The organism is Microbacterium sp. BK668, from assembly GCF_004362195.1.
Classification (GTDB): Bacteria; Actinomycetota; Actinomycetes; order Actinomycetales; family Microbacteriaceae; genus Microbacterium.
Genome location: NZ_SNWG01000001.1, coordinates 1,369,941 through 1,600,626, shown reverse-complemented (window position 1 = coordinate 1,600,626; position 230,686 = coordinate 1,369,941). Strand labels below are relative to the sequence as shown.

Here is a 230,686-nt window from a genome sequence, read left to right as displayed (position 1 = left end):
CGAAGGGGCCCGAGCCCACGACCTCTCCGAGGCATCGCTCCTCAGGAGTCGCCTCGTAGGAGGAAGCGGCAAGGATCGCGAGGTTGGTGGTCGACGTCCCCTGCAGGAACGATGCATTGGGGGTCGAGAACCGCACTTCCACCGTGTCGTCGTCCACGGCCGTGCTCGATGCGTAGCCCGAGATGTAGACCCCGCCGTAGGCACCGGGAACGGCCGCGAGGGTCGCCTTCGCGCTCTCCAGTGCGAGTACGACGGAGTCGGCGGTGAAGGCGGTCCCGTCGCTGAAGGTGACGTCGTCTCGCAGATCGAACCGGTACGTGAGCCCGTCCGCGCTGACCTCCCAGTCGGTGGCGAGCCACGGCACGATCTCACCGGTCTGGGGATCCTGATCGGTGAGCGAGTCGGCGACGTTCCGGATCACCTGACGGTGCTCGATCCAGTACGTCTGGAACGGGTCGACGCACGAGAAGGCCGCGTTGTCGGGCCAGAACTCGACGGTCAGCTCCCCTCCCGAGACGGGCTCGCCCGGGGCTGCGGGACTCGCCGCGCCGCCGGTGCTTCCCGAGCAGCCTGCCATCACGAGGACGGATGCCGCGGCCAGCGCGGCCAGCGCAGGGGTTCGGTATCGATGGGACGTGCTCATGATGGGTCTTGCCTCTCTCGGTGGTGGGACGGGTCTCGCGATGAGGTGGACGGAGGGGATGTCAGGAAAGGAGGAGCGCCTGCCCGGCGGCCAGGAGCGCGGCATCGTCCTGTGGCGGATGCGGGCGAGCGCACAGCACATCGCGCAGATGCCTCTCGAAGGGCAGGCCGCGGGTGAGGCCCGGATTGCCGATCGCGGCGACGAGCCCCTGCACGGCGGAGATCGCGCCGCGAGACGTGAGCAGTTTCAGGACACCGAGGGATGCGGCATCCGGCGCTCCCTCGTCGATGCGGCCGGCCGCCGCGCTGAGCACGAGCTCAGCCTGCGTGATCTGCGCACGCGCTTCGCCTGCGACCACCTGGATGCGCTCGAGCGTGGCTATCGGACGCCCGAGGGAGGTCGGCACGCGCTCGCGGGCGTACTCCGCGAACGCCACGAGCGCCGCCTGTGCGACGCCGACATACAGCGCCGGCACCGCTAGCACGCTCGGGCCCAGGATCACGCCGTTGTTCGGCACCGTGCCGACCGGCGCGCCGGTGAAGTTCTCGAAGGGGACCCGCACGTCGCCGTAGACCACGTCGTGCGTCGCGCTCGCCCGCATGCCGAGGTGATCCCAGGTGCGCTCGACGCGAACCCCTGGATCGTCGCCCGGCACGATGACATGTCCGACGCGCCGGTCGGGCTCGTCCGTCACGACCCAGACCAGGTGGTAGGCGAGTCCCTCGGAGCCCGTGGCGAAGGCTTTGCGGCCCGAGACCGACCAGCCGTCGGCGGTGCGGCGGGCGGTCGTGGCGGGCAGCCCGCCGCGGGCCGGTGCGCCGAGCTCCGGCTCGGCCCGCACGGCGTTCAGGAGCGTCGGACGCTCCGCCGATTCGCGCAGAGCCTTCGCGTACAGCTCGGCGGGCCAGGTTGGCGACGCCGCCTGGAACGCGTGCTGGGCGACGGTCATCGCGGTGATGAGGGCGACGGACGGATCACCCCGACCGAGCGCCGAGAAGATCTCGACGGTCTCCCGTGCCGAGAGGCCGCGCCCGCCGTCGCGCTCCGACACCGAAGCGGTCAGCAGACCCGCCTCGTGCACGGCCTGGATGCCGGGCCACGGGAACGAGCCGTCCGCGTCGTGCGCGGGGGCCCGCGCAGCGAGTGTGGCCGTCACGGCCCGGAGTGACTCCGCGTCGAGGCGGACCTCCCGGAGCTCCGCGGCGGCCACGACGCTCACGCGCGGACGCCTTCGACGATCGGGGGCTGAGGCACGATCTCTCCGCGCACGCCCGTCGCCTCGCGATGCGCGAGTTCTTGACGCACGAGCGGCAGGACGTGGCGACCGTAATCGATCGCGTCATTGAGGTTGTCGTAGCCGCGGATCGAGATGAGGTCCGCGCCGAGGTCCACGTAGTCGAGGATCGCGGCCGCGACCGTATCGTAACTGCCCACGAGGGCGGTGGACGCGCCCTGCGCGTTCGTCACGGCGGCGGGCTTCGTCCACAGCGCGCGATCGTGCACTTCGCCGCGGGACGCGGCATCCAGCAGTCGCTGCGACCCGACATTCTGCGGTGCGCCCGTCTGCCCGCGGAAGGGCACGAGGCCGGCATTGGCGTAGTTCTCGGCGAGCGTCGCGATGTGCCGGTGAGCCTTCTCCCATGCCAGCTCGTCGGTTGCGGCGATGATCGGCCGGAAGGTCACCCAGATGCGCGGCGTGTCGGAGCGTCCGGCGGCGGCTGCGCTCGCGGCGACGCGCGCGATCTGATCCCGCGTATCGGCGAGCGGCTCGCCCCAGAGCCCGAAGATGTCGCCGAGCGCTCCGCCGACCCGGTACGCCGCGTCGGACGACCCACCGACCGAGATCGGGATCTCACCGTATGGAGCGAAGCCCGGACCGAAGTCCCGGAACCGGTAGTAGGTCCCCTCGTGACTGAAGGGAGTCTGCTCGGTCCACGAACGGCGGAGAATCTCGATCCACTCCGCCGAGCGGTCGTAGCGCTCGTCCTTGCTCAGGAAGTCGCCTTGGCGCGCCTGCTCGGCGTCGCTGCCGCCCGAGATGATGTGGACGACAGCGCGGCCGTTCGAGAACTGGTCGAGGGTCGCGAGCTGCTGTGCGGCCACCGTCGGGAACACGGTGTTGGGCCGGACGGCGACGATCGGCTTGATCCGTTCGGTGACGGCCGCCACCGCGGTGGCGACGACGAACGAGTCCGCCCCCGCGCTGCCGTAGGGCACGAGCGTGTAGTCGAAGCCCGCTTCCTCGAGGGCGAGGGAGTATCGACGGAGGTATGCGGGGTCCAGGCCTCTGCCCGACGGCGGATTGAGCTCGTCGCCCGGTCGGACGTTGACGGCGCTGATGAATTCGACGGTCATGAGAGTTCCTCTTCTGTGTGGACGGGCTGGGCTGACGGCACGGGGGCGAGAGCGCCCTCGGGAAGGGATCCGATCGCGACAGGCCGATCGAGGTGGTTGGACCACTGGCTCCACGAGCCGGCGTAGAGCGCAGGGCGGTAGCCGGCGAGCGTGAGGGCGACGAAGGCGTGGGAGGCGGTGACCCCCGAGCCGCAGTACACCCCGACCGGGGATCCGTGCACGACGCCGAGCGCGGCGAACTCCTGGCGCAAGGTCTCCGGGTCGAGGAACCTGCCGGCCGTGTCGACGTTCGCGCCGGTGAAGCGGTTGAGCGCGCCGGGCACGTGTCCGGCCCGGGGGTCGATCGGTTCGACGTCCCCTCGGTAGCGCTCGGCAGCACGCACGTCGATGAGCACGCCGGTCTCCGCGAGATCTGCCGCTTCGTCGATGGTGAGCTGCGCCAGCCGGCCCCGCGAGAGCGAGACGCCGCCGGGGGCGGGGACGACATCGCCTGTCTCCAAGGGTCGGCCTGAGGCGGTCCACGCGCGCAGCGACCCGTCGAGGATGCGTACATCCTCCACGCCCGCGTCCGTGAGCAGCCACCAGGCACGTGCAGCCGACAGCGATTTGAGGTCGTCGTACACCACGACCGTCTCGCCGTCGTTGAGCCCCCACCGTCGGGCCGCCGCTTGGAGCCGCGCCGTCGACGGCAGGGGATGCCGCCCGTCGGTCGGTGCACCGTGCTCGGCGAGCTCGTCGTCGAGGTCGACGTAGACGGCACCCGGGATGTGGCCGGCGAGGAACTCCGGGCGCCCGTCGGGTCGATCGAGCCGCCACCGCACGTCGAGCACGCGGACGGTGGGGTCGGCGACGATCAGATCGGCGAGCTCCTCGGCGGAGATGAGGATGTGGGACACGGCTTCCTCTCGAAATGGGCGGACGTCGAGCACCGGGCACACCAGTGCCGGTGACGAGGGGGATCTGCGGGGCGCGCTCTCAGCGCATCGCCGCGAGGGCGCGGCAGCGCATTCGGCCATCCGGCAAACGACAGCGGCTGGTCTCTTCGACGTCGTGCGCGGCGCACCGAGACGCGGGACCCGGGAGGGTCTCGGTGAACGGTGCGGGTCGCATCGGAGTCCTGTCTGTCGAGGTGGTCCGGTCAGACTATTGACACTCGGCAGAGCCGTCTGCCCGCGTCGCCCGCCATATGACGCCCCGTGTCGTTCCCGGCCGCGTCGGCCGCCACCGGGTCTGGGGCGGACGCCCGGCCCGTGCGGTGATCACACGTCTGGCCAGGGATTTCTCCGTGGACGAGCGCGATCGCCGTACCGCGGGGGCGGATCATCCACGGCAACGAGGCGCGCGCTTCATGTCGCCACATGTCGTCGGAGCAGCCGGGGAGCCTGTCGCCGCGGGGCTGCGGCGCCCGTCCGGTCGATGTCGCGGGCGGGATGTCAGCCGCGCCCGCGGGGCGTGCGCCGCAGACCGCCGATCGCGACGACGACGCCGACCCCGGCCGCGACGACGATGGCCAGGGCCATGAACAGCAGAAGGCTGATGCGCCCCGACAGGAGCGCGGCCATCGCGAGGAGGAGGCCGGCCAGCAGGGCGAACGCCGACCCGATGAGGGTCCACCACCACATGCGCCGCTCCTCCACGGCACTACTCTGCCCCACGGGGGCGCGGCGATCCACGCGTGGCGTGCGGGCAGGATGGATGCCTCGCCCGCCGCACCTCCGGGGCGCGGCGATCCACGCGACGCGAGGAGCGCCCGGCGACCTCCCGGGGCAGCGTCGGGTCACGGCATCCGTCGATCATCGTGCGCGGCGCTGCGCGAGCCCCAGTCGGCGATCGGTCCGCCTCCCGGCCCGTGCGCCCGGATGAAGGCGCTGTGAACCCGCTCGCACGCCACCCGAAGGCTCGTCGCCCAGCCGATGACCTCGCCGCGGTAGACCGTCTTGTAGCGCACGCCGGTGCCGTTCATGACACGACGGATCTCGATGTGCCCGTACGCGCGCCCCTGTCCGTCGACCATCCGCCAGGTGCCGGTCGGCCCCTCGACGGCGCTGAGGATCGGGTGCCAATCGGCCATCGGGGCGGCTCTTCCTTCCTCCGGCCGAGAGTCCAGATTACCGCGCCCGCGCCGACATTCGAAAGTGTGTTCTAACCCTCGACCGGGGTCACCTCCGGTCGAGGGCGCCGCGCGCGAGCCACAGCTCCACGGCGCGCCATGCCGCCTCGCGGGGTTCGGGACGCGAGAGGAACACGTCGTGCAGCGCTCCGTCGATGCGCGCGATCGTCACGTCGCGCCCGAGTCGGGTCGCGGCACGGGCGATCTCGTCGACGACGAGCACCGAGTCCGACGACGTCATCTCGTCCCGCCACGTCAGCTGCACGGACGAGCGCGCCGACAGCAGCACGAGAGCGGGGCATCCGACCTCGATGCCGGACGCGATCGTCCGGTGTCCCTCGAGGATCGCCGCGAGCCACGCGGGGTGCGTCGCGAATCCGAATTCCGGCCGCCACCGGCTGCGATACCCGGGCGCCGGAAGGGCGCCGACTTCGCGCTGCGCGCGCGTGTAGAAGCCGAGATCGACGGCCGCCTGCTGGCCGCGCGGCTCCCAGCGGGCGCGCGCCTGGACGAGCGGTGCGAGCGCCTGCCGGCCCATCGCGCCGAGCTGCAGCTCGAGCCAGGGGCTGTTGAGCACCAGCGCGGCCGCGCGGCCGGGATTGCGCGCCGCCCACAGCGACAGGGTGAGACCGCCCGTCGAATGCCCGACGAGCACGAGCCGCCGGCCGCGGCGGTGGCCGATCGCCGCGAGCGCCGCCCCGATGTCGGCGTCGTAATCGGCGAGGTCGGTGATGTAGCCCGGGGTCTGCCCCTCGCGGAGGCTCCGGCCGTACTTGCGCAGGTCGAGGGCGTAGAAGTGCGCGCCCAGCTCCGTCCACCTGCGGGCGACATCGGGTTGGAAGAAGTAGTCCGACCAGCCGTGCAGCGACAGGACGTCGAGGTCGCGGAAGGGTCCCGTGAGCACGCGCAGGGAATTCGGGATGCTGCGCACCAGCGTCGCGACCAGCGGCCCCTCATCGTCCTCGCCGAGGGGCAGGACGAGCTGCTCGAAGCCGTCGCCGAGGATGTCTGCGCGCCACTCCCCCGTCATGCGGCTCAGCCTACGAGGGCGCCGCGGGGCGCGGCATCCGTCCCCCGGCCGCTCGGGACCCCGCGAACCTCGGGAGCGCCGCGAACCTCGCGAACGTCGGAGATTCGCGCCGACGTCGGAGGAATCCGCGGGAATCGTCCGACGCAGGGCGGATCCTCCGACCGACGACGCGGAGCGCTCAGTCGCGGGAGATCGAGACCATCTCGTCGCGCGGCACGACCTTGATGCGGGCCCGGCCGTGCGGACGGCCGAGCTCCACCTCGTGGTTGTCGAGGCGGTGCCAGCCGTCGAGGTCGGTCCAGATCACGCCCCGCGAGGCCAGGAGGGCGGGGATCGCCTCCTCCGACGGGTCGGCGGGCTGCCACCACGACCCCTGGTCGTTGATGAGGTGGCGGATCGTCTCCATCGCGTCGGACTTGGTGTGGCCGATGAGGCCCACGGGGCCGCGCTTGATCCACCCCGTCGCGTAGACGCCGGGCACGCGCTCGTTGGAGTCCTTGCGCAGCACCTGACCCTCGTGGTTCGGGATGACGCCGTGGCGCTTGTCGAACGGGACGCCCGGCAGCGGCGAGCCGAAGTAGCCGACGGCGCGGTAGACGGCCTGCACGGGAATCTCGCGGATCTCACCCGTGCCCGCGACGCCGCCCTCGCCGTCGGGTCGCGTGCGCTCCCACCGGAAGGCCGACACGCGGCCCGCGGCATCCGTCACCACCTCGAGGGGCTTGGCGTAGAAGTGCAGGTGCAGGCGACGGGATGCCGAGCCCCCGGCGTTGTTGACCGAGTCGCGCTTGCGCCACGACTGCAGCACGCGGTCGATGACCATGACCTGCTTGTTGCTCGCGATCGCGGCGCGGGAGGCGTCGTCGTAGTCGAAGTCCTCGTCGTAGACCACCATGTCGACGTCGCGCAGCTCGCCGAGCTCCCGCAGCTCGAGCGGCGTGAACTTGACCTGCGCCGGTCCGCGGCGGCCGAAGACGTGCACGTCGGTGACGCGGGAGGCGGCGAGGCCGGCGTGGACATTGTCGGGGATCTCGGTCGGCAGGAGGTCCTCCGCGTGCTTGGCGAGCATGCGCGAGATGTCGAGCGCGACGTTGCCGTTGCCGATGACCGCGACGGATGCCGCGTCGAGAGGCCATTCGCGCGGCACGTCGGGATGCCCGTCGAACCAGCTGACGAAGTCGGCGGCGCCGTAAGACCCTTCAGCGCGGATGCCCGGGATGTCGAGGTCGGCGTCGTGGACCGCTCCCGTCGCGAAGATCACCGCGTTGTAGTGGCGCTTGAGATCCTCGAGGGTGATGTCCTCGCCGAAGCGGACGTTGCCGAAGATGCGGATGTCGCCGCGATCGAGCACTTCGCGGAGGGCCGTGATGATGCCCTTGATCCGGGGGTGGTCGGGCGCGACGCCGTAGCGGACGAGGCCGTAGGGGGCGGGGAGCTGCTCGAACAGGTCGATCGACACGTCGAACTTGCGCTCGGCCTTCAGCAGGATGTCGGCCGCGTAGATGCCGGCGGGGCCCGCGCCGACGATGGCGAGTCGGAGCTTGGTCATGTGCATCCTTTCTGGTGCTCGGCCGAGGCCGCCCTTCGGGGCACGGCGGGAGCGGTCCGGCTCAGCTCGAGCGGTCGGCGACGGCCTGGGCGAACCGCGTGAGCGCCTCGCGCACCGGGCCGTCGGGAATCGGGGCGAGCGCGTCGATGGCCTCGCGTGACCACGCGTGGGCGAGGTCGAGCGTCGCGCGCGTCGCGTCGTGTTCGCGTAGCCGGGCGAGGGGCTCGTCGAGCAGCGCCGGGTCGGCGCCGTCGGCGATCCGCGCGACACCCTCGTCGATCCGCTCGCGGAGGGAGACGGATGCCTCGTCCTCGCGGCGGCTGAGCAGCAGGTACGGCATCGTCGGCACGCCCGCGCGCAGGTCGGTGCCGGGCACCTTGCCCGTCTCGTCGGGGTCTGCGGAGAGGTCGATGACGTCGTCGAGCAGCTGGAAGGCGACTCCCGCCTTCTCACCGAAGACGAACATCGGCTGCTCGAACTCCTCCGCGCCGCCGCTGAAGATGACGCCCGACTGCGCAGCCGCCGCGATCAGCGAGCCGGTCTTGTCGGACAGCACCTGGAGGTAGAAGTCGACCGGGTCCTCGCCCTCCTGCGGGCCGACGGTCTCGTGCATCTGCCCGAGCACGAGGCGCTCGAAGGTGTCGGACTGCAGGCGGATCGCGCGGTCGCCCTGGCGGGCCATGATCTGGCTCGCGCGCGAGAAGAGGAGGTCGCCCGTGAGGATCGCGATGCTGTTGCCCCACACTGCGTGGGCGCTGGGGACTCCGCGGCGCTTGTCGGCGGCATCCATCACGTCGTCGTGGTAGAGCGAGCCGAGGTGCGTCATCTCGAGCGCCGTCGCCCCCTCGATGACCGCGTCGGTCGTGCCCTTGCCGAGCTGCGCCGCCAGCAGGGCGAGCATCGGGCGCACGCGCTTGCCGCCCGCCTCGTAGAGGTAGCGGCTCGTGGTGTCGGCGAGCTGGTCGGAGACGTGCAGCTCGTCACGCAGCGTGGCGTCGACCCGCTCGAGCCCCGCCTCGACCGTCGAGAGGAGCCGGCGAGACCTCGGGCCGGCGAAGACGCGGTCGGTGAGGCCCAGCTTGCTCGCAAGACGCGAGCCCGGCGCTGAGGGAGTCACGCGTCCAGCCTACCGGGCGGGCGTTGCGCGCGTTCCGCGGCGCCGGGGGTTCTCTCGTCAGCGAGACGGAGCCGGCTTGCGCGCGCGATGCAGCGCGACGATGCCGAACGACAGGTTGCGGTACGCGACATCCGCCCATCCGGCCTGACGGATCCACCCCGACAGCGTGCGCTGGTCGGGCCACTCCTTGATCGACTCGTTGAGGTAGTCGTACGCCTCGGCGTTCGAGCTGACGGCCTTCGCGACCGAAGGGAGGATGCGGTCGTTGTAGAAGCGGTAGAGCCCGTTGAAGCTCCGCGACGGCGGGTGGGAGAACTCGCAGATCACCAGCCGACCGCCGGGCCTGGTCACGCGGAGCAGTTCGGCCAGCGCCGTCCTCGGCTCGTTCACGTTGCGCAGGCCGAACGACATCGTGACCGCGTCGAACTCGCCGTCCGAGAACGGCAGCGCCGTCGCGTCGGCCTCGACGAAAGACAGGTTCGGGATGCCTCGGTGCCGCCGCCGGCCCTCCGCGATCATGCCCGGCGAGAAGTCGGCCGCGACGACGTCGGCTCCGCTCTTGGCCAGGCTCACGCTCGAGGCGCCTGTCCCCGCCGCGAGGTCGAGGATGCGCTGTCCCGGACGCGGAGCGACCGCGCGGGTGGTCGCGACCCGCCAGAGCTGGTCGTTGCCGAGGCTCAGGACCGTGTTCGTGCGGTCGTAGCCCTTCGCGACCTGGTCGAACATGCCGCTCACGCGCCGCGGGTCCTTGCCGAGGTCGGCGCGGTTGGGCTCGTGGTCGGCGGAGCTCGGGGTCACGCGTCGAGTCTAGGCGTCGGGCGCGACCGGCCCGAGGGAGTCCGGCCCGACCGGCCCGACGGCCCCGGATACGGTCGGCCCGGCGGCCTCGGATACGACCGAGCCGAGGGCGTCGAGGCGCGCGTGCCACGCCGCCGCCGTCCCGTCGTCGAAGGGGGCATCGTGGGCGATGACCCTCTGCTCGAGGTCGACGGCGAGCGCCTCGAGCCGTGCGACGAGGTCGAGGGGGTAGCCGTATGCGACCCGGTGATCGTCCCACTCGTCGCGGTCGTCGATCCAGATGCCCCGTCCGTCGCGGGCATCGACGACGTCGAGGTCCATGTCGATGCCGGTGGGCTCGTGCCCCTGCCAGCGCACGTCCCACGCGATGTCGATGTAGATCCGGTAGGTCGCGGGCGGGGCGTTGAAGGTCGCGGTGAAGTCGCCGCTGGGCGGAAGGAGCGTGACGTTGTCCGCCTCCGCGGGGAAGTCCCGCCCCGGTCGCGAGCTGCGCCATCCCCTGGGCTGGCCGAACCAGTCCCCCCACTGGTCGGCACCGAGGTAGACGCACTCGTGCATCCAGTGCGGACCGCCGTCCCACTTGCGCCAGCGGAACGTGACCCGGGTACCGGGCTGGGGGCGGTCCGGGCGGGAGTCTTCGGTCACGAGGCGAGTCTAGGCTTGAGTCGTGACCGACCCCCTCCGCCCGCCGCGCCTGGTGGTCGAGACCCGGGAGATCGACCCGGATCGTGATCCGCTCGCCTTCACGCACCCCGATTCGCCGCTCGCGTGGCTGCGCCGCGGCGACGGCATCGTGGGCGTCGGGCGCGCCGCGGCGGCCTACGAGACGGTCGGGCGAGCCGGGGCATCCGCCGCCGAGGCGTGGCGCGCCATCGCCGCTGCCGCCGACGTCGATGATCCCGTGCGCCTTCCCGGCACGGGCCTCGTGGCGTTCGGCGCGTTCGCCTTCGACGCCCTATCGGCGTCGCGGAGCCGGCTCGTCGCGCCCGAGGCCGTCGTCGGGCGCCGCGGCGGCCGGGCGTGGATCACCCGCGTGCGCACCCTCGGCGCCGAGACGGAGGAGGCGCCGCTCGAGCTCGTCCCCTACGGGCCGTACTGGTCGGGGACGCTCGGCCCCGGTGCCCTCGATCCGGCCGGCTACCAGGCGGCCGTCCGGGCCGCGCTGGACGCCATCGCGGCGAACGACGTGGACAAGGTCGTGCTCGCGCGCGACCTCGTGGGCACGGTGCCGGCGGGCGCCGACCTGCGGCGCCTCGTCCGGGCCCTCGCGTCGGGCTACCCCGACACCTGGACGTACGCCGTCGACGGGCTCATCGGCGCGAGCCCCGAGACGCTCGTGACGGTGTCGGGGGGTACCGTGACGGCACGGGTGCTGGCGGGCACCTTCCCGCGCGGGACCGACGCAGGCGGGGATGCCGAGGCATCCGTCGCCCTCGCCCACAGCGCGAAAGACCTCGACGAGCACCGCTACGCGGTGCAGAGCGTGATCGACGCGCTGAGTCCGCTCACGACCGCCCTCCGCGCGGACGACGAGCCGTTCGCGCTCGAGCTGCCCAACCTCTGGCACCTCGCCACGGACGTCGCGGGGGATCTCGCCGACCACGCGTCGGCGCTCGACCTCGTCGCGGCGCTGCATCCCACGGCGGCGGTCGCCGGCACCCCGACGGATGCCGCGATCGAGGTGATCCGCCGGCTCGAGCCGTTCGACCGTGGTCGCTACGCGGGTCCGGTCGGGTGGGTCGACGCGAACGGCGACGGCGAGTGGGCGATCGCGCTGCGCTGCGTGCAGGTGGGCGGGACGCCGACGAGCACCGGCACGATCCCCGTCGTCGCGCACGCCGGGGCGGGCATCGTCGCCGGGAGCGATCCCGAGACCGAGCTGCTCGAGACGAGGGTCAAGTTCCGGCCGATCGTCGACGCTCTGGCGTGACGTCCGGCTGACGCTCTGGCGTGACGCCCGGCTGACGCCCGGGCGTCGGGACCTCCTGCAGGAGCCGAATACCGTACCTCGCCGGGCAATGCACCTTTCGGCGCGGCGCGGCCGGGCCTACACTCGCGCGCATGTCGTTCGAAGTGCCGGCAGCGGTGTACGACGCCTACATGGGACGCTTCTCCATCCCGCTCGCGGAGGAGTTCGTGAGGTGGGTGGATCCGCCCGAGGGCGGGCGGGTGCTCGACGTCGGCTGCGGAACGGGCGCCCTGACCGCGGTTCTCGCGCGGCGGTACGGCGTCGCGGAGGTCGCCGGCGTCGACCCGTCGCACTCCTTCGTCCGGTCGACCGCCGAGCGCTTCCGCTACGCCGACATCCGACACGGGACAGCGGAGGATCTCCCCTTCGACGACGACGTGTTCGTCGCGGCGCTGGCGGAGCTCGTCGTGCATTTCATGACGGATGCCGCGGCCGGCGCGCGCGAGATGGTGCGCGTCACGCGGCGCGGCGGCGTCGTGGCATTGTGCGTGTGGGACCTCGAGAACGAGCGCGCGCCCTTCTCGCTGTTCGCGCGCGCCGCGCGGGCGGAGACAGGGTCGTCCATGGGCCTGGCGGGACGCGCGGGCACACGGGCGGGCGACCTCGCGGCGCTGCTGGAGAAGGCCGGGTGCGCGGGGGTGAGCGAGACGGCGCTATCCGTCACGGTGGAGTACGCCGACTTCGAGGAGTGGTGGCGGCTGCAGACCCACGGTACGGGGACGATCGCGGACGCGCTCGAGGGTCTCGACGACGACGGGATCGGCCGCGTGCGTGCCCGCGCGTTCGAAGCCCTCGGCGCCGGGCCCTTCACCGTGAGCGCGACGGCCTGGGCCGCGCGCGGCACGGTCTGACGGGCAGCCTCAGCTTGCGGCGAGCCGCGCCTTCTCGGCCTCGACGTCGAACGTCGCGGCGGGCCACTGCGGGTCGATCCTCTCGAGCGCCTCGAGAAGGAGCGCCTGGACGGCGATGCGTGCGTACCACTTGCTGTTCGCGGGCACGACGTGCCACGGCGCCCATGGCGTCGAGGTGCGCTCGAAGACGAGCTGATAGGCGTCCATGTACTTCGGCCACAGGGCACGCTCGTCCACGTCGCCCGGGTTGTACTTCCAGTGCTTGTCCGGCCGTTCCAGCCGCTCCATGAGGCGCTCGCGCTGCTCGTCGGGCGAGATGTGCAGCATGACCTTGATGGTGCGCGTCCCCCGCTCCGACACGCGCTTCTCGAACTCGTTGATCGCGCCGTAGCGCCGCTCGATCTCATCGGCACCGGCGAGACTGCGTACGCGGCCGATCAGCACGTCCTCGTAGTGCGACCTGTCGAACACGCCGATGAATCCGGGTTCGGGGAGCCGCTTCTCGATCCGCCACAGGAAGTCGTGGGCGAGCTCTTCTGCGGTGGGCTTCTTGAAGGCGGCGAGTGCGACGCCCTGCGGGTCGACCGATCCCACGACGTGGCGGATGATGCCGCCCTTCCCGGCCGAGTCCATCGCCTGCAGCACGAGCAGCACCGAGGCGTTCGTCGCCTCCGACCGGCTCTCGGCGAAGAGGCGCTCCTGCAGTTCGTCGAGCTCCGCCGCTCCCGACTCCAGGTCCTCCTGCGCGGTCTTCTTGCCGCCGTCGTATCCCGGCGTCGACGACGGATCGACGTCGGCGAGCCGGAATCCCTCCCCCACACGAAGCAGCTCGGAGGGCTCCCCGACCCAGTTCTTCTGACTCGTCGCCGTCATGGGTTCATCTTGGCCGAGGTCGCTCGCGCGCACGAGAGTTTGCGGAGTGCTCGTCGCCGTGCTCGGGATGCCGCGGCTCACCGCGGCAGCGGCACCTCGACGAGCTGCCGACCGGCGACGGGAGAGGTGAGGGCCTGGTCGAGCTCGCTGCGGGTCGTGCAGCGGGAGTACCGCCAGCCGTAGGCGTGCGCGAGATCCTCGAGCGATACGGCGTGCGGCGTGTAGAGCACGCGGTCCATCGCATCGCGCTCCGCCACCTGCGCGACCTCGAGCCCGTCGAAGATCGTGCCGCCTCCGTCGTTGCCGACGATCACCTGCACGCGCGGCTCGGGCTCGCCCGGCGCGAGGAGCATCGCGCCCACGTCGTGCAGGAAGGCGAGGTCGCCCAGCAGCACCCGCGTGACACCGGGCCTGCCGTCCGCCTGGCTCGCCAGCGCGATGCCGATCGCGGTCGCGAGGGTGCCGTCGATGCCCGCGAGCCCCCGATTCGCGTGGACGGGGATCTTCTTGCCCCCGACCACCGCGTCGGCGACGCGGACGAGTCGGGACGACCCGAACATCAGGCGATCGTGCGGCCAGGTCGCGCGCCAGACCGCGTCGACGAGGGTCGGCCGGTCGATCGGCGCGCGAATGGCGCCGAGCTCCGCGGCGATCGCACCGAGGCGCTCCGCGGGCACCGCCGAGGAGAGACCGTCGGCGTCGGGAGCCGAGGGGGAGAGATCGACGGATGCCTCGCGCGAAGCGCGCAGCCATCGCCCCAGCCACTCACGATCGACCTCGCCGGCCTCGACCCCGACGGCGTCGAGAGGCGTCGTCGCGCCGTTGAGGTTGAGGGGCTCGCCGGGCCCGCGGAGGGCGAACACCTCGACGCCGGAGTCGGCGAGCAGCCCGGCGGTCTCCCGGCTGAGGGTGGGGTGCCCCAGCACGACGACGCGCTCGATGCGACCGCCGAGCTCCGGGTCGCGCAGGAGGTCGCGGTAGCCGTGCACGAGCTGACGTCCGAACCGCGCGCCGCTGACGACCTCGGCGATGAGCGGCCACCCTCCGGCGTGTGCCAGCTCCTCGGCCTCCGGACCCGCATCGGCCCCCGCGAGCACGACCGTGCGGGGCCCGCGCAGCAGGACGTGCGGCCGGCCGTCGGGTTCGATGGGGAGGTCGGACTCGCCGATGCCGCCGCCGCCCTGATACAGCGCGCCGGACGGGTCGTCGGCCTGCGCGGCGTCGATCGGCGCACCGTCGGGATCGTCGAGGGTCCCGACCGTCAGCTCGGCGCCGGGCACCGCGAGCCACGGGGGCAGGTCGCCCGCGAGCGGCTCCCGGAAGGGCAGATTGAGATGCACCGGGCCCGACGAGCGCGTGCCCTCGCCGAGCGCGGCGGCGACGGCCTGCGCGGCCACTTCCCGCAGGAGAAGACTCTGCGGCCCCCCGCCCTCGAGGTCCGTCTCCTCGGGGACCGGCAGATCCGCCTCCCAACGCGCACTGGGTGCGAACATCCCAGGCTGGCGCGTCGTCTGGTTCGCACCGACCCCGCGCAGCTCCGGCGGGCGGTCGGCGGTGAGGAGCAGAAGCGGCACGCCGGCGTGGTGGGCCTCGAGGGCCGCGGGCAGCAGGTTCGCGGCGGCGGTGCCGGACGTGCACACGACGACCGCCGGCATCCGCGTCTCGCGACCTATTCCGAGAGCCGTGAATCCGGCCACCCGCTCGTCGAGGCGCACGTGCAGCGAGAGCGCGCCGCGGCGCTCGAGCTCCGCGGCGACGAGGGCCAGCGCCTGCGAGCGCGAACCGGGGCTCAGGACGACGTGGCCGACTCCCCGCTCGACCAGCGCCGCGAGGAGGGCGGCCGCGGCATCCGTCGCCGGTGACGCCAGCTGCCGGGGATCGTGCGCAGGCTCACCCGCGGTCTCGGCGAGGCGCTCGCCGTCGGCCTCGGGATCCACGTCAGCCGACGGCCCCGCGCTGTCCGCGAGTGTCGTCGTCGTCCGGCCCGGTTCCGAGGCCCGTCGGCTCGCTCGGCGCCGCGGACTCGTCCGGCGTGGTGGCGGCGGCTCCGGACGCCGGCGCGGCGGGCGGCTTCCACTTCGGGTCGTCGTCCTCCGCGTCGAGCTGGGCCAGCTCCTCCTCGAGGCGACGGATGCGCTCGTCCTGATCGCTGATCGTGCCGATGCGGCCGAGGAACTCGGGGTCGTCGTCGGGGGCCCGGCGCGCGGCGATCGAGCTCGCCCGCACGCGCCCCACGATGAGCCAGAGGATGCCGCCGAGCACGGGCAGCAGCACCACGATGAGCACCCAGACGGGCTTGCTCACGCCGCGGTGCCGGTTCGCCGGCTGCACGGCGCAGTCGACGATGGTGAAGACCCAGAACGCGGTCGCCACCAGAGCCAGAATCAGCAGTCCGCGCACCACGTCTCCATCCTAGGCGCGCGGGCTGGACATGGCGTGGGAGTAACCGAACGGTGACCAGCCCTCGTCGCTGCCGAATTACGATGAGGTGGTGAAAGCCCGGTCCGCGATCCTGTACACGGTGCTGCGGCTCCTGGCGTTCCTGGTGCCGTTCGGCATCCTGATGCTCTTCCCGGTCTTCCGCGAGCTGTACTGGCTGGCCGCCATCTTCGCCGCGCTCATCGGCCTGAGCCTGTCGCTCCTCTTCCTCCGTCGTCCCCTCGACGACGTCAGCTCGGGCCTCGCCGAGCGCCGGCAGCGCGTGCGCCGCGCGGACGCGGTCAAGGACGAGGACGTCGAGGATGCCGCCGCCGACGCGGCCCGCCCGGCGAGCGCCGACGACGCCTGACGGGTCCACGCGCGGCTCGTGGTTCGGGAACGAGTGGCGCGCGGTCAGGCGTCGTCCCCTCGTCTCGCTCCGCTCGCTCGGGGACCGGGATGGGCTCCGCTCGGGGACCGGGGGTGGGCCCGCCCGCGCGACGGGGAGGGTGAACACCCCGCTCCGGTCCCCGAGCGAGGAGCGAAGCGACGAGAGGAGGGGACGACCCCGAGCCCACGAGGAGCGTAGAGATCAGCCGAGGAAGGCCCAGAAGAGGATCGCGCCGTAGGCGATCGACGTCAGAGACGTCAGGGCGAGCGCGACGAGGAGCTCCTTCGGCACCCGGTAGGTCCAGACGATGAGGATCGCCGGCAGCGCGGCGAGGAGGGCGAGCAGCGTCAGCCATGCGATCGGATAGAACAGCGCCAGGAACGCCGCGATCCCGAACGGCACGAGCACGAACAGCGTGAACAGCCACTGCGTCGCGCGGCGACCGATGAGCACCGTGAGGGTGCGTTTGCGCGCGGCGCGGTCCTGGTCGATGTCGCGGAGATTGTTGGCCAGGAGCACCGCGCACGCGAGGAGACCCGCCGCGACGCCGCCGAACCAGGCCTCCTGCGGCACCGAGAGCACCTGGACGTACGCCGTGCCGGCCGTGGCCACCAGCCCGAAGAAGACGAAGACGAAGAGCTCGCCGAGCCCGTAGTAGCCGTACGGGCGCTTGCCGCCGGTGTAGAACCAGGCGGCGAGGATCGCGACGGCGCCCACCGCGAGGAGCCAGTACTGCCCGGAGCGCACGACGAGAGCCAGTCCCGCGAGGCCGGCGATCGCGAAGAAGGCCAGCGCCACGGTCAGCACCGTGCGCGGCCTCGCCTTCCCCGACGCCGTCAGGCGGGCGGGTCCGACGCGGTGGTCGTCGGTGCCCCGGATGCCGTCGCTGTAGTCGTTGGCGTAGTTGACGCCGATCTGGAGGCTCACCGAGACGATCAGGCAGAAGAGGGCCATCACCCAGTGGAGCTGCCCGTCGACCAGATGCGCGGCACCCGTGCCGATGAGCACGGGCGTGACGGCGAGGGGAAGCGTGCGAAGCCTCGCCCCTCCGATCCAGTCGCGTGCCGTCGCCTTCTCGACACGACGCGGATCGCGGGGCGCGTTCGACTTCTGGGGGTTTCCGCGCGGGGCCTGCTTCTTCGGGCCCGGACGCTTGCGGTTCCTGCTGGGGGTGCCTGCCACGAGGGGACATCATAGAGCCCGCGCCGCTGCGCCGACGGATGCCTCGGCCGCGAGCGATCCGCAAGGGGGTGGCCGCGGCATCCACGGGGCGCGACACTGGCCTCATGTTGAGCGTGGGCACCGTCGTGCTGACCGTGGAGGACATCGACCGGGCGGGCGCCTTCTGGCGCGCGGCCCTCGGGTACGTCGACCGCCGCGAGCCGTCGAGCGACTGGGTCGTGCTCGATCCGCCCTACAAGCGGAGCTGGGACGCACCGGGCGCGAGCATCGCCCTCTCGGTGACGGGGTACCCGCAGCACTATCCCCCGCGCATCCACCTCGACCTCTACGCCGACGACCAGGCCGCAGAGGTCGCGCGCCTGCTCGGCCTCGGGGCGCGCGAGGTGGGCTGGCACGACTACCCGGAGGACGCGGACTGGATCGTCCTGGAGGACACGGAGGGCAACCGCTTCTGCGTCGTCGACACGAGCGATCGTCCGAGCGATCCGGATCGCGACGACTGACCGGGCTCAGCGCAGCGCGAGGACGGCGCGGCGGATCGCCTCCCGGTCGGGCTTTCCGGACGGCAGCGTGGCGAGCTCGTCCACGAGCACGAGTCGCGCGGGCCGCGCATGCGGTCCGATCTCGTCGGCGACGGCCGCCCGGGCCTCTTCGAGCTGCACGGACTCGCTGCGACGGAGCGCTTCGCCGCGGGAGGCGACGACCACGGATGCCTCGCCCCACGTCTCGTCGGGCACCCCGACGACGACAGCGCCCGACAGACCCGGTACGGAGCGGACGATGCGCTCGACACGGTCGAGCGAGACGTTGATGCCGCCCGAGACGATGACGTTGTCGATGCGGCCCCGCACCCGCAGAACCCCGTCCTCGAGAAGACCCGCGTCGCCGGTGCGGTACCAGCGCCGGCCGTCCGCATCGCGAAGGAACGCGGCATCCGTCCTCTCGGAGTCGCCCAGGTACCCGTCCGCGAGGGTCGGGCCCGACAGCTGCACCTCGCCGTCGATGATCCTCACGCCGACACCGTCGAGCGGGCGGCCGTCGTAGACGCACCCGCCGCTCGTCTCCGTGGAGCCGTACGTGCGCACCACACGGGCGCCGAGCGCGTGCGCGCGCTCCAGCACGGCGGGCGGCAGGGCCTGCCCGCCTACGAGGATCGTCTCGAACGAGCGGAGGGCGGCCGCGACGGTGGCGTCCTCGTCGGCGGCGTCGAGCAGTCGGGACAGCTGCGCCGGAACCAGCGACGTGTAGGTCGGCACCCGGATCCCGCCGCGGCTCGAGGTCATCGTGAGCGCCGCGGCGGCGAAGGACCGCGGCCGGAACGAGCCGCTGAGGAGCGCCGGCTCGCGATCGGCGACGATGGCCCGCACGAGCACCTGAAGCCCCGCGACATAGCTCGCGGGGAGCGCCAGGAGCCACGCGCCCTCGCCGATCCGCCCGGCGGTCGCCAGCGCGCTCGCGGTCAGCGCGTCGCGGCTCAGCACCACGCTCTTCGGCACTCCGGTCGAGCCCGAGGTCGTGACCACGACGGCCGTCCCCGCGCGGACGGTCTCGGGCATCGCCCGCACCATCCCGAGGCCGAGGGCGGGACCGGCGCCGTGGATGGCCGAGCGCAGGCCGCGCAGGATCTCGCGCGGGTCGTCTCCGACGACGGGCTGGAGCTTCATGCCGTGCTCAGTACTGCCAGGGGTAGGGCGCCCAGTCGGGCTCGCGCTTCTCCAGGAACGCGTCGCGGCCCTCGACGGCCTCGTCCGTGCCGTAGGCGAGGCGGGTCGCCTCGCCCGCGAACACCTGCTGACCCACGAGTCCGTCGTCGACGGCGTTGAAGGCGAACTTGAGCATGCGGATCGCCGTCGGCGACTTCGTCAGGATCGTCCGTGCCAGCGCGACGGCCTCGGTCTCGAGCTCGGCGTGGGGCACGACGCGGTTGACCGCGCCCATCTCGTAGGCGCGCTGCGCGGAGTACTCCTCGGCGAGGAAGAAGACCTCGCGCGCGAACTTCTGACCGATCTGTCGCGCGAAGTACGCGGACCCGTAGCCCGCGTCGAAGCTGCCGACATCGGCATCGGTCTGCTTGAAGCGCCCGTGCTCCGAGCTGGCGATCGTGAGGTCGCACACGACGTGAAGGGAGTGCCCTCCCCCGGCCGCCCAGCCGGGCACCACGGCGATCACCACCTTGGGCATGAACCGGATGAGCCGCTGCACCTCGAGGATGTGCAGGCGTCCGGTGCGCGCTGCATCCATCTCGTCCCCGTCGGCGTACCGATAGCCGTCGCGACCGCGGATGCGCTGGTCGCCCCCCGAGCAGAACGCCCAGCCGCCGTCCTTCGGGCTCGGGCCGTTCCCGGTGAGGAGGACGACGCCGATCCTCGGATCCTGCCGAGCCGTGTCGAGGGCGCGGTACAGCTCGTCGACGGTGTGCGGACGGAAGGCGTTGCGCACCTCCGGCCGGTCGAACGCGATGCGGGCGATGCGGCCGTCGGTGGACACGTGCGCCGTGATGTCGGTGTAGGCGTCGGCACCGGGCGCAGCGGTCCACGCGCTCTCGTCGAAGAGCTCCGAGACGCTCATGCCCCGCCGTTCTTGGCGTCGCGCCAGGCGAGCCACCGCGAGACGCGCTCGTAGTCGTAGTCCGGCCCGCGGAACCCCATCGTGAACAGCCGCACGCCGGCGTCGAAGAGGGCGTCCGCGTGCTCGGTGTCGTTGCGGTGCAGCTCGTTCGAGATCACGATCGCGGTCGTGTCGGAGCCGTCCCGGTCACCCCAGCGCTCGATGATCGAGACCTTGTCCGCGAGCTTCTCGGGCGCGACGAAGCTGTGCCAGATGTCCGCATGGCGCGCGACGAGGCGCAGGGTCTTCTGCTCCCCCGCCCCGCCGATGAGCACGGGGATGCGCCGGGTGGGGGGCGGATTGAGCCTGTCCCAGCGCCGGGTGATGCGCTCGAGGCCCTCTGCCAGGTCGTTCAGCCGCGTCCCCGCCGTGCCGAACTCGTAGCCGTACTCGTCGTAGTCGCGCTGGAACCAGCCGGAGCCCGTGCCGAAGATGAAGCGGCCGGCACTACCGCCCTTCGCCGAGATGTGGTCGATCGTCCGGGCCATGTCGGCCTGCAGGTCGGCGTTGCGGTAGCTGTTGCAGTTGACCAGCGCGCCGAACTCCACGCGCTCGGTCTGCTCGGCCCACGCGCCCAGCATCGTCCACGACTCGAAGTGCAGACCGTCGGGATCGCCCGACAGGGGGAAGAAGTGGTCCCAGTTGAAGAGGATGTCGACGCCGGCGTCCTCCAGTCGCAGCACGGCGTCGCGCAGCTGCGCGTACGAGACATGCTGGGGCTGAAGCTGCACGCCGAGCCGGACGGGCGTGTCGAGGAGCATGTCGCAAGCCTAGAGCGCCGGAGGATGCCGCGACCCGGGGCCGCGGCATCCGATCCGGTCAGCGCGCCCGATGCGCCTTGAGGAAGGCGTCGACGGAGTCCCACACGGCGATGCCCGCGAACACGAACCCGAAGACGACGCTGACGATGCCGCCGACCTGAGCCCCGTCGTCGGGGATGACCGTCGGGAAGAAGTCCGGGTTGAGGAGCCTCCCCTGCGACAGCAGCCACAGCGCCGGCAGCGCGATGGCGACGTTGAGCACGAGGTTGAGGTAGGCGAGGCCGGTCGTCCAGCGCCCGCGGGCGTACACCGCGACGGCGAGCGCCGCCTCGGCCGCCATCAGCACGAACAGGCCCGCGATCCACCACGGCCACAGGCCCGGGTCGAGGAAGGGCAGGGTCAGGCCGTCGCCGACGGGCCAGCCGACGAAGTGATCCCACAGGATCACGCCGGCGCCGATCGCGAGGAAGACGAGAGTCGCGACCATGTCGCCGAATCCCGCGCCCGAGGCGCGCGGCTCGGGGAGCTTGTCCGGGGTCCAGGGGCTCGGGTCGGTGGTCTCGTGGCCCGTGCGCTCGAGGATGACGAAGACGAGGGTCACCCAGAACGCGACGTGGACGATCACCGAGATCACGACGCTCACCACCGAGCCCACGATCTCGCCGAAGGAGGCGCCGGCGAGCGTCTGCCCGAGCGCGACCCCGAACGCGGCGCACGCGGGCACGATCGCCCACAGCAGCTTGAGCAGCCGCCACCAGTCGAGGTAGTACCGGGGGCCGACGAGCCAGAGCGGGCGCTCGAGATATCCCGCGGCGAGCTTGTCGGGATCGCCGAGCTCGGTGAGGACGGCACGTTCCGCGGCGGCGCGCGACTCGCCGGCCTCGGCCCGTGCGTCGACCTGGTCGTCGATCGACGCGCGCAGCTCGGTCGAGAGGTCGCTCCGCTGCTTCTCGGGGACGCTGCGCATCGCGGCGTCGATGTAGCGGTCGATGAGTGTGGCGTGCATGGTCAGTCCTTCTCGGGGAGGGCCGCGACGGCGGCGGAGATGGCGTGGAAGTCGGCGGTGAGAGCCGCGGCCAGGCGGCCGCCCGCGGGGCTGGTGCGATAGAACTTGCGCGGCCGCGCCTCGTCGGTGTTCCACTCGCTCACGAGATGGCCCTGCTTCTCGAGGCGGCGGAGCAGGGGATAGAGGGTGTTTGCGTCGGTGTCGAAGCCGCGCGCGGCGAGGTCTTCGAGGAGGCCGTAGCCGTACCCGGGGCTCGCCAGCAGACGCAGGCACGCGAGGACGACGGTTCCGCGCCGCAGCTCCTGTAGGTGGGTCTCGAGTGCTTCGGTCTCGCTCATGCTTCACACTTTACTGTGTGATGCACAGTAATGGCAAGCGCACAGTGATGTGCGATCTTGGGGCGCGTTTCGTCTCGCTTCGCTCGCTCAACGACCGGGGCGCGAGCCCGCTCAACGACCGGGGGGCGCGAGCCCGCTCAACGACCGGGGGGTGAGGGGCGCGAGACAGGAGTGCGAGGATGGGGCGCGTGACCGAGGACGCCCCCCTTCCCCCGCTCGCCGAGATTCTCGCGTCGGCCCGGGTCGTGGCCCTGCCGCTCGCGACGCGCTTCCGGGGCGTGGACGTGCGGGAGGCTGTCCTGTTCGAGGGCCCGGAGGGATGGACGGAGTTCTCGCCCTTCGCCGAGTACGACGACCGCGAGGCCGCGACCTGGCTGGCAGCCGCGATCGACTTCGGATGGATGCCGCAGCCCGCGCCCGTGCGGAGCGAGGTGCGCGTCAACGCCACGGTGCCCGCCGTGGACGCGGCATCCGTCCCCGCCGTCCTCGCCCGATACGACGGCTGCCGGACGGCGAAGGTCAAGGTCGCCGAACAGGGCCAGAGGCTCGCCGACGACGTCGCGCGGGTGCGCGCCGTCCGTGCGGCGATGGGCCCCGAGGGCCGACTGCGGCTCGATGCCAACGGCGCGTGGAATCTCGACGAGGCCGAGCACGCCGTCCACGCCCTCGCCGAGTTCGACCTCGAGTACGTCGAGCAGCCGTGCGGCACCGTCGAGGAGCTCGCCGAGCTGCGCCGCCGGGTGACCTACATGGGCGTGCCGATCGCCGCCGACGAGAGCGTTCGCAAGGCCGCGGACCCGCTCGCGGTCGCCCGCGCGGGCGCGGCCGATCTGCTCGTCGTGAAGGCGCAGCCGCTCGGCGGGGTGCGCCGGGCGCTGGAGATCGTGGCGGCCGCCGGTCTTCCCGCCGTCGTCTCGAGCGCGCTCGACACATCCGTCGGCCTGTCGATGGGGGCCGCGCTTGCGGCAGCGCTGCCCGACCTCGACTACGACTGCGGCCTGGGCACCGCGGCTCTGTTCGCGGCGGACGTCGCCGCCCCCGGGCTGAGGCCGGTGGCCGGTGTTCTCCCGGTGGGCCGGGTCGCACCCGATGTCGCGCTGCTGCGCGAGCACGAGGCATCCGTGGACCGGCAGGACTGGTGGCTCCAGCGGCTGTCGCGCTGCCACGCCGTGCTCGCGGAGTGACGCCCCTCAGGGCAGGTCGAGGACGAGCGTCGCGGCGCGGGCGATGTCGGCGTTCGTGCGACGGCACAGCTCGTCGTAGTCCAGGCCCGCCATCGTCCCGTGGACGGTCGAGCTGTCCCAGATCGTCAGGAGCACGTGAGCGGCCTCGGCGGCGGGGACCCGCAGACGAAGCCCCTTCGATCGCTCGATGTCGGCGACGATCTGCGTGACGCTGCGGTGCAGCTCGTCGTCCCACGCGAGGTAGGCCGTCGCCAGCTGAGGATCGCGGAGCGCCCGGATGCGGATCTCGCTCAGCAGCAGCACCCCGAGGCGGTCGTCGCCGGTGACGTCGAGCACGCGCTGCACGATGTCGAGGGCGCTGTCCGCACTGACCTCGAGCGTGCCCTCGCTCTCGAGTTCCGCGACGCGCTCCTGCACCGCGGCGAGACGCTCCTGGGTGACGCGTCGCGCGAGCTCGAGGAACAGCTCGTCCTTCGATTCGAAGTTCGAGTAGAACGCGCCACGCGTGAAGCCGGCCCGCTCGCACACCGCTTCGACGGATGCCGCATCCAGCCCGACCTCGGCGAAGACCTCGGCGGCGGCATCCAGGAGACGCTGTCGCGTCGCGTCGCGACGACGCGTGGTCACAGCATCGCTCACGTCCATCCTCCTCGCCTCGATTTTCACACCTGCCGTTCAGCCTTGCGACCGCCCGCGACTTTACGATACATCTATGTATCGGATACAGCGACGTATCGGACAAGCCGCGCGTCGCCTCTCCTGAGCTTCCGCGGACAAGCGAAATCCACCCGGAGGATCAGTGTCCACACTTCTCTACGCGCTCGGGCGCTGGTCGTACCGCCACCCGTGGCGCGTCCTGGTCACGTGGCTGCTGCTGCTGGGGATCGCCGGAGGAAGCGCCGGCCTGTTCATGCAGGGCACCGACAACGCATTCACCATCCCCGGTACCGAGGCGCAGGCGGGGCTCGAGCAGCTCAGCCGCTCGTTCCCGCAGGCGAGCGGGACGAGCGCCCAGCTCGTCATCGTGGCAGCAGACGGCGACAGAATCGATCAGGATCCCTATGCCGCCGAGATCGCCGACACGATCGGCGAGCTCGATGATCTCGACGGGATCCTCGCGGTCACCGACCCCTTCGACGAGATGGTCTCGGGACTCGTGTCCGACGACGACACCGCGGCGATCATCCGCCTCCAGTTCGACGGGCAGGCGACCGACGTCACCCCCGAGACGAAGGATCAGCTGCACGAGATCAGTGCCGACCTCGAGCAGACCCTGCCCGAGGAATCTCAGGTCGCGATCGGCGGCGACCTCTTCTCGCAGTCGATCCCGACGATCTCGATCATCGAGGCCGTGGGCGTGCTCGTCGCCCTCTTCGTCCTCATCGTGACCTTCCGCTCGTTCGCGGTGGCGTGGTTTCCGCTGATCAGCGCCCTCATCGGAGTGGGCCTCGCGATCGCTCTCATCCTCGTCGCGACCGCGTTCGCGACGATCTCCTCGACCACCCCTCTGCTGGCGATCATGCTGGGGCTGGCCGTCGGCATCGACTACGCGCTCTTCATCGTCGCCCGACATCAGGACCAGGTGCGCGACGGGGTCGAGCCAGAGGAGTCCGCCGCACGCGCGACGGGAACCGCCGGGTCGGCCGTCGTGTTCGCCGGCGTCACGGTGCTGATCGCGCTCATCGGCCTGTCGTTCGCGGGCATCCCGTTCCTCACGACGATGGGCATCGCGGCATCCGTCGCCGTCGCCATCGCCGTCCTCGTCGCGGTCACCCTGACCCCCGCGCTGCTCGGCTTCGCGAAGGGCCGTGTCATCGGCTGGAAGCGTGCGTCGCGTCGTGCGGCGGCGGGAGCGACGACGGATGCCTCCGCCGGCGCCCCCTCGGAGTCCGGGAGCGATTCGCCTCGCTCCGCTCGCCCGACGACCGGCGGGCGGCCGAAGCGGGGCTTCGCCGACCGGTGGGTCACCGGCGTGACGCGGCATCCCTGGGTCACGACCATCGCAGTGGTCGTCGGCCTCGGCGCGCTCGCGATCCCCGCCGCGAGCCTCACCCTGGCCCTTCCCAACGCCGGCATGCAGCCGGAGTCGAGCGAGGCGCGCCAGGCCTACGACCTCACGTCGGAGCACTTCGGCCCCGGCTTCAACGGCCCCTTGATCCTCACCGGCACGATCGTCACGTCGACCGACCCCCTGGGCCTGATGGGAGACCTCGGCGAGGCCGTCGAGAAGATCCCCGGCGTCGCGACCGTCGCGCTGGCCACCCCCAATCAGACCGCCGACACCGGCATCGTGCAGCTCGTGCCGACGACGGCCCCCGACGACCCGGCGACGGCCGAGCTCGTACGCGAGCTGCGCGCCCACCACGACGAGTGGCTCAAGGAGTACGGCGTCGACCTCAAGGTCACCGGCTTCACCGCCGTCGCGATCGACATCTCGGACCGCCTCGGCTCCGCGCTCCTCCCGTTCGGCATCTTCGTCGTCGGCCTGTCGCTCGTGCTCCTCATGATCGTCTTCCGCTCCATCTGGGTGCCGATCAAGGCGGCGCTCGGCTACCTTCTGTCGGTGCTCGCCGCGTTCGGCGTCGTGGCACTCGTCTTCGAGCACGGCGTCGGCGCCGACCTCCTCCACGTCGCCAAGACGGGGCCGGTGATCAGCTTCATGCCGATCATCCTCATGGGCGTGCTGTTCGGACTCGCGATGGACTACGAGGTCTTCCTCGTCTCGCGCATGCGCGAGGACTACGTGCACAAGCGCCGCGCGAACGGCGGCGCCGACGACCGCGCAACCGCCGTCGGGGCCGTGCGTTCGGGATTCACGGCATCGGCGCGCGTGGTCACGGCCGCCGCCGTCATCATGTTCGCGGTGTTCGCCGCCTTCATCCCCGAGGGCGACACGGCGATCAAGCCCATCGCCCTCGGCCTCGCCGTCGGCATAGCGATCGACGCCTTCCTCGTGCGCATGACCCTCGTGCCGGCTGTCATGGCCCTGCTGGGCGAGAAGGCCTGGTGGATGCCCCGCACGCTCGAGCGCGTGCTCCCCCACTTCGACATCGAGGGCGAGGCCGTCGAGCGCGAGCTCGCGCTGGCGGAGTGGCCCGGACCGGACTCGACCGCGGTCGTGGTCGGGGAGGACGTCGAGGTCGCCGACGAGGGACGCGCGCTCCTCCGCGGAGTCTCGCTGGACGTCGAGCCCGGCGAGGCCGTCGTCGTCACGGGAGACCCCGTCGCGGCGACCGCTGTCCTGCTGGCGCTCTCGGGCCGTCTCGCGCCGACGGGCGGACGCCTCCGCGTCGCGGGACACCTGCTCCCCGAGCGCGCGGCGTGGGTGCGCGCGCATGTGGGCGTCGCCCTGCTCCACGGCTCCGCCGACCCTCTCGACGAGCTGCGGCACGCGCTGCGCGGGCGCACATCGCTCGTCGTGATCGACGGCGTCGACGCCCTCGCCGAGCCGCAGCGCCGGGAGGCGGCACGGATGCTGCGTGACGCCCCGGGCGTCGCCGTCATCGTGTCTGCCGCCGACGCAGCGGGCGCCGAGTCGCTGCTCACGGCCGCCGGCCGGGGCCCGGTCCCGGTCCTCGACCTGAACTCCCCACGAACGTCCGCTCTCTCGTCTGCAGAGGTGATGGCATGACCCTCCCCATCGAACGCGCGCGCTCGCGCCGGCCCGTCACATGGCTCACGCTGTTGGGGGTGCTGCTGCTTCCCGTCGTCATCGGCGGCATCCTCGTCGCGTCGCTGTACAACCCCGCCGAGCGGCTCGACGAGATCAACGCCGCGATCGTGAACGAGGACGAACCCGTGACGATCGGCGAGCAGACCGTGCCGCTCGGCCGCCAGCTCACCGCCGGGCTCGTCGAGGGCTCGGACGACCTCGACAGCAACCTCACCTGGACGATCTCCAACGCCGACGATGCGGCCGACGGTCTCGCGGACGGGACGTACGACGCGATCGTGACGATCCCCGCGAACTTCTCGGCGGCCGCCACGTCGACGCAGCCGGGCGAGACGCCCGAGCAGGCGACGATCCAGGTGCAGACCCCGCCGGACTCACTCGTCGTCGACGACGCCATCACGGCGCAGGTGACGCAGGCGGCCGCGAGCCTCCTGGGTCAGCAGCTCTCCCAGGTCTACCTCGAGAACGTCTTCCTCGGCTTCACGACGCTGGGCGATCAGCTCGGCGAGGCCGCGACCGGCGCTCAGCAGCTGGCCGACGGCGCGCAGCAGGCAGCCGAGGGTGCCGCGCAGCTTCCCAGCGGAGCCACACAGCTCGCCGACGGCGCGGGACAGCTCGCCACGGGTGCGACCTCGCTTGCGGGCGCCCTGAACCAGATCGCTGCGGGCATCGGAGGCGCGGCCGGCGGCGCCCGCGACCTGGCGGACGGCCTCGACGGGGCGGCGGCGGGAGTGCAGAACCAGCAGCTGAAGGATGCCGCGAACGCCTCGGCCGCGTACGCCGACACCGCGGCCGATCAGACCCTCGCACTCGCCCTCCAGCTCGGCAATGACAAGCCGGAGAACGGGCCGATCGGGCTGGCCCAGCAGCTCGGCGCCCTCGCGCAGCAGTGCATCGCCTCCGGCGCCGACCCCCTCTACTGCCAGCAGCTCGGCGGCGTCGCGGCACAGCTGGGGGACGCGGCCAAGAGCGCGGGAGACGCGGCCACGAGCGCCGGATACGCCAACGGCTACGCCGCACCCACGGCGACGGGCATCGCGAGCCTCATGGACCAGACGAGCGCGGGCATCTCGACCGCCGCCGACGGCGCCCGCGGACTGGCGGCGGGTCTGGACAAGCTCCAGGCGGGCACCGCCCAGTCGGCGACGGGCGCCGGTCAGCTCGCCTCGGGCGCTTCGCAGCTGTCCGACGGCGGCGACCAGCTCGCGACCGGCTCCCAGAGCCTCGCCGACGGCGTCGCCCAGCTCGCATCGGGCACCGACTCGCTCGCCGATGGCCTCGGAACAGCCGTCGACCAGATCCCGACCTACACCGAGGACGAGGCATCCAGCCTGGCCGACGTCGTCGCCGATCCGGTCGCCGCGGAGGGCACCGGGACGAGCCTGTTCGGCGCATCCGCCGTGCCGCTGCTCGCGACGGCCGCACTGTGGTTCGGCGGACTCGCGACCTTCGTCGCACTGCAGGCGGTCACGCGACGCTCGCTCGCCTCGCGGGCACCGTCCGCCGTGCTGGCGCTGCGAGCCTTCCTTCCCGCGGCGGCGATCGGCGCGCTGCAGGGTCTGCTCGTCGCGGGCGTCGTTCAGCTCGCGGCGTCGTACGACTGGGGCGAATGGTCGGTCTTCGCGGGCCTGTGCGTCGCTGCCGGTGTCGCCTTCGCAGCGGTCAACCAGGCGCTGGTGGCGGTGTTCGGGGGGGCCGGTCGCTGGATCGCGGCCCTCATCGGGGCGCTCGCCGTCGCGACCGGCATCGTCTCTACCGTGCCTCCGGTTCTCGCCTCGGTCGCATCGCTCCTTCCGACCGCCCCCGCGTACAACGCGATGGTCGCGGCGCTCACCTCGAGCGGGGGCGTCGCGGCCGGCCTGGTCGGCCTCCTCGTCTGGGCGCTCCTGGCGTTCCTCGCTACCGTCGTCGCGGTCACCAGGCGCCGCACCGTCTCGGCGCGGTCGCTGATCGAGGCATCCGTCGCCACGGCCTGATCGAGCCGGACCCGCTCATCCGCCGTCTCCCAGGGCGATGCGTCGCGCCGGCGACGGATGAGCGGGCGGGCCGCCCGTCGCGGCCGGGCCGTCGGGTCGGCCAGGTCCCACTGCGGTCAGCGGTCGTCGTTGACGATCGTCACGACACCCCCGGATCGCTGGAGGTTGGCCGCCGGCGTCGGCTGGAGCCTGACGACGAACGACTCGTCCGGCTCGAGGAGGCTGTCCCCCCGGATCGTCAGAGTGATGGTGGCCGTGGTCTGGCCGGGCGCGAAGGTGATCGTGTAGACCGCGCCGTCCAGCGCGCCGGTGAAGTCGGATCCCGCCGTCGCCGTGGCGCCGCTCAGCGCGGGTTCCAGCATCCAGTTCACCGAGAGTGAGCCCTCGGACGACGAGCGCGTCACCGTGAGCGTCACCGTCTTCGTCGTGCCCGCCGCGCCCTCGGTGACGGAGGCGTCCGAGATCGACAGTGTCTGGGCTGCTGCCGGCGCTCCCGCGTACTTCGCCTCGTCGGTTCTCAGGCGGTAGTCGGCGATGGAGACGACCGTGCCGGCGCCCAGCCCGAAGACGCCCTGTCTGCCGTCCGCCAGCTGCGAGTTGAAGATGACCGATGCCAGCACCTGCCCGTTGAGCGTCACGGTGACCACCGTCGCCTTCAGGACGATGTTGAGCAGGTGGTCGGTGCCGGCGACGAGCGTGCGGGTGATGGCCTGATCGATCACGCGACGGCCACCCGAGACGTGCCCGACGACGACTCGCTGACCGGCGACGTCGAGGGCCACGAACTTGTGGTCCGTCACCGAGTACCAGTCGAACACGAAGCCCGTCGTCCCGACCGCGCGGAACCTCGCCTCGAGCTCCACGTACGCCATCGGGTCGAACTTCGGCACCGACCCGGCCGGCGTGGCCTCCGCCGAGCCGAACCCGATGAGGGTGGCGCCGAAGCCCCCCGCGGCGGTCACGTCCAGGCGGCCCGCACGGGTGACGGTCGAGGTCCCGGACTGGTCTGCCGTGATGGCGGTCCCGCTTCCCTCGAAGTAGTCGGTGCGGTCTACGGTGATGGCGGGCGAGATCACGGTGAGCGCGATGTTGTCGAAGAGCCCCTTCGCCTGATCGGAGCCGAAGCCGACGAGCCCGCGGTTGAGCGCGACCTGACCCCCGTCGAGCATGCGCGGCGCGAAGGTGTACGTCAGGACGTTCTTGCCGTCGACGACCACCGTCACGACCAGCCCGTTCACGATCACGTTGAGGTTGTAGAAGGTGCCGGCCTTGACGCCGCCGGGCACAGACGCCTGCGCGAGCTGCGCCCAGCCCCAGCTCGCCCGCTGGCCGATGACGTACTTGTTCGTCGACTGGTCGAGACCGGCGAACTTGAAGTCCATCGGGTCGAAGTAGTCGAAGATGACGTACGCGTTGGCCTTCCAGCCGGCGGTCGGCTTGTCCATCGAGATCTTCGCGGCGAGCTCGTAGTACACGCTCTTGTACGCGTCGGAGTACCACACCGCCATCGCGTCGCCCGTGCTGTCGGCGGCGGCGACCTTGAGAACGCCCTGCTGGACGGTGAAGACGCCGGATGCTGTCGCGAAGCCCTGCAGCGTGCCGTCGTTGAAGTCGGCGCCGCGGAGGGTGTCGCGACGACCGCCCGGGATGTTCCCGGCCTGCGGGTCGGTCGGCCCGCCCGTCTGCGTCTGCCAGTAGCCGTGGTCGGACTGGCGGATGAGGCCGAGCTCGCCGAACGGCTCGCCGTTGCGGGCGGGATCGCTGCCCTCGTCGGTGGCCCGGGTGAGGTCGACCCCTTGGCTGCGGCTGAGCGCGTAGAGGAACTCGGGCAGCTGCGGCTCGTTCTGCCGGCTCACCGTCGCGATGCCGAAGGGTGCGAACGGCACGATGTAGCTGTTGAACTCGCCGACCCAGTCGATGAGGCGATCGCCGCCGGTGTTGCCGATCAGGATGTCGAGGCCGGCGCCGCCGTACACGCGGTCCTGGAAGCTCGAGTTCACGCCGTCGGGCACGTCGTTGAGCCAGGTCTCGCCCGGGGTGGTGCAGGTCCCGTTCGGCTGCGCCACGGCGCATCCCGAGTGCAGATCGTCGTCGGCGTTGTGGAGGTCGTTGCCCCAGCCGCCCCACAGCGTGTCCCGTCCGGTGCCGCCCACGAGCCAGTCGTTGCCGAGGTCGCCGAAGATGACGTCGTCGCCGTCGGACGCCTGCGTCTTGCCGGAGCCGGAGAGGACGGTCGTCGCGGTGCAGTTGCCCTGGTTGTCGACGGCGATGCAGGCCACGACGAGGTTGCCGGTCAGATCCTCGTTGTTCAGGAAGAACTGGTTCGGGAACAGGGCGAGGTCCGCGCTCCCCGTGCACGTGCGACCGCTCGGCGACCAGGAGGTGCAGCCCCACGTGCTGCCCGCCGCATCGAAGCGGATCGCGCGGCGCGGGTCGTACTCGTCGTAGAGGAGGAACTCGCCCAGCCGCGTCTCGTTGTGGTTGTTGGCGTGCCACGGGTTGGTGTCGGCGCCGAAGTGGAGCACGTCGCCCGGGTTCCACGGGTGGGCGAAGTCGATGTACTCCAGGCCGATCGGGTTGCCCGCCGCGTCGAAGTGCTGCGCGAAGCCGCCCTTCGTGAAGTCGAGCTGGCCGGCGCCGATCGCCTCGGAGCCGCTGATCGCGTCGTCCCCGGCGCCGCCATGGATCCAGTCGCTGCCCCAGCCGCCGAAGATGATGTCGTCGGAGTTGTTGGCATCGTAGAGCGGCTGGTTGACCACCTTGTTGAGGCCCGCGTTCACGTCGGGGCCCAGGTTGTAGACGGTCAGGTCGACGGACTTGAGGAGGGCGCCCGCCACGTTGATCGTGGCCGTCTGCACCTGGCCGGGGGTGTAGATGAACTCGTTCAGGACATTGCCCTGGCTGGTCTTGGTGTCGGGGTCGGTCGGAAGGAGGGCGAGGATCCCGAAGAGCCGCTCGCTGTAGCACCGCGTCGCCGCGTTCGCGCTTCCGGTGCAGGCGGCACCCGCGCTGGTGAGGCCGGTCGAGCTGTTGCGGCTGGTGAAGATGCGGCCGTCGTCGCCCAGGATGCCGTCGTCGCCCGTACCGCCGGAGATCCAGTCGTTGCCCCAGCCGCCGATGAGGTCGTCGTTCTGGGCGTCACCGTAGATCACGTCGTGGTCGGCCCCGCCGTACACCGTGTCGTCGCCCGTCTCGCCGTGGACCTCGTCGCGACCGCCGATCTGGCTGAGCTTCCACGCCCCGGACGACGTGTCGAGGACGAACGAGCAGATCGGCTGCGTCGGCGAGCCGTTGCAGTCCGCCCCCGGTCCGCCGAGACCGAAGTTCTCGGGCCGGTAGTCGGGGCCGCCCACCGTGTAGTCGAGCAGGTGCACGCCACGGACGACGATCCGCTCCGCGCCCGCCGCCGCACCGCCGTAGGTGTCGTACACGAACGTCACGTAGTTCGGGCCGGTCGGAGGCGTCACGCCGGGCACCGGACTCGGTGCGGGGTTGACGTCGGTCTTGCTTACGCCGACGATCCGGATGATGCGGCCGTTGTCGCCGACGATCGAGTCGGCGTCGCGGGCATCCATGTCGGCCGGCAGGGTGTTGTCGGCGAGCTTCCCGCCCGGGGTCGCCAGCGTGGAATCGGCGCCGTTGACCTGGTTGTTGATGCCGATCTGCGTGCCGGCGCCGCCGAAGATGATGTCGGCGCCGCGGTCGTGGCCGGGCTGGTACGGGAGAGTCGGGAACGGCAGGCCGTCCGGGCGCTTGTCGGGCGTCGTGAGGCTGAAGAAGTCGCTCGAGCCGCCGATGAGGTCGTCCTGGCCGAGGCCGCCGAACATGACGTCGTTGCCGGCGTTGCCTTCGAGGTAGTCCTGCCCGTCGGTCGCCGACTCGACGGACCGCACCACGACGAGGACACCCGTGTAGTCGCAGACCATCGCTCCCGCCGGGCCCATGCAGCCGAGCGGCGTGCGCGACGCACCGACGTGAGTCGAATCGGAATGATCATCGATCCAGCGGCGGTATGCGCGGTCGACGTCGCCGTCGCCCTGCATGACGTCGTCGCCCAGCTGTCCGAACAGCAGGTCGTGCGCCGCTCCGCCCGCCAGGTAGTCGTTGCCCCACGTACCGGCCCACTTCGTGCCCGCGTCGGATGCGACGTCGTGGAAGAGGTTCGTCACGTCGTACTCGGCCCACCACGGCGCGCCGTCGGGGTCGCGGTACGGACGCGGCAGGCCGTCGACGAGGAGGACTCCCGAGGTGTTCTCGGTGGGCGTCGGGGCGCCGTTGCAGAGGTTCGCCGGGTCGAGGATGTCGCTGCGGCTGTACATCAGGGTGCCGCAGAGCGTCTGGAAGCGGCCGCTCGTCCAGTCTCCCGGAGTGCGGTCGAACCACACGGCGTCACCGAAGAGGATGTCGTCGCCCGCGTCGCCGTCGATCATGTCGTTGCCCGCACCGCCGACGAGGACGTCCCGGCCGAGCCCGCCGAAGACGACGTCGTCGGCGCCCCGGTCGAGGTTGACGCTGCGGATGCGGATGATCGTCGACAGCGCCGTCGTCTGGATCTTCTGCGGCCGCGCGTCGGGCTCGTTCGGGTCGGCGACGTTCTGGTCGATCGCTCCGTGGTCGCCGAAGACGATGTCGTCGTAGGTGCTGTCGGGGGTGGCACCGGCGTTGACGACGAAGGAGCCGAGGCCGGGGCCGGCGGCGCCGTCGCCGTGGATGAGATCGGAGCCCGCCACCAGCAGGTCGTCCACGATGCCGACGACCCCGCCCACGACGGGCGCGAGCGTCGTCCCGTCGGCGATGGAGCCCGCGCCGGTCACCGACGGCAGGGGGCTGCGGTTGGTCGTGGCGATCTCGAGCGCACGGGTCAGGATGTCGACGTTGACGCCCGAGTCGCCGTAGATGTGGTCGACGCCGCGGCCCCCGCGGATCTGGTCGTCGCCCGAGCCGCCGGCGAGGTGGTCGCCGGCCTGGCTGCCGATCAGGAGGTCATCGCCGAGGCCGCCGTAGGCCGTGAAGCCCACCGTCGGCAATGCGCCGGGCGCGAGGTCCGCGTACAGCCCGGACGCGTCGATGATGTCGTTGCCGCTGTGGTCGTAGAGGTTGGCGAGGCCGAAGATCCACTCGTCGTCCTCGTTCTCGGCATCCGGGATGTGCGTGAACGGGTCGAACGGCTTCGGGCCGAACTCCATCCCGAGGTTGTCGCCGGGGCTGCCGGAGTACCACGTGCCGTCCTGCGACGTGTCACCGTAGACCACGAGCGGCGAGTTCGGGCCGGCTGTGGCCCCGGCGCTGCAGGTCACCGCGTCGTTCTCGATGCCGTCGGACTGGGCGGCGATCTTGAACAGGAGGCTCGAATCGGCGCGGTTGCACACGGTGATCGTGTCGCCGCCGATCATGATGCCGCTGGACTGACGGAACTCGTCCCACGCGGTGAGGGACAGGGTCACGGCATCCCACACGACCACGCCACCGGCGCCCAGGTGCATGCTCGGGGCCCACGCGGTGTTGGCGAACGTCATCACGTTCCCGTTGAGCCCCGAGATCGTGAAGGGTCCCGCGAAGCCGCTGATGCGCACCTGCATGCCGACCTTGAAGCCGGCCGTCGACCAGCTGACGCCGTCGGTGCGGGTGAGGCTCGACGTCTTCACGTGGACGGGCGTGGTCACCTGGATCTTGACCGGCTGCGCGACGCGCACGTCGGTGAGGAGGTTCGCGCCGGCGGGAAGGGCGACGGGCGCGGGTGTCCACTGCAGATCGGGCCCGCTCAGGATCATGACCGAGCCGATGCCGCACCCGGGGAACGGATCGGAGTACGGGCACGATGCGTCGGCGAAGCCGAGGATCGTACGGGTGAAGTTCTCGCCGACGAGCTGGATGTGCTGGTATGCGTGCAGGTAGGGGTCGCCGGCGTAGTAGCCGCTGCCGGGCAGGCGGCCGTTGAACGCCCAGTTGAGTCCGTCGCGCCGGGTCAGCGTGATTCCGCCGCCCGCGGTCGCGGCACGATCCATCTCGAAGAGGGTCCGGATCGGCGAGTTGCCGCCGCCGTGAACCGTCGTCAGTCCGCCGTGCGGACCCGGGACGAAGACGGCCGGCGTTCCCGTCGCGGGCGCCGCGATCGCGCCGCCGCGCTGCAGCGTCAGCGTCCTGCCGTCTGCGGAGATCGCCATGAGGCGCCAGGCGCCGGTCAGGCCCTCGATCATCACGAGCTGACCGACGACGAAGCCGTCGGTCGCCCAGCTTCCGGTCGAACGGGTGACCGTTCCGCCGTCCGCTCCCGCGGGCGTGATCGTGATCGTGCCGGTCGCGTTCCCCACCGCCACGCCGCCCTTGACCACGATGTCGGCAGCCGTGACCGTGCGCAGCGCCGAGCCGGTCACCGGCGTCCCCGACACGAGCACGAGGTAGACCACGGTGTTGTCGGTCGTGTCGGACGGGTCGTCATCGCCGAAGCCCACGATCCTGAAGGTCGCACCGCCGGTCATCGTGATGGTCTGGCCGACCAGGAAGCCCTGTGCCTTCCAGTCGAACGGCGCCGAGCGGGTGAGGCGGTGAGTCGAGGCGAAAGGCCCCGCGACAGCGGTGAGCGTCACCGTGCCGACGAGCTTGACCGGCACGTCCGGCTGCAGAGTGCCCTGGATGTCGAGGCGGTCGTTGCCCGAGCCGAGGAAGAGGTTGAGGATCTCGATCGTGCTCTTGCCGCCGTCGGTCTGGTATGCGCCGTCGACGATCGAGACGGAGCCGAAGCTGATGCCCCCGGGGAAGATCTGCGGCTCGCCGAAGGTCTCGTTCTGGGACCCGCCATAGGCGGCGCCGAAGTCGAGGTCCTTGGCCATTCCGAGGCCGCGGAGCGTCGTCGACGTCATGACGCCCCAGTTGTGGGCCACGCTTCCGTCGCCGTAGATGTTCAGGACGTCGATCTGCTTCGACTCCGGCGCCTGGGCGGCGATGCCGAACAGCGGGCCGTCCTGCTCGCCGGGGAGCTTGAGTCCGAGCTCGAGCGAGCGATCGGCGCCCGACGGGCCGCCTTCGACCGCGAGCGGTCCGCGCAGGCGCGTCAGGAGGTGCTGAGAGGCGGGGAAGGTCTTGACGCCCGTGCGGACGACCGGCTGGTAGTACCCGAGATCGGCGCGGAGCTCGACGAACCGGTCGCTCGCCCAGTCGAGGGTCGTGAAGGTCGCCTGCGCCGCGATCCGCGTGACGGTGAACGCCGTGCCGACAAGAGTCGCGAAGTCGTCGTACGAGACGGGGCGGAACTCGAGCTGCTCGTCGCGGGCCGGGTTGGTGCCCCGGATGTTCTGGATCTTCGCCCGCACGCAGTGACCGAAGCCGTCGCAGATCTGGACCCACTGTCCCTCGAGGAAGCCGTCGGCGAGCCAGCCGCCGCCCGCACGGGTCAGGCGATAGTGGCTGACACCGTCGTCTCCCGTCGCCGTCGTCAGGGCTCCGGAGCCGCTGTAGATCCCGCGCCGTGTGAGGACGTTGATGGAAGTGCCCGTGAGGGTGCCGGAGCATCCGACGAGCGCCGTCGTCACCGTGAACGACCTGCCGTCGGCCGCGACGCTCTGCACGACGTACGTGCCCGTGCACGCGGCGAAGGTGACGCGCATCCCCGGTGCGAGGCCCTCGTCGCGGAAGCTGCCCGTGTCGCTGCCGTTGGCCCGCGTGACGGTGGAGCCCGAGAAGGCGAGGTTGCCCAGGAAGACGCGGGACGGGATGTCGCCGCCGATGAGGACGTAGTCCGCCGGCGTGAGGGCGACCCCGCCGACCGACACGACATCGACCAGCCCGTCGGGGGTGATGATGACGCGGACGTCACCGGTCGGCGCGGTAGTGAGGCGGATGACGTACCCGTCCGTGAGTCCGGGCACCGTGCACGCGGTGTTCCCGCACTTCACGATGACCGTGTCGGGGCCGGTCGGGATGGTGACGACGTTCGCGGTCTCGTCGTCGTAGACGAGGACGTCGGTGCGCTGCTGGCCGGAACGGAGGTTGGGGAACCGGTACGCCGAGGTGGCGGACGCCTGACCCCACGTGATGACGGCCGTCGTCGGGTCGCCCGGCTCGGGGTTGTTGCGAGCCTGAAGCGTCAGGCGTACGGGGGTGTTCCAGTTGGTGCCGTCGAAGCTCAGCAGGTAGTAGGTGCCGAGCACCGGGTCGACGATCTTCTGCCACCGCGCTGCCAGCCCCGGGTCGAGGATCTGCAGGATGCGCTGGGAATCGGCATCCATCGAGATCTTCACCCAGATCGTGAGGGCGCCCGGGTCCTTCGCGAGCTGGACGAGCACCTGGTCGGTGCGCTGCGTCGTGGCACTGCCCTCGATGACGACGCCGCGGTCGTCCAGCACGCAGTTGGCGGCGTTCGCCGTGCAGGCTGCGGACGGCTCGACGTGCGTGACGTAGACGCCCGGGGTGTCGTTGTCGTAGACCCGGACGTTCACCTGGCGCACGGCGGCGCCGTGGAACGCGGCATCCGTCGAGATCACCGAGTGCTGCACGACGACCGTGCGGTCGCCTTCGGACCGGAGGTCGTCGTAGGCGCGGACATAGACGCGCTGAGCCGCGTTCCAGTCGCCGGGTGTGAAGGTCAGGACGACGGCGCGGCCCGCCTCGTCGATGACGAGGCCGTTGCGCACGTAGTGACGCTGGAAGTCACCGATCGAGTTGCACTGATCGCCGTACACGGGGCCCTTGTCCACGCACAGCCAGATCGTGTCGGCGAGGCCGTTGGTGAGCCCGAATCCGGACGGGTTGTCGAAGGTGCCGCGAGCCTCCTCGTCCGGCGACAGCGCAGCCGAGACGGTGACGTAGACGTTCGCGGTCGGAGCGCGGCTCAGCTGCACGGTGTAGAAGTTCGTCTCGCGGATCGGCCCGCTCGTGGTGCCCTCGCGCACGCTCGTCGTCGCGCCCTGCTCCGTGATGACGACGAGGCCCTGCTCGGGCGTCGCGAGGTTGTACGGCACCCCGTCGACGACCGAGCCGTTGTAGCGAGGGTCGTCGGAGAGGACGATGTGGTCGACGGCGCCCGAGACGCCCTCCAGCTCGCGGGTGACGATATCGGCCGTGACGTCGCCGGCCACCGAGATCTGATCGGAGCCGAGACCGCCGATCACGCGATAGGCCACGCCGAAGGCGGTCGAGAGCACGAAGAACTGGTCGTCGCCCTCGAGGCCGTCGATCTCGAGGATCTCGATCGTGGCGTACTTCACGCTCAGGCCGGCACCGTAGATCGCCTTGTCGGTGATCACGAAGTCGTCGGCGAACTCGGTGCCGAGCACGACGAGCTTGTCGAAGCCGGTGCCGCCGTCGATGTTCACCGGAGCGTTGACGTTGTACTGGACCTCGTCCTCACCGCCACCGGCGCGGATGTCCAGGGGGCGCGACGTCGAGAAGCCGAGACCGATGACGGGGACCGCGACGCCGTTCGCGTCGAGCGGGATGACGTCGTCGAGCCACATCGTGTTGTCGAGGTCGACGTTGCTGCCCGCGGCGTGGTTGTACGTGATGTGCGCGTCGGCGTTGTTGCAGACGCCGTCGCCGTTGTTGTCGAAGCGGTACCTGCCGCCGCCGAGCTCGCACGTGCCGACGAGCTGGGCCACGCCCGCGATGGTGTTGGTGCGGGAGCCGTTCACGGTCGGGAAGACGCCGCCCGCCGGGCGGAAGTCCACGTCGCCCAGGCCGCAGCCGGCGGTCTCGTCGGCGTTGGTGTCGCACACCGCCGCGATCGCGAACGCCCGCACGATGAAGAGGTCGTTGTCGTCATCGCCGTTGAGCTGGATCTCGGCCTGGTTGGAGTAGACGATGAAGCGGTCGTTGCCCGTGCCTCCCGTGGCGAGGAGCGGCGCGTGCGCGCCCGGGCTCAGCCAGCCGCGTGTCGTCGGGACGAGCGCCGGGAACGTGTCGGCCGCCAGGAGCGCCCCGCCCTCGGGGGCCGGCTGGCTGTCGCGCTGCGTGCCGAAGATCTGCCCGATCTGGAATGTGTCATTGCCGGCGCCGCCGTCGAGGGTGACGGTCGCCTGCGTGTCGTCGACGTAGAACGCGTCGTTGCCGCCGAGGCCGAAGACCGTGATGCGGCCGTTGAGTGCGCGGTCGTAGTTGATGCGCTGCACGGACGCGCTGGGCTCGTTGCCGGCCACCCGGTCGCGGTACAGGCCGATGCCGCCGTCGGCGCTGCTGTTGCCGGCCAGCAGCGCGATGAAGGCGGGGTGATCGGCCGTCTCCGTCGGGGTCGCGCACGTCGCCGGAACGCCCGCATTGAGGGCGAACGGCGACTCGTTGTCGATGCAGGTGAGTGCGCGCAGGAGCCAGATGTCGTCGGTGCGGCCGTTGGCGCCGTTGTAGAGGGATGAGGCGTTGTCGTATCCGAAGACGTTGAGGACGTCCACGCCCTGGTTCGCAGCGCCCGTGTCGAGGACGTTGATCACGTAGTTGCGGACGCTTCCGTGGCTGCCGCTGGTGTAGACGGCGTAGCGGTCGCTCTCGCCCTGGCCGTCGAGGTTCAGCGTGTGGCCGGCGCCGACGCCGGACTGCAGGCCCGTCGGGCTCGTCACGACGTTCATCGACTGGAGGAACCAGACCGTCATCTCGTCCTCGCCGTCGGCCGTCGTCGAGGCGAGCGTCGCATTGCCGTGCACGGTCGTCTTCGAGCCGAGGAAGATGTAGCCGGCGCTCCCCCAGGTCGTCTTCGCGCCGGGCTGGCTGACGTCGAGACCCGACGGGTCGCCGAGCTGGATGACGTCGACGTCGCTGCCGCCCCAGACGTTCGTCTGGCGGCCCGGCACGGGGTTCGCCGCCGAGGGGCTGCAGATGCCCATCGGGTCGTCGCCGGGGCCGCCGGCGGTGACGTTGCAGTCGGCGACGATGCGGCCGCGGAGGATCATCGACGTGCCGTGCTCGGGATCCGGCGTCGCCAGGGTGCCACCGGTGTCGGCGTTGCCGTAGTCCCCGCGGATGTCGATCGACAGGTTCGCGAGGATCTGGCTGTTCTGGTGCAGCGTCACGTCGTCGCCGACGCGGAGCTCGACGCTCCCGACCTCGGCGAAGATCGTGCCGTTCGGGATGCTGCGGGGAGCGTCGGCATCGCTCTGCGGACCGCGGGTGTTCGACTCGGCGAATCGTGCGGTGCCGGACGCGATCAGGTAGAGGTCCTCGTCCAGCGCCGCCGTCTCGCGGACCGTGAGGCGGATGTCGCCGGTGAGCGCATGCGCGAACACCAGACGCAGGTAGGACGTCGACTCGGTGTAGTAGATGCTGCCCGTCGCCTCGAGGCCGACATCGTCGCCGTTCATCGCGAGCGCGGGATCGGATGCCCCGGTGAGGGGGGTGTTGCCGCAGTTGACGTAGGTGCACCCGAACGGGGGCGCGCGGCCGGAGTCGACGACGACGTCCTTCGACTGAAGGCCGATCGAGCCCCCGTTGGCGTCCATGTCGACCGAGTCGCCGCGGACGTTCTCTTCGGTGGTGTTCGGCTTGGCGTTGAGGATCGACCCGCCGACGGTCCGCAGACCCACGTTGCCGGTCGCGATGCTCGTGCTGCCGGCGGTGTAGACCTCCCACAGCGGCATGTCGCCGGTGAGCTCGTCGAGGTAGATGCCGGCCGTCTGCGCGTCGTCCGAGTCGAGGTCGTACGCCTTGAGCACGCCGTTGCTCACGCCCGTCCACGGGTTCGTCCCGATGAGCACGGCGGTGTTGATCTCGAGCCAGTCGGTCGCCAGGCCGATGCCGCCGAGCCCGCCCGCTTCGCCGGCGTGCATCGTGATGTTGACACCGGTCACGTCGATCGTCGGCCGGCCGTCGGCATCCAGGATCCGCCTCGGCGAGTGGAGCACGACGTCGCCGTCGGTCGAGTGGATGTGACCGACGAGCATGTCGCCCACGAGCTCGGTCGCCGTGATGTCGCCGTTCGTGCGCAGGAAGATCTGCGCGACGTTGACGGCCATGCCGGGGTCGTCGACCGGCCCGGTGTGACCCGCGCCTCCCGTCCAGGCGACGTCGGTGTTGATGACGATGTCGATCGTCGTGTCGGGCGTGGCGTCGGCCGTGACCGTGTGCGTCGCGCTGTCGATCGACGTCGTGAAGCAGGTCTTGGGCTCCTCGCCGCCGGTCGTCACGTGGCAGATGTCGATGTCGTCGCCGGCGCGCACCTCGGTGAAGTCGTACGTCGAGTCGATCTCGCCGTCGTCGTCGGTGCCGAGGGCGCGGAGGATGTGCGCGAGGTTCACGTTCGAGACATCGGGACGGAAGTGCGTCTCGTAGGAGCCGGAGCCCGTGCCGCAGTCGCCCGGGTACGGTCCCGCGCACCCGCCCCGCTCGATCGAGTTGCCGTCGTTGATGGCCGGGGTGTACGTCGACGGGAAGGTGAAGTCGTAGTACGTCGAGCTCGATGCGGGCTCGTACAGATCGACCACGACGAGCACGAGCGAGCTCTGGCCGTCGCCGTTCTTGGAGTCGTTGAGGACGACGTCCACATCGTCGCCTGCGCGGATGCGGTCGATGACGATCGTCGCGGGCGTCCCGAGCGCGGCGTCCGTGCGCCGGAAGTAGGTGAGGTCGACCACGACGTCCTTGCCGGCATCCAGCGTCACGATGGGCGCCTTGTTGCAGGGCGCGGGCCCCGAGCAGAAGTCCGGGTCGGGGTGGATGTAGTGGACCAGCTCGATCTCGATCGGGTTGCGCACCGGGTCGGGGTTCTGGTGGGTGGGGCTCTGGAAGCCGATGTTCCCGTTCGGCGCGTCGATGTCGATGACGTTGGTGCGGATGAGCTCGCGGCCGCTCCCCGAGAGGACGTCGCCAGAGGCGTTGAAGATCTCCGTCTCGCCGAGCGGGTTCTCGATGTAGTCGTCGAGGCGGATGAACGGCTGCCGGACCGGGCACGTGAAGGCGCAGGTGTTGTGCAGCTGCACATAGCTCGGCGGGAAGGTGTACTCGATGTCGAAGTCGAACGTCGTGTTCGGGTCGTTCTCCGAGAGCGAGGCGTTCGCCGCTGCCCCGTTGTTCCAGATCTCGTCGACGCGGATGTCGATGCGCGGCGGGTTCAGCGAGTTGACGACGTCGATGATGTTCGTCACGAGGTTGAGGTTCGAGGCGTTGATGATCCGCACGAAGTCCCACGTCTGCTGGAACTCGAAGCGTCCAACGCCGCCCCAGATGTCGCCATCGGGCCCGCCGAGGAGAGACAGGTCGTTGGCGAGGAAACGCGCCCGTGCGCCCCGGTCGTACACGATGTCGTCCACGGTGATGGTCGTCGCCCCGGCGCCGGCGAGCGAGCCCTCGGTGTGGACGTCGGTGAAGGGGTTGTCCTCGTAGCACGTGCCGACGTTGTTGCAGACGCGCACGTTGACGATCTTGGTGACGGTGCCGCTCGCGTCGACCTCGAGCACCGGGTTGGGCTCGCCGAGCATGATCACCCGGACCTCCCAGAAGATCTCGCGGCGGAGCGACGAGTTGCTGCCGACGTTGTCGCCGCCGTTGCCGAAGTCGAGGAGGCCGCCCGAGGTGTCGGCGTGCCGCCGCATCCGGTCGATCTGGTCGTTGACCTGCACGGTCAGGTCGGAGGTCGTGATGACGGCGAGGTTGCGGCCGACGACCTTCGCCTCGAGGGTCGGGTTGATGCGGGCGTAGGAGTCGGTCGCGCCACCGCCGCAGTCGCACTCGGCGAACGCGTCGGAGTTGAAGTCGACCTTCAGCCACTCCGCGACGATGTGGGTGTCGACCTGTCCGACGATCGCGAGGCCGGCGAGGAGCGTCGTGCGCGTGTAACCTTCGACGCTGATCTCGGAGTCGGCGTCGGAGTCGGCGCCCAGGGCGATCGCGTAGGTGTAGGTGTGCGCGTAGGCCTTCGCGGAGTCGACGAGGGCGGCGATGCGCACGTGTCGGCCCGTGATGGATCCGCCCACCTCCGTGAGGGTGTCGGCAGCGTCCGCGCCGACGCCGATCAGGACGTTCGCCTCGGTCTCGGCCGATGCCCCGAGGCCCCCGACGTCGGCGACCGAGTCGGAGAACCCGTCGAAGGACGTGTGGGACTCGACGGCCAGGCGGTCTGCGGCGACGAGCGTGCCGCTGGAGACGGTCTTGGTGGTGTAGCCGCCGCGGGCGTCGGTCGATCCGAACGAGCCGCCCACGAGACCGCCCTGCTGGGTCGAGGCGAGGACCTTGGGTCGCAGGTCGCTGAAGGCCGCGATCGTGAGGTCGTCGCGGGCCGTGAGCTGGGCGGCCGCTTCGACGGTGATCGTGTTGGTGATGAAGGTCGTCGCGCGCGCGTCGGAGTCGCCGATCGATATCGCCCCGCCTCCGGCGTTGCCGGCGACGCCCTTGGCCTGCGCGGTGCCGTGGGTCGTGATCGACACGTCCGTGCCGGTGATCCTGGCGTTTCCGCCGATCGTCACGCCGACCGTCACGGTCGTGCTCGCGCTCGACGACGCCTTGGAGACGTTGATCGCCCCGCCGCCGCCGCCCGCCGCCGACGCCGAGATGATGCCGTCGGTCGAGCTCGTCGCGCCCGAGGGGCCGCCGATGCCGTTGAGCTTCTGGATGCCGCTGGTCGGCGTGAGCTGGAGGATCAGGCGCTGGGTGCCGCTGCCCGAGCCGGTGAGGTCGACGCCCTCCACCCGGAACACGTGCGGGTAGGCGCCCCCGCCGGTGAGGTTGATCGCGCCGCCGTTGAACGTCTGCGAGAGCTGGAAGCTCGAGCCGTTCGCGCCGACGACCCAGTAGCCGCGCAGATCCTGGAGCGGGCCGAGCGCCCTCGTCGTGGTGGCGTTCAGCTGGTGCCGCACCGTCGACGGGCTCGCCCCCGGGTTGAGGGCGATCGCGACGACGCTCGCGCTGCCGAACCCGCCGTCGTCACCGCCGATGCCGCCCGAGAAGGTGCTGTTGCACACGCCGTTCGCGCCGAGCGCGATTCCCCGGGCGTTGCAGTAGGTGGTGGCGAGCCGCAGCTGGTTGCCGCTCACCCGGATGACGAAGTAGGTCGTGCCGCTGGTCAGCCCGCCGATCGCAGCGCCGTTCGCCTGGTACTGCATGGGCGTGCCGCTGAGGGGCACCGAGTCGGCGACCCCGACGGTGATCACGTTGCCGCTGACGCCGGCGGACGAGAAGAAGTTCGATGCGGGGGCGGCGTGGTAGGTGACGTACTGGCCGTTGCTGAGGCTGCCGTTGATCCGGTCCGTGCCGAGATCGACGTCGGCCGGCAGCGCGACGGCCTGAGGGGGCGCCAGGACGTCGACCGACGTGAGCTGCAGCTTCAGGCGGAATGCGTCGATCTTGTAGACCTTGTATACGCCCGCCGACAGGCCGCCGATGGCGCCCCCGACGGGCTGGTAGACGACGAGGTCGCCCGTCTCGAACCGGTGCGACTGGAAGCCGAAGTCGATGATGTCGGTGTCGGGGTCGATCGTCGCGCCCTCCACCACATCGAGCGTGCCGGGGTTGTCGAACGTGAACTCGAGCCCGAGTTGCAGGGTGTTCGCTCCCGTGACGATGACGTTGATGCTGCGCCCGTTCAGTCCGGTCGCGATCGGGGCCCCGGCACCCAGCGTGTCGTAGATCACGAGCTGGCCGGTGTACGCATCGTGCTTGAGCGCGAACGAGATCGTGTTGCCCGACACGTTCGTGCCGGCGTTGAAGGTGCCGTCGGAGCTCGGAGTGGGCGGCTCATTGGCCGTCGCATCGATCGTGACGTCGCCGCTCGTGCTGGTGATCGACGCGCCGCCGGTGACGACCACCGTGACCGTCGGGTCCATCGTCGCCGTCGCGGAATAGGTCGAGATGCGCAGAAGCCCGCCTGAGACGCTCGAGGTCGAGGCATCCGCGTCGTTGAGGCTCTGCGCCTTCGCCGAGATCGCCCCGGTCGTGAGGATGACGCTCGAGCCGCCGCCGAGAGTGGTCTTGACCTTCGGCGTGCCCTTCGCGGTGGAGCTCGAGCTCGAGATCTCGAGCAGCCCCCCGCCGGCGTTGTCCATGCCCGCCCGGGCGAGGTCTTCGGCCTTGGCCAGCACCACCAGGATGGAGGCACCGCTCGAGGTGCCGCCCGAGACGATGCGCACGGAACCGAGCAGGTTGGCCTCCGTCGTTCCGCTCGCCTCGGCGGTCGGATTCGCCGACGGGGCGATGCTGACGAGCCCGCCCTGAGTACGGTCGAAGCGGGCGAGGGCGTAGTTGCCGGAGAGCGACTCGAGCGTCACGGTGCCCGACGGCGCGGCCAGCGTCGCGCCGCCCTCGACCTCGGCCTTCGTGGTCGCCTTGGCGACGGCATCCAGGCTCGCCGTCCCGATGGCCAGGAGCAGCGACGCGCTCGCCATCTTCGAGGACGCCTCGACGATGTTCGTGTCGATGAACTCGGTGCCGTCGAAGTTGTGCCAGGCCGAGATCGTGACGCTGCCGGTCGTGGACCGCGCGGTGCCGGTGCCCGTGACGGCGGTGCGGATGCTCGACTCGTCCGTCGCGTCGACGTCGGCGGTGCCGACCGCGGCGAGCGCGGCGAGCTGCAGTGCGCGGTACTCCGCCGACACCGAGGTGCGGACGTCGGACCGGACCAGAACGGCGCCGGTCGCCACGAGCGTCCCGCCGACGAGCGTGCGTACGACGACCGAGACCTTCGCCTGCTGGCTGCCGACGTTGACAGCAGCGCCGAGCGCGCCGCTGAACCCGCGACCGGCCGTGTAGGCGCGCGCCCTGACGATGGCCTGGACGGACGCCGAGCCGATCGTGCCGGATGCCCCGTGGAAGCCCGCGTCGACCGTTCCGCCCGAGGTCGCCGTGCCGCTGACGATGCCGACGCCCGCGCCGATGCCGGCGGCGAGCGAGAACCCGTCCACCTGCGAGTCGCCGAAGGATCGGGCGGTGACGGTGAGCGAGGTCGCGGTGACCGTCGTGCCGGCGCCGACCACGGCGCCGACGATCGGCGAGTTGATCGCTTCGGCGGATGCCCCGGCGACGCCGGCCGCCAGTGCCACGGCGCCCAGCGAGACGCGGGCGAAGGCGGGAGCGACCACGGTGGGCACGTTGTTCCCGACGAGCGTGTTGTACGTGTAGGTGGGCGAGATCGGCGTGCCGTCGTCCTGCATGTTCGAGCGGGCGGTGAGGCGGACGTTCGCGCCGAGCAGCACCCCGCCGCCGACCGTGAACGCGCGGACGGTCGGCCGCAGGTCGGCCTTCGTGGAGGTGACACCGGCTGCCACACCGAGAGCCGCACCGAAGCCCTGCGCGTCGACGATGGCGGTCGCCGTGGTCGAGGCGGTGAACGCGGCTGTGCCGCCATTGGCCCGCACTTCGGCGCGGTCGCCGAGGTACGAGCGGATGACGGGTGTCGAGGTGGTCGTGGCCTTGACCACGGCGGCCGCGACGCCCAGCGAGAATCCGCCGGCGCGAGAGGTCGCGAGCGGCTGGGAGGTGAGGCTCGCGGTCGCGGTGACTCCGCCGGCTCCCGAGGTCGTCACGGTGGCGGGGTCGGCGGGATTGTCGGCGGTGTCGCCCTCCGCGGGTCCGATCCACGTCGCGACGGACGTGGAGTCGGTTGCCCGCACCTGCGCCCCCGAGACGCCGATGATCGTCACCTGGACCGCAGCGCTTGCCGCGCTGGGCGTGCTCGTGCCGCCGGCAGACAGGCTCACGGATCCGGCCGTGACGTTCGCGCGGTCGTCGACGAACGCGTTGATCGCGCCGCCGGTCGTCGCCTCGAGGTCGACGAACGAGATGCTGATCGGCGAGAGCGAGACGTTCGTCGCGGTCGCCGTGGCGTTCGCGGTGCGCGTGGCGGAGATGCTCGCAGCGCCCGAGCCGAGGGTCACCGTCTCGTTGTAGCCGATGTAGGCCTCCGTCGTGCCGCCGACGGTGGCGCGCGGTCCCGACACCAGCACGTCGGCCAGCGGCGAGATGCCGACCATCTTCGCCTCCGCCGAGGCATCCGGAGTCGCGACTGCGGTGATGGTGAGCGAGCCTGCCTGAACCGTCTTGTCCGTGCCCACGAAGGCCCGCGTGATGCCGGTCACCTTCGCGTCCGGCTGGAGCAGCGAGACGGTCAGCCCGCCGCCCGTGCCCCCGCCTGCGGCCGCGGTCGCGTCGTCGTCGGACGTCGCCGACACCGTGACCGCGCCCGACCCGACGTTGGCGCCGCCGATCGCCGCCTCGGTGAGGGCGGTCACCTCGGCGAGCGCGTACGCGACGGCGACCGCGACGATGCCGACGGCGATGATCTCGGAGGCGTCGGCGGTGGCCGTGTTGTGCGACACGGACGTCGCGGACGCCGACGTGCCGTTCGTCACCTGGCCGAGGTAGCTCGCGCGGGTCGCGCCGCTCACGCGTGCGACGGGCAGCTTGACGTCGACGGTCAGCAGGCCCACCGTCGGTCCATCGGAGTTCGAGGTCGCCGTGTAGGTCGAGTCGCTCGTCACCGTGAAGGCGCCGCTGGTGTGGGCGGTCCCGCCGTCGCCGCCGGCGATCGTGTCGGCCGAGATGAGCGCGACCGTCTCGGTCGCCGAGAGGCTGAGCGCTCCGATGCCGACGAAGAGGCTGTCGGCGTCGGCGACCATCGTCGCGTCGGCGTTGAGCGTGATGGATCCCGAGCCGCTCACCGCGCCGTTCAGCTTGGCGCGGACCGAGCCGCTCACCGTCGCGTTCGCCGTGACCAGGCCGGCGCTGATGCCGCCCGCCGAGCCGCCGCGCACCCACGTGCGGGCGTAGTGCTGCTGGCCGTCGCCCGTGGTGAGCTGCGCGTCGACCGAGACGGCACCCGACACGTCGACGTTCGCGTTCGCGTCGATGACGGCATCCGTGTCGCCCGCGGCGCGCGCGTCGGCGAAGACACCGGTGCCGGCGAGGCCGAGCGAGACGGTGAGGACGTTGACATCCGAGACGGCCTGGTTCCGCGCCCGGACCTGCACCATGAGGCTCGCGGTCTTGGTCGCCGTGCTGGGGATGTCGCCGTCGAACGACGCCTTCGTCGGGGCGTCGGTGTAGGCGATGCTCTTCTGCACGCTGAGGCTCACACCCACCCCGGCGCCGACGGCCGTCGTCGTCGCCGAGACCTTGTTGGCGGAGGTGGCGCTCACCAGGACGGCGCCGGCGGGGGCGCTTACGGCGGAGGTGGCGAGGACGAGCGCGTACGTCACGGCCTCGGCGGTGATGCGGGCGTCGGCGACGTTGACCGCCACGGCGCCGATGCCGCCGATGGTGACGAGGATCACCTCGGCGACGGCCAGGTTCGCGCTCGTCGCCGAGACCGTGACCCCGGCCGCCCCGGCAGTGAGGTTGCCGGCCACCGATGCCGTCGTACCGGCCTTGACCGTCGCCGTCGGAACCGAGACCGCGACGCCGAACAGCCCGCCCCCGGCGCCCATGCCCGTCGCGACGCGCGCCTCGTTGCCGCTGGACGCCGTGAAGGAGATCGAGCCGCTGCTGGAGATCGTCTGGTTGTCGTCGGCGTCGCGCGAGAGCGCCTCGACGTCGGCGCCGCTGCCGATCTCGGCGGAGAGGACGGCTGCCGCGATGCCCGCTGCCGCGGAGACGGCGACCACGATGCCGTCGGCCTTCGCGAGGTTCTTGCCGGTCGCGCTGACCGAGACGGATGCCGAGCTCGTCACGTTCCCGTCGAGGATCGCCCGTACGGCACCGCCGATGTACGCCTCGGCGAAGAAGAGACCGATCGAGGCGCCGGCGGCGATCGAGACGATCCGTCCGATGGCGAGCGCTTCGTTGCGGAGATTCGCGCCCTTCAGCGCCGCGGTGACCGCGACGCTTCCCGACGAGGAAATCGATCCGCCGGAGGTGACCTGAGCGACGACGTCGGCGTCGTCGGTGATCCGGGCGCTGGCGTACGCGACGCTGAGGGCGAAGGCTGCCGAGATGCCGGCGATGATGACTTCGGCCTCGGCGCGGTTCTCGGCGAGCGCCTGAACCGTCGCGTTCGAGGACCCTGCGACCGTGCCGCTCACCGTCGCAGTGGTGTGCCCCGACACCGTCGCGACGGGGATCATCGCCGCGACCCCCGCCACGCCGCCGACGATGCCGGGGGCGTAGGCGCGGACGATGTTGGAGGCATCCGCCTTCACGAGCACCGCGGCTGAGGTGTTGACCGAGCCGCCCAGCTCGGCCTCGGTGTCGCGGTCGCTCGTCGCGATGACGACCGTGAAGCCGAACGAGAAGGCGCCGACCGTCACGTTGAAGGTGCTGCCCGAGATGCGCTTGCGGTCACCGGTGGCGACGACGCTGACAGGGCCGGACACCACGACGCCGCCGGTCGTGAACGAGGCCGCGCGCGTCTTCCCTGAGTACTCGATGACCGACACGATGCCGCCGAGCGCGATTCCGGCGCCCGCGACGACGCCGACGGCCCAGGACGTGGGATCGAAGTGGTCGGTCGCGCTCACGCTGATGCCGCCGATCGCGCCGTCCGCGCCGATCGCGACGACGCCGCCCTGGCCGATGAGAGCCTGCGTGTCGCCGGACACCTCGATCACCGAGACGGCCGCGCCCACCGCGCCGAGGGCGATCGTGATGCCCACCGCGAAGCCCGCGACCGTCTTGGCGGAGTCGGCGGTGACGAAGATCCCGCCGACGGCCTTGCCGACCGCGGCGGTGGCGTCGATGTGGGCCGTGGTCGACGAGGAGTCCGTGAGGACGAGGATCTGACCGGCGATCGCGACGGCGCCCACGGCGCCGGTCACGGCGATGATCGTGATGTCCTCCTCGAGATCGGCGGTGACACGCACAGCGCCGCCTGCCGAGACGACCGCTCCGCCGAAGATCCCTGCGTCGACGCTGCCCGCGATGGTCGTGATGGCGATGCCGGCGCCGATCGCCCCCGCGCCCCCGGCGACCGCACCGGCGAGGACGAACACCTCGAGCCGCTCGCGCGCCTCGACCTCGACGTCGGCGAGCATCGAGTGGACGGCGCCGTAGATGCCGGCCGACACGCCCGAGGGCGGAGCGGGCTGCGTGAACTGGTCGGATGTCGGGCTGGTCTGGCTGTACGATCCGTTGACGCTCGAATCGGATGCGGCGGCACCGCCCGTGACGCGGAACCGGTAGTCGTCGTCGGCGTTCGCCCAGCGGACCGTGTCGACGTCCGGGGTGAGGTTCGCGTTCGCGATGGCCGCCTTGGCGCGGTAGCGATGTCCGCCGAAGCTCACATAGGCGCCGGCCGCGTAGGCGCTGCCGAGCACGAACGCCGCGGTGCCGTCCGAAGGGGCGCCGTCCAGCGCCGACTTCCAGCCGTCCTTGACCGCATACCAGTCGGCGTTGCTCTCGGGGTTCGCCGCACCGGCGAGGATGTCGTCGGTCGCCTGGTACTTCGTGCCGTTGAAGGTGACGTAGTCGCCCTTCGAGTAGGCGGCGGCGTTGCTCCAGGCCGGGGCGGGAGCGTCGCTGCCGTTGCCCGAGGCCACCTGGTCGGCCTGGTGCTGACCGTTCGCGCCTTCCCCGTCGGTCGCGCTCTTCGGGGTGTCCTGCTGCCACTTCGAGGCGTCGGTGCCGGGCTGCACGCCCTGGCTGTTGCCCTTGGCCACCCAGGTGTTCCCGCCGAACGTCACGACGTCGCCCGTCGTGTACGACGTGGCGGCGCTCCAGGCACCACGGTGCGGACCGTTGGCGTCGCTCGAGTACGACGCGGTGGGGGCGGTGCCGATCGACCACACCGACACGGCACCCGCGACACCGACGAATCCGCCGCCGATCGAGACGGCGTACGACTGGACGTGCTTGATCGCGAGCGCGTTCACCCGCACGTCGCCCTTGGCCCACACGTCGGTCTGCGTCGCGAGGTAGGCGTTGACGGTGATGGAGGCGACACCGATGTCGATTCCGCCCGAGGCGCCGACGAACCCGCCCGCGACGCCGCCGGCGAACGTGAGCGAGTCGAAGACGTCCGTGGCGATGACGGCGACCGCCTGAGCGTTGTCGACGCCCGCGACGATCGTCCCGGCGCCCTTGTTGACGGTCGTGCTGATGTCGACGTACGCCCGCGTGATGACGGTGAAGACGTTGACGCCGATGTTCGCCGTGACGCCGACGAATCCGGCGCCGACCCCCGCGACCAGCCCGAACAGCTTCTCGGAGGACTGAGACTGGACGACCAGGCCGCGGAACGTCACGGACGGGAAACCGGAGGCGCCCAGCGTCCCGGCCGCGACATCCGTGAATCCTCCGCCGAGCGCCTTGACGATGACGGTGTTGCCCTGGCCGAGGTAGGCCCGGGTCGTCTTCTCGATGACCGCGACGCCGACACCGACCCCGACGCCGACGTAGCCGGCCGCGATGGAGGCGGTGATGAGGATGAGCTGCGATGCGTCGTTCGCGAAGACGCCGACGTTGTTGTCGGCCCGGAGAGTGACCCCCGTGCCCGTGAAGGCGTTGGTGAACTCCTTGATGACCGTGACGCCGACCGTGCCCGCGACGCCGACCGTGCCGCCGCCCGCCGCCGCGTTGACCGAGATGACCGCGGTGCGGGCGTCGGCGCGGATCTCGATGTTGTTGCGGGCGTTGACCACGGCGCCTGCCGCGATCGAGGCGTCGGTGTGCAGCTCCACCACCCGGACGGCGACCGAGGCGCCGACGCCTGCCGAGCCGCCGACGGCGATGGATGCCGCGATCCCGAGTGTGCGGAAGCTGTTCACCGCAGAGACGAGCACCGACTGGGCTCCGTCGGCCGAGCCCGCGTTGGCCGCGCACGCCAGGTCGCCGTCGGCGCAGTTGATCCTGGCTCCCGCGCCGATCGTCGCGGTGGTGTGGACCGTCACGACGGCGATCGAGCCCGACAGGCTGACGGCCGCCGTGCCGGCACCCCCTGCGGCGATGCCGATCGATCCGAGGTAGTCGCTGTTGGAGGCGGTGACCGCCACGCCGCCGAAGCCCGTCCGCACCGGCGGGTTGATCACCTGGGGCCCGACCTCGGAGCCGGGTCCGGCGGGGAGCATGCCCGAGGGGACGAGACTGTGCGAGCGTCCGCTGCCTGTCGACGTGAAGTCGATGGGGGTGCCGCGCGCGATGTCGGCGGGGGTGTTGCAGTCTTCCTTCTTGCCTGTCGCCTCGCACTTCGTGCGGACGAGCTGCACGCGGCTGAGGTCGACGTCGTCACCCGGGTTGGTGGTGAAGAAGTAGTAGGTCCGGCCGTCGACGAGTCCGCCGATCGGGGTGCCGCCGCCGGCGCTGTAGACGACCGGATCGCCGTTCTTCAGCACCATCGGCGTGGTGCCGTCGTCCTCGTAGAGGACGTAGGGAAGCACGATGTAGTTGGATCCGACGCTCACGGCGCGTTCCGCCGTGAATCGGGCGGAGACGTCCGAGGCGACGCCGGGCTCGGTGGTGGGGACGAACCGGTGGTTCTCGCCCATGATGGCGCCGCCGGGCAGCGACAGCCCTGTCACCGCGAAGCCGGGTGCGCACGAGAACTCGCTCGAGCCCGGCGTGAGCGGCGGGCCGCGCTTGGTGCACAGCCGGATCGCGGTGGCCGAGACCGGGATGACGAAGTAGGTCGCGCCGCTGATGAGGCCCGTGATCGGCGCGCCGCCGCCAGCGTCGTAGATGACCTGCTGTCCGTGTTTGAAGCCGTGGTTGTACCCGAGGTTGATCGTGGCGCCGTCGGCCTGCAGGCCCTTGCCGTCCAGGGGGTTCTGGGGGCCGGGGAAGGGCGTCGGCCAGCCGCCCAGAGTGCCGCGGGGATCGAAGCGCGTGTCGGTGCCCGTCGTCGCGTAGCTTCCCGCGATGACCGTCGAGTGGGTGATGTGGCCGGGCAGGGCGAGCGCGGTCACGCGCGCGTTCGCTCCGATGGTCGCGGTCGTGGTCTTGGTCACGACCGGTACCGCAACGCCCGCTCCGACGGCCGCCGTGCCCGCGACCGAGATGTTGCCCGCGATGGAGAACAGGGTGAGAGCGGAGTCGGCCGAGACGATGACGTTGCCGTTCGCACGGAGGTCGGCGGCCGAACCCACCGTCGCGGTCGTCGTGATCGAGATCACGGGCACCGTCACGTTGACGTTGACCGCCGCCGTGCCTCCTCCGCCGCCGCCGACCGAGATGGACTTGATGTCGTCGCGCGAACGCGCGTCGACGACGATGTCGCCGTTCGCCCGCACCAGGGCGGACGAGCCGATCGATGCGGCGGTCGTCTTCTGCACCGACTGCACGTCGACGCCCACGCCGACGCCTGCCGTGCCGCCGACCGCCAGGACGCCCGCGAGCGCCAGGAGCTCGAGTTCGTCGGATGCGCGCACGACGACGTTCTGCGTCAGTGCCGGCGCGGTGTTCGCGCACGAGAGGCCGACGCAGTTCGCGCGGGCGCCCGTCCCGATCCGGGCGGTCGTGGAGTGGTCGAGCACCGTCACGGTGACGGATCCGCCGACCCCGGCCGACTGGCCCCCTGCGCCGCCGACCGCGAGCAGCAGGTGATCCCCGGTCTGCTCCGCCTCGACGGTCAGGTCGTCGCGCGCCCGCAGGTCGGCGCCGTCGGCCACGAGCGCCGAGACATGGCTGTCGCGGACCACGACCGAGACGGATGCCCCGACCCCGGCGCCGCTCGTCGACACGGACAGGTTGCCGCTCGCGAGGTCGGCGGAGGTCGTCTTCTCCGCGTGCACCGTGATGTCGTCGAGGGCGTCGACGACCGAGGCGCCGATCTCGGCACGCGTCTGGGGCGACGATCCGCCCTGGTTCGCGACGACGACCAGCACGGACCCGGTGGCCGCCACCGAGCCCGCGCTCGCCGCGCCGGCGACGGCGAGGACGAACCAGTCCTCCGTCGAGATCGCCTCGACGAGCACCGATCCGCCCGCGCGCACCGATGCGCCCGATCCGATCCAGGCCCGCACGTCGGAGTTGGACACCTCGACGACGACGGTGATCCCGACGCCCGCCGAGTCCTTGCTCAGCGCCAGCGTGCCGCCCACGTCGACGATCTCGAGGTCGTCCTGGGCGCGGACGGTGACGTTCTGCCCCGACCCTCCGACGGCCCCGGCCTGGCCGACGAGCGCGCCGTCTGCGATCCACGCGCGCGTGGAGAAGTTGATGATGTTGACCGCGAAGGCGCCGGTGACGGCCGCCCCGCCCGAGCTCGCGGCGCCGGCGATCGCGACGTTCGTGAGCTTCAGCCAGTCGATCTTGCCCTTGAGGGGTGCCGGCACGTCGGGAACCAGGGCGACGAGCGTGCTGCTGGAGGTGACCGCGAGAGCCCCGCTCGCGTCGACCGCCGTGGGCGTCGCGAGGGTGGAGGCGATCCAGGCCCGCGTGCCGACCTCGAGGAAGTTGACCACGAACGCGCCGCCGATCGCCGATCCCGAGTCGGTCGAGAGCGCGCCCGAGATCGCGAGGTTCTGGAGCCCGATCGCCTGAGCCGCCGTGACGGTCACGCCGCCGGCCGGCGCATCGATGTCGGCACCCGCGCCGATGCTCGCCTCGGTCGTCAGCAGGAGGATCTGGACGGCGGCGCTGCCCGCGACAGCGGTGCTCTTGCCGCCGCCCGCGGCGAACGACCACACGATGAAGTCGTTCCGGGCCCCGGCGGGGAGCACAGCCGCGACCGTGACGCCCGTCTGGCCCGAGACCTTCGCCCCCGCGCCGATCAGCGCGATGTTGTCGACGTCCTGCACGTTGAGGCCGATGGTCGCGCCGACCTTGGTGCCGCCGGAATCGAGGTCGATCGCCGAGCCGACCCCGAAGGCGTAGGCCCGCAGGAGGAACTGCGACTGCACCGTCACGCCCCCGGCGGTGGCGATGACGACGACGTTCGGGGCGATGCGGGCGGTCGAGCTCGCGACCAGCCAGTTCACGGCGACGGCAGCGGCCACCGCCGTGGTGTTGTTCTGCTGGGAGCCGGACTGTCCCGACTGGCCGGCCTGCGCGTCGTTCGCACCATTGGCGCCGTTCGATCCGTCGGTCCCGCCGTTGGAGGTGGGAAGCGACGCGGTGGAGTCCTTCGTGCCCTGCGTGTTCGGGTTGCTGTTGCCGTTGACCTGTTCGGACGACTTCTGGTCGCCGCTCGAGTCTGATTCCTCGGCACCCTTGGCGCTGGCCACGGAGCGCGCCTCGGTCCGGGCCTCCGACGTCGCGATCACCTGGACGCTCGTGCCCTGCACGCTGCGTGCGATCTCGGCGAGGGTGTCCCACTCGACGATGGCGTTGATGGCGAGGTCGACGCCGACCGCCGTGCTCTTGCCCGCGGCATCCGCCTTGCCCTCGGTCTTGACCCACAGGACGTGCGTCGCCGTGACCGAGACCGCGCCCGTGCCCGTGTAGCCGCTCGCGGCGGATCCGATGCGCGCCGTGACATCGTCGTCGACGCTCACGACGAGCGCGACGACGGGCGTGACGGCCGTGCCGCCCTCGGTGCCGCCCTCCGCCTTCGTCGCCAGCTCGCGAAGCCCGATCGCGGCGACCGTGAGACCCGCACCGCCCGTGATGGCGGCGGCGTTCTCGATCTCGGCGCGCACATCGCTGCCGTCGATCACCTGCAGCGAGAACGCCGCGCCGACGCCCGTGGCCGAGCCGACCGCCGCACGGCTCGTCGCGTTCGCGGCGTCGCGCTCGTTGCTGTGCGCGCGCACCGTGCTCGCCGCTCCTGCGAGAGTCACCACGGCCCCCGTGCGCACGACCGCCTCGGTCGTGTTGTCGAGGACGTTGATGGCGAGGGCTCCGGCGACGCCCACGCTGTCGGCCTTGCTGGCGCCGGCGCGGGCGACCGAGGTCACCTCGTGCTCGAACAGCCGGAAGAGGGTGTCCATCGCCGGGCTCCCGGGCAGCTGATCGCCGGACCCGACGGTCGCCGAACCCTGGAGAACCCACTGATGCTGGTCGTTGCGCTTGTAGAACCCGGCGACGTTCGATCCGTCCGCCTCGGTGAGCTGGAACCAGGTGTTCTCGGCGATCTCGTCCTTGGGGAGCTCGCCCTTCTGCTTGACGGTGAACTTCGTGACGAACACCCAGGTGCCGCCGTCGCGCTTCCACACGCTGCCGGCCGGGTGGCCGTCCTTCGCCTTCTTCAGCAGGTAGTACTGGCCGTCGCTCGCGCCGCCGGGCAGTTCGTCGACGGTGCCGGCGAGGCTGACGTCGGTGTCCATCGTCCAGTTCGAGCCGTCGAAGGCGTACAAGCCGTCATCGCCGCCGGAGCCCCCGTTCGTGGTCACGAAGTACTTGTCGTCCTTCGACGGGCCGGGGAGCTGCTTGCCCGACTCCACGACCTCCCAGCCGGTCCCGTTCCACCGGCGCACGACGTCGTCGGTGTCGCCGGAGAGCATCCCTGCGATGACCGTGAGCCCCGCCGCCCCGATCGTGGTGACGCCCGTCGTCGCCCGGACCGTGATGGCGACGACCTGAACCGCGACGCCGGCTCCGACCCCCACGGATCCGTCCGTCGCGGAATCGCCGGATGCCTCGGCGCGTGCGTCCGTGTCGCCCCGGGCCTCGAGCGTCACCGCACCGGTCGTGGTCACCGAGATGCCGTCGCGGAAGAGCGCGCGCACCTCGCCCGATACGACGTTGATCGCGATCGCGCCGGCGATCGAGACGCTCGACCCGCCGTTCTCACCCGATGCCGCCTTCGGCGTCGACGAGGTCGAGGACGCGCCGCCCGCGTTCTGCTGCTTGCTCTCGTTGGCCTTGCCCAGGTTGTCGTCGGCCTTCTTGTTGACGTCCTTGCCGCCCGCGCCCGATCCCTCCGAGGGCGAGGCGCCCTTGGTGGCGGCCGCGGCCGTCGTGAGCACGTCGACGCGCTGGAGGGCCGTGAACGAGACCGCGCCGGTGGCGACGATGCTGCGAGCGCTGGATGCCTCGGCGACGATGTCGTCGAGGACGGCCAGGGCGAGCGAGACGCCGATGCCGGCAGTGCTTCCCGCGACCGTCGAGCCCTTCGCGATGGTCTTCGCGGTGACGGTCTGCGTAGCGGAAGCGGTGATGCTCGAGGCGCCGAGCGGGGTCTGGCTGGCGCCGAGCGAAGAGGATGTGCGGACGGAGGCGACGACGATGGCGACGGACGGCACGATGGTGACGGTGCCCGATGCGCCGCCGGCTTCCGACTCGGTGGTGAGGGTCACGTCGTGGGTGGCGGTGAGGGACAGTGCTCCGGCTCCCGTCACCGGAGGTCCGCGTGTGGGGTCGGCGACCTGCGAGATGCCCGCGTACACGCGGTGAGTCGGGAGGTTGAGGGCGAGGGACGCCCCGAGGCCCACCGTCGCTCCGCCGGACTGCGTCGCCTTCGCGGTGGCCTTGTCGGTGCTCTTCGAGCCCGCGGCGATCGTCACCGCTCCGCCCCCGACGATCACGACGCCCGGCACGGGCCCGGGTCCGGGGTGCGGACCGGGGTCCGTGCTGGCGAGGACGGCGGCGGTGGTGTCTTCCTCGACGAGGTTGAGGGCGAAGGCCCCTGCCACGCCCAGGGTGCCGCTCGTGTTGCCCGCCCCCGCCTCGGCGATCGCCTGGAACGTGTGCGTGGTGTCGGCGGCGACCGGCTTCACCGCGGCGGTGATCGTGAGGCCCGCGGCCTGCAGCGCCGCACCGGCTCCGACGCCCGCCTGGTTGATGAGCCGCACCTTGTTGACGGCGAGCGCCGCGCCGATGCCGACCGAGCTCGAGTTGGTCGCCGTGCCCTTGGCGGTGGCCGAGGCATCCGTGTTGTTCCGGGTGATGAAGGATGCCGTGCCCGTCGTCTGCAGCGACGCCCCGTCGCTCAGCATGGCGATCGTCGCGGAGCGCACGAGGTTGAAGGCGATCGCGGCAGCCACGCTGACGGTCGTGCCGTCCTCGTTCTGCGCCTTCGGCGTGGTGGACCCGCCTCCGGCGCCGCCCGTCGTGCGCCCCGAGGCGTTGCCCAGCTTGTCATTGGACTTCTGATTGACGTCCTTGCCGGTCGAGTCCTTGCCGCCGCCCGACTCGCCCGGCGCGCCGGTGGCGCTTGCCTCGGCACTCGTCGCCGTGGTCGAGACCCCTTCCGCTGTCATCGCCACGGCGCCCTGGGCCGTGACGCGGCGATCGATCGTGGAGCGCGCCTCGTGGTCGGCGGAGGTGAGTGCGAAGGCGATCGCCGCCGCGAGGGTCGCGCCGGCTCCCGCACCGGTGGACCCGGTGGCGCTCGTCGTGGCCTTGGCCGTCTGCGAGGCCGTCGCGGTGATCGCTCCCCCGATCGCCAGGAGCGGGCCGGAGCCGATGCTCGCGACGGTCTTGACGTTGTGGATCGCGATGCTCGCGACCCCGGTGAGCGACGCGGTCGTGCCGCCGTCCGCCCCGCCGATCGTCTCGGTGGTCGCGTCGTCGGCTCCGGTGGCGGTCGCCGTGAGAGAGGCGAGCCCCGCTGGGGACGCGCCGTCCGCGACGCCGGCTTCCACCGTCGTGCGGACGAGGGTGAGGGCGACCGAGGCGCCGGCGCCGACGGCGCTGCCGTTGCTGCCGGCCGCCGCCTGCTTGGACGTCGCCTTGGCGACGCTCTTGTGGCTTCCGCGGGCGCTGAGCGTCACCGCGCTGCCGCCGAACGTGCCCGTGCCGCGCAGCTGCGCCGAGGTGCGGGCATCCTTCTTCACGACCGCGAGGGAGCCGGCGATGGCGACGTTGCCCGAGCTCTTCTTGCCCGAGACGCCGGTGGCGGTGTAGGTCGAGTCCGCGGTGGCCGGCTCCGAGGCGGCGACGGTGATGCCGCCCGTGGCGGTCAGCAGGGCGTTGAGCAGGAAGGCCTGCGTCAGCAGGTCGACGATGATGATCCCGACTCCGATAGCGAGGCCGAAGCCGCTCGATCCCCCGGAGCCGTCTGTCGTGCCGCCGTCGCCGTCGGCGATCACGGTGTTCTTGGCGGTCGCCGTGACGGACGTCGCCCCGGTCGTCGTGACCCTGGAGCCGGTGATGTGCGCGCGGGTGTCGTTGTCGAGGACGGCGACCGAGATGGCGCCCGCCACGTCGATCGCGCCGTCGCTCGTGGACGACTGCCCGTTGCCGCGGCTCGCGCTGTTGGAGTTCTTGTTGTTCTGGGTCGCGCCGCCCTTGCCGGCCTTCGACTGCGCCGTCACCGTCGACTGCTGGTCGGCGAGGATGGCGACCGATGCCGCGGTCGTCCCCGTCGCATTCGTCGAGTCGATCGCCGCTTCGGTCTTCTGCTGCAGATACACCACGGCGACGCCGGCGCCGCTCGCGGCATCCTTCGCGTCGCCGACACCGGTGAGCGTCGCGACGTTCGAGGCCGCGAGCCCGAGAGCTCCGCCGACGACGGCGCGGGCGGTGTCGGTGATCTTGCCCACGGCCGTCGACCAGACCGTGAGGATCGCGACGGCGGCGTCGTAGCTTCCGGGTGCCTCCTGCTTCGAGGCGTCGGCCTGAGGCGTCGCGCCGGCGGTGACGGTGGACGTCGCGCTGATCGTCGCCGTGCCGTCGACGTCGACGACCGATGAGCCGCCGATCCTTGCCGTCGCGTTCGACGTGACGAAGGCGGCGTCGCCGTACTGCTTGTTCAGCGTGAAGGGCCCGACGGTGGACGTGGCTGTCGCCGTGAAGTCGCCCGTCGCAGTGATGTGCGAGGCTCCGCGCACGTCGACCGTGGCGTTCGAGTCGACGATCACGGCGTAGGCCGTCGCCGCCGAGGCATCCGGGATCACCGACGAGGTCGCCGTGAAGACGATGTCGTCCGCGGTGATCGTGCCGCCGTCCACGATGACCTCTGCGGTCGCGTCGTGGTCGAGGCACCCGAGGATGCTGAAGTCGTCGAAGTCCGTGCAGTCGGCGACGTTGAGCGGGATGCCGTCGGTGTTCGACGCCGCCGCCGCCAGGGTGACCGACCCCGCCTCGATGGTCGCACCGTCGACGAGGATCCGCTCGAAGGCGGCGAGGAAGGCCGCGATGCCGAGGTTGATGGTGCCCTGGATCGTGAGCCGGTCGTAGCCGCCGCCGCCGGAGATGCTCAGCGTCTGGCCGGCGGCGGTGGGAGCGGCGAAGCTCGTCGTCTCGAACTTGGCGTTGAGGCTCCGCAGCCGCAGGAGCAGCGAGTTGACCGGATCGACGTCGAGGACGGCGTCATCGTCGTCGCCGTCGCCGAGGTTGAACGTGACGCTGCCGCCGCCCCCCGTGTTCGTGATCGGCTCGATGTTCGTGTAGACGACGGTCGTGCCGCCGAAGAGCATCGTGCCCGATGACGCGTTCACCGGGTTGGAGACGAAGCCGGCGCCGTTTCGCGTGACGAGGGTGTCGAAGCCGGCAGCGCCGTCGAAGCCGATGACGATGCCGGGGTCGGTGCCCTGGAAGTCGATCGTGAAGGTGTCGTCTCCGGAGGTGCCGACGACGCGGATCTCCGAGATCTCGGCGAGCGAGCGGGTCTGTCCGCCGAAGGTCACCGTGCCGTCGCCGTTGAACGCGAGCGTCCCGCTCGTCCCGCTCATCGAGATGAACCAGGGCGCGGGCGCGACGTTCGCCGGTGCGACGGGAGCTTCCGCGGCAGGCGCGGCCGGCTCCGGCGCGGACTCGACCGGACCCGGCGCGGGAGCGGGCGCGACCGGGGCGGGGCCGGGAGCAGGCTCCGCGGGTGCCGGCTCGGGTTGCGGCGCGGGAGCGGGCTCCGGAGCCGGTGCGGGTTCCGGCGCGGGCTCGGGTTCCGGTGCCGGAGGTGCTTCCACCGGCGGCGCGGGCTCTTCGGTCGCCGTGGGCTCGGCTGCGGGATCGGTCGTCGCGTCGAACGGCCGCACGTCGAGCATCGCGGGCGCTCCGACGATCGCATCGGCTCCGCGGACGCGCGGCGCCCCCTCGACCGAGACGGGGGTGGCGGCCGGACCGGCGGGAGCGACGGCGGCCTGCGCGGGCGCAGCCGTGGGAACGGTCATGTCCCGCGTCGCCCCCGGTGCCGAAAGGCTGATTCCGAGCGCGAGCGACGTCGTGAAGGCCAGCGCGCGGAAAATCGCGCGCGCAGACCGCCCCCTAGCGTCGTCCCCAGTCATCCCTGTGCCTGTCCCCGTAACGGACATCAGGCCAGTGTTCACACCAAACTCGGTGGCTCCCCCGAACCCCGGCGTTTCCCCAACAGTGCGAACGTTCCGTTTCCCGTCGCCGGGATTCGGACCATCCGAAACGAGAAGCTAGACCCGTGATGTCGTCGCCGTCAAGGCCGATGCGGCTGCGTGCAGCCGAATGTGCCGGCGCGGGGGACGCATACCGCTGTCGGAATGCACGCTCGGGCAACCGCATACCGCCAGTCGCCGTGCGGGTTCTCAGGAGGTCAGCTGAGGCCGCTGTAGACGTGCAGGCCCTTGAAGAACATGTTGACGATCGTGAAGTTGAACATGACGGCCGAGAAGCCGATGATCGACAGCCAGGCCGATCGGCTGCCGCGCCAGCCGCGGGTCGCCCGGGCGTGGATGTAGCCCGCGTACAGCACCCAGATGACGAAGGTCCACACTTCCTTCGTGTCGAAGCCCCAGTACCGACCCCACGCGTCGTTCGCCCAGATCGACCCCGCGATGAGCGTGAAGGTCCAGAAGATGAAGCCGAGGATCGCGAAGCGGTAGGCGAGCGACTCGAGGGCATCCGACCCGGGCAGGGTGCCGAGGAACCGCAGTCGCTGCCTGCCGTCGGGCGAACCGTCGCCCGAGAGCTCCATGCGCTCGCGTCGGGCCTGCAGCAGCTGGAGCACCGAGAGGCCGAAGGCCAGCGCGAACAGGGCCGTCGCCAGGGACGCGACGAAGACGTGGATGACGAGCCAGATCGACTTCAGCGGATCGGCGAGAGGCACGACCTCGACGTAGAACGACAGGGTCGCACCGCCCAGCAGCAGAACCACCATGCCGGTGATGAGCGCGCCGAGGAAGCGCAGGTCGTAGCGAAGAAGAGCGACGAGGTAGACCGCGACGATGAGGAGCGTCCCGGTCAGGGCGAACTCGTACATGTTCGACCACGGGACGCGCGCGGCGGCGATGCCCCGCGTGATCGTGCCACCGAGGTGGAAGAGGAACGCCAGCACGGTCAGCGAGGTTCCGACCCGCGCCCAGAGCAGGCGCTGGCGGTGGCCCGGGCGGGCCTCCAGAGCCCTCTCGGCTGCGTCGCGCTGGGCTTTCAGGCGCGCCGCGGCTGCGTCTTTCGAGACGCCGGATGCCGCATCCTGCACCTCCGCGGCCGCGGCCTGCGACCCCGCCACGACGAGTTCGCGCTCACGGCCGTACGCGGCATCCTTCGCCTCCGCCGCCTGCGCGCCGCGGCGCGCCAGATCGACCGCGTAGGCGATGAACGCGAGCGCGTAGACGGCGATCGCGGTCCACACGAGCAGCACGGACACCGAGTCGAGCGTCATCGTGTCGGGCATGGCTTCCAGTCTACGTGGCGGTGCTCAGCGGCCGGCCCGGAGACGATATGCCGCGGTATGCGGCGACTCGACGTCGCTAGGCGCGGTTCCGCGATCTCAGGGCCTGCGCAGCGCGGCGTCGAGGGCGTCGCCGTGCCGCTGCGCCATCTGGTCGACGGCGGCCGCGAGGGTCGGGTCCTCCCCGCGAGCGAGCCCGGCGTACTCGATGCGGAGGGTGTGGCCGGCGGGGGCCGCCTTGACCCACATGCGGCGCCGCGGCACGAAGAGCGCCGCGAGGAGGCCGAGCAGCGCGAGCACGGCGAAGGCGAGCACCCAGGGCGCTCCGACATCCCGATGGATCGAGAGCGAGACGTAGCGCTTGACCGACTCGTCGTAGCCCTGCGCCCCCGCGGGCGACTCGTTCTGGAGCGTGATCGTGCCGAGTCCGTTCGGGAGGTCCTGCGTGTCGCCCGGGGCGAGCTCGATCGAGTCGACACCCGTGTCGCCGCCGGTCAGCTGCGTCATATCGGTGGGGTCGAGCGTGTAGACCGAGCGCGGCGTGCCGTCGTCGATCCCGAGATCGCCCGCGTAGACGTTGAGCGTGAGGACCGGATTGACCAGGGCAGGATACGCCGACGTGAACGCGCCGGACTCGAGCGGCGCCTGCGTCGGATAGAAGAAGCCGATCATGCCGAGCTGCTCGGGCAGTCCGTCCGGCACTTTGACGACGCCGAGCGACGTCATGTTCGCGTCCTGGGGCAGGAAGGGCACCGACTCGTCGAAGACGACGTCGCCGGCGGCGTTGCGGATCGTGATCGTCGGCGCGTAGCCGTTGCCCATGAGGTAGACGCGGTCTCCCGCGATCTCGAGCGGGTGATTCACCCGCACGACACCTTCCTGCGCGTCGCCGCCGAGCTGCGTCGTGACGTGGGCGGCGAAGTTGCCCGCCTGCCCGGCCCCCGCCTGGCCGATCGGCGTGTAGTCCACGCCGAACTCCTCGAGCGTCACGGAGTAGGGGGTCAGACGCTCCTCGTCGACGAAGCGACCCGGATTGAACGACGAGTAGTCGAGCATCGTGTTGACGAAGGAGCGTCCCTCGATGATCACGGTCTGGCCGGTGTAGGTCAGGCCTCCGCCGATGGCGACGGCGAGCAGCACGCCGACGAGGGCCCCGTGGAAGACGAGGTTGCCGGTCTCGCGGAGGTAGCCGCGCTCGGCCGACACCGAGAACGACCCGCCCAGGTCGTAGCGCTCCACGCGATACCCGGCCCTGGCGAGCTGGTCGTGCGCGAGCTCGATCGCCCGGGCGGCCGCGGCCGCGGCATCCTGATCCGAATCCGGCGAGAGCTCGACGATCGACTCCCGGTGATCGTCGAGCCGGCTGAGGCGGGCCGGTGTGCGCGGCGGGCGTGCGCGGAGCGCCTTCCAGTGGTGCTTCGTGCGCGGGATGACGCAGCCGATCAGCGAAACGAAGAGGAGGATGTAGATCGCCGAGAACCAGGCCGACGTGTAGACGTCGAAGAGCTGCAGGTTGTCGAGGATCGGCGCGAGCGCCGGGTTGTCGCTGAAGTACTGCGTGACGCCGTTGGGGTCGGCGCTGCGCTGCGGCACGATCGACCCGGGCACGGCGGCGATCGCGAGCAGAAGCAGCAGCACGAGGGCCGTGCGCATGCTCGTCAGCTGACGCCAGCCCCACCGGAGCCAGCCCACGGCGTCCAGCTTCGGCTGAGCGACCTCGTCGGGGGCGCCTCCGGCGTAGTCGCCGGGGCGGAGCGGTCCGTCCACCGCGTCGGGGTCGGCGACGTCGTCGGGCGCGTCAGAGCGGGAGCGGGACACTCGTGAACACCCCCTGCAGCTGCGCCATCATCGCCGTCCAGACCCCCGTGACCATGAGCACGCCGAGCACGATGAGCAGGATGCCGCCGATGATGTTGACCGCGCGGATGTGCCGCCGCAGGAAGGCGACGGACCGGGTGGCCCACCCGAAGCCGAGGGTCAGCAGGATGAACGGGATGCCGAGGCCGAGCGAGTACGCCAGCCCGAGCAGGGCCGCCCGGCCGGGGTCGCCGAGATTCCACGACACCGACAGGATCGCGGCGAGGGTCGGGCCGATGCACGGCGTCCAGCCGATGCCGAGGGCGATGCCGAGCAGCGGCGCCCCGATGAGGCCGAGATTGCTCTGGACCTCGGGGTGCACCGTGCGCTGCGCGAAGCCGAAGACGCCGATGAAGACCAGCCCGAGCAGGATCACGACGACGCCGAGCACCCGCGTGATGGCGTCGTTGTAGGCCAGGAAGAACTGCCCGAGCGTCCCGCCCAGGATCGTCACGGCCATGAAGACGACGGTGAACCCGGCGATGAACAGCAGCACGCCGAGGAGGAGACGGGACTTCGAAGGCGTCACGTCGACGGCCGGCGCCGTCGCGACGGTCGGAGAATCCGCGCCTCGTCGGATCGGTCCCGCGGAATCATCCGACGAAGAGGGAATCGTCCGACCCTCGGCGCGCGGCCGCGGCTGGACCGCGCCGCCGATGAACCCGAGATAGCCGGGGACGAGCGGGAGCACGCACGGCGAGAGGAACGACAGCAGGCCCGCCGCGAGCGCGAGGGGGATCGCCACCCAGAGAGCGCCGGCCGCCATGACGGCGTCGATGCTCACGACTCCTCCAGCGTCTCGCGCACGAGGGTCTCGAGGATCGAGGCATCCAGTAGCTGCCCGATGATGCGCGCCGCCACCCGGCCCTGCTTGTCGAGCACGAGCGTGGTCGGCGTGGCGTTGATGGGGGTGCGCTCGGCGAAGGCGAGCTTGATCGCGCCGTCCTCGGCCGCGAGCAGGCTCGGATAGGTGACGCCGTAGTTGTCGGCGAACGCGGCGGCCGCCTCGGCCGAGTCGCTCGTGTTGACGCCGAGGAACGCGACATCCTGCCCCTCGAACGAGGCTGCGGCCTCGTCGAGCAGAGGCGCCTCCGCCCGGCACGGACCGCACGCGGCGTACCAGAAGTTGACGACGAGCACACCGCCGGCGTAGTCGGCGCTGCTGACGGCGTCGCCGGTCTCGGTCGTCCCGCTGAAGTCGACCGGGTCGGCGCGGTCCGCCTCCGCGATCTCGACCACGCGCGAGTCGCCCGCGATGAAGCCCTTGTTGTCGCCGGCGCGGTACTGCTCCGCCAGCGGATCGGCGCTGCACGCGGCCAGTCCGGCGAGAAGCGCACCGGCCGCGACGACGGATGCCGCGGCCCGCAGCATCCGGCTCTGCCCACCGCGCATCACACCGCCCCCACGTCGACCGCTCCGGCCGTGGAGGCCGGCTCCGCGTAGGCGACCTCGACCCAGCGGTCCTCGCGCAGGTCGAAGCTGGTGACGCTCGAGAGAGCGCAGCGGCGGCGCCGCGGATCGTGGCGCGCCGGCAGGCCTGCGACGGCCAGGTGCGCCATCCAGATCGGCAGCTGGTGCGAGACGATGACGACGTCGCCGGACTCCACCGAGTCCCAGGCCTCCCGCATCGCCGAGTCCATGCGTGCGATGACCTGGGCGTACGGCTCGCCCCAGCTGGGGATCTCCGGCCGGGAAAGGTGCCGCCAATTCCACGGATTGAGCAGCGCCCGGTCCATGCGGCGACCCTCGAAGATGTTGGTCGGCTCGATGACCCGGTCATCGATGACGGGCTCGAGTTCGAATCTCGCGGCGAAGGGCTCGGCGGATTCGCGCGTCCGCTGCAGAGGCGAGCACACGAGGCCCGTGACGGGGCGGGTGAGGCGGCCGACGTAGTCCGCGGCCTGCTGGGCCATGCGCCGGCCGTCGGCGCTCAGACCGTAGCCGGGGAGCCGGCCGTAGAGCACACGGCGGGGGTTGTCGACCTCCCCGTGACGCACGAGGTGGAGGCGGTCGGCGGGCACCCCTCCAGTCTACGGGGGCCCGCTCTGTGGGCGACCTGAGCGCGGGAAGTCAGGCCGTCGGCACCCCGGCGCTCGTGACGAAGAAGGCGATGACGAGCACGAGGGTCACGCCGACGGCACCCAGGAGCGGGATGTAGAACGCGAGCCTGCGCTTGACCATGAAGACGATCGCCCAGATCGCCGCGCCGACGAGCACCGCCCAGGGGACGAGCGTGCCGATGAGCCAGCCCGTCGTGATGAGCTCGGTGCTGCAGTCCCGCACGCCGCACGAGTCGGAGGCCATGACGAGGAAGAGCCCCGCGAACGAGGCGAGCGCCGTGTACACGATCAGCGCGACGAGGAACACGATGGTGAGCACGACGTCCCACATCTGCACCGGCTGGCGCGGCCGCTTGCGCGGCAGAGATCCTCCCGGGCCGGCGTAGGCCGGGGGCTGCCCGCGGTAGGCCGGCGGCGCGGCCGGGGCGAAGCCGGGGTAGCCCGGCTGGGGGCCCGGCGAGGGCTGTCCGTACGGCGGCGGTGCGGAGGGCGGAGGCGTGGTCACGCCGCCATCCTAGGGACGACGGATGCCGCGGCGTCAGCCCTGTTCACCCGTCGCGGTCGAGGCATCCTGCCTGTGCCGCAGGAGGGCGCGGGTGCGCGCCCAGACGAACCAGGCGATCCCCAGACCGACGGCGGCGATGACGATGTACTGCAGGACGTCGGCGTACGTCTCCACGACGTGCCACTGCTCCCCGAGGAAGAACCCGGCGAGCACGAAGATGCTGTTCCAGATGAGACTGCCCGACGCCGTGAGGACGCCGAACTTCCAGACGGGCATGCGCGTGACGCCCGCGGGGATCGAGATGAGGCTCCGGAAGAGCGGCACCATCCGGCCGAAGAAGACGGCCTTGCCGCCGTGCCGGTCGAACCACGCGACGGTCCGGTCGATGTCCTCGGGGTGGACGAGCGGAATGCGCCCCGCCGCCCGCCGGAGGCGGTCCACGCCGAGCCATCGGCCGAGGCCGTAGAGCGCGAACGCGCCGACGATCGAGCCGAGCGTGGTCCAGAACAGCGCCTCGAAGAGCGTGAACGTGCCGCGGCTGGCGGTCAGGCCCGCCATCGGCAGGATGACCTCGCTCGGCAGCGGCGGGAAGACGTTCTCGAGGGCGATGGCCAGCCCCGCGCCCGCGGGTCCGATGACCTCCATGAGCGAGACCGACCAGTCGACGAGCGCGGTGAGCCAGGAGCCATCGTTTGCCGTCGCCATGCCTCGACCCTAGACAACCGACATGACCGGGGCCTGTGCATCGGTTACGCCCACGTGAAGAAAAGCGGTGAATCGCCTCCACGTAGGATGGATCCTCGTGAGTGAACGCGTCCTGGTGGAACAGCTGCAGGGTCTTGCCGACGGTCCCGTCGTCGTCTCGGGATGGGTCGAGACGGTCCGCGACCAGAAGAAGGTGCAGTTCGTCATCCTGCGCGACGAGACCGGCGCCGTGCAGCTCGTGAACCCGGCGACCAGGGAGCTCGGCGAAGACGCCGGCCCCGAGGCATCCACTGCCCTCGCCCTCACCGAGACGATCTCGGGCCTCACGACCGGCACCTTCCTCACCGTGCGCGGCGAGCTGAAGCACGACGAGCGCGTCAAGCTCGGCGGCGTCGAGATCAAGATCGGGAGCCTCGTCGTCGAGTCGTCGGCGCTCCCCGAGACGCCCATCGCCGCCGACTCCGGCCTCGACAAGCGCATGGACTGGCGCTTCCTCGACCTGCGTCAGCGCCGCAACAACCTCATCTTCCGCGTGCAGACGACGCTCGAGCACGCCATGCGCACGTACTGGATCGAGCGCGACTACATCGAGATCCACACGCCCAAGCTGATGTCGAGTCCCGCGGAGTCGCGCGCCGAGCTGTTCCAGCTCGAGTACTTCGGCGACCAGACGGCCTACCTCGCCCAGAGCCCGCAGCACTTCAAGCAGATGGCGCAGGCCGCCGGCTTCGGCAAGGTGTTCGAGATCGCCGACGCCTTCCGCGCCGACCCCTCGTTCACGAGCCGCCACGCGACCGAGTTCACCTCGATCGACGCCGAGATCAGCTGGGTCGACTCCCACGAGGACGTCGCGGCCATGCAGGAGGAGCTGCTCGCCTTCGCCTTGGCGGCGGTCAAGGAGAAGCACGGCGCCGAGATCGAGGAGCTCTTCGGCGTCGAGGTGACCGTGCCGGCCACCCCGTTCCCGCGCATCCCGCTCGCCGAAGCGCGCGAGATCGTGCGCGACCGTGGCTATGAGATCCCCCGTGCCGACGGCGACCTCGACCCCGAGGGCGAGCGCCAGGTCTCCGCGTACGTGAAGGAGACCTTCGACCACGACTTCGTGTTCGTGACCGACTACCACGCCGGGATCCGGCCGTTCTATCACATGCGGGATGCCGAGACCGGCCTCACGAAGAGCTACGACCTCCTCTACCGGGGCACCGAGATCACGACCGGCGCACAGCGCGAGCACCGCATCGAGGTGCTCGAGGCGCAGGCGGTCGAGAAGGGCCTCGACCTCGAGGGCCTCGAGCACTACCTCGACTTCTTCCGCTACGGCGCTCCGCCGCACGGCGGGTTCGGAATGGGCCTCGCGCGACTGCTCATGCTGCTCCTCGGGGAGTCCTCGATCCGCGAGGTCACGTACCTCTTCCGCGGCCCGACGCGCCTCGCGCCGTGAACGCGGACGGCGGTCTCACCGACGCCGAGCTCGCACCGCTGCGCGCGCGCCTCGCCGGCTGAGCGCAGCATCCCTGGTTCTCCCCCGCGGGGGAGGGAAGCAGCGGACGGATGCCTCAGGCCCGCGCCGATGCCTCCTGCAGAGCGGCGCGCAGGCGGTCGGGCGAGACCCGCCAGTGGCCGTGCACCGCGCCGTCGATGAGGACGACCGGGATCTTCTCCCACCACAGCTCGTAGAGGGCCGCATCGTCGAGGATCGACTTGTCCTCGACCTCGACGCTGTCCTCGGGTAGCTCCGCCACCACGGCCTCGACGATCTCACGCGCGACGTCGCACAGGTGGCAGTCCGGCTTGGAGATGAGGGTGAGCGTCGTCACTCCTTCATCGTACGAGCGGGCCATCGCACGAGCGCGCGGAAGTCCGCCGCCGGGCGGCGCAACCCCTCGCTCACCGCTCGATGGGATACCCCGCCGCAGCCCACTCCCCCGTGCCGCCCTCGACGTTGGTGGCGTCGTATCCTCGGGCCTCCAGCGCCTCCACGACGCGGGCCGAGCGCCCGCCCACCTGGCAGATGACGTCGAACGCGCCCTCGGGAAGCTCGTGGAGACGCTCCCCGAGAGTCGACATCGGCAGGTTGACGGCACCGGGAACGTGCCCGGCCTCGAACTCGTAGGCCTCGCGCACATCGATGAGCGGCACGCCGGTGCGCTCGCGGAGCTCCTGGACGGTGATGGACTGCATGGTTCCCTGTCGAGTGCGTCGGAAGTCGGAGGCCTGCCGAGACGAACACGAAGCGCCCGTCCGGAGACAGGCGCTAGGTGTTCTGGCCGCTTACTTCTTGTTGCGGCGCTGGTGGCGAGTCTTGCGAAGCAGCTTGCGGTGCTTCTTCTTCGCCATGCGCTTGCGGCGCTTCTTGATGACTGAACCCACGGAAAACCTCACTATGTCGGGGTCTGGGCGCGGTGCGTGCGCGCCCGGGAACGGGCAAAACGGAAAAATGCCTCGGAACAGTCTAGCCGACGTCGGCGACCGGCCGTTGCAGAGCCTCCGTGACCGCGGTCTCGGGCACGCGGTAGCTGCGTCCGAACCGCACGGCGGGAAGCTCGCCGGCGTGCACGAGGCGGTAGACCGTCATCTTCGACACCCGCATGAGCTCGGCGACTTCGGCGACCGTGAGAAACCGCACGTCGGGTAGCTGCGCCATTTCCCCTCGCCTCCCCTCGGCGTTGCCTATCAGAGCCACTCTAGGGCTCCGGCGAGACCGGTGTAAACCGCTGTTGCAGATGTGAACGATGAGGCGGCCGCGGTCAGGCGCGGGTCGGGTCCGACGACCGCGCGGCCGGGTCAGCGGCCGGGGAGCTTGCGCAGCGCGCTCTCGAACGCGTGCTTGGCCGAGGCGGCGGCGCGCCCGACGACCTCGGCCGCGTGCGCGGCGGACTCGTTGAGGACCGGGGCCGACCCGTCGAGCTCGTCCTCTTCTTCTGTCTCCTCGTCGAGGAGGAAGGGCACGAGCCAGTCGTCGACCTCGTCCAGCGGGGCCGGCGAAAGGCTGTAGTAGCGGTGCTGACCTTCTTCTCGCACCGAGACGAGGGATGCCTCGCGCAGCACCTTGAGGTGCTTGGACACCGTCGGCTGGCTGACGCCGAGCTCATGCACGATGTGGGAGACGCTCGTTCCCCGCTCCCCATCGGCGGACCGGGACAGCAGAAGCTGCAGGATCTCGCGCCGTGTGCCGTCTGCGATCACGTCGAAGATGTCCGCCATGTCGACAGACTAGCCGCGCGCCCGGCGGAGTACCATGACTGGGGTTTCCGCGGACGAGAGGGGCGAGACATGACGGCCGATCCCGTCAGTCCGTTCTCGCGCCACTCGCTCGGCCGGTTCTTCCGCCGCTTCTGGGATGACCTCCGCTCGCTGACCACATCCTCGCCCGCGCGGTTCGCCGTGCTGGTCTTCGCATCGCTCATCCTCCTGTTCACGCTGCTCCTGTGGCAGCCGGCAGCGACCGCGTCGGGGACGCGGCCCCCGTTCGCCGACGCGCTCTTCACGGCCGTCTCCACGATCTGCGTCACGGGCCTGACGACGGTGAACATGGGCACGTTCTGGTCGCCCCTCGGCCAGGTGATCATCTTCATCGGCGTCAACGTCGGCGCCATGGGCGTGCTGACTCTGGCATCGATCCTGGGCCTGATCATCTCGAAGCGCCTAGGCCTGCGAGCGAAGCTCATCGCGGCCGGCGACACCAATCCGATGCGCGCTCACGGCGGCCCGGTGAACGAAGGGCAGACCGTGCGCCTGGGTGAGGTGGGCGTGCTCCTTCGCACCGTCGCCCTGTCGACGCTCGTGATCGAGGCGATCCTTGCGGTGCTCCTCTACCCTTCTATCCTGATCGCCGGCATGGATCCTCTGACGGCTCTGTGGGAAGCCCCGTACTTCGCCGCCATGTCGTTCACGAACACGGGCTTCACGCCGACCGAGAACGGGCTCGAGCCGTTCGCGACCGACTACTTCTTCCTGACGGTCATGATGGCCGGCGTCTTCCTCGGCTCGATCGGATTCCCTGTCATCTACACGCTGTGGCGGCACTACTGGCGCTTCCGGCTGTGGTCCCTCCACGCCAAGCTCACCATGATCACGACGGTGCTCCTCTTCGTCCTGGGCGCCGGCGCCTTCCTCGCCCTCGAGTACGACAACCCCGCCACCTTCGGGAGCATGAACGCCTGGGACACCGTCTTCCAGTCCTTCTTCCTCTCCGCCATGACCCGGTCCGGCGGCTTCGCGGTCATCGACGTCGGGGAGCTCAACGGGTCGTCACTCATCGTCGGCTCCATGCTCATGTTCGTGGGCGGAGGCTCCGCCTCGACAGCGGGCGGCATCAAGGTCACGACCCTCGCCGTGCTCGCCCTGGCCGTGTGGTCGGAGGCGAAGGGTCGCCAGTCGGTGCAGGCCTTCGGCCGCCGCATCCCGAGCGATGTCCAGCGCGTCGCGCTGTCGGTCGTCGCGTGGGGCGCCACGATCGTCGCGCTGTCGACCATCGTGATCTCGCACATCACCAAGTCCCCGGTCGAGGACGTCCTCTTCGACGTCATCTCCGGTTTCGCGACGGTCGGCCTCTCGACCGGGCTCACCCAGAGCCTCCCCGACCCCGCCGTGTACGTGATGGCGCTCACGATGTTCATGGGCCGGATTGGTACAGTGACACTCGCCGCGGCCGTGGCCGCGACATCCCGTTCGCAGCTGTACTCGCTGCCGGTGGAAAGGCCGATCGTTGGTTGAGCAGATCCGCGGCGACGCGCCCGTCCTGGTCATCGGACTCGGGCGTTTCGGCGCCGCGTGCGCGGGCGAGCTAGACCGGCTGGACCGCGAGGTGCTCGCCATCGACGAGAACCTCGAGCTCGTGCAGAAGTGGTCCGAGCGCGTGACCCACACTGTTCAGGCCGACGCGAAGAACATCGACGCGCTGAAGCAGATCGGCGCGCAGGACTTCCAGGTCGCCGTCGTCGCCGTCGGGTCGTCGATCGAGGCATCCGTTCTCATCACGGCGAACCTCGTCGACCTCAAGGTGCCGCAGATCTGGGCGAAGGCCGTCTCGCAGTCGCACGGCAAGATCCTCGCCCGCGTCGGCGCGAACCACGTCATCTACCCCGAGCGCGAGGCCGGCGAGCGCGTCGCCCACCTCGTGAGCGGGCGGATGCTGGACTTCATCCGCTTCGACGACGACTTCGTGCTCGCCAAGATGTACCCGCCGAAGTTCATCCGCGGCGTCGGCCTCAACGAGTCGGGCGTGCGCTCTAAGTACAACGTGACCGTCGTGGGCGTGAAGAGCCCGGGGAAGCCCTTCCGGTACGCCGAGGCGACGACCGTCGTGACGAACCACGACCTCATCATCGTGTCGGGGACGAACACCGACATCGAGCGGTTCGCCGCCCTCGACCGCTGAGGCCGACCCGGCCCGCCCGGGGACGCGCCTCTCCGGTCCATGAGCCTGCCGAAGGCTCTCAGCTGAGCCGCGTGACGCGGTGGTCCGGCGTCGTCCCCTCGTCTCGTCGCTGCGCTCCTCGCTCGGGGACCGGGAACCGCCGCTGCGCTCCTCGCTCGGGGACCGGGAACATCCGGTCCCCGAGCGAGCGCAGCGAGAGGAGGGGACGACGGCGACCCTCTCCGGCGAGTCCGGCCGCGGCATCCGATCTCCTCGCTATTCGGTCTTGCTAAGTACCGGTACTCGGCGTTACTATCTACCAGTAGTCAGCGATACTGAGTAGCAGAAGGCGGAGGCCGATGGGCAAGCAGGAGACCGAGATGCTCAAGGGCGTTCTCGAGGGGATCGTCCTCGCCGTCCTGTCCGCCCGCGACGCATACGGATACGAGATCACGGCGTGGCTGCGCGACCAGGGCTTCGCCGACATCGCGGAGGGGACGATCTACGCGCTCCTCGTCCGCGTCGAACAGCGCGGGCTGGTCGACGTCGAGAAGGTGCCTTCGGAGAAGGGACCGCCGCGCAAGGTCTACTCGCTCAACGCGCGGGGCAAGGACTACCTCGACGAGTTCTGGAGGACCTGGAGCTTCCTCACGGACCGGCTCGACAAGCTCCGCACCGACGTTCCCCTCACGACCGATGCCGACGAGGTCGGCGAGAAGGAGAAGTGACCATGGCCGCCAAATGGATCGAAGCGATCACCGGCTCACTCGAGCAGAAGAAGCAGTACAGGCAGCTCAAGGCGCGCCTCGATGCGCTGCCGGAGCCCTACGGCAGCGCCGCGAAGGCGATGCACAGGTACTTCATGTACTACGGCGGCATCACCGACGGCGACGACCTCGTGAAGATGTTCGAGGACCTCGTGGAGCTGTGGGAACGCGCAGCCGCCGACGGCACCCCCGTCCGCGACATCGTCGGACCGGACCCCGTCGACTTCGCCGAGACGTTCGCCCAGTCGTACGGCGGCACCCGATGGATCGACAAGGAGCGCGCCCACCTCGCGAAGGCGATCGAAGACGCGGAAGGAGCGCAGGAACGATGACCACCCCATCCCTCGCCGCACCCGCCGTCCGCGTGCGCGGGATCGAGAAGTCCTTCAAGGACCTCTCCGTCCTGCGCGGCGTCGACTTCGACGTCGAGCGGGGTACGATCTTCGCGCTCCTCGGGTCGAACGGCGCCGGCAAGACGACGCTCGTCCGCATCCTCTCGACGCTGCTCGAGGCCGACGGCGGGGCGGCGAGCGTCAACGACCTCGACGTCGCGACGCGAGGCCGGGAGGTCCGCGAGGCGATCAGCCTCACGGGTCAGTTCGCAGCGGTCGACGAGGTCCTGAGCGGACGCGAGAACCTCGTGCTCGTCGCGCGACTCCGCCACCTCGACGAGCCGGGATCGATCGCCGACGGCCTGCTCGAGCGCTTCTCGCTGACCGATGCCGCCTCCCGCAAGGTCGCGACCTACTCCGGCGGCATGCGGCGACGCCTCGACATCGCGATGAGCCTCATCGGCAGCCCGGCGGTGATCTTCCTCGACGAGCCGACGACGGGTCTGGACCCCCAGGCGCGCGTCGAGGTGTGGGAGGCGATTCGGGAGCTCGCTGCGAACGGCACGACGGTGCTCCTCACGACGCAGTACCTCGAGGAGGCCGAGCAGCTCGCCGACCGGATCGCGATCCTGCACGAGGGTCGCATCATCGCGGACGGGACCCTCGCCGAGCTCAAGCGCCTGCTGCCGCCGGCGCAGGTCGAGTACGTCGAGAAGCAGCCGACCCTCGAAGAGGTCTTCCTCTCGATCGTCGGATCTGATCGCAAGAGCGACGCCGCCGACGGCGCGCGTGAGAAGTGAAGGAACGACCATGACCACGCACGTCATCGGCGATACCGCCGTCCTCACGGGCCGGTCGCTGCGCCACATCACGCGCAGCCTCGACACGATCATCACGACGGCGATAACCCCGGTCGCGATCATGCTGCTGTTCGTGTTCGTCTTCGGCGGAGCAATCGACACGGGGTCGGTGCCGTACGTCAGCTACCTGCTGCCCGGCATCCTGCTCATCACGGTCGCCTCCGGCGTCGCCTACACCTCCGCGCGCCTGTTCACAGACATGCAGAGCGGGATCTTCGAGCGGTTCCAGTCCATGCCGATCGCCCGCTCGGCGGTGCTGTGGTCGCACGTGCTCACGTCGGTCGTGGCCAACCTCACGTCGGTCGTCGTCGTCATCGCCGTCGCGCTGCTCATGGGCTTCCGCTCCGGCGCGAACGTCTTCGAGTGGCTCGCGGTCGCGGGCATCCTGATCCTCTTCACCCTCGCGCTGACGTGGCTCGCGGTCATCGCCGGCCTCTCGGCCAAGACGATGGACGGCGCCGGCGCCTTCGCCTACCCGCTCATCTTCCTGCCGTTCATCAGCTCGGCGTTCGTGCCCACCGAGACGATGCCGGGGCCGGTGCGGTTCTTCGCCGAGTATCAGCCGACCACGTCGATCGTCGACGCGATCCGCGACCTTCTGGCCGGCCAGCCTGTAGGCGGTGACATCTGGGTCGCCCTGGCATGGTGCGTCGGCATCCTCGTCATCGGGTACGGCGTCTCGATGGCTATCTACCGGCGGAAGTTCCGCTGACCGCCGTCGGTCGGCGCACCTCGTCTGCAGAGGCGTGGCGAACGAGGGCGGCAGGTGCTACCCGCCCGCGGCGAGTTCGCGGGCGCGGGCGAGCGCGGCATCCGTCGCCTCCGAGAACACGCCCGCCAGGCGCGCGCCCTGCAGCACGGCGACGGCCCGCTCCGTCGTGCCCTTGGGGCTCGTGACCTGACGGCGCAGCTCCGAGGGCCGCTCACCGGACGCCTCGAGCAGCGCCGTCGCGCCGATGAAGGTCTGCTCCGCCATAAGGCGGGCCTCCTCCTCGCTGAACCCCTTGCCGACGGCCGCCTCGGTGAACTCCTCGATGAACAGGTAGACGTATGCGGGACCTGAGCCCGAGATGGTCGAGAGGGCGTCGATCTTGGCCTCGGGGACCTCGATGACGGTGCCGACCGTCTCGAAGAGACTCCGCACGAGCGCCCGGTCGGCGGCGCTCGCCTCGGTTCCCGCGGCGAGACCGGTGACGCCGCGGCCGACCAGTGCGGGCGTGTTGGGCATGGACCGCAGCACCGGCAGTCCGGGGCCGAGGATCGACTCGAAGGTCGCGATCGTCACGCCGGCCGCCAGGCTCACCACGATCGTGCCGGGGCGAAGGCGCGGCGCGATCTCGCGGAGCAGCTCGGGCACCATCGCAGGCTTCACCCCGATGAGGACGATGTCGGCGGCGGCTGCCGCGTCCGCGCTCCCGGTCGGCTGCTGCTCGAGCGCGATCGAGGTCACCCCATCGAGGCCCTCGAAGGCAGCGGCTTTCGAGACCGAGCGGTTGGTGGCGGTGAGGCCGGACGTCGCGAGGCCGGAGCGCACCAGCCCGCGAAGGATCGCGCCGCCCATGGAGCCGGCGCCGAGGATCGCGATCGAGGGGAGCGAAGCAGGCATGACCACCATCCTACGAGCGGTGCGCGCACCGCCACCGGTCGTCGACAGCCTCCCGGTCGTCGAGTCACATCTCCGAACCCGCCGCCCTCCCCCCGCTCCCCCGCCACCGAGGGGAGGTACGCCAATAGATTGCGTCTTGACTTATATAAGTCACCACGCAATGATAAGTGGATGCACGCGCTCGACATCCTCGGAGACCCCGTCCGCCGCCGGATCATCGAGCTGCTCGCCGATGGCGAGCTGAGCGCGGGGCAGATCGGCGCCGTCATCCAGCGCGAGTTCGGCATCTCGCAGCCCGCCGTGTCGCAGCACCTCCGCGTGATCCGGGATGCCGGCTTCGCCACCGTCCGCGCCGAGGGCACGCGGCGGCTCTACGCCGTCGATCCGCGGCCGCTCCAGGCCGCCGACGCGTGGCTGGATCCGTTCCGGCGGTTCTGGCAGCCCAAGCTCGACGCCCTCGGCACCGAGCTGGCGCGCGGGCGGCGCGCACGCCGGCCGGCCGACGACAGGAAGGACGTTTCGGATGCCGCGGCATCCGCTCCCCCGGCAGAAGGCCACGATGCCGCCGACGTCGCCGACGACGGTGACGCCGACAACTGAGATCCGATGAAGGAGAAGAGCCCATGGTCGATGTGAACGCCCAGATCGCCGCCGTCGAGCGCCGAGTAGAGACGACGCAGCGCGACGGAGCGGAGGTCCGCGTGCAGCGGCTCGCCCAGGAGTACCCGTCGGACATCGCCGACGTGTGGGAGGCCGTCACCACGCCGGATCGCATCCCAAGGTGGTTCCTTCCCATCTCGGGAGACCTGAGGGTCGGCGGGCGGTATCAGTTCGAGGGCAACGCGGGAGGCGAGATCCTCGCCTGCGATCCGCCCGAGGACGGCAGAGCGTCCTACCGCGCGACGTGGGAGTACGGCGGCGGCGTGACGTGGGTGACGGTGCGGCTGGAGGCGACAGCATCCGATCGCACCCGATTCGAACTCGAGCACGTCGCGTCGGTAGCGGACGTCCCCGAAGAGGTGTGGCAGCAGTTCGGCCCGGCGGCGACAGGCATCGGGTGGGACTCCGGGCTGCTGGGCCTCGCCCTGCACCTCGGGTCCGCGGTCGACGGTCCGACGCCGGAGGAGGGCCAGGCGTGGATGCTGTCGGACGAGGGGAAGGCGTTCACCCGCGCCGCCGCCGACGCCTGGAAGGACGCGCACGTCGCGGACGGCGCCGCGCCCGAGGTCGCGGCCCGCGCCGCCGAGGCGACCGCGGCCGCCTACATGGGCGAGATGCCCGCGGAACCCGCGGAGAGCGACGGCGCCGGCGCCTGACGGGCCGGAGGGGTGAGGAGCGCGGAAGCCCTCCGGCGGGCGCGGCCGAGGTGAGACCTGAGAGTCCATTCACCCCCCGACGGGAGGGGTTTATAGTCGAGGCAGACGGGAACGCAGACGCTCCCCAGGGGATACCGAAGGACGCTCCATGACTCTCTTCGACGGCATCACAGCCCGACTCATCGACACTCCCCGATTGACGGTCAACATCCTCGAACGAGCGGGCGACGACGCCGCCACGCCGCCGGAGCGCACGGTCGTCCTCATTCACGGAAACGGCTCGTCATCGCTGTTCTGGCAGGAGGTCATGGAGGATCTCCCGAGAGACCTCCGGGCGATCGCGATCGACCTGCGCGGGTACGGCGGCACGGAGCACTCCCCCGTCGACGCGACACGGGGCGTGCGGGACTTCAGCGACGACGTGCACGCGACCCTCGCAGCGCTCGGCCTTCCGACGGCGCACTTCGTCGGCTGGTCGCTCGGCGGCGGGGTCATCATGCAGTACGCCCTCGACCATCCCACCCTGAGCCTGACGCTCGTGTCGCCCGTCTCGCCGTACGGCTTCGGCGGGACGCGTCGCGACGGGAGCCGTCTCACCGACGACGACGCCGGCTGCGGCGGCGGCGCAGGCAACCCCGACTTCGTCGAGCGACTGACCGCGCACGACACCTCGGACGAGGCGCCCACCTCGCCGCGCAATGTCTTCCGCTCGGGGTATGTCGCCCCGGGATACACCACCGATCACGAGGACGTGTGGGTCGAGTCCATCCTCTCGACGTCGACCGCGACGGGCAACTACCCGGGCGACTCGGTGCACAGCGACTCCTGGCCCGGCTTCGGCGCGGGCACCGTCGGCGTCCTCAACTCGATCGTGCCGAAGTACTTCAACACCTCCGGCATCGCCGACATCGAGCCGAAGCCCCCGATCCTCTGGGTGCACGGGACGCTGGACCCCATCGTCTCCGACACGTCGTTCTACGACTTCAACCACCTCGGCGCGCTGGGCATCGTCCCCGGCTGGCCCGGTGAGGAGGTCGCGCCCGCGCAGCCGATGGTGTCGCAGACGCGCGACGTGCTGGATCGGTACCGCGAGAAGGGCGGCGAGGTGACCGAGCTCGCACTCGAGGGGGTCGGTCACTCGGCCTTCCTGGAGCGCCCCGCCGAGTTCCGCCACGCGGTCCTCCAGGTGATCGGCTACGTGGGACACCCGGCGGAGCCGGCGCCGGCGACCGAGGCGATCATCATCCGATCGGCGGACTGACCCGGCCGGAACGCCCTCGACTCGGGCGGACGGAAGCGCTGCGACGGCGCACGTCAAGGGGGAGAAGCCGGATGCAGCGGCCTCCGTAGACTTCTCCGCATGAGTGCTTCAGGCGGCGGAAAGGCCATCCTGGCGGCGTTCCTCGCCAACATGGGGATCGCCCTGGCCAAGTTCGTCGCGTGGCTGATCTCGGGCTCCTCGTCGATGCTCGCCGAGGCGATCCACTCCGTCGCCGACTCCGGAAACCAGCTGCTGCTCATGCTGGGCGGCCGGCAGGCGCGTCGCCGGGCCGACGCGGAGCATCCGTTCGGCCACGGACGCGAGCGTTACGTCTACGCGTTCGTCGTGTCGATCATCCTTTTCTCCGTCGGCGGCCTGTTCTCGATCTACGAGGGCGTCGAGAAACTCCGCGACCCGCATGAGCTCGAGAACGTATGGGTGCCCCTCACGGTGCTCGTCATCGCCATCGTGCTCGAGTCGTTCTCGTTGCGCACGGCGGTGCGCGAGAGCAACCATGTGCGCGGGAGAGGCGAATCGTGGGTGACCTTCGTCCGGCACGCGAAGGCCCCCGAGCTGCCCGTCGTGCTGCTGGAAGACGTGGCCGCCCTGACCGGGCTCGTGTTCGCGCTGTTCGGCGTCGGCCTCACCGCGATCACGGGCGACTCCGTCTTCGACGCGATCGGCACGCTCATGATCGGCACCTTGCTCGTGCTCGTCGCGATCGTGCTCGGCATCGAGACGAAGAGCCTGCTCGTCGGTGAAGGCGCCACGCGCGCGGACTACGACCGGATCGTGGGTGCCATCGGAAGCGGCGGCGAGATGGAGAAGCTCATCCACATCAAGACGCTGTACCTGGGGCCCGACGAGCTCCTGGTCGCGGCCAAGCTCGGATTCACCTCGAACCGCCCGCTGGGCGACGTCGCAGCCGACATCGACGCCATCGAGGCACGCATCCGCGAGGCGGTTCCCGCTGCCCGAGTGATCTACCTCGAGCCGGACATCGTGCGTCAGGGCACGGCAGCGGCGCCCGCCCCGACCGAGCAGATCGTCCTGAAGTCCGAGAACTGACGGCGCGCGGCGATGGAGTACTGCATCTTCGTCGAGCCCCAGCTCGGCGCCTCGTACGGCGACCAGCTGGCGTTCGCACAGGCCGCCGAGCGGCTCGGGTTCGACGGCTTCTTCCGCTCGGACCACTACATGCGCTCGGGGCGCGATCAGCGTCTGCCCGGCCCCACCGACGCCTGGACGACCCTCGCGGGACTCGCCCGGGAGACCTCGCGGATCCGGCTCGGCACGCTCGTCTCGTCGGTCACGTTCCGGCATCCCGGAATCCTCGCCGTGCAGGTGGCCCAGGTGGACGAGATGTCCAGCGGACGCGTCGAGCTCGGCCTCGGAGCCGGCTGGATGGAGCAGGAGCACCGCGCCTACGGCATACCGTTCCCCGCGAAGCGGTTCGGCATCCTCGAGGAGCAGCTCGCCATCGTGACGGGCCTCTGGCGGACGCCCGTCGACGAAACCTTCTCGTTCGAGGGCGATCATCACCGGCTCGAGGAGTCGCCCGCGCTCCCCAAACCTCAGCAGGAGCGCGTCCCCGTCATCGTCGGCGGGCGCGGCCCCCGTCGCACGCCCGAGCTCGCGGCCCGGTACGCCACCGAGTTCAACCTCGGCTTCCCCGCCCTGGAGGAGATCCCGCAACGGCTGGCGAATCTCCGCGCCGCCTGCGCCCGGGTCGGTCGGGACCACGAATCGCTCAAGCTCTCGCTGGCGATGTCGACGTTCGCCGGCGCCGACGACGCGGAGATCGGTCGCCGGGCCGCGAAGCTCGACCGCACGGCGCGGGAGGTGCGCGACGGCGTCAACATCGTCGGCGACGCCGCCGAGATCGGCGAGCGGATCGCCCGCTACGCCGAGCTCGGCATCCAGCGCGTGTACTTCCAGCTCCTCGATCTGCAGGACCTCGGACACGTCGAGTACCTCGGTGCCGAGGTGCTCCCCCACCTGCCTCGCTGACGCAGCGGCGCGCTCAGCGAAGCGGATCGAAGAAGCGCCGCAGGAGAGCGGATGCCTCGTCCTCGCGCACGCCCGCCACGACCTCGGCCCGGTGGGGCAGGCGGCGGTCGCGCACGACGTCGTACATCGAGCCCGCTGCTCCGGCCTTTTCGTCCCACGCGCCGAAGACGAGCCGCCGGATCCGCGCCTGGAGCAGCGCGCCCGCGCACATGAGGCACGGCTCGAGGGTCACCACGAGCGTGCAGTCGGACAGGTTCCACGTGCCGAGGGCGGCCGCGGCGGCGCGGAGCGCGATGATCTCGGCGTGCGCCGTCGGGTCGTCGGTGGCCTCGCGGAGGTTGCGGCCCTCGCCGATGACCGCGCCCGAGGCATCCGTCACCACCGCCCCGACGGGCACATCGCCCTGGGCGCCCGCGGCGGCTGCGAGGGTCAGTGCGCGGTCCATCGCGGCGAGATCTGCGCGGTCGTGGATCACAGTCCGAGACTAGGGCCCAGTACCCTGAGCGTATGCGCCTGCACGTCGCCGACCACCCTCTCATCACCCACAAGCTCACGGTGCTGCGCGACGCGCGCACGACCTCGCCGGTGTTCCGCCAGCTGACCGAAGAGCTCGTGACGCTCCTCGCCTACGAGGCGACGCGCAGCGTGAGAGTGGCGCCGATCGAGATCCAGACTCCCGTGACCACCACGACCGGGGTGAAGATCGGCGAGCCGCGGCCGCTCGTCGTGCCGATCCTGCGGGCCGGGCTCGGGATGCTGGAGGGCATGGTCAAGCTCCTGCCCACGGCCGAGGTCGGCTTCCTCGGGATGGTGCGCAACGAAGAGACGCTCGAGCCGTCGACCTACGCCGAGCGCCTTCCCGACGACCTCAGCGACCGGCAGTGCTTCGTCCTGGACCCGATGCTCGCGACCGGCGGATCGCTGGGGGCGGCGATCGACTTCCTCTTCACGCGCGGCGCGCAGGACGTGACCGCCATATGCCTGCTCGGCGCACCCGAGGGAGTCGCCGCCATCGAGCGCCAGGTCGACGGGCGGGACGTCACGCTCGTGCTCGGCGCGCTGGACGAGCGTCTCAACGACAAGGGCTACATCGTGCCGGGGCTCGGCGACGCCGGCGACCGGCTCTACGGCACCGTCTGACCCTCGCGGCTGAACGCTGGGCGTCGGTCCCCGCGGGTGCCGAGATCGCACGGATCACCGTCCGGCGGCTCGTGCACCCGTCATTCGTGCGATCCGGACGGGTTTCGCCAGGGTCCGGACGGGGCTCGGCCGTGCGATCGGACGGGGCCCGGCGGTGCGATCCGGATAGCCCTCCGGCGCGACGCTTGCGCGTGGCTTTCGACCAGGATGCCGGGGGTCGGGGCGGCGGAACGCCCGTGGTGCGTCGACCGGCCGGAGAGCGGGGCCATCGCACCCCCGACAGACAAGTGGTGCGGCACCCGCCCCTCGCCGAACGGGTACCGCACCTGCGTCGTGATGACGCTTTCCCAGATTATGCGGGTCGGGAAAATGTCCCTAAGGGGTTGACATCGGAGAACCGGCCCGTTAGCCGGCGGCGTCCGAAATGAGCCTCGCGAAACCGCTCAGACGAGCGACCCCCTCGGGCGTCCGGGGAAGGTCGTCGAGCAGTCCCGGCGCGTAGACCACGTAGGCGGTGTGCTTCGCTCGCGAGATGCCGACGTTGAGCCGGTTGCGCAGCAGCAGGAACTCCAGACCGCGCGGCGCATCGCGTCCGGAGGAGGCGGCGAGGGAGAGGATCGCGACGACCGCCTCCTGCCCCTGGAACCGGTCGACGGTGCCGACCGGGACGTCGGCGAAGCCTGCGGCGGCGAGCGCGCGCTCGACCTCGACCTGCTGCGCGTTGTACGGGGTCACCACGATGATGTCGCTCTCCTCGAGCGGACGAGGCGGGAGCGCTGTGGCGTGACCGTCGTCGTCGGTCGCGGCATCCGTCCACTCCCTCCCCACGAGATCGCGCACGAGCGCGACGACCGCGCCCGACTCCTCCGCAGACGAGGTCGAGTTGCCGTGGTGGCGTACCGGCAGGGCACGCACGCCGGGCATCACTCCCGCCAGCGTGCGCAGCGCGGCGGAGGGGTGGGACGCCAGCTCGCCGCGGTACGACAGGCGCGACACCGGCTCGGCGACGGCCGGATGCATGCGCCACGTGCGGCCGAGGAAGTACCCGTACTCGGGCGGCACGACGTCGGCGCCGTCCATGACCCAGCCGAGGGCGGACGTGTCGACGGGTTCGGGGTGCGTGCCCTGGCTCACCTGCGGCAGCTGCTGCGGGTCGCCGAGCAGCAGCAGGCGCGGCGCGGCCAGCGACACGGCGATCGTCGAGGCGAGCGAGAACTGCCCGGCCTCGTCGATGACGAGGAGGTCGAGACTGCCACGGGGAACGCGACCCTCGTGGCCGAAGTCCCACGCGGTGCCGCCGAGGACGTACCCGCCGGACTGCTCGGCGACCCACGCGGCGACGCCGTTCTTCGGGATCGCCGTGAACGAGGTGTCGTCGGCCGAGGCGTGCTTCGGCGCCTTCGCGACCTGCTGCGGGGCGACCCCCGCCGCCACGATGCGGTCGAGCATGTTCTCGATGACCGCGTGAGACTGCGCGACGACGCCGACCTTGTACCCGTGGTCGCGAACGAGCCGGGCGATGACGTGCGACCCGACATACGTCTTGCCGGTGCCCGGAGGCCCCTGCACGGCGAGGTAGCTGCGATCGAGATCGAGGATCGACCGCGTGATCGCCTCGACGTCGTCGCCGCCGGCCGCGACGACAGCACCATTGAGCCCCTGATCTCGCCGAAGGGTCCGCGGCGGGCGCCGGCGAAGGATGTCGGTCGCGGGGTCGTTCGGAAGATCGGGCGATGCGGCGATCACCGCGTCGGCCCACGCGTCGATCGCCGATTGCTGATTGCCCGCCCGCGGTGGCGCGGCCGGGGTCAGCGCGAGCGGCAGTTCCGACCACGTGAGACCTTCGACGGCGTACTCCTCGACCAGTGCGCCGTCGTCGAGCACCTCGACGACTGTGACGCGTCGATCCGCGTGGATCCAGCGGGGCGACGGCTCGAAGGGGAACGGCGCGGGCAGGTCGTAGAGGGCGAAAGGGTTCGATCCCTCGCTGAGCCTCGTGCCGGGGGCGACCTCGCCGCGCAGCTCGAGGATCCGCCGGTCGGTGCGCTGACCTTCGCCGCGGTGCCAGTCCTCCACGACACGGCAGCGGGCGGCGTCGAGGATCACGACGTCGCGCGCGTCCTCCCAGACCGACAGCGGCTCGCGCAGCCGCAGGAAGTGGGTGGCCCAGAAGGTCTTGGCCTCCCGCGGGTAGTAGTCGATCGCGGCGGCGCCGAGGCGAAGCGATCGGGCCGCAGCCGAATCCTCGGGCAGGCGCTCGGCGAGCGACGACAGGGTGAGCGCACGCACCGACGGCTCGTACGCCGTCTCGCCGGGCTCCGCCTCGGGCGACGGTCTCAGCCCGGCCTCGCGGGCGCGGTCGACGAGCCAGTCGCGCAGGCGCCGGGTAGAGACGCAGTCGTAGCGGTTGTAGTCGGCCAGATCATCGAGGATGCCCCGTGCCGCGGCATCCTGCCCATCGTCCTCGAGCGCCCTCGCCTGGACGTACTTGACGATCGAGTCGTCGCCCTTCTGAACATCGCTCGTGCGCACCTCGGCGCCCATATAGAGCGGCTCGAGCTTCTTGATCGAGTACGAGCGCGACCCCACCCGCAGCGCCCGGCGCACGATGGGGTAGAGGTCGACGAAGACGCCGTCGCGCAGCAGTCGGTCGACGTCGCTCTCACGGGTGCCGTGCCGCGCCGCCATCGACAGCAGGTGCGTCGGCTCGTAGGGAGCGTAGTGATAGATGTGCATGCCGGGGTGCTGCATCCGCCGCAGGTTCACGAGGTCGATGAAGCGCTCGAGCGCCTGGCGCTCCTGCGCGAAGGAGTGAGCCCACAGCGCCGAGTACCGCTCGTCGAGGTCGACGAAGCCGAAGAGGTAGTCGAGGCCCCACTGCACCGGATCGCCGGGCAGCGCCGGAGTCTCGGTGTACAGCGGGTCGCCCTCGAAGTCGAAGAAGAGGTCGCCGAGATCGGGACGCGGAAGCGCGCCGAGGGCCTTCGGATGGACGACCTCGTAGGTGGGAACCGGCACGGGCGGCGCGGCGACGAGCGTGGCCGTCGCCGTCGGCGCCGGCGCCTCGGCCAGCTCGGCGACGGGCTGCAGTCCCGGGATGGGCTCGATGACCGGCACCGGCTGCACGGCGGCGACCGGGGCGATGAGGGGCGGGATGCCGAGACCCGCCGGACTCTCGAGCTGGAGTCGAGCCTGCGTGCGCAGCATCGCGAACGTGTCGGGGCTCATGTGGTCGGGCGCTGACGCGGCGCCGGCGAGCGCGTCGATCGTGGTCATCCCGGCAGCGCGCAGCCGCTCCCGCTGGATCGGGCGCATACCGGCGACGAGCAGCAGATCGCGGTGCGCGATGACTTCGGCGTCGCACGTTGCGCACCGTCCGCACGCGATGACGCCGAGTTCTCCGCGGTCGTCGCCCCACGCGATCGCGGGGCCGGCGGCGCCGAGATCGAGCCGACGGTCGGCCACGAGCGCGCGCAGACGCTCGCGCCGCAGCTCGAAGACGGGAAGGAGATCGGATGCCTCGTGCTCGCTCACCGTACCGTCGCCGAGGAGCAGCTCGACCCTCCTGGACCGGGCCACGCCCAGCCGATCGAGCTGCGCGACGTAGGCAGCGAGCTGCATGAGCGCCGTCACCCGGGCATGCCGGGCGAGCTTCGTGTCCTGAACGATCCACGGGCCCGTCGGCTCGCCGTCCCGCTCCGTCCCCGATCGGCCGCCCTCGGCCGCCGAGGTCGTCGGGGTCGTCGAGGTCGTCGAGGTCGTCGAAGACTCGCGGAGCAGGAAGTCGGCGAAGCCGACGAACTCGCTCGTCGCGAACGCGGCCTGGTACACGACCACGGCGTCGGACGCGAGGGCGGCGTTCGTGAGCTCGACCGCGCGGGCGAGGGCCTCGGCATCCGTCGACCGCGTCTCGGGGATCTCGACGACCTTGTCGCCGTACCGCGCCCGATACTCCGCGAGCACGCGGCGCTCGTGCTCGCCGCCGAGCAGGCCCGCGCGCACCAGCGTCGCGTCTTCGGGCTCGTCGACGGCCGCCACGCGCCCGAGCTTCGCGTCGATCGCACGCAGCCACGCGAACTCGCACTCGGCGGCGGCCTTGAGGTCGCTCGCGCTCCAGACGATCCGGCCTTCGTCCTCGATGTATCGCATGGTCCCCTTCCGTCTCTCGACCCTAGCCGCGGCCCCCGACACCTCATCCGCCGCGGCCGATGCGTGGTGGGGGAAGCGCTGGAGCGCCGAAGACGACGGGCACCGGATGTGCGAGAACGACCGGCCTCGGAGATCCGGCCCGTTTCGTCTCGCTCCGCTCGCTCAACGACCGGGCGCACGACCGGCCTCGGAGATCCGGCCCGTTTCGTCTCGCTCCGCTCGCTCAAGGACCGGGGCACGACGGCCCCGCAGGGCCGACCGCTCCTGCCAGACTGGGGACATGAGCCTCCCCTTCGAGAGCGCGTACCGCCATGGCTTCGCGCGCGTCGCGGCGAGCACCGTCCCGCTCGTGATCGCCGATCCGGCGGCCAACGCCGAGACCGTCCTCGCGAGTGCTCGCGAGCTCAGCGAAGACAACGTCGCGGTCGCCGTCTTCCCCGAGCTGTGCCTCACCGGCTACTCGGTCGAGGACCTCTTCCTGCAGGATGCCGTGCTCGACGGCGTCGTGAGGGCGATCGAGCGGCTGGTCGAGGCATCCGTCGACCTTCTTCCGCTCATCGTCGTAGGGGCCCCGCTTCGCCATCGGAACCGCCTCTTCAACTGCGCGGTCGTCATCCATCGCGGCGAGCTGCTCGGCGTGGCGCCGAAGTCGTACCTGCCGAACTACCGCGAGTTCTACGAGCGCCGCTGGTTCGCACCCGGCGACGACCAGCAGCTCGAAGACATCCGGGTCGGCCGCCTCGAGGCGCCGTTCGGACCGGACCTGCTGTTCGAAGCGCTCGACATCCCCGGCCTCGTCGTGCACGCCGAGGTCTGCGAAGACGTGTGGGTGCCGATCCCGCCGTCCTCATCGGCTGCGCTCGCCGGAGCGACCGTGCTCCTCAACCTGAGCGGCAGCCCCATCACGATCGCGCGGGCCGAGGACCGCAAGAACCTGTGCCTGTCGCAGTCGCTGCGCTGCCTCGCGGCCTATGCCTACGCCGCCGCGGGAATGGGCGAGTCCACGAACGACGTCTCATGGGACGGCCAGACGATGATCTACGAGGGCGGGCTGCTCCTCGACGAGACCGAGCGCTTCCCCGACGGCCCGCGTCACAGCATCGCCGACATCGACCTCGACCGCCTGCGTCAGGACCGCCTCCGCCAGGGGACGTTCGACGACAACCGCCGCACGCGCGAGCCCTACTTCCGCGTCGTCCACTTCGAGCTCGACCCGCCGGTGGCCGACACCGGTCTGAGGCGACCCCTCGACCGGTTCCCGTTCGTGCCCGACGATCCCGAGCGCCTCGCGCTCGACTGCTACGAGGCCTTCAACATCCAGGTGTCCGGACTCATCCAGCGGATGCGGGCGATCGGCGACCCGAAGCCCGTCATCGGCGTGAGCGGCGGGCTCGACTCGACCCACGCGCTCCTCGTGGTCGCCCGCGCGATGGACCGCATGGAACGGCCGCGCAGCGACATCCTCGCCTACACGATGCCTGGCTTCGCGACCAGCGAGCACACGAAGTCGAACGCCATCGCGCTGGCCGAGACGATCGGCGCATCGATCGAGACGATCGACATCCGTCCCGCGGCGACGGAGATGCTGGAGCGCATCGGGCACCCCTTCGCCGAGGGCGAGCCGGTGCACGACATCACGTTCGAGAACGTGCAGGCGGGCCTGCGCACCGATTACCTGTTCCGCCTGGCCAATCAGAACGGCGGGATGGTCATCGGCACGTCCGACCTGTCCGAGCTCGCACTCGGCTGGGCGACCTACGGCGTGGGCGATCAGATGAGTCACTACGCGGTGAACGCCGGCGTTCCCAAGACGCTCATCCAGCACGTGATCCGGTGGGTCGTCTCGCAGGAGGGGCACGAGGGCGGTTCGACCGACCTCAGCCCTCGCGCGCGGGAGGTGCTGCAGTCGGTGCTCGACACCGAGATCAGCCCCGAGCTGGTGCCGGCCGGGCAGGACGGCAGGATGCAGTCCACCGAGGACCGCATCGGCCCGTACGCGCTGCACGACTTCGCGCTCTACTGGATCCTCCGCTTCGGGATGCGCCCCTCCAAGATCGCGTTCCTCGCGGAGCAGTCCTGGAGGGATCAGGATGCCGGGGCCTGGCCCCCCGGCTTCCCCCAGGAGGATCGCTACGCCTACGACCTGCCGACGATCGTGAAGTGGCTCAGGGTCTTCCTGCAGCGCTACTTCGCGTTCGCCCAGTTCAAGCGCTCCGCGATCCCGAACGGGCCGAAGGTCTCGCCCGCGGGGTCGCTCTCCCCGCGCGGCGACTGGCGCGCACCCTCGGACGGCAACGCGAACGCGTGGCTCGCGGAGCTGGATGCCGCCCTGCCGCAGGACGCGGCGAAGGACTGAGGCACGCTCACCGACGACCCGGAGCGCGCCCGAACGCGATGAGCGACTCGGCGGCGTCGATCACCGTCTCCCGCATCGGCCGTCGTCGCCAGCCGAGCTCGCCCCGCGCCCGCGCCGACGACACCAGGATCGGCTGATCCAGCAGCGGCACGGCGAGCCGGAGCGAGGGATTGACGAGTGCGCCCGCTCGCACGACGAACGCGGGCAGCTCGGCGGTCGGCACCCGGTAGCCGCGCGGTCGGTACTCGGCGGCCAGGATCTCGGCGATCTCGCTCAGCCACGTCGCGTCCCCCGCGACGATGTACCGGTGGCCGGCCGCCTTCACCTTCTCGAGCGCGAGCCGGTGCGCGATCGCGACGTCCCGCACGTCGACGACGGAGAAACCCATGTGGGGCATCGCCGGAATCGTCCGCGCGAGCAGCTGATCGACGACGTCCATCGAGGTGTTGGTTCCCGCGCGCTGCAGCGGCCCGAGCACGAAGCCCGGGCAGATCGTCACGAGCTCGAGCTCCGACCCCGCGGCGACCTCCCAGGCCGCGCGCTCGGCGAGGGTCTTGCTCGCCTCGTACGGCTCGCACCTCTCGACGATCGACCAGTCCTCCTCGGTGCGCACGCGGCCGTCGCGGAGGTCGTGCCCGCCCAGCACGGCGGCGATCGACGACGTCATGACGACGCGCTCGGCGCCGGCGGCGATCGCGGCGCGGAGCACCCGCTCCGTGCCGTCGACGGCCGGCCGGATGACCTCGTCGGGGTCGCGCGGGCGCGATTTCGGCAGCGGAGAGGCGACGTGGATGACCGCGATCGCGCCCCGCAGCGCCTCGGACCAGCCGTCGTCGGCGTCGAGGGAGGCCTCGACGAGGTCGAAGGCGTATCCCTCCTCGCGGGCGACCGCGCGGAGGTGGTCGACGTCCGCTCGGGAGGAGTCGCGCACCGTCGCACGCACGTCGTAACCGTGGCGGAGCAGCTCGGAAATGACGTGCCCGGCGATGAAGCCGGTCGCTCCCGTGACGAGGATGGGCCGTTCGCGAGACATCTCCGCCTCCGGCCCCGCTGTGGGGCTACGCCTCGTTCCCGTACGCGAGGGTGATGATCCACCCGTCGCGCGAAAGGTCCACCAGGGAGTAGTGCACCGGACGGTCGGGGATCCAGCCCTTGTTCCGCGACAGGTCGAGGCGCACGTAATCCGGCTTCACGCGCACTCCGCGGCCGTCCGCCTCGCGCACGGCCTGCACCTTCGTCCAGTGCGACAGCAGCGCGGGGAGGTCGTCGTTGTCGAAGAGGTGCGAGTGGCGCTTCATCTCCGACGTGGTGGCATCGTCGGGGTGCGCGTCGCGCAGGTCGAGGCCGACCTTGACACCGGGCTCGGCGACGGCGGCGACGGTCGCGGCGCGGAAGCTCGCCGTGCGGATCTCCAGCGGAACCTCCTCGTCGTCGACCTCGGCGAACAGCTGCGTGTGGAAGCCGAACTGCGCGGGAGCCTCTCGCTCGATGCGCACGGACTTCTCCTCGACGCCCAGGCGCGACGCGACGAGCTGCCGAGCGAGGATCCGCTTGCGGTCGTGCTCGGTGAGCTTCGGGTCCCACCCCAGGCGGGCTCCGATGCCGGAGGGTGTGTCGAGGAGAACGGATTCCATCGAGAAGCCTCTTCCTGCGGGGGGCGAGCCGCACCTTCATCCTGACGCATCGGGTCGCGCCTCGCACCGGTACCCGCCGTAGTTCGTGGCCGCGGCGCTGGCGGCCGTCAACCCCCGTCGCAGCATCCGTTCCCCGGTGCGAGACTGCGACATCATGGACGGGTTCGCGGCGGTCGACTTCGAGTTCGCCCGGCAGGTGCTGCAGCGCGGGATCGCGGCGCTCTACATCGTGGCGTTCGTCTCGTCGCTCAACCAGTTCCGCGCGCTCCTCGGCGAGCGCGGGCTCCTGCCGGCGCCGGATCTGCTCGAGTGGGCGCGCTCGTCGCGGTCGCGGGGGCGGATGCTGCGCCCCACCCTCTTCCTCCGGTTCCGTTACACCGACAAGCGCCTGGCGGCCCTCTGCTGGGCGGGCATCCTCGTCGGGGCGGCGCTGGTCGCCGGGCTCCCCCAGCTCGGGCCCCCGTGGGTGCCGATGGTGTGCTTCCTCGCCGTGTGGTTCGGCTACATGTCGATCGTCTCGATCGGCCAGACGTTCTACGGGTTCGGGTGGGAGATGCTCCTCCTCGAAGCCGGGTTCCTCGCTGCGTTCCTCGGCTCGAACGGCGAGCCGCCGCCGACGCTCGTGATCGTGCTGTTCTGGTGGCTCCTGTTCCGCCTCGAGTTCGGCGCCGGGATGATCAAGATCCGCGGCGGGCGCGAGTGGCGCGACCTCACGGCGCTGACGTACCACCACGAGACGCAGCCCATGCCCGGGCCGCTCAGCCGCCAGGCGCATCTTCTGCCGCGATGGTTCCACCAGGGCGAGGTCCTGGGGAACCACTTCGCGCAGCTGGTCGTGCCGTGGTTCGTCTTCGCACCGCTGCTGGGCCTCGTGCTGCCCGGGCCGGCACCTGCGATCGTGGGGGCGGTCGCGGCATCCATCATCGTCGCCACCCAGGCGTGGCTCGTCGTCACCGGCAACTTCGCGTGGCTCAACTGGGCCACGATCGTCATCGCGTTCGCGGGATTCGGCATTCCGGGCATCGGCGCCGCGTCCGCTCGCGCGCCGTCCGACCTGCCCTTGCTCGTGAACGGGATGCCGCTGTACTGGGTCGTGATGACGACGGCCGTGTTCGTGCTCTACCTCGCGATCAGCTGGCCCGCCGCGCAGAACCTCGCGGCTCGGCGGCAGCTCATGAACGCGAGCTTCAACCGCTGGCAGCTCGCCAGCGCCTACGGCGCCTTCGGCACCGTGACGAAGCGGCGCATCGAGTACGTGGTCGAGGGGACCGCCTCCGACGACCCCGACGACGACGATTGGCTCGAGTACGGCTTCAAGGGCAAGCCGGGCGATGTGCGCCGCATCCCGCGGCAGTGGGCGCCCTATCACCTGCGGCTGGACTGGCTGATGTGGTTCCTTCCGCTCGGCCGATCGCTCGAGGACTGGTTCCTGACGTTCCTCATGAGGTTGCTGGAATCGGATGCCGCGACCCTGCGGCTGCTGGCCCGCGATCCCTTCGCCGGCGAGCGCCCGCGCGCGATCCGCGTCGTGTCGTACCACTACCGCTTCTCGACCCGAGCGGAGTTCCGTGCCACGGGCGAGCGCTGGGTGCGCGACGAGCCGCGCCTCCTCGTGCGCCCCCTCCGCCTGCGGGACTGAGAGGCACCCTTCCGGTCGAGGAGCGAGCGAAGCGGGACCCAGAGCCTCCGACCGACGCGCGACTCCCTACGACGCCCACTGGGTGGTCGGCCACGTGATGGCGGCGAGTCTCGCCTGCCCCGTGATCGACGGGTGGAAGTAGTCGCGGGTCGAGATGTCGGCTTTGGTGAAGGCGTAGTTCGCGACCGCGTAGTTGTCGAAGCGGCACTTCGCCGTCGCGGCGCAGACGGCCGCGAGGGCGGCGTTGAACTCGTTGACCCGCTGCTGTACGGCGTTGCGGCGATTGACGTCGGCGGCGTTCGTGCTCGACGGATTGGCCAGCAGCGACTGGCAGATGCCCAGGCTCGCCCACGTGAGTCGGGCGGTGAAGCTCCCCTTGTTGAGCTCGTACATCCTCAACAGGTTCGGGATCGACGCCACGAAGATCTCCGGCTGATTCGCGCCGGCCGCGAGCGTCGAGAGGCCGGCCTGCACGTTGGCCGTGAAGGTCGCGACCGACGTCATCCCGGCGACGGTCTTGGTGCACGCGTCGTTCGCGCCGATCTCGATCGTGACGTACTGCGCGCCCTGCGAGACCGCGCGCGACGCCTGCGTGGCGAGTGCCGAGGACAACGACGAACTGACGGCGTCGTTGTAGGCGACGAGCGACGTCGCCCCCGCCGCACGCAGTCGCGCCGCGTGCGACACGACGGACGTGGTCGTTCCCGTCGACCAGCTGTTCGCCGGACACGACAGCAGCGCCGAGCACGTCATGGCGGCCTGCGAGATGGAATCGCCCAGCGCCGCCATGCGGGCGGGAAGGGCCGGTGCGGCCGACGCGGCCGACGAGGCGAAGAGCGAGCCGACGGCGATCACGCCGGCGAGGACAGCGGCCAGGGCGCGTCGCCCGGCCTTGGATACGCGCATGAGTCCCCCAGGACAACTCAGGTCGGCGGGTGGGCCACTCGTCCGTGAGTCGTCCGCGGCACCGGCGGTGTAGGCGTGACCGGTCCGGAGCGGACCGATCTGGCGCACAACCTATACCCGCGTCGAGCGGCTGACAACGGCGCGCCCCGCCCCGCGTGGAAACGGCGCTCCGGGCGGAACCTCGGAGCGCCGTTTCTCCCCCAGCGCCATTGCGCTTCCTGACTCTGCTGCGTGGACAGGAAACCGTTGTCGTGCACGGCCGGACGGCCGCGCGCAAGTCGCATCGTTGAAGACCCGTCGGGCGGGCCGGTCTCCGCGGAAACGATATACCGGACCATCGCGTGGGCACAATGACGACTTCTGCGCTGCGACCGGACGGGAAAGCCCGGCAGGCTGGACCGGGGTTCCCGCGAGCGTCCCGGGGATCGTCGAGGGCGTCGGCGCCCGCGGGTCAGGCGAGCGCGCCGGCTGAGACGACCTGCGCCCGGACCACGCTCGGTCCCCGAGGTGTCGCCTCGACCACGAGCTGGGCCGGGAGCTGCTCCTTCATCGCCTCGACGTGGCTGATGACGCCGACCGTGCGACCGCCCTGGCGGAGCTCGTCGAGCGTGCGCATCGCGAGCTCGAGCGTGTCGCCGTCCAGGGAGCCGAATCCCTCGTCGATGAAGAGAGTGTCCAGCCGCACACCGCCGGCGCGGGACGTGACGACCTCGGCGAGCCCCAACGCGAGCGCGAGCGACGCGAGGAAGGTCTCACCCCCCGACAGGGACTGTGCCGGTCGCGGCATGCCGGTGAAGGAGTCGAAGATCTCGAGGCCGAGCCCGGATGCCGCGTTGCGCGCGGCCCGCGCGTCAGTGTGCTGGATCAGGTAGCGCCCCGCCGACATCTCCGACAGCCGCAGGTTGGCGGCCTCGACGATCTCTTCCAGCTCCGCCGCCAGCACGAAGGCCTCGAGCGTCATCCGCAGGGTGTTCGGCGGGCGCCCGGCGACCGCGTTCGCCAGTCTCGCGATGACGGATGCCTCGGCCGCGAGCACCTCGATGCCCGCGTGCTCTGCCTCCGCCCGCGAGAGCAGGTCGCGCACGCGGGCCGCGAGCTGCTCTGTTCGGAGCATCGCCTGAGCCGCCGCCGACCAGCGGCTTCGCGCGGTCTCGAGGGCGGCCGCCGCCGCGGCGACGTCGATGTGCTCGTCGGGCACGCCGGCGAGCTCCAGTTCGAGCTCGCGCAGCCTGTCGCGCTCGGCGCGCAGCGCCGCGTCGTGGGCGCGGATGTCCTCGTCGAGTCGGGCACGCGTCGCCGCATCGCGGAGAGCCGCCGTCGCCGCGATCACCGCATCGTCCGGGCCCGCCGTCTTGTCGCCGGTGAACATGGATGCCGCCACCCGGGCATCGCGGTCGGCGCGGGCCTCGGCATCCTGAACCCGCGCCGTCGCGGTCCGGTCGAGGGCATCCGTCAGCGCGCCGGCGGCGTCGCGGAGCGTCGCGGCCGCGGCGATCCGCTCCGCGACCGTCGCGAAGCCGCCTCGCGCCGATGACACCGCCGCCCGAGCAGCCTCGGCCTCCGCCGACTTCGCCGCCAGCGCCTCGCGGGCGGCGGCCAGGGCGGCGGCGAGCTCCTCGCGCTCAGCGGCGGCCGCGGCATCCATCGCGACGAGCTCGACGCGCTCCGCGGCGAGCCGATCGCACAGCACGACGGCCGCTTCGACGTCGCGGAGGAGTGCATCGGCCTGCTTCCGCGCGATGGTCAGCTCGGCGACGGCTCCGCCCCCGGCCCGCGCGCTCGCCGCGGCGTGCGCCTCGCGCGCCGCGCGCGCCAGCTCGGCGGCCTCGGTCTCGATGCCGGCAGCGCGATCACGCGCTCGCTCCACGGCGGCGAGCAGATCGTCGGTCACCGGCTCGTCGACGGGCTCCGCGGGATGAGGGTGAGCGGTCGCCCCGCATACGGCGCACGGCTCGCCCTCGACGAGGCCGGCCGCGAGCTCCGCCGCGTGCCCGGCAAGCCGTCGGCGGAGGAGCTGCGTGACAGCGGAGCGGGCGTGATCGTGCGCTTCGACGGCGTCGAGACGATCGGCGTCGGCCGCTCGCAGCGCCTCGGCGAGTTCCTCGGCTTCTCGCGCCGCGTCGAGCCTCAGCTCGATCCCGGCGAGCCGTTCACGAGCGGCGCCAACCGATCCCGCCGCTTCCCGCGCCGGCGCGAGCTGCGCGTCGAGCGCCGCAAGCGCGTCGGGGAGCTGGGCCCGGGCGGCGTCCAGCTCCGCGACGACCGCCGCCTGCTCCTCGATCCCGGCGGCGTCGCGGGCGAGTGCGGCCTCCAGCGGAGCGAGAGCCCGCTCGGTCTCGGCAGCGCCCGCCCACACGGCGAGATCGCCCGTGAGCCGCGCGATCCGGGCGCGGAGCGACGCGGCATCCGTCTCGCCGGCCGCGTCGTGCGCGAGCCAGCCCGTCCTCGCCGCCTCCTCCGCTCGCAACGCCGAGGCGAGGGCCTCCGCGGCCCGACGCGCGGTCTCGATCGGTGCGCGCACGGCCTCGGCCGCGAGGGCGCGTTCGAGCTCGAGGCGACCGGCCGCGATGCGCGGAGCGTCGGCTTCGAGACGCGCGAGAGCCACGCGCGAACGAGTCCGGCGCTCCTGCGCCTCGCGCAGCTCCTTCGCCGCCGCGAAAGACGCCTGCGCCTCTCGATGGGCCGCGTCGGCGTCGTCCGCCTCTCGAGCGAGCGTCTCGACGCGGTAGTCCGCGCGCTGCAGGCCGCGGCGCAAGTCTTCGAGCCGCTCCGCGACCGATCGGCGCCCCTCCGCGGCCTCGCCCTCGAGGGCGTGCTCCCTCAGCACCTTCTCGGCCTCGCCCAGGAGCAGCTCGACGAGCTCCCCGCCCGACGAGACGGCGGCCTCGGCATCCTTGCGCCGCTGATCCAGCGCGGACTGATAGTCCTCGTACGTCCGGGTGCCGAACAGCCGGCGCAGGAGCTTCTGCCGATCGTCGCTGCGGGCGAGCAGGAACTCGGCGAAGCGGTTCTGCGCCAGCAGGATCACCTGCAGGAACTGCTGCTGGTTGAGGCCCAGCAGCTCGTCGACGGCGTGCGCGACGTCGACGGGGCGCGCGGCGCGGCCGATCCAACGCCCGTCGACCTCCTCGAGCAGCTCGGCGCGGTGCGGCTCGGTCGTCATCCCGGTGCCGCGCAGCTTGGGCCGCTCGTACTCCGGCGAGCGCGTGAGCCGCCATCGCCCTCCCGCGGCGCTGAACTCGAGGGTGACGGATGTCGGGTCCTCCGGCGCACAGTGATCGCTGCGCAGGCGCCGGTCGGCGCCGTCGTACCGCGGCGCGGAGCCGTACAGCGCGAAGCAGACGCCGTCGAGCACGCTCGACTTCCCCGCGCCCGTGCGTCCGGCGATGAGGAAGATGCCGTCGTCGGCGTAGGCGTCGAAGTCGACGGTCTGCCGCTCGCGGAACGGGCCGAAGCCCTCCAGCTCGAGTCGGTGCAGCTTCACGCGGTGGCCTCCGCGAGGGCGTGCTCGCCGATGAGGTCGCGGATGACCTCGAGCTCGGCATCCGTCGCACCCTCCCCCGCGCGCACATGGACGAGAAAGGCGTCGAAGAGCTCGACGTCGCTGCGCGCGTCGCGCACGCGGCCCGCGTAGGTGCGGCCGTCGGCGGCGGGAACGCCCTCGGGCGTGTGCATCACCGTCGCGCAGAACGGGAACCGGGCCTGCAGGCGGCGCATCGTGTCGAGCTGCGGCGTCGCGTCGGTGTACTGCGCGCAGACCCATGCGTCCGCGACGTCGGCGAACCGCTCGTGCGTCAGCAGCTCGTCGAACGGCGCTCGCAGTGTCGTGAGCGCACGGGGCACGGGCAGGTCGAGCCATTCGGCCGAGGCGTAGCCCGAGGCATCCAGCTCGACGAGCCAGGATCCGCGCGGCTTGCCGCCCTCGCCGAAGCTGTAGTGCAGCGGAGCACCGGCGTAACGCACGCGGTCGCTCAGCCGCTGGCGACCGTGGATGTGGCCGAGCGCCACGTAGTCGGGCCCCTCGAGCACGGTCATGGGCACGACGTCGAGACTCCCCTGCCGGATCTCGCGCTCCAGATTCGGGGTGGGCTCGACCCCGGCGGCGAAGCAGTGCGCGACGGCGACCGAGCGGCCGCCGCGCTGCGCGAGGTCGGCTCGGATGAGGGTCATCGCCTGCGTCAGCGCCTGCTGCTGAGAACGCACGTCGGGCCACAGCCGCCGCACGATGGCGGGCTCGAGGTAGGGGATGCCGTAGAAGTGGACCGGCCCGTGATCGTCGTGGATCGTGATCGGCGTGCCCACCTGTTCGGGCTTCGTCACGACGTGGATCCCTGCGCGCAGCAGGGCCGACTGGAAGCCGAGGCGCGCCGCGGAGTCGTGGTTCCCGCTCGTGACGACGAGCTGCGCACCGGCATCCGACAGTCCCGCGAGCGCCTCCGTCAGCAGCGTGTAGCAGTCGGCCGAGGGCGTCGCGGAATCGAACACGTCGCCCGCGACGACCACGACGTCGACCTCGCGCTCGCGTACCTGCTCGGTCAGGGCGGCGAGCACGACTCGGAGCGCATCGAGCGTGGCATGGCCGTGGAACGACCGCCCGATGTGCCAGTCCGAGGTGTGCAGGATCCGCATGCAGCCAAGGTAGGCGGCGCTCCCGACATCGCCCGCGAGGCGCTCCCGCGGTTCGCCCACAGCGAGCGCGGCGGGGGTGGCGGCTCCGCGCGACACGACGGAGATGTGCAGGACGACGGATCGGTCCGGCCCGAGGCATCCGTCATCCTGCACATCTCCGTCATCGTGCGCGCTCCTCACCGGAGCCGGAGGACGGGATGCCGCATGCCTTGCGTTTCCCGAAAGTCCGAGGCGCGTCATCCCCTCGAAACACGAACCGACGTACTGTGGAATATGGCGCCCACGACCGATCACTCTCCTCGATCCACGGTCGTCGCTCTCGTCGGATCGGAGAGCGACGCCCTCCTCGACGGCCTCCACGGCCTGCCCGCCCTGCTCGCGATGTCGCTGCGCGGCTCGGAGCCCGCGGAGACAGCCCGCGCCCTCGCGGGCGCGACCACGCCCTACGTCGTGCACGACGCCGATCCGCTCGAGCATGTCGCCGCCGCGTGGGTCGAGCTCTACGGCGAGCAGGCGACCCTCGGCACGCTGGAGGTCGAGGTCGACACCGTCCTGGCGCAGTTCCAGACGGGCGAGGCCGTCATGCCCGACTACTACATCGTGCTCGGTCCCGACGCCATCGACGGCACGTGGCGGCACTGGTGGCTCGGCGCGCTGGCCCACCACGCGCCGTCGCGCGTGCTGCCGGTCGAGGCCTCTGCCGCCGCGCTCCGCGCGCGGCTGCGTCGGCTGCCGGCCTCACGCCCCTGGCCCGAACCCGCCGAGTGGCTCCCCCGCGTGCACTTCGACATCCCCGACCGCGTCGGCCTGCGCGACGAGCCCGGCGCCGCCTGACCGAGGGCTGAGACCGGCCGGGATGCCGTCCGGATCAGCGCGCGCGTCGCCCCCGCGCGGCCACCACGACCGCGACGACGACGAGTGCGATCCCCGCGAGGAGCACCACCGGACCGATGGTCGCCCACAGGCTCGATCCGCTCATCGCGGATCCCTGGATCACGCCGGTGCCCTGCAGCGTCCAGATCAGCCCTACCGCCGCGAGGATGACGCCCGGGACGAGGAACGGCCAGATACGCTTCACGCTCCGACGATAGATCCGTCGTCCCCGCCGGGGAAGGTCGAGGAAGCAGCGGACGGATGTGAAGCAGCGGCGGTCTCCGGTGGTGACACGATGGTGCCATGCCCGAGCCGATCGACGTCGTCGCCGCCGTCATCGAGGAGGACGGCCGGTTCCTCGCGTGCCGGCGCGCTGCGCACAAGGCTGCGGCCGGCCGGTGGGAGTTCCCGGGCGGCAAGGTCGAGCCCGGCGAGCGCCCCGTCGAGGCCCTCGAGCGCGAGATCCGCGAAGAGCTCGGCATCGGCATCCAGATCCTCGGTCACCTGACCACGGACGAGACCGGACCCATCCGGCTCATCTGCCTGCGGGCGCGGCTGCAGGCCGAGCGCCCGGTCTCGAGCACCGACCACGACGAGCTGCGCTGGATCCCGCGAGGAGCGCTCGGCGATCTGGCGTGGGCCGACGCGGATCTGCCCGCGGTTCGCCTCCTGACCGCCTCACGTGTGTGAACCGGGTCTAGCCTTCACGTGTCGTTCTTCTGATCGGAGGGTCATGACCGCAGCGGCACCGCTTCCCACGGCACGCCGGATCCAGGGCACGTATTACGTGCTCGTGCTCGGGAACACGCTGGCCGCATCGTTCATCTGGGGCGTCAACACCCTCTTCCTCCTCGACGCCGGGCTGTCGAACTTCGAGGCGTTCGCGGCGAACGCGCTCTTCACGGTCGGGATGCTGGTGTTCGAGATCCCGACGGGGGTCGTCGCCGACACGGTGGGGCGGCGCGCGTCCTATCTCATCGGCACGATCACGCTGGCGGTGTCGACGGCGATGTACTGGATGCTGTGGCTCTGGCAGTCCCCCTTCTGGGCCTGGGCGATCGTCTCGGTGCTCCTGGGCCTCGGGTTCACGTTCTTCTCCGGGGCCATCGACGCGTGGCTCGTCGACGCGCTGCATGCGGTCGGCTACAAGGGCAGCCTCGAGACGGTGTTCGGTCGCTCGCAGATCTTCAGCGGCAGCGCGATGCTCGCGGGGTCGGTCCTCGGCGGCGTCGTGGCGCAGCTGAGCAACCTCGGGGCCCCCTTCCTCGTCCGGGTCGCCCTGCTGCTGGCGATGTTCGTCGTGGCCGCTGTGCTGATGCGCGACATCGGCTTCACGCCGGACCGGAGCGAGGGCCCGATCGCCGCCACCCGCACGGTGTTCCGGGCATCCATCCGCTACGGCCTGGGCAAGCCCGCCGTCCGCTGGCTCATGCTCGCCAGCCCCTTCACCGCCGGCGTCGGCATCTACGTCTTCTACGCCCTTCAGCCGCACCTGCTGCAGCTCTGGGGCGACGAGCAGGCGTACACCATCGCAGGCCTTGCAGCGGCCCTGCTCTCCGGCGCATCGATCGTCGGCGGCCTCCTCGCCCCCTGGGTCCGCAGGCTGTTCCGGCGCCGGACGTCGGCCATCCTCCTCGCCACGGTCACGGGCGCACTCGTGCTCGTGATTTTCGGGTTCGTCGAGAACTTCTGGATCGCGATCGTCCTCGTCGCCCTGTGGGGCATCGCGTCGGCGATCGACGACCCGGTGCACCGTGCCTACCTCAACGCGATGATCCCGTCGAAGCAGCGCGCGACGGTGCTCTCGTTCGACTCGCTCATGGGCTCCGCGGGCGGCGTCGTGGTCCAGCCCGTGCTCGGCCGGGTGGCCGACGTCAGCGGCTACGCCGTCTCGCTCTTCTGGAGCGGCATCATCACGGCGGCCGCCGTGCCCTTCGTGCTCCTCAGCCGCGCCGCGGGGTCGTCGGCCGATCTCGGGACGACCGTCGACGAGGAGCGGGAGGATGCCGAGGCCGGCGCCTGACACGCATCGCCGACGCGCCGGCGAGGCATCCGGTCTCCCGCGCGAGGCGATGAGGACGACGGATGCCTCGCCCCGGCGTCACCGACCCACGCGAACGACGTCGTATTCGGTGTCGGGCGTGGGTGGCGTGCCGAAGCGCGCATTCGGGAGGAACAGGCTCGAGCCGTACGCGGCGACGGTCGTGGGAACGTCGAAGTCCTCGTCGGTCAGGACGTCGACGAGCGAGCCGCTGGTCCCCTGCGCGTCGAGGCGGATGACCGCGATCTGGTTGAGGCGGTTCTGCACGACGTAGAGCGTCCTGCCGAGGACGAGGAGTCCGTCGCCGAACTGCAGCGAGGTGCCGCCCAGATCCACGGCGGTCGCCACTCCCGTGGCCGGGTCGATGCGGAAGAGGGTGCCGGTGGACGACTGGATGACGAGAAGGGCCTTGCCGTCGGTCGTCTCGGCGATGCCGTTCGCGTTGAACACCCCCTGCTGCTGCCACTCCCCCGTGATCGGCAGCTTCACGACCTCGGAGGGATCGGGAAGCTCACCCGACGGGCTGATGGGCAGGAAGTACAGCTCTGGGGCCGTGCTGTTGGTGAACCATGCGCCGTCGCGCGTCAGCACGACGTCGTTGATGAACGCACCGGCGGGCGCCAGCTGATAGCTGGCGAGCTCGTCGCCCGTCGCCGAGTCGACCACGCGGGCGATGCCCGTCGGCCCGCCGGAGATGAACAGCCGGCCCTGGCGATCGACTTTGAGTCCGGCGGCGGGGATGCCGGGACCCTCGCTGATGATCCGGCCGTCGCCGGTACGGAGGTCGGCGGCGTAGATGTCGCCGTCGGCGAGCGACCCGAGGTACGCGACTCCGCGGGGATCGATCGTGATCCCCTCGGGCTGGAAGCCGTCGGGCAGCGCTATCAGGTCTTCGACAGACCCGCCGCCCGGAGGCGAGCCGGCGGCCCCGGCCGCCGTCGCCGTCGAGACGGCCAGCAGCCCGGCCAGCGCGATGGTGGTCAGAGAACGAGCGACGATTCGACCAGACATGGGGTCATGCTAGACCTGGCTGAGGGTGTGAGGCCGCGGGCACGAGATACTGGATGCATGTCCTCCTCCGTTCCGCGCCGCTCGAATCCGACAGCGTGGGCCGCGTTCTGGTTCGCCCTGGCCGGCCTCGTGCTCATGCCCATCCCGCTGTTCATCGGGCTGATCCTCGGCGGGGGGCTGTCCATCGTGGCGGCGGTCCTGACCGTCATCGCCCTGTTCAAGGGCATCGCCCGCGACGGGAAGGGGATCGCGCCGGTGGTGTTCGCGGCGATCTTCATCGCGCTGACGTGGGGCGGCATCTCGGTCGGCGGCGGCACCATCTGGTGAGACGCGCTCGCCGGTGAAGCGCGCCACGGCTGCGCGAGTTCGAGGAGCGTTCGCCGGTGCCCTGGGGTGCGCCGCGAGATGCCGTGACGCCCTCTTGCCCGCGATATCGCACAGGGCGACAATGAGCGTTGCGGGTCCTGCATCACGGACGTAGCCCGTGAGCGTCCCGCTCGATCCCGGGAGGCAGCTCATGCCGAGTCAGGAAGAATTCGACGAACTCAAGGGGCGTCTGGAGAGCCTCGAGAAGCAGATCGGGGGCGCCGCTCCGCCGGACTTCACCGAGGAGGAACTCGCCACCTTTCGGAAGGTGTCGGCCGCGGCGGGCTACTACGGCGAGTTCTGCGGGATCAACGACTGCTTCCGCCCGAGGCTGTGCTTCACGACGTGCACCGTGTGTCGCACCTGCTTCGTGCCGTGCATCTACGAGTGCACGTGCGGGCCGTGCAATCAGGGTCCGATCATGGGCGGCGGACTGCAGCGCTTCGGCGGACTCGGCGGCTGACACGCAGTGGCAACGGGCGCTTCGTCGCGGCGTTTGACGCCCGCGGCCGGGCTGGAGGTCATCGATCAAGGGGACGAGCTGGTCCTCGCCAGTCCAGCGGGCATGATGCGTCTCGACGGGGGCGTCGCGACGGTGGTGCGGGAGCGGATGCTTCCCGCGCTCACCGTCGCTCCCGACCGGCATTCCCTCCTGAGGTCGCTCTCGGATCTGCCCTCGAGGGAGATCTCGCGCCTGCTCGACCGGCTCATCGACTCCGGGATGATCACGGAGAGCGGCACGGCTGAGGAGCCGGGCTGGCTGAATCTGCTCACGACGCACGCCGACACGCGCGAGGCTCTCGGTCGTCGGCTCGACGAGGTCGATCTGCTGGTGATCGGCGACGAGGGCGAGACCGCCGGTCTGCGGGAGCTCCAAGCCCAGGCGAGGATCCGCGTTCAGCGTATGTCGCCGCAAGACGCTCTCGCGGACGACCTGACAGCGGCGGTCGTCGACCGCGACCTGGTGATCTGCCTCGTGGACCCCGGCTGGGCCGCCCTGCGAGCCCGTCTCAACCGAGCCTGCCTGGACGCCGGGACGCCGGCCCTCTTCGTCTCGCTGGAGGGGTCGTTCGGATACGTCGGCCCTCTCGTCCTCCCGGGCGAGGGGCCCTGCTACATGTGCTGGCGGATGCGGGCGCTGGCGTGCGCCGACGACTTCGAGGTCGCGATGGCGCGCGAGGAGGCGCTCGACCGTGCACACGCGAGCCTGGGCCGACCACTGCTCCCCGGTCTCAGGGAGGCCGCATGGGCGATCGTCCTCCGGGAGACCCTCGCTCTCACGACCTCCGCCATGTCGCCGAAGCTGCCGGGCTCGGTGATGGTTCTGGACCAGCTGAACGGGACGACGGCGATGCACCCCGTCATCCCGCGCCCGGACTGCCCGGCCTGCCGAAAAAAAGCACCCACGCCGACGGATGACACCGACGAGTCCGCTGGCGAAACGGATTTCACCGCGATCGAAGCGCGCACGGTCAGCGACCTCTGCGGGCTCATCCGCTACCTCGACGTCGTTCCCAAACCCGTCGAAGAGCCGCGCCAGCCCTTCATCGTGCGCGCACAGCTCGCCAACGTGCTCTTCGGTCAGGGCGAAGACGCGTTCATCACGTGCTCGGGCAAGGGCCTCACAGTGGATGCCGCACGCAACGGTGCCATCGGGGAGGCGCTCGAGCGCTACGCTTCGCTGACCTGGTCGCCGGACCGGGTCGTCCGGGCCCGGCGGGCCGAGGTCGCCCAGCCGACTCTGGACCCGGAAGACCTCGTCCTGCATCGCCGGGCCGACGCGGAGCGCCTCGGATACGCACCCTACGGGCCGGACACCGTTCTGGACTGGGTGCCGGCGCGCTCGCTCGTGACCGGTGCGGAGGTATGGGTGCCGTTCCAGGCGGCGACGCTGACCGGCAGCCGGTGGCCGAGGCACGAGCTCCTGTTCGCGCCCACCTCGAACGGCTTCGCCGCCGGGCCCACGGTTCCCTTCGCCGCCGAGCGCGCGCTCCTGGAGGTGATCGAGCGGGATGCCTTCTGCATCGCGTGGGCGCACCGTCTGGCGACACGACCGTACGATGCCGCGACCATCCCCGACGCGGACGCCTCCGCCATCGCCGAGCTCTACCGCCGTCGCGGCGTCGACATCGAGGTTCATCTCCTGCCCACCGACGGGGCGGCGTACGTCGCGATGGCCGTCGGGTGGTGCGACGACTCCGAGCCGGCGGCGGTCGTGGGCCTCGGCAGCGCGCAGGATCCCCTCTCGGCCGCCCGCTCGGCCGTGCTGGAGGTCGGACAGGTTCGGCCGGCCCTGCGGGCACGATTGCAGGATCCGGCGACCCGCAGCCGGCGGGCGCAGCTCGTCGCCGACCCCGCGCTCGTCTCCGATCTCGAAGACCACGACCTCCTGTACTCCGACCCGGCGACGGCCGCGCGCGGGCTCGCGCATCTGCGCACCGCGGACCCCGCGCCCTGGGAAGACCTCCCGCCGCGCGGGGCGGGGCTGGCCGACCTGGTGGCATCCGTCGCGGCCGCCTCGGGAGACGTGCTGGTGATCGATGTCACGCCCGCCGATGTGGCCGCGCTCGGTGTGCGCGTCGTGCGCGGCATCCTCCCCGGATTCCAGCCGATCGATTTCGGCGCGGACCGCACCCGGACAGGCCATCCCCGCCTGTTCGCCGCTCCACACCGCTGGGGGCTGCGTGAGCGGGTCGCCGAGGCCGGTGACCTCAACCCGGACCCGCATCCTCTCGCCTGACCATGCTCGACTTCCTCTTCGCCCGCGACGCCCCCTCCGCCTGGACCTATCACCGCAGCACGGCACGATGGCTGTTCAACGCGGCCGGCGGCGGGGAGTCCCCGCCCTTCGTCCCCGGACGCGAGGACGGCTCCCTCCCCTGGGTCGCATTGCCGCCTCCTCGCCCGCTCGAGCTGTCGCTGGGGGCGGCGCTCGCGGCGCGGGTGTCCTGTCGACGCTTCCGCATCGACCCTCTGTCCACGGACGCGCTCAGCACGCTGCTGGGCGCGGCCTACGGGGTCCGGGCGCAGGACGACGCGCCTCTGCTGGATCGCCCCGCGCCGTCCGGAGGGGGCCTCTACCCGCTCGAACTGACGGTACTCGTCCGCTCGGTCGACCAGCTCGCGTCGGGGGTATACCACTACGTTCCCGCGCGGCACGGCCTCGAGCTCGTGCGCGCCGTCGACCTCCCGCCCGCCTTCGTGAGCTACCTCTTCATGGGCCAGCCCTGGGTGCCCGAAGCCGCCGTGCTCGGCGTGATCAGCTTCGTTCCCGACCGGAGCCTGCCGAAGTACGGCGACAGGGGATATCGGTACGCCCTTCTCGAGGCCGGGCACGTCATGCAGTCGCTGAATCTGGCGGCGGCGGCGCTGAACCTCGGCTGCGTCGATCTCGGCGGTTTCTACGACGATGAGCTGGCGGCGCTTTCCGGCATGGATGTCGAGCATGAAGTGCCGCTGTACTGCTGCGCGATCGGCATTCCGGACGCCGAACCCCGCGATCGCTCGGCCATGCGCGCGCTCGATCGCGGCACCACTCCCTGACCGGACCGCTTCCGGGGCTCTCGCGCGCACCCGCGCGTCTCACGCGTCACGGGGGATGTCGCGCGATCGGCGCGGACACGCTCGGACAGCCCGCGGAACATCCCCCGCGTCATGACATGGTCGGCCGGCGTGATGAGGGCTCGATACGCGCGATCGAGCCAGGCGGGCTGCACGATCCCGCGGTTGCGGATCAGCATCCGCGTTCCGGATCCATCCGGCTCGAGGCAGAACGTCCACACCCAGTCCAGCGCCGCCCCGAAGCGCGTGTCCCAACCCGGAGGAAGATGACTCCGCGAATGCAGTACCAGCACCCGAGGAGCATCGGCGCGCTCGACGACGAAGTGGGCCGTGCCCGGTGGGCCGTCGGGGATGACGTCGCCCTTCCTCAGCTCGCGGAGGAAGGCGGGCTCGAGCCGGTCGGCGCTCGGCAGATTGCCCGGGAACAGCATCCTGTCCACCCATCGCGGCGTGTACCAGCCTCCCCGGTGCCATCCCACCTGCGTGAGCCACGGCCACACGCGCTCGGGAGGGGCCGGGAGGTGGGCTGCGTGATTGGTGACGAACGACGGCCCATCGATCAGCTCGTCGCCGGGAAGGCGGCGCGCACGCTCGGACACCGTCGAACCTGAGACCTGTCCGAGCCGGTAGAGGACGGCGTAGGCTGCCGCCCCCGCCGCCAGCGCGGGCAGGATGCCTCGACGCGGCCATGCCCGCCTGCCCCGCATGTCCATGCGCTTCGCGCCTCCCGGATCATCCGCTCCGGTCTCAGCCTGACGCGTCGTCCGGCGCGCTGACGGGCCGTTGGTCCCCCCGCCCGTCGCGGCGCCGCGGCTCACCGACGTCGACCGGCGTCCCGTCCGGCAGCCAGCGGACCTTCGCGCGGACATCGGGCGGGGCGTTGTCCAGGGCGAGGCGCAGTCCCTCTTCGCCATCGCGGAAGTGCGACCAGCCGTCGTAGTGCGCCGGGACGGCGATCCGCGGCTGCAGATCGCCGATCAGCGTGACGACGTCGCGGCCCGTCATGGTGTACTCGAGCGGTCCGGTCGAGGCGAACCGGACCCCTCCCGCATTGATGATCGCGACATCGGCGCGTGTCCGACGAGCGAAGCGACGAAGCCTCCGGGTGAGGACGCTGTCACCGGTGACCCAGAGGTCGGCGCTCTCGCGCGACGCCCGCCGGACGGTGAAGCCGACGACCTCCCCGACGATCGCCCGGGTCAGCGAGGGCCCGTGCCGGGCGGGCGTCGCGGCGATCCGGATCGCCTCCTTGTCCGGTCCCTCCAGCAGCATCGACTCCCCAGCCCGCAGCCCGCGCGTCGTGGGCGACGACAGCCGACGTGCGCCGCTGCGCGTCGTGATGACGTGCGTCGCCGTCGGCAGGAGAGCGCGGCCCGCGTCGTCCAGGTTGTCGGAGTGGTGATCGTGACTGAGAAGGATCACGTCGGGCCGCCCGACCTCGTCCGCGGGCAGGGCGGGCCCCCTGGTCTTGACGCTCGAGGTGCCGAGCCCGAACGAGTACCGCCGGCCGGCCTCATCGAAGGTCGGGTCGATCAGGAGGCGCCAGCCTCCCAGTTCGACAAGGACGGTGGGGCCTCCGATGCGTGTGAGGCGCACGGCGAGCTCCTGCGGGTTCCCGCGGAGCCTAGGCGTCGGTGGGCGCCGTCGTGCGACGAGCGTGCGCCAGCGCCCACTCCAGGGCATAGTCGGCGACCGCCTCCCACCCGGGCTCGCCGCAGGTCCAATGACCCCTGCCCTCGAACTCGTGGTACTCGGTGAGCGCGGGCGATTTCGCCCAGTGCTTCGCGTTCGACTTGTTGACGGCGGGCGGCATGATGTGGTCGACACCGCCCCCGACGAACAGCAGCGGAGCGCGGTCGGCGGAGTAGTCCACCCACGTCTCCTGATGACCGGGCTGGAAGTTCGCGAGCAACCCGTACGCCCAGACCCAGTTGCCGGGGGCGGGGATCGCGTAGCGGTCCCATGCGGCATCCGATTCCTCGCGGGTGAGCGCGTTGGCGAAGGCGTAGTGCCACTCGTCCTTCGTGAAGCCGACAGCGCGGTGGATGTTCGCGGGGTTCTTCAGGGCGGGGAACAGCGAGCGCGCCTGAGACAGCGGTGTGACGCGGACCCCCTCCGTCGGCGCCGAGTTGATCGCCACCCCTGCGGCCCCGAGTCCCCGCGCGAGAAGGAGCTGGGTGAGGGTCCCGCCGAAAGAGTGACCCATGATGATCGGGCGTGCCGGGAGCGCCTCGATGACGCCCGCGAGGTGCTCGACGGTTTCGGGAACGGTCAGCTTCGCGATGAGATCGGGATTCTCGCGGAGCGCCTCGACCTCGATCTCGAACCCGGGGTAGGGCGGAGTGACGACGGTGAAGCCCTTCGCTTCGTAGTGCGTCTTCCAGTGCTCCCAGCTTCGAGGTGTCACCCAGAGGCCGTGGACGAGGACGATGGTGTCGGGCGCGGGGTCTGTGCTCATCGGAGGTTTCCTTTCGGGTGGTGCTGCGGGTGGGTCAGGACTGGATGAAGCGGAGGATGTCGCGGTGCAGCCGATCGCGCTCGGTGTCGGGCAGCCCGTGCGCTGCGCCCTCGTAGACGAGGAGCTCGGCATCCCGGATCCCCGCGGCCGAGAGCTTGCCGCTGATCTCGAACGGGACGATCTGATCGTCGTCGCCGTGGATCACGAGGGTCGGCACATCGACCTTCTCGAGGTCGGGCCTGAAGTCCGTCTCGGAGAAGGCGGCGATGCACTCGTAGGCGTTCCGGGTGCCCGACGCCAGTCCTTGGAGCCAGAAGGCGTCGCGCGTGCCCTGAGGGACCTCGCCGGTGCGGTTGTTGCCGAAGAAAGGTCCGTCGGCGAGATCCCGGTACAGCTGGGAGCGGCCGGCGGCCTCGCCCGCGCGGATGCCGTCGAAGACGTCGATCGGAAGACCCCCGGGGTTGTCCTCCCGTCGCACCATGAGCGGCGGAACGGCGGATACGAGGACGAGCCGGGCGACCCGCGTCGAGCCGTGCCGGGCCAGGTAGTGCAGCACCTCCCCGCCTCCGGTCGAATGGCCGATGAGGGTCAGATTCTGCAGATCGAGGTGGTCGATGAGGCAGGCGAGGTCGTCGGCGTAGGTATCCATCTCGTTGCCGTTCCACGTCTGGGTCGACTTGCCGTGGCCGCGTCGGTCGTGCGCGACGGCGCGGTGACCCCGCTCGGCGAGGAACAGCGCGGTCGCCTCCCACGCGTCGGAGTTGAGCGGCCAGCCGTGGCTCAGAAGGACGGGCGCCTCATCGCCACCCCAGTCCTTGTAGAAGATCTCCGCGCCGTCGTCTGTCGTCACATAGGGCATGACGTCCTCCATCCGTTGCTGTCAGCGTGGCCGATCTCCGCGGCACGCGAACCACGTGGAGCACGTAGTCCTTCCGCACCGTCGGCCGGCCGATCCCCCGGACTTCCGGGCGGCGTGCGCGCGCCGCTACTCTGACTCCATCGACGGGGGATGGCGCCTGCTGGGACGCGCGGCCGAGTCGGAGAGACTCCGCGCGCTGCTGACGGGCGTCCGGAACCGGTCCGGCGGCGCCCTGCTCGTCGCGGGGGAACCGGGCATCGGGAAGACGTCGCTGGTGGAGGCGGCGCTCCACGATCACGCGCACGCCCTGCGGGTGCTTGCCGTCCAGGGGGTCGAAGTGGAGTCCGGCATCGCCTTCGGCGCCCTCCAGCGTCTCGGCGGCCCGCTCATCGAGTTCGTGTCCGGCCTCCCGCCGGCTCAGCGCGCGGCACTGCGGATAGCGGCCGGAGTGGACGAGGGGCCGCCACCGCAGCCACCGCTCGTCGGTCTGGGCTTCCTCTCGCTCCTGGCACGAGCAGGTGCGGATCGGGCGACCGTGTGCGTCATCGACGACGCTCAGTACGTGGATGCCGAGTCCCTCTTCGTCCTCGGTTTCGTCGCCCGTCGCCTCTCCGCCGAGCGCGTCGGCCTGCTGGTGGCGGCGCGAACCGACGAAGGGGTGGAGGCGGCTCTGGCGGGAGTGCCGCGGATGGAGCTCGGCGGGCTGGACACGGAAGCCGGGTCGGCGCTGCTGCAGAGCGGCGTGCGTGGCCTCGTGGATCCGACCGTGGCAGCAGAATACGTCCGGTACACCGCGGGCAACCCGCTCGCACTGCGGGAGCTCGCGACCGAGCTCTCGGCCGATGAGCTGACGTCCACCGCGATCGCGCACTCACCGGTGCCCATCGGGGGTCGGCTGGAGATGATCTACAGCCACCGGATGTCCGAGCTGTCCGCGCCGAGCAGACTGTGGCTGCTCGTCGCCGCGGCGGAGTCCAGCGGCGACCCGGCCGCCGTCGAAGCGTCGGCTCGCGCGCTCGGGGTGCCGCCCGGCGCCTCGGCGGCCGCCGAGCGCATCGACTTCGTCGCGGTCCGCGAGACGGTCCGGTTCCGGCATCCCCTCATCCGGTCTGCGGTCTACGGCGCTGCCACCGACGCGGATCGACGACGCGTGCATCAGGCCCTCGGAGACCATGCCCTGAGCCGGGGACAGCTCGACATCGCCGCCCATCACGCCGCGGCGGCGGTGCGCGGGCCGGACGCCGCCGTGGCCGCTCAGCTCGGCGCGGCCGCTGACGCCGCAGGCGCGCGGGGAGGCATGCTCTCGCGAGCGCACCTCCTCGCCCGTGCGGCAGAGCTCTCGCCCGACTCCGCCGCAGGCAGCGAACGATCTGTGGCTGCGGCGGAGTCGGCGCTGAGTGCCGGAGCCGCCCGGCTGGCTCTGCAGCTCCTCGCGCGCGCGGAGGAGAGCGCGCTGGACGACATCGGGCAGGCGCGCCGATTGATCGTCGAGGCGATGGCCGGACTGTTCCTGTCCGAGCCGGAAGGGCTGCGCGCGGGGATGGCGAAGCTCATCGCCGCGGCCGACCTCGTGGGTGACGAGGCACCCGAGCTCCGCATGCAGGCGCTGCTGCTCGCGCTGAACTCCGCCACCGTGACAGAGGAGCAGGCGGTGGGGGCGACGGTCCGCGAGCTCGGTCTCCGGATGCGGGCCGCCTCCGACGGCGAGGACATCACGGCTGTCGTCCTGCGAGCCGCCAGCTCGTTCATCCTCGATGACTACGCCGCTGCCGCGCCGGTGCTTCGCCGTGCCGTCGAGGCATTGCGGGCGGAGTCGGGTTCGAGCCTCACGTCGCTCGCGTTCTTCGTCACGGTCCCCTGCGTCGCCTTGTGGGACTGGGATGCCGCAGCGGACCTCCTTCGACGATCCGCGGAGACCGGGCGGGCGACGGGGGCGCTCCGGGATGTCGACGCGTGCCTCTGGATCCTCAGCGCCGTCGAACTGAGCAGGGTGCATCCGAAGGCGGCCGCCGATCACCTCGCCCAGTCCGCCGAGCTCCGGCGTGCGCTCGGATTCGGTGACGAGCAGGCGGTCAACGCGGCGATGCTGGCGTGGGAGGGCACGCCGTCGGCGGTCGTCGAGCAGATCGCCCACGCCGTTCACGAGGCGGGCTGGGGCGGAATCTCGCGCATGGCGGCCGGCGCGATCGCGATCAACGAGATCGCAGCCGGTTCGTACGAATCCGCGTTCGAGAGGCTGACCCCGCTCGTGCGGCGCCCGTTCCTGCAGGCGAGCTTCCATCACCTCCCCGAATACGTCGAGGCCGCGGTACGCAGCGGCAACCGCGCCGCTGCGCAGTGGGCGCTCGCGCAGATCGAGTCGTACGCCGATGCCAGCGGATCGGCCGTGGCGCGAGGACTGTTCCTGAGGTCACTCGCCCTCCTCTCCGACGACGCGGATGCCGAGGAGCACTTCCTGGCGGCGATCGAGCGGTTTCCGGACAGCCATCTCGGCGACCGAGCACGCGCGCGGCTCCTCTATGGCGAGTGGCTCCGCCGCGTGCGGCGGCGAGCCGACGCTCACGCGCAGCTCTCCCTCGCGTTCCGTGCCTTCTCTACCGTCGGGGCATCCACGTTCGCCGAGCGCGCGCGGCGGGAGATCCTCGCCGCGGGAGGTTCGGTCAGCAGCCATTCGACGCCCATGGATCCTCTGACGAGCCAGGAGAGGCAGGTGGCGCTGCTCGCGGCGCGAGGTGCCACCAACGCGGAGATCGCGGCCACCATGTTCATCAGCCCGAACACGGTCGACTACCACTTGCGCAAGGTCTTCCGGAAACTGGAGATCAGCTCGCGACGGCAGCTGAGCGACCGGTTCGGCGACGGTTGACCCGCGAGGCGGATGGCTTTCCTCGCCGCGATCGCCCCGCCCACCCGGTCGCCTATACTCCACTGGAGTATCCCCCACCGTACGATGCCGTACTCGAAGGTGCGACGTCGTCTCCCCCCACGCGGGCCCCGAACCCGCCGTCCATCGGAGTGCACGTGGTCCGAACGCAGCCGCACGCGCCCGCTCGCCGCAGCGCCCCGACGCGGGCCGAGGCACGTGCCGCGCAGCAGCGGCGACGTTCCGTGATCCTCATCGCGGTCATCGCGGTTCTCGTGGTGGCGCTGACCGCGGTGCTCGGCACGGTCATCGTGCGCGGAGCCGGCGAGGCCGAACAAGCGTCTGCCTCGACGGGTGGATGCCTGCCCTCGAGCCTGCGCATCACCGCCGACCCGGACGTCTCGGCGGCGATCGGAGCGGTCGTCGCCGATCTCACGGGGTCTCGCACCGACTGCCCCAAGGTGACGATCCGGGCCGAAGAGAGCTCGGTGACGGCGACGACGCTCGCATCGGGCGCGGCGGCGGACTTCGACGTCTGGGTGCCGGACTCGGGCATGTGGCCGGCACGCGCGAAGGGGCAGGCGGAGCTGACGGGCACGACCGCGGCCGACCTGGTGGTCGGCGACGTCGTGGCGACCACCCCGGTGGTGTTCGCGGCGACGGGGGCCACGGCCCAGGCGCTGGTGGCCGAGGGGGCCGGCTTCGCGACCCTCGCCGGACGCGGCGTCGCGGCCGTGCTGCCTGATCCCGCGACCGTCGCAGCCAGTTCGGCGGCGCTGCTCGCCCTGCAGAACGCCGTCGCCGGGGATGCGCGCGCCTTCACGGGCCTCGTGCTCGGTCTCGACACCGGCGTCGTCGCCACCGCCTCCGACGCTCTCACCGCGGCTGCCGCCGCGGCGACGCCGACCGTCGCCGTCACGACGGAACAGGCGCTGCTGGAGTACGCAGCCGATGCACGGACCCCGCTCGTGCCCGTCTACCCGGCGGATTTCACCCCTGCGATCGACATCCCGGTCGTCACGCTCGCCGAAGCCTCGGACGAGACGACGTCGGCCGCGGAGGTCCTCGCGAGGGCCGTCGGCGAGGCGACCGACCATCTCGAGGAGCACGGGCTCCGCGACGCGGCGGGGAACGTCAGCGACTCGGCCGCACGCGGGACCGCCGCACCGGAAGTCAGCGACAGCGCCAACCAGGCGGAGGTGCTGCGCACCTGGCAGGTGCTCACCGCGCCGTCGCGGATGCTGTCGCTCAACGACGTGTCGGGCTCGATGCTGCAGCCGGTGACGACCGACATGCGGCGGATCGACCTCTTCGAGCAGGCTGCGGTCCGGGCGATCGACTCGCTCTCGGCCGAGTCGTCGCTGGCAACCTGGGTGTTCTCGAGCCGTCGCATCGGCGGGCAGGACTGGCAGGAGATCGTGCCGTTCGGACCGCTCGGCGACGCCGCGCACAAGCAGCGGACGATCGACACGGCCAACGGCCTCGACGCCTTCGTCGGCGGCGGCACCGGCCTCTACGACAGTGTGCTGGCAGCGGTCCAGTACATGCGCGAGACGTACGTGCCCGGCCAGATCAACCTCGTTCTTCTCAACACCGACGGCGTGAACGAGGATGACGAAGGGCTCGACCTCCCGGGGTTGATCAGCGAGCTCGAGCGACTGCGCGACCCGGCCAAGCCGGTCGCGGTGATCGCGATCGGGTACGGGCCGGACACCGACCAGGCCGCCCTGGAGCAGATCGCTGCGGCGACCGACGGAGCTGCCTACCAGGCGTTCCAGCCGACCGACATCAGCACCGTGTTGATCGACGCGGTCACCCAGCGCGGGTGCCGCCCGAACTGCGGCTAGCTCCAGCGGTTCTGCCGTCCGGGTCTCGGACGATCCCACGTCCCCGGGCGCGCGCCTGTCGAGCGCGGGCGGGATGCTGCGCTTCCACGACCGAACCGAAGTTATGTAGGTGTGTAATAGTGAGGTAATGTAACGATATGGAACTCACGATCCTCGACCGTCTCCTCTTCATCGGATCGCTGTTCGATCGCGACATGAACCGAGCGTTCGAGGGGACCGACCTGACGCCCGCTCGCATGCGCGCGCTGTGGGTGGTGCACCACTCGGGTGCGATGACGCAGCAGGAGCTCGCCCGCGGGCTCGACATCACGCCGCGGAGCGTCACGGCTCTCGTGGATGCGCTGGAGGCCGCGGGGTATCTCGAGAGGGCGCCTCACCCGACCGACCGGCGCGCGCTCCTCGTCTCTCTCACGCGCGAGGGTGCGCGGCTCATGGAGCGGACGGTGGCGGAGCACGCCGAGCTGAGCGCGACCCTCCTCGACGCGGTCGCGCCGGACGACCGCGCCGCCGTCGAGCGCGGCGTCGAGGCGATGGCGGATCGCCTGTCGCAGCTCGTCGCGGAAGCGGAGGTCGCAGCATCCACGGATCGGGCTGGATCGTGACGCGCGTGGATGCACCGCCGCGCCGAGCAGCACGGCTGGGGAGGACCCTCGTCCGCGTGGTCCTCCTCGAGCTGCGCATCTACGCCAACATCGCGCGCGCCCTCTTCCGCCGGCCGGCGATCCCCGTCGGCGCCCGGGGATTCCGCTACCACCGCCCGGTGCTGACGATCCTCATCGTCTTCATCGCCCTGTCGGCGATCGAGATCCCGATCATCGACCTCATCGTCCACCGCTGGCCCGTCCCCCGCGTCGTCCTGCTGGTGCTCGGCATCTGGGGCGTCACGTGGATGATCGGGCTGCTCTGCGCGTACCTCATGCGCCCGCACACCGTAGGGCCGGAGGGGATCAGGGTGCGCGAGGGGCTGGAGATCGACATCCCCCTCGGCTGGGACGACATCGCGGCGGTGTCCCGCGGATCCCGCGTCGACCAGCCGAAGTCGCCGCGCTTCGTCGACAGCGACGGCGGAAGGATGCTGCTTCTGCGCATCCAGGACGAGACGAACGTGGAGATCGCCCTCGAGCGGCCGACCCCGGTGCGGCTCCCGGGGCATCCGCCCAAGGGCGGCGTCCAGGTGGTCACCGCGATCCGCCTCTGGGTGGACGACGTCGACGGGTTCATGGCGGCCGTGCGCGACCACATCCCCTGATCCGCACCTTCACTCGTGCTCGGGCAGGAGGGGCGTCGACCAGCCGGGGTCCCGGCCGAGCTGGGCCGCGCGCGCCACGGACGTCGCGCCGAAGCGGTCCCGCACAGCGTCGAGCACCGAGTCCAGGCGCGCGCCGTCGTCCCAATCGATGGGCAGCTCGGGCGGTACGCCGTCGGCGCTGCCGAGTTGCGAGAGCGAGACGCCGAGAAGCGTGATGCCGCGCGCCTCGATCTCGGGCATCGCTGCTGCGAGCAGCCCCTGCGCGACGGCGAGCACCACGGCGGTGCGTTCCGTCGGGGCACGGAGGGTGCGCGAGCGCGTGGCCTTCGTGAAGTCGCCGAAGCGCAGGCGCAGCACGATCGTGCGGCACACGCGATCGCGGTCGCGAAGGCGGCGGGTCAGCCGGTCGACGATCTGCGTGAGGATGAGGTCGAGCTCCTCGGGCGAGCGCGGGCGGCTGCCGAGCGCGCGCTGCGAGCCGATCGATCCGCGGCGGCGCGTGCTGTCCACCGGGCGTGGGTCGCGCAGCCGGGCGAGCGCATGCAGGTGGGCACCCGTCGCCTTGCCAAGCAGCCGCTCGGCGGTCGCCGCTTCCAGCTCGGCCAATTCGCCGACGGTGTGGATGCCGAGACCGTGCAGCTTCTGGGCCGTCACCGCCCCGACCCCCCACAGTCGCTCGACGGGCAGCGGCAGGAGGAACTCGTGCTCTCGGTCGGGATCGACCACGAGCAGCCCGTCGGGCTTGCTGACGGCGCTGGCCACCTTCGCCAGGAACTTCGTCCGCGCGACGCCGACCGAGATCGCCAGGCCGACCTCGGTGCGCACCCGTTCGCGAAGCCGCACCGCGACCTGCTCCGGCGTGCCGGCGATGCGGCGCAGACCGCCCACCTCGAGGAACGCCTCGTCGATCGAGATGCCCTCGACGAGGGGTGTGGTGTCGCGGAAGATCGCGAACACGTCGCGACTCGCCGCCGAGTAGGCCTCCATCCGAGGCGGCACCACGACGGCGTCGGGACACAGGTCTCGCGCCTGCCGCCCGCCCATCGCGGTGCGCACCCCGCGGGCCTTCGCCTCGTAGCTCGCGGCCAGCACCACTCCCCCGCCGACGATGACGGGGCGCCCCCTGAGGTGCGGCGCGTCGCGCTGCTCGACGGAGGCGTAGAACGCGTCGAGATCCGCGTGCAGAACGGTGGCCTCGCCCCGCATCCCCGCCTCCCGCCGACGATCCCTCCCGCGGATCGTCGCACGCACCGGGGACATCGTCGCCCGGCCCGCGGCCTCCGCACACGCCGCCCGAGCGTCAGCGGCCGGGCGGGATGGTGTGCTCACGTACGAGGTCGGCGTACCACCTCCCCGAGTCCTTGACCGTCCGCTCCAGGGTGTCGAAGTCGACCCGGACGATGCCGAACCGCTTGGCGTAGCCGTACCCCCACTCGAAGTTGTCGAGGAGCGACCACACGAAGTAGCCCCGCAGATCGACGCCGCGTGACAGCGCCCGGTGCGCGGCGGTGAAGTGGCGTCGCAGGTAGTCCAGGCGCTCGGCATCCTGCACCGAGCCGTCGGGCGAGACGACGTCGTCGAAGGCGGCACCGTTCTCGGTGATCATGAGCGGCTGCCCGGGGAACTGCTCCGACAGCGTCACGAGCAGCTCCTCGAGTCCCTCGGGTGCGATGTTCCAGCCCATCGCCGTGTAGGGCCCCGGCTGCTCGACGAACTCGACGACCTGGTCGCTCCCCGGCCAGGCCGTTCCGCCGGCGGCCCCCTTGTGGCCGTCGTTCGTCTGCTTGGGCGACACGCCGTCCCACAGCCGCACGGTCGCGGTCGAGTAGTAGTTCACGCCCAGCACGTCGATGGGCTGGGAGATCGTCGCGAGGTCACCGTCCTGGACGAACGACCAGTCGGTGACGGATGCCGTGTCCTCGACCAGATCCGCCGGGTACTCGCCCCGCAGCATCGGACCCGTGAAGGCGCGGTTCGCGAGGGCGTCGATCCGGCGCACCGCGTCGGCCGCGCCGTCCCCGACCCCACGCAGGACGTGGAAGTTGAGCGTGACGGAGTACTCGGGCGACCCCGCCGACGTCGCGCGCAGTGCCTGCACCGCCCGGCCGTGCGCGAGGTTGAGGTGGTGGACCGCGGCGAGAGCGGCCGCCGGCTCGTGGCGGCCGGGGGCGTGTCCGCCCTGGCCGTAGCCGAGGTAGGCGGAGCACCACGGCTCGTTGAGGGTCGTCCAGGTGTGGATGCGGTCCCCGAGGGCGGCGCCCACGATCGAGGCGTACTCCTCGAACGCGTCGGCGGTGGCGCGGGCCGGCCAGCCACCGGCATCCTCCAGCGGCTGCGGAAGATCCCAGTGGTACAGCGTCGCGACGGGCTTGATGCCGCGCTCGAGCAGGCCGTCGACAAGGCGGGAGTAGAAGTCGATGCCCTTGCGGTTCGCCCGTCCCGTCCCGGTCGGCTGGATGCGCGGCCAGGCGATCGAGAAGCGATACGCGTCCAGCCCGAGGCGCTTCATCAGGTCGAGGTCGCTCTCCCATCGGTGGTAATGGTCGCACGCGACATCGCCCGTGTCGCCGTTCCAGACCTTGCCGGGCGTCTTGGAGAACGTGTCCCAGATGGACGGACCGCGGCCGTCCTCGTCGAATGCCCCCTCGACCTGATAGGAGGCGGTGGCCGAGCCGAACGTGAAGCCCGGCGGGAAGACGAGGCCGGAATCGCGGTAGTCGGGGTTTCCCCGTGTCGTGGGTTCGGTCACGGAAGTCACTTTGTCACCTCCGCGAGGTTGACGACGAACGTCTCGGCACGTCCGTCGGGGTTGGTGACGGTGACGGATGCCTCGCCCTCGCCGCCAGGGAAGACCCGCAGGCGCACGCCGTCGAGGTAGTCGTAGTCCGGCCTGTCGGTGCGGGCACCCCACGGGATGACGGCGCCGCCGCGCACGTACAGCGGGAGCGAGGTGAAGCCGTGGTTCTCCTTCCGCCAGCATCCGCCGCGTACGACCTCGCCCGTCAGGAGGTCGGTCCACGTGCCGCGCGGCAGATAGAACTCGACATCGCCCGACTCGGAGAAGACCGGAGCGACGAGGATGTCGCGACCGAGCATGTACTGCCGGTCGAGATACCCGACGGCGGGGTCATCGCAGAACTCGAGCTGCATGGGGCGCAGGACCGGCACGCCGGAGGACGCGGCATCCACCCCCGCCTGGAACAGGTACGGCATCAGCTGCATCTTGAGGTGCGTGAAGACGCGCGTGACCTCGACGGCTTCTTCGTCGAACGCCCACGGCACGCGGTAGGAGTTCGAACCGTGGAAGCGCGAGTGCGAGCCGAGCAGCCCGAAGGCCGTCCAGCGCTTGTACACCGCGGCATCCGGGGTCCCCTCGAAGCCGCCGATGTCGTGACTCCAGTGGGCGAACCCGCTCAGCGCGAGCGAGAGGCCGCCGCGCAGGGTCTCGGCCATCGACGCGAAGGTGGATGTCGAGTCCCCGCCCCAGTGCACCGCCATCGACTGGCCGCCGGCGGTCGCGGAGCGGGCGAAGACGACCGCGTCGCCCTCCCCGCGCGATTCGACGAGCACGTCGTGCACGGCCTTGTTGTAGAGCTGCGTGTAGAGGTTGTGCATGCGCGACGGGTCGGATCCGTCGAAGTACTCGACCTCCAGCGGGATGCGCTCGCCGAAGTCGGTCTTGAAGCAGTCGACGCCCTGGTCGAGGAGGCGCCGCAGGTGCCCCTGGAACCACGCCGTCGCGTCGGGATTGGTGAAGTCGACGAGCCCCATTCCGGCCTGCCAGAGATCCCACTGCCACACCGAGCCGTCGGGGCGCTTCACCAGATAGCCGGATGCCGCCGCCTCGGCGAACAGCGGCGAGCGCTGGCCGATGTACGGGTTGATCCAGACGCAGACCCTCAGGTCCTTGTCGTGCAGGCGCGCGAGCATGCCGTCGGGGTCGGGGAAGGTGCGGGGATCCCACTCGAAGTCGCACCAGTTGAACTCTCGCATCCAGAAGCAGTCGAAGTGGAAGACCGAGACGGGCAGCTCGCGCGCGGCCATCTCGTCGAGGAACGAGCTGACCGTCGCCTCGTCGTAGTCCGTCGTGAACGAGGTCGAGAGCCAGAGACCGTACGACCAGGCGGGCACGACCGGCGGCCGGCCCGTCAGGGTCGTGTAGCGGCTCAGAACGTCCTTCGGGGTGGGCCCTGCGATGAGGAAGTACTCGAGCTCCTCCCCCGCGACCGAGAACTGCACGCGCTCGACGGCCTCCGAGCCGATCTCGTACGAGACATGCCCCGGATCGTTGACGAGCACGCCGTACCCCCTGTTCGAGAGGTAGAAGGGCACGTTCTTGTAGGACTGCTCGCTCGACGTGCCGCCGTCGGCGTTCCAGATATCGACGGACTGCCCGTTCTTGACGACGGGCCCGAAGCGCTCGCCGAGCCCGTAGATGAGCTCGCCCACCCCGAGATCGAGCTGCTCGTGCACGTACGTGTGCGACGCGGGGGCCCCGAGGCCGGTGCGGGCGTTCCCCGCGACGCCGTGCGAGACGTCGGCGTCGCCCGCGAGCTGGATGTAGCCCTGCGCCTTGCGGCCCGAACCCGTGACGCGACTGCCGTCGACCTCGAACGAGAGCGACCACGGAGAGCCCGGGGCAATGCGCGCGGTGAGGGGTCCGGTCGTCAGCACGCCGCCGTCGTCGTCGACCGTCCCGACACCCGCTCCGCCCTCGACGGCGCCCGGCAGGTCGAAGCCGCCGTGCCACTTCCGGCCGGTGTGGTGCGAGACGCGGACCCGGACGACGCCCTCGAGGGGCGAGGAGAGCGTCACGGTCAGGACCGGGCGGTTGAGGGTGTCGCCGCGCTTGGCGATGACCGTGGTGGGGGCGGTGATGACGAGGCCCTCGCCGTCGCCGGCGCTGACAGCATCCGTCTTCCAGATGTCGTACGCCTCCTGGGCGTACAGAGCGGTGACGCCGGGGCGCAGCTGCCAGAACCCGTCGGTGAACTTCATTACTTGACTGCTCCTGCCGTGATGCCGCGGGTGAGGGTCCGCTGGAAGATGAGGAAGAAGATGAGGGTCGGGATGATGCCGAGGAGCGCCGATCCGGCCGTCGTGGTGACGTCCATGAGCCGGTCCCCCTGCAGCACGCTGATCGCGACGGGGACCGTCTGGTTGGCGTTGGACGCGAGGAAGGTCAGCGGGATGAGGAACTCGTTCCACGTCCAGATGAAGAAGAAGATGAGCAGCACCGCGAGCGTCGGGCGGCTGATCGGGAAGACCACGCGCCAGAGGATCTGCCAGCGGGTCGCGCCGTCGAGCGAGGCCGCCTCGAGGAGCTCCTTGGGGAACGTGCCGTACACCGACGAGAGCAGGTACGTGCCGAACGCGGCCTGGACGACGGTGAAGACGATGATGACCGACCACACGTTGTCGTACAGATCGACCGACTTGAACATGTAGTACAGCGGGTAGAGCAGGGCCTCCTGAGGCAGCAGGTTCGCCAGGAGGAACAGCAGAACGATCCACGTGCGGCCGCGCACCCGCCCGATGCCGATCGCGAAGGCGTTGAGCACGGAGATGAGCACCGCGAGCAGCGACACGATGCCCGAGATGAAGATCGAGTTCCACACCTTCTCGGGGAAGTTGACGCGCTCCCAGAAGTTCTGGATGCCGGTGAGGTCGATGGCCTGCGGGAGTGAGAACGGACCCGACGTGGCGTAGTCGACCGGCGACTTGAAGGCGTTGACGACGATCAGGTAGAAGGGCACGATCACGATGAGCGCGCCGATGACGACGAGGGCGAGCAGCACCCAGTCGAGCGGGCGCTTCTTGGTCATCCCGCCGCGCGCGCGGCGCGGCTTGCCCGTGACGATTGCCGTAGTGGCGGCCATCAGAGTCCCGCCCTTTCCTTGCGCTCCAGCGAGCTCTGCACGCGGATGAAGATGATCGAGACGATGACGACGAGGATCGTGAGGACCGTCGCGATCGTGGCGCCGTAGCCGATGTTCCGCTTCGTGAAGAACTCCGTGTAGGCGTAGTAGGCGGGGACGAGGGTCGCCCCCGCGGGGCCGCCCTGGGTGATGACGTAGACGGGACCGAAGACCTTGAGTGCCGCGATCGTGCAGGTGAGCGTCACGACGAAGACCTCGGGCCGGATGATGCTGAGGGTGATCGCCGAGAACCGCTGGAACCAGTTGGCGCCGTCGAGCTCGGCGGCCTCGTAGAGCTCGGGGTCCACGCGCTGGAGTGCGGCCATGAAGACGACGATCGGGTAGCCGATCTGCACCCACACGAGGACGGCCATGAGCACGAGCAGCGCGGACGGCATCTGGCCGAGCCAATCGACGGGTCCGATGCCGACGGTCCCGAGGAGCTGGTTCATCGCACCGGTGGCACCCGGACGGAAGATCCAGCCGATCACGATCCCCGCGACGGCGATGGGGAGGATCTGCGGAAGGTAGTAGGTCGCCCGGAGGAAGCTTCCGACCTTACCGCCGAACTTGCGACCGACGACGTCGAAGAGCAGTGCGGCGACGATCAGGCCGACGATCGTCGGGATGACGACCATCGCGATGACCATCCAGACCGAATTGGCGAAGGAGGTCCAGAAGTCCTCGTCGCCGAAGATCTTCACCCAGTTGTCGAGGCCGATGAACTCGGGCGTGCGCACGCCGCGCCACCTCGTGAACGTCAGATACACGTTGAAGACGAGCGGGATGACGATGATCACGAGCAGCAGCACGAACCCGGGGAGCAGATACAGCCAGTAGCCGGCGGTGCCCCCCTTGCGCTGCGGGATCGCGGGTTCTTCGGGTGGCAGCTTCGTGCGCGATCTGCGTGTGTTGCCGCCGTCGTGGGCGGTGCCGCTCGCGGCGCGGGATGCGCCGTGCTCGGCGCGGGTGAGGACAGACATGGTGGACTCCGTCAGGCTCCGTGCGTCGGGCGGGGGCGGCGCGGCGAGGCGCCGCCCCCGCGGGTCGGTCAGCGGAAGTCCGCTGTTCCTTCGTCGTACTGCGCGCCGAGGTCGGCGTTCGTCGTCGCGGCGTCCTGAGCGCCGGTCACGAGGCCCTGGAGCTCCTGCACGATGACGTCGTAGAAGCCGGGGGCGGGCCAGTCGGGGTAGAACGACAGGCCGTCATCGTCGAGGATCCCGTTGAACGTCGAGATGAGCTCCTGGCTCTTCGCGTCGGTGATGTCCTCCGGGTTCGCCGCGACGGGCAGACCGCCGTTGTTCCCGATGATGGCCTGGATCTCGGGACGCATCGTGATGTCGATGAACTCGTACGCGAGCTCCTTGTTCGCGGCGTTCTCGGGAACGACCCACAGGTTCCCCGAAGAGCCGAGCGAGAGGTCCGACTCGGGGAACGCGGTCATGGTCCAGTCGAAGCCGGTGGCCTCCTCGACGAAGCGGCCGTACCACCACGACCCCGACACGAAGATGGGCGCGGTGCCGTTGATGAACGAGACGCCGGCGTCTTCGGCCTTGACCGACGAGACGTCCTTCGCGATGTAGCCCTTGTCGACGTACTCCTGGAGGGTGTCCGTGGCGTAGGTGATCTCGGGGCCTTCCCAGTCGACCGGGCTCTTGTAGAGCTGGTAGTCGTCGACGAACTTGCGGTCGGCCTGGGTGAGGGCGAGCTGGTACCAGAGTTGGCCGAGCGGATACTCGGCACCCGCCTCGGCCAGTGGCGTGATGCCCTTGGCGACGAATGCGTCCAGCACGCTCACGAACTCGTCGTAGGTCGTCGGGATCTCCAGACCCGCCTCGGCGAACGCGTCCTCGTTGTAGTACACGCCGACGAACTCGCCGTAGTTGGGCACGCCGTACCAGGTGTCGCCGCCCATCACCCCGTCTTCGGAGTACTTCGCGGTCGTCTGCAGCGACGGGGCCAGCTTGTCCGCCCAGCCGTACTCGTCGACGGCGTCGGAGATGTCGGAGATGAGGCCCGTGCTCGCCAGGAAGCCGGCCGTCGCATTGCCTTTGTTGAACTCCATGAGGTCGGGCGCGGCATCCGTGTCGAGCACCTGGCTCGCCGTCTTCTGAATCTGCTCGAAGGACTTCTCCTCGAACTCGACCGTGGCACCGGTCTCCTCTTCGAACACCGTGATCGCCTCGGCCCAGGCTTTGCCCATCGCACTGTCGGCGCCCTCGTAGTGCCACAGCTTGAGCGTGTCGGCGTCCGAACCCGAGTCTGCGCTCGAGCCGGAGCAGCCGGCGAGGCCCAGGGCGGCGACGGTGAGGGCCCCGGCGACCGCAAGGGTCCTTCTCTTGGTGATGCGTGCCATCTTCGGCACTCCTTTCTTGGTCCCCTGTCGGGGTGGGGGTCGTGCGCGAAGCGCTGATCGAAGCGCTTCGACAATGGAGATGAGGATGCGTTATCGAGTTATGAGGATGGAGGTCTGCGTTCGGTCTCAGGGGCGAGGCCGCGGCGCGGCGACCGAATGGCGGTCGTGGTAGACGGGCGGGATGAGGTGGAGGCCCGGGGCGGGCCGGTCCTGGGCGCTGAGGCTGCGGACGGCGAGGTCGACGGCGAGGTCGCACGACGATTCGGGAACGAGAGGGATGACGTCGATCGGAAGCGGCAGGAGGGAGGTGTCGAAGGAAGCCGCGACCGACACGATAGAGACGTCCTCGGGCACGGAGAGCCCGCGGTCAGCGACCTCGGCCAGCACGACAGCGTGGACGTCGTCAGCACCGTGGACGAGCAGCGCGGTCGCTCCGGCGTCCAGCAGCTCGCCGACGGCCGCACGCGTGGTCGGCGCGCTCATCTGGCGGTCGCCCGACACCCGGAAGGCATGATGGATGCCGCGTTCCTCGGCGCGCCGCTCGAACGCACGCCGTACGCGCGGCGGGAAGTTCGACTTCTCGTAAGCGACCTGCGTCTGGCCGATGAGGCCGACCGACCGGTGCCCGGCGTCCGCGACCCGGTCGACGGCGAGCGCCGCGGCCGCGTCGAAGTCGAGGTCGACGCACAGAAGGCCTTCGTGGTCGTCCGGAACGCCGATGAAGACCGTCGGGGTGTCGATGGCACGCGCCAGGGCCACCCGCTCGTCGTCCGGTGCGACGTCGAGCACCAGGATCGCGTCGACGAGTCCGCTCGATGCGACCCTCGCCATGCCGGCCGAGGCCTCCTCCTCGGTGAGGAGCAGGATGTCGTAATCGTTCCGGCGCGCCGCGACGGCGGTCGCGAGCACGAACGACATGTGCGTCGGCGCGTGCGTGTCGCGGCGGAGCGGCTCGGTGAGGGCGAAGATCTGCGTGCGGTTTCCCGCGAGCATGCGCGCCCCCGCGTTGGGGCTGTACCCGAGGTCGTGCACCGCCTTCTCGATGCGCAGCCGCGTCGCCGTCGATACGGGTCGCTTGCCGCTCAACGCGTACGACACGGTGCTGATCGACACGCCGGCGGCCTCTGCCACCTCGTTGATCTTCGCCATGTCCACTCCGTCGTTCCGAGCGGCTGCCAACGCCGCCCTTGGCTGGTTCGCCCCATTTCTGCGGGACTCGAAGCGCTTCGCGAAGCGCTTCGACAAACAGAGTATGCGCAACCGTGCGCGGAGCGCAAGGGGTTCGTGGTCAGTCCCAACAAATCCTTGCCAGCCCTCGGGTAGCGTCGGAGCATGCCCTCCTCCGCCCGCGTCGGCCGGTTCACCTGGCGCGGCGCGACGATCGTCCTCGAGAGCACGGGCGCCGGCGAGCGGACTTTCGTGCTGGTCCACGGGATCGGCATGGGCCGGAGCGTCTTCTCCGACCTGGCTCAGCACCTACGCCCGCGCGGACGGGTCGTCACGATCGACCTCCCCGGCTACGGCGAGGCGCCGGAGCCCCCGCGAACCCTGACGGTGGAACGCAGCGCCGATGTCGTCGCGGCCTACCTGCGGGACGCGAGGCACTCCGACGTGACACTCATCGGTCACTCGATGGGCGCTCAGATCGCCGTCGAGGTGGAGGCACGGCATCCTGCACTCGTCCGTCGACTCGTCCTGGCGGGCCCCACGGTCGACCCGCGCGCGCGCACCGCGAGGGCGCAGCTTGCGCGGCTGCTGCGGGACATCGCCGTCGAGCGTCCCGTCGTGTGGGCCCGGGGGGCGCGCGAGTACCTGCGGGCCGGCCCGCACCTGCGCGCGAAGATGCGTGCGATGCTCGCGCACCGGATCGAGCACACGCTCCCGCGCGTAGCCGTGCCGGTGCTCGTGCTGCGAGGCGCTGACGACCTCGTCGCGCCGCGCGACTGGTGCGAAGCGGTCGTCGCGCTCCTCCCCGATGGCGTGCTCGCCGAGATCGCCGACCACGGGCACGAGACGATGATCCGCGACTCCAGCCTGGTGGCGGACCTCATCGTGGGCTTCGCCCGGCAGGGCTGATCCCGTTGCTGGCGCGGCGGATCGAAGGAGTCGTGCAGACCGAGGGCGGTCGGGTACGACCTCACCAGGGTGAGGGCCGGGCCTCGTCGCGCTCGCTGTCGTCGGGGAATTCCGGCAGCGGGTAGCCGCCGGCGCGGATGCAGAGCCAGCGCAGCTGCTCCGGGCTGTCCGGAAGGCACCGCCACGTGCGCCAGACGCCCTGGCCTACGCGGACGACGGAGCCCGGGCCGACGTCGACGATGTCGCCGTCGAGGCCCATCTGGCCGCGACCCTGCAGGAAGACGTAGAGCTCCTCGATCTGCGCGTGCGCGTGCCAGTAGCCCGCTCCTCGCCGGGCGCGAAGGCGTTGGCGGTCATGCCGATGTACTGCATCGCGATCTCGTGGTCGACGACCCGGCGACCGTCCCGCGAGGTCGTCGGCCGGAAGCCGCCGTAGTGGTCCCGCCACTCGTCGAGGCTTCCGATCTGCACCAGCTGGTAGTCGCTCACGGCGTCACTGTAACGCGCTGGGAGAGCCGCCGATCGTCCGATTCCTGCCACCTTCCGCCGACCCGAGAATGTCGGTGCCCCCGCGTAGGTTCACACCATCGGAACCAACGGAGGAATCATGCTCTCGATCGTCCACGGCGCACAGACGCAGTTCCGTCACGAGTCCGCTCTCCGCGAGCGCGAGTGGGCCGTCCTCGCCGCCATCCGCGAACGCGAGGCCCACCTCGCTTCCCGCCGATCGGCGTGGGCTCCGGCAGCGCGACGCGAGACGTCGTGGCCACGCCCGATCGGCCTCGCGACACCCGTCGGGGCCGTCTGCGTCACCGCCTGATCAGCACTTCGGTCCCCGCCGTCAGATCGCTGACTGCGGGGACCGAAGGATGCTGTCGCTAAGCGTCGCCGGTCGTGATCTGGCGCGCCAGCTCCTGGATCTCGCTGTCGGGCAGGTCGATGCCGGCCTGCTCGAGCCGCTGCTTGAGAACGTCGTAGACGCGCTCAGGCTGGGTCGCCGCCATGTCGTCGCGGGTCTGGACGACGATGCCCGAGATCTTCTCGACGTCGCTGGCGTTGTTCTGCGACATCGCCGGGAGGCTCTGCTCCTGCGCGGTTCCGAGCGCATTCTCCTTCTGCGCCTGGCTGGCTGTCATCGTGTCGCGGCCACCGTCCTGGCCGTGATGGCCGGCGTCCGCCTGGCCGCCGTACGTGGGCCCGTCCTGGCCGGCCTGCGACTGGCCGCCTGGCGTTCCGGCGGCGCGCGCGGCCGGATCCGACGTGCCGTCGTCGATGACGCCGATGCCGACCGCCTCATGGCTCGGCTCGCCGCTGGGCGGGTTGCCCTTGGCGTCGTCGGTCGCGGCGCTGTGCGCCCCGCCGCCACTGCTCGAAGCATCCGAACCGCCGCCACTGCTCGAAGCATCCGACCCGCCGCCACTCGCGACGCCGTCGGACGCTTCACCGGGCGGCGGGAAGGATCCGCTCCAGCCCTCCTCGGCTGCGCCCGCACCGGGGACCGCGGCGGCCTGCTCGGGATTCTCGACCTCGCGCTGCTGCGGGACCTCGCCCGCGGCCTCGCCCTCCATCCGGCGCTGGTCCCCGCGGACGGCGTCGCCGCCGCCCGGCGTTCCCATCGCGCCGTCGCCGTCGCCCCGGTCGGGATAGTTCACGCCCGGCTGCTCGTTCTCGTTGCCTGTCGTCGACATGTCACTCCTCCTCTGCCGGGTCGGTGTCGGCCGCCAGATCGGGGTCCGCTCCCTGACTCGGCTCGTCGCTCTCGACCTCACCCACGTCGGTGCCGCCGCCCGTCCCCGCCGCGTTCTCGGCCTGCGGGATGCCCGACACCCAGCCGTCGGTGACGGCGGCGTCGTGCTGCATGTCCGATCGCTCCGCCGTCTCCCCGTCCGCGACCTGACCGCTCTCCCAGCCGCCCGCCGGGTCGGCGTTGATCACGCCCTCCGGAATGTTCCGGTCGTCCTCGTGCATACGCCCGCTCCTCTCGACCTTTCCAGCCTTCCGCCGCGACCCCGACTCCGCACGGGGTTGACGATCGACGGGAGGGGGGCTAGATCGGCTCAGGTCGAGGCGTCGCGCTCTGCTGCCGCGCGGGCTGCGGCATCCCGATCGCGAGCCACTGCCTGCCCGAGCAGCTGCCCGCCGCTGGTCAGGAGCGCCCGCCGCCAGGGCGCGACGCCGTCGATCTCGATCTGGATCGAGATCGAGAGGATCGTGCGGATGATGACGATGATCCCGAGGATCACCGCGTCTTCGAGCGACGGCTTGGATGTGATGGTGCGCACGAGGTCGGCCGCGACGAGCACCTCGAGGCCGAGCAGGATCGCGGCGCCGAGCGTCGTGCGCAACGCGGTGTACCCGGCGTGGCCGCCTTCTCCTCGGGCGAGGGAGCGGATGCCGAACACGACCGCGATGAGGAAGCCGACGACCATGACGACGGCGCCGACGATCTCGAAGCCGACGGCGACAGCGGTGAAGACCGACTCGAAGTCCACGAGCGTCAGCGTACGGCCGCTCCCGCTCGGACGGGATCAGGCGGTGCGGCGGTGCTGCAGAATGCCGGCGCGCTCCGGGTGCGCGTCGAACCAGTCGGCGACGTACCAGCAGACGGGGACGACCGATCGGTCCCCGGCCGCCTCGAGCTCGGAGACGACGCGTTCGACGAGGTCGCCGGCATACCCGTGGCCTCTGAAGGTCGGCACGGTGTACGCGCGGGTCATGGCGACGCTGCGCCCGTCATCGCGATAGTCGAGGACGCTCACGAGGTCCGACCCCTTGAACAGCGTGTAGCGCGAGGCGTCCGGCTCGTGGGCGAAGGTCAGCTGGGTCACCCCGAAAGGGTACGCCCGCCTGCGCCGGGAGGCGCCGCCTGTGCGGGAGTGTCCAGGCGATACAGAGGCTGCTTCCCCTCTCTCCGGCGGGATTGAGCAAAGTGCCACGTATCGTCGACGCGGAGGCGCAGCATCCGTGCGATTTGACACATTCCGACGCACTCCGACATAATCGGGCGCATGACTGACAACGCACGCTCTCTGTCCGCCTGGGAGGCGAACGGGACTGCCGGCATGATGATGGCCGGCCGCGTTGCCCTGTGTTGTCGAATGTGCCACTGAATCGGTGACACCGCCGGATTCCCGCGCCGCTTGATCGAGATCGCGCGCCGGGACTCCCCCGAGCACCGCGAGTGCGCCTCGAGCGTCTCTCCGGATGCCTCGCACACGGCCCCTTCTGACCGGGCCAGGCCGTCTCGGCCGAATCGCAACGCACCTTCCGGCTCCGCCGGACTCCCGCAAGGACCATCATCATCATGTCGAACACCGCCCTTCTCGAGCGCACCGCCCCCGTCCGCCACCTCCGCGCCGTGACCGGCCCGGTTTCCACTGCCGCCGCGCAGCCCACCGCCCCCGCCCCGGTCGCTCCGGCTCCCGCCACGGAGACCCCGGCCCAGCGCAACCTTCCGCCGGGGACCGCGCCCCGCGGCTTCGCCCTCTACGTGGGTCTGGATGAGGCGAAGGCCGCCGCGGCCGGCGTCTCGCTCGGCACGCTCGTCGAGGCCCTCCGCCGCACGATCGCCGACCTCGCACCGAACGCCGAGACGTACGCGACGGTCGCCCTCGCCCCGACGGGAGCCGGCGGCCGTGACGTCGACGTCGTGCGCCTCGCGCTGCACGAGCCCTCGGCCGTCGCCCGCACCAAGCAGGAGGAGCCCGAAGAGGAGGACCGGGTCGCGGGCGGCGTGGTCGTCGACATCTCGCGGAAGCGCGTGCTCATCGAGGGCGAGTCGGCCGCGTTCACCTTCAAGGAGTTCGAGCTGCTCCAATACCTCGTGCTCCGCGAGGGCCGCACGATCGAGCGCACGGAGCTCGTCTCGTCGCTCTGGCACGCCAGCGACGAGGAGGCGCCCGGCGAGCGGACGATCGACGTTCACGTCCGTCGCCTGCGCGCCAAGCTCGGCCGCTACGAGGACATCGTCCGCACGGTTCGCGGCGTCGGCTACCGTTTCGACCGCCACGCCGACGTCGTCATCCGCTACGGACACGGCACGCCGTCGCCGGACCGCTTCTGACCATCCGCTGCCGCAGCCGCCGGCAGGCCGCTGCCGTCCGCACGATCCACCGAGGACACGCCGACACTTCGGCGCCGTGGGCCGCTGCCGTCCGCACGATCCACCGAGGACACGCCGACACCTCGCCGCCGGCGCCCGGCGTGTCGCCGTTCCGTCGTGCAGACGGAATCCGAGGCGTCTTCGCGGGCGGCATGTCGGAGGTCGGCGCGTAGGGTGAGCCCATGACAACCTCGCTGTCGCGCATCCGGGCTGCTTCCAGCGTCCCGACGCGACAGCGACCCCACGATCCGAGGCCCGAACACGGCCGCCCGGTCGAGTCGGAGTACCGGCCGAGGCATCCGCTCGACGTCCGCGCCACGGTGCTGTCCCAGCAGCACGGACCGGGCGATCCCACGATGACGGCCGACGGCGCCGTGATCTGGCGCGCGTGCCGGACGCCCGAGGGTGTGGCGACGCTCGCCCTGCGCGAGACGAGCCGCGGCGTCATCAGAGGCGCCGCATGGGGGCCGGGCGCCGACTGGGCACTGGCACAGCTCCCCGCGCTGTGCGGCGCCGACGACCATCCCTCGGGCTTCGAGCCGTCGCGGCATCCGCTCATCGCCGATGCCCACCGTCGCAACCCCGGGCTGCGGCTCGGCCGCACCGACCTCGTTTTCGAGGCCCTCGCGAGCGCGATCTTCGAGCAGAAGGTCACCGGCACACAGGCGTTCGGCGCGTGGCGTCGCATCGTGACGTGGTTCGGCGAGCGCGCGCCCGGCCCCACGCCGAAGCCGATGTTCGCTCCCCCGGCCACCGACGGCTGGCGGCGCATTCCCTCCTGGGCCTGGCATCGCGCGGGCCTCGAGCCCCCGCAGTCGCGCACGGTCGTGGAAGCTGCTCGTCGCGGCGAGTCGCTCGTGCGAGCCGTCGCGGAGGCGCCGGACGGCGACGCCCGGGAGCGCATCCTCACGAGTCTCCCCGGCATCGGCGCGTGGACCAGCGCCGAGACCCGCATCCGCGCGTTCGGCGACCCCGACGCCGTGAGCGTCGGCGACTACCACCTGGCCCATCAGGTGGGCTACGCGCTCACCGGTGCCCGTACGGACGATGCCGGGATGCTGGAGCTCCTCGCCCCGTGGACGGGTCACCGCCAGCGCGTCATCCGACTCATCGGCGCGAGCGGCGTGCGCGAAGAGCGGCGCGGTCCCCGCCTGCACCCCGAAGATCATCGGGGGCGCTGAGTCAACCGTCTTTCCGCCCGCGCCCGAGCGCGCCAGGATGATGGCATGATCGAGCCTCTTGCCGACGTGCCCGAGGGCGTGCTGGGATTCCGCGCCGTCGGCACCGTCGACGCCGCCGACTACCGCAAGGTCCTCGACCCCGCGATCGACGCATGGATCGCGAAGGGCAGGAAGGTGAACCTGGTATACGTCCTCGGCGAGGAGTTCACGCGCTACTCCCTGAGCGCGCTCTGGCAGGACATGCTCCTCGAAGGCAAGCCCGAGGGCAGCTGGGGCCGTGTGGCGCTCGTGACCGATCACGGCATCCTGGGTCAGTTGGTGCATGGACTCGGGTCGCTCTCGCCCGCCGACTTCCGCCGCTTCAGGCTGGCAGAGCTTCCGGTCGCCCTCGAGTGGGCGGCGGGGAAGGATGCCGCGGCCGCGGCATCCTGAGGCGTCCGCCGCGGCTCTCCGCCGACGACCCTTGCGGATGTCGGAACCCGCGAGCACACTGGGTCGCGCCGCGGGCCGGTGGCGGCATCCATCCACCCGACATCACACCTCAGGAGATACCCCGATGCCCAGCCTGAACCCCTATCTGTCGTTCAAGGACAACGCCCGCGAGGCGGTCGAGTACTACCGGAGCGTCTTCGGCGGCGAGCTTCAGATCTCGACGTTCGCCGACTTCCCCGGGATGGCCGACGCGTCCGAGGACGCCCTCGTCATGCACGCTCAGCTGACGAGCCCCGAAGGCTTCGTGCTGATGGCCGCCGACACGCCCGATCGCATGCCGTACGAGCCTCCGGCGGGGATCGCCGTCTCGGTGAGCGGCGAGGACGAGTCGAAGCTGCAGGGCTACTGGGATGCCCTCGCCGCGGGCGGCACCGTCACGATGCCCTACGACACCCCGCCGTGGGGCGGGAAGTTCGGCATGCTCACCGACCGGTTCGGGATCGACTGGATGGTGTCGCTGAACGCGCCGCAGCAGTAGCGGCGTCGCAACGCCGAGGACGGACGGATGCGGCGGCTCGGACTGTGCTCCGGGCCGCGGCATCCTAGGCTGAACGCATGACGCAATCGGGTGATGCGGGAAACGGAAGGGGCTGGCCCAAGGGACGGCTGGGCTGGATCGCCGGCTCGATCATCATGCTGATCGTCGGCGCCATCGTCGGCCTCGTGCTCGGCAGCATCTGGCTCGGTCTCGTGATCGCGGCCGTGGTCGCCCTGGGGTGGATGATCGCGTACGAGTCGCAGCGCGGCCGGACCCCCGACCTCTACGACCAGGACGACGACGGCGCACGCCTTTGACGACGTCACGTCGGCCGCCATCCGCGTGTGCATCGCGCACGGTCGGCAGCAGCCCGCGTCGGCGGACGGCGCCGACCACCCCGTGTGGGCGGTGACCCGCGACGGTGAAGTCCGGATCTCCTGTTTCCCGCAGCGCGCAGGCGGCGTAGCGTGGCGCAGAGGAGGTACGCCATGAGAGCGAGCGTCGGAGACCGCGTGCTCATCCACGGACGAGCGGTCGGAATGGTGGAGCGGACCGGTGAAGTCATCGACATCCGCGGCCATGAGGATGACCCGCTGCTCGTCGTCCGGTACGACGACGGCCACGAGACGATCCTGTCACCGGGCACGGACTGCGAGATCCTGCATCGGACGTAGCAGGGCGGGTGTTGTCACCCGCCTAGACTGATCGCTCGTGTCGACGCGGTGGCTGCCCCTCGGCGCGATCGGTCTCTCGGTCGTGCTGTGGTCGGCGGCGTACGTGCTGTCGGGATGGGCGCTCGAGACCGCTTCCCCCGCCGTCCTGTCGGTGTCACGGTTCGCGATCGCGCTCCTCGTGCTGGTGCCGCTCGCCGCCCGGCGGCCCCGCTTCGTCCGGACCCTGCGGGAGCCGCGGACGATCCTGCTCGGCCTGACGGGCGTCACGCTCTACTACTCCTTCGCGAACATCGGACTGCTCTTCACCACGCCCGGCACGGCGGCCCTCGTCGTGTCGCTTCTGCCGGTGCTCACGGCGGTCGCCGCGGTGATCATGCTCAGGGAGCGGCTCACACGGCGCACGATCATCGGGCTCGCGCTCGCGACGGTGGGGGTGGGCCTGGTCGCCGCGAGCGGCTTCCGGTTCGACCTCGGCGTCGTGCTCAACGTCGTCGCGCTCGCGTCGTATGCGATCTACACCGTGCTGCTCCGCCGTGACGGCGAGCGCGAGGACGGCCCCGATGCGATCGTGCTCGCCACTGCGACAGGCGTATGGGGCACGGCCCTCATGCTGCCGTGGCTCGCATGGGAGGTGGCGGTGGGATCGGCTGCCGCGCCGTCGGATCTCCGCGGCATCCTGAGCATCCTGGCCCTCGCTATCGTCGTGACCGCACCGACCCTCGTTCTCTTCAACTACGGCGCCGAGCGCGTGCCCGCCGCCATATCGGGCGTCGCCACCGCCGCGATCCCCGCCCTCGGGTACGGTTTCGCGCTGCTGCTCGGCGAACCGCTGGACCTCGTGAAGGCGATCGGCGGCGCGATCGCGCTCGCCGGAGTCCTGCTCGCAACCCTGGAGCAGCCTGATGTCGAACCGAGCCCACCTGGCCTCGCCCTGCCCGAGCCGGCCGATCTCGCCCGCCTCGGATCTCTCGACCGCGAGAGAGCGGCGGGCGGCGGCCCGCGAGGCGCGAGTAGCGTCGGGCCCAGCGCCGCGGAGGAGGACTTCGCGCGACGACCAGAGGAGCGCGCATGAGGATCGCCGTCGCCGGAGGAACCGGCCGAGCGGGAGCGGAAGCCGTGGCGACGGCGCGAGCCCGGGGTCATGAGGTGATCGTCCTGGCCCGATCGCGCGGCGTCGATCTGGTCGCGGGCACCGGCGTGGCAGCGGCTGTGGAGGGTGCCGACGTCGTCATCGACGCCTCGGGAGTCCAGGGCAAGGACGACCCCACGGCGTTCCATCAGGCGGTGACCGACACCCTCGTGACAGCCGGGGCGCGCCACCTCGTCGTGCTGTCGATCGTCGGATGCGACCGCGCCACGTCGAATCCCCTCTACGCCGGCAAGCTCGCGCAGGAGGCCGCGACCGAGGCATCCGGCGTCCCTTTCACGATCGCGCGCGCGACGCAGTTCCACGAGTTCGTGCGGATGGTGTGGGATTTCGGGCACAAGGGCCCGCTGCACTTCGCGCCGCGCATGCGAACTCAGCCGGTCGCGGTAGCCGAGGTCGGGGCGCGGCTGGTGGACCTCGCCGAGAGAGGGCCGATCGGCGGGCGCGCTGCGGACCTGGGCGGACCGCGTGAGGAGTCGCTTCTCGAGATGGTCCGGGCGTACGCAGCCACCGTGGGGCGATCGAGTCGCGTTGTACCCGTGAGCCTCCCTGGAGAATTCGGCAAGGCCCAGCGCGACGGGTCGCTCCTCCCGGGACCCGACGCGGTGCTCGGGACGCAGACCTTCGCGGAGTGGTTGGAGCTGCAGCGCGCGGCATCCTGACCTCGAGGGGGCGCTCGTCGCGCGTGCCCGCTACATCTCCTCGTGGTGGTTCGGATCACCGTCCCACAGGCGTCCGCGCTCGAGGCCGGAGATCGCGGCGACCTCGTCGTCGGTGAGCTCGAAGCCGAAGATGTCGGCGTTCTCCACCTGTCGCTCCGGGTTCGCGGACTTGGGGATCGCCGTCGAACCGAGCTGGACGTGCCACCGCAGCACCGCCTGGGTCGGCGTGACCCCGTGGGCGGCGGCGATGTCGGCGATGACGGACTCGGTCAGCAGCTCCGAGCGGCGCGCAAGCGGGCTCCAGCTCTCGGTGCGGATGCCGCGCTCGCGATGGAACGCGCGCAGCGCGGCCTGGGGGAAGTACGGGTGGAGCTCGACCTGGTTGACCGCCGGTGTCACGCCGGTCTCGTCGATGAGCTCGGTGAGCATCGCCTCGGTGAAGTTCGAGACGCCGATCGACCCGACGAGGCCCGCTTCGCGGAGGGCGATCATCGCCTGCCACGTCTCGAGGTACTTGCCGACGCTGGGGTTCGGCCAGTGGATGAGGTACAGGTCGATGCGATCGAGACCCAGGGCGGCGACGGATGCCTCGGCACTGGCCATCGTCGGGTCGTAGCCGTGGTCGCGGCCGGGGACCTTCGTCGTGACCAGGATCTCGTCGCGCGCGACGCCGAGCTCGCCCCCGGCGCGCCGCACGGCCTCTCCGACCTCGCGCTCGTTCTTGTAGTTCACGGCGGAGTCGAGCAGGCGGTACCCGGCCGAGATGCCGGCGACCATCGCGTCGACCCCCGAGGCCTCGCGCAGGTTGTAGGTGCCGAGCCCGAGCTCGGGGAAGGCGGTTCCGTCATTGAGGGTCACTGTGGGGATCGTGGGCATGGTTCCATCCTGCCCCCCGCCCGCATCCGCTGTCAGCGGACCAGCGTCCTCGCACGTCTGGGCTCGGCCCCTCGTGGACGCCGCGCTCCCGCGCTCACCTCTCACGGCACGGGCGCCGGCGCCCCCATGCGTTGCGAGCGTAGGAAACGGGACCGGGGTAGGACGATCCTGGCTCCGGTCGTCCTGCGCTCGCCCGATCTCCTACCGTGGTGCGCACCAGGAGCCTCCCTGAACCGCCGACCGCTCCCCCGGGATCGGGTGGACGCCGACGCCGACCCGCGTCAGGCGACCGAGCCGGAGGGGGCGGGCCCCTCGAGAGGATCGCCGTCGAGCAGCCGGCGGATCGTGGTCAGGACGCCCAGCTCGACGTTCGACGGGGCGCGATAGCGCGCCCGCGCCATCACGTCCGGATGGGCGTTGGACATCGCGAACGACATGCCTGCGGCGTCGAGGAGTTCGAGGTCGTTCAGATAGTCGCCGAAGGCCGCCGTCTGGGCGCGGTCGATCCCGAGCGCGGCCTGGAGCCGCTCGAGCGCGACGCCCTTGTTGACACCCGCGTTCATGACGTCGATCCAGTGCTTCCCCGACACGACGACCTGGTGCGTCTCGCGCAGGTCGTCGAGCTCCGGCGCCATCGAGTCCTCCGCCTCGCCGAAATCGTAGATCGCGAGCTTCAGGATCTGATCGCCTACCTGCAGGAGATCGTCGACCACTTCGAGCCTTGCGTAGTACTTCTCGGCCTCGGCGAGGAACGAGGCATCCGTCCTCTCGATGTACGCCGACCGCTTGCCGCACACGACGACACCCGCATCGAAGCCGCGCTCGCCGAGGTGTCGCACCCGGCGGACGACGGAGGCGGCGAACCCCTCGTCGAGCGCGTCGGTGCCGATCTCGTCGTCACCGCGGACGACGTACGCGCCGTTCTCGGCGATGTAGACGATGTCGTCGCCCCAGTGGTCGAACGAGCGCTGGAGTGTCGCGAGCTGCCGTCCGCTCGCCGGGGCGAACAGGATGCCGCGCTGGTCGAGCTCGTCGAGCAGCGGCCACAGCCCGTCGGGGATTCGCCCGTCGCCGTCGAGCAGCGTCCCGTCCATGTCGACGGCGATGAGACGGATGCCGTGGGCCGCCGTCACCCGAGCGCCTCGGGTCGCGCCCAGGCCTTTCCGCGCACGTGCTCCTCGAGGAAGGCGAACACGGTCTGGTACCAGACGACGGCGTGCTGCGGCTTCAGGACCCAGTGGTTCTCGTCGGGGAAGTACAGATACCGATGAGGCACCGTGCCGTCCTCGGCGCCGAAGTGCTCGTTGAGCTCCGACCACAGACGCAAGCCCTCGCCGATCGGGACGCGGTAGTCCTTGTCGCCGTGGATGACGAGCATCGGCGTGCGGATCTCGCGCACGAAGCGGTGCGGCGAGTTCTCGATCATCGCCTCCTCGGTGAAGATGCTCTGCCAGTAGGCCGACGCGTCGGTCGTGCCGGCGAACTGATCGAGCGCCCACAGGCTCGCGTGCGTCACGATCGCCTGGAATCGGTCGGTGTGCCCAGCGACCCAGTTGGCCATGTAGCCGCCGAATGAGCCGCCCATCGCCGCCGTCCGGGTCTCGTCGATGTCGCTCCGCGCGACGACGGCGTCGGTGATGGCGAGGAGGTCGGTATAGGGCGCGGCGCCCCACGCGTTCCAGCCGCGCGCGATGAAGTCGAGGCCGTACCCGGTCGAGAGGGCAGGGTCGGGAAGCAGCACCGCGTAGCCCCGCGCGACGGCGAGGTTGGGGTTCCATCGCCAGCTCCAGGCGTTCCAGCTGTTGAGCGGTCCGCCGTGGATCCACAGCAGCAGCGGGGCGGGATTCTCGTCGGAGGCCCCGGCGGGCAGCATCAGCCACCCGCGCACGCGCACGCCGTCTGCGGCGGTCGTCTCCACCTCGGTGATCGTCCCCGGAGTCACCGGCGGAGGTACCGGACTCGCGAGCGTCGTCACGGCGCCGTCGCGGGAGATCCGGACGGGATGCGACGGCACGACCCACGATGACCGCAGCGCGACGACGTCGCCCGTCTGCTCGTCGACGGCGACGTGCGTGTAGGTGAAATCGTCGTCCGTGACCTGCTCGACAGCGCCCCCCTGCAACGCGATGCGGAAGACCGGCCCTCGGCCGTCCTGGTCGGCGGTCACGACGAGCGCGTCGTCGCCGCGATCGAACACGATGGCGGTCGGCCAGCGATCCCAGCCCTCGGCGACGCGGCGAGCGCCGGCGCCGTCCAGGGCCGCCGTCCACAGCTCCTGCTGCGTAGGAGCCGCGGGAGTGCTCTTCGCCGTGCGCACGAAGGCGATCGAGGCGCCGTCGTGGCTCACCGCGGGAAGCTCGAAGTCGACCCCCGCCTCGTCGAAGAGCACCGTCTGCTCGCCGGTCGCGGTGTCGATCGCCAGGATGCGGTAGCGATCGTCGCGCCCGGCGGGCACGGGCAGCGACACGATGAGCGTCGCTCCGTCGGGCGTGAGAGCGGCACCGGCAGGCGACGCGGTGCGGACGGGCCGAGGCGTCAGGTCGCGCGGACGCGGGAGCGTCGCGGGGTACGGCTTCGCGGCATCCTCGTCGTCCTTCGTCGCTGAGACGGCTTCTTCTGCGACCGCCTCGACCGCCGCCTCCGACGCCGCCGCCGACTCCTCCCGGATCGCCGCGATCGTGTCCGTCAGATCGTCGACATCGACGGCGAGCAGGTGAGGGAGCGCGGGCCCGAGGTCGTGATCCCAGTACCGGACGGGGTACGTGTCGTGCAGGATCGCCGAGATCTTCTTCTTCTTGCGCAGAGCGCGAAGCCGCGCATCCTCCTCGAGCGTGTCGGCGGCGGGAAGCAGATCGGCGGAGATGACGACGCGCTCGGATGCCGAGGCCGTGGCCGCGATCGACGAGGCCCCGCCGGCGAGACGCGTGACCGGGCGTGCCTCACCTCCGTGCGCGGGCAGCACCCAGAGCTGTCCGGACTCGTCGTCGTCCTCGCCCTCGGTATCGGGTCGCGCCGAGACGAAGAGCAGGTCGCCGTTTCCGAGGAACGCGGCTCCGGATTCGCCCTTCGCCGACCGCGTCAGGCGCGCGGGCGTTCCGCCGCCGTCGGCCGGCACGGCCCACAGCGAGCGCTCGTAGGCGGTCGCGTCCTTCTTCAGCGTCGCGACGGTGAGGACGGCGCGAGTTCCGTCCGGTGACAGCGCGAGCGCTTCGATGCGCGGCAGGGCGATGTAGTCGTCGAGGGAGTGGAACGGGGTCTCCGGCATCCCTCCACGCTATGACAGCTTTCCGGGGCCCGGGTGGCCTCCTCGCCGCTGTCGGGGTCAACGACCGGCGGGAGCGCCGGCAGGACGCAGGGAGGCCGACGTCCACCGCCCGAGGCCGAGCACCTCGGCGGCGGCGAGGTGCTCCGCCGTGTCGACGTCGCGTCGGAGCGACGAATAGGCCGGAACCTCCAGCGCCACGCAGCCGAGCTCCAGATGGCGTGCGAACGAGTTCGCGCCGAAGGCCGAGGCCCACGCCGCCCCGGCCGCGGCGGTGACGAGCGTCGAACCGGTGCCCTCGGCATCCGGGACCACTGCCCGCTCGACCATCGTGGCCGCCTCCAGCGCGGCCGCGAGGTCTGGCGAGCGCAGGGCGGGCAGGTCGGCGAGGAGGGCGGCGCGGGGAGCCGACGCCGCCAGCCCGGCCATCACCTTGAGGATCGCCGCGTTCGGGCCCACTCGGGCCCGGTCGGCGACCATGCGCGCGCCGGGGGGGAGGGATGCCTCGAGCTCTGCGTCATCCGTCACCACCACCACCTGCCCGACGGTCCCGCACGCGCCCACCGCCTCGATCGTGTCCAGGGCGATCGCGCGGGCGAGCTCGGGCCCGCGGGCGAGCCGCGACTTCGCCCGCACCGCCGCCTTGACCGGCAGGACGACGGTCCAGCCCGTCACGAGAACCGCTCGCGCAGCCGCGGCAGCACGTGCTCGCCGTACAGCCGCAGGAACTCCGCCTGATCGTGCCCCGGGTCGTGGAAGACCAGGTGCCGGAACCCGAGCGACACGTACCACGCGATGCGCTCGATGTGCTCCTCGGGGTCGTCCGAGACGATGAAGCGCGAGGCGGCGCGCTCGATCGGCAGCTCCTCGCCGAGCCTCTGCATCTCGAGGGGGTCGTCGACGCCCATCTTCTCCTCGGGGCTCAGGGCGAGCGGGGCCCAGAACCGCGTCTTCTCCAGCGCCACGTCGCGCCGCGGGTGGTACGACACCTTGATCTCGATCAGCGTGTCGAGGTCGTCTTCGGATCGCCCGGCCTTCTCCAGCCCCTCACGGAGCGCGGGCAGCAGGGTGTCGGTGTAGAGCTCGCGCTTCTTGCCGCTCGTGGTGATGAAGCCGTCGGCGATGCGGCCGGCCAGACGCGTGGCGGCAGGCCCGGCGGCGCCAATGTAGATAGGCACCGGGTCGTCCATCTTGTCGTAGATCGTGATGTTGCGGGTCGTGTAGAACTCGCCCTCGAAGTTGACGCGGTCCTCCGACCACAGCCGCCGGATGAGGCCGATCGCCTCTTTGAGCCGCCGGAACCGCTCCGGAGGATCGGGCCACGCGATGCCGAGGTTCGCCTCGTTGAGCGCCTCGCCGGTGCCCACGCCGAGGATCACGCGCCCGGGGTACATGACGCCGAGGGTCGCGAAGTCCTGCGCGACGACCGTCGGGTTGTAGCGGAAGGTCGGGGTCAGCACGGACGTGCCGATGAGGACGCGCGACGTCTTGCCGCCGAGCGCCCCGAGCCAGGGGACGGATGCCGGGGCGTGGCCGCCCTCGTGCAGCCAGGGCTGCAGGTGGTCGGACACGAAGACCGAGTCGAACCCGGCCTCTTCGGCCATGATCGCGTAATCGAGCAGCTCGGCCGGACCGAACTGCTCCGCCGATGCCTTGTAGCCGAACCGGATGGGTACCGTCATGATCCCGACCTCTCCTGTGCATCCACGGCGACCGCCGGCGCGGTCTCGAACTCCCGACCGCCGCTCGCGGCGAGGGCCGCCCGGTAGTCGGCGACCGTGCCCGGCCACACCAGGGTGAGCCGGCGCGAGCGGTCGTCGACGTACCAGTTGCGACATCCGCCCGTCAGCCACGGCGTTCCCGCGGCGCGCTCGTCCACCATCCTCGTATACGCCCGCTCGGCCTCGGGCCGGACCCGCAGCACTCCCCCGCCCGCGCGACGGGCGAGCGCCTTCGCCACGTACTCGGCCTGCGCCTCGAGCATGAGGATCGACGACGTGTGACCGAGCGATGCGTTCGGCCCGTTCAGCACGAACAGCTGCGGGAAGCCGGCTACGACGGTCGATCCGAACGACGTCATGCCGCCGGCCCAGTGCTCCCCCAGCGTGACGCCGTTCTCGCCTCGGACGAGCCGCGCGTACGGCTGGCGCGTCGTCTGGAACCCGGTCGCCAGCACGAGCGCGTCGACCCCCCGGTGACGGCTCCCCGATGCCGCGATCAGCTCGCCATCGTCGACGGCGGCGAGCGCGCTCGGCTCGAGGACGACCCGATCCGACGCCACCGCCGGGTAGAACTCGTCCGACAGCAGCACGCGCTTGCACCCGAACGCATAGTCCGGGGTGAGGGTCGCGCGCAGCCGCGGGTCGGCGACCTGTGCGGCGAGATGGGCGCGCGCGACCGTCTCGGCCTCGACGGCCCCGGGTCCGCCCGAGCGCGAGGGGAACCGCGCTTCTCCCTCGGCGTCCAGCTGAGCGCGCAGTCGCGCGAGCTCGTCCGGATTCGCGGCGAACCGCGCCCGCTCCGCCGGCGAGAACGGCCGGCCGCCGCGCGGCATGATCCACGCGGCGCTCCGCTGGAACAGCGTGACCTTCGAGGCGGTGCGCGCGAGCTGCGGCACCAGCTGCACGGCGCTCGCACCGGAACCGACGACGGCCACGTGGGCGCCGACGAGATCGACCCCGTGGTCCCAGCGGGCGGAGTGGAACAGCGGCCCGCGGAACGCCTCGAGGTTCGCCACGTCGGGGATGCGCGGCTCGCTCAGCCGGCCGCACGCGAGGACGAGCGCCTCGGCGTCCACGTCGAACGGCGAAGCGCCGCCGAACGAGAGGCGCCAGATCCCGGCATCCTCGTGCCAGCCGGCGTCGATGAGGGGGGCGCCGAACGTGATGCGGTCGTCGAGCCGCTCCCGGTCGACGACCCGCTCGAGATAGGCCTGGATCTCGGCACCCGGCGCGAATTCCGCCGACCAGGAGGGCTCGGGATGCCGGGCGAAGCCGTAGAGGTGGGACGGAACGTCGCAGGCGACGCCGGGGTAGGTGTTGTCGCGCCATGTGCCGCCGACGCGGTCGGCGCGCTCGAACACCGCGATGTCGTGGCCGGCGTCGCGCAGGGTCATCGCGGCGGCGAGGCCCGCGAAGCCGGCCCCGACGATGGCTACGCCGAGCCGGCGTGTCATGACGCGGCCGCCTTGCGCGGGATCTCCCGGTAGTCGGTGGACCGCTCCCGGAGCGGCCGGAAGAGTCTTCCGACGCGGGCGGACGCCTCGGCGAACGGGAACTCGAGACCGTGCTCGATGCCGGCCTCGGGCAGCACGCGCCCGTCGAGGAGCGTCCCGCCGAGATCATCGCCCCCCGCGCCGAGGAGATCGACCGCGAGATCGCGCCCGTGCCGGGTCCACGGGATCTGGATGTGCCGGATGCTGTCGGCGAAGAAGAGCCGCGACACGGCGACCATCGCCCGGTGCTCGTCGGTCGCCGAGCGGGCGTCGACGAGCGGCACGCCGTGGCCGGGCAGCGGGATCGGCACGAACTCCGTGAAGCCGCCTGTCTCGTCCTGGATGCGGCGGAGGAGTCCGAGGTGGGCGATCCGCTCCTCCGCCGTCTCGACGGAGCCGTAGAAGATCACCGACGTCGAGCGGAAGCCGGCGCGGTGCGCGTGCGTGATCGTCTCGATCCAGCGGTCGATCTCGAGGTCGCCCGGCGCGACCTCGAGACGCACGCGCTCGCTGAGGATCTTGACCCCCGTGCCGGGAACCGTCTTCACGCCGGCCGACCGCAGCGCGGCGAGCGCCTCGTTCAGGCCGAGGCCGGCCCGGTCGGACAGGTCCGCGATGTCCTGCGGACGGTAGGCGTGCAGGTGCACGCTCGGCGCGGCGGCGGCGATGGCGCGGGCGAGGTCGAGATAGCCCTCGGGATCTTCGGATGCCGGGAGGAGACCCTGCACGCAGATCTCGGTCGCGCCGAGGTCGACGGCATCACGGGCGATCGCCTCGGCGTCCGTGAGCCCGAACTCGGGCGGCTCGCCGGGTGTCCGGCGCAGATGCGAGGACGTCAGATTGCGGTTGACGACCATGCTGACCGCCTCGCCGACGGTGTAGCGCCGGACGTCGTCGGCGGTGCGGACGAGCGCATCGAGGTCGGCGCCGGTCGCGGTGAGCAGCGCCGCCCACTCCGCCGGGTCGAGACTCCGCGGGTCCTGCGCTGCCTGCTCGACAAGGCGCTTTCTGGCGGGCTCAGCGCGTTTCGTCTCGCTCCGCTCGCTCAACGACCGGGAAGAATCCCCGCCCTCGACCGTCTCGCTCCGCTCGCTCAACGACCGGGAGGAACCACTCCCCTCGACCGCCCCGCCCCGCTCGGACGAGGCATCCCTCGCCGCGAGGCCCGTTCCGCGATCGGCCAGCCGCTCGACCGCGGTGTGCAGCGCCGGGTCGATCCAGCGATCGGCATCGCGGACGTACTCCGGGTGCGCCGTCAGGCGCTCCCGGAGCTCGAAGCCCGAGGCCGCCGTCAGCGCGGCGAGGTCGTCGAGGTGCGGCCACGGGCGCTCGGGGTTCACGTGGTCGGCGGTCAGGGGCGACACCCCGCCCCAGTCGTCCACGCCCGCGCGCACGAGCAGCTCGAGCTCGGCCGGGTCGCTCAGATTCGGCGGCGCCTGGATGCGCATGTGCGCTCCGAGGACCAGCCGGGCGACGGCGACCGTCGCGATGTACTCGCGGAGCGCGGCATCCGGCACCCCCCGCATCGCCGTCCCGGGCTTTGCGCGGAAGTTCTGGACGATGACCTCCTGCACGTGCCCGTGGCGCTCGGCCACGTCCCGCAGGGCGACGAGCGACTCCGCCCGGTCGCGAACCGTCTCGCCGATGCCGACGAGGATGCCGGTCGTGAACGGGATGCCGGCCGCCCCGGCGTCGTCGAGCACCCGCAGTCGCACGTCCGGGTCCTTGTCGGGCGAGCCGTAGTGCGCACCGCCCGGCTGGTCGTAGATCGCGCGGGACGTCGTCTCGAGCATCATGCCCATCGAGGGGGCGGTCGGCCGGAGCTCGCGCAGCTCGGCCGCGGTCATGACGCCCGGGTTGAGATGCGCGAGCAATCCGGTCTCGGCGGTGATGAGCCGGGCGGCGTGCCCGACGTAGTCGAGCGTCGAGGCGAAGCCGTGCTCGGTGAGCCAGGCGCGCGCCTCGGGCCACCGGTCCTCGGGGCGGTCGCCCAGGGTCAGCAGCGCTTCCTTGCAGCCGGAGTGGTGACCGGCTCGGACCACGCGGAGGATCTGCTCGTCCGACATGTACAGCGGTGCGCGCTTGAGTCGCAGCTGACCCGGCGTGTCGACGAACACGCAGTAGTGGCAGCGGTCGCGGCACAGGGTCGTCAGCGGCACGAAGACCTTGCGCGAGTATGTGATGACCCCCGGCCGGCCCGCCGCCCGGAGGCCCTCGTCGCGCACGGCTGACGCACGCGCAAGCAGCTCGTCGAGGTCGGCGGCTCCGAGCAGCCGCTCGGCTTCATCGACCGAAAGGGACGACACCGACGTCGGTGGACGCATCGGCAGCACGCGCTCAGAGCGCCGCCGCGAACGCTTCGTCGTAGATCGCGAGGGCCTGGTCGACCTCGTCGTCCGTGACGACGCACGGCGGCACGACGTGGATGCGGTTGTCGGCCTGGAACGGAAGAAGGCCCCGTGCGACGAGCTCGCCTTTCACCTTCGCGACCGCGGCGGCCGGGAGCGGGTCGCGTGTGGTGCGGTCGGCGACGAGCTCGAGCGCCCAGAAGACGCCCTCGCCGCGGACCTCGCCGATGGCGGCATGCTTCTCGGCGAGCTCGAGCAGCCCGGGGCCGATCTTCTCCGCGCCCACACGACGGGCGTTCTCGACGATCCCCTCCGATTCCATCGCGTCCAGCGCGCCGACGATCGACGCCGCCGCGAGCGGGTGCCCGCTGTAGGTGAGACCGCCGGGGAACACGCGGTCGTCGAACGTCGCCGCGATCGGCTCGGAGATCACCACGCCTCCGACCGGCACGTAGCCGGAGTTGACGCCCTTGGCGAAGGTGATGAGGTCGGGCACGACGTCGTACCCCTCGAAGGCGAACCAGCGCCCCGTGCGGCCGAATCCGGCCATGACCTCGTCGAGGATCAGGAGGATCCCGAACTCGTCGGCGAGCGCTCGGACGCCCGCGAGGTATCCGGGCGGCGGCAGGAGGATCCCGGCGGTGCCGGGAACGGACTCGAGCAGGATCGCCGCGATCGTTGCGGGGCCCTCGGACTGGATGACGCGGCGAAGGTGCTGCAGCGCACGCTCGCTCTCCTGTTCCGGCGTCGTCGCCCAGAACTCGGAGCGGTACAGGTAGGGCCCGAAGAAGTGCACGTGTCCGCGGGCGAACTCGTTCGGCATCCGTCGCCAGTCACCCGTGGCGACGATCGCGGCCCCGGTGTTGCCGTGGTACGACCGGTACGTCGAGAGGACTTTGTCGCGGCCCACGTCGCCACGTGCCGCACAGTGCAGCCGCGCCATGCGGATGGCGTTCTCGATGGCGTCGGCGCCTCCGTTGGTGAAGAAGACCTTCGAGAATCCCTCGGGGGCGCGGGCGACGATGCGCTTGGCCGCCTCCCCGCGCGTGAGGTTCGCGGCGGCGGGGCCGACGGTGGCGAGCAGGTCGGCCTGCCGGTGGATGGCGTCGATGACGGCCGGATGCTGGTGCCCGATGTTGACGTTGACGAGCTGGCTGGAGAAGTCGAGGTATCGCTTTCCCCCGTGATCCCATACGACGCTGCCCGAACCGCCGGCGATGACAATGGGTGAGAGCGACGCCTGCGCGGACCACGAGTGGAAGACGTACTCGCGGTCGAGCTCGGCGGCGAGACCGTCGAGGTCCGTGGACTGTTCGCTCAGAGTCATGTCGGCCATTCTCCCCCTCCCGGGTGCACTGTGGGATCGAAACCTCCGGTCGCTGGGCGAGGCGCAGCTCACTCAGCGACCGGAGACGCGGCATCCCTTCTACTGGCCGCCCTCGGTGAGCGCGACCTCGATCGGCGTGTACTCGCCCGACACGTCGACCCCCTCATCGGCCAGCTCGGCGAGCGCCTTCTCGATGTACTCGTTCGAGAAGGCGGTGTCGGAGGGCTCGGCGGTGATGAGATTGAGGCCGTCCTGATTGACCGCCGCGAGCGCTCCCTCCACGGTCTTGTCCCACGCGGCCTGGTCGATGACGCCGAAGTCTGCGCCCGTCCAGATGAGCTTGTTGACCTCGTTCATCTGCCAGAGCTGGTGGACGGGGCCGACCGGGAAGGCCGCCTCGGCGTTGGAAGCGATGTCGTAGACGATCTCCGCCGCCTCCTCCGGATTGTCCCGCGCGAACAGCCAGCCCTTCGTGACCGCCTTGAGGAATCGCACCGCGGCGTCGGCGTAGGCGGGGTCGTCCGCGAGGCGCTGCGTGTCTGCCCACAGGGCGTCCTGCAGCATCGCTCCCTCGGTGTCCTCGTAGGAGATGACGTCGAAGTCCTCGGAGGTGTAAAGCTCACCCGTCTCGGGGTTCACGACCTCGAGGATCTGCGCCCACTCGTTGTAGGTCATCGCCTGCGCGGCGTCGACGTCGCGGTCGAGCAGCGCGTTCATCGAGAAGTCCTGCGTCGTGATCGACACGCTGGTCGAGTCCAGGCCCTCGGCGGCCATCGCGGCGAAGATCTCCCACTCGTTGCCGAATCCCCACGAGCCGATCCTCTTCCCCTCGAAGTCGGCCACGTCGCTGATGCCGGAGTCCTTCCACGCGACCTGGAGCGTGCCGGACTTCTGGAACACCTGGGCGATGTCGGTGAGCTCCACGCCGGACGCCTCGAGCGTCCCGAGCACCTTCGGCACCCAGGCGACGGCGAAGTCGACATCGCCGGCGACGAGGGCGTCCTGCGGCACGATATCGCCGCCGGAGGGGACGATGTCGACGTTGTCGAACCCCTCTTCCTCGAAGTATCCCTTCTCCTGCGCGACGTAGTAGCCGGCGAACTGCGCCTGCGGGAGCCATTGCAGCTGCAGCGAGATGTCGGTGAGCGGCTCGAAGTCGCCTTCCGCGCCCCCGGTCGAGTCGGGCGAACCCGAAGCGGAGCACGCGGCGAGCGCGAGGGCCGCCACGGCGACGGTGGACGCGAGCGCGAGGCCCCGTCGGATGCTGTGTCTCATGCTGATCCCTTCCTGTGATGGTGCCCCTGGCCGCGGTCGGTGCCGCCCGCCGCCGATGCCGGCTAAGCCGGCGGTCTCCTGATGACGATCCGCTCCAATACGGAGGTCACGAGGAAGAATGCGAGACCGATGAGGATGCCGCCGAACACGTACGCCCACGCGAGGGCGGCGCGTCCGGACTTCGCGTAGGTCGCGATCGCCGTGCCCACACCATCGGCCGGGCCCCCGAAGTACTCGGCGACGAGCGCTGAGATGACGGCGACGGATGCGGCGATCCGCAGCCCGGTCATGAGATACGGCAGAGCCGTGGGAAGGGTGAGCGATCGGAAGGTCTGCGCGTTCGTCGCGGCGGACGCGCGGAAGAGGTCGCGATGCACCGGCCGGGACTGGCGGAGTCCCCGCAGGACATTCACGAAGACCGGGATGAACGCGGCGATGGCGGCGACCGCCTGCCGGCCGAACTGACTCGACGCGCCGAACATCGTGTTGAGGATCGGCGTGATGGCCACGATCGGCACGACCGCGATCGCGGCCACGAGCGGCGCCAGCATCCCGTCGACTGCTCTGACGGATGCTGCGAGCCCGGCCAGGACGATGCCGATCACTGTTCCGGCGATCAGGCCGACGAGGGCGTTCGTCGCCGTGATCGCCATGTCTGCCGCGATGATGTTCCAGCGCAGCACGAACTCCTCGAGGATCGCCAGCGGACTGGGGAGCATGCGCGGCGCGGTGCCGGAGGCGACCCACAGCGCCCACAGCGCGAGGCCGATCAGGCCGACCGCGAGGGGCGCGACCCAGCGCAGCCACGAAGGCAGGGGGCGCGCCGCCGCGACGGAGGTCATCGCTCGTTCGCCCTCTCGACCGGCGCGCCGTGCAGGGCCTCGCGCACTGCCGTGACCCGTTCGAAGAACCCGGGCGACTCGCGGAGGGCGTCGTCGCGCACCGGTCCGAGACCCGTCGGCAGCACATCCGTGATGCGGCCCGGCCGCGGGCTCATGACCACGACGCGGTCGGACAGGAAGACCGCCTCGGGGATGGAGTGGGTGACGAAGACCACCGCCGCCCCGGTCTCGGCGGCGATGCGCGCGAGCTCGACCTGCAGATATTCGCGCGTCATCTCGTCGAGTGCCCCGAACGGCTCGTCCATGAGCAGCAGTCGCGGCCGCGCGGCGAGGGCTCGCGCGATGGCGACGCGCTGCTGCATGCCTCCGGAGAGCTGATCGGGATAGCGGTCGGCGAACTCGCGCAGGCCCACGAGATCGACGAGTTCGCGCACGCGCGCGGCGCGCTCGTCCTTCCCCGTCCCCTGCAGCTCCAGAGGCAGGACGATGTTCGCCGACACCGTGCGCCACGGCAGGAGCCCGGCCTGCTGGAACGCGATGCCGTAGTCCTGGTCGAGGCGGGCGCGCTGAGCCGGCTTGCCGAAGATCTCGAGCCGGCCCGTCGTGGGTTCGTCGAGGTCGGCGATGAGGCGCAGCAGCGTGGACTTTCCGCACCCGGAGGGGCCGATGAGAGAGACGAACTCCCCCGCCGCGACCTCGAGTTCGACGTCGGTCAGCGCCACGACGTCGGCGGCCTTCGTCGCGAACACCTTGCCCACGCCGGACGCCGTCACGGCCCTGACCGCCGAGGGCCCCGGCCCTGTGCCGGACGGTGGAAGGGTCATCCGTTCTCCTCGCCTCGGCGGTAGTTCGACAGTGTCCAGCCGAGCACCGCGATCGCGGACGCCGCGATCAGTCCCAGGCCGATGGTTCCGAATGTGGGTCCCCAGGGAGCGGCGGGATCGCTGGAGGCCTGCCCCGCAAGCTGGATGAGCATCCGCCCGATCCCACCGCGCATGCCGATCGACACCTCTGCGACCACGGCACCGACGACGGCGCTCGCCGCGGCCAGACGCAGCGCGGGGAGGAGATGCGGCACGGCGGCGGGCAGGCGCAGGCGGAACAGCGTCGACCAGTAGCCGGCCGCGTATGTGCGCATGAGGTCGAGATGGATGCGGTCCGGCGCGGAGAGCCCGCGCAGCATCCCGATGGCGACCGGGAAGAACGCGAGATACGACGCGATGATCGCCACCGAGAGCCATTGCGGCCACGGCGCGACATCGCGGTCTATCTGGTTGCCGATCGCGTTCACGACGGGCGCGAAGGCGATGAGCGGCACGGTCTGGCTGACGACGATCCACGGCAGGAGTCCCCACTCGGCCAGGCGCCAGCGCTGCATGAGCGCCCCGAGGACTGCTCCGACCACCACGCCGAGCGCCCACCCGACCGCGGCGATCCCGAGCGTGACGAGCCCCGCGGCCACGACGGTGATCCACAGCGGAGGGGTGTCGCCGCCGCTCGTCGGCGCGAACAGGCGCGCGCCCATGTCCCACACGTGCGGCATGGCCCGGTCGTGCGTGCGCGGCAGGATGAGGAAACCCGACCCTGCCTCGCCCGTTCCCCCGACCACCACGCCTTCCGCGGGGCCGAAGAGCTTGTACAGCTCCCACAGCGCGACGACGGCGACGACGCCGAGCACGCCCCACACGATCGCCATGCGCGAGCGCCGGCCGGCGCGGCGGCGGCGCGTGGGCAGCATCGCGTCCGGCAGCGGCGCCTGCGCGGCGATCGTGTCGGGCGGCACGGTCACGACTTGGCCGCGACGTGCTCGGCGATGGCCGGGATGACGCGCTCGCCGTAGACCCGCAGCGTCTCTTCCTTGTTGTCATGCTGCAGGTACCCCGCGAACTGCGTCACACCGAGAGACGACAGCTGCCGCAGCTTGTCGATGTGCTCGTCGGCGGTCCCGAGGATGCAGAAGCGGTCGACGATCTCGTCCGGAACGAAGTCGACGTGGTCGTTGTCGGCGCGCCCATGGGTGTTGTAGTCGTATCCGGTGCGCCCGGCGATGTAGTCGGTGAGCGCGTCGGGCACCGCGCCGTGGTGGCCGTACTTCTTCACGATGTCGGCGACGTGATTGCCGACCATCCCGCCGAACCAGCGGCACTGGTCCCGCATGTGCGCCCGGTCGGTGCCGATGTACATCGGCGCTGCCACGCAGAACGCGAGCGCGTCGGGGTCGCGGCCGACGTTCGCCGCGGCATCCCTCACCGTCTTGATCATCCACGCGGCGATGTCGACGTCCGCGAGCTGCAGGATGAAGCCGTCGCCGACCTCCCCCGCGAGCTTGAGGGCGAGCGGACCGTACGCGGCGACCCACACGTCGAGCGACGAGCCGCGGCTCCACGGGAACTGCAGCGTCGCGCCCTTGTACTCGACGGGACGCGAGTTGCCCAGCTCGCGGATGACGTGGATCGACTCGCGGAGCTCGGCGAGCGAGGCCGGCTGCCCGTTCGTGACGCGCACGGCCGAATCGCCCCGGCCGATGCCGCAGATCGTGCGATTGCCGTACATCTCGTTCAAAGTCGCGAAGACGGATGCCGTGACCGTCCAGTCCCGGGTGGACGGGTTCGTCACGAACGGACCCACGGTGACCCGCTGCGTCTGGGCGAGGATCGCCGAGTAGATGACGTACGGCTCCTCCCACAGGAGGTGCGAGTCGAACGTCCACACGTGGCTGAAGCCGTGCGCCTCCGCGAGCTTCGCGAGCTGCACCGTCCGCGCGGCGGGCGGGTTGGTCTGCAGGACGACGCCGAAATCCATGGTCACTCGCCTTCGTTCACTGGAGGTACTGCGAGAGACCGCGCTTGAGGTAGCGGCCGTCGCCCTTGGATCCGAGGTACTCGCCGTGGTCGACGATCACCTTGCCGCGCGAGAGCACCGTGTCGACGTGCCCGTCGATCTCGTAGCCCTCCCATGCGGAGTAGTCCATGTTCATGTGGTGGGTCTTTCCCAGGCCGATCGACGTGTGCCCGTTCGGGTCGTAGATCACGACGTCGCCGTCGGCACCCGGCTGGATCACGCCCTTGCGGCCGTACAGCCCGAACATGCGCGCCGGCGTCGTCGAGGTGAGCTCGACCCACCGCTCGAGCGTGATCTTCCCGGTGACGACGCCCTGATACATGAGGTCCATGCGGTGCTCGATCGAGCCGATGCCGTTCGGGATCTTGCGGAAGTCGCCGAGCCCCAGCTCCTTCTGATCCTTCATGCAGAACGGGCAGTGGTCGGTCGAGACCATCTGCAGGTCGTTGGTGCGCAGCGCCTGCCACATGTGGTCCTGGTGGCCCTCCGCGCGCGAGCGCAGCGGTGTGGAGCACACCCACTTCGCGCCCTCGAAGTCGCCCCATTCGTCGCTGGACGCGCCGAGCTGCTCCTCGAGCGACAGGTACAGATACTGCGGGCACGTCTCACCGAACACGTTCTGCCCCTTGTCGCGAGCCCACGCGAGCTGCTCGACGGCCTGCTTGGCGCTCACGTGCACGACGTACAGCGGTGCCCCCGTGACGTCGGCGAGCATGATCGCACGGTGCGTCGCCTCCTCCTCCATCTGCCAGGCGCGGGCTACGCCGTGGAAGTACGGCGAGGTCTTGCCCTGCTCGACGAGCTGCTTGGCGAGCACGTCGATGGCGGGCCCGTTCTCGGCGTGCATCATCGTCAGCAGGCCCGTCTCGCGCGAGACCTGCATCGCTTGAAGCACCTGGGCGTCGTCCGAGTAGAAGACGCCGGGATACGCCATGAAGAGCTTGAAGCTCGTGATGCCCTCGTCGATGAGGGCCGGCATGAACCTCAGCGAGTCATCGTCGATCCCGCCGATGATCTGGTGGAAGCCGTAATCGATGGCGCAGTTCCCCGCGGCGAGGTCGTGCCACTTCGCGAGCCCGTCCTGCACCTTCGTCCCGTAGGTCTGCACGGCGAAGTCGATGATCGTCGTCGTGCCGCCCCATGCCGCGGCGCGCGTCCCCGTCTCGAAGGTGTCGCTGGCAGAGGTGCCGCCGAAGGGAAGCTGCATGTGCGTGTGCGCGTCGATGCCGCCGGGGATCACGTACTTGCCGGTGGCGTCGAGGACGGTGTCGACGGATGCCGCGACATCCGTCCCGAGCAGCTGCGAGCCGGGTGCCAGCACGGCGACGATCGTCTCGCCGTCGATGAGGACGTCGGCCTCGGCGCGTCCCGTCGCCGAGACGACGGTGCCGCCCTTGATGAGTGTGGTGGCCATGGCGCTCTCCTTACGGCTGCGCGATCTTCGTGTAGGAGTCCGGCCGGCGATCGCGGTAGAACTGCCAGTCGTCGCGCATCTCGCGGACCATGTCGAGTTCGAGGTCGCGCACGAGCAGTTCCTCGTGGTCGCCGGATCCGCGCTCGCCGACGAAGTTCCCGCGCGGGTCGATCACCTGGCTCGTGCCGTAGAAGTCGACGGCGAGCTCGCCGTACTCGTTGTCCTCCCGCCCCACGCGGTTGGGCTGCAGCACGAAGTAGCCGTTCGCGACCGCGGCCGCCGGGCCCTCGATCTCCCACAGCCGGTTCGACAGACCGGGCTTCGTCGCGTTGGGGTTGAAGACCATGTGGGCGTCGTTGAGGCCCAGCTCTCGCCAGCCTTCGGGGAAGTGCCGGTCGTAGCAGATGTACATCCCGATCCGCCCGACGGCGGTGTCGAAGACCGGGTACCCGACGTTGCCGGGCCGGAAGTAGAACTTCTCCCAGAACCGGTCGAGGTGCGGGAGGTGGTGCTTGCGGTACTTGCCGAGGATCGTGCCGTCCGCATCGACGAGCACCGAGGTGTTGTAATACACCCCGGTCTCGGCCTCTTCGTAGATCGGCAGCACGGAGACGAGCCCGAGCTCCTTCGCGAGCGCGGCGAATCGCTGCACGATGGGGCCGTCCGCGGGTTCGGCGAACCGGTAGTACTTCTTGTCCTGCGTGATGCCGAAGTAGGGACCGTAGAACAGCTCCTGGAAGCACACGACCTGCGCTCCCTGAGCCGCGGCATCCCGCGCGAACTGCTCGTGCTTGTCGAGCATGGACTCTTTGTCGCCCGTCCAGGTCGTCTGCGTGATCGCCGCTCGAACTACAGCCATAGCCGCCTCCATGTCGCGCCGTCGGGTCGGACACGACATCGGCGTCGCGTCTGGCTCGGGCATCTCCGTGCCGGTTCCTGCATTCCAGAGCATGAAGGTTTCATGCCTGTTTCCGGCTGTGTCCCCATGGTTAAGGTCCGGCGCCGCCGGCGCAAGAGGCAGGGGGCGTCAGCTCGTCGCGGTCGCCGCCGCGGCGAGCGCGTCGGAAGCGAGGGCGCGCGTGAGCGGGACGTCCCTCATCCACAGCGGGCGGACGACGGGACGGATGCCGAGCCCCTCGATCGCCGCAGCTTCGCCGGCGTCCTCCTCCGCGATGAGCCACGCGTCGAGCAGTCCGCCGTCGTCGCGCGCCCCGTACAGGCCGGCGACGCCGGACGCGGAGCACTCGGCTCCGACGACGCGCAAGCACACGTCGGCCATGCCGCGCACGGGCGATCCGCCGATGATGGGCGAGACCCCGACGACGGGCGCCGGCGACGCCAGGATCGCCTCGCGCACGCCCGGCACCGCCAGGATCGTGCCGATCGAGACGACCGGGTTCGACGGCGCGAGCACGATCACGTCGGCCTGTTCCAGGGCTTCCAGGATGCCGGGGGCCGGGGTCGCGGCATCCATCCCCGGATTCGCGAACGCGACCGGCTCGCGCTTCGCCCGATACCGCGTCCACCACTCCTGGAAGTGGATCGTCTCGTCGCCGAGATCGACGAAGGTCGAGACCTCGGCCTGGGTCATCGGCAGCAGCGTCGCACCGAGCGGCCAACGGGCGGAGAGGCGCTCCACGACCGCGGCGACGTCGACGCCGCCGCGGAGCCAGGCGGTGCGGGCGATGTGAGTGCCGAGATCGAGGTCGCCGAGGGTGAACCAGTCCCAGCCGAGCCCCCACTCGGCGAGCTCGTGCGAGACGCGGTCCGAGTCGCCGGCGCGACCCCAGCCGCGCTCGCGATCCTTGACCCCCGCGAGCCCGTAGAGCATCGAGTCGACGTCGGGCTGGATGCGCAGTCCGTGCACCCACAGGTCGTCGGCGGTGTTGCAGATGACGGTGAGGTGGCCGCCTCGCTCGGCGATGACGTCGCGCAGGCCGACCGCGAAGGTCGATCCGCCCGCGCCCCCGGCGAGGAGCACCACGTTCGGCCCCTCCGCGCCGCCGGCTTCTGGGCTCGTCCCGGTCCCTGGGCTCGTCTCGGTCCTTGGGCTCGTCCCGGTCCCTGCACTCGTCTCGGTCCCAGCGCTTGCACTCGTCGGAGGGTCGAGCCTCTGCTCCCGGTCGTCGCGCACCCACGGGAGCCTACCCGCACGATTGATAGCGTGGCGGGATGCCTCAGCCCGCCGCGCTGACCGTCCTGCCCGTGCTCGGCATCCCCGAGATCCGACCCGGCGACGACCTGGTCGCCGTCATCGCCGTCGCCGCAGCCGACCTCCAGGACGGCGACATCCTCGTCGTGACCTCGAAGATCGTGTCGAAGGCCGAGGGCCGGATCGTCCCCGCCGACGACCGCACGGCCGCGATCGAGGCGGAGACGGTTCGCGTGGTCGCGGTCTCGGCGGACGATCGGGTGCGCATCGTCGAGAGCCGCCTCGGAATCATCGCCGCGGCGGCGGGGGTCGACGCGAGCAACACGCCCGAGGGGACGGTGTTGCTGCTCCCTGAGGATCCGGATGCCTCGGCCCGCGCCCTCGTCGCCGGGCTGCGTGCGGCGACCGGCGTCCGCGTCGGGGTGATCGTGTCCGACACGCTGGGGCGCGCGTGGCGCGAGGGCCAGACCGACTCGGCGATCGGGGCCGCCGGGGTGCGCGTCTTCGACGACCACCGCGGCCGCGTGGACTCCGCCGGCCGGTCGCTCGTCGTGACGCTCCCGTGCGTCGCCGACGAACTCGCCGCCGCAGCAGACCTCGTCAAGCGCAAGACGACGGGCATCCCGGTCGCGATCGTGCGCGGGCGAGGCGACCTCGTCGGCGATCTCGACCTGCCGGGGGCGCGCAGCATCGTGCGCGAACGGGAGCGCGATCTCTTCCACACCGGATCGCGCGAGTCGTGGGCGGAGGGCTACGCCGCGGGCGCGGCATCCGTCACCGACGTCTGACGCCCTCGGCTTCACTTGCGCCGATCGGCACGCCGACACGCACATCGCCGCAGGCGAACGGATGACGCGGGCTTCACTTGCGCCGATCGGCACGCCGATGCGCACATCGCCGCAAGTGAACCCGCCCCCGCGTCAGCGGAAGACGTCGGCGACGTCGTCCCACCACGCGCCGGCACGGGCGCGATGCCCGGGGAGCGCGGCGGCCGCGCGGTCGGCCACCTCGGATCGACGATCGTCGAGCCGATCGAGGGCGGATGGCGCGGTCGGCAGGTCGTCCAGATCGAGGACGGCATCCTGGCCCCAATGACCGAGGGCTCCAGCCAGCTTGATCCGGGTGTAATCGTCCGCGGCGAGCCCGAGGATCGGCACGCCGGCCGGCGCCGCGAAGACGGCCGGGTGGTAACGGCTCGTGACGAGAAGCCGTGCGCTGCGCGCGAGCCGAGCAGCGCCGAGCGGATCGCCGCTCGCGACGACGGTGCTCGGACGCCGCATGCGCGCGCGCACCCGCTCGTGGAGCGCGGCGTCGCCCGATGGCACGGCGTCGGCGGCGACGGGTCCGAAGTGCGCGTGGAAGAGCACCTCTCCCGCGGTGTCGGCCACATGATCGAGGAGGCGTGCGATGCCGGCCTCGACCGCGTCGGCGGGCCGCACGGCGAACCAGCCGGAGAGGCTGACGAGCACCCGGTCGGACACCTCGGCGCCGTCCGGGCCCCCGCCGAGGAACGACGCGTCGTCGACGCCGACGTGCACGCGCGCGCCCCACGACCGCGCGAGGTCGCCCGAGGCGTGCTCCCGGACCCCCGTGCGCACCGCCCGGCGGGCGAGCTCCGCGACGCGCGTCCGGTCTTCCGGGTCGAGGTCGGGTCCGAGGGTCTGCCCCGACAGGACGACCGGCAGACCCTGCGCGCGAGCCATCGCCGCAACGGTCGTGCGTTCGAAGACGTGCACGGGCCAGCGCGAGGCCAGATTGCCGCCGCCCGCGATGAGCACGCCGCGCGCAGACCTCAGCGCCGCGAGGGCACCCTCGGCGGGGTCGCCGGGCGGCAGCTCGCGGATGCCCGCAGCGACGTCCAGGAGCAGCGCCGCCCGCTCCTGCGCATCGGCTCGGGCAAGACCCGCGAAGCCGAGCCGTCCGACGACCGGTATGCCGTAGCGGCGGGCCGACTCGTCGGGTTGCGAGGAGATGCCGGTGATGGGGATGCCTCGATCCGCCAGCTCGTCGCGCGCCGCCTCGAACATCGCCTCGTCGCCGATGTGGATGATGCCGGAGGAGACGCCGATGTCGCCGATGGTGAGGATCGACACGCGTGCCGTCCCTCCCATACCGCCCGTCGGCATTTCGTCAACCGTACTTCTCGTTCGTTTCAGGGGGTTACCATCCCCCTTGGCACCACAACGTCGAGGAGCGGGGGTTGCCATGGGAATCCAGACTGCGATGGATCGCATCACTGAAGCGGCGTCCATCGTCGAGGCCCTCCGAGCGGCGGACGACGTCGCCTTCGAGGCGGGCCGCGACCCCGGTGTGCGCACCCTGCGGGTGCTGGGCGCGGCGCTCGCGTCCGACGACGACATCGCCGCGATCGCCGCCGTGCACGCGCTGGCCGAGATGCACGACGAGGCGGCCGCCGCACTGCTGGTCTCGCTGCTGTCCGACCACCGGCGGTGGATCGCCGAGCATTCCGCGTGGGCGCTGGGTCGCCGGCCGCCGCGGCCCGAAGCCGTGGGCCGGCTCGTCCGGATGGTCGCGGGGGGCGGGTTCCAGGGCATGCTCGCTCAGCACACGATCGAGAAGTGGTCGGTGCAGTCCGGCGATCTCCTGGCCGCCGCGCTCGAGTCCGCGGGCACCGGAGAGCTGCCCGACGACGCCCGTGCGCGCCTGGTCGAGACCGTCGGGCTCATCCCCCGCGCGCTCGTCCGGCCCCTCCTGCGCCGGACGGCCGCCGACGCCACCGAGGCGCCCGTCGTGCGCGCCGCCGCGATCTCGGCGCTCGGTCAGCGCGCCCTCGAGGAGGACATCGCCCTGCTCGAAGAGATCGTGACCGAGGGTGGCGCGGCCGGCGGCCTCGCCCGGCTCTCGCTCATCGACGCCGAGGGTTTGACCCCGCGCACCGACGACGAGGACGCCGTCACGATCGCCCAGCTGTTCCTGCACGCCGACGTGGACTCGTCGCTCTCGTCGGCCGGTGCCGGCGACAACGGAGGCGTGGCGACCCTCCTCGTGCGCCTCGGCGACGCTCTCATCGAGCAGCAGGACGGCGTGCAGCGCGTGCTGACCCTCTCGCGCGGCTCGCTCGATCAGGCGGGCCCGGATCTCCTCCAGTTCGCCGGAACCCATCGGGGGCACGTCTACGGCCACATCCCGCTCGAGGGTCCCCCGCCGCCGTCCGCGTCGGCGTGGCCGCTGCGGGTCACGGTGCGGCGAGGGCTCCGTCGCCTGCTGCGGGCCGCGGGCCGCGTCGATGTGCTGCACCTGCGGATGGCGGATGTCGGAAGCCTCGCAGCGGCCGACGTCGCGCGCGAGCTCGGCATCCCGTTCCTCTTCACCGTCGCCCCTGATCCTCACAGCGTGATCGCGTCGCTCGAGCGGTCGGGGCGTCTCACGCGTGACGGCTTCGGCGAGACGGACCTGCGCGAGCACTTCTGGTTCCGCGCGCGGCTCGTGCAGAGCCTCGCGGCGTCGGCTTCGCACTCCGTGCTCTTCCCTCGCCCGGACCTTGTGAGCGAGATGCGCCAGCTCGTCGGGATCGATCTCACGTCGCATCCCGAACGCCACAGCGTCGTCGCGGAGGGGGTCGACCTCAACGTCGTCGATGACGCGGTCGCGCGCGCCCGCGCCGCGTCCGAGGGCGGGCCGCTCACCGAGGCGCTGCGGGAGCTCGCGGACGGCCTCGCGGCGCTGCCCGCCGAGCGCCGTGGCCTCCCGCTCCTCGTCTCGATCGGCCGCCTGCACCGCGTGAAGGGGATGGCCGCACTCGTCCAGGCCTGGGCGGAGGGGCCGCTCGCCGACCGCGCCAACCTCCTGATCGTGGGGGGCGACCTCGAGGCGCCGTCCGACGACGAGCGCGAGCAGCTCGCCGCGATCGACGCAGCGGTCCCGCCGGCGGACCGCGCCCAGCGAGGGCTCCTCCTCCCCGGGCACCGACCCAACGGCGTTGCGGCCGAGTGGCTCGCCGCCGCGCGATTCGGCCTGCCCGGGCTCGCCGCCCCCGGTGGCGTCTACGTGTGCGCGAGCGTCAAGGAGGAGTTCGGGCTGGCGATCCTCGAGGCGATGGCCACGGGGCTCGTCGTGGTCGCGCCCGACTCCGGAGGGCCCGCGACCTACGTCACCGACGGCGACACGGGCTTCCTCGTCGCACCGGGCGACCCGGCGGGGCTGAGTGAGGGCATCGTGAACGCGCTCGCCCGTGCCGAGGCATCCGATCCCGACCTCGCCCGCCGAGCGCGCGAGCTCGTGGCCGAGCGCTTCACGATCCAGGCGATGGCCGCGACGCTGACGCCCGTGTACCGCTCCGTCGTGCGCACCGAGAGCGAGCTGCGCCGGGCGGCGGGGCTCATCGCGTGACGCTCCTCGTCATCAGCCCCGACTACGCCTCGCACCTGCTCCCGCTGGCGAGCCTTGCCACCGCGTGGCGCGCTGCAGGCGAGCGCGTCGTCGTCGCGACCGGCGAGGCGACGTCATCCATCGTCTCCCAGTTCGGTTACGAGCGCGCGCACCTGCCTCTCGGGCGGGGAGCGAACGCCGGCGTCATCCGATCCGCCGAGCAGGAGGAGGCCGAGGCGGCATCCCTCGACGGCTTCTTCGCCGCGACGCGCGAAGGCATGGTGCCGACGCTCGCCTACCAGGCGCGCGAGCGCCTCACCGACCTGATGTGGCGGCCCGCCGACCGCGCGCGGGCGACCCTGGAGGTGATCGAGCGAGTGCACCCGGACGCGATCCTCGTCGACCACCTCGCCTACAGCGCGCGCCTCGCGCTGCACACGCGGGGCATCGCGTACGGCGACGTCGTCCTGGGCCATCCGACCGCCCTCCCGGTCGGCGACGAGGTCTACGGCTTCCCGCCGGCGTGGCCGGCGGCCTTCTCCCCCGAGCCGGCCGAGCTCGCCGCCCTCCGGCGGCTTTGTGACGAGGTGTCGGCGCGCTTCGCGGAGCAGTGGAACAGCGCGGCACGGGAGCTGGATGCCTCGGCACCGGCGATCGCCGACGCCTTCGCCCTCCACGGCGAGACGGTGCTCTACAACTACCCGCGGGAGCTCGCCGCAGGCGACGGACGCATGCTGCCCCCGCACCGCTTCCTCGGGTGGACGCCGCGCGAGGAGCCCGGCGACGTCGAGGCCTGGATGGCCGCGGCATCCCCGTATGTGTATGTCAGCTTCGGCAGCTTCCTGTCGGTGCGCGGCGACGTGCTGGCACGGGTCGCCGAGGCTCTGCGGCGGGCCGACGCGCGGGCGGCGATCGCGACCGGCGTGACCGACCCCGCGGAGCTCGGGCCGATCCCCGGCGACTGGCTCGTCGAGCCCTACCTCCCGCAGGTGCGCCTGCTCGGTTCGGCGGCGGCGGCGGTCACGCACGGCGGCAACAACTCGGTCACCGAAGCGTTCGGACAGGGCGTGCCGCTCGTCGTCCTGCCGTTCTCCACCGACCAGTTCGCCGGCGCAGCCGCCGTCGAACGGGCCGGAGTCGGGGTCGCGCTCGACCCCAACCGCGCGACGGTCGACGAACTCGCCGCGGCGCTCTCCGCCGTGACCGACCCGGGGTTCGCCGGCCGTGCCGTCCTCGCGCTCGCGTCGTCCGCGACGTCGTCCGGTCCGTCGGTCGCCTACGAGGCCCTGTCGAGCTCATCCACGGGCTGAGCCACGAGAAGACGCATCGCCCGCGTGTCGCCGGCCGCGGCGCGGTACCGGCCCATACGGTCGACGTTCGCCTGGAACCTCTCGCCCTCCCGCGGCGCAGCGGCGTGATGCAGCGCATAGACGCGGCCGGGATGCCGCTGCGGCGGCCCGCCGAGCAGCGTGCTGTGCGCCTCGAACCACGCGGCATCCTCGAATCCCCACCCGCGGAAGCCCTCGTCCTGCCCGCCGTGACTCGCCCACACCCGGGGCGTCGCGACGTAGACACCGGAGCAGGCGGTGTGCACGACCTGCTCGACCCGGCAGTCCTCCGGCGGAACGCCGGTCACGTAGTCGGCGGTTCCGGTGCGGCCGAGCCAGCGGTACTCGTCGTACGGCAGCTGCACGCGGTCGCTCACCGCGGCGGTCCGGATCGCGGCGAGGAGAGGGTCGCGCTCCGGGATGGTGTCGGCGTCGCCGATGACCACGACCTCGTCGAAGGCGGCCTCGCTCATCGCGGCGTTGCGGCAGGCGGCCAGCACGAAGGTCTCCTCGTCGGTGTCGACGGTCACGAGGGGGACGCCGGGGAGGTTCCGCCGATACCACTCCACGACGCGGTCGAACGCCTCCAGCCTCGACGGCTGCGGGCGCCACGGGATCGCGATCCTCACGGCAGGAAGCGGCGCGGCGACATCGGTCATGGACCCTCCTCTGGCCGAAGCCTAGGCGGGCGGGGAGGACGGGGGATGACGGGGGTGTTACATCCTCGGCGAGGCGGTCCACCCCCGCGATCGCCGCGGGGCGCGACGCGCGGAGCAGGCGTCGATCGCGGCCGGCGCCGGTCCTGCCGTTCCGAGGAGATCGGCGCAACCGAGAACCGAGAAGCGCTTCCCGGTCCTCAGAGGCGCGGATCTCCTCTGCTGTGCCGCAGAGCGCGGCCGATCATGAGGATGCCCGAGCCCGCGCTCAGCGGCGGTCGCCGCATCCATCCCCGACGCCGCCTCCGGCCGCATCCATCCCCGACGCCGCCTCCGGTCGCGTCAGACCTCGTCCTGTCGAGGCGGTCGCACGGTCCAGCCCACGCGCTCCAGCGCCGCCGCCAGCCGAACGGCGGCCCGCTGCGCGGCGTCGATCGACACGTCGGTGCACACGTCGATCGCGAGCGGCGGCGGGTCGGCGAATCGCGGGATCTGCACCTCGGCCCACACGTCCGGCTCCAGGCTGACCCGCGGATACGCGGTGCGCGCGTTCTGCACCTCGGTGTCGGCGACGAACGCGATTACCTCCAGCGCGTCGGGCTTCGCGATCGGCAGGTCGACGACGAGGGTCACGACGAACGGCCCGCTCGCGGTGTCACGGCCCCATGCCTCCACGGCCCCATCCTCGCACCGGCGCGGCACCCCAGGGCCCTCAGCCCGAGAGCGCAGGCATCACGCGGAGGAGGATGCCTCGTGGGAGGCTGAGGGCACCGCATCGAGAGGAGCGCCATGAGCACCGTGGTCGCGATGTCCATCCTCGGGCGCGACGTCGAGTTCGATGGGCGCGCGGCCGATCTGGTGACGGGCCCCCCGCGGGCGGAGCCGCGCATCGACGCGCGGTGACGAGATCGCAGGGGTTCCGGCGGTTCTGGGCCGCAAATACGATCAGCGCGTTCGGGTCGGCCGCCACGGCGGTCGCGCTGCCGGTCCTCGTCGTGGACGGCCTCCAGGCCGACGCTGTCGAGGTGGGCATCGTGAACGCCGCGCAGTTCGTTCCGTACGCGGTGCTCGGGCTCGTCGCGGGCGTCTACGTCGACCGATGGCGCCGCAGACGAACCCTCGTCGTGGCGAGTCTCGGCCGCGCGCTCAGTCTCGGGATGATCCCGCTGCTGTGGGCGGTGGGAGCCCTCTCGGTCTGGAACCTGGTCGCCCTTCTGCTCCTGTTCGGCGGCTTCTCGGTGTTCGGCTTCGCGGCATCGCAGTCGCTCCTGCCTCGCCTCGTCGACCGTGAAAGGCTGCTGCGTGCCAACGCACAGATCGACCAGGGCGAGGCCGCCGCGCTGACACTCGGCCCGACGCTCGCCGGCCTCGTCGTGCGCTGGCTCGGAGCGCCGATCGCGCTGCTGATCGACGCCGTGAGCTATGTCGTCGACGCGATCCTCGTCGCGGGCGTTCGGGTGACCGAGGTTTCCGGCGGCGGGCGCCGATCGGTCGTGCGCGACATCCGAGAGGGCCTGCGAGCAACCTACCGGCATCCCGTCCTGCTGCCGCTCTCGCTGTCGACCCACGTGTGGTTCGTGGCGAATGCGGCCTCCCTCACGATCCTGTCTCTTCTTGTCCTGCGCACCCTCGATCTCGGCGCCGCCCTCTTCGGACTGCTTCTCTCGGTCGCCGGCGCCGCGACGCTCGCGGGAGCCGCACTGGCGGAGCGATCCGGCAGGCGGTTCGGATCCGGAGCAACGATCACGGGCACGCGTGTGCTCTACCCCCTTGCATGGGTCGGCGTCGGCCTTGTCCCCGTCGCCGGCGGGCCGGCGGGGACCGCTCTGCTGTTCGCCGCGCTCGCGATCAGCGGTCTCGCCGCGGGAATCGAGAACGCCAACGAGATGAGCTACCGCCAGCGCGCCGTCCCCGACGAGCTCCTCGGCCGCGTCAACGCCACCGGGCGGTCGGTAAATCGCACGGCGGGCGCCCTCGGCGCCGTGCTCGGCGGCGTCCTCGCGTCGGTCGTCGGTGTCGCGCCCTCGATCTGGATCGTCGCCGCCGTGTTCGCCGTCGCGGCCGGGATCGCGGTGTTCTCACCGCTTCGCGTCGCCCGAAGCTGATGAGCTGCCTGAGAATCACGAAAAGGTAACGCCAGACTCTTCCCTTCCGTTACCTCCTCGTTATAGAGTGCAGGCACGGTAGTTGTTTTGCTGTGGCAGCTGCCGGCATGTGATTGCAGGACACTCTTGGTGCAAGGGACAAGGGCCGGTCGGAAGCCTCTCCGACCGGCCCTTACTCTGAGTCCGACGCACACGATCGCCGGTGCTCGGCGAGAGAAGCCGATGGGTTCTGCGGATCGATCGCGCGGCGCCATCTGTCGCGCGTAGCCCCAAGCCCTGGTCAGCGCCCAGCCGGTGTCATGCCGCGCTGCTCCTCGCGGTCGCGATTCTCGGGCGGAGAACGGCCGGGCAAGATTTTGACAGCAGCTGTTGAGTGCTATCAGCAGGAGCTGATGCATATCCCGTCGATCAGGTCTGCGTAAGGGTCCGCGCCCGGATGTAGCGAGTCGTGAAGATGCACGACAATTCTGCGCTCGATTGCGCCACAATTACGGCTCGCACATGGGTCCTTCACTAATCAGGAGTCTAGATTGGTGCCGCGAACGCCGCCTGATCGGGCTCGGCCCTACCAGGCCGGCGACTATTCCCGACTGGCGCGACGACATACGTCCATGCGGTTCGCCTCTAGAGCACCTCTACTGTCTTCTCGGTCGCTGGGATATGTGCGAGCAGAATGGCTAGACCGCCCAGAAGGATCGGCAGCGCCATCCGAAGGAAGCCCTCGACTGTGCCGAAAGCCATTGCAGTGACGATATCGGCCTGGGCAGTGCCCGTTGCATTAATGATGTTCGGAATCAGCCACGTTGCGGACACAGCGATGAGTGCCCACAGGGGTGCGTCGCACCACGGCCGTCGGACTACTCGTGCTCGTTTTATCTCCACGACCGCCGCTAGAGCGAGCGCGAACTCCACCACAGTCGCCGCGATCCCGAAGGCCATGAGCGGCCCAGGGCTGGGGTGCCGACTGACCGCCACCCAAAACGCAGCGGTTGCGAACATCACGACGGCGAGGATGACGAGCGAAACCGCCCCCAGTTTGCGATCTCCGGTGATCCTTCCCTTGCCGTTGGAGCCGACCGCGAAGATCACGAGGGATGCTGAGTAGAGCGCAGGTCCCAGCAGGGCGGCCACGGGCACGAAGGATCCGATGTCATACGTGGCCAGCGAAGCGAGCGGCGCGACCGCCATGAGCGCTCCAGCAGTGGTCCACGCTCGCTTACCCTCCGTCGTCCGGTAGCTTGCGATTTGCTGCGAGGTCACACCCACACCATATGCGCATTCGACGGCTTGCAACAGAGCGTCGCTATTGTGCGTGTCGCGCCTCGCCGAGCAACCACATGACGCATCGCCAATTGTCTATTCGACGGGTCCTATTGTGCTCGAGCCCCGCCGAGTCTAGGCTCCGAGCGCCGGACACCCCGGCGCAAAGGAGACATCATGGAATTTGACACTCGGACAGCATGGCGAACGCGCGCAGGCGCAATGGTCTCGGCGTCTGCCATTGGAGCTGCGTTGCTTTTCGCATCCGCGCCCGCGAGCTCCGCCGTCGAGCACGGCGCAGCGGAACCGACAGTAGTGAAGATTGCTCCAAAGCCCGACGAAAGCAAAGGGTACGTGATTGTCAATCGAGCGAGGGGCGTAGTGAGGGGTGACGCGACGTTCTACCCAACTGGGCCGATCAGCGCCGACACCATGGTTGTCATCACCGAGCCTGACGGCTCACTCCCCAATGGCCTCACGGTCGCTAAGCTCGACGCCATAGCCTCTGAGCGGGCAGCGGCGAGTACCTCCTCGATCACCTCCGGGCCCGGGTCGGACGGTTCCGCCACCGCCTCTGGGACGGTCGGCACCCTCGGCACATGGGGCTACAGCGCGAACAGCACCACCTGGACGGTTGCTACCGGTGGCACGAACATCGGGTGGAATGCCAGCGCTCGGGTGAGCTACGCGTGGACCGTGCAGCAGGGCACTGCGCAGAACAACGCCGGCTCCGGCTTGGGCTACTACCGCGGGTATATGGGAAGCACTTACGGGACCTGGGCACAGTGGTACGGACTCGGGTACGCCACTGCTGAAGCTGCTGGTCGCGGAAGCGTCCCGTGGGGCAACGTGACCGCAACTTTGAAGTTCCGCGCAAGGTGCGGATCGAGCACCTACTGCAGCGGTCTCTGGTCGGCACCGTAACCCCTCAATGAGGCCAGCGGGCGCTCTTGTTCACTCCCACGCCGTCACGAGGGCGTCCGCGGCAGCATCCCAATCGTGCGTTTGGTAGGCAGTGCTGACCGAGGGGAGGTTCTCGTCCTCCGCGATCGCCTCCGGGCTGATCGGGCGCCAAGCCGACACTGTCAGAGTGGAGAGGCGGGCGTGCGCCGGGTCACTGTAGATCGCCTTCGCGATGGCTGTGGCGGCGGCAATCAGATCCGGCCGGTCGAGGCCGTCGCCACACACGCGCGCAGTGGCCTCCAAGGTGCCCGGACTCTCAGTTGAATCCCGCACCTGTACTCCAGGGCTCAGTATGGCTTCCTCGCCCAGATCCGCGGTCGCCGCCGCGACCGCGATCGCGTCGCCACCGGGCGCATTGTCGGCGGAGGAGCCTCCGTACTCGACGCACAATGAGGGTATCCCTCCGGTGGCCGTGGCCGTAGGTTCCGGAACTACTGCCGGCTGACTTGGATCGCCCGCGAGATTGATCGCGACCATGATGCCCACGAGGCCCATCACGAGAGCGGATGCGGACACGGGCACCGCCGCGCGAAGGATGCCGTTCGGCTTCATCCGCTCGGAGCCCGCCAGAAGCAGATCGCGCACGTCGGCGTGTTCGCGTGGAGTCAGGGGCTCAGTCATTGCGAGTATCCAATCTGTTCGAGTTCGCCCCGAAGCCGTTCCTTCGCTCGAGCGAGACGCGATTTGACGGTGCCGACCGGTATCCCGAGCGCTCGCGCAGTCTCGCGCTCCTGGTATCCCTCGAGCACCGTGAGGACGATAACGCTCTGCTCGCGCTCAGGAAGTCGGCGAAGAGCGGCCAGGATCCCGGACTCGTCCGCGGCGCGCACCGGCGCAGAAGGCTCGGGATCCGGCAGGCGGCCGAGCATCAACTGGTAACGCCGCGAGGATCGCTCGAAGTTGCGGGCGGTGTTGGCGGCGGTGTTCAGCAGCCACGGAAGGAGGGACCCGTTCACAAGACGCGAGGAGCCGCGCCGACGCCACAACTCGAAGAAGGCGATTGTCATCGTATCCTTCGCATCCTCGCGAACACGCAGCAGCCGCGACGCGTGCCGGAAGACCCTTGCCTCATGACGATCGAAGATGCGGGCGAACGCAGCGCGGTCCCCGCGCCGAAGCAGTTCCCAGTCGGCTACATCGTCGTCAGTCATACCTAGTAATGTCCGCTCCGACCTCTCAGGTTCAATAATGCTGCAGTCCCAGTCGGCGGCAGAGCGCGACAACCGCGTGGAAAACGTTCGGTTCGGAGCCGGAGGCCCTTGTCGGCGATGAGTACCGCGGCGATTCCCGCTGAGCGGGGTTGATCCGCCGCGGCGTCGAGGACGCGCGAGCACCCGCGTTCTCTGCATCTTCGCGCGGAAACAACCGCCGGATCGGCAGTTTTCGCCGCATCCGCTCCCACGCTCCTTCCAGGGAAGCCTTGGGGATCGTCCAGAAACGCCCCGCAGACTCGGATCTTCGTGCCCACCCGAAGGGCGCAGGCCGTCGCGTCTCGACGGCCCAGGACTCCCGAAAGAACTCTCCGCTCGTATGCTCCCTACTCGTCGTGCGCTCCGCGCCGCCCAGCGCCCCCGCCGCAACCTCGCCACCACCGCACTCGCCGTCGGAACCGTCCTCGGTGCCGTCGCGATCACCGGTCTGACGACCGCCTCGGCGTCGGCGTACATGGGCGCGCAGTCCGAGACGTCGATCGCGGCGCTCGCGGCGGCGACGACGCCCGCAGCGGTCGCAACGTCCCGCGCGGCGTCGATCCACGAGATCTCGGACGACGCGCGGACGACGCTCGCCGCAGCGCGGACCGCCGTCACGGAGGCGTCACTCGTCGCGACCGACATCGCGTCGTCAGGCCTCGACGTCGGCCCGGAGACGAGCGTCGACACCTCCACGCTCGTCGACCGCATCTCGCAGCTCTCGTCGATGCGGGTGCTGCCGCTTCTCCTCCTTCCCGGCATCGCAGACGACACGGCCGCCGAGACCGAGAGGGTGTCGGCGGAGACGGCCGCCCTCCGCGCCCGCCTCGACGCCGCGCGGGAGAAGAAGGCAGCCGAAGAGGCCGCCGCGGCCGCCGCCGCCGCTGCGGCCGCCGAGGCTCAGCGCCAGGCCGAGGAGGCCGCCGCGGCCGCGGCCGCACAGGCCGCCGCGAACACCCCGGACGGCGCCAAGGCGACCGCCCGCCAGATGGCTGCCGACGAGCACGGCTGGGGTTCGGACCAGTTCTCGTGCCTCGAGAAGCTCTGGACCCGCGAGTCGAGCTGGAACTACCAGGCCTACAACTCCGGCAGCGGCGCCACCGGCATCCCGCAGTCGCTCCCCGGCAGCAAGATGGCAAGCGCCGGTGCCGACTGGCAGACCAACGCCACGACCCAGATCCGCTGGGGACTCGGCTACATCGCCTCCGTCTACGGCACGCCGTGCGCCGCGTGGGGTCACTCGAACGCGACCGGCTGGTACTGAGCCGGGGATGCCTCGGCTCGGCGCTCGCCTCCGGGCCGGAGCATCCACATCATCGGACGAGAACAGACGGGTCCCCCCGGTCCGCCCGCGCTAGCGTGGGGTGCGTGAGTGCTCCCATCGATGCCACCGCCACGTCCGCCTGGGCCGAGCTCGACGCCCACCGCTCCGCCTTCGAGCCCGACCTGCGGGGCTGGTTCGCGAGCGACCCCGACCGGGTGGCGAAGCTGAGCCTTCCGCTCGCCGACCTGCACGTCGACCTGTCGAAGAACCTCGTGACTGACGAGGTGCTGGCGAGCCTCGTGCGGCTCGCCGAGCAGACCGGTGTCGCCGAGCGCTTCCACGAGATGCTGCGCGGCGACCACATCAACACGACCGAGGACCGCGCCGTGCTGCACACGGCGCTGCGTCGTCCGCCCGGGGCATCGCCCGAGCTGGTGGTCGACGGGCAGGATGTCGACGCCGACGTCCAGGCCGTGCTCGATGCGATGGACGCCTTCGGCGATAAGGTCCGCTCCGGCCAGTGGCGTGGCGTGACGGGCAAGAAGGTCGAGACGGTCGTCAACATCGGCATCGGCGGCTCGGACCTCGGGCCGTACATGATCTTCGAGGCGCTCAAGCCCTACGCCGACGCCGGCATCGCCGCCCGCTTCGTCTCGAACATCGACCCGGCCGACATCGCGCTGAAGACGGCCGATCTCGACCCCGAGACGACCCTGTTCATCGTCGCTTCGAAGACCTTCACGACGCTCGAGACCCTCACGAACGCCCGCCTGGCGCGGGACTGGCTATGGGGCGGGCTCGAGGCATCCGGAGCCATCTCCTCCGACGAGGGGGACCGCAACAACGCCGTCGCCCACCACTTCGTCGCCGTGTCGACCGCACTCGACAAGGTCGAGGCGTTCGGCATCGACCCGGCGAACGCCTTCGGGTTCTGGGACTGGGTGGGCGGCCGGTACTCGGTGGACTCCGCGATCGGGCTGTCGGTGGTCATCTCCCTCGGACCCGCGGCCTTCCGCGAGCTGCTCGCCGGCTTCCACGCTGTCGACGAGCACGTCGCCGGCACACCGCTCGCGGAGAACGTGCCCGTCCTCATGGGGCTGCTCAACGTCTGGTACTCCAACTTCCTCGGCGCGCAGACCCACGCCGTGCTGCCCTACGCCCAGCAGCTGCACCGCTTCGCCGCCTACCTGCAGCAGCTGACGATGGAGTCCAACGGCAAGTCGGTCCGCTGGGACGGCTCCCCCGTCACGACGACGACGGGTGAGGTGTTCTGGGGCGAGCCCGGCACCAACGGGCAGCACGCGTTCTATCAGCTCATCCACCAGGGAACGCGGCTGATCCCGGCCGACTTCATCGCGTTCGCGAATCCCGCCTTCCCGCTCGAGTCCGACGGGCGCGACGTCCACGGCCTGTTCCTGGCGAACTTCCTCGCCCAGACGAAGGCCCTCGCCTTCGGAAAGACCGCCGAGGAGGTCGAGGCCGAAGGGACGACCGGCGCACTCGTCGCCGCCCGCACCTTCCCCGGCAACCGGCCGACGACGTCGATCTTCGCGCCCGCCCTTACGCCCCGGGTGCTCGGTGAGCTCATCGCGCTCTACGAGCACATCACCTTCACCCAGGGCGTGGTCTGGGGCATCAACTCGTTCGACCAGTGGGGCGTCGAGCTCGGCAAGCAGCTCGCGCTGCAGATCGCGCCTGCTCTCGAGGGCGATCGCGAGGCGCTCGAGACTCAGGATGCCTCGACCCGCGCGCTGGTGGAGTACTACCGGGAGCACCGCACGGCGTAGCGCGCAGCTCCCACGCGTTTCGTCTCGCTCCGCTCGACCGCGGGGCGGGGTCAGACCCCGCCGCCTCCGCCGCCTCCCCCGCCGCCGCCGGCCGAGCCCCCGCCGCTCGACCCGCCCGACGACGACGACGCCGACGCGCTCGTCGAGAGGGAGCCGATACCGGCGGAGAACGCTGCGACGTTGAAGCCGCTCGATCCGGAGTACCAGCCGGGCGCGTTGCCCTCGCCGTAGAGCACGGCGAGTTCCTCGGCCCACTGCTTCTCCTGGCCGAAGACGACTGCGTAGGGCAGAAGCGTCTCGTACAGCTTCAGCATCTCCCGGGGGCTCGTCGTGTCGATCCGCACTCGCTCGGCTCCCTGCGGCGACTGCAGCATCCGGATGCGGTCGGCCTCCGCCCACTCGATGAAGACCTTCAGACCCGCGAGATGGTCGCGCACCTCCGCGCCGAGCGCGGTGAGCGGCTTGTGGGCGAGGAGGGCGATGACGACGAACTCCGCTGCGAAGGCGCCGACGATGAGAAGGATCGGCACCAGAGGATCGACCGCGGCATCCAGTGCCGCCATCCCCAGCAGGAACACGAGCGCGCCCGCGAGCGTCGTGACGATGATGGGCCACGCGCGGATGCGCGCGGGAACCTTGCGCCGCAGACCGCGTCGCGCGAGCTCGCTGTTCGCCGCCTTCAGAATCCGCTGCGCCGCGGCCGAGAAGCTCTTGTCGGACTGCCCGAACTCGTACTCCGCCCCCACGGGCAGGCCGGGGAAGAGCCCGTCGAGCAGCATGCGTCCGTCACCGTCCGCCCGCGCGGGATCGACGAGCTGCGCCTTGAGGCGCGCGCCGCCGAACCAGCGGCGCTTGCCCTCGAGGATGCGGATGCTGCCGACCACCGCCTGCTCGAGCACCTCGGCGGGGATCGCTTTGCTCGTGCGACCGAGCAGCACGGCGCTCTCGAGGGCGTCGATGCGCGGCGGAGGCGTGTACTCGGCGATGATCGTGGGCCGGCCGGGTTCGTCGCGCAGGCGGTGCCGCCGGGTCACGGCGGCCCACACGACCCCGGCGAGAACGCCGAGGGCCGCGAGCGCCTGCAGCCAGCCCCACGGCGAGGAGAGGTACCGCGTGTCGAACGGCGTGAAGGTGCCCGGCGTGAATCCCACCGCGATCGTCATGGTCTCGTAGGGCTGCACGTCCCCGGTCTCGGCGACGATGCGGGTCGAGGCATCCGTCCCTGCCGTCGCCCCGATGGGACACGTGTCGATCGCCCCCTGGAAGCCGTGGTAGCAGGCGAGACCTCCGGTCAGCTGCGCAGCGAGGGCGGCGTCGAGATGGAGCGTCGCGGAGATGCGGCCGAACGGCTGGGCCCAATCCACGCCGTTGACGTCCCAGTAGAACTCGTCGGCTTGCGTGTCGGCGAACGAGCCGACGACGTTCTCGAGTGTGTACGTGAACACGTACGTCTGGGCGCCGTGCACGAAGTCGTCCGCGCGGGAGGTCATCGAGTACGCGCCGTCCTCGTGGTCGACCTCGGCGGGCCTCGGGGCTCCCTCGCCATCGGTGATCGAGACGAGTTCGGGATGCAGCGGCACGCCCTGGTACGAGTCGGGGATCGTCCGCCGCATCCCGCGGTTCTGGTCGTAGGCCGGGAACTCGGCCACGAACCGCTCCACCACCTCGAGCCGGCTCGTCCCGTCGTCGGCACGCCCGAGGGTGTAGTCGACATCGAGGCTCGTGAAGGAGAAGTCGTCGAGGTTCGTCGACACGGGCGCGTCTGCGGTGTCGTCGCCGAACGTCACCGAGAGGCCGGTGCAGGCGGCGAGCGCGAGCACCATCGCCGCGACCGTCGCCGCCGCGGCATGCCGGAGGAGGCTCCCCATGTGCACAGCCTAGGGCTCATGCCGGACAGGCTCCGATCGCCGTAGTCTGTTCCCCATGACCGACCGGCGACTCGCGATCGACGCGTGGGAGAGCCTGTTCCGTGCCCAGCACGAGGTCTTCGGCGACATCAACGACGACTTCGACCCGAAGACCCTCTCGCAGGCCGAGTACGACGTGCTCCTCACGGTCACGCGCGGCGAAGGCATGACCGCGCGGCTGCGCGACGTGACCGCCAACATGCTCATCAGTCAGCCGAGCGTCTCGCGCCTGGTCGATCGGATGGTGGCGCGCGGACTCATCTCCAAGTGCCCCGACCCCGAGGACGGCCGCGGGGCGCTCGTGCGCGCAACCAACGAGGGCGCTTCGGCGTTCCGTCGCATCGCATCCTCGCACGGCCGGGCGATCGCCGAGCGGATGTCGGTGCTCGACGACGCCGAACTGGCTCAGCTGCGCGAGCTCACCGCGAAGCTCCGCCGGCCGAAGTCCGCCGACGACTGCTGACCTGCGCGGCGATCGCCGACTCGCGCAGCGACCGAGACCAAACGCCTCCCGGCGACGGGTGCACGGTGCTCTACGCCGTCCGGCGGCGCAGCGTCAGCGCCGCGAGGATGAGCGACCCCGCGAGGAAGGCGAGCACCACGAGCAGCGGTCCGTACACGTCCCACCCCTCGTCGCCGGCCGTCACGGCGTTGATCGCGTCGATGGCGTAGCTGAGCGGCAGGACCTTGCTGATCGTGTACAGCGCCTCGGGCATCTCGTCCCGCGGCATGAAGAGCCCGCCGAGGAGGATCTGCGGAAACACGATGAGCGGCATGAACTGCACCGCCTGGAACTCCGTCCGCGCGAACGCACTCGCGAGCAGCCCCAGCGCCATGCCGAGCACCGCGTCGGTCACCGCCACGAGGCCGAGCTGCCACACGGGGCCGTCGGTCTCGAGACCGCACACCCAGACCGCGAACGACACGGTCACGATCGCCTGCAGGAGCGCCATGAGCCCGAAGGCGAGAGCGTAGCCGACGATGAAGTCTGCCTTGCCGAGAGGTGTCGTCATGAGGCGCTCGAGCGTCCCCGACCGCCGTTCTCGCAGCGTCGTGATCGAGGTGATGAGGAACATGATGATGAACGGGAAGAGCGCGAGGATCGGGGGCCCGTAGATGTCGAACACGCCCTCCTGATCACTGAACAGCCATGCGAAGAGCCCGACGAGCAGACTCGGCGCGATGAGCATCAGCGCGATCGATCGCGGGTCGTGGCTCAGCTGCCGCAGGACGCGTCCGGCAGTGGCGACCGTGCGGATGCCGTTCACTCCCTCGACCTCCCGGCGTCCGGGCCCTGCGCGCGCCGCGCAGCGCGGCTCGGGTGGCTCTCCTCGGCGGCGCGGGCCGAGGCATCCATCCCGATGAGGGCCAGGAACGCCGCATCCGGGTCCGTCTCCCCCGTATCGGCGAGCAGACGCCCCGGAGTGGTGTCGGCGATGATCCGTCCCGCCCGCATCAGGACGATGCGGTCGCAGCGCAGGGCCTCGTCCATGACGTGGCTGGATACGACGATCGTCGTGCCGTTCCCGGCGACGGCGCGGAAGATGTCCCACAACTCGGCGCGCAGGAGGGGGTCGAGGCCGACCGTCGGCTCGTCGAGCACGAGGAGCTCGGGGCTTCCGAGCATCGCGACGGCGAGCGAGACCCGCTTCTCCTGGCCGCCGCTGAGCGAGTCGACGGTCTGCTTCGCCTGGTCGGCGAGCCCCACCTGGGCGATGACCCGCTCGACGTCGCTCGTCGGCGCGCCGATGATGCGCGCGAAGTACCGCAGGTTCTGGCGGATGGTCAGGTCGCCGTAGACGGACGCGGCCTGGGTGTCGTACGCGACCCGCCGACGCTGCGCGCGCGTGCCGGCAGCGTCGCCGAGCACCGCGATGCTGCCCCCGGCGATCTTCTGCACGCCGACGATCGACCGCATGAGCGTGGTCTTGCCGCACCCCGACGGCCCCATGAGGCCGGTGATCTGTCCGCGCGGGATGTCGAGGTCGAGGCTGCGGAAGACCTCGGTCGCGCCCCGCCGCACGTGCAGCCCGCGCACCTCGACGGCGGCGGCGGGGTCAGGCATCGCGCGGCCTTCCTCGCCGCACGCCAGGCGATTTATTCATCATTGATGAATTGTGGGCCCGCGCCGGCGCGCCGTCAAGGCGGCCGGATGTCAGTCGACGAGGTAGTGCTGGACGTTGGGCGCGATGCGCTCGACCAATTCCTCGACGGATGCCGCAGCCACCGCGGGCAGCTTCAGGACGTACCGGGCGATGAGCAGACCCGCCACCTGCGAAGCGACGAGCCCGGCGCGCAGCTCGGCATCCGGCACGTCCAGCTCGGCGGCGATGCGAGCAAGAAGCTCGCGGGAGAGGAAGGCGGCGACGAGCGGCGTCGCGTAGCGGTTCCCGACCGCCGAGCGCAGCAGCACCACCCCGCGCTTGCGCACCTCGGGGCGCTCCCAGGTCTCGAGGATGTACCGGACGATCCGCTCACCGAGCTCGCCTCGGGGACCGGCGAGCATCGATGGGATCTCGGTGTCGGGCCGCATCGGGGCGCCGACGACCTCGGCGAAGAGGTCTGCCTTCGCGCCGAAGTAGTGATGGACGAGCGCGGGGTCGACGCCGGCGCGGCCCGCGATGCTCCGGATTGTGGCACCGTCGTAGCCCTGCTCGCCGAACTCGTCGACGGCCGCCGCGAGGATGCGATCGCGCGCGCCCGATTCACCGCCTCGCGGGCGGCCCCGGCGCCGAGGCGTCGGTACGACGTATTCGGGCATGGCGTCAGCCTAGACGCGGCAACCCCCGCAGCCGCGGGCGTACGAAGGGCCCGCCACCGAGCCCGCACGGTTTACCGGCGGATGCTCGATCACACGGTGATCCGTGCGATTTCGGCTCGCTGCGGTTGAACCCCGGGCCCGTCACACGGCCACAGCCCCGAGCCGGGGGGACTCGGGGCTGTCGCGGGTGAGGGCGCGCGGGAGCGCGGACGGCTGGTCGGGCGACCTGCGATCAGATCACTGCTCGACCGGCTGCGGCTCGTCGCGGTTCTCGTGCGCGGTGATCGTCGACGGATTGGTGTTGGCCGTCACCTCGATCTTGCGCGGCTTAGCCTTCTCGCTCACGGGGATCGTGACGCTCAGCACGCCGTTGGCGTAGTTCGCGGTGATGCGCTCGGTGTCGATGCCCTGGCCGAGGTTGAGCTGGCGGAGGAAGCTCACGGCCTCGCGCTCGCGGGTGATCCACTTGACGCCCTCGCCGGTCGTCAGCGTGCGCTCGGCGCGGATCGTCAGGAGCTGGCCGTCGACGTCGATGTCGACAGAGCCGGGGTCGATGCCCGGCATGTCGGCGGTCAGCACGTAGTGGTCGCCGTCGCGGTAGAGGTCCATCGGCATGCGGCGCGGTCCGCGGCGGGTGTCGAAGAGGCCGGAAGCGAGGCGGTCGAGGTCGCGGAACGGGTCGTACTGGGCCATGGTTCTCTCCTTCTCATCGGTGGTGTTCGGTTGGTCGTGGGAAGTTGAGTCGACTCGGCTCAACTAACTCCAGATTAGCACTCCGCATGGCCGAGTGCCAACGCTTCGCCCACGGCGAACGAGGCCGGCCCGGCGCCGTTTCAGCCGTCGTGACGCCGCTGAGCTGCCGCGTTCGGCGGCGCTGACCGCCGGACGCCCGAACCTGGGGTACGCGGCTCTTCTCCACAAGAGGCGGGGCACCGGCGAAGTGCACAGGAGCAGCCCCGTCCTTCGGTCGCCTGATTCGAGCCGAGGCACGCTCGCGGGATGAATGAGCGCGCGCAGCCGTTGCCGGCAGAGCTCGGCGAGGAGTTCTCGGTGGCCATGGCCTTGGCGTCGGGCGTCCGGCCGGCGCGTCTTCGGGCCGTCGACCTCTCGGCGCCGTTCTGGGGGGTTCGCATGCGGCGAGGGGACGCGGACGGATCGGACGACGGCATCAGGATGCTGCGCTCCTATGCGACCCGGATGCCCGTCGGATCGTTCTTCTCCCACCAGACCGCGGCGCTGATCTGTGGTGTCCCGCTTCCGCAGGCGGCCCTGGACGCGGTGCATGTCAGCGTCCTCGCGCCGGCACGCGCCCCAGCGGGGCGCGGCGTCCGTGGGCACCAGCTCGCCCCCGAGCTGGTGCGCGTCCGCACCCATCGCGGACTGCCCGTCGCCTCCCCGTCGTCAACCTGGGTGCAGCTCGGCGCGGTGCTCGATGTGCCCGACCTGGTCGCTGCGGGTGACGCGCTCGTGCTCCGCCCACGTGCCAAGGACGGACGTCGTCTGATGCCACTGACCACGCGCGACGAGCTCGCGGGCGCTCTGGCTGCCGGCCGGCGGCTCGGCGCCGCCGACCTCCGCGTCGCGCTCGGGCTCGTGCGCGAGGGCGCGGCATCCCGACCCGAGACTCACCTGCGGCTCGCCATGGCCTCCGCCTCGCTTCCGGAACCCGAGCTCGATTTCGACGTCCGGGATGCGCGCGGTGGCCGGATTGGGTGGACCGAGTTCGCCTTCCCCGGGTGGGGGGTCCTCGTCGAGTACGAGGGCGACCACCACCGCACCGACGCGAAGCAGTGGAACCGCGACATCCTGAAACACGACCTCTGCCGTGCAGCCGGCTGGGAGGTCGTGCGAGTGACCTCGGCGCACCTGTACCCCGATGCGAGGCTCGCCGTCGAGCGCGTACGCGCGGCACTTGTCCGCGCCGGGTGGACGCCCGGGCCGTGATGCCTTCGACCCGTTCACTTGCGGCGTTCTGCAGAGGGCCACGCAGATCGGCGCAACTGAGCTTCCGGCGCGCGCGCTCACTTGCGGCGATCGGCTCCCAGCCGCGCAGATCGGCGCAACTGAGCTTCCGGCGCCCGCTCACTTGCGGCGTTCTCCACCCACCCGCGCAGATCGGCGCAACTGAGCTTTCCGGCGCAAGTGAGCCCTCCGGCGCTTGCTCACTTGCGGCGTTCTGCAGTTACCCGCGCAGATCGGCGCAACTGAGCCTTTCGGCGCCCGCTCACTTGCGGCGATCGGCACCCAGCGGCGCAGATCGGCGCAAGTGAGCCGGCAGCCGGCAGCCGGCAGCCGGCAGGCGGCGGGCGCTCAGCACTCGATGACGTTGACCGCGAGGCCGCCCTCGCTCGTCTCCTTGTACTTGTGCGACATGTCGATGCCGGTCTGGCGCATCGTCTCGACGACGGCATCCAGCGTGACGTAGTGCGAGCCGTCCCCGCGCAGCGCGAGGCGCGCGGCCGTCACCGCTGTCGACGCGGCGATGGCGTTCCGCTCGATGCACGGGATCTGCACGAGCCCGCCCACCGGATCGCACGTGAGGCCGAGGTGGTGCTCCATCGCGATCTCGGCCGCGTTCTCGATCTGCCGGTTCGTGCCGCCCATGACGGCGGTCAAGCCGCCGGCCGCCATCGCACACGCTGAGCCGACCTCCGCCTGACACCCTCCCTCGGCACCCGAGATCGAGGCGTTGGCCTTGAAGAGCGAGCCCAGCGCGGTCGCCGTGAGCAGGAAGCGCCGGATGCCTCGGCGGCGGTTGGCCTCGGCGACGAGCTCTTCGTCGAGCACGTCGACGTCGGGCAGGACCGGCCCGCGCGTCCCCTCGTCGCCGGGCTCCGAGCTCGGTGGCCGGCTGTGAGGGGCGAATCCGAGGAGCGCGCTGCCGACGAGCTCGCCGTGCGGAGTGACGGCGTTTCCGACGCCGAGCCCCGAGTCGGCCAGGAAGCGCCACCAGTACATCGCAACGGCGGGAAGGATGCCGGCCGCGCCGTTCGTGGGCGCGGTCACGACGCGTCCGCCCGAGGCGTTCTCCTCGTTGACCGCCAGGGCGAACGCCCCGAGCCACTCCCCCGGAAGCTCGCGGTGGCCACCGGCCTCGGCATCCGTCAGCTGTCCGGCGATCGCGGCGGCCCGGCGCTTCACCCGCAGCATGCCCGGAAGCTCGCCCTCGGACGACAGCCCGGCGGTGATGCAACCCGCCATCGCGTTCCAGATCGCGTCGAGGCCCGCGGCCACGTCGGCTTCAGGGCGCAGCGCCTCCTCGTTGATCCGCGCGGCCTCGGCGATCGTGAGGCCGCGCTCGTCGCAGAGCGCGAGGAGCTCCTCCGCGGTGTCGATGACCAGCGGAAACGAGTGGGCGGCGACCCGGGGCGCCTCGCCCTCTCGCCGGATGAATCCGCCGCCGATCGAGTAGTACGTCTCCTCGGCGAGCGCCTCGCCCGCAGCGTCGAGCGCGGCGAGCGTCATGGCGTTGGGATGCCCCGGCAGCCGCGTCCGCGGGGCGAACACGATGTCGTCCTTGGCGAAGTCGACATCACGCACGCCGGCCAGGCGCAGTCGCCCGCCTGGCCAGTCGCTCCACGCGCGCCGCACCGCCTCCGGCGCGACGGTCGCCGGATCGTCTCCGCGCAGCCCTGCCACGACCGCATCGGGCGTGCCATGGCCGATGCCCGTCGCGCCGAGGGAGCCGTACAGGGTGCAGGTGACTCTGGCGACCCGATCGAGCGCCCCCGCGTCGCCCAGACGCGCGGCGAAGTCGCGGGCGGCGCGCATGGGCCCGACCGTGTGGGAGCTCGAGGGTCCTACTCCGATGGAGAACAGCTCGAACGCCGAGACGTAAGCGCTCACCCGACCAGTTTACTGACCGATCGTTCAGTCAGGCCAGCGCGCGCGGGAGCGCCCCTCGACCGGGCCGGCATCGCTCCGATCCGGCCGTTCGCGCGATCAGCGTCGACGCTGGAACGCGATCAGCCCGACGGTGTTCCCCTCGGAGTCGCGCACGAAGGCCTGCCACTCCTCGTGGTTCGCCGGGCCGAGGGTGTCGTCTTCGTGCGTGAAGATGACGTGCGGATGCGTGACGACCTTGATGTCGGCGCCGAAGCGTTCGATCGTCTCGTGCACGTTCTCGACGCGCAGATACAGCAGCGACGACGGCGCGTTCCGGTCGAGCAGCAGCCGCACGCCGTCCAGATCGAAGAACAGGAGGCCCGGAGGGTCGAAGAGCGCGGTCGGCTCCGCGCCCAGCAGGCGGCGGTAGAAGGTCGCGGCGCGCTCGAGGTCGTCGGCGTGCTGCGCCACCTGGACGAGCTGCATGGTGCCTCCCGGCGGATGAACGGAACGACTCGACCGCGCTCACGCTAGCATCACGGGCACGGAGGGTGACATGACCGCACTGGGCAACGACGTCCGCGACGATCAGGCTTTCGCGCGCGAGCGCGCCGAGCAGGCGGCCGGCTCGTTGGACGAGCTCTTCGCACGGCAATTCGACGAGCACTTCCCCCGCCTGCACGGCCTCTTCCGCACGCTCTACGGCGATCGCGACGACGGCCGCGAGGCGCTCGCCGACGTGGTGACGCTGGCCGCGGCATCCTGGAACTCCCGTCCGCTCGAGCTCCGCGCGCGTGACGAGCAGCGCGAGGCCGATCCGAGCTGGTTCGAGTCGCAGCAGATGCTGGGCGGCGTCTGCTACGTTGATCGCTACGCGGGCGGGCTCGCCGGCATCCGCGAGCAGATCCCCTACTTCCAGGAGCTCGGGCTCACCTACCTCCACCTCATGCCGCTCTTCGAGAGCCCCGAGGGCAACAGCGACGGCGGCTATGCCGTGTCGAGCTACCGTCGGGTGAATCCCGAGCTCGGCACGATGGAGGAGCTTGCCGGGCTCGCCGCCGACCTGCGGGTCGCCGGCATCTCCCTCGTCGTCGACTTCATCTTCAACCACACCAGCAACGAGCACGAGTGGGCGAAGCGCGCCGTGGCGGGCGACGAAGGTTTCGAGGACTTCTACCTCATCTTCCCCGACCGCACGATGCCCGACGCGTATGAGCGGACGGTGCGCGAGATCTTCCCCGACGACCACCCCGGCGCGTTCGTGCGGCTGGACGACGGACGGTGGATCTGGGCCACGTTCTACCACTTCCAGTGGGACCTCAATTACGCCAACCCGGCGGTCTTCCGCGCCATGGCCGGCGAGATGCTCTTCCTTGCGAACCAGGGCGTCGAGATCCTGCGGATGGATGCTGTCGCCTTCATCTGGAAGCGCCTGGGTACCGCGTGCGAGTCCCTCCCCGAGGCTCACCTGCTCCTCCAGGCCTTCAATGCCGTCCTGCGCATGGCGGCGCCGAGCCTCCTGTTCAAGTCGGAGGCGATCGTGCACCCCGACGAGGTGATCCAGTACATCTCGCCGGAGGAGTGCCAGCTCTCGTACAACCCGCTGCAGATGGCGCTCACGTGGGAGGCGCTCGCGACCCGGGACGCCCGCCTGCTGCAGAAGGCGCTCGACGAGCGCCACGCCCTCCCGCCGGGGACCGCGTGGGTCAACTACGTGCGCAGCCACGACGACATCGGCTGGACGTTCGCCGACGAGGATGCCGCGACCCTCGGCATCGACGGCTATCCGCACCGGCGGTTCCTCAACGACTTCTACGTAGGGCGATTCCCCGGCACGTTCGCACGTGGGGTTCCGTTCCAGGAGAACCCGAAGACGGGCGATGCGCGCGTCACCGGCACCACCGCCTCGCTCGCGGGCATCGAGGCGGGTGACGACGGCGGCGAGGACCGCGTCATCCTCGCTCACGCGCTCGCCCTGTCCACGGGCGGCATCCCGCTTCTCTACCTCGGCGACGAGGTCGCGCAGCTCAACGACTACTCGTACGCCGACCACCCCGACACGGCCGCGGACAGCCGCTGGGTGCACCGCCCTCGCCGACCCGACAAAGCCTACGAGCGGAGACGGGATGCCTCGACGTCAGCCGGACGCGTCTACTCCCGCCTGACGGGCCTCATCGCCGCGCGGCGGTCCGTTCCCGAGTTCGCCGGGAACGACCTCATCCCGTTCCACACGCCGCATCCTTCCGTGGTCGGCTTCCAGCGTCCCGGGGGCGACCCCGGCGCCGATCGCATCCTTGTGCTCGCCAACGTCGCCGATGACCTCGTCCTGATCGACCCGGTCGTCTTCTCGGGCTTCGCGCGCGACGCCTCCGACGTCGTCACCGGTGCGGGCCGGGATCTTCGCGCCGGGCTGTCGCTCCCCGCGCACGGGTTCGCCTGGCTGCGGGTGACTCCGCGACCATGACCGGGGCCGCGGACGGCTTGCACAACTTCGCCGCGGCTTCAAGGGGTACCGTGCGCATCGTCCGCGGTGGGAGAGTCTGATCATGACCGCACTCGCTGTGATCCTGCTCATCGTCGGCATCGTCCTGCTGCTCTTCGGCATCTTCGTCCAGGCGGCCCAGTTCCTGCTGTGGATCGGCATCATCATCCTGGTGATCGCGATCATCATCGGACTGATGCGCTACATCAGGCGAGGAGCCTGACCGACCCCCAGTGGCGAGGGAGTCCGCTCTGGACTCCCTCGCCCTTTGCGTACGATGGAGGCATCCGCGCGGCGCAAGAGGCGCCGGCACCCGCGGATCGACGGAGGTGACGGATGCTGTTCATCGTTTACGCGATCCTGCTGGTCGGCGGCATGTTCGTGATGGGCATCTCGTTCTCGCTGCCGGGGCTTCAGGCCCTCGTCTTCATCGTGGGTCTGCTCATGTCCGTCGCCGCCATCGGCGTGCCGATCGCCGCGGGCGCCAACGAGCATCGCAGGTGACATCTCGCGCCCCGACTCTCACGGGCGCGTGAACAGCAGGACCGCCGTGCTGTGCAGCCGCACCGCGTCGACCTGCTGATAGCCGAGGGCCTCGAGCTCTGCGATGCCGTAAACGTTCGGCTCCGCTCCGACCATGTACTCGACGACCCACACGCGATCGACGTCCGTGAAGCGGCCGAGGGACGCGGCTTCGGCGACGGAGTAGTCGGATGAATGCCACGAGCCGCTGTCGGCATACGAAGTCTTGAGCGTGGCGTCGATCACCGCGTGGAACGGGTCGGGGTTGGTGTCGAGCGCCAGCCGGGGGCGCCGCGACGGGCGGACGGAGTCGTCGAACACGATCGCGTCGCCCGGACGCGCGCGAGCGTCGATCGTGGCGGCGATCTCGTTCCAGTCCGACCTGTTCTTCGCCCACGGCTCGCGCTGACCGACCCAGATCGGCGCCGCCGCGACGACCGTCGCCGCGAGCACGACCGCGGCCGCCCAACGCCTTCGGGCGAGCAGGCGCACCCCGCAGGCCATCAGGATGGCGGCGGCCGGCGCGGAGAACGTCCCGTAACGGGGCGTGAAGATCGCCGCGATCGGATTCGCCGCGATCAGGATGCCCATGGGCACCACGAGCCAGAGCAGCGCGAGGGCCTCCAGGGTCCCCGCAACCGGGCGACTTCGGCGTGCACGGACGACGAGGCCGACGACGACCAGGACGATGAGCGTCCACGCGATGATCGCGAACGGGACAGCGCCGAACCACATCTTCACGAGGACGGCCGAAGGATTGACCCGGTCGCGGTGCTCCAGAAAGGCGATCTGACGGCGTTGCAGAAGGGCGAGCACGATGACCGGCGAGGCTGCGGCCACGCCGGCTGCGGACGCGACCAGCCATCGGACCAGCTGCGAACGGTTCCGGCGGTCCACGGCGAGTGCGAGTCCCACGACCAGAGCCATGAGCGCGAGGTACAGGAAGGTGTAGATGCCGACCGCGAGCACGGCGCCGTACGCCGCCCACCAGCGGCGCGGCGGGGCGGGCCGCCGCATGATCTCGACGGCCACGACCACCAGGAGCGCTGCGATGGCCGCGTCGAACGCGTAGGCGCGGGCCTCCTCTCCTGCGTAGGTCAGGCGCGGGAGGATGGCCGAGAAGAAGCCGGCCACGACGGCGAAGCGCAGCGAGTCGAAGCGGCCGCAGATCCACGTGACCGCTCCCGCGGCCACCCCGACCGCAACGGCGGACGGGAAGCGCACGGCGAAGGGGTCGGCGCCGAAGAGGTCGACCCACAGCTGCAGTCCCAGGTAGTACGCGCCGTGGACCGCGTCGATGTGCCCGAGCATCGCGAGAAGCGACTCGGGCGGCCGAAGCGCCGAGAGCACGCTCGCCGCCTCGTCACCCCACAGCGAGGGGATCCACGAACCGATGAGGCTCACGCACATCGCGATGAGACCCACGAGCACCGCCGCCCACGCGAGAGGACGCCGCGCTCCGACGGGTCGCGGCGAGGTCAGCGGGGCGCGCGACTCCGGTTCTGCGACGCTCGTCACCGCACACGTGCCCGTTCGATCCGTCGACGCGCCGGCTGGGAACTGCCACCTGCTGTCGAGCTGGTCATCCCTCCCATTGTCGGGGCCTTCGCTCCGAGCGGCCCGAGAGTCCGTCCTCGGGGACGGCGATCCGACCGGTGCGTGTCCGTCGCGCACCGCGATCGGCTTTCCTCCTCCCGCCCCGGCACGAGAGGATCGCTTCCATGCAGACGGTCTTCGAACGCCGCCGCCCCGATGCGGCCGTGGTTCAGCATTCCCTCGCGGAGACCCGGCAGGGCGTTTTCTGGCTCGACGATGTCGACCGGCCGCGGCATCCGTCCCTCGCCGGCCATCGGGATGCCGACCTCGTCGTCGTCGGCGCCGGCTACACGGGTCTGTGGACGGCGCTTCGCGCGAAAGAGCGGGACCCCGGCCGCCGGGTCGTCGTGCTCGACGCCGGGCGCATCGGGTGGGCGGCCTCGGGACGCAACGGCGGCTTCTGCGAGGCGAGCATCACCCACGGCGAGGAGAACGGCGCGCGTCGCTGGCCCGAAGAGCTCGACACCCTCGATGCGCTGGGGCGGCGGAACCTCGACGAGATCGCCGAGACCGTTCAGCGATACGGGATGGATGCCGAGTTCGAACGGACCGGAACGCTGTCGGTCGCCGTCGAGCCTCACCAGGTCGAGTGGCTCGCGGAGGAGGACGGGTTCCTGGATGCCGCGGCCACCCGCGCGCTCGTCGATTCCCCGACGTATCTCGCCGGCGCGTGGGAACGCGACGACACCGCCCTCGTGCACCCCGGGAAACTGGCGCTCGAGCTCGCGCGCGTCGCCGCGGAGCTGGGGGTGGAGATCTACGAGCACTCTCGCGTCACGTCCCTTGATGACGACGGCACCGCGGTCGCGGTGCGGACCGCGCAGGGGACGGTTCGCGCGGAGCGGGTCGCGCTCGCGACCAACGTCTTCCCGTCGCTGCTCACGCGCACGCGCTTGCTGACGGTTCCGGTCTACGACTACGTGCTCATGACCGAGCCGCTCTCCGCCACACAGCAGGCTGCGATCGGCTGGGAGGGGCGCCAGGGCATCGCAGACCTCGCGAACCAGTTCCACTACTACCGGCGGACCTCCGACGACCGCATCCTGTTCGGGGGCTACGACGCCGTCTACCACCCGGGCGGCCGGATCCGGTCGGCCTACGAGGATCGGCCCGAGTCGTTCGAGCGCCTCGCGAGCCACTTCTTCACGACCTTCCCGCAACTCGAGGGACTCCGTTTCAGCCATCGCTGGGCGGGGGCGATCGACACCTGCTCCCGGTTCTGCGCCTTCTACGGGCTCGCCCGCAAGAAGCGGGTCGCCTACGCGGCGGGGTTCACGGGGCTCGGTGTCGGGGCTTCCCGGTTCGCGGCCGACGTGATGCTCGACCTTCTCGCGGGCGATCAGACCGAGCGCACCGAGCTGCGCATGGTGCGGGAGACGCCGATCCCGTTCCCGCCCGAGCCTGCGGCCACCATCGGCGTCACGCTCATGAAGCGCGCCATGGACCGCGCCGACCACCGCGAGGGTCGTCGGGGCCTCTTCCTCAAGACGATGGATGCCGTCGGCATGGGCTTCGACTCGTGAGGCGCGCAGCCGTCACCCGCTGACGCCGAGGGAGTCCAGCCACTCGACGACCGCACGCTGCCAGCGCTCCCTGTCGGAGTTCCAGGTCATCGTGTGCTCGGAGTCGAAGCGCTCCAGGCGCACGAGGTCGGGCCGCAGCTCGGCGAGCCGCGCCGACAACGCGAACGGAACGGAGCTGTCCCGCACGCCGTGAAGGATCAGGATGGGCACCGACAGTTCGTCCGCACGATGGATCCAGTCGAATCGGTCGAGCGGGACGGATGCCTCGAGCCCCGCGAGCCGCGCGAGAGCGCCGACGCGCAGCCACGGCTGCGCGAAGACGCCGAACCATGACGGCAAGCCCGCTCGGGCGCAGTTGGCGTTGATGGTCGCGTTCCAATCGATCACGGGCGAATCCAGGACGAGCGCATCGACGAGGCTTCGGAACTCGGCATCCGCGGCGAGCTGCAGCGCGATCGCCGCACCCATCGACCAGCCGAACAGCGTGAAGGAGCGCGCGCCGCAGTCGAGGGCATACCGGAGGGCCGCGCGCACGTCGTCCGTCTCCGTCGCGCCGAGTGTCGGCCTGCCCGAGCCCGTGACCGGGCCTTCCCGGTCGTTCCGATAGCTCACCACGAGCGACGTGAGGCGCCGACGGGTCGCGGCGTCCACCCCCCGCAGCGTCCCGGCCCGGCGACTGCCCAGCCCGTGGATGTGGATCGCCCAGCGGCTGCCCTCGCCCTCGGCGGAGCGGACCACCCAGGCCGGCGTCGGTCCGGCGGTCGTCGGAATGGACACCTCCTCGGCCTCGTGGCCGGCGTCGCCCGGGCCCTCGTAGTACACCCCGCTCCACGACGCACGCTGGCCCGCGCGCAGACCGTCCACCGGTTTCGCCCCGAGGACGATCCGCGTGACCGTGCCCGGTCCTTCGTCGACGACAGCCCCGAGCTGGGCCCAGCCGCCGTCCTCGAGCCACACGTTGAAGACGCCGTCCGCCGCTGCACCCGGGCCTCGATCCACGACGACGGCCTCATGCTCGCCGTGCCGTATCGCGTCGCGGATGACGAGGTCGTAGCTCCGGCCGGTCGCGGGCACGGTCAACCGGCGAACGATGAGGAGTCCGACCCCTGCGAGAGAGGCACCGACAAGAGCGAGCGCTGCAGCCAGGGTCGAGATCGGGAAGCGGCGGGGCTGGATCGACCTAGGGCACATCGACGACGATACCCGTGGCGTCGGACGGCGACCCGCACGACGATGAGGTATGGAGGGAACGCGACCCATAGGATGCGGGCGGAAGTGCGTGCAGAGGAGACACGGTGTCAGCGACAGGCTCTCGGACGACATGGGTGCTCGTGGACGGCGAGAACATCGACGCGACCTTCGGGACCTCCATCCTCAACAGGCGGCCCCAGCCGGATGAGCGCCCGCGCTGGGATCGCCTCGTGACCTTCGCGGAGAGGACCTGGCAGCAGCCGGCGCGCGGCGTGTTCTACCTCAACGCGTCGTCGGGCATCCCCATGCCGTTCGTCCAGGCCCTGAAGGCGATGGACTACATCGTGGTGCCGCTGTCGGGCGGCCCGGACGAGAAGGTCGTCGACATCGCCATCCAGCGGACGCTGCAAGCACTGGCCGGGCGCCCCGGCGACCTCATGCTCGTCAGTCATGACGGTGACTTCATCCACGACCTGACGACCCTGATCGAGCCGCAGCGTCGCGTGGGCGTCGTGGCGTTCTCGGAGTTCCGGAACGCGGGGTTCAACTCCATCGCCGGGCTGGAGAAGTTCGACCTCGAGTACGACGCTCGCGTCTTCGACGCCCCGCTGCCCCGCATCCGGGTGATCCCCATCGACGAGTTCGACCCGTCCACGATCCTCGGCTGAGACGGCGAGCGGAGGACCCCCGCGGGGGGGGAAGCCGCGCTCTTCGGGGGGAGGCCGCGAAACAACGAAGACCCGCGGACGCCCGCGGGTCTTCGTCAGTACTGTCTCAACACAGTGCGCGCCCGAAGGGACTCGAACCCCTAACCTTCTGATCCGTAGTCAGATGCTCTATCCATTGAGCTACGGGCGCACGTACCCCGCACGAGACGGCGCGGAGGCACCAGATGAGAATACCCGATGCGTCGCCGTGCCGCGAATCGAGCCCCAACCCCGGGCGCGCCGCGCGCGCAGGACCGTAACACTCGACGAGCCGGGGTTGAGGCATCCAACTCCATCAGGTTAGGTTAGGCAACGCTTACCTGCGACCGACGACGTTCGCACCCTCCCCTCCCCTCGAATTCGGAGCCGAGCACGTGCACGAACTGCTGAACAGGTCCAGTGCGGCCGCCCACGCCCGACTCGTCGACCACGCAGCCCGTATGGTCGCGGCGCGTATGGAGACGGTCAGGCAGCCCTTTTCGGGGGCGAGCCGGGCCGAGCTGCAGCGGCTCGCAGACGCGCCGGATCTGGACGGCCTCGGCGTCGGCTCCGCGGCAGCGATCGGCGAGCTCGACGACCTGTTCCTCGAGCACGCGGTGTGGTTCCACGATCCGGCTTACGTCGCGCACCTCAACTGTCCCGTCGCGCTCCCCGCGGTCGCCGCCGAAGCGGTGATCGCCGCTGTCAACACGTCGGTCGACACGTACGACCAGTCGACCATCGGCACGCTCATCGAGCGTCGGCTCGTCGACTGGACGGCGCGGCGCATCGGATTCGCCGACGGTGACGGGGTCTTCACATCGGGCGGCACGCAGTCGAACCTCCACGCGATGCTTCTTGCCCGCGAATGGACTCTCGCGCGGCACCGCGGTGATAGGGGGACTACGCTCCCGCGCCTGCACATCCTCACCACGGCGTCGAGCCACTTCAGCGTCGACAAGGCCGCACTCCTGCTCGGGCTGGGCGAGGACGCCGTCGTCACGGTTCCCGATGACGGCGAGGGGCGCATGGATGCCTCGGCCCTCACCGCGACGCTGCTCGCCCTTCGCGGGGCCGGCCGCATCCCGATGGCGGTCGTCGCGACGGCGGGGACGACGGACCGAGGCGTCATCGACCCGATCGACCCGATCGCGGACGCAGCCGAGGCCCATGGGGCGTGGCTGCACGTCGACGCCGCGTACGGGTGCGGGCTCCTCGTCTCGCCGACCCGCCGCCACCTCCTCGGCGGGATCGAACGGGCGCGCTCGGTCACGGTCGACTTCCACAAGAGCTTCTTCCAGCCGGTGTCCTCGAGCGCGCTCCTCGTGCGCGATCGCGTGGATCTCACGGCCGGCGCGTGGCACGCCGACTACCTGAACCCCGTCGAGAACGCCGAACCCAATCAGGTCGACAAGTCGCTGCAGACGACGCGTCGCTTCGACGCGCTGAAGCTCTGGACCACTCTGCGCGCCCTCGGGCCGCGGCGCATCGGCGAGCTGTTCGACGCCGTCGTCGACCTCGCGGCGGAAGTGCACGATGAGATCGCCCGAGATCCCGAACTCGAGCTCGTGGGGCGCTCCCAGCTGAGCACCGTGCTGTTCCGGGCTGCCCCCGCCGGCGCCGATCCGGCGACGCAGGACGCCCTCGTGGCGCAGGTCCGGCGCGTGCTCTTCGACTCCGGCCGTGCACTCGTCGCGAAGACCGTGGTCGATGGCAGGCCCTGCCTCAAGCTCACGCTCCTGAACCCCGAGACGACGCTCGACGACGTGCGCGCCGTCCTCGATCTGGTGAAGGATGCCGCTGCCGCCCTCGCCGGCATCACGCCCGCGCTCGGCGTCGAGCTCGACGGCGACCTTCTCGGGACGGAGGTGCGCGCGTGAGCGCCACGCACATCCACGACCTCGTCGGCGTCGGCATCGGACCGTTCAACCTCGGGCTGGCGGCGCTCTCGGAGCCGCTCGCCCTCGACGCCGTGTTCCTCGACCGTGCCGACGGATTCGCCTGGCACCACGGCATGATGCTCGAGGGATCGACCATCCAGGTGCCCTTCCTCGCCGATCTCGTGACGATGGCCGATCCGACCTCGCGCTTCTCGTTCCTCAACTGGCTGAAGCAGAGCGGACGGCTCTACCCGTTCTACATCCGGGAGAACGTCTACCCCCTCCGCACGGAGTACGACGCCTACTGCCGCTGGGTCGGAGATCAGCTGCCGGGCCTGCGGTGGGGGCGCGACGTCGTCGCGATCGAGCACGACCCGCTCGACGATGTCTACGTCGTGCGCGCCCGGCGCACCCGGGACGGAGCAGAGGAGACGGTGCGCGCGCGGCACGTCGTACTCGGGGTGGGCACCCGCCCGGCGGTCCCGCCGGCGCTGCGGGGACTGCCCGGACCGGTCGTCCACAGCGCCGATTACCTCCCCCACCGCGATCTGCTGCGGGGCGCTGAGTCGGTGACCGTCGTCGGAAGCGGCCAGTCCGCGGCGGAGATCTACCTCGACCTGCTCCAGGGGATCCGCGACGGAGGCTACCGCCTCGACTGGATCACCCGGTCGCCGCGGTTCTTCCCGATGGAGTACACCAAGCTCACCCTCGAGATGACCTCGCCGGAGTACACCGATCACTTCCACGCGCTCCCGCTGGGCCTGCGCGAGCACCTCGGCCGCGAGCAGCGCGGGCTCTACAAGGGGATCTCGGGGGATCTCGTCGATGAGATCTACGACACGCTCTACCGGCTGAGTGCCGCGGGTCCGGTGCCCACGACGCTTCTGACCGACACCTCGGTCGAGGATGCCTCGTGGGACGGTGCGCGCTACACACTGCGCCTGCGTCATGCTCAGCTCGACCGGGATCACGACCGCCGGACATCCGCGCTCGTGCTCGCGACGGGCTACGCGGCCGAGACGCCCGCCTTCCTCGCCCCGATCGACGGCCGCCTCGACCGCGATCCGCTCGGACGCCTCGCCGTGGCCCGGGACTACTCCGTCGACGGCGGCCGCGGACGCATCTTCGTCCAGAACGGCGAGGAGCACACGCACGGTCTCACCGCTCCCGACCTCGGCTTCGGCGCCTGGCGCAACTCCTCCATCCTCGCGTCGATCACCGGCCGCGAGGTGTACCCGCTCGAGCGGCGGATCGCCTTCCAGCAGTTCGGCATCCCGCGTGATGCCGGCGTCCCCGCGGAGGCAGGCCGATGACCCTGGCTGCCGCATCCGACATCGTCCTCATCGCCGCCGATCCCCGCCGCGATGCCGCCCTCGTCCGGGGATGGCTCGCCGATCCGCACGCATCGTTCTGGGGCATGGCCGACCTGAGCGAGGACGAGGTGATGGGATACCTCTCGGCCGTCGCCACGCACCCCGACCAGGACTCCTGGGTCGGACTGGTCGACGGGCGCCCCATGTTCCTCGTCGAGACGTACGATCCCGCCCGCGTGCTCCTGCGCGGCATCCACCGCGCGCGGGAGGGCGACCTCGGCATGCACGTCCTCATCTCATCGCCCACCGGTGAGCCCCGGCACGGATTGACCGACGCCGTCTTCGCGGCGGTCATGCGCTGGTGCTTCGACACGCTCGGCGCCCGGCGGGTGGTCGTCGAGCCCGACATCGCGAACGAGGCGATCGCCCGCAAGAACGCCCGCGCGGGATTCCGCGTCCTCCGCGTCGTCGATGTCCCCGACGGCCAGGGCGTCAAGCGCGCCGCGCTCTCGATCTGCACGCGCGCCGACTTCGCGGCATCCATCCTGGGAAGCCTCCGATGACCGCCGACCCCGCCGCCCACCTCAGCCCGGAGGCGATGCAGCGCGCTCAGCGCCGCCTCGTGGCCAAGGCGATCGCCGAGTTCGCACACGAGCGCCTGCTCGCCCCCGAGCCGGTGACGGATGCCGCGGCACCAGCGTCCCCGCTCGAGCACCGGCGGTCCGCACGACCGGGGAGCGACACGCCGGGCGACGCCTCAGCGAGGACGGCGTGTCCCCCTTCCGTCGTGCGGACGGCGGAGCAGCGCGCCTCGGCCTGGCGGCTGGAGACCGACGGGTCGGAGTACCGCTTCCACGCGCGCCTCGGCATGCTCGAGCACTGGGCGATCGAGGAGGACACCCTTACCCGCACGGTCGCGGGCGCTCCTGCGCCGCTGGACGCGCAGCAGCTCATCATCGAGCTCCAGGCGGTGCTCGGCATCCCGGATCACCTGCTCGGGACGTACCTCGAGGAGATCGCGTCCACTCTCGCGAGCGCCGCGTTCAAGATCCACCGCGGCGGCCCCGCGGCCGAGGACCTCGCCGTCGCGGACTTCCAGACGATCGAGTCGGCCATGACCGAGGGACACCCGGGGTTCGTCGCGAACAACGGGCGCATCGGATTCGGCGTGAGCGAGTACCGCGCGTACGCGCCCGAGGCGGGGCAGCCGTTCCGCCTGGTGTGGCTGGCGGCGCGCCGCGAGCTCTCCCACCTCGCCACCGGCGAGGGACTCGACGAGGACGCTCTGCTGCGACGAGAGCTCGACGCAGACGAGCGCGAGCGCTTCGCAGCCCGGCTCGACGGGCTCGGCCTGGACATGTCGGACTACCGGCTGCTCCCCGTGCATCCCTGGCAGTGGGAGCACCGCGTCGCGGTGACCTTCGCGCCCGATCTCGCCCGGCGCGACCTGGTCTTCCTCGGCGAGGGCCGCGACGAGTACGCCGCCCAGCAGTCGGTGCGCACGATGTTCAACCGCAGCCGCCCCGACCGCGACTACGTCAAGACCGCGCTCGCGGTGCAGAACATGGGCTTCCTGCGGGGGCTCTCGCCCGCCTACATGCGCGTGACGCCGGCGATCAACGACTGGGTCGCGCACCTCGTCGAGGACGACGCAACGCTCCGTGACGCGGGCTTCCGGATGCTGCGCGAGCACGCGTCCGTCGGCTACTCGGGCGACGCATACCACCGCACCGCCGCGCCGTCGGCGCAGCGCAAGATGCTCGCGGCGCTGTGGCGCGAGAGCCCCGTCCCGCTCGTACGCACCGGCGAGCGCCCGGCCACGATGGCGTCGCTGCTGCACCGGGATGCCGCGGGGCGGTCGGTCGCCACTGCACTCGTGCGGCGCTCCGGGCTCCCGGCGACGGATTGGCTGCGGGCGTACCTCGAGGTGTACCTCCGGCCCGTCGTGCACTGCCTGCTGGCGCACGACCTGGCGTTCATGCCGCACGGCGAGAACCTCATCCTGATCCTCGACGGCGCCGTGCCGACGGGCGTGTTCATGAAGGACATCGGCGAAGAGGTCGCCCTCCTCTCCGACCGGGCGGTGCCGGACGACGTCCGCCGCATCGTCTCCCCCGTCGACGACCGCGAGAAGGCGCTCGCGGTGTTCACCGACGTCTTCGACGGCGTGCTGCGGCACGTGTCCGGCATCCTGCACGCCGACGGGACGCTCCCGGAGGCGGTGTTCTGGTCGCTCGTGGCCGACGTCGTCGACGAGCACGCGGCGCAGCATCCCGATCTCGACTCCGCGGTCGACCTGCGCGCCGAGTCGTTCGCCCATTCGTGCCTCAATCGGCTCCAACTGCGCAATACTCTCCAGATGGTCGACCTGGCGAACCAATCAGCGTCGCTGCTCTATGCGGGCGAGCTCGCCAATCCGATCGCGCGGTCGGCGCGGCCTGCCGAGTCGCTCGCACTCGCCCGCTGATGGCCGAGCTGTTCCGCGACGAGCTGGGCATTCCGCACCTGCGCGCCGACGACGTGACGGCCCTGGCCGACGCGCAGGGCGAAGCGACGGCGCGGGACCGCGGCTGGCAGATCGAGGTCGACCGGCTGCGCGGCGAGGGGCGGCTGTCGGAGGTCGTCGGCGAGTCCGGGCTCGCGTGGGACGTCTTCGCGCGGCGCGCGCGGCTCGACGACACGGCGCGGCGAGCGTTCTCGCGGCTCGACGCCGAGACGCGCGCCTTCGTCGAGGCGTACGTCGAAGGCGTGCGCCGCGGCCTGCGTGCCGCGACGGCGGCCGAGTTCCGCGCGCTGGACGAGCGGTTCGGCGACGAGGTCGAGCGCGGGGAATGGCCGCTTCACGGACCCCTCGCGGTGATGCACGTGTCGCACGTCCTGTTCACCTCCTACCCGGTGATCCTGTGGCGCGCGCACGTCGCCCGGACGCTCGGCCCCGCGTGGGTCGAGCTCTTCCACGCCGGCGAGGCGGTGCCGACGTCGGGAAGCAACGCCTGGGCGCTGCACGGGTCGCGCACGGCATCCGGGATGCCGCTCCTCGGCGGGGATCCGCACCGCATGTTCGAGCTTCCCGGCGTCTATCAGCAGGTGCGGCTGGCGTGCGACGAGTTCGATGTCGTCGGTCTGACGTTCCCGGGCGTACCCGGGGTGCAGCACTTCGGTCACACCGGGGACGCGGCCTGGGGGATCACGAACGCCATGGCGCACGGCGCCGATGTCTTCCGCGAGACGCTGCGACGCACGGCGGAGGGGTACGAGGCCCTCGGACCGGACGGGTGGCGGCCGGCGGACCTCGAGGTCTCGACGATACGGGTGCGGGGCGGCGCCGAGGTGGAGGTCGAGGCGGTCGAGACCGAACGTGGGCCGGTCGTCACCGACCTGCACCGCGAGGGCGATCTGCTCGTCGGGTGGTCGGTGCGCCTTCCGGCGCGCACCGACGGCGACCTCGGCTTCGTGGCCATACTCCCGCTCCTGCGCGCGCGCACCGCCGACGCCGTCGTCTCGGCGTTCGAGGGGTGGGTCGATCCCGTCAACCGCCTGCTCGCAGCCGATGTCGCGGGCGACGTGCGCTCGGCGACCGTGGGGCGCGTCTTCGAGCGGGCCGCGCACGAGCGGCTGCTGCCGCGTGACGCGCGGAGGCACGCGCCGGCGCCGCTGGTCCGGATGCCGCGAGCCGTCGCCGTCCCGGACATCGCCGTGGACGCGAACGAGCGGCCGGAGCGGAAGGCGATCGATCTCGGCGCGGGCTACGCCGCCGACTACCGTGCTCGCCGGATCCGGGCGCTCCTCCAGGAGACGCGCCCGCGATCGGTCGACGAGTTCGCCCTGGTCTGGGGCGACACCGACTCCGCATCGGCCGCGGCGCTGCTCCGCCACGTGCCCGCCGGCACGCTTCCGGCCGCGGAGGCCGCGGTCCGCCGGCAGCTCGAGGAGTGGGACCACCGGATGGATGCCGCATCCCTTCCCGCCGGAGTCTTCGCCGCGTGGCGCGCCGCGCTCGTCCGCCGGGTCTCGGCGCATCCGGCGCTGGCTCCGCTGCACGAGCCGCACGGCTTCGGGGATGTCTACGACGCCTGGTTCGGGGTGGAGGCCCACGTCGCGCTCGGACTGCTCCGGCTGCTCGCACACCCCGCGCTCTCCGCAGACGCCTCGAGCCTCGCCGGCGGGGCGCTGTCCGAGGTCGCGGCCGCCTCCCCCCGGGCGTGGGGCGAGACCCACCGTCTCACCGCCGCGCACGTCCTGGCCGGTGTGCCGGGGACGGACGACCCGGCGGCCCGCCTCGACATCCCTCTCTCGGGCGACGGCGACACCGTACGCTGTGCCGGATCGGTGCCCGGTGTCACCGACCGCAGCTGGCGCGGCTCGGTGGCGCGCTGGGCGTGGGACCTGGCCGACCGTGAGCAGAGCCTGTGGAACGTGCCGTTCGGCGCGTCGGGCGACCCGGTGTCGCCGCACTTCGCGGACCAGCTCGAGGCGTTCCGCGACGTCGCGCCGGCGCGCGTCGTCACGGACTGGGGGCGGCTGCGCCGCGCCGGTGTCGTCGGACCGCGCCTCCTCGCCGGCGAGCGGGGTCGCACCGTGCACGTCGAGGACGACCCGCACCTCGGCCGCATCGCGTTCACGGTGTTCGATCCGGACGCGGACGTCGACCTCCTGCACGAATGGGTGACCGAGCCACGCGCCCGCTTCTGGGGCCTCGCCGACCTCACGCGCCAGGAGCTCGCAGAGCTCTATGCGCACGTCGACTCGCTCCCGACCCACCACGCCTTCCTCGTGCGCCGCGACGGCGAGCCGGTCGCGCTGCTGCAGACCTGCGAGCCCGAGCACGATCCGGTCGGCGCGCGCTACCCGGTGCAAGCAGGCGACGTCGGCATCCACTTCCTGCTCGGCGCTCGCGGGGCTCCCGTCGCCTCCTTCACGACGCGGCTCGCCGCGGCGATCGCGGGGTTCCTCTTCGCGCCGCCGGCGGCTCAGCGCATCGTGGTCGAACCGGACCGTGCGAACGATCTGGCGGTGGACCGGATGCTGCGACTCGGCTTCGAGCGGGGGCCCGAGATCGACCTGCCCGGCAAGCGCGCGCAGCTGGCGTTCCTGACGAGGGCGCACTGGGACGCTCGCTCGAGCGACCGCTGAGACGCGGTCCCGCGACTCCGGATCAGGCGGGGTCGAGGTCCGCCTCGGCGAGCTCGCGCTCTGCCTGATCGAGGCGCCGGCGGTGCGCGCGCAGACGGGGAAGATCGACGAGACGGAGCGCCTGCATGCGGGCCTCGCGCATCGTGCCGTAGTCCGGGTCGTTCTCGGCGCGCATGCCCTCCACCGTGAGTCGGCGCTGAAGGTTCGCCTCGACGTCTCCCCACGCGGCATCCCGTGCCTGCTCGACCAGCTCGCGGACCGCCTCGGGGTCGCCTGCGCGCCGCCGCAGCTCCTTGGAGACGCCGACGTACTGACGCTGGCGGCGGCGGAGGTTGCGGGTGTCCCGGTCGCGGTAATCGTGCGTGCCGTGGGAGTCGCTGTACTTGCCCCACGCGGCCTTGCGCTGGCGGCGCACGGTGGCGGCGGCATCCTCCTGCTCGTCGGCGAGGGCGAGGAGCGTGTCGCGGGCGAATATCGCGACCCGGTCGTAGTCGTACCGCGCGTCGTTCGCGATGGCCTCGACGAGGATGTGATTGCGCACGGCGAGGCGAGCGGCCGCCGACGCGATCGACAGGCCTTCCTCGATGGCTTCCGCGGTGCGGCTCATGCGCTCCCTCCTCCCCTCTCGAGGCTACCCAAACCGCCGCCGTCCCGAGGCGTCGGCAGAGTCGGAGGGAAGCGCCTAGCCGGCGAGCTTCGCGACGACCGCGTCGACCCGGCGCGCGCGGGTCTCGGGCGCCTTCGCCGATTCGACGCTGGTGACGTGCGCCTTGCGGTGGCTCGGCGCGAGCGCATCGAAGCGTTCGCGGACCCCGCCGGCGGCGAGCGCCGCGGCGAGGTCTTCGGGCACCTCGACCGAGCGCGGAGCCGTGTCGAGCTCGACGTCGACCGTGATGGGGTCGCCGCCCTTGATGCCGCTCGCGGCGCGCTTGTCGGAGCTGAAGGGGATGAGCGACCGCCCGCCCATGACCCCGACCGTGCTCGCGTACTCGAATCCGTTGACCGAGACCGTGACGGCGGGGCGCTTGCCCCCGCCGAGGGCCTCGAGAACCTCGGGCGGCACTTCGATGCCGGTGTTGTTGCCCATCTGACTCATGGTGGTCTCGAATCGCACGGCATGAGTCTCGCACGCGAAGCCGACACGTGCAGCGGCGTGTCCGGCGCCCGCGCGCGGGCAACGTTCCTAGCAGGACGGACGAGGGCGTCCGCGCGTCTCGGGGGCGCTGCTCCCCGGGGAGCAGGCCAAACCGATCGGGCGGTCTCTCCGAAGAACCCCCCGACGCGGCAGGACCGCCGCGCGGGAACAGGAGGGACTCCCATGCGTTCGTCACCGAACCGCCTCGTCGCCGCGATCTTCGGCGCCGTATATCTGCTCGTCGGCCTGCTCGGCTTTGCCGTCACCGGCGGTGTCGGCTTCATCGCTACCGAAGGCGGGCTGCTGCTCGGCGTCTTCGAGGTGAACCCGCTGCACAACATCGCGCATCTGCTCATCGGAGCCGCGCTGCTGGCGACCGGACTCATCTCCGCCGCGGCCGCGAAGGCCGCCAACATCACGATCGGCGCGGTCTACCTCCTGCTCGGCATGGTCGGCTTCTTCCTCGTCGGCACGGCGCTGAACATCCTCGCGCTGAACACGTCCGATCACTTCCTGCACCTCGCGAGCGCGATCGTGCTGCTGGGCGTCGGACTCGCCGCCGACCGCAGCCCCAAGCTGTCGGGCCGCACGGTCTGACACGCCGAGACGGGATGGACGTGCAGATCGCAGCGCGGCCCGATATGGCGCCGGCCTCCCGACGGGGGACCCGGGATGCCTCGGCGGCCATGTGGCCCGCGATCGCGGCCTGGGGGTCAGGGCTCGTCCAGCTCGCACTCGGCGCGGGCGCGGTGACCGGGGGGACCGGCCCAGCCGGACTTCCGCTCATCGCGCTCGCCCTCCTCGCCCTCGCCTGGGGGGCGATCACACTCGCCCGCGGACGCATCGTCGCTCCGCGGGCGGGTGTCGCCGGCGTTCTGGCCGGCCTCGTCGCGGGCGCCGTCGCGCTGGCGGCGGACCCGGCGCGGACCAGCGTCACGGCCGTGGCGGCGGCATCCATCCTCCTGATCTCGGTCGCCGTCGGCTGCGGGCGGGCGCTGCGCGCGGAGGCGCGGCCGGGGGATGCCTCGCAGCCGCGGCTCGCGGGGATCCTCGTCGCCGCGGTGGTCGTCGCGGCCGTCGTCACGCCCGCACTCGGCGCGACCGAGGCGGGAAGGCGCGCGCCGGACCACAGCGTGCACGACGGGGGCGTCGAAGACGTCCACCGGCACTGAGAGGATTCCGGACGGTCGGGGTGTGCGCCCGCGCGCGGGCTCCGAAACCGGAGGGGCCGGGGTCAGAGGGCGTGGATGCGCCAGGATGCCGACGAGTCGGCCCCCGGCTCGAGCACGACGAGCCCCGCGTCGTAGTCGTAGGTGCGTGCGTTGTAGGCGTCGGGGGCGCACGTCATGGGCTCGACCGCGAGTCCCGCGCGGTGGCCGGGCGTGATGTCGCCTCCGGGAAGGTCGGCGGTGTGGATCTGCACCCAGGGGCACGCGGTGTCCCAGGTCATCGCGACGCCCGTGCCCGAGGCATCCGTCAGGGTCACCGTGACCGAGCCCGCCTCGTCGCGATCGAGGCCGGTGTAGGCGTGGTCGATCTCGACGGAGCCCAGCCTGCGCGGCTCGCGGTAGTCGAATCGCGCCGCGTCCGCCTCGTCGACCCGGCTCAGCCCGGTCGGGATGAGACGGCTTTCGGTGACCAGCAGCACCTGGCCGGCGGGAAGTCGAAGGGTCCATGTGTCGAGCGCCGAGGGTCCGGCGACCAGATAGGGATGGGGACCGGTCCCCCACGGCGCGGGCTCAGCGCTGTCGTTGCGGGCGGTCACGGTCTGCGTCAGACCCTCGGAACTCAGCGTGAAGGTCGTCGTCACCTCGACGCGCCACGGATAGCCGGCCTGCGGCTCGATCGTGGCCGACAGGGTGACGTGGTCGGCTCCCGCGTCGGTGACGTGGAAATCGAGCCACGGCGACAGCCCGTGCAGCGCATGGCCGCGACCGGGCTCGGTGAGCGAGAGCTGGTGATCCGTGCCGCCGAAGGCGTAGCGCCCGTCCACGACGCGGTTCGGCCAGGGCGCGAGCGTGGTTCCTCGGTAGTTCGGACGCAGCTCGTCGGCATCGAACGGCACGACGAGGTCGCGTCCGTCGTGGCGGAGCGTGCGCAGCGTGGCGCCCACGCTCGCGATGGACGCGTCGTACGCGCCGGAGCGGAGGGTGTGCTGGATGCCGGAGACAGGCGTGCGGGCCATGGGGAGGGCTCCTCGGTCGGGGATCGGGCGATGTTCAGATTAGCGGCGGGGACGGATGCCGCATCCCGGGCGCAGGGCGAAGGGCCCGCGCCCGTGAGCGCGGACCCTTCGTCCGTCGATCAGCTGCAGCTCGCGGCTGCCACCGTGACGGTGGCGGCGGACCTGCGGCCGTCGGTCGCGGTCGACGTCACCGAGACGGCGTCCGCGCCGATGGACGCGAGGCGCGTCGTGAACGAGACCGACGCGCTCTTGCCTGCAGCGACCGTGACGGTCTTGCTGCCGTAGGCGCCGGCGACGGCGACCTCCGCCGACACGCGGTCGGCGTTTCGGACGGTGATCACCTCGGTGACCTTGCCGGCGACACAGCGGGTGGCAGCCGTCGCGACGATGTCGACCCCGAGCGAGACCGCCGACGACGTCGAGACGCTCACGAGGCCGTCGCGGTAGCCGTCGTACGCGGCGGTGACGCTGCCGATGCCGGCCGGGACCTCGGTCGTCGCCGTGCCCGAGGCGAGCGCGACCGTCTCGGTCCACGAGCCGCCCGTGAAGGTGACCGTGCCGGCGACCTCGCCGCCGTCCGCCGCGGCGACCTCGGCGGTCACGGTGCGGCCTTCGGCCATGAGGGTGGTCGTCGAGGCGACGGCCTTGACCGAGGTCCAGCTGTTCACCGCGTCGAGCACCGACTGGTTGACGCTCACGAACGAGCCGTGGCGAGGGCTCGCCGGGAGGCCTCCGACGGGGCGGACGTTCCACTCGGCGCGCTGCGACAGCCGGTCCGCCTGCGAGCTCGAGGCGATGGCGGTCCCGCTCGTCACGAACGCCCGATAGCCTCCGGCGCCGTAGTTGTCGACGAGGAACACGTACCCGTCGCCGGCGGCGTTGTTGTTCGGGTCCCCCGCGTTGAGCTTGACGATCTCGGGACCTTCACCCGCCTGGCCGGTCTCGAGGCTCGTCATACGCGTGTCGGTGAGCTGCCACGTCGTGTTCGGGTCGGCCGACCAGCTCGACTGCGTCGTGGGAGCCGTGAGCACCTTCGACTTCTCGAGGAAGATGTCCTTGCCCGCCTCGAGGGTCCCGGCGGCCCCGCTCTCCTCGTTCTTCGTGAAGCGGTAGTAGTGGTCGCCGATCTTCGTCACGGTCGAGTCGATCCGCGCGTAGCCCGTGTCCTGCCAGCTGGCGGGCGGGTACGTGAACGTGCGGAAGTCCCGCGTCAGCACGTAGAACATCCGGGCGTACAGCTTGTCGGTGTTCGTGTGCGCCGCATCGGCGTACAGCCGCGAGGCGAAGAAGACGACGTACGACTTCAGCTCGTCGTCCCAGTACGCCTCGGGCGCCCACGTCATGCCCGCCTCGGGCTGGTTGACGGTGATGCCGGTGTCGGCGCCGTTGGTCCGCGTCCACTGCACGAGGTCGGTCGACTCCCACACCTCGATCTTGAGGCTGCCGTTGGACTGCGCCGGGCCCCAGCCCGTGCCGCAGCTGATGCAGAGATCGGTCGCGACCATGTAGTACTTGTCGCCGTCCTTCGAGCGGAGGATGTACGGGTCGCGCAGACCCTTCGTGTCGGCTGTCGACGAGATGACCGGCTGGCCGCCGTTGACGGGCGCGAACGTGAAGAAGTCGTTGCCCGACGTCGCCGCCTGGTAGATCTTCTCGTCCGAATCCGACTTGAAGTACGCCGCGGCGTAGCCGGCGTCGGGAGCCCAGCGGCCCTTCTCGGCGACCGTCACCGGGAACGTGCGCGTCTGCGTCTGCCCGTTGAGCGTCGCGCTGGCGGTGAGCGTGACCTGCTTGTCACCCTCGCCGTAGGCCGGACGCGTCACGATCCCGCCACCGGCGTACGGGTCGGCGGCACCGACCGCGGGCGCGGAGTACGCGGCATCCGTCCCCGTCACGAGCGCGGGGTCGGACGACGTCCACGTGATCGCGGCGCCGTTCGCCGGGCCCTTGACCGCGAGCGGCAGGTTCTCCGTCGTGCGCTGCGCGAGGACGATCGCGTCGAGGTCGGCCGACACATTCGGCGCCTTGACGACGACGTCGAGCGCGATCGTCGTGCCGAGCGAGGTCGTCGCGGTGAGCGTGACGGGCGTGTCGGTCGTGATCGAGCGCGATACGACGCCGGTCGTCGACACGACGGCCGGGTTCGAGCTCGCCCACGAGAGCGATATGCCGTTCGAGGATGCCGGGAGGGTCAGCTTGCTCGTCACCTGGTCGAGCGAGGGGTTGGCGCCCAGCACGGTCGGGGTGATGTCGAGGCGGATGATGCCGTCGGTCGAGGCCGCCTTCGACGCCGCGGTCGGCATGCTCGACGTCACCTGGTCGGCGCTTAGCGCGGAGTCCCAGAACTTGACGTCGGTGACGTCCGCGCGCAGCAGGGAGTCGCCCTGGTACAGCGAGCGCCCGAGGTAGCCGAGGACGTTCCCGGACGGGATGATCGAGCTCAGCGAGCGCGTGTGGGTCAGCGTCGAGATGACCGAGCCGTCCCGGTAGAGGGTCAGAGTGTTCCCTGCGCCGACCATCGTGAGCGTCGTGAACCCGGGGTTGAGGCCGCCGCCGGCCGGCATGCGCGATTCGCCGTTGCCGTTGCCCGACTTCACGCGGATCGCCGCCAGCACCTGATTGACGTAGCCCGACTGCGACGACCGCGGGCTGAGGAAGATGTGGTTGCCGAGCTGCGTCGTGTCCCACGGGCCGACGCCGTCGCCGATGACCCAGCCGAAGTGGTTGGCCGCCGTCTGCGTCGTCACGGTGTACTCGACGGTGAAGTCGTTGTCGGTGCCCGTCACGAGCCCCTTCGGCAGCGACGCATACCCGTCGGCCTTGAACCGCAGGACGTCGTCGCTCTCGCCCACCTTCACGAACGACGCGTCGGTCAGGCTCGTGAGCGATGCGTTGCGGCCGTTGCCCGACACGTCGAGCAGCGCCGTGCCGGAGTGCGACATGTCGTAGTGGGCCGACGGCGCCGGGACGTCCGCGGCCTGCGCCGGCGCAGCGAGTCCGAAGGCCGTGACGGCGAGCGCGCCCGCGAGCGACGAGGCGAGGGCGCGGCGCCCGAGACCCCGACGTCGCACGCTCCGCTTCTGTCTGGTGGATCCTGATCTCATCTGCGAGACCCTTCTTCTGGGTGGTGGTGATGGCGCTGTCGACGGGCCGCCGGGTGCGGCCGCAGGTCAGAGCCCCTGGGCCAGGCGGTAGTACGCCTGGTTCCAGCGGAGTTCGCGCTGGAAGTCGCGAACGGTGGTCGAATCGTCGATGACGACGAGCTCGGTCCCTGCGATCTCGGCGAAGTCGCGGAAGACCTCGATGCCGACCTGGGTCGTCATGACGGTGTGGTGCGCGGCGCCCGCGGCCAGCCAGCACGCTGCCGAGGTGGCGAAGTCGGGCTGCGGCTTCCACACGGCGCGGCCGACCGGGAGATGGGGCAGGTCGGGGGCCTCGACGTTCTCGACGACGTTCGCGACGAGGCGGAACCGGTCGCGCATGTCCGACATCGCCACGACGAGGGCGGGGCCGGGATCGGCGGTGAAGACCAGGCGCACCGGGTCGTCCTTGCCGCCGATGCCGAGCGGGTGGATCTCGAGCCGTGCCTTCTCGGATGACAGCGTCGGTGCGACCTCGAGCATGTGCGCGCCCAGGATCTTCTCATCCCCCGCCACGAGGTCGTACGTGTAGTCCTCCATGAGCGACGCGCCGCCGGGGAGCCCCGAGCCCATCACGTTCGCGATGCGGACGAGGATCGCCGTCTTCCAGTCGCCCTCCGCGCCGAACCCGTAGCCGTCGGCCATGAGACGCTGCACCGCGAGACCCGGCAGCTGCGTGAGCGCCCCGAGGTCTTCGAACGACGTCGTGAAGGCACCGAAGCCGCCTTCCTCCAGGAACGAGCGCAGCCCCACCTCGATCGCCGCGCCGTCGCGCAGCGACTGATGGCAGTCGCCTCCGGGCAGCAGTTCCGGCACCACGTCGTACGTCGCGACGTACTCCTCCACGAGCGCGTCGACCTCGGCATCCGTGGCCTGCGCGACCCGCTCGGCGAGCTCGTTGACGCCCCACGTGTTGACCTGCACACCGAACCGCAGCTCCGCCTCGGTCTTGTCGCCCTCGGTCACCGCGACGTAGCGCATGTTGTCCCCGAAGCGGGCCAGCCTGAGCGTGCGCGAGGCCGCCCATCCGGCCGACGCCCGCTGCCAGTCCTCGACCTGCTGCCGGACCGCGGGGTTGGACACGTGGCCGACCACGGTCTTGCGCGCGACGCCCAGGCGGGTCTGGATGTAGCCGAACTCGCGGTCGCCGTGCGCGGCCTGGTTGAGGTTCATGAAGTCGAAGTCGATGTCGTTCCACGGCAGCTCGACGTTCGCCTGCGTGTGCAGGTGCAGCAGCGGCTTCTGCAGCGCGTCGAGCCCGGCGATCCACATCTTCGCGGGGCTGAACGTGTGCATCCAGGCGATGACGCCGATGACCTCGTCCCGAGCGTTGACATCCAGCGCGAGCCGGCGGATCGAGTCGGAGTCCTTCAGCACCGGCTTCCACACGACCTTGACCGGGAGACCCGCGAGCCCCTCGGCGACCGCCTGCGACTGCTCGGCGACCTGGCGCAGCGTCTCCTCTCCGTAGAGGTCCTGGCTGCCGGTGGCGAACCAGATCTCATAGCCGTCGAGCGACGTGGAAAGCGGGGTGCGGGTCATGGAGGTCGTCCTTTTGGGTGTCGTGCGGGGAGAGGGTCAGGTCAGAGCGTGGTGACGGCGGCGGATTCGACCGCGAGACCGGCCCGGTAGCGGGAGAGGTACGCGGCGAAGCCGGGGACGTCCTCGGCATCGGGCTCGACGACGGCGATGGATGCCCGGGCGAACACGCGCTCGCGCAGGAAGGCGTCGAGGTCGAGCGCCGAGGACTCGGAGAGGTAGGCCGCGAGGACGGCGATCCCCCAGGCGCCGCCCTCCGATGCGGTCTCCCCCACCGCGACGGGCGCGCCGAGAGCACCCGCCAGGTACCGCTGGGCGACTCCGGCCGTGCGGAAGACGCCGCCGTGCGCGAACATCCGGTCGAGCGCGACCCCCTCGTCCTCGAGCACGCGCATGCCGAGGGCGAGCGTGCCGAAGACGCCGTACAGCTGGGCGCGCATGAAGTTCGCGAGCGTGAAGCGGCTCTCCGGCGTACGCACGAACAGCGGGCGACCCTCCGACAGGCCGGCGATCGGCTCACCGGCGAGGTGGTTGTAGGCCAGCAGCCCGCCGGCGTCGGGGTCGCCGTCGAGCGACTCCCGGAATAGCACGGCGAAGATCTCGTCCGCGTCGAGCTCGCCTCCGGCCACCGTGACGAAACGCTGGAAGAGGCCCACCCAGGAGGCCAGCTCGCTCGCGCCGTTGTTGCAGTGCACCATGGCGACCGGGTCGCCCGCGGGAGTGGTCACGATGTCGAGCTCATGATGGACCCTGCGAAGCGGCCGCTCCAGGACGACCATCGCGAAGATGCTCGTCCCCGCGCTCACGTTGCCCGTCCGCGGTGCGACCGACTCGGTCGCGACCATGCCCGTGCCGGCATCGCCTTCCGGCGGGCACAGGGGAGCCCCGGGCCGAAGCGCACCGCTCGGGTCGAGGAGCGCTGCACCCGTCTCGGTGAGGTCGCCGGCGTGCTGCCCCGCGAGAAGGACCTCGGGCAGGAGTTCGGAGACGTGAAGGCCATACGCGCGCTCCGAGACGAGGCGGTCGAACTTCTCGGTCATCGCCGCGTCATAGCCTCGCGTCGCGGGGTCGATCGGGAACATGCCCGATGCGTCACCCACTCCGAGCACCTTCCGGCCCGTCAGCTTCCAGTGCACGTAGCCGGCGAGGGTCGTGAAGAAGCGCACCTTGCCGATGTGCGGCTCCTCGTCGAGCACCGCCTGGTACAGGTGTGCGATCGACCAGCGGAGCGGGATGTTCACGCCGAAGAGCTCGGACAGCACCGCCGCCGCGCGCTCGGTGCTCGTGTTGCGCCACGTGCGGAAGGGGACGAGCAGTTGCCCGTCCTCGTCGAAGGGGAGGTAGCCGTGCATCATCGCCGAGATGCCGATCGCCCCGACTGTCTCGAGCGTCGTGCCGTAGCGCGACCGGACCTCGGCGGCGAGGCCGGCGTAGGCATCCTGCACGCCCGCCCACACGGCGTCGAGCGCGTACGTCCAGCTGCGGCCGACGAACTCGTTCTCCCACTCGTGGCTTCCCACCGCGAGCACGGTCGACGGGTCGTCGGCGTCGACGAGGCACGCCTTGATGCGCGTCGAGCCGAACTCGATGCCGAGAGCCGTGCGGCCCTCGCGGATCGCGGCGGCCGCGGCATCCGTCGTCGACTCAGCGCTCATCGGCGCGCATCCCCTGACTGCCCGTAGACGTTCTGGTAGCGGTCGAACAGGCTGTCGATCGCCTCCTGCGGGATCGGGATGAGCGGACCCGCCTGGCGGGCGACGTGCACGGTGCGGGCGACGTCCTCGACCATGACCGCCGCCTTCACGGCGTCCTTCGCGTCGACCCCGATCGTGAACGGACCGTGGTTCTGCATCAGCACGGCACGGGATCGATGACCCGTCAGCGTCTCGACGATGCCGCGGCCGATCGAGTCGTCGCCGATGATGGCGAACGGCCCGATCGGGATCGGCCCGCCGAACTCGTCGGCCATCGCCGTGATGACGCACGGGATCTCCTCGCCGCGGGCGGCCCACGCCACTGCGTAGGTGGAGTGCGTGTGCACCACTCCCCCGACGTGGGGCATGTTGCGGTACACGTACGCGTGCGCCGCCGTGTCCGACGACGGCGCCCGCTCGCTCCCGGGCGTGCCCGGGACGACGTTCCCGTCGAGGTCGCAGAGGATCATGTTGTCGGGCCGGAGGTCGTCGTACGAGACTCCCGACGGCTTGATCACGAACAGGTCGGCTCCCGGCACGCGGCCGGAGACGTTGCCGCCGGTCCACACGATCAGTCCGTAGCGGACGAGTTCGCCGTGGAGAGCCGCGACGTCCTCGCGGATCTGCTGGATCGCGGCATCCCGCTGCGCGTCCGCCATCAGTCGGCCCTTCGTCGTGTGAGCACGCGCTGGAGCAGCACGAAGACCAGCAGCACGGCGCCCGTGATGATCGTCAGGTACTCGGGGTTGATCGTGCCGTCCTTGGTGATGATGAGGCGCAGCGCCGCGAGTACGAACACGCCGACGATCGATCCGAGCACGTAGCCGTAGCCGCCGGTGAGCAGCGTGCCGCCGATCACGACCGCGGCGATCGCGTCGAGCTCCCACCCGATGCCGGTGACGTTCTGCGCCTTGCCGCCTACCTCGGCGGTGTAGACGATGGCGGCGAGGCCGGCCAGGGCGCCCGAGACGACGTAGATCCAGACGCGCGTGCGTGCGACGGGGAGGCCCATCAGCTGCGCGGACGACTCGTTGCCGCCGATCGCGTAGACCGTACGGCCCATGCGGGTGCGATGCATGAAGAAGATGCCGCCGAGGACGACCAGGACTGCGATGAGCAGGCCCGGCGTGATCGTGAAGTCGTTGACCTTCGGCCCGTCGATGATCTTCCAGTCCGTCGCGAGCAGGAGGAGGGGTGAGTCCTCCGCCACCACGACGGGGGTCGTCGAGAGGATCGAGGCCAGCCCGCGCGCCAGGAACATCATCGCGAGCGTGGCGATGAACGGCTGCACGTTGAAGTACTGGATCATGACGCCCGAGATCAGGCCGAAGAGCGCGCCGAAGCCGATCATCAGCAGCATCGAGAGCCATCCGTTGATGCCGATGTTCATGAGCATCACGCCGGCCACCGAGCTGAAGGCCACCACGGCGCCGACCGACAGGTCGATCCCGCCGGAGACGATGACGATGGTCATGCCCACCGCGAGGATGATGGTCGGCGCGAAGCTAACGAGAAGGGTCGACATCGTGCCCGCGTGGAAGACGCGTCCGTAGGCGACCTCTGCGTAGATGAGCATGCCGAACAGCAGCACCAGCGCCGCGAGGGTGGGGATCAGCGTCTGGCTGCGCTCCCACAGGCCCGAGAACCGCTTGACCTGGCGGGGCTGCCTGCTCTCCGGCAGGTCGGCGACGGGCGGGACGGATTCGGCAAGAGTGCGGGCGCTCATGCGACGACCTCCTTCTCCTTCGAAACGGGGGCGCTCCGGTCGACGGTCGGCTTCGGGGGGCCGGGGGGCGTGCCCTTCGTCTTCGAGCGGCCGAACGCGAAGGACCGGACGCGCTCGGACTGCAGCAGTACCAGGACGATGATGACGAGCGCCTTGAATGCGGGGGTGGCCGCGGCGGGGATGCCGAGGAACAGGACCGTCTTGTTCAGGGTCGCGATGAGGAGGGCCCCGATGGTCGAGCCCAGGATCGAGAACTTGCCGCCCGCGAGGGAGGTCCCGCCGATGACGACCGCGAGGATCGCGTCGAGCTCCATGAGGTTGCCCGTGCCCGAGACGCTCACCGTCATCACCTCCGAGACGCTGAACAGACCGCCCACCGACGCGAGGGCGGCCGAGAGGATGTAGACGCCGAAGAGGATCGGGCGGGGACGGATGCCGGCGAGCCGACTCGCGTGCGGGTTGATGCCGATCGACTCGATCATGAGACCGAGCGCCGTGCGGCGCATGAAGAGCGCGATGATGACGACGATCGCGATGGCGATGACGAAGCTCGTGGGAAGGCCGAGGATCTGGCCGTTGGCCAGCTGGCGGAACGGCTCGTTCGTCGCGTTGGTGTTCTGCCCGTCGGTGATCACGCGGGCGATGCCGCGCGCGGCCATCATCATGATCAGCGTGCTGATGAAGGGCTGCAGCCCGACGACCGCGACGAGAAGTCCGTTGATGGCGCCGAGCACGATCGCCAGCGCCAGCGCGAGGCCGATGGCGGTGAACATGGCACCCACCGAGGTCGGGTCGTTCAGGGTGGAGAGGGTCTCCATCGCCACCGCGCCGCCGACAGCCATCATCGAGCCGACCGAGAGGTCGATGCCCTTGGTCGCTATGACGAAGGTCATGCCCAGAGCGATCATGATGATCGGCGCCGACACGCGGAGGATGTCGAGGACGTTGCCCGTCAGCATCCCCGTCGTCGGGTTGACGCTGACGGCGAGATAGGCGGGGTTCTTGATCGTGTTGATCAGCAGCAGCACCGCGATGCCGATGATGGCCCAGAACCACGGGGTCCGGAGTGCGGTCTTGACGCGGCTCATGACGCGTTCCCTTCGTTGCGGACGCCGTCTTCGCCGTCGGCGACCTCCTCGGCGAGGACATCGGCCTGAGCCTCCGCCTTCGCGCCTGATTCCGTCGCGATGACCGACACGATGCTCTCCGCGGTCACCTCCGGGCCGTTCACGACCTCGCCGACCTTCTGGTGGTCCTTGAGGATGACGATGCGCTCGGAGAGGCGGACGACCTCTTCGAGCTCGGACGAGATGAACACGACGCCCATGCCGCCTTCAGCGAGCTCGGCGACGGTCTCCTGGATGTCGGCCTTGGCGCCGACGTCGATTCCGCGGGTGGGCTCGTCGAGCAGCAGCAGCTCGGGGTTGGTGGCGAGCCACCGGCCGAGGAGCACCTTCTGCTGGTTGCCGCCCGAGAGCAGGCGGATAGGACGGCTCGGGTCGTTGGGGCGCACGCTGAAGCGCTCCATGTACGTGGAGACGAGCTGGTCGACCTCGCGCGCCGGCACGCGGCGGAACCAGCCGCGCCGAGCCTGAACGGCCAGCATGATGTTCTCGCGGATGCTGAGGTCCCCGACGATGCCGTCCTCGCGACGGTTCTCGGTCGAGTACGCGATGCCGTGAGCGAGCCCGGTCACCGGAGAGTTGAGCGCGACCTTCTTGCCGCGGACCTCCACAGAGCCGGAGTCGGCCTTGTCGGCGCCGGCGATCAGCCGCGCGAGCTCCGTCCGGCCCGCGCCGAGAAGACCCGCGAAGCCGACGACCTCGCCCGCGTGGACCTCGACGTCGGTGGGCTCGATCGAGCCCTTCCGGCCGAGTCCTTCCGCCGCGAAGATCGGCGTCTGCGTCCGGTCGCGGACCTCGGTCTGACGGTTCGAGCCGAGCGCGCGCAGCGATTCGAAGTCCTTGCCGATCATCTTGGAGATGAGCTGGGTCCGGTCGAGGTCGCGCGTCAGGTACTCGCCGACGAATCGGCCGTTGCGCAGAACCGTGATGCGGTCGCTGATCGCGTAGACCTGGTCGAGGAAGTGGGAGACGAAGAGGATCGCGACGCCCTGATCGCGAAGGCGCCGGATGACGCTGAAGAGCACCTCGACCTCGTTGGCGTCGAGGCTCGACGTCGGCTCGTCGAGGATCAGCACCTTCGAGTCGGTGACCATGGCGCGGCTGATCGCGACGAGCTGCTGCATCGCGAGGGAGATGGAGGACAGGGGCGCGCGGGGATCGAGGTCGCCGAGACCCATGCGCGCGAGCGCCTCACGGGCCAGGGCGTGCGTCTTGCGCCAGTTGACGCCGCCGATGCCGCGGACCTCGTGGCCGAGCATGACGTTCTCGCCAATCGTGAGGTTGGTGCAGAGGTTGACCTCCTGGTAGACCGTGGAGATACCCGCGGCCTGCGCGGACGCGGTGCCGGAGAAGCTGCGCACTTCGCCGTTCACGACGATCTCGCCGGAGTCGATCTGGTAGACACCGGTCAGCGCCTTGATGAGCGTGGACTTTCCCGCGCCGTTCTCACCCATCAGGGTGTGGACCTCGCCCGGGAGAAGCCGGAAGCTGACCTCGTCGAGTGCCTTGACGCCCGGGAATGTGATGGACGCGTCGCGGACCTCGACGATCGCGATCGGTTCAATCATCGCTGGACTCCTTGTTGCTGCCTGCGGATTTTCGGGAGGTGGACAGGGACGAGCGGGGGCTGCCCAGAACGGCCGCCCCCGCTCGCATTGCTCTGTCTCTAACCGACGCTGCGTCGGATCAGAAGCCCTTGCCCTCGTCGATCGCCGCCTGACCGGCCTCGGCCGAGTCGAACGTCTCACCCGGGACGACGATCGTCTTCTCGACGCTGTCGCCCGCGAGCGCCTTGTTCACGGCGTCGACGGCGAGGTCGCCGAAGAACGGGTTGTACTGCGCCACGAAGCTCAGGTCGCCGGCGGCGAGCGCCTCGAGCGCGGGCGTGGTGCCGTCGATCGTGGCGATCTTGACGTCGGTGCCCGGGACCAGACCCGCGGCGGTCACGGCAGCAGCCGCGCCGATGCCCATCTCGTCGTTCTGGGCGAAGATGAACTGAAGGTCAGGGTTGTCCTTGAGCACGGTCTCGATGACCGACTTGCCCTCGTCCGCGGTCCAGTTGGCCGTCTGGGCGCCGATCTTGTTCCAGCCGTCCTTGCCCTCGATCGCCGCGTCGAAGCCTTCGTTGCGCTCGTTGACGACCGACAGTCCGGGAACGCCCTCCAGGACGTAGTAGGACGCGCCCTCGGGGTAGGTCTGGACGGCCCAGTCACCGACCGAGCCGGCGACCTTGACGTTGTCGGGAGCGATGCGCGTGACGTAGAGGTCCTCATCGGCGTCGACGCCGCGGTCGAGCAGGATGACGGGGATCTCGGCCTCCTGCGCGAGCTGGAGCGAGTCCTCCCAGCCCGAGGCCTCGGTCGCGGTGAGGAGGATCACGTCGACCTCGTCGTTGACGAACGTGGAGAAGGCGTCGATCTGCGACTTCTGGTCGGTCGGGCTCGCGGCGGGCGCGTACTTGAGGTCGAAGCCGGCCTCTTCGCTGAACGCGTCCTTGATGGCCTCCTCGTTGGCGTTGCGCCAGCCGCCCTCGGGGCCGACGGCGACGAAGCCGACGGTCGTGAGGTCGCCGTCGCCGCCCGCGTCACCCGACGCCGCGCCGTCGTCGCCGCCCGAGCAGCCGGCGAGACCGAGCGCGAGGACGCCTGCCCCGATGAAGCCGAGCGCGCCCAGCATGCGCTTGTTGTGTGCCATGTGATCTCCTCCTTGAGACTCTCCGACGCCCTTCGTCGAAGAGAAGTCCGTGCCCCGGGCGGGACACCCTCGGGTGTGTGTGCCACTCATTGTGCGCGCTAACAATGACCGCGCGCAACTCGATTCGCGATATTCGTTACTTTGTCGTTACCGCGAACAACCCGGGGGCCGCGCGGAAGGGCGTGCGGGCGACGGTGAGGGCGTCCGCGCACCGGGCGACCCGCGCGCTTCGCTGGGGTCGAGTCGTCACGGACGAGGCGCGCCGGTCGAGGCGCGCACGATCAGCCGCGGCTCGATGACGTCGTGCTGCAGCCCGTCCTCTTCTCCGTCGATCGCGTCGATGACGTGCTTCAGAGCCAGCTCGCCCAGCGCCGCGAAGTCCTGACGAACCGTCGTGAGCGGCGGAAGGAAGTGCCGCGCATCGGGCAGATCGTCGAAGCCGACGACGCTGACGTCTCCGGGAACGCTGAATCCGCGCTGGCAGAGGCCGTGCACGAGCCCCAGCGCCATCTGGTCGTTGGCGGCGAACACGGCGGTCACGTGGTCGAAGTCGTAGGTCGAGGCGAACCGATACCCGTAGTCCGAGGTCCAGTCTCCCGCCACCGGCGCGACCACAGGCAGGCCGGCGGCCGTCAGCGCGTCCCGCCAGCCCTCTTGACGCTCCCGCGCGTCGTACCAGTCCAGGGGCCCTGCCACGTGGAGGATCCGCTCGTGTCCGAGCTCGATGAGGTGAGAGACGGCAAGGGTTGCCCCGGCCCGCTGATCGACGGCGACGGTGTGCCACGCGGCATCCGGTTCCGCCTTGATCACGATCGTCGGCAGTCCCGTCGTCTGACGGCGAAGGATGTCGAGCGACGACGCCCGCGGCGCGATGACGCACAGCGCATCGACACCCTGGGTCACGAGCTCGACGACACCCGTGTCGATCTGCGACTCCTCATCCTCGGAGATCGAGAAGGCGCTGATGGCGTAGCCGACATCGCGCGCCGCGCTCTCCAGAGCGCGCAGCGTGCTGTTCGGGCCGTACTGGACGGGCCCGTCGACGAGCACCCCGATCCGCATCGCCCGCCGCGTGGCGAGCGCCCGCGCGATCGAGCTGCGCGTGTAGTTCATCTCGTCGATCGCCGCCAGGACCCGGTCGCGCGTCGTCTCGCGGATGTTGGGATGACCGTTCAGCACGCGCGACACCGTCATGTGCGAGACGCCCGCCTGACGCGCCACGTCGTAGATGCTGGGCCGCTGCCAGCCCCGGGTCACGTCTTCCGACATCGCGGATCTCCTTGTTCGCCGTCGCGCTGCGGGGCCTCCCCGAAGCCGGCGGTCCGGTCGGCTCGAGCGGCGGGCTCGGGCTCGGTCGTCCTCTCACGGCACCCTCCCACCGGCGGCACAGGCCCCCGGATCGCGTCGGGCCGCCACGGCGTGCCGGCGGGGCGGAAGCGCCGCCGGAGGGCGAGCGCGAGCCCGGCTGTCCCCAGCACAGCGGCGATCCACACGAGGAAGGCGGGGAAGGCGAGGCCCGTCGCGGGCAGGCCTCCCCCGCAGACGCCCACGCACGCCTGCAGCGGGGTGATGACGACGGTCACCTCGACGCCGTGACTCGCGACGTCCTGCTCGGCGCCCAGTGCCGCGCCGACCGGCATCAGGGCGAGGAGTGCCGCGAACGCCGTGACGGCGACGGTCGCGGTCTGGAACCGGAACCTCATGCGGTCGTCACCGGCGTCTCGGCGGCCTTGCGGCCCTCCTCGCGGGCCTCGGCGAGAAGGCTGTCGAGCTTGCGGCGGGACCGGATGCGGCCCCAGGAGATCGCGAGGATGATCAGCGCGATCCCGAGGAGGATGAGAAGCTGCGGCCACGGAACCGCCCAGGCCACGGCGGACTCCACGACGGGCGCGAGACTGTCGGTACTGCCGTCCAGGGTGAGGACCGTCGCATCCAGCGTCACGGTCGTGGGGACCACGAAGAGCGGCCAGACGTCCCGGACGACGGCCGTGATCGTGCGGACGTCTCCGGGCAGGAGCTCCTGCTGCGACTCCCCCTCGGCGGGGTAGGCGACCTCCTGGCCGCCCGCCTCGACGGTGCCCGTCGCGAGCAGGCGGGTGTTCCCGTCGTTGGACACGTCGAAGGTGACGGTGAGCTCGCCGGGCTTCAGCGGGTTCCACGACGTCGTGTAGTTCGTCGCTATTCCGGCGATGGATGCGGCGGGCGTGATCTCACCCGTGACACGGGTGAGTACGCGGAACCCGATGCGGCTCTCGACGCCGAGGCTCGTGCCGTCCTCGGCGGATTGGACGGAGAGGACGGATGCTGTGATCCCGGCCGCGTGGTCGCCGGGCTCGGCGCGTTCCGGCACCGTGACGGTATAGGGGACGACGGCCGTCTGTCCCGCCGGCACCGTGAGCGTTCCGGGGATCGCGATCCAGGTTCCGGAGTCGGTCGACTCCTTGTCCGCGGCGAGGATGTCGAAGCGGCCGGTTCGCGTGTAAAACCCGTCGGCCGCCGTGAGGGAGAAGGTCACCTCGTTCTCGCTGATGTTCCGGACGGCGAAGAAGTCGTCGATGGTCTCGCCCGGATCGACCTCGAATTCTGCGGCGCGGCGGCCGTCCGGCCCGTCGGCGTCCGCGGGCGTGACCGACCAGCGCACCTCAGGTGTGGTGGACGGATCGTCAGCGGCCAGCGCAGGAGTCGCGGGAAGAGCGAGCGCGACCGCGGCCGCGAGAGCAGCTAGAACTCGCGTCGCGGCCGACGATCGGCGGAGATGGTGAAGCAAGGGGGATTTCCAGACGTCTGGGTCGGGGCCGCAGTCCACGGCCCCGACCCGATTCCAACACGTTTCAGACGTGCGACGTGGTCAGATCGCGTCTTCCCACAGGGTCAGCGTGATCGTCGCCTTGTATGCACCGGGAGCGACCTCTGCCGGCGTCTTGAGGAACAGGTTCGCCTTCGCCGACCACTCGCCGTTCGGCAGCTCGCCGCCCGCGAGGTTCGGGGCGATGGCGAGGAGCTCCTCACCGACAAGACCGACCGCGTCGGGGCCCTGGTCGAGGATGGTGTCCACCGGCGCGCCCTCGGCGACCTGTCCGTCGCTGTCGTCGCTCGTCAGGATCGGGGTCCATCCGAGGTGCTCGGGCCCGAGGCTCGCAACGCCGTCGGCGGAGAATTCCGACGACTGGCCCGTGACGTACCAGAAGGTGTCAGCGGGCACGTCTTCGCGGTCGTCGGTCACGGTGACGGTGGGGAGCTCGCCCGTGAACTGGCGGATGTCGGCCGTCGACCCGCTCTCGGTGAGCGTCGTCGAGTTCGACGCCACCGACAGCGTCAGTGCGCCCACCGGGGGAAGAGCCTCGATGTTCACGCTGACCTCGACGCTGTCGTTGTCGAGCTCGTCGGCGATGGCTGCGCCGGCGCCACCGATCAGAAGCAGGCCACCGAGCGCACCGGCTGTGGTGCGGGCGATGATTCCACGCTTGTTCATTCCTATTTCTCCAATTCCCGGCCGGCTTCTCGTCCCGGACCGAAGGTGGCGAGCGACCGGACCATCCGGCCGTCGGGTCTCGCAGGAGCTTCAGCTCAGGCTGAACGCAACCCGCTTCTGTGAGTCGTCGCCGGCACGGTGAAGGCCGCACCCTCGACATGTCCTTCGTCAGCGCCCAGAGCCAGTCGACGCCACGGTGCGGGCACGGCGCCACGCCGCAGGAGGCGGGTGGAGTATGTGAGCATCTATGCACCTTTGCTCTGGATCCGACAGTGGATCGACGGGCTCTCCAAGCGATGTTAGCGAGAACTGTTAGCGAGAACAAGCCCGGATCGGTGATGCGAGCGGGCGAAGCCAAACGGCATCCCGTCGGGGCGCCATACAGGTTCCCCGGCGCTGCGAGGGCCGCGGCCGACGCCGGAGGAACCCGGACGCGGGATGCATCCGGGTTCCTCCTCGCTTCCACGACCACGCTCGATCTACTGCGCCGCCCCGCAGGCGAGGGCCGGGGCGGACGCGCCCACGTCGGCCGTGACCGCGTCCCCGTCGATGGTGGCCGAGGCCTGCGCAGTCACCGAGGTGACGCCGATGCTCGTCAGACGGGTCGTGAAGGCCTGCGACGCCGACTTCCCGGGTGCGAGGGCAGACACGCTCTTCGAGCCGTAGGGAGATGTCACCGTCGCGGCGACCGGCACGCCCGCCGCGTTGGTGAGCGTCGCCGTCACAACGGCCTTCCCCGCCACGCACCGGGCTGCGGCGGTGAGGACGACCTCGAGCGCAGGCGAGGGAGCGCCCTCGCGGACGACCACCGAGTACTGCGTGGTCGTCGTGTGATCCTGGGCGTAGGCGTCGATCGTGATGGTCTTCTCCTGCCCGGGGGTGAGGACGACGGCGCGCGGCTGCGTGTCGTCGATGAGGATCCCGCCGGTCCTGACCAGGCCGCTCGCCAGCCACGGCTCGGCGTCGAAGGCGACAGCATCCGTCCCCTCGGGCACCCACAGGACGTACTGGGTGGTGTCCGAGGCGAAGCTCGGTTCGAGCCGGCCCGCGTCGAACGTCAGGCCGCGCAGCTTCGACGTCGTGTCGAATGCGGGGGGACGAGTCGTCTGGACCCCGAAGAGGCCTCCGGCGAATCCGCCCGTCGACTGCCAGCGCACCGTGACCACCGGTATCCGGTTGCCGTTCTCGTCGAGAACCGGAGCGCCGTTGGCGTCGACCTTGTGACGCACGTTCGGGCCCTCGAGGTAGGTGCGCGGGATCTCGTCGGTCACCGCGTAGAACACGCCGCTTCCCGCCGCGTTCGTGATGGTCTGCGTCTTGAACTTGACGTCGTTGAGATAGACGTCGAACGATCGGCCGTTGTCACCCGAGTAGTACGTCGCCTTCAGGACATTCTGCGCCGCGGCGGGATCGACCTGCAGGTCGTAGCTGAACCATCCTCCGGAGTTCGCGTGCCGATACGTGCGGTCGCTGAAGCTGCCGACGGTGGAGTTCGAGGACTTGACGTTCTTGGATGCCTCGGAGTTGTTGTTGTCGAACGTCGTGAGCGAGTCGATGATCAGCTCCTGGTCGCGAAGCTGTTGCTTCCCCTGGAGGATCTCCGCCTGCGCCGCGGGCGAGTCCGGCACCTCGAGCGTCATGTAGAGGCCATAGCGCTCGTCGTGACGCTTGTAGTGCGGACTGAACACGAGGTCGTCGCTGTTGAGCGTGTCCTTCAGCGCGAACTGCACGTCTCCGTCGGCGCTGTCGGCGATGCGCACGACGTTGTCGGTCACCGCCTGCTTCCACGCGTCTGTGGATGCCGCGGCGACCGTGATCCGCTGCTGGGCCCCCGCGTCGAACGAGGCGATGCGGACGCCGACGCCGACAGTGCCCGTCTTCGAGAGGTTGGCCGTGCCGAGGCTCGTGCTCAGGAGTACGGGACCGTACCTGAACGCGACGAAGTCCTTGTTGTCCTGAGTCGCGCTGATCTGGACCTCCATCGGCATCGTGTACGAGATCTCGTCGCCGTCCTTCACGCGGGCGAGCACGATGTATCCTCCCCGGATCGTCGGAGTGATCGCGGCGCCGTTGACGCGCACGACGGGGTCGCCCGCGATCCAGTCGGGAACGCGCAGTCGCAGAGTCGCGCTCCGATCGATCGGATCCTCTCCGATCGCCGAGATCCTGAATTCCACCGTGTCGCTGTTCGGGATGGATGCCGTCTGCTCGACGCGCATGCCGGTGGCCGCGTGATCGAACCGCGAGCTGAAGAACATGTTCACCCACACCCCCGAGCCGCTCGCGAAGTAGAGCGAGTCCGACAGCTTGGAGAAGTTCTCCATGCCCGTGCCGATGCAGCACCAGAACTCCGTGAACGGCGCGCCGTACACCTTGAAGTAGCCCGGGGCCATGGCTTGGAAGTACGTCGTCATGCCCGTGTCGGGGTTCTGCGACGAGACGATCGTGTTGATGAACGTGTTCTCGTAGTAGTTGGCGTACTTCACGTCCTGCGAGATCTTGAACAGCTCACGCGACAGCTTGAGCATGTTGTACTCGTTGCACGTCTCCGCCGTCTGCGGATTCCCGGTCGCCTCGCCGCGTTGCGTCGCGTCGAAATGAAGAGAGTCCGGACCGTGGAAGTGCTCGCTCTGGCTGTTGGCCCCCGTGGCGTAGGTGTGGTGATCGACCACGATCTGGAAGAAGTTCTCCGCCGCCAGCCGGTACATCGGCAGGTTCTGCTTCTCCTGCGCGGTCAGCATGTTGTAGTACGTCGGGTTCTGGGTGAACACGGTGTACCGCTTGAGCGCGCCGATGAACTTCGGGATCGTCGTGTTGGCGTGCTTGCCGCTCAGGACGTCTTGCCCGTTCGCGAGCTGCTGGAACAGCGAGACCTCGTCGAAGCCCTCGGCCGCGACCTTGAAGTGCGGGTTGCCACCCGACCGCGCGAAGAGCTCGTAGAGGGCGTCGTTCATCCCGCCGTACTCGGTGCCGAGGAGCGTCGCCTTGTTCTGCAGCGTCGAGATGCGGCCGTACATGTACTCGCCGAAGCCCTCCGCAATCCTCAGCGCGCGGTCGCCGAGACCTCCCGGCACATACTTGTCGATGTCGAGGAGCCCCGCGAGCACCTTGTGCAGGTTGTAGTAGGGCACGATGACCGGGTCGTCCGACGTGCCACGGCCCTCGACGGCGTTGAGCGCGGTGTCGCGGAACGGGCCGATGTACCCCTGCCGCGCGGTGCCGGCGTAGGAGGCTTGCACTGTCTCGAGCCCGTCTACGGCGTCGACGATCTGCGCGAGGAGGCCTTCCTTCACCGCGGGGTCCTTCGTACTGGCGTACGACATGGCGAGCGCCGACATGTAGTGGCCGAACGCGTGCCCGCGGAAGTTCCAGGTGACCGCGCCGTTCTCCCAGCCGCCGTAGCCGGACGACGTGGGCGGAGTGAGGTTCGCGGTCCGGAAGAACCAGTAGAGGAATGTGTCCGAGCTCAAGCTCAGCAGGTACTCGTGCTCCTTCGCCGCGGCGTTCTGCAGGTACTCGTCGCTCAGCAGCACGTCGAGCCCGGAGTCCTCGAGGGGCACCTTCGGGGCCGCGACGGTGACCGTGAACTCCCGCGTCACGGCGGAACCCCCGGCGTAGCGCACCGACGCCGTGAGCGTCACGGTGACGTCCTCGCCGTCGCTCGGCGGCGTCACGGTGCCGTCCGTCGCGATGATCGAGGGCTTGTCGGACGCCCAGGCGATGGACGATCCGTTGGAGCCCACCGCCGGGAGAGCCAGAGCCACGCTCGCCGTCGTCGGCAGGTTGATGCCGTCGGCATCCTGCTGCGCGAGCGCGGTCTTGTCGAGAACTCCGCCGCCCGCCTCGTAGAGGGTCGCGATGTCGCTCACGTCGGCGACTCCGGAGTAGAGCGTGTACTCGTCGAGGTTGCTGCGGGAGATATCCGCCGTTGTAGTTGGGCCCGTTGAAGCCGAGGGACTTCGTCACGTTCGCGGCGGGGTTGATGACGCCGGGTGCCGAGGTGTTGGCCGCCGAGGTGGGCACCTTGACGCCGTTCCGATAGAAGACGGCCGACTTCGTGGACGAGTTGTAGGTGATCGCGACATGAGTCCACTGCCCAGGCGCGAAGAACGCGTTCCGGTCGGTCGCGGCGGCGCGGATCTCCAGCGGCTGGCTCGACCCCGTGCCCACGGAGAGGAGCAAAGGATTGGAGTTCGACACGGACGAGACGTAGAAGCCATCGCTGTTGTATGCGGCCTTGTTCCACGTGATGATCTCTTCACCGCTCATCGGGGCGTCCGGCTTCAGCCAGAACGAGAGCGTCAGTCTGGCCGGAAGGAGCTGGGCGCTCGAACCGAGGCTGAGATACGTGTTGCCGCCGAACTTGATCGCCTGCGAGTCGGGCTTGACGCCGGCCACATAGGTGGCAGTCGGCGCGGCCCCCTGGTGTCCGCGCAGCTGAGTGGGATGCGCGAGGGAGCTGGTGTCGTCCACTCCTCCCTCGAATTGCAGATCGAGCACCGGTGCCCCGACACTCAGGGGCTCCGCGGCCGCTGCGGGAGCCGACATCCCCCCCACGGCCAAGGCCATCGCCAGCACGCCTCCCGTCCAGCCCGCCATCCTGCGCCGGGCTTTCGCCCTCTCCGCCATCGTCGGCATGTCAACCCACCTCGTCGTCGGTCTGCGCATGGACGGCTGCCCACGCACCTGTCGGGATGTTAGCGGTCACTTGTTAGCGCACACAAGATGCCCGGACCCGCCGCACCGATCTCCGTGCCCCGGTCAGCATCCGTCGAGATCGCACGAATCACCGGCGCGCGGCTCCAGCATCTGTCATCTGTGCGATCCCGGCCCTCGGCGGCGGGGGGACGTCGGTGGATGCCGCGAAGCCGGGCGCGACGGATGCTCCGTGCACGCCCGGCTCCGCCGCCCGGCCCCGCCGCCCGACTGAGCCGGATGGGATCAGCCGGAGGGGATCAGCCGCAGTTCGCCTGCGGGTAGGTGACCGTCTGCGTTCCCGTGACGGCCGTGCCGCCGACGGTCGCGCTCGCGTCGACCTTCACACTGCCCGGGGGCATCGTGGCCAGGCGCGTCGTGAAGGCATACGAGACGCTCTTGCCGGCGGCGAGCGACGCGGTCGCCTTCGTGCCGTACGGTGACGTCGTCTGCAACGCGAGGGCCACGTCATCCGTATTGGTGATCAGGACCGTCTGCACGACCTTGCCCGCGACGCACCGCGCCGTGACCGTCGCCGTGTAGTCGAGGGTCGCGGCGGGCGCAGCCGTGACCGTCACCGCGACCTTGACGGCGCGATTGTCCGGCGCGACCTCCTCGTCCTCCTCCATGTCGAACACGGGGAGGCCGTCAGCCGCCCAGTGCACGCGGCGGACGAACATGTCGCGACCGCTCAGTCCGTCGTGATCGGTGCGTGCGTGGAAGACGTAGAGGAGGTTGTCGTCCTCGTCGTGAGACCACATGCCGTGCCCCGTGCCCAGCTGCCACGCGCCGTTGAACACACCCGACTTCTGGATCGGGTAGTTCAGCTTCGACCACGCGGCGGGGTCGGTCAGGTCGACGTTCTGGCCCGCCGTCGCCGTCGCCAGTCCCGTGGTGTAGCTGTCGCCCACCGTGGAGCCCGAGTAGATCATGTAGAGCTTGCCGTCGTGCACATGCACGTTGGGCCCCTCGGCGATCGTGTTGTCCCACGCGTACTCGGGAGCGAGGATCCGCACCGGGGCCGACGTGAGTCGCGTCGGATCGGCCGGGTCCATCTTCGCGATGAAGATCGCGCCGAGCATCTGCCACATGTAGTACGACTGGCCCGAGTCCTGGAAGTACGTCATGTCCAGCGAGATGCTCTGGATCGGGTTCAGGATCGACCCGTCCGACCGGACCACCTTCTGCGCCTTCGTCCAGTTCGCCGGCACGGCCGGGTCGAGGTCGGCGCCCTGCGCGTCCTGCTTCAGCTGGATGATGCTCGCGCGCCCCGTCCACATGTCGGGGCGGCCGTTGCTGCCGTTGTAGCAGGGCATGAAAAGGATCGAGAGCTTGCCGCCGATCACGTGGAACTCGGGTGCCCAGAAGCATCCGGTCATGACGCCGCCGTCGGCATCCGTGTCTCCCGCGCGCAGCAGATCGATCTCGACGTTGCGTCCCGCATCGACGGCGTCGTCCGAGAGCTCCTCGATCGTGTCGGCGATGCGGATCGGCATGTGCGGGCCGTTCGCCGGGTCGATGGGGTTGAGGTTCAGGTCCTCGGTGGCGATCATGAGGAACTTCTGCTGACCGTTCCAGTCGAACCGGAACACCGACGGGTCGGCCCGCTCGTCGGCGAACGGCGTCGCGTACTGGGGCGCCTTGACCGATCCGGTCACCTCGTACGTGCCGGGCGCCGATGTGTCGACCGCCGCGAGGGATGCGGCATCCCACGCGATCGCGCGCGACGCCTTCGATCCGTCGTCGTACGAGAGCTCGGCGCGCTCGGGCAGGTCAGCGGCTGACAGGGCGCCGCCCTGCTCGACCTCGACGCCGTCCAGCGCCTCGACGTCGGTGTTGGCGATGCGGCCGAAGCGCACCTGCAGCGCGTCGGCGATGCTCGCCGCGACGGGGACGGCGTTGCCCGAGGCGAAGTTCGCGACCCCGGTGCCGGGGTTGCCGGCGCTGCCGGTGACGGTGCCGCGGAGCACGGCGCCGCGCGTCGAGACGTCGGCCAGGTCTGCGAACGTCGTGTAGTAGGGCGCGCCCGCATCCGAGATCCACGAGACGACATAGCGCTGGGATGCCGAGTCCCACACGACGGCGGGCTCGTTGACGCCGCTCGTCACGCCGACGTTCACCAGTCCGATCTCCCGGTAGCTCAGCAGGTCGGAGCTCTTGGCGAAGAGGAAGCTCGACGCCTGCGTGCCGTCGGATGCGCCGCCGCGCGCGGTGCGTGTGGCCGCGATGCCGTAGCCGCCGTCGGCGAGGTGGAACAGGTGCGGGCTGCGCAGGCTCCGGATGATCGACTCGGTCGTGCCGCTCGCGGGCGGCGTCGTCGAGGTCTTGGCGAAGAAGATGCCGTAGTTCTCGTTGAGCGGCGACCAGCCGGCGCCGTCCTCGAGCGCGAGGTGCATGCTGAGCGCCACGTCGGCGTTGTTCGCCTCGTTGACGGTCGTGGGCGTCCGGTTGTAGGCGAGGAGCTGCGTCGTGGTGGCCGCCGGGAGGACGCGCACCGTGAACGCACGGTCGGTCGTCGCCCCGGTTGCGGAGTCGGTGACGCGGATCGTGATGGTAGCGTCGAGGGCCTCCTCGGAGGATGACGAGATCGTGTCGGTCACCGCGACTCCGCTCGTCGCGCTCGTGACGGCGATGGTCGTGCCCTCGGGAGCGGCGGGAAGGGCCGCGCCGGACTCGATGACCGACGGGATGACGAATCGCTGCGCGAGGCGCTGGATGCGCTGCTCGGCGCTCTCGGTCGACGGCAGCACCGTGACGGTGATCGTCTTGGTCGCCGTCACGCCGCGCACCGCCGCTGTCGCGGTCAGCTGCACGGGGATCGCGGGCTGGCCCGCGAGGGGCGCCGTGACGGTCCCGTCGGTCGCGACGACGGCCGGGTTGCTCGAGGTCCACGTGACACGGCCGCTCGATGTGGGCAGGTCGATGTCGGTGCTCGTCTGGACGTCGCTCACGTTGAGGCTCGTGAGGATGGCCTGGGCCTGCGCCTGCAGCTCCGCGGCGTGGGTCTGGGCATCCGAATCCGAGACCTGTGCGACCTCGGCGGCGCTCAGGGCCCGGTCGTACACGCGGAACGCCGAGATGGCGCCCTGGAACAGAGGGTCGGGCCACGGTGCGCGCCCGATCGCGTTGAGCGACTGGTCGACGACGTTCGCGGGTGTGACGGGCATGGCGCCCTGTGCCGCGCGCTTGCCGTCGATGTAGAGGGATGCCGTGCCCGAGGCGCCATCGACGACCGCGACCACGCTGACCCACTGGTTGGCTGTCACGCCGCAGGAGCTCGACTGCACGAGGCGCTCGACGCCGGCCGACTTGAGGCCTACGAGGGGCGCGCGCCCGGAGCCGCAGTTGAGCGAGGCGAAGAAGTACTCCGTCGCGGAGGAGTCGTTGCCGATGTTCCACAGGAAGTGGAAGCCGTTGAGCATCGCCTGCGAGGCCTTGACCTCGGCGACGACGGTCGCGGAGGTCTTGCCCTGGAGGATGTCGTTCGGCAGGCGCACCCAGTTGCCGGTCGACGTCTTGGCGCCGCCGCGGAGCGTCAGCTGCGAGCCGGTCCAGTCGGTCGCCTGCAGATTCTGGACCGTGGCCGCGCCGAGGCTCGAGCCGGGCGCAGAGTTGGGAACGGATGCCCCGCTGGTCTGCGTGAAGTCGTATTGCGCCACCAGCCCCTGGTCGGGGACGGCGGCCTGGGCGCCCGTGGCGCCGAGCCCAAGGACCATCGCGCTGATCGCGGTGACCACGAGGGCGGCCTTGCGGCGGGGGAACAGTCTCATTCCACTCTCCATCAAGTGTCTGAACATCGTCGGACAGGCTGTTACCGCTCACGTTAGCGCTAACTAGCGACTTCGGCCAGCGTGGACCGCAAACCCCCTCCGCGGATCGCGCACCGCTTCGCGCGGAGCCGCGTCGCATTGCCGTCCGGCATGCGTTCAGCTCGCCCGGGTGGCCGGGGGCATCGCACCGCGGCGTGCCGACCCACCGGACCAGGCGGGCAGAGGGCGGTGGGCGACGGACGCGCGAACCCGCCGAGATCGCCCGGATGACGCATGCCGCGGCAAACCCATCCCTGACCTCCGCCGTTTCGGGCCCTTCTCGACCTCTGCCATGCCGCGCATCCTCGGCGCGGTGGCGAAATGCAACGCCGACTCCGGCGGTGTGGCCACCACAACTGAGGAGATCGTCACAATGGAGGATCGAGAAGCGCGTTCTGGTCCTCAGAACTGCAGATCTCCTCAGTCGTGGTGCGGCAGCGCGCACGGGCCCCGACGCCCGGGCGATCCCCTTCGCGGGCAAAGCCCCGCGTGCACAAACCACTCGCGGGCAAAACCCTCGCGGGACAACCCTCGCGGGGGAAGCCCGCCACCCGCGGCGTCACCGCACCGATGACGGATGCCGCGGCATCCCATCACACGGGCTGCAACCGTGATTCACTTGGCGCATCCGGTCGCTCACGGCGCGGGCATACGACGGTTTGCGCCAAGTGAAGCGGCGCCGCAGGCCCGGGGTCCCTCCGCACCGATGACGGATGCCGCGGCATCCCATCACTCGTGCTGCAGCCGCGATTCACTTGGCGCGTCCGGTCGCTCACGGCGCGGGCATCCGACGCTTTGCGCCAAGTGAAGCGGCGCCGCAGGCCCGGGCTACCTTCGCGTGGCGGAGCCGTGGCCGTCGGCGTGGCAGGACTGACGCGCTGTGCGCAACACCGGGCGTCCCGACGACGACCCCACCAGAACCCGCGCTAGGAATGTGAGCGGTAACGCGCTACTCTTTCGCGCAGTGCCCGGAGCGATCGGGCGCACACCGCAACGGAGAGGTTCCACATGGCGACGAAGTCATGGCGACGCTTGGGGGTGACAGGTGCGGCGATCGCCGCCCTGACAGTCGGCGTCCTCGCACCAACGGCAGCTCATGCCGATCCCGTCCCGGACGACCCGAACATCGTCCTCCACTACGACTTCAGCACCGCGGGGGCGGTGAAGGATGTCTCGGGCCACAACAACGACGGCACGATCGTCGGAACCGGAGTTACGGTGGCCAACGGCGAGCTGACGCTTCCCGGCGGCGCGTCGAACAGCGGCGCAGGCTATGTCCGCTTCCCGGCGGGGATCTTCGACGGGAAGAACACCCTCACGATCTCGACGTGGCTGCGCAACGACACCGGTGCGGGCAACTACGCCGCGATGTTCTTCGGCTCGACGGCCAACCCGCCCGCGCAGTACTGGCTGCTCAACCCGCGGAACCCGTCGGGACGCTTCAAGACCGTCATCACGAACGGCAGCGCCCCCACCGCGCCGTGGGGCACGGAGTACGGCATCTCACCGACGACGGCATCGCAGGGCATCGCCGGTCCGACGACCGGAACGGCGTGGTCGATGTACACGACCGTCGTCACGCCGACCTCCATCTCGGGGTACTACAACGGAGCCCTCGTCGGCACCGTCGCGACCACCCGCACCATCTCGCAATTCGGCACAGGCCTCGTCGGCTACATCGGGCGCTCGAGCTACCCCGATATCTTCTACAAGGGCGGCGTCGACGACGTCATCGTGTCGACCTCGGCCTATTCGGCCGGCCAGATCGCGGAGCTCTATCACCTGAGCGACCGCACCACCGCGGCCCAGACCGACGCCGCCCTCGCGGCCGATGCGGACGCCGTGTCTCTCCCGAGCGAAGCGACCGCCGATCTCACGCTGCCGACGACGGGCACGCCGAACCTGTCCCGCATCACGTGGGCCTCATCGCATCCGTCGGTCATCGGCGCGGACGGCAAGGTCACGCGTCCGGCCGAGGGTCAGCCTGACGCGTCGGTCGTCCTGACCGGAACCTTCACGCTCGCGGGCCAGTCGATCACCCGCGACTTCGCGGTGACCGTGCCGGCGGTGAACCCGCAGGGCGACCTCGAGCGCACCGCCGACGCGTTCGACCTCGGCATCAAGGTCGCAGCCGGCGACATCGTGCTGAACGCCGAGTCGCAAGGCGCCGCGATCTCGTGGGCCTCGTCGGCGCCCGGCGTGATCTCGACGACCGGTGCCGTCACACGCGCCGCAGCCGACCAGCAGGTCGCCCTGACCGCGACCTTCAGCCGTGCCGGACACATCACGACCCGCACCTACGATGTCACCGTGAAGGCGCAGGACGTCGGCCAGGCCGTCGCCTACGTCCGCACGGGCAACACGGCCAAGACCGAGGTGCTGCACCTCGCTGCGGCGAAGAACGGCGACCCGCTCGTCGCGCTGAACAACAACAAGGGCGTGCTCTACCCCGCCTTCGGCTCGGGCACGTCGCAGTTCGCGAACCCGACCCTGTTCCGCAAGCCCGACGGCACCTATGGCCTCGTCGCCGCGGACAACGCCGCGAACGGCCGCATCTTCGTCTACTCGTCGAAGGACCTCGTGACCTTCACCGACCAGAAGCTGGTGCTCACGAACACGCAGAACATCGTGGTGTCGCGCGCCGACGTGAAGTACGACAACGGCTCGCGGCTCTACCGCGTGACGCTGCGCACCGCGGGGGACGCGGCGTACGAGGTCACGACGTCCGACTTCACGACGTTCAGCGCGCCGGTCTCGGTCACGGCGTCGGCCGCACCGACGCTCTCGGGGCTCCCCACGGGTGCGATCGAGGCATCCGCTCTCGCCATCACCCAGGCGGAACTGACCACGCTGCAGAAGGCCCTCGGCCGCATCGTCAACACGTCGGTGGATGCCGGCGACGACGTCTCGGTCGATGTCAACGGCTCGCTCGACCTGCCCGACAAGGTCGACCTCGGCTACTCCGACGGCTCGTCGAAGCAGCTCGGCGTCGACTGGGACACGAGCTCCGTCGACCTGACGAAGCCCGGCGAGTACACCGTGACGGGCACGGTCAACCAGCCCGTCTACGGCGACGACAAGGGCATCCTCGTGAAGGAGCGGGCCGATCCATGGGTCTTCCGCGACGACGAGCGCACCGGCAGCACGGAGTACTACCTCACCGGTTCCTACCCCACGACGCAGGCCAACGCCGGCGTCGGCTACGACCGCATCGTCCTGCGCCGTGCCGACACGATCAACGGCCTGACGACGGCGCAGGAGCAGGTGCTCCTCTGGGCCAACAACGCCGCGTCGCCCGACACGTCGAACGGGTCGAAGATCGCCACGAGCAACTACCGGTACTTCTGGGCGCCGGAGCTGCACAAGATCAACGGCGACTGGTACATCTTCTTCACCTCGAGCCGCAGCACGGACGTCTGGAACATCCGCCCGACGATCATGCGCGCCCCCGGCAACACCGACCCCATGGTCGCATCGAACTGGAGCGTGCTCGGCTACGTCAAGGCCGCGGCCGGTGACACTGCGGCGTTCACGAGCTTCTCGCTCGACATGACGCACTTCGAGGCGAACGGCAAGCACTACCTCGTCTGGGCGGAGAAGCCGGGCACCTCGGACCTCCGCATGGCCGAGATCAACCCGAACGACCCCACGCAGCTCACGACGAAGTCCATCCTCCTCTCGACGCCGAACTACGCGTGGGAGCGGACGACGAGCCAGGTCATCAACGAGGGCCCCGCCGTCATCAAGAGCGACGAGGAGGTGTTCGTGTTCTTCTCCGCGTCGGAGGTGAACGAGACCTACTCGATCGGCATGCTGCGCGCGCCGATCGGCGGCGACCTCATGAACCCTGCGACGTGGGCGAAGACGGGCTACCCGCTGCTGACCTCCGACGACTTCGGCGGACAGCAGAACGGCCCGGGTCACAACTCCTTCACCCTCGACGAGAACGGCAACCCGGTCATCGTCTACCACGCGCGTCCGCCCGTGTCGGAGTGGATCCCCGGTGCCGACGGAGGCCTCAACGACCCGAGCCGCCACGCTCGCGTCAAGACGGTGCACTTCGCCGCAGACGGCTCGGCCGTCCTCAACCAGACCCGCGAGGAGGAGCTGGCTCCGCAGAACCGCACGGTGACGCTCAACGTCACGGTGGTCGGACCGCCCGAGCCGCAGCTCGCCGTGTCGGCCTCGGTCGCGGCGCGCTGCGTCGCCGGCAAGGTCGTGCAGGCGGTCACGGTGACCAACGCGGAGGGCTTCCCCGTGACGCTCACGGCGTCGGGCGCCTACGGCACGAAGGCGTTCGGCTCGGTCGCCGCGGGCAAGTCCGTCTCGGCGACGTTCACGACGCGCCTCGGCTCCATCCCATCGGGGGCGCTGACGCTGAAGGCGACGGCGACCGTGGACGGAAAGGCCGTCGAGGTCGAGAAGCAGATCGCGTACTCCCCCGCCTTCTGCAGCTGACCACTGCCCGCGAAGGGCCCGTCCGAGCGATCGGGCGGGCCCTTCGCGCTGGGACGGGAGGATGGACGCCTCGCCCGGCTGACGTCACGTCGATGCCGATCCGGCGCGGCCCTCGTCTTTCGAGGGATGGATGCCGGGGGCCGCCGCCCCGCCGGCCTGCAGTTCTGAGGGGATCCGCACGAGAGAGGATGAGACCGCGCGTCTCGGTCCTCACAAGTGCAGATCTCCTCCGTTGCGCCGGACCCGGGCCGGGGCGTGAAAGCCTGGATCCATGGCCCGAACCCCTCTGCGAGCGCGGATGCTGCTCGCCCTCTCCGGAGACCCGCACGGCACGCCGACCTGGGTGCGGGCGCTCGCCGACGGGAGCGACACCGGGTACTTCGCGGAGGACGGCCCCGCCTGGACCGTGCACGCCGGCACCGCGACGTTCGTCGCGGGCATCCGCGCCCTGCTGCTTCAGGCTCTGCACCCCGGGCCCATGGCGGGCGTGCACGACTGGTCACGGTACCGCGACGATCCGCTCGGCCGGCTGTCGGGAACCGTGCGCTGGATTATCTGCCTCACCTACGGCTCCCGCGCTCAGGCCGATACCGAGAGCGCGCGCGTCGGCCGACTCCACACCCGAGTGCAGGGCTCCTACACCGACGGCGCGAACCGGACGCGGGCGTACTCGGCGGCCGACGCCGACCTCTCGGACTGGGTGCACCTCGCCTTCACCGACGCGTTCCTGACCTGCCATGAGACATGGGGCGGCGGCATCCCCGGGGGTCCCGACGCTTACGTCGCGGACTGGGCAACCGCCGGACGCCTCATGCGCGTCGCCGACCCGCCCGTCACCGAAGCCGAGCTCAGGCGCCGCCTCGACGCCTACCTCGAGTCCGGGCAGCTGCGGCGCGACGAGCGGGTCGACGACGTCGTGCAGTTCCTGCGCCGCTCCCCCTTCCGCGGCTCGCCTCTCATGACCCTGGCGTACCGCCTGCTCTTCGCGAGCGCCGTCGCCACCATCCCGCCGCGCTTCCGGCGCGTGCTCGGCCTCCGACGGTCGCCGCTTCCGGTCGTCACGATGACGCGGTTCGTCCTGGCCGCGAGCCTGCGCACCCTCTCGTCGGGTCCGCGCGCTCAGGACTTCGGCCGCATGCGGCTGCGCCGACTGGAGCGGGAGAGCATGGATGCCGAGACCGGCGATCACCGCGGGTGAGGCGTTCCACCGTTCGCCGAGCTCAGGTACGGGTGGCGGGAATGGGACGGGCGCTGCGGAAGCCGGGGCAGGCGGCCCCCGGCTTCACGAGCGCGTGAAAGGCTGGGCCCATGCGCATCGCCCTGACCGGATCATCCGGCAAACTCGGAACCGTCGTCGCCCGTGAGCTCCGCGAAGCGGGGCATGACGTCGTCGGGATGGACGTCGTCGGCACGCGGGGTCCGGGCTTCCTCCAGGTCGACCTCAACGACTACGGCCAGGTCATCGACGCACTCTCGGGCGTCCACGGCGAGTCGGGGCCGTTCGACGCCGTCGTCCATCTCGCCGCGATCCCGGCCCCGAGCATCCGCGGCGACATCGCCACCTTCCGCAACAACATCATCACGACGTTCGATGTGTTCTGGGCAGCGGTGCGCCTCGGCATCCGTCGCATCGTGTACGCCTCGAGCGAGACGGTGCTGGGCCTCCCCTTCGACGTCCCGCCGCCGTACATCCCGGTCGACGAGGAGTACGCGGCCCGCCCCGAGTCTGTCTACTCGCTCGTCAAGCATCTCGAGGAGCAGCTGGCGATCGAGCTCGTGCGGTGGCATCCGGATCTCTCGATCACGGCGCTGCGCTTCTCGAACGTCATGGACCCCGAGGACTACGCCGAGTTCCCCTCGTTCGACGCAGATGCGACGCGGCGCAAATGGAACCTGTGGGGCTACATCGACGGCCGGGACGGCGCCCAGGCGGTCCAGAGGGCGCTGGATGCCTCGACCCCGGGCTTCGACCGCTTCATCATCGCGGCCGCCGACACGGTCATGTCCCGCCCGAACGCGGAGCTCGTGGCCGAGGTCTTCCCGGATGTGCCGCTCAAGGGCGACCTCGGCGAGAACGACACCCTCCTCTCCATCGACAAGGCCCGGCGCGTGCTCGGCTTCGACCCGAAGCACTCCTGGCGCGACCACGTGTAGAGCCATGACCGAGGATCCCCGCGAAGCCGCCGAGCGCTACCGCCTCGAGAAGTGGCGGGGCGAGCAGGATCTCGGGCAGGATGCCGAGACCCGGCCCGTCGACGCGCCCCGGCGTGGATCGACGGCGGCCGACCGCGCGGCGTTCGTCGAGACCGCGATCCAGCAGGCCATCCGCCGCGGCGAGTTCGACGATCTGCCGGGGGCGGGCAAGCCGCTGGACGGGCTCGGCGACCGGCACGATCCGGACTGGTGGATCCGTCGCAAGATCGAGCAGGAGCAGCTGCGCGGTCTCGGCCCGCCGGCGCTCATGCTCCGCGTCGAGCATGCCGAGCTCGAGAGCAGGATCGACGCCCTCCCGCGGGAGGACGACGTGCGCGAGTACCTCGAGGACTTCAACAAGCGGGTGATCGAGGCACGGCGGCAGCTGCTCGGCGGTCCACCGGTCGTGACGCCGACGCGCGACGTCGACGCGGAGCTGCGCGCCTGGCGGGAGCGTGGAGATGCCCGCCGGCGAGAGGAGGCGGAGGCGGGACCGGATGCCGAGGCATCCGCTCCCCGTCGTCGGTGGCGCAGACGCAGCCGACGTCCGCGGTGAGCGCCGTCCGGCCGGTCACGGCTGCGCGAGCCAGCGGGCCAGGATCGCGTCCGCGATCGCATCGGGCGATCTCGCGATGTCCACCCGCAGGCCGTGCTCGTCGTCCTCCAGGGGCTCCAGGGTCGCCAGCTGCGAATCCAGCAGGGTCAGCGGCATGAAGTGGTGGCCTCGTCCGCCCATCCGCTCTGCGAGCAGGTCGCGCGCGCCGTCCAGCTGGGCGAACAGCACGCGGCCCGCGCGTTCACGGATCGCGTCGCGGTACGCCCGCTTGAGAGCCGAGCAGGCCACGACCACGCGCTCGCCGGCGTGCCGGGCGATGACGTCGCCCACCTCTCGCAGCCACGGCATCCGGTCCTCATCCGTCAGCGGGATGCCGGCGGCCATCTTGTCGACGTTCGAGCGCGGATGCAGATCGTCGGCGTCGATGAAGGTCGCGCCCGCGCGCTCGGCGACAAGCGCGGCGACCGTCGACTTCCCGGACCCCGAGACCCCCATCACCACGAGCGACATCCGGCTCCCTTCGACCCGTCCACGCTATCCCAGGGCTCGAGCGGCCCGTACGCCCGGGCGCCGGTAGGCTCGCGGCATCCGTCCTCGCCCGATCGGGAGGTCCTGTGTCCGACGCCAAGCCCGCCCGCGACGCCGCGCCCGACGATGACGTCGTGCACGACCGGGACTTCGAGGCGCGCCGTGAGCGTGCCGACCACCTGAAGGAGCGCATCTACCTCTCGTTCGCCTCGCTGGCCGTCCTCGTAGCCCTCAACGCGCACGGCTACTCCAACGCCCTCGATGCCCTCCTCACGCTGCTGGTCACCGTGATCGGGACCCTCCTCGCCGTCTTCGTCGCCGACGTCATCTCGTTCACTGTGGCCCACGAGCGGGCGATGAACCGTCGGGAGCGCCAGCACGCCGTCTTCGCGAGCTTCGGCACCCTCGGGGCCGTCACCCTCCCCTTCGTCTTCCTCGCGCTCGCCGTATTCGGCGTCCTGGAGACGAGCACCGCGCTGCGGGCGGGGATCATCGCGCTCGTGGCGACGCTCGTCGTGATCGGCTGGGCCGCCGTGCGCAAAGTGCCGCTGACGTGGTGGCAGCGGATCATCGCCCTGGGGGCGGAGGCGGCCCTCGCGCTGGGTGTCGTCGGTCTGCAGGTGCTCGCCAAGAGCGGGTGACGCACCGAGACATCGCGTTCCCCGGCGAGTAGCCTTCCGGCATCGTCTTCGAACCGTCTGGGGGCCGCGATGCGCACGAGAGCGGCAGGCGGCGTCGTCCTCGTCGGCGTCCTCGCCTGGATCTCGGGGATCCTCCAGCTCTTCGCGGGCGCGCTGATGCTCGTCGCCGGCACGCGGCCGCTCACGGGCTGGACCCATGTGCTCATCGGCCTCGTCACGTTTCCCGTGTGCCTCGGCATCTTCCGCGCCCGCGCGAGTTCTCGCGTGATCGTGACGCTCGTCTTCGCCGTCGAGATCGCTGTCGTCGGGCTCGCGGTCGTCGATCTGCGCCTGCTGGCCACCCCGGCGATCACCTCGGCGGTGCTCGCGGCGTTCGGGCTCGTCCTCTTGTACACGCCGTCGGCCAACGCCTCCTTTCGCAGGGCGACGGCCGAGCGCCGCGCGCGCGTCGCCGCATCGCGGGGGTGAGCGCCTCCGTCGCGACGCCGCCTGCACTCTCGCCGGTCCGGTAGCGTCGTGTTCTCGGCACTGCGCGATCGGCCCGGCGCGCGGCGGATGCCGACCAGATTCCGGGTCCAGGACCGGCGGAGGGTTCCCCAGCTGTGACGGTGCTCCGCGACTACGCGACGACCCTCGCGCAGCCCACGCTGCCGATCGGCGAGCCCGGCGGCGCGCGCTACGACGAGGTCGTCGCGCCGGACGGGTCTCTCCGGCCCGCATGGAAGGGCCTGGCCGAGGTCGCGCTGGGTCTCACCCCCGAAGAGCTCAAGCGGGTGGGGTCGGAGATCTCGCGTTTCCTCGCCGACCGGGGTGTCACCTACGTCCCCCGCGGATCGGCCGCCCAGCCGTGGCAGCTCGACCCGGTGCCGCTCGTCATGGAGGCCGCGAGCTGGAGCAGGCTCGAGGTCGGCCTCGCCCAGCGGGCCGAGCTGCTCAACGCGCTGCTGGTCGACCTGTACGGCGAGCAGAGGGTGCTGCGCGAGCGGATCGTACCCTCGGCCGCGGTGTTCGGGCACGCCGGGTACCTGCGGCCCCTCGTCCGCCCCAGCGCGCACGATCCGCAGCCGCTGCTCCTGTCGGCCACCGACCTCGGGCGCGACGCGGAGGGCGAATGGCACGTGCTCGCGGACCGCGTTCAGGCGCCGTCCGGGCTCGGCTACGCGATGGAGAACCGCAGGGTGCTCGCGCAGGTGATGCCCGACCTCTACCAGGAGAGCGACCTGCACCGCATGGAACCGTATTTCGCGGCCCTGCGCTCGGCGCTCCTCAACGCCGCGCCCGACGGGGTCGGCGACCCGCGCGTCGTCGTTCTCTCGCCGGGAACACACTCCGAGACGGCGTACGACCAGGCGTTCCTCGCGAGTACGCTCGGCTTCCCGCTCGTCCAGGCGAGCGACCTCACCGTGCGCGGCGGATGGATCTGGATCAAGCCGCCCGGGTGGCCGAAGAACGGACCCACCGAGCGGGTCGACGTCATCCTGCGCCGCGTCGACGCCGACTGGTGCGACCCGCTCGAGCTCCGCGGGAACTCGCGGCTCGGGGTCGCGGGGCTCACCGAGGCGGTCCGGCGCGGCCGGGTGCGCGTCGTCAACGGCCTCGGTGCCGGGGTGCTCGAGAACCCCGCCCTGCTGCCCTTCATGCCGGCCGTCTGCGACGCCCTGCTCGGCGAGCAGCTGCGCCTTCCCGGCGTGCCGACCTGGTGGGGCGGCGACTCCGACGGCCTCGGCGTCCTGCTCGACCGCCTCGGATCCAGCGACGACGAGTTCGTCGTCCGGAGCATCGACGAGTCGCGGCGCGCGCACGCGGGTGTGGAGGCCGCCGAGCTGCGCGCGCAGATCCTCGCGGCCCCGTACCGCTTCGTCGGGCAGGAGCGCCTCCCGCTCTCGCAGGCGCCGGTGTGGTCGTCGGGCCGGGCGGATGCCCACCCCGTCGTGATGCGGGCGTTCACCGTGCGGTACCGCCAGGCGTTCCGGCCGCTCCTCGGGGGACTCGCCACCGTCATGACGGCGGCCTCGGCATCCCCGGTCACGAAGGACGTGTGGGTCGTCAAGGGCGCCCCCGACGATCCTGACCAGGGACTCGTCGACGTGGCGCCTCTGGACTTCCGGCCGAGCATACCCGCCCTCGCGCCGCGAGCCCTCGAGGACATGTTCTGGGCCGGGCGGTACGCCGAGCGGGCGGAAGACCTCCTGCGGATCCTCCTCACCGCCGACGCCCACCTGGAGGAGCTGACCGCCCCCGTCGAGTCCGAGCAGGGCATCCCGGCGCGGGCGCTGCTCAACGTGCTGCAGCGCCTCGCGGGGCGGCGTTCGGCCGACCCCGAAGAGGAGTTCCGGTCGCTCCTGCTCGATGGCGACCGCCGCGGCTCGGCGGCGCAGGCCCTCGATCGGCTGCGCGACGCGCTCGAGGGCGTCCGCGATCAGATGTCCGCCGACACGTGGCGCGTCTTCGCGCACACCGACCGTGCCGAGCGGGCC

179 protein-coding genes and 1 tRNA gene (2 of these 180 only partly in view) are annotated in these 230,686 nt (G+C 70.8%); 70 read left to right on the top strand and 110 right to left on the bottom strand.

Annotated features, from left to right (window positions below; all coding sequences use genetic code 11):
* The 11 genes from EV279_RS06955 to EV279_RS06905 all read right to left on the bottom strand — a co-directional run.
* Positions 1–643, bottom strand: the 5' portion of a protein-coding gene (locus tag EV279_RS06955) for an ABC transporter substrate-binding protein (RefSeq protein ID WP_133542127.1). The gene continues 1,025 nt to the left of window position 1, outside the view; only the first 643 of its 1,668 coding nucleotides appear in the window; its start codon is at positions 641–643; its stop codon lies off the left edge, out of view.
* Between the two features lie 61 nt (positions 644–704).
* On the bottom strand, positions 705–1,862 hold the full coding sequence (locus EV279_RS06950) for an acyl-CoA dehydrogenase family protein (protein WP_243728468.1): 1,158 nt from the start codon (positions 1,860–1,862) through the stop codon (positions 705–707).
* The gene (locus tag EV279_RS06945) at positions 1,859–2,998 is read right to left on the bottom strand and encodes an LLM class flavin-dependent oxidoreductase (RefSeq protein ID WP_133542126.1); all 1,140 of its coding nucleotides are present in this window, start codon (positions 2,996–2,998) and stop codon (positions 1,859–1,861) included. Before EV279_RS06945 ends, EV279_RS06950 begins: the two co-directional genes overlap by 4 nt.
* Positions 2,995–3,894, bottom strand: a complete 900-nt coding sequence (locus tag EV279_RS06940; RefSeq protein ID WP_243728467.1) for a sulfurtransferase — start codon at positions 3,892–3,894, stop codon at positions 2,995–2,997. The genes EV279_RS06945 and EV279_RS06940 overlap by 4 nt, the downstream gene beginning before the upstream one ends.
* A 537-nt stretch (positions 3,895–4,431) precedes the next feature.
* Positions 4,432–4,620: a hypothetical protein gene (locus EV279_RS06935; RefSeq protein ID WP_133542124.1), complete on the bottom strand. Its 189-nt coding sequence runs from the start codon at positions 4,618–4,620 to the stop codon at positions 4,432–4,434.
* A 155-nt stretch (positions 4,621–4,775) separates the two neighbouring features.
* Positions 4,776–5,069 (bottom strand): hypothetical protein, encoded by a 294-nt coding sequence (locus tag EV279_RS06930; protein WP_133542123.1) that lies wholly within the window; start codon positions 5,067–5,069, stop codon positions 4,776–4,778.
* Positions 5,070–5,157: 88 nt separating this feature from the next.
* A complete protein-coding gene (locus tag EV279_RS06925) occupies positions 5,158–6,138 on the bottom strand; it encodes an alpha/beta hydrolase (protein ID WP_133542122.1) in 981 nt (326 codons plus the stop codon).
* Between the two features lie 178 nt (positions 6,139–6,316).
* A complete protein-coding gene (locus EV279_RS06920) occupies positions 6,317–7,687 on the bottom strand; it encodes an FAD-dependent oxidoreductase (protein ID WP_133542121.1) in 1,371 nt (456 codons plus the stop codon).
* 61 nt (positions 7,688–7,748) lie between these two features.
* Complete coding sequence (locus tag EV279_RS06915; protein ID WP_133542120.1) at positions 7,749–8,804, bottom strand: polyprenyl synthetase family protein; 1,056 nt, start codon at positions 8,802–8,804, stop codon at positions 7,749–7,751.
* A gap of 57 nt (positions 8,805–8,861) precedes the next feature.
* Complete coding sequence (locus EV279_RS06910; protein WP_133542119.1) at positions 8,862–9,602, bottom strand: demethylmenaquinone methyltransferase; 741 nt, start codon at positions 9,600–9,602, stop codon at positions 8,862–8,864.
* Between the two features lie 9 nt (positions 9,603–9,611).
* The gene (locus EV279_RS06905) at positions 9,612–10,247 is read right to left on the bottom strand and encodes a DUF402 domain-containing protein (RefSeq protein ID WP_243728466.1); all 636 of its coding nucleotides are present in this window, start codon (positions 10,245–10,247) and stop codon (positions 9,612–9,614) included.
* Between the two features lie 52 nt (positions 10,248–10,299).
* Here EV279_RS06905 and EV279_RS06900 point away from each other — a divergent pair, with 52 nt between their 5' ends.
* The gene (locus EV279_RS06900; RefSeq protein ID WP_133544701.1) at positions 10,300–11,532 is read left to right on the top strand and encodes an isochorismate synthase; all 1,233 of its coding nucleotides are present in this window, start codon (positions 10,300–10,302) and stop codon (positions 11,530–11,532) included.
* A 131-nt stretch (positions 11,533–11,663) separates the two neighbouring features.
* Positions 11,664–12,422: a class I SAM-dependent methyltransferase gene (locus tag EV279_RS06895; RefSeq protein WP_133542118.1), complete on the top strand. Its 759-nt coding sequence runs from the start codon at positions 11,664–11,666 to the stop codon at positions 12,420–12,422.
* Positions 12,423–12,431: 9 nt separating this feature from the next.
* Here EV279_RS06895 and EV279_RS06890 read toward each other — a convergent pair whose 3' ends face one another.
* The 3 genes from EV279_RS06890 to EV279_RS06880 form a co-directional block, all read right to left on the bottom strand.
* Entirely contained in the window at positions 12,432–13,295 is an 864-nt protein-coding gene (locus EV279_RS06890) for a polyphosphate kinase 2 family protein (protein ID WP_133542117.1), read from the bottom strand.
* 77 nt (positions 13,296–13,372) lie between these two features.
* Positions 13,373–15,163: a 2-succinyl-5-enolpyruvyl-6-hydroxy-3-cyclohexene-1-carboxylic-acid synthase gene (gene menD, locus EV279_RS06885; protein WP_133544699.1), complete on the bottom strand. Its 1,791-nt coding sequence runs from the start codon at positions 15,161–15,163 to the stop codon at positions 13,373–13,375.
* 70 nt (positions 15,164–15,233) lie between these two features.
* Complete coding sequence (locus EV279_RS06880) at positions 15,234–15,698, bottom strand: PLDc N-terminal domain-containing protein (RefSeq protein ID WP_133542116.1); 465 nt, start codon at positions 15,696–15,698, stop codon at positions 15,234–15,236.
* 88 nt (positions 15,699–15,786) lie between these two features.
* Here EV279_RS06880 and EV279_RS06875 point away from each other — a divergent pair, with 88 nt between their 5' ends.
* Complete coding sequence (locus tag EV279_RS06875; protein WP_133542115.1) at positions 15,787–16,083, top strand: DUF4229 domain-containing protein; 297 nt, start codon at positions 15,787–15,789, stop codon at positions 16,081–16,083.
* 222 nt (positions 16,084–16,305) lie between these two features.
* Here the strand turns inward: EV279_RS06875 and EV279_RS06870 are convergent, their stop codons facing one another.
* Complete coding sequence (locus tag EV279_RS06870) at positions 16,306–17,286, bottom strand: 1,4-dihydroxy-2-naphthoate polyprenyltransferase (protein WP_133542114.1); 981 nt, start codon at positions 17,284–17,286, stop codon at positions 16,306–16,308.
* Between the two features lie 104 nt (positions 17,287–17,390).
* Here EV279_RS06870 and EV279_RS06865 point away from each other — a divergent pair, with 104 nt between their 5' ends.
* Complete coding sequence (locus EV279_RS06865; RefSeq protein ID WP_133542113.1) at positions 17,391–17,789, top strand: VOC family protein; 399 nt, start codon at positions 17,391–17,393, stop codon at positions 17,787–17,789.
* A 6-nt stretch (positions 17,790–17,795) separates the two neighbouring features.
* On the opposite strand, the gene EV279_RS06860 is transcribed toward EV279_RS06865, so the two are convergent.
* The 5 genes from EV279_RS06860 to EV279_RS06840 are packed head-to-tail and all read right to left on the bottom strand — an operon-like array spanning position 17,796 to position 21,998.
* Positions 17,796–18,950 (bottom strand): AMP-binding protein, encoded by a 1,155-nt coding sequence (locus EV279_RS06860; RefSeq protein ID WP_133542112.1) that lies wholly within the window; start codon positions 18,948–18,950, stop codon positions 17,796–17,798.
* A gap of 7 nt (positions 18,951–18,957) precedes the next feature.
* Positions 18,958–19,854 (bottom strand): 1,4-dihydroxy-2-naphthoyl-CoA synthase, encoded by an 897-nt coding sequence (locus EV279_RS06855; RefSeq protein WP_133542111.1) that lies wholly within the window; start codon positions 19,852–19,854, stop codon positions 18,958–18,960.
* The gene (locus tag EV279_RS06850; protein WP_133542110.1) at positions 19,851–20,654 is read right to left on the bottom strand and encodes an LLM class F420-dependent oxidoreductase; all 804 of its coding nucleotides are present in this window, start codon (positions 20,652–20,654) and stop codon (positions 19,851–19,853) included. The genes EV279_RS06855 and EV279_RS06850 overlap by 4 nt, the downstream gene beginning before the upstream one ends.
* Before the next feature lie 58 nt (positions 20,655–20,712).
* Positions 20,713–21,660 (bottom strand): permease prefix domain 1-containing protein, encoded by a 948-nt coding sequence (locus EV279_RS06845; protein WP_166644479.1) that lies wholly within the window; start codon positions 21,658–21,660, stop codon positions 20,713–20,715.
* A gap of 2 nt (positions 21,661–21,662) precedes the next feature.
* Positions 21,663–21,998, bottom strand: coding sequence for a helix-turn-helix transcriptional regulator (locus EV279_RS06840; protein ID WP_133542109.1), 336 nt, complete (start codon positions 21,996–21,998; stop codon positions 21,663–21,665).
* A gap of 188 nt (positions 21,999–22,186) precedes the next feature.
* Between EV279_RS06840 and EV279_RS06835 the strand changes: the two genes are divergently transcribed.
* Positions 22,187–23,182, top strand: a complete 996-nt coding sequence (locus EV279_RS06835) for an o-succinylbenzoate synthase (RefSeq protein ID WP_243728465.1) — start codon at positions 22,187–22,189, stop codon at positions 23,180–23,182.
* 6 nt (positions 23,183–23,188) lie between these two features.
* Here the strand turns inward: EV279_RS06835 and EV279_RS06830 are convergent, their stop codons facing one another.
* Complete coding sequence (locus tag EV279_RS06830) at positions 23,189–23,821, bottom strand: TetR/AcrR family transcriptional regulator (RefSeq protein WP_243728464.1); 633 nt, start codon at positions 23,819–23,821, stop codon at positions 23,189–23,191.
* Between the two features lie 160 nt (positions 23,822–23,981).
* Between EV279_RS06830 and EV279_RS06825 the strand changes: the two genes are divergently transcribed.
* Together EV279_RS06825 and EV279_RS06820 are read left to right on the top strand one after the other, a co-directional pair.
* Positions 23,982–26,813, top strand: coding sequence for an MMPL family transporter (locus EV279_RS06825; protein ID WP_133542106.1), 2,832 nt, complete (start codon positions 23,982–23,984; stop codon positions 26,811–26,813).
* Positions 26,810–28,831: a YhgE/Pip family protein gene (locus EV279_RS06820; RefSeq protein WP_133542105.1), complete on the top strand. Its 2,022-nt coding sequence runs from the start codon at positions 26,810–26,812 to the stop codon at positions 28,829–28,831. The genes EV279_RS06825 and EV279_RS06820 overlap by 4 nt, the downstream gene beginning before the upstream one ends.
* A gap of 116 nt (positions 28,832–28,947) precedes the next feature.
* On the opposite strand, the gene EV279_RS06815 is transcribed toward EV279_RS06820, so the two are convergent.
* The 8 genes from EV279_RS06815 to EV279_RS06780 form a co-directional block, all read right to left on the bottom strand.
* Positions 28,948–60,594, bottom strand: coding sequence for a Calx-beta domain-containing protein (locus tag EV279_RS06815; RefSeq protein WP_133542104.1), 31,647 nt, complete (start codon positions 60,592–60,594; stop codon positions 28,948–28,950).
* 392 nt (positions 60,595–60,986) lie between these two features.
* Positions 60,987–62,066, bottom strand: coding sequence for a c-type cytochrome biogenesis protein CcsB (gene ccsB, locus EV279_RS06810; protein WP_243728463.1), 1,080 nt, complete (start codon positions 62,064–62,066; stop codon positions 60,987–60,989).
* 96 nt (positions 62,067–62,162) lie between these two features.
* Positions 62,163–63,881, bottom strand: coding sequence for a cytochrome c biogenesis protein ResB (locus EV279_RS06805; RefSeq protein ID WP_133542103.1), 1,719 nt, complete (start codon positions 63,879–63,881; stop codon positions 62,163–62,165).
* Complete coding sequence (locus EV279_RS06800; RefSeq protein ID WP_166644478.1) at positions 63,862–64,704, bottom strand: cytochrome c biogenesis protein CcdA; 843 nt, start codon at positions 64,702–64,704, stop codon at positions 63,862–63,864. Before EV279_RS06800 ends, EV279_RS06805 begins: the two co-directional genes overlap by 20 nt.
* Complete coding sequence (locus EV279_RS06795; protein ID WP_166644527.1) at positions 64,701–65,291, bottom strand: TlpA disulfide reductase family protein; 591 nt, start codon at positions 65,289–65,291, stop codon at positions 64,701–64,703. Before EV279_RS06795 ends, EV279_RS06800 begins: the two co-directional genes overlap by 4 nt.
* 20 nt (positions 65,292–65,311) lie before the next feature.
* Complete coding sequence (locus EV279_RS06790; protein WP_133542101.1) at positions 65,312–65,941, bottom strand: histidine phosphatase family protein; 630 nt, start codon at positions 65,939–65,941, stop codon at positions 65,312–65,314.
* Positions 65,942–65,990: 49 nt separating this feature from the next.
* Positions 65,991–66,485 (bottom strand): DUF6264 family protein, encoded by a 495-nt coding sequence (locus tag EV279_RS06785; RefSeq protein ID WP_133542100.1) that lies wholly within the window; start codon positions 66,483–66,485, stop codon positions 65,991–65,993.
* A gap of 33 nt (positions 66,486–66,518) precedes the next feature.
* A complete protein-coding gene (locus EV279_RS06780) occupies positions 66,519–67,190 on the bottom strand; it encodes a DedA family protein (RefSeq protein WP_133542099.1) in 672 nt (223 codons plus the stop codon).
* A 97-nt stretch (positions 67,191–67,287) separates the two neighbouring features.
* Here EV279_RS06780 and aspS point away from each other — a divergent pair, with 97 nt between their 5' ends.
* Complete coding sequence (gene aspS, locus EV279_RS06775) at positions 67,288–68,631, top strand: aspartate--tRNA(Asn) ligase (protein ID WP_133542098.1); 1,344 nt, start codon at positions 67,288–67,290, stop codon at positions 68,629–68,631.
* A gap of 115 nt (positions 68,632–68,746) precedes the next feature.
* Here aspS and EV279_RS06770 read toward each other — a convergent pair whose 3' ends face one another.
* From EV279_RS06770 to EV279_RS06750, 5 genes are all read right to left on the bottom strand, one after another.
* On the bottom strand, positions 68,747–69,007 hold the full coding sequence (locus EV279_RS06770; RefSeq protein WP_133542097.1) for a glutaredoxin family protein: 261 nt from the start codon (positions 69,005–69,007) through the stop codon (positions 68,747–68,749).
* A 70-nt stretch (positions 69,008–69,077) separates the two neighbouring features.
* Positions 69,078–69,371 (bottom strand): rhodanese-like domain-containing protein, encoded by a 294-nt coding sequence (locus EV279_RS06765; protein ID WP_133542096.1) that lies wholly within the window; start codon positions 69,369–69,371, stop codon positions 69,078–69,080.
* A 90-nt stretch (positions 69,372–69,461) separates the two neighbouring features.
* Complete coding sequence (locus EV279_RS06760; protein WP_003792170.1) at positions 69,462–69,560, bottom strand: AURKAIP1/COX24 domain-containing protein; 99 nt, start codon at positions 69,558–69,560, stop codon at positions 69,462–69,464.
* An 82-nt stretch (positions 69,561–69,642) separates the two neighbouring features.
* Entirely contained in the window at positions 69,643–69,834 is a 192-nt protein-coding gene (locus tag EV279_RS06755) for a helix-turn-helix domain-containing protein (protein WP_133542095.1), read from the bottom strand.
* Between the two features lie 140 nt (positions 69,835–69,974).
* Complete coding sequence (locus tag EV279_RS06750) at positions 69,975–70,394, bottom strand: metalloregulator ArsR/SmtB family transcription factor (protein ID WP_133542094.1); 420 nt, start codon at positions 70,392–70,394, stop codon at positions 69,975–69,977.
* 69 nt (positions 70,395–70,463) lie between these two features.
* Here EV279_RS06750 and EV279_RS06745 point away from each other — a divergent pair, with 69 nt between their 5' ends.
* The 6 genes from EV279_RS06745 to EV279_RS06720 all read left to right on the top strand — a co-directional run bounded on the left by EV279_RS06745 (position 70,464) and on the right by EV279_RS06720 (position 75,220).
* Positions 70,464–71,906 carry a potassium transporter TrkG gene (locus EV279_RS06745; protein WP_133542093.1) on the top strand — a complete coding sequence of 481 codons (1,443 nt, stop codon included), beginning with the start codon at positions 70,464–70,466 and terminating at the stop codon, positions 71,904–71,906.
* Positions 71,899–72,570, top strand: a complete 672-nt coding sequence (locus EV279_RS06740) for a TrkA family potassium uptake protein (RefSeq protein ID WP_133542092.1) — start codon at positions 71,899–71,901, stop codon at positions 72,568–72,570. Before EV279_RS06745 ends, EV279_RS06740 begins: the two co-directional genes overlap by 8 nt.
* A gap of 338 nt (positions 72,571–72,908) precedes the next feature.
* Positions 72,909–73,277 carry a PadR family transcriptional regulator gene (locus tag EV279_RS06735; protein WP_133542091.1) on the top strand — a complete coding sequence of 123 codons (369 nt, stop codon included), beginning with the start codon at positions 72,909–72,911 and terminating at the stop codon, positions 73,275–73,277.
* Positions 73,278–73,279: 2 nt separating this feature from the next.
* Complete coding sequence (locus tag EV279_RS06730; protein WP_133542090.1) at positions 73,280–73,648, top strand: DUF1048 domain-containing protein; 369 nt, start codon at positions 73,280–73,282, stop codon at positions 73,646–73,648.
* The gene (locus EV279_RS06725) at positions 73,645–74,448 is read left to right on the top strand and encodes an ATP-binding cassette domain-containing protein (protein WP_133542089.1); all 804 of its coding nucleotides are present in this window, start codon (positions 73,645–73,647) and stop codon (positions 74,446–74,448) included. Before EV279_RS06730 ends, EV279_RS06725 begins: the two co-directional genes overlap by 4 nt.
* Positions 74,449–74,458: 10 nt before the next feature.
* Positions 74,459–75,220: an ABC transporter permease gene (locus tag EV279_RS06720; RefSeq protein WP_133542088.1), complete on the top strand. Its 762-nt coding sequence runs from the start codon at positions 74,459–74,461 to the stop codon at positions 75,218–75,220.
* A 57-nt stretch (positions 75,221–75,277) separates the two neighbouring features.
* Here EV279_RS06720 and proC read toward each other — a convergent pair whose 3' ends face one another.
* On the bottom strand, positions 75,278–76,114 hold the full coding sequence (proC, locus tag EV279_RS06715; RefSeq protein ID WP_133542087.1) for a pyrroline-5-carboxylate reductase: 837 nt from the start codon (positions 76,112–76,114) through the stop codon (positions 75,278–75,280).
* Positions 76,115–76,285: 171 nt separating this feature from the next.
* Between proC and EV279_RS06710 the strand changes: the two genes are divergently transcribed.
* The 5 genes from EV279_RS06710 to EV279_RS06690 all read left to right on the top strand — a co-directional run bounded on the left by EV279_RS06710 (position 76,286) and on the right by EV279_RS06690 (position 80,701).
* The gene (locus EV279_RS06710) at positions 76,286–76,714 is read left to right on the top strand and encodes a metalloregulator ArsR/SmtB family transcription factor (protein WP_133542086.1); all 429 of its coding nucleotides are present in this window, start codon (positions 76,286–76,288) and stop codon (positions 76,712–76,714) included.
* Between the two features lie 23 nt (positions 76,715–76,737).
* Positions 76,738–77,430, top strand: coding sequence for an SRPBCC domain-containing protein (locus EV279_RS06705; RefSeq protein ID WP_133542085.1), 693 nt, complete (start codon positions 76,738–76,740; stop codon positions 77,428–77,430).
* A 148-nt stretch (positions 77,431–77,578) separates the two neighbouring features.
* Positions 77,579–78,691: an alpha/beta hydrolase gene (locus tag EV279_RS06700; RefSeq protein ID WP_133542084.1), complete on the top strand. Its 1,113-nt coding sequence runs from the start codon at positions 77,579–77,581 to the stop codon at positions 78,689–78,691.
* A gap of 99 nt (positions 78,692–78,790) precedes the next feature.
* Entirely contained in the window at positions 78,791–79,759 is a 969-nt protein-coding gene (locus EV279_RS06695; protein WP_133542083.1) for a cation diffusion facilitator family transporter, read from the top strand.
* Between the two features lie 12 nt (positions 79,760–79,771).
* A complete protein-coding gene (locus EV279_RS06690) occupies positions 79,772–80,701 on the top strand; it encodes an LLM class F420-dependent oxidoreductase (RefSeq protein ID WP_133542082.1) in 930 nt (309 codons plus the stop codon).
* Positions 80,702–80,714: 13 nt separating this feature from the next.
* Here the strand turns inward: EV279_RS06690 and tadA are convergent, their stop codons facing one another.
* On the bottom strand, positions 80,715–81,146 hold the full coding sequence (tadA, locus tag EV279_RS06685) for a tRNA adenosine(34) deaminase TadA (protein ID WP_133544691.1): 432 nt from the start codon (positions 81,144–81,146) through the stop codon (positions 80,715–80,717).
* A gap of 62 nt (positions 81,147–81,208) precedes the next feature.
* Between tadA and upp the strand changes: the two genes are divergently transcribed.
* Complete coding sequence (gene upp, locus EV279_RS06680; RefSeq protein ID WP_133542081.1) at positions 81,209–81,841, top strand: uracil phosphoribosyltransferase; 633 nt, start codon at positions 81,209–81,211, stop codon at positions 81,839–81,841.
* A 405-nt stretch (positions 81,842–82,246) separates the two neighbouring features.
* On the opposite strand, the gene EV279_RS06675 is transcribed toward upp, so the two are convergent.
* On the bottom strand, positions 82,247–85,990 hold the full coding sequence (locus tag EV279_RS06675; protein ID WP_133542080.1) for a bifunctional RecB family nuclease/DEAD/DEAH box helicase: 3,744 nt from the start codon (positions 85,988–85,990) through the stop codon (positions 82,247–82,249).
* A 280-nt stretch (positions 85,991–86,270) separates the two neighbouring features.
* Between EV279_RS06675 and EV279_RS06670 the strand changes: the two genes are divergently transcribed.
* Positions 86,271–88,346 (top strand): NAD(+) synthase, encoded by a 2,076-nt coding sequence (locus tag EV279_RS06670; protein WP_133542079.1) that lies wholly within the window; start codon positions 86,271–86,273, stop codon positions 88,344–88,346.
* Positions 88,347–88,353: 7 nt separating this feature from the next.
* On the opposite strand, the gene EV279_RS06665 is transcribed toward EV279_RS06670, so the two are convergent.
* Entirely contained in the window at positions 88,354–89,379 is a 1,026-nt protein-coding gene (locus EV279_RS06665; protein ID WP_133542078.1) for an NAD-dependent epimerase/dehydratase family protein, read from the bottom strand.
* Between the two features lie 25 nt (positions 89,380–89,404).
* Positions 89,405–89,980: a hypothetical protein gene (locus EV279_RS06660; RefSeq protein WP_133542077.1), complete on the bottom strand. Its 576-nt coding sequence runs from the start codon at positions 89,978–89,980 to the stop codon at positions 89,405–89,407.
* Between the two features lie 154 nt (positions 89,981–90,134).
* Here EV279_RS06660 and EV279_RS06655 point away from each other — a divergent pair, with 154 nt between their 5' ends.
* On the top strand, positions 90,135–91,619 hold the full coding sequence (locus EV279_RS06655; RefSeq protein WP_133542076.1) for a lipase maturation factor family protein: 1,485 nt from the start codon (positions 90,135–90,137) through the stop codon (positions 91,617–91,619).
* A 66-nt stretch (positions 91,620–91,685) separates the two neighbouring features.
* On the opposite strand, the gene EV279_RS06650 is transcribed toward EV279_RS06655, so the two are convergent.
* From EV279_RS06650 to EV279_RS06640, 3 genes are all read right to left on the bottom strand, one after another.
* The gene (locus EV279_RS06650; RefSeq protein ID WP_133542075.1) at positions 91,686–92,525 is read right to left on the bottom strand and encodes an SGNH/GDSL hydrolase family protein; all 840 of its coding nucleotides are present in this window, start codon (positions 92,523–92,525) and stop codon (positions 91,686–91,688) included.
* Between the two features lie 451 nt (positions 92,526–92,976).
* A complete protein-coding gene (locus tag EV279_RS06645) occupies positions 92,977–96,009 on the bottom strand; it encodes an SMC family ATPase (RefSeq protein ID WP_133542074.1) in 3,033 nt (1,010 codons plus the stop codon).
* On the bottom strand, positions 96,006–97,154 hold the full coding sequence (locus EV279_RS06640) for an exonuclease SbcCD subunit D C-terminal domain-containing protein (protein ID WP_133542073.1): 1,149 nt from the start codon (positions 97,152–97,154) through the stop codon (positions 96,006–96,008). The genes EV279_RS06645 and EV279_RS06640 overlap by 4 nt, the downstream gene beginning before the upstream one ends.
* 273 nt (positions 97,155–97,427) lie before the next feature.
* Here EV279_RS06640 and EV279_RS06635 point away from each other — a divergent pair, with 273 nt between their 5' ends.
* Entirely contained in the window at positions 97,428–97,988 is a 561-nt protein-coding gene (locus tag EV279_RS06635; RefSeq protein ID WP_133542072.1) for a hypothetical protein, read from the top strand.
* Between the two features lie 34 nt (positions 97,989–98,022).
* Here the strand turns inward: EV279_RS06635 and EV279_RS06630 are convergent, their stop codons facing one another.
* Positions 98,023–98,232, bottom strand: a complete 210-nt coding sequence (locus tag EV279_RS06630) for a hypothetical protein (RefSeq protein ID WP_243728462.1) — start codon at positions 98,230–98,232, stop codon at positions 98,023–98,025.
* A 98-nt stretch (positions 98,233–98,330) separates the two neighbouring features.
* Between EV279_RS06630 and EV279_RS06625 the strand changes: the two genes are divergently transcribed.
* Both EV279_RS06625 and EV279_RS06620 read left to right on the top strand, forming a co-directional pair.
* A complete protein-coding gene (locus tag EV279_RS06625) occupies positions 98,331–98,717 on the top strand; it encodes a (deoxy)nucleoside triphosphate pyrophosphohydrolase (RefSeq protein WP_133542071.1) in 387 nt (128 codons plus the stop codon).
* A gap of 43 nt (positions 98,718–98,760) precedes the next feature.
* Positions 98,761–100,050, top strand: coding sequence for an MFS transporter (locus EV279_RS06620; RefSeq protein WP_133542070.1), 1,290 nt, complete (start codon positions 98,761–98,763; stop codon positions 100,048–100,050).
* Between the two features lie 78 nt (positions 100,051–100,128).
* Here the strand turns inward: EV279_RS06620 and EV279_RS06615 are convergent, their stop codons facing one another.
* Positions 100,129–101,079: a superoxide dismutase gene (locus EV279_RS06615; RefSeq protein ID WP_133542069.1), complete on the bottom strand. Its 951-nt coding sequence runs from the start codon at positions 101,077–101,079 to the stop codon at positions 100,129–100,131.
* A gap of 57 nt (positions 101,080–101,136) precedes the next feature.
* Here EV279_RS06615 and EV279_RS06610 point away from each other — a divergent pair, with 57 nt between their 5' ends.
* The 4 genes from EV279_RS06610 to EV279_RS06595 all read left to right on the top strand — a co-directional run bounded on the left by EV279_RS06610 (position 101,137) and on the right by EV279_RS06595 (position 104,988).
* Positions 101,137–101,406, top strand: coding sequence for a hypothetical protein (locus EV279_RS06610; RefSeq protein WP_133542068.1), 270 nt, complete (start codon positions 101,137–101,139; stop codon positions 101,404–101,406).
* 190 nt (positions 101,407–101,596) lie between these two features.
* The gene (locus tag EV279_RS06605; protein WP_166644477.1) at positions 101,597–101,908 is read left to right on the top strand and encodes a hypothetical protein; all 312 of its coding nucleotides are present in this window, start codon (positions 101,597–101,599) and stop codon (positions 101,906–101,908) included.
* A 102-nt stretch (positions 101,909–102,010) separates the two neighbouring features.
* A complete protein-coding gene (locus EV279_RS06600; RefSeq protein WP_133542066.1) occupies positions 102,011–104,185 on the top strand; it encodes a TOMM precursor leader peptide-binding protein in 2,175 nt (724 codons plus the stop codon).
* 2 nt (positions 104,186–104,187) lie between these two features.
* A complete protein-coding gene (locus EV279_RS06595; RefSeq protein ID WP_133542065.1) occupies positions 104,188–104,988 on the top strand; it encodes a SagB/ThcOx family dehydrogenase in 801 nt (266 codons plus the stop codon).
* A gap of 765 nt (positions 104,989–105,753) precedes the next feature.
* Here the strand turns inward: EV279_RS06595 and EV279_RS06590 are convergent.
* Genes EV279_RS06590 through EV279_RS06580 form a run of 3 tightly spaced genes read right to left on the bottom strand, consistent with a single transcriptional unit; the run spans position 105,754 to position 108,323 of the window.
* Positions 105,754–106,602 (bottom strand): MBL fold metallo-hydrolase, encoded by an 849-nt coding sequence (locus tag EV279_RS06590; protein ID WP_243728461.1) that lies wholly within the window; start codon positions 106,600–106,602, stop codon positions 105,754–105,756.
* Positions 106,603–106,630: 28 nt separating this feature from the next.
* Entirely contained in the window at positions 106,631–107,464 is an 834-nt protein-coding gene (locus EV279_RS06585) for an alpha/beta hydrolase (protein ID WP_133542063.1), read from the bottom strand.
* 34 nt (positions 107,465–107,498) lie between these two features.
* Entirely contained in the window at positions 107,499–108,323 is an 825-nt protein-coding gene (locus EV279_RS06580; RefSeq protein WP_133542062.1) for an alpha/beta hydrolase, read from the bottom strand.
* A 55-nt stretch (positions 108,324–108,378) separates the two neighbouring features.
* Here EV279_RS06580 and EV279_RS06575 point away from each other — a divergent pair, with 55 nt between their 5' ends.
* From EV279_RS06575 to EV279_RS06560, 4 genes are all read left to right on the top strand, one after another.
* Positions 108,379–111,189: a LuxR family transcriptional regulator gene (locus tag EV279_RS06575; protein WP_166644476.1), complete on the top strand. Its 2,811-nt coding sequence runs from the start codon at positions 108,379–108,381 to the stop codon at positions 111,187–111,189.
* Between the two features lie 155 nt (positions 111,190–111,344).
* Complete coding sequence (locus EV279_RS06570; RefSeq protein ID WP_166644475.1) at positions 111,345–113,033, top strand: VWA domain-containing protein; 1,689 nt, start codon at positions 111,345–111,347, stop codon at positions 113,031–113,033.
* Between the two features lie 137 nt (positions 113,034–113,170).
* Positions 113,171–113,635, top strand: a complete 465-nt coding sequence (locus EV279_RS06565; protein WP_133542059.1) for a MarR family transcriptional regulator — start codon at positions 113,171–113,173, stop codon at positions 113,633–113,635.
* 56 nt (positions 113,636–113,691) lie between these two features.
* Positions 113,692–114,282 carry a hypothetical protein gene (locus EV279_RS06560; RefSeq protein WP_208109491.1) on the top strand — a complete coding sequence of 197 codons (591 nt, stop codon included), beginning with the start codon at positions 113,692–113,694 and terminating at the stop codon, positions 114,280–114,282.
* Between the two features lie 9 nt (positions 114,283–114,291).
* On the opposite strand, the gene dinB is transcribed toward EV279_RS06560, so the two are convergent.
* The 7 genes from dinB to EV279_RS06525 form a co-directional block, all read right to left on the bottom strand.
* The gene (gene dinB, locus EV279_RS06555) at positions 114,292–115,488 is read right to left on the bottom strand and encodes a DNA polymerase IV (RefSeq protein WP_133544687.1); all 1,197 of its coding nucleotides are present in this window, start codon (positions 115,486–115,488) and stop codon (positions 114,292–114,294) included.
* A gap of 94 nt (positions 115,489–115,582) precedes the next feature.
* Entirely contained in the window at positions 115,583–117,031 is a 1,449-nt protein-coding gene (locus EV279_RS06550) for a GH1 family beta-glucosidase (RefSeq protein WP_133542057.1), read from the bottom strand.
* Positions 117,032–117,036: 5 nt separating this feature from the next.
* The gene (yicI, locus tag EV279_RS06545) at positions 117,037–119,280 is read right to left on the bottom strand and encodes an alpha-xylosidase (RefSeq protein ID WP_133542056.1); all 2,244 of its coding nucleotides are present in this window, start codon (positions 119,278–119,280) and stop codon (positions 117,037–117,039) included.
* Complete coding sequence (locus EV279_RS06540) at positions 119,280–120,161, bottom strand: carbohydrate ABC transporter permease (protein ID WP_133542055.1); 882 nt, start codon at positions 120,159–120,161, stop codon at positions 119,280–119,282. Before EV279_RS06540 ends, yicI begins: the two co-directional genes overlap by 1 nt.
* Positions 120,161–121,183, bottom strand: a complete 1,023-nt coding sequence (locus tag EV279_RS06535) for a sugar ABC transporter permease (RefSeq protein WP_133542054.1) — start codon at positions 121,181–121,183, stop codon at positions 120,161–120,163. Before EV279_RS06535 ends, EV279_RS06540 begins: the two co-directional genes overlap by 1 nt.
* Positions 121,184–121,251: 68 nt before the next feature.
* Complete coding sequence (locus EV279_RS06530) at positions 121,252–122,556, bottom strand: extracellular solute-binding protein (protein WP_133542053.1); 1,305 nt, start codon at positions 122,554–122,556, stop codon at positions 121,252–121,254.
* A gap of 126 nt (positions 122,557–122,682) precedes the next feature.
* Positions 122,683–123,705 carry a LacI family DNA-binding transcriptional regulator gene (locus EV279_RS06525; RefSeq protein WP_133542052.1) on the bottom strand — a complete coding sequence of 341 codons (1,023 nt, stop codon included), beginning with the start codon at positions 123,703–123,705 and terminating at the stop codon, positions 122,683–122,685.
* A 183-nt stretch (positions 123,706–123,888) separates the two neighbouring features.
* Between EV279_RS06525 and EV279_RS06520 the strand changes: the two genes are divergently transcribed.
* Positions 123,889–124,632 carry an alpha/beta hydrolase gene (locus EV279_RS06520; protein WP_133542051.1) on the top strand — a complete coding sequence of 248 codons (744 nt, stop codon included), beginning with the start codon at positions 123,889–123,891 and terminating at the stop codon, positions 124,630–124,632.
* 61 nt (positions 124,633–124,693) lie between these two features.
* On the opposite strand, the gene EV279_RS17005 is transcribed toward EV279_RS06520, so the two are convergent.
* Positions 124,694–124,909, bottom strand: a complete 216-nt coding sequence (locus tag EV279_RS17005) for a hypothetical protein (protein ID WP_243728601.1) — start codon at positions 124,907–124,909, stop codon at positions 124,694–124,696.
* Positions 124,837–125,121 (bottom strand): hypothetical protein, encoded by a 285-nt coding sequence (locus EV279_RS06515; protein WP_243728627.1) that lies wholly within the window; start codon positions 125,119–125,121, stop codon positions 124,837–124,839. Before EV279_RS06515 ends, EV279_RS17005 begins: the two co-directional genes overlap by 73 nt.
* A 118-nt stretch (positions 125,122–125,239) precedes the next feature.
* On the opposite strand from EV279_RS06515, the gene EV279_RS06510 reads away from it, so the two are divergent.
* Positions 125,240–125,452 (top strand): hypothetical protein, encoded by a 213-nt coding sequence (locus EV279_RS06510; protein WP_133542050.1) that lies wholly within the window; start codon positions 125,240–125,242, stop codon positions 125,450–125,452.
* Positions 125,453–125,510: 58 nt separating this feature from the next.
* Here EV279_RS06510 and EV279_RS06505 read toward each other — a convergent pair whose 3' ends face one another.
* The 4 genes from EV279_RS06505 to EV279_RS06490 form a co-directional block, all read right to left on the bottom strand.
* Positions 125,511–126,320 carry a hypothetical protein gene (locus EV279_RS06505; protein WP_133542049.1) on the bottom strand — a complete coding sequence of 270 codons (810 nt, stop codon included), beginning with the start codon at positions 126,318–126,320 and terminating at the stop codon, positions 125,511–125,513.
* 1 nt (position 126,321) lies between these two features.
* Positions 126,322–126,600 carry a hypothetical protein gene (locus EV279_RS06500; protein WP_133542048.1) on the bottom strand — a complete coding sequence of 93 codons (279 nt, stop codon included), beginning with the start codon at positions 126,598–126,600 and terminating at the stop codon, positions 126,322–126,324.
* Positions 126,601–126,689: 89 nt separating this feature from the next.
* Positions 126,690–127,124 (bottom strand): DUF1622 domain-containing protein, encoded by a 435-nt coding sequence (locus EV279_RS06495; RefSeq protein WP_133542047.1) that lies wholly within the window; start codon positions 127,122–127,124, stop codon positions 126,690–126,692.
* Between the two features lie 36 nt (positions 127,125–127,160).
* Complete coding sequence (locus tag EV279_RS06490; protein WP_133542046.1) at positions 127,161–127,460, bottom strand: GNAT family N-acetyltransferase; 300 nt, start codon at positions 127,458–127,460, stop codon at positions 127,161–127,163.
* A gap of 476 nt (positions 127,461–127,936) precedes the next feature.
* Here EV279_RS06490 and EV279_RS06485 point away from each other — a divergent pair, with 476 nt between their 5' ends.
* The 8 genes from EV279_RS06485 to EV279_RS06450 all read left to right on the top strand — a co-directional run bounded on the left by EV279_RS06485 (position 127,937) and on the right by EV279_RS06450 (position 133,368).
* Entirely contained in the window at positions 127,937–128,695 is a 759-nt protein-coding gene (locus EV279_RS06485; RefSeq protein WP_133542045.1) for a winged helix-turn-helix domain-containing protein, read from the top strand.
* A gap of 221 nt (positions 128,696–128,916) precedes the next feature.
* Complete coding sequence (locus EV279_RS06480) at positions 128,917–129,915, top strand: DNA-3-methyladenine glycosylase 2 family protein (protein WP_208109490.1); 999 nt, start codon at positions 128,917–128,919, stop codon at positions 129,913–129,915.
* A 45-nt stretch (positions 129,916–129,960) separates the two neighbouring features.
* Positions 129,961–130,347 carry an STAS/SEC14 domain-containing protein gene (locus EV279_RS06475; RefSeq protein WP_133542044.1) on the top strand — a complete coding sequence of 129 codons (387 nt, stop codon included), beginning with the start codon at positions 129,961–129,963 and terminating at the stop codon, positions 130,345–130,347.
* A 124-nt stretch (positions 130,348–130,471) separates the two neighbouring features.
* Positions 130,472–130,885, top strand: coding sequence for a VOC family protein (locus EV279_RS06470; RefSeq protein WP_133542043.1), 414 nt, complete (start codon positions 130,472–130,474; stop codon positions 130,883–130,885).
* A 77-nt stretch (positions 130,886–130,962) separates the two neighbouring features.
* Positions 130,963–131,202, top strand: coding sequence for a hypothetical protein (locus EV279_RS06465; protein WP_133542042.1), 240 nt, complete (start codon positions 130,963–130,965; stop codon positions 131,200–131,202).
* Positions 131,203–131,373: 171 nt separating this feature from the next.
* Positions 131,374–131,559, top strand: coding sequence for a DUF1918 domain-containing protein (locus tag EV279_RS06460; RefSeq protein WP_133542041.1), 186 nt, complete (start codon positions 131,374–131,376; stop codon positions 131,557–131,559).
* 37 nt (positions 131,560–131,596) lie between these two features.
* Positions 131,597–132,631: a DMT family transporter gene (locus tag EV279_RS06455; RefSeq protein ID WP_133542040.1), complete on the top strand. Its 1,035-nt coding sequence runs from the start codon at positions 131,597–131,599 to the stop codon at positions 132,629–132,631.
* The gene (locus tag EV279_RS06450) at positions 132,628–133,368 is read left to right on the top strand and encodes an NAD(P)H-binding protein (RefSeq protein WP_133542039.1); all 741 of its coding nucleotides are present in this window, start codon (positions 132,628–132,630) and stop codon (positions 133,366–133,368) included. Before EV279_RS06455 ends, EV279_RS06450 begins: the two co-directional genes overlap by 4 nt.
* A 30-nt stretch (positions 133,369–133,398) precedes the next feature.
* On the opposite strand, the gene EV279_RS06445 is transcribed toward EV279_RS06450, so the two are convergent.
* From EV279_RS06445 to cofD, 16 genes are all read right to left on the bottom strand, one after another.
* Positions 133,399–134,244 carry an aldo/keto reductase gene (locus EV279_RS06445; RefSeq protein ID WP_133542038.1) on the bottom strand — a complete coding sequence of 282 codons (846 nt, stop codon included), beginning with the start codon at positions 134,242–134,244 and terminating at the stop codon, positions 133,399–133,401.
* Between the two features lie 281 nt (positions 134,245–134,525).
* On the bottom strand, positions 134,526–135,377 hold the full coding sequence (locus tag EV279_RS06440) for a Cof-type HAD-IIB family hydrolase (protein WP_279526916.1): 852 nt from the start codon (positions 135,375–135,377) through the stop codon (positions 134,526–134,528).
* Positions 135,374–137,509, bottom strand: a complete 2,136-nt coding sequence (locus EV279_RS06435; RefSeq protein WP_133542037.1) for an alpha/beta fold hydrolase — start codon at positions 137,507–137,509, stop codon at positions 135,374–135,376. The genes EV279_RS06440 and EV279_RS06435 overlap by 4 nt, the downstream gene beginning before the upstream one ends.
* A gap of 57 nt (positions 137,510–137,566) precedes the next feature.
* Entirely contained in the window at positions 137,567–138,181 is a 615-nt protein-coding gene (gene cofC / locus EV279_RS06430; protein WP_133542036.1) for a 2-phospho-L-lactate guanylyltransferase, read from the bottom strand.
* A complete protein-coding gene (fgd, locus tag EV279_RS06425) occupies positions 138,178–139,188 on the bottom strand; it encodes a glucose-6-phosphate dehydrogenase (coenzyme-F420) (RefSeq protein WP_133542035.1) in 1,011 nt (336 codons plus the stop codon). Before fgd ends, cofC begins: the two co-directional genes overlap by 4 nt.
* Positions 139,185–140,681, bottom strand: coding sequence for an NAD(P)/FAD-dependent oxidoreductase (locus tag EV279_RS06420; protein WP_133542034.1), 1,497 nt, complete (start codon positions 140,679–140,681; stop codon positions 139,185–139,187). The genes fgd and EV279_RS06420 overlap by 4 nt, the downstream gene beginning before the upstream one ends.
* Positions 140,678–143,026: a 7,8-didemethyl-8-hydroxy-5-deazariboflavin synthase CofG gene (gene cofG / locus EV279_RS06415; RefSeq protein WP_243728460.1), complete on the bottom strand. Its 2,349-nt coding sequence runs from the start codon at positions 143,024–143,026 to the stop codon at positions 140,678–140,680. Before cofG ends, EV279_RS06420 begins: the two co-directional genes overlap by 4 nt.
* 31 nt (positions 143,027–143,057) lie before the next feature.
* Entirely contained in the window at positions 143,058–144,395 is a 1,338-nt protein-coding gene (locus EV279_RS06410; protein WP_133542032.1) for an aspartate aminotransferase family protein, read from the bottom strand.
* Positions 144,396–144,494: 99 nt separating this feature from the next.
* Entirely contained in the window at positions 144,495–145,670 is a 1,176-nt protein-coding gene (locus tag EV279_RS06405) for an ABC transporter substrate-binding protein (RefSeq protein WP_133542031.1), read from the bottom strand.
* Between the two features lie 62 nt (positions 145,671–145,732).
* Complete coding sequence (locus EV279_RS06400; protein ID WP_133542030.1) at positions 145,733–146,512, bottom strand: ABC transporter permease subunit; 780 nt, start codon at positions 146,510–146,512, stop codon at positions 145,733–145,735.
* Positions 146,509–147,336 carry an ABC transporter ATP-binding protein gene (locus tag EV279_RS06395; protein WP_133542029.1) on the bottom strand — a complete coding sequence of 276 codons (828 nt, stop codon included), beginning with the start codon at positions 147,334–147,336 and terminating at the stop codon, positions 146,509–146,511. Before EV279_RS06395 ends, EV279_RS06400 begins: the two co-directional genes overlap by 4 nt.
* Positions 147,333–148,301, bottom strand: a complete 969-nt coding sequence (locus tag EV279_RS06390) for an ABC transporter permease subunit (RefSeq protein ID WP_243728459.1) — start codon at positions 148,299–148,301, stop codon at positions 147,333–147,335. The genes EV279_RS06395 and EV279_RS06390 overlap by 4 nt, the downstream gene beginning before the upstream one ends.
* Complete coding sequence (locus tag EV279_RS06385; RefSeq protein WP_133542028.1) at positions 148,298–149,314, bottom strand: TIGR03842 family LLM class F420-dependent oxidoreductase; 1,017 nt, start codon at positions 149,312–149,314, stop codon at positions 148,298–148,300. Before EV279_RS06385 ends, EV279_RS06390 begins: the two co-directional genes overlap by 4 nt.
* 16 nt (positions 149,315–149,330) lie before the next feature.
* On the bottom strand, positions 149,331–150,767 hold the full coding sequence (gene hydA, locus EV279_RS06380) for a dihydropyrimidinase (RefSeq protein ID WP_133542027.1): 1,437 nt from the start codon (positions 150,765–150,767) through the stop codon (positions 149,331–149,333).
* Positions 150,768–150,777: 10 nt separating this feature from the next.
* Complete coding sequence (locus tag EV279_RS06375; RefSeq protein WP_133542026.1) at positions 150,778–151,626, bottom strand: nitrilase-related carbon-nitrogen hydrolase; 849 nt, start codon at positions 151,624–151,626, stop codon at positions 150,778–150,780.
* Between the two features lie 168 nt (positions 151,627–151,794).
* Positions 151,795–152,751 carry a 2-phospho-L-lactate transferase gene (cofD, locus tag EV279_RS06370; protein ID WP_133542025.1) on the bottom strand — a complete coding sequence of 319 codons (957 nt, stop codon included), beginning with the start codon at positions 152,749–152,751 and terminating at the stop codon, positions 151,795–151,797.
* A gap of 188 nt (positions 152,752–152,939) precedes the next feature.
* Here cofD and EV279_RS06365 point away from each other — a divergent pair, with 188 nt between their 5' ends.
* Positions 152,940–153,707, top strand: coding sequence for a coenzyme F420-0:L-glutamate ligase (locus EV279_RS06365; RefSeq protein WP_133542024.1), 768 nt, complete (start codon positions 152,940–152,942; stop codon positions 153,705–153,707).
* Positions 153,708–153,839: 132 nt separating this feature from the next.
* On the opposite strand, the gene EV279_RS06360 is transcribed toward EV279_RS06365, so the two are convergent.
* A complete protein-coding gene (locus EV279_RS06360; protein ID WP_166644474.1) occupies positions 153,840–155,045 on the bottom strand; it encodes a polysaccharide pyruvyl transferase family protein in 1,206 nt (401 codons plus the stop codon).
* Between the two features lie 79 nt (positions 155,046–155,124).
* Between EV279_RS06360 and EV279_RS06355 the strand changes: the two genes are divergently transcribed.
* Together EV279_RS06355 and EV279_RS06350 are read left to right on the top strand one after the other, a co-directional pair.
* On the top strand, positions 155,125–157,269 hold the full coding sequence (locus EV279_RS06355; RefSeq protein ID WP_133542022.1) for a glycosyltransferase: 2,145 nt from the start codon (positions 155,125–155,127) through the stop codon (positions 157,267–157,269).
* Entirely contained in the window at positions 157,266–158,558 is a 1,293-nt protein-coding gene (locus EV279_RS06350; RefSeq protein WP_133542021.1) for a glycosyltransferase, read from the top strand. Before EV279_RS06355 ends, EV279_RS06350 begins: the two co-directional genes overlap by 4 nt.
* Here the strand turns inward: EV279_RS06350 and EV279_RS06345 are convergent.
* Positions 158,525–159,235: a hypothetical protein gene (locus EV279_RS06345; protein WP_133542020.1), complete on the bottom strand. Its 711-nt coding sequence runs from the start codon at positions 159,233–159,235 to the stop codon at positions 158,525–158,527. The two genes, EV279_RS06350 and EV279_RS06345, sit on opposite strands and share 34 nt — an antisense overlap.
* A gap of 339 nt (positions 159,236–159,574) precedes the next feature.
* Complete coding sequence (locus tag EV279_RS06340) at positions 159,575–159,907, bottom strand: hypothetical protein (RefSeq protein ID WP_133542019.1); 333 nt, start codon at positions 159,905–159,907, stop codon at positions 159,575–159,577.
* Positions 159,908–160,131: 224 nt separating this feature from the next.
* On the opposite strand from EV279_RS06340, the gene EV279_RS06335 reads away from it, so the two are divergent.
* A complete protein-coding gene (locus EV279_RS06335; RefSeq protein WP_243728458.1) occupies positions 160,132–161,337 on the top strand; it encodes an MFS transporter in 1,206 nt (401 codons plus the stop codon).
* Positions 161,338–161,961: 624 nt separating this feature from the next.
* Here the strand turns inward: EV279_RS06335 and EV279_RS06330 are convergent.
* From EV279_RS06330 to EV279_RS06320, 3 genes are all read right to left on the bottom strand, one after another.
* On the bottom strand, positions 161,962–162,597 hold the full coding sequence (locus EV279_RS06330) for a hypothetical protein (RefSeq protein ID WP_133542017.1): 636 nt from the start codon (positions 162,595–162,597) through the stop codon (positions 161,962–161,964).
* A 954-nt stretch (positions 162,598–163,551) separates the two neighbouring features.
* Complete coding sequence (locus tag EV279_RS06325) at positions 163,552–164,181, bottom strand: hypothetical protein (protein ID WP_133542016.1); 630 nt, start codon at positions 164,179–164,181, stop codon at positions 163,552–163,554.
* Complete coding sequence (locus EV279_RS06320; protein WP_133542015.1) at positions 164,178–164,711, bottom strand: RNA polymerase sigma factor; 534 nt, start codon at positions 164,709–164,711, stop codon at positions 164,178–164,180. Before EV279_RS06320 ends, EV279_RS06325 begins: the two co-directional genes overlap by 4 nt.
* A 379-nt stretch (positions 164,712–165,090) precedes the next feature.
* Between EV279_RS06320 and EV279_RS06315 the strand changes: the two genes are divergently transcribed.
* Entirely contained in the window at positions 165,091–166,014 is a 924-nt protein-coding gene (locus EV279_RS06315; RefSeq protein WP_133542014.1) for a phospholipase, read from the top strand.
* 104 nt (positions 166,015–166,118) lie between these two features.
* Positions 166,119–167,801, top strand: coding sequence for a glucose-6-phosphate isomerase (gene pgi, locus EV279_RS06310; protein WP_133542013.1), 1,683 nt, complete (start codon positions 166,119–166,121; stop codon positions 167,799–167,801).
* Between the two features lie 50 nt (positions 167,802–167,851).
* Here the strand turns inward: pgi and EV279_RS06305 are convergent, their stop codons facing one another.
* On the bottom strand, positions 167,852–169,669 hold the full coding sequence (locus EV279_RS06305; protein WP_133542012.1) for a DUF2207 domain-containing protein: 1,818 nt from the start codon (positions 169,667–169,669) through the stop codon (positions 167,852–167,854).
* A 55-nt stretch (positions 169,670–169,724) separates the two neighbouring features.
* Here EV279_RS06305 and EV279_RS06300 point away from each other — a divergent pair, with 55 nt between their 5' ends.
* Entirely contained in the window at positions 169,725–170,171 is a 447-nt protein-coding gene (locus EV279_RS06300; RefSeq protein WP_133542011.1) for a MarR family transcriptional regulator, read from the top strand.
* 70 nt (positions 170,172–170,241) lie between these two features.
* Here the strand turns inward: EV279_RS06300 and EV279_RS06295 are convergent, their stop codons facing one another.
* From EV279_RS06295 to EV279_RS06280, 4 genes are all read right to left on the bottom strand, one after another.
* Positions 170,242–170,976 carry an ABC transporter permease gene (locus EV279_RS06295; protein ID WP_133542010.1) on the bottom strand — a complete coding sequence of 245 codons (735 nt, stop codon included), beginning with the start codon at positions 170,974–170,976 and terminating at the stop codon, positions 170,242–170,244.
* Positions 170,973–171,773, bottom strand: coding sequence for an ABC transporter ATP-binding protein (locus tag EV279_RS06290; protein WP_133542009.1), 801 nt, complete (start codon positions 171,771–171,773; stop codon positions 170,973–170,975). The genes EV279_RS06295 and EV279_RS06290 overlap by 4 nt, the downstream gene beginning before the upstream one ends.
* A gap of 90 nt (positions 171,774–171,863) precedes the next feature.
* A complete protein-coding gene (locus tag EV279_RS06285; protein WP_133542008.1) occupies positions 171,864–172,469 on the bottom strand; it encodes a TetR family transcriptional regulator in 606 nt (201 codons plus the stop codon).
* A 237-nt stretch (positions 172,470–172,706) separates the two neighbouring features.
* Positions 172,707–173,162, bottom strand: coding sequence for an Hsp20/alpha crystallin family protein (locus tag EV279_RS06280; protein ID WP_133542007.1), 456 nt, complete (start codon positions 173,160–173,162; stop codon positions 172,707–172,709).
* Between the two features lie 306 nt (positions 173,163–173,468).
* Here EV279_RS06280 and EV279_RS06275 point away from each other — a divergent pair, with 306 nt between their 5' ends.
* The gene (locus tag EV279_RS06275) at positions 173,469–174,413 is read left to right on the top strand and encodes a hypothetical protein (protein WP_133542006.1); all 945 of its coding nucleotides are present in this window, start codon (positions 173,469–173,471) and stop codon (positions 174,411–174,413) included.
* Between the two features lie 366 nt (positions 174,414–174,779).
* Here EV279_RS06275 and EV279_RS06270 read toward each other — a convergent pair whose 3' ends face one another.
* Entirely contained in the window at positions 174,780–176,315 is a 1,536-nt protein-coding gene (locus EV279_RS06270; RefSeq protein WP_133542005.1) for an L-serine ammonia-lyase, iron-sulfur-dependent, subunit alpha, read from the bottom strand.
* A gap of 96 nt (positions 176,316–176,411) precedes the next feature.
* Positions 176,412–176,780, bottom strand: coding sequence for a VOC family protein (locus tag EV279_RS06265; RefSeq protein WP_133542004.1), 369 nt, complete (start codon positions 176,778–176,780; stop codon positions 176,412–176,414).
* 70 nt (positions 176,781–176,850) lie between these two features.
* Here EV279_RS06265 and EV279_RS06260 point away from each other — a divergent pair, with 70 nt between their 5' ends.
* The 3 genes from EV279_RS06260 (at position 176,851) to EV279_RS16825 (ending at position 179,280) form a co-directional block, all read left to right on the top strand.
* The gene (locus EV279_RS06260; RefSeq protein WP_133542003.1) at positions 176,851–178,758 is read left to right on the top strand and encodes an alpha-amylase family protein; all 1,908 of its coding nucleotides are present in this window, start codon (positions 176,851–176,853) and stop codon (positions 178,756–178,758) included.
* Between the two features lie 82 nt (positions 178,759–178,840).
* Complete coding sequence (locus EV279_RS16830) at positions 178,841–178,999, top strand: hypothetical protein (protein WP_166644473.1); 159 nt, start codon at positions 178,841–178,843, stop codon at positions 178,997–178,999.
* 113 nt (positions 179,000–179,112) lie between these two features.
* A complete protein-coding gene (locus tag EV279_RS16825; RefSeq protein ID WP_166644472.1) occupies positions 179,113–179,280 on the top strand; it encodes a hypothetical protein in 168 nt (55 codons plus the stop codon).
* A gap of 18 nt (positions 179,281–179,298) precedes the next feature.
* Here the strand turns inward: EV279_RS16825 and EV279_RS06255 are convergent, their stop codons facing one another.
* Entirely contained in the window at positions 179,299–180,816 is a 1,518-nt protein-coding gene (locus EV279_RS06255) for a glycosyltransferase family 39 protein (protein ID WP_133542002.1), read from the bottom strand.
* Between the two features lie 203 nt (positions 180,817–181,019).
* On the opposite strand from EV279_RS06255, the gene EV279_RS06250 reads away from it, so the two are divergent.
* Complete coding sequence (locus EV279_RS06250; protein WP_133542001.1) at positions 181,020–182,417, top strand: FAD-dependent oxidoreductase; 1,398 nt, start codon at positions 181,020–181,022, stop codon at positions 182,415–182,417.
* Positions 182,418–182,429: 12 nt separating this feature from the next.
* Here EV279_RS06250 and EV279_RS06245 read toward each other — a convergent pair whose 3' ends face one another.
* Positions 182,430–183,491, bottom strand: coding sequence for an alpha/beta fold hydrolase (locus tag EV279_RS06245; RefSeq protein WP_243728600.1), 1,062 nt, complete (start codon positions 183,489–183,491; stop codon positions 182,430–182,432).
* A 221-nt stretch (positions 183,492–183,712) separates the two neighbouring features.
* On the opposite strand from EV279_RS06245, the gene EV279_RS06240 reads away from it, so the two are divergent.
* Positions 183,713–184,276 (top strand): NYN domain-containing protein, encoded by a 564-nt coding sequence (locus tag EV279_RS06240; RefSeq protein ID WP_133542000.1) that lies wholly within the window; start codon positions 183,713–183,715, stop codon positions 184,274–184,276.
* A 117-nt stretch (positions 184,277–184,393) separates the two neighbouring features.
* On the opposite strand, the gene EV279_RS06235 is transcribed toward EV279_RS06240, so the two are convergent.
* Positions 184,394–184,466: transfer RNA gene (locus EV279_RS06235), tRNA-Arg, on the bottom strand.
* Positions 184,467–184,689: 223 nt separating this feature from the next.
* Here EV279_RS06235 and EV279_RS06230 point away from each other — a divergent pair.
* The 5 genes from EV279_RS06230 to EV279_RS17000 are packed head-to-tail and all read left to right on the top strand — an operon-like array spanning position 184,690 to position 192,620.
* On the top strand, positions 184,690–186,174 hold the full coding sequence (locus EV279_RS06230) for an aspartate aminotransferase family protein (protein ID WP_243728457.1): 1,485 nt from the start codon (positions 184,690–184,692) through the stop codon (positions 186,172–186,174).
* Positions 186,171–187,487: a SidA/IucD/PvdA family monooxygenase gene (locus EV279_RS06225; RefSeq protein WP_133541999.1), complete on the top strand. Its 1,317-nt coding sequence runs from the start codon at positions 186,171–186,173 to the stop codon at positions 187,485–187,487. The genes EV279_RS06230 and EV279_RS06225 overlap by 4 nt, the downstream gene beginning before the upstream one ends.
* Positions 187,484–188,050 carry a GNAT family N-acetyltransferase gene (locus tag EV279_RS06220; RefSeq protein WP_133541998.1) on the top strand — a complete coding sequence of 189 codons (567 nt, stop codon included), beginning with the start codon at positions 187,484–187,486 and terminating at the stop codon, positions 188,048–188,050. Before EV279_RS06225 ends, EV279_RS06220 begins: the two co-directional genes overlap by 4 nt.
* On the top strand, positions 188,047–189,954 hold the full coding sequence (locus EV279_RS06215; protein ID WP_133541997.1) for an IucA/IucC family siderophore biosynthesis protein: 1,908 nt from the start codon (positions 188,047–188,049) through the stop codon (positions 189,952–189,954). Before EV279_RS06220 ends, EV279_RS06215 begins: the two co-directional genes overlap by 4 nt.
* The gene (locus EV279_RS17000; protein WP_133541996.1) at positions 189,954–192,620 is read left to right on the top strand and encodes a GNAT family N-acetyltransferase; all 2,667 of its coding nucleotides are present in this window, start codon (positions 189,954–189,956) and stop codon (positions 192,618–192,620) included. Before EV279_RS06215 ends, EV279_RS17000 begins: the two co-directional genes overlap by 1 nt.
* 22 nt (positions 192,621–192,642) lie before the next feature.
* Here the strand turns inward: EV279_RS17000 and EV279_RS06205 are convergent, their stop codons facing one another.
* Complete coding sequence (locus tag EV279_RS06205; RefSeq protein WP_133541995.1) at positions 192,643–193,227, bottom strand: asparagine synthase; 585 nt, start codon at positions 193,225–193,227, stop codon at positions 192,643–192,645.
* Positions 193,228–193,302: 75 nt separating this feature from the next.
* A complete protein-coding gene (locus EV279_RS06200; protein WP_133541994.1) occupies positions 193,303–193,734 on the bottom strand; it encodes a YdeI/OmpD-associated family protein in 432 nt (143 codons plus the stop codon).
* 204 nt (positions 193,735–193,938) lie between these two features.
* Here EV279_RS06200 and EV279_RS06195 point away from each other — a divergent pair, with 204 nt between their 5' ends.
* Positions 193,939–194,352 carry a DUF4383 domain-containing protein gene (locus tag EV279_RS06195; RefSeq protein WP_133541993.1) on the top strand — a complete coding sequence of 138 codons (414 nt, stop codon included), beginning with the start codon at positions 193,939–193,941 and terminating at the stop codon, positions 194,350–194,352.
* Between the two features lie 20 nt (positions 194,353–194,372).
* On the top strand, positions 194,373–194,927 hold the full coding sequence (locus EV279_RS06190; protein WP_133541992.1) for a hypothetical protein: 555 nt from the start codon (positions 194,373–194,375) through the stop codon (positions 194,925–194,927).
* Between the two features lie 62 nt (positions 194,928–194,989).
* Here the strand turns inward: EV279_RS06190 and EV279_RS06185 are convergent, their stop codons facing one another.
* The 15 genes from EV279_RS06185 to EV279_RS06110 all read right to left on the bottom strand — a co-directional run bounded on the left by EV279_RS06185 (position 194,990) and on the right by EV279_RS06110 (position 219,794).
* Positions 194,990–195,940, bottom strand: coding sequence for an aldose 1-epimerase family protein (locus EV279_RS06185; protein WP_133541991.1), 951 nt, complete (start codon positions 195,938–195,940; stop codon positions 194,990–194,992).
* Positions 195,941–196,059: 119 nt separating this feature from the next.
* A complete protein-coding gene (locus tag EV279_RS06180; RefSeq protein ID WP_243728456.1) occupies positions 196,060–199,011 on the bottom strand; it encodes an immunoglobulin-like domain-containing protein in 2,952 nt (983 codons plus the stop codon).
* A 99-nt stretch (positions 199,012–199,110) separates the two neighbouring features.
* On the bottom strand, positions 199,111–200,622 hold the full coding sequence (gene araA, locus EV279_RS06175; RefSeq protein WP_133541989.1) for an L-arabinose isomerase: 1,512 nt from the start codon (positions 200,620–200,622) through the stop codon (positions 199,111–199,113).
* A gap of 41 nt (positions 200,623–200,663) precedes the next feature.
* Positions 200,664–202,274 carry an FGGY-family carbohydrate kinase gene (locus EV279_RS06170; RefSeq protein ID WP_133541988.1) on the bottom strand — a complete coding sequence of 537 codons (1,611 nt, stop codon included), beginning with the start codon at positions 202,272–202,274 and terminating at the stop codon, positions 200,664–200,666.
* Positions 202,271–202,972 (bottom strand): L-ribulose-5-phosphate 4-epimerase, encoded by a 702-nt coding sequence (locus tag EV279_RS06165; RefSeq protein WP_133541987.1) that lies wholly within the window; start codon positions 202,970–202,972, stop codon positions 202,271–202,273. The genes EV279_RS06170 and EV279_RS06165 overlap by 4 nt, the downstream gene beginning before the upstream one ends.
* Entirely contained in the window at positions 202,972–204,039 is a 1,068-nt protein-coding gene (locus EV279_RS06160; RefSeq protein WP_133541986.1) for a sugar ABC transporter permease, read from the bottom strand. Before EV279_RS06160 ends, EV279_RS06165 begins: the two co-directional genes overlap by 1 nt.
* On the bottom strand, positions 204,036–205,127 hold the full coding sequence (locus EV279_RS06155; RefSeq protein WP_133541985.1) for an ABC transporter permease: 1,092 nt from the start codon (positions 205,125–205,127) through the stop codon (positions 204,036–204,038). Before EV279_RS06155 ends, EV279_RS06160 begins: the two co-directional genes overlap by 4 nt.
* Positions 205,124–206,731: a sugar ABC transporter ATP-binding protein gene (locus tag EV279_RS06150; RefSeq protein WP_133541984.1), complete on the bottom strand. Its 1,608-nt coding sequence runs from the start codon at positions 206,729–206,731 to the stop codon at positions 205,124–205,126. Before EV279_RS06150 ends, EV279_RS06155 begins: the two co-directional genes overlap by 4 nt.
* A 118-nt stretch (positions 206,732–206,849) precedes the next feature.
* Complete coding sequence (locus tag EV279_RS06145; protein WP_133541983.1) at positions 206,850–207,857, bottom strand: substrate-binding domain-containing protein; 1,008 nt, start codon at positions 207,855–207,857, stop codon at positions 206,850–206,852.
* 246 nt (positions 207,858–208,103) lie between these two features.
* The gene (locus tag EV279_RS06140) at positions 208,104–209,126 is read right to left on the bottom strand and encodes a LacI family DNA-binding transcriptional regulator (RefSeq protein ID WP_133541982.1); all 1,023 of its coding nucleotides are present in this window, start codon (positions 209,124–209,126) and stop codon (positions 208,104–208,106) included.
* Entirely contained in the window at positions 209,111–209,560 is a 450-nt protein-coding gene (locus EV279_RS06135) for a hypothetical protein (protein WP_133541981.1), read from the bottom strand. The genes EV279_RS06140 and EV279_RS06135 overlap by 16 nt, the downstream gene beginning before the upstream one ends.
* Positions 209,557–210,624 (bottom strand): DUF916 domain-containing protein, encoded by a 1,068-nt coding sequence (locus EV279_RS06130; protein ID WP_133541980.1) that lies wholly within the window; start codon positions 210,622–210,624, stop codon positions 209,557–209,559. Before EV279_RS06130 ends, EV279_RS06135 begins: the two co-directional genes overlap by 4 nt.
* Before the next feature lie 81 nt (positions 210,625–210,705).
* Positions 210,706–211,329 carry a hypothetical protein gene (locus EV279_RS06125; protein ID WP_133541979.1) on the bottom strand — a complete coding sequence of 208 codons (624 nt, stop codon included), beginning with the start codon at positions 211,327–211,329 and terminating at the stop codon, positions 210,706–210,708.
* Between the two features lie 479 nt (positions 211,330–211,808).
* The gene (locus EV279_RS06120) at positions 211,809–215,198 is read right to left on the bottom strand and encodes a beta-L-arabinofuranosidase domain-containing protein (RefSeq protein WP_133541978.1); all 3,390 of its coding nucleotides are present in this window, start codon (positions 215,196–215,198) and stop codon (positions 211,809–211,811) included.
* A 1,086-nt stretch (positions 215,199–216,284) separates the two neighbouring features.
* A complete protein-coding gene (locus EV279_RS06110) occupies positions 216,285–219,794 on the bottom strand; it encodes a family 43 glycosylhydrolase (RefSeq protein ID WP_166644470.1) in 3,510 nt (1,169 codons plus the stop codon).
* Between the two features lie 1,047 nt (positions 219,795–220,841).
* Here EV279_RS06110 and EV279_RS06105 point away from each other — a divergent pair.
* The 4 genes from EV279_RS06105 (at position 220,842) to EV279_RS06090 (ending at position 227,040) form a co-directional block, all read left to right on the top strand.
* Positions 220,842–224,291 carry a family 43 glycosylhydrolase gene (locus tag EV279_RS06105; protein WP_133541976.1) on the top strand — a complete coding sequence of 1,150 codons (3,450 nt, stop codon included), beginning with the start codon at positions 220,842–220,844 and terminating at the stop codon, positions 224,289–224,291.
* A 271-nt stretch (positions 224,292–224,562) separates the two neighbouring features.
* The gene (locus EV279_RS06100) at positions 224,563–225,489 is read left to right on the top strand and encodes an oxygenase MpaB family protein (RefSeq protein WP_133541975.1); all 927 of its coding nucleotides are present in this window, start codon (positions 224,563–224,565) and stop codon (positions 225,487–225,489) included.
* A 110-nt stretch (positions 225,490–225,599) separates the two neighbouring features.
* Positions 225,600–226,445 carry an NAD(P)-dependent oxidoreductase gene (locus EV279_RS06095; protein ID WP_133541974.1) on the top strand — a complete coding sequence of 282 codons (846 nt, stop codon included), beginning with the start codon at positions 225,600–225,602 and terminating at the stop codon, positions 226,443–226,445.
* Between the two features lie 4 nt (positions 226,446–226,449).
* Positions 226,450–227,040, top strand: a complete 591-nt coding sequence (locus EV279_RS06090; protein ID WP_133541973.1) for a DUF1992 domain-containing protein — start codon at positions 226,450–226,452, stop codon at positions 227,038–227,040.
* A gap of 15 nt (positions 227,041–227,055) precedes the next feature.
* Here the strand turns inward: EV279_RS06090 and EV279_RS06085 are convergent, their stop codons facing one another.
* The gene (locus EV279_RS06085) at positions 227,056–227,550 is read right to left on the bottom strand and encodes a gluconokinase (RefSeq protein WP_133541972.1); all 495 of its coding nucleotides are present in this window, start codon (positions 227,548–227,550) and stop codon (positions 227,056–227,058) included.
* 104 nt (positions 227,551–227,654) lie between these two features.
* On the opposite strand from EV279_RS06085, the gene EV279_RS06080 reads away from it, so the two are divergent.
* The 3 genes from EV279_RS06080 to EV279_RS06070 form a co-directional block, all read left to right on the top strand.
* Positions 227,655–228,209, top strand: a complete 555-nt coding sequence (locus EV279_RS06080) for a hypothetical protein (protein WP_208109489.1) — start codon at positions 227,655–227,657, stop codon at positions 228,207–228,209.
* A 69-nt stretch (positions 228,210–228,278) separates the two neighbouring features.
* Positions 228,279–228,677, top strand: a complete 399-nt coding sequence (locus EV279_RS06075) for a hypothetical protein (RefSeq protein ID WP_133541971.1) — start codon at positions 228,279–228,281, stop codon at positions 228,675–228,677.
* Between the two features lie 134 nt (positions 228,678–228,811).
* On the top strand, positions 228,812–230,686 hold the 5' portion of the coding sequence (locus EV279_RS06070) for a circularly permuted type 2 ATP-grasp protein (RefSeq protein ID WP_133541970.1). It continues 636 nt past the right edge of the window; 1,875 of the gene's 2,511 nt are visible here — the first part of the coding sequence; it begins with the start codon at positions 228,812–228,814; the stop codon falls past the right edge of the window.

What these genes read in the sequence shown, in the direction of transcription:
- dinB (WP_133544687.1), bottom strand. Translation starts at nt 115,488, where the DNA reads ATGCGGGGCGAGGCCACCGTTCTGCACGCGGATCTCGACGCGTTCTAC.
- EV279_RS06500 (WP_133542048.1), bottom strand. Translation starts at nt 126,600, where the DNA reads ATGCACGAGGACGACCGGAACATTCCGGAGGGCGTGATCAACGCCGAC.
- EV279_RS06385 (WP_133542028.1), bottom strand. Translation starts at nt 149,314, where the DNA reads ATGGATTTCGGCGTCGTCCTGCAGACCAACCCGCCCGCCGCGCGGACG.
- EV279_RS06100 (WP_133541975.1), top strand. Translation starts at nt 224,563, where the DNA reads ATGGCCCGAACCCCTCTGCGAGCGCGGATGCTGCTCGCCCTCTCCGGA.
- EV279_RS06215 (WP_133541997.1), top strand. Translation starts at nt 188,047, where the DNA reads ATGACCGCCGACCCCGCCGCCCACCTCAGCCCGGAGGCGATGCAGCGC.
- EV279_RS06520 (WP_133542051.1), top strand. Translation starts at nt 123,889, where the DNA reads ATGCCCTCCTCCGCCCGCGTCGGCCGGTTCACCTGGCGCGGCGCGACG.
- EV279_RS06695 (WP_133542083.1), top strand. Translation starts at nt 78,791, where the DNA reads ATGAGTGCTTCAGGCGGCGGAAAGGCCATCCTGGCGGCGTTCCTCGCC.
- upp (WP_133542081.1), top strand. Translation starts at nt 81,209, where the DNA reads ATGCGCCTGCACGTCGCCGACCACCCTCTCATCACCCACAAGCTCACG.
- EV279_RS06110 (WP_166644470.1), bottom strand. Translation starts at nt 219,794, where the DNA reads ATGAGACTGTTCCCCCGCCGCAAGGCCGCCCTCGTGGTCACCGCGATC.
- hydA (WP_133542027.1), bottom strand. Translation starts at nt 150,767, where the DNA reads ATGGCCACCACACTCATCAAGGGCGGCACCGTCGTCTCGGCGACGGGA.
- EV279_RS06085 (WP_133541972.1), bottom strand. Translation starts at nt 227,550, where the DNA reads ATGTCGCTCGTGGTGATGGGGGTCTCGGGGTCCGGGAAGTCGACGGTC.
- EV279_RS06525 (WP_133542052.1), bottom strand. Translation starts at nt 123,705, where the DNA reads ATGGCGAAGATCAACGAGGTGGCAGAGGCCGCCGGCGTGTCGATCAGC.
- EV279_RS06605 (WP_166644477.1), top strand. Translation starts at nt 101,597, where the DNA reads ATGCCGAGTCAGGAAGAATTCGACGAACTCAAGGGGCGTCTGGAGAGC.
- EV279_RS06460 (WP_133542041.1), top strand. Translation starts at nt 131,374, where the DNA reads ATGAGAGCGAGCGTCGGAGACCGCGTGCTCATCCACGGACGAGCGGTC.
- EV279_RS06465 (WP_133542042.1), top strand. Translation starts at nt 130,963, where the DNA reads ATGACGCAATCGGGTGATGCGGGAAACGGAAGGGGCTGGCCCAAGGGA.
- EV279_RS06720 (WP_133542088.1), top strand. Translation starts at nt 74,459, where the DNA reads ATGACCACGCACGTCATCGGCGATACCGCCGTCCTCACGGGCCGGTCG.
- EV279_RS06165 (WP_133541987.1), bottom strand. Translation starts at nt 202,972, where the DNA reads ATGGCGGACGCGCAGCGGGATGCCGCGATCCAGCAGATCCGCGAGGAC.
- EV279_RS06625 (WP_133542071.1), top strand. Translation starts at nt 98,331, where the DNA reads ATGCCCGAGCCGATCGACGTCGTCGCCGCCGTCATCGAGGAGGACGGC.
- EV279_RS06300 (WP_133542011.1), top strand. Translation starts at nt 169,725, where the DNA reads ATGACCGACCGGCGACTCGCGATCGACGCGTGGGAGAGCCTGTTCCGT.
- EV279_RS06855 (WP_133542111.1), bottom strand. Translation starts at nt 19,854, where the DNA reads ATGAGCGTCTCGGAGCTCTTCGACGAGAGCGCGTGGACCGCTGCGCCC.
- EV279_RS06150 (WP_133541984.1), bottom strand. Translation starts at nt 206,731, where the DNA reads ATGATTGAACCGATCGCGATCGTCGAGGTCCGCGACGCGTCCATCACA.
- EV279_RS06470 (WP_133542043.1), top strand. Translation starts at nt 130,472, where the DNA reads ATGCCCAGCCTGAACCCCTATCTGTCGTTCAAGGACAACGCCCGCGAG.
- EV279_RS06655 (WP_133542076.1), top strand. Translation starts at nt 90,135, where the DNA reads ATGGACGGGTTCGCGGCGGTCGACTTCGAGTTCGCCCGGCAGGTGCTG.
- fgd (WP_133542035.1), bottom strand. Translation starts at nt 139,188, where the DNA reads ATGACGGTACCCATCCGGTTCGGCTACAAGGCATCGGCGGAGCAGTTC.
- EV279_RS06320 (WP_133542015.1), bottom strand. Translation starts at nt 164,711, where the DNA reads ATGACTGACGACGATGTAGCCGACTGGGAACTGCTTCGGCGCGGGGAC.
- proC (WP_133542087.1), bottom strand. Translation starts at nt 76,114, where the DNA reads ATGCCTGCTTCGCTCCCCTCGATCGCGATCCTCGGCGCCGGCTCCATG.
- EV279_RS06840 (WP_133542109.1), bottom strand. Translation starts at nt 21,998, where the DNA reads ATGAGCGAGACCGAAGCACTCGAGACCCACCTACAGGAGCTGCGGCGC.
- EV279_RS06075 (WP_133541971.1), top strand. Translation starts at nt 228,279, where the DNA reads ATGCGCACGAGAGCGGCAGGCGGCGTCGTCCTCGTCGGCGTCCTCGCC.
- EV279_RS06530 (WP_133542053.1), bottom strand. Translation starts at nt 122,556, where the DNA reads ATGGCACGCATCACCAAGAGAAGGACCCTTGCGGTCGCCGGGGCCCTC.
- EV279_RS06345 (WP_133542020.1), bottom strand. Translation starts at nt 159,235, where the DNA reads ATGACCGATGTCGCCGCGCCGCTTCCTGCCGTGAGGATCGCGATCCCG.
- EV279_RS06640 (WP_133542073.1), bottom strand. Translation starts at nt 97,154, where the DNA reads ATGCGGATCCTGCACACCTCGGACTGGCACATCGGGCGGTCGTTCCAC.
- EV279_RS06865 (WP_133542113.1), top strand. Translation starts at nt 17,391, where the DNA reads ATGTTGAGCGTGGGCACCGTCGTGCTGACCGTGGAGGACATCGACCGG.
- EV279_RS06375 (WP_133542026.1), bottom strand. Translation starts at nt 151,626, where the DNA reads ATGGCTGTAGTTCGAGCGGCGATCACGCAGACGACCTGGACGGGCGAC.
- EV279_RS06400 (WP_133542030.1), bottom strand. Translation starts at nt 146,512, where the DNA reads ATGACCTCCGTCGCGGCGGCGCGCCCCCTGCCTTCGTGGCTGCGCTGG.
- EV279_RS06325 (WP_133542016.1), bottom strand. Translation starts at nt 164,181, where the DNA reads ATGACTGAGCCCCTGACTCCACGCGAACACGCCGACGTGCGCGATCTG.
- EV279_RS06220 (WP_133541998.1), top strand. Translation starts at nt 187,484, where the DNA reads ATGACCCTGGCTGCCGCATCCGACATCGTCCTCATCGCCGCCGATCCC.
- EV279_RS06710 (WP_133542086.1), top strand. Translation starts at nt 76,286, where the DNA reads ATGCACGCGCTCGACATCCTCGGAGACCCCGTCCGCCGCCGGATCATC.
- EV279_RS06185 (WP_133541991.1), bottom strand. Translation starts at nt 195,940, where the DNA reads ATGGCCCGCACGCCTGTCTCCGGCATCCAGCACACCCTCCGCTCCGGC.
- EV279_RS06140 (WP_133541982.1), bottom strand. Translation starts at nt 209,126, where the DNA reads ATGTCGGAAGACGTGACCCGGGGCTGGCAGCGGCCCAGCATCTACGAC.
- EV279_RS06935 (WP_133542124.1), bottom strand. Translation starts at nt 4,620, where the DNA reads ATGTGGTGGTGGACCCTCATCGGGTCGGCGTTCGCCCTGCTGGCCGGC.
- EV279_RS16825 (WP_166644472.1), top strand. Translation starts at nt 179,113, where the DNA reads ATGCTGTTCATCGTTTACGCGATCCTGCTGGTCGGCGGCATGTTCGTG.
- EV279_RS06160 (WP_133541986.1), bottom strand. Translation starts at nt 204,039, where the DNA reads ATGAGCGCCCGCACTCTTGCCGAATCCGTCCCGCCCGTCGCCGACCTG.
- EV279_RS06890 (WP_133542117.1), bottom strand. Translation starts at nt 13,295, where the DNA reads ATGACGGCGACGAGTCAGAAGAACTGGGTCGGGGAGCCCTCCGAGCTG.
- EV279_RS06290 (WP_133542009.1), bottom strand. Translation starts at nt 171,773, where the DNA reads ATGCCTGACCCCGCCGCCGCCGTCGAGGTGCGCGGGCTGCACGTGCGG.
- EV279_RS06730 (WP_133542090.1), top strand. Translation starts at nt 73,280, where the DNA reads ATGGCCGCCAAATGGATCGAAGCGATCACCGGCTCACTCGAGCAGAAG.
- EV279_RS06155 (WP_133541985.1), bottom strand. Translation starts at nt 205,127, where the DNA reads ATGAGCCGCGTCAAGACCGCACTCCGGACCCCGTGGTTCTGGGCCATC.
- EV279_RS16830 (WP_166644473.1), top strand. Translation starts at nt 178,841, where the DNA reads ATGACCGCACTCGCTGTGATCCTGCTCATCGTCGGCATCGTCCTGCTG.
- EV279_RS06105 (WP_133541976.1), top strand. Translation starts at nt 220,842, where the DNA reads ATGGCGACGAAGTCATGGCGACGCTTGGGGGTGACAGGTGCGGCGATC.
- EV279_RS06510 (WP_133542050.1), top strand. Translation starts at nt 125,240, where the DNA reads ATGCTCTCGATCGTCCACGGCGCACAGACGCAGTTCCGTCACGAGTCC.
- EV279_RS06485 (WP_133542045.1), top strand. Translation starts at nt 127,937, where the DNA reads ATGTCGAACACCGCCCTTCTCGAGCGCACCGCCCCCGTCCGCCACCTC.
- EV279_RS06095 (WP_133541974.1), top strand. Translation starts at nt 225,600, where the DNA reads ATGCGCATCGCCCTGACCGGATCATCCGGCAAACTCGGAACCGTCGTC.
- EV279_RS06670 (WP_133542079.1), top strand. Translation starts at nt 86,271, where the DNA reads ATGAGCCTCCCCTTCGAGAGCGCGTACCGCCATGGCTTCGCGCGCGTC.
- EV279_RS06725 (WP_133542089.1), top strand. Translation starts at nt 73,645, where the DNA reads ATGACCACCCCATCCCTCGCCGCACCCGCCGTCCGCGTGCGCGGGATC.
- EV279_RS06755 (WP_133542095.1), bottom strand. Translation starts at nt 69,834, where the DNA reads ATGGCGCAGCTACCCGACGTGCGGTTTCTCACGGTCGCCGAAGTCGCC.
- EV279_RS06795 (WP_166644527.1), bottom strand. Translation starts at nt 65,291, where the DNA reads ATGCTGCGGGCCGCGGCATCCGTCGTCGCGGCCGGTGCGCTTCTCGCC.
- EV279_RS06580 (WP_133542062.1), bottom strand. Translation starts at nt 108,323, where the DNA reads ATGCCCTATGTGACGACAGACGACGGCGCGGAGATCTTCTACAAGGAC.
- EV279_RS06595 (WP_133542065.1), top strand. Translation starts at nt 104,188, where the DNA reads ATGCTCGACTTCCTCTTCGCCCGCGACGCCCCCTCCGCCTGGACCTAT.
- EV279_RS06705 (WP_133542085.1), top strand. Translation starts at nt 76,738, where the DNA reads ATGGTCGATGTGAACGCCCAGATCGCCGCCGTCGAGCGCCGAGTAGAG.
- EV279_RS06410 (WP_133542032.1), bottom strand. Translation starts at nt 144,395, where the DNA reads ATGACTCTGAGCGAACAGTCCACGGACCTCGACGGTCTCGCCGCCGAG.
- ccsB (WP_243728463.1), bottom strand. Translation starts at nt 62,066, where the DNA reads ATGCCCGACACGATGACGCTCGACTCGGTGTCCGTGCTGCTCGTGTGG.
- EV279_RS06145 (WP_133541983.1), bottom strand. Translation starts at nt 207,857, where the DNA reads ATGGCACACAACAAGCGCATGCTGGGCGCGCTCGGCTTCATCGGGGCA.
- EV279_RS06600 (WP_133542066.1), top strand. Translation starts at nt 102,011, where the DNA reads ATGATGCGTCTCGACGGGGGCGTCGCGACGGTGGTGCGGGAGCGGATG.
- EV279_RS06895 (WP_133542118.1), top strand. Translation starts at nt 11,664, where the DNA reads ATGTCGTTCGAAGTGCCGGCAGCGGTGTACGACGCCTACATGGGACGC.
- yicI (WP_133542056.1), bottom strand. Translation starts at nt 119,280, where the DNA reads ATGAAGTTCACCGACGGGTTCTGGCAGCTGCGCCCCGGCGTCACCGCT.
- EV279_RS06660 (WP_133542077.1), bottom strand. Translation starts at nt 89,980, where the DNA reads ATGGAATCCGTTCTCCTCGACACACCCTCCGGCATCGGAGCCCGCCTG.
- EV279_RS06355 (WP_133542022.1), top strand. Translation starts at nt 155,125, where the DNA reads ATGGGAATCCAGACTGCGATGGATCGCATCACTGAAGCGGCGTCCATC.
- EV279_RS06450 (WP_133542039.1), top strand. Translation starts at nt 132,628, where the DNA reads ATGAGGATCGCCGTCGCCGGAGGAACCGGCCGAGCGGGAGCGGAAGCC.
- EV279_RS06735 (WP_133542091.1), top strand. Translation starts at nt 72,909, where the DNA reads ATGGGCAAGCAGGAGACCGAGATGCTCAAGGGCGTTCTCGAGGGGATC.
- EV279_RS06275 (WP_133542006.1), top strand. Translation starts at nt 173,469, where the DNA reads ATGAATGAGCGCGCGCAGCCGTTGCCGGCAGAGCTCGGCGAGGAGTTC.
- EV279_RS06860 (WP_133542112.1), bottom strand. Translation starts at nt 18,950, where the DNA reads ATGAAGCTCCAGCCCGTCGTCGGAGACGACCCGCGCGAGATCCTGCGC.
- EV279_RS17000 (WP_133541996.1), top strand. Translation starts at nt 189,954, where the DNA reads ATGGCCGAGCTGTTCCGCGACGAGCTGGGCATTCCGCACCTGCGCGCC.
- EV279_RS06750 (WP_133542094.1), bottom strand. Translation starts at nt 70,394, where the DNA reads ATGGCGGACATCTTCGACGTGATCGCAGACGGCACACGGCGCGAGATC.
- EV279_RS06930 (WP_133542123.1), bottom strand. Translation starts at nt 5,069, where the DNA reads ATGGCCGATTGGCACCCGATCCTCAGCGCCGTCGAGGGGCCGACCGGC.
- EV279_RS06475 (WP_133542044.1), top strand. Translation starts at nt 129,961, where the DNA reads ATGATCGAGCCTCTTGCCGACGTGCCCGAGGGCGTGCTGGGATTCCGC.
- EV279_RS06780 (WP_133542099.1), bottom strand. Translation starts at nt 67,190, where the DNA reads ATGGCGACGGCAAACGATGGCTCCTGGCTCACCGCGCTCGTCGACTGG.
- EV279_RS06745 (WP_133542093.1), top strand. Translation starts at nt 70,464, where the DNA reads ATGACGGCCGATCCCGTCAGTCCGTTCTCGCGCCACTCGCTCGGCCGG.
- EV279_RS06090 (WP_133541973.1), top strand. Translation starts at nt 226,450, where the DNA reads ATGACCGAGGATCCCCGCGAAGCCGCCGAGCGCTACCGCCTCGAGAAG.
- EV279_RS06365 (WP_133542024.1), top strand. Translation starts at nt 152,940, where the DNA reads ATGCCTCAGCCCGCCGCGCTGACCGTCCTGCCCGTGCTCGGCATCCCC.
- EV279_RS06135 (WP_133541981.1), bottom strand. Translation starts at nt 209,560, where the DNA reads ATGAGGTTCCGGTTCCAGACCGCGACCGTCGCCGTCACGGCGTTCGCG.
- EV279_RS06765 (WP_133542096.1), bottom strand. Translation starts at nt 69,371, where the DNA reads ATGCAGTCCATCACCGTCCAGGAGCTCCGCGAGCGCACCGGCGTGCCG.
- EV279_RS06820 (WP_133542105.1), top strand. Translation starts at nt 26,810, where the DNA reads ATGACCCTCCCCATCGAACGCGCGCGCTCGCGCCGGCCCGTCACATGG.
- EV279_RS06260 (WP_133542003.1), top strand. Translation starts at nt 176,851, where the DNA reads ATGACCGCACTGGGCAACGACGTCCGCGACGATCAGGCTTTCGCGCGC.
- EV279_RS06615 (WP_133542069.1), bottom strand. Translation starts at nt 101,079, where the DNA reads ATGTCTGGTCGAATCGTCGCTCGTTCTCTGACCACCATCGCGCTGGCC.
- EV279_RS06280 (WP_133542007.1), bottom strand. Translation starts at nt 173,162, where the DNA reads ATGGCCCAGTACGACCCGTTCCGCGACCTCGACCGCCTCGCTTCCGGC.
- EV279_RS06610 (WP_133542068.1), top strand. Translation starts at nt 101,137, where the DNA reads ATGTCCTCCTCCGTTCCGCGCCGCTCGAATCCGACAGCGTGGGCCGCG.
- EV279_RS06195 (WP_133541993.1), top strand. Translation starts at nt 193,939, where the DNA reads ATGCGTTCGTCACCGAACCGCCTCGTCGCCGCGATCTTCGGCGCCGTA.
- EV279_RS06305 (WP_133542012.1), bottom strand. Translation starts at nt 169,669, where the DNA reads ATGGGGAGCCTCCTCCGGCATGCCGCGGCGGCGACGGTCGCGGCGATG.
- EV279_RS06945 (WP_133542126.1), bottom strand. Translation starts at nt 2,998, where the DNA reads ATGACCGTCGAATTCATCAGCGCCGTCAACGTCCGACCGGGCGACGAG.
- EV279_RS06565 (WP_133542059.1), top strand. Translation starts at nt 113,171, where the DNA reads ATGGAACTCACGATCCTCGACCGTCTCCTCTTCATCGGATCGCTGTTC.
- EV279_RS06620 (WP_133542070.1), top strand. Translation starts at nt 98,761, where the DNA reads ATGACCGCAGCGGCACCGCTTCCCACGGCACGCCGGATCCAGGGCACG.
- EV279_RS06505 (WP_133542049.1), bottom strand. Translation starts at nt 126,320, where the DNA reads ATGTCGACGACAGGCAACGAGAACGAGCAGCCGGGCGTGAACTATCCC.
- EV279_RS06170 (WP_133541988.1), bottom strand. Translation starts at nt 202,274, where the DNA reads ATGAGCGCTGAGTCGACGACGGATGCCGCGGCCGCCGCGATCCGCGAG.
- EV279_RS06205 (WP_133541995.1), bottom strand. Translation starts at nt 193,227, where the DNA reads ATGAGCCGCACCGCGGAAGCCATCGAGGAAGGCCTGTCGATCGCGTCG.
- EV279_RS06395 (WP_133542029.1), bottom strand. Translation starts at nt 147,336, where the DNA reads ATGACCCTTCCACCGTCCGGCACAGGGCCGGGGCCCTCGGCGGTCAGG.
- EV279_RS06850 (WP_133542110.1), bottom strand. Translation starts at nt 20,654, where the DNA reads ATGCTCCTCGACACGCCCGTCCGGCTCGGCGTGCAGCTTCAGCCCCAG.
- EV279_RS06405 (WP_133542031.1), bottom strand. Translation starts at nt 145,670, where the DNA reads ATGAGACACAGCATCCGACGGGGCCTCGCGCTCGCGTCCACCGTCGCC.
- tadA (WP_133544691.1), bottom strand. Translation starts at nt 81,146, where the DNA reads ATGGACCGCGCACTGACCCTCGCAGCCGCCGCGGGCGCCCAGGGCGAT.
- EV279_RS06650 (WP_133542075.1), bottom strand. Translation starts at nt 92,525, where the DNA reads ATGCGCGTATCCAAGGCCGGGCGACGCGCCCTGGCCGCTGTCCTCGCC.
- EV279_RS06265 (WP_133542004.1), bottom strand. Translation starts at nt 176,780, where the DNA reads ATGCAGCTCGTCCAGGTGGCGCAGCACGCCGACGACCTCGAGCGCGCC.
- EV279_RS06920 (WP_133542121.1), bottom strand. Translation starts at nt 7,687, where the DNA reads ATGACCAAGCTCCGACTCGCCATCGTCGGCGCGGGCCCCGCCGGCATC.
- EV279_RS06250 (WP_133542001.1), top strand. Translation starts at nt 181,020, where the DNA reads ATGCAGACGGTCTTCGAACGCCGCCGCCCCGATGCGGCCGTGGTTCAG.
- EV279_RS06315 (WP_133542014.1), top strand. Translation starts at nt 165,091, where the DNA reads ATGCTCCCTACTCGTCGTGCGCTCCGCGCCGCCCAGCGCCCCCGCCGC.
- EV279_RS06700 (WP_133542084.1), top strand. Translation starts at nt 77,579, where the DNA reads ATGACTCTCTTCGACGGCATCACAGCCCGACTCATCGACACTCCCCGA.
- EV279_RS06665 (WP_133542078.1), bottom strand. Translation starts at nt 89,379, where the DNA reads ATGTCTCGCGAACGGCCCATCCTCGTCACGGGAGCGACCGGCTTCATC.
- EV279_RS06420 (WP_133542034.1), bottom strand. Translation starts at nt 140,681, where the DNA reads ATGACACGCCGGCTCGGCGTAGCCATCGTCGGGGCCGGCTTCGCGGGC.
- EV279_RS06445 (WP_133542038.1), bottom strand. Translation starts at nt 134,244, where the DNA reads ATGCCCACGATCCCCACAGTGACCCTCAATGACGGAACCGCCTTCCCC.
- EV279_RS06285 (WP_133542008.1), bottom strand. Translation starts at nt 172,469, where the DNA reads ATGCCCGAATACGTCGTACCGACGCCTCGGCGCCGGGGCCGCCCGCGA.
- EV279_RS06635 (WP_133542072.1), top strand. Translation starts at nt 97,428, where the DNA reads ATGGCGCCCACGACCGATCACTCTCCTCGATCCACGGTCGTCGCTCTC.
- EV279_RS06815 (WP_133542104.1), bottom strand. Translation starts at nt 60,594, where the DNA reads ATGACCGTTCCCACGGCTGCGCCCGCGCAGGCCGCCGTCGCTCCCGCC.
- EV279_RS06360 (WP_166644474.1), bottom strand. Translation starts at nt 155,045, where the DNA reads ATGCCGACGGGCGGTATGGGAGGGACGGCACGCGTGTCGATCCTCACC.
- EV279_RS06675 (WP_133542080.1), bottom strand. Translation starts at nt 85,990, where the DNA reads ATGCGATACATCGAGGACGAAGGCCGGATCGTCTGGAGCGCGAGCGAC.
- araA (WP_133541989.1), bottom strand. Translation starts at nt 200,622, where the DNA reads ATGACCCGCACCCCGCTTTCCACGTCGCTCGACGGCTATGAGATCTGG.
- EV279_RS06125 (WP_133541979.1), bottom strand. Translation starts at nt 211,329, where the DNA reads ATGAACAAGCGTGGAATCATCGCCCGCACCACAGCCGGTGCGCTCGGT.
- EV279_RS06845 (WP_166644479.1), bottom strand. Translation starts at nt 21,660, where the DNA reads ATGCACGCCACACTCATCGACCGCTACATCGACGCCGCGATGCGCAGC.
- EV279_RS06925 (WP_133542122.1), bottom strand. Translation starts at nt 6,138, where the DNA reads ATGACGGGGGAGTGGCGCGCAGACATCCTCGGCGACGGCTTCGAGCAG.
- EV279_RS06540 (WP_133542055.1), bottom strand. Translation starts at nt 120,161, where the DNA reads ATGGCCGCCACTACGGCAATCGTCACGGGCAAGCCGCGCCGCGCGCGC.
- EV279_RS06535 (WP_133542054.1), bottom strand. Translation starts at nt 121,183, where the DNA reads ATGTCTGTCCTCACCCGCGCCGAGCACGGCGCATCCCGCGCCGCGAGC.
- EV279_RS06435 (WP_133542037.1), bottom strand. Translation starts at nt 137,509, where the DNA reads ATGCCGGAGACCCCGTTCCACTCCCTCGACGACTACATCGCCCTGCCG.
- EV279_RS06585 (WP_133542063.1), bottom strand. Translation starts at nt 107,464, where the DNA reads ATGAGCACAGACCCCGCGCCCGACACCATCGTCCTCGTCCACGGCCTC.
- EV279_RS06480 (WP_208109490.1), top strand. Translation starts at nt 128,917, where the DNA reads ATGACAACCTCGCTGTCGCGCATCCGGGCTGCTTCCAGCGTCCCGACG.
- EV279_RS06690 (WP_133542082.1), top strand. Translation starts at nt 79,772, where the DNA reads ATGGAGTACTGCATCTTCGTCGAGCCCCAGCTCGGCGCCTCGTACGGC.